This window comes from Limimaricola sp. (genome assembly GCF_016125575.1).
Taxonomy (GTDB): domain Bacteria; phylum Pseudomonadota; class Alphaproteobacteria; order Rhodobacterales; family Rhodobacteraceae; genus WGLM01.
Map to the genome: position 1 here is coordinate 114823 of NZ_WGLM01000002.1, position 222454 is coordinate 337276.

222 protein-coding genes, 2 tRNA genes and 2 riboswitches (2 of these 226 running past the window's edge) are annotated in these 222454 nt (G+C 66.7%); of the genes, 153 read left to right on the top strand and 71 right to left on the bottom strand.

Annotated elements, in window-relative coordinates:
- The 5 genes from GC146_RS01995 to GC146_RS02015 all read left to right on the top strand — a co-directional run.
- Positions 1–1207, top strand: partial view of a POTRA domain-containing protein gene (locus tag GC146_RS01995; RefSeq protein WP_291833632.1) — the 3' portion only. 461 nt of this gene lie to the left of the window's left edge; only the last 1207 of its 1668 coding nucleotides appear in the window; its start codon lies beyond the left edge, outside the window; it ends in the stop codon at positions 1205–1207.
- A gap of 126 nt (positions 1208–1333) precedes the next feature.
- Positions 1334–1612, top strand: coding sequence for a FeoA family protein (locus GC146_RS02000; RefSeq protein WP_291833635.1), 279 nt, complete (start codon positions 1334–1336; stop codon positions 1610–1612).
- 246 nt (positions 1613–1858) lie between these two features.
- Complete coding sequence (locus GC146_RS02005; protein WP_291833637.1) at positions 1859–2419, top strand: phosphatase PAP2 family protein; 561 nt, start codon at positions 1859–1861, stop codon at positions 2417–2419.
- A gap of 7 nt (positions 2420–2426) precedes the next feature.
- Positions 2427–2795 carry a diacylglycerol kinase family protein gene (locus GC146_RS02010; protein WP_291833642.1) on the top strand — a complete coding sequence of 123 codons (369 nt, stop codon included), beginning with the start codon at positions 2427–2429 and terminating at the stop codon, positions 2793–2795.
- A gap of 240 nt (positions 2796–3035) precedes the next feature.
- Positions 3036–4922: a ferrous iron transporter B gene (locus GC146_RS02015; RefSeq protein WP_291833645.1), complete on the top strand. Its 1887-nt coding sequence runs from the start codon at positions 3036–3038 to the stop codon at positions 4920–4922.
- 13 nt (positions 4923–4935) lie between these two features.
- On the opposite strand, the gene GC146_RS02020 is transcribed toward GC146_RS02015, so the two are convergent.
- Positions 4936–5823 (bottom strand): hypothetical protein, encoded by an 888-nt coding sequence (locus GC146_RS02020; RefSeq protein WP_291835702.1) that lies wholly within the window; start codon positions 5821–5823, stop codon positions 4936–4938.
- Positions 5824–6016: 193 nt separating this feature from the next.
- Between GC146_RS02020 and miaB the strand changes: the two genes are divergently transcribed.
- From miaB to aroA, 12 genes are all read left to right on the top strand, one after another.
- Positions 6017–7333: a tRNA (N6-isopentenyl adenosine(37)-C2)-methylthiotransferase MiaB gene (gene miaB / locus GC146_RS02025; protein WP_291833649.1), complete on the top strand. Its 1317-nt coding sequence runs from the start codon at positions 6017–6019 to the stop codon at positions 7331–7333.
- Positions 7334–7514: 181 nt separating this feature from the next.
- Complete coding sequence (locus GC146_RS02030; RefSeq protein ID WP_291833652.1) at positions 7515–8102, top strand: OmpA family protein; 588 nt, start codon at positions 7515–7517, stop codon at positions 8100–8102.
- Positions 8096–8464: a hypothetical protein gene (locus tag GC146_RS02035; protein WP_291833655.1), complete on the top strand. Its 369-nt coding sequence runs from the start codon at positions 8096–8098 to the stop codon at positions 8462–8464. Before GC146_RS02030 ends, GC146_RS02035 begins: the two co-directional genes overlap by 7 nt.
- A complete protein-coding gene (locus GC146_RS02040) occupies positions 8461–8610 on the top strand; it encodes a hypothetical protein (protein ID WP_291833658.1) in 150 nt (49 codons plus the stop codon). Before GC146_RS02035 ends, GC146_RS02040 begins: the two co-directional genes overlap by 4 nt.
- 15 nt (positions 8611–8625) lie before the next feature.
- Entirely contained in the window at positions 8626–9639 is a 1014-nt protein-coding gene (locus GC146_RS02045) for a PhoH family protein (protein ID WP_291833661.1), read from the top strand.
- Between the two features lie 5 nt (positions 9640–9644).
- Entirely contained in the window at positions 9645–10148 is a 504-nt protein-coding gene (gene ybeY, locus GC146_RS02050) for an rRNA maturation RNase YbeY (protein ID WP_291833664.1), read from the top strand.
- A gap of 36 nt (positions 10149–10184) precedes the next feature.
- On the top strand, positions 10185–11069 hold the full coding sequence (locus GC146_RS02055; RefSeq protein WP_291833668.1) for a hemolysin family protein: 885 nt from the start codon (positions 10185–10187) through the stop codon (positions 11067–11069).
- On the top strand, positions 11066–12595 hold the full coding sequence (gene lnt, locus GC146_RS02060) for an apolipoprotein N-acyltransferase (RefSeq protein ID WP_291833671.1): 1530 nt from the start codon (positions 11066–11068) through the stop codon (positions 12593–12595). Before GC146_RS02055 ends, lnt begins: the two co-directional genes overlap by 4 nt.
- 17 nt (positions 12596–12612) lie before the next feature.
- Positions 12613–12661, top strand: a riboswitch (SAM-SAH riboswitch).
- 7 nt (positions 12662–12668) lie between these two features.
- A complete protein-coding gene (gene metK / locus GC146_RS02065) occupies positions 12669–13850 on the top strand; it encodes a methionine adenosyltransferase (protein WP_291833674.1) in 1182 nt (393 codons plus the stop codon).
- 3 nt (positions 13851–13853) lie between these two features.
- Positions 13854–14318 carry a preQ(1) synthase gene (queF, locus tag GC146_RS02070; protein ID WP_291833677.1) on the top strand — a complete coding sequence of 155 codons (465 nt, stop codon included), beginning with the start codon at positions 13854–13856 and terminating at the stop codon, positions 14316–14318.
- Between the two features lie 135 nt (positions 14319–14453).
- Positions 14454–15218 carry a tRNA (guanine(46)-N(7))-methyltransferase TrmB gene (locus GC146_RS02075; protein WP_291833680.1) on the top strand — a complete coding sequence of 255 codons (765 nt, stop codon included), beginning with the start codon at positions 14454–14456 and terminating at the stop codon, positions 15216–15218.
- A 138-nt stretch (positions 15219–15356) separates the two neighbouring features.
- A complete protein-coding gene (gene aroA, locus GC146_RS02080) occupies positions 15357–16715 on the top strand; it encodes a 3-phosphoshikimate 1-carboxyvinyltransferase (RefSeq protein WP_291833683.1) in 1359 nt (452 codons plus the stop codon).
- Positions 16716–16820: 105 nt separating this feature from the next.
- Here aroA and GC146_RS02085 read toward each other — a convergent pair whose 3' ends face one another.
- A complete protein-coding gene (locus GC146_RS02085; protein WP_291833686.1) occupies positions 16821–17255 on the bottom strand; it encodes a VOC family protein in 435 nt (144 codons plus the stop codon).
- 66 nt (positions 17256–17321) lie between these two features.
- On the opposite strand from GC146_RS02085, the gene cmk reads away from it, so the two are divergent.
- From cmk to GC146_RS02115, 6 genes are all read left to right on the top strand, one after another.
- Positions 17322–17930: a (d)CMP kinase gene (cmk, locus tag GC146_RS02090; RefSeq protein WP_291833689.1), complete on the top strand. Its 609-nt coding sequence runs from the start codon at positions 17322–17324 to the stop codon at positions 17928–17930.
- A gap of 203 nt (positions 17931–18133) precedes the next feature.
- Positions 18134–19813 carry a 30S ribosomal protein S1 gene (gene rpsA, locus GC146_RS02095; protein WP_291833692.1) on the top strand — a complete coding sequence of 560 codons (1680 nt, stop codon included), beginning with the start codon at positions 18134–18136 and terminating at the stop codon, positions 19811–19813.
- A gap of 318 nt (positions 19814–20131) precedes the next feature.
- Positions 20132–20413, top strand: a complete 282-nt coding sequence (gene ihfB / locus GC146_RS02100) for an integration host factor subunit beta (protein WP_291833695.1) — start codon at positions 20132–20134, stop codon at positions 20411–20413.
- A gap of 10 nt (positions 20414–20423) precedes the next feature.
- Positions 20424–20780, top strand: coding sequence for a LapA family protein (locus GC146_RS02105; protein ID WP_291833697.1), 357 nt, complete (start codon positions 20424–20426; stop codon positions 20778–20780).
- A 4-nt stretch (positions 20781–20784) separates the two neighbouring features.
- Positions 20785–21429, top strand: a complete 645-nt coding sequence (locus GC146_RS02110; protein ID WP_291833701.1) for a phosphoribosylanthranilate isomerase — start codon at positions 20785–20787, stop codon at positions 21427–21429.
- Positions 21426–21863, top strand: a complete 438-nt coding sequence (locus GC146_RS02115) for a GNAT family N-acetyltransferase (RefSeq protein WP_291833703.1) — start codon at positions 21426–21428, stop codon at positions 21861–21863. Before GC146_RS02110 ends, GC146_RS02115 begins: the two co-directional genes overlap by 4 nt.
- On the opposite strand, the gene GC146_RS02120 is transcribed toward GC146_RS02115, so the two are convergent.
- Complete coding sequence (locus GC146_RS02120) at positions 21860–22405, bottom strand: cytochrome b/b6 domain-containing protein (RefSeq protein ID WP_291833706.1); 546 nt, start codon at positions 22403–22405, stop codon at positions 21860–21862. The two genes, GC146_RS02115 and GC146_RS02120, sit on opposite strands and share 4 nt — an antisense overlap.
- A 143-nt stretch (positions 22406–22548) precedes the next feature.
- Here GC146_RS02120 and trpB point away from each other — a divergent pair, with 143 nt between their 5' ends.
- The 4 genes from trpB to GC146_RS02140 all read left to right on the top strand — a co-directional run bounded on the left by trpB (position 22549) and on the right by GC146_RS02140 (position 25564).
- Positions 22549–23781, top strand: a complete 1233-nt coding sequence (gene trpB, locus GC146_RS02125; RefSeq protein ID WP_291833708.1) for a tryptophan synthase subunit beta — start codon at positions 22549–22551, stop codon at positions 23779–23781.
- A gap of 154 nt (positions 23782–23935) precedes the next feature.
- Positions 23936–24460 (top strand): hypothetical protein, encoded by a 525-nt coding sequence (locus tag GC146_RS02130; RefSeq protein ID WP_291833711.1) that lies wholly within the window; start codon positions 23936–23938, stop codon positions 24458–24460.
- Positions 24461–24541: 81 nt separating this feature from the next.
- Positions 24542–25012 carry a hypothetical protein gene (locus tag GC146_RS02135; RefSeq protein ID WP_291833712.1) on the top strand — a complete coding sequence of 157 codons (471 nt, stop codon included), beginning with the start codon at positions 24542–24544 and terminating at the stop codon, positions 25010–25012.
- A 45-nt stretch (positions 25013–25057) separates the two neighbouring features.
- A complete protein-coding gene (locus GC146_RS02140; protein WP_291833716.1) occupies positions 25058–25564 on the top strand; it encodes a helix-turn-helix transcriptional regulator in 507 nt (168 codons plus the stop codon).
- On the opposite strand, the gene GC146_RS02145 is transcribed toward GC146_RS02140, so the two are convergent.
- The 4 genes from GC146_RS02145 to GC146_RS02160 all read right to left on the bottom strand — a co-directional run bounded on the left by GC146_RS02145 (position 25561) and on the right by GC146_RS02160 (position 28575).
- A complete protein-coding gene (locus GC146_RS02145) occupies positions 25561–25941 on the bottom strand; it encodes a DUF2237 domain-containing protein (protein ID WP_291833718.1) in 381 nt (126 codons plus the stop codon). The two genes, GC146_RS02140 and GC146_RS02145, sit on opposite strands and share 4 nt — an antisense overlap.
- On the bottom strand, positions 25941–27107 hold the full coding sequence (locus GC146_RS02150; protein ID WP_291833721.1) for a serine hydrolase: 1167 nt from the start codon (positions 27105–27107) through the stop codon (positions 25941–25943). The genes GC146_RS02145 and GC146_RS02150 overlap by 1 nt, the downstream gene beginning before the upstream one ends.
- Positions 27108–27174: 67 nt before the next feature.
- Entirely contained in the window at positions 27175–27858 is a 684-nt protein-coding gene (pth, locus tag GC146_RS02155; RefSeq protein WP_291833724.1) for an aminoacyl-tRNA hydrolase, read from the bottom strand.
- Positions 27859–27951: 93 nt separating this feature from the next.
- The gene (locus GC146_RS02160; protein ID WP_291833727.1) at positions 27952–28575 is read right to left on the bottom strand and encodes a 50S ribosomal protein L25/general stress protein Ctc; all 624 of its coding nucleotides are present in this window, start codon (positions 28573–28575) and stop codon (positions 27952–27954) included.
- A 156-nt stretch (positions 28576–28731) separates the two neighbouring features.
- On the opposite strand from GC146_RS02160, the gene GC146_RS02165 reads away from it, so the two are divergent.
- Positions 28732–29880: an MFS transporter gene (locus GC146_RS02165; RefSeq protein ID WP_291833730.1), complete on the top strand. Its 1149-nt coding sequence runs from the start codon at positions 28732–28734 to the stop codon at positions 29878–29880.
- On the opposite strand, the gene GC146_RS02170 is transcribed toward GC146_RS02165, so the two are convergent.
- From GC146_RS02170 to GC146_RS02180, 3 genes are all read right to left on the bottom strand, one after another.
- A complete protein-coding gene (locus GC146_RS02170) occupies positions 29868–31793 on the bottom strand; it encodes an alpha-amylase family glycosyl hydrolase (protein WP_291833733.1) in 1926 nt (641 codons plus the stop codon). The genes GC146_RS02165 and GC146_RS02170 overlap by 13 nt on opposite strands.
- Before the next feature lie 63 nt (positions 31794–31856).
- Positions 31857–33020, bottom strand: a complete 1164-nt coding sequence (locus GC146_RS02175) for an alpha-hydroxy acid oxidase (RefSeq protein ID WP_291833736.1) — start codon at positions 33018–33020, stop codon at positions 31857–31859.
- A 65-nt stretch (positions 33021–33085) separates the two neighbouring features.
- Entirely contained in the window at positions 33086–33664 is a 579-nt protein-coding gene (locus GC146_RS02180) for a TMEM175 family protein (protein ID WP_291833739.1), read from the bottom strand.
- A gap of 171 nt (positions 33665–33835) precedes the next feature.
- On the opposite strand from GC146_RS02180, the gene GC146_RS02185 reads away from it, so the two are divergent.
- Positions 33836–35410, top strand: coding sequence for a bifunctional diguanylate cyclase/phosphodiesterase (locus tag GC146_RS02185; protein ID WP_291833741.1), 1575 nt, complete (start codon positions 33836–33838; stop codon positions 35408–35410).
- Positions 35411–35423: 13 nt separating this feature from the next.
- Here GC146_RS02185 and trpA read toward each other — a convergent pair whose 3' ends face one another.
- The 3 genes from trpA to GC146_RS02200 are packed head-to-tail and all read right to left on the bottom strand — an operon-like array spanning position 35424 to position 37122.
- Positions 35424–36215 carry a tryptophan synthase subunit alpha gene (trpA, locus tag GC146_RS02190; protein ID WP_291833745.1) on the bottom strand — a complete coding sequence of 264 codons (792 nt, stop codon included), beginning with the start codon at positions 36213–36215 and terminating at the stop codon, positions 35424–35426.
- 51 nt (positions 36216–36266) lie between these two features.
- Complete coding sequence (locus GC146_RS02195) at positions 36267–36698, bottom strand: VOC family protein (RefSeq protein WP_291833749.1); 432 nt, start codon at positions 36696–36698, stop codon at positions 36267–36269.
- Between the two features lies 1 nt (position 36699).
- Positions 36700–37122, bottom strand: coding sequence for a VOC family protein (locus GC146_RS02200; RefSeq protein ID WP_291833751.1), 423 nt, complete (start codon positions 37120–37122; stop codon positions 36700–36702).
- Between the two features lie 119 nt (positions 37123–37241).
- Here GC146_RS02200 and GC146_RS02205 point away from each other — a divergent pair, with 119 nt between their 5' ends.
- The 3 genes from GC146_RS02205 (at position 37242) to ychF (ending at position 39834) form a co-directional block, all read left to right on the top strand.
- Positions 37242–37511 (top strand): MoaD/ThiS family protein, encoded by a 270-nt coding sequence (locus GC146_RS02205; protein WP_291833754.1) that lies wholly within the window; start codon positions 37242–37244, stop codon positions 37509–37511.
- A gap of 2 nt (positions 37512–37513) precedes the next feature.
- Positions 37514–38587 carry a sialidase family protein gene (locus GC146_RS02210; RefSeq protein WP_291833757.1) on the top strand — a complete coding sequence of 358 codons (1074 nt, stop codon included), beginning with the start codon at positions 37514–37516 and terminating at the stop codon, positions 38585–38587.
- Positions 38588–38736: 149 nt separating this feature from the next.
- Positions 38737–39834 (top strand): redox-regulated ATPase YchF, encoded by a 1098-nt coding sequence (ychF, locus tag GC146_RS02215; RefSeq protein ID WP_291833760.1) that lies wholly within the window; start codon positions 38737–38739, stop codon positions 39832–39834.
- A 13-nt stretch (positions 39835–39847) separates the two neighbouring features.
- Here ychF and GC146_RS02220 read toward each other — a convergent pair whose 3' ends face one another.
- The 3 genes from GC146_RS02220 to GC146_RS02230 all read right to left on the bottom strand — a co-directional run bounded on the left by GC146_RS02220 (position 39848) and on the right by GC146_RS02230 (position 43362).
- Positions 39848–40945 carry a zinc-binding dehydrogenase gene (locus GC146_RS02220; protein ID WP_291833763.1) on the bottom strand — a complete coding sequence of 366 codons (1098 nt, stop codon included), beginning with the start codon at positions 40943–40945 and terminating at the stop codon, positions 39848–39850.
- 72 nt (positions 40946–41017) lie between these two features.
- Positions 41018–42415 (bottom strand): MBL fold metallo-hydrolase, encoded by a 1398-nt coding sequence (locus GC146_RS02225; protein WP_291833765.1) that lies wholly within the window; start codon positions 42413–42415, stop codon positions 41018–41020.
- Positions 42416–42426: 11 nt separating this feature from the next.
- Entirely contained in the window at positions 42427–43362 is a 936-nt protein-coding gene (locus tag GC146_RS02230) for an LOG family protein (protein WP_291833768.1), read from the bottom strand.
- A gap of 129 nt (positions 43363–43491) precedes the next feature.
- Here GC146_RS02230 and GC146_RS02235 point away from each other — a divergent pair, with 129 nt between their 5' ends.
- The 21 genes from GC146_RS02235 to GC146_RS02335 all read left to right on the top strand — a co-directional run bounded on the left by GC146_RS02235 (position 43492) and on the right by GC146_RS02335 (position 65887).
- The gene (locus tag GC146_RS02235) at positions 43492–44592 is read left to right on the top strand and encodes an ABC transporter substrate-binding protein (protein WP_291833771.1); all 1101 of its coding nucleotides are present in this window, start codon (positions 43492–43494) and stop codon (positions 44590–44592) included.
- Positions 44593–44850: 258 nt separating this feature from the next.
- Positions 44851–45636, top strand: a complete 786-nt coding sequence (locus tag GC146_RS02240) for an ABC transporter permease subunit (RefSeq protein ID WP_291835705.1) — start codon at positions 44851–44853, stop codon at positions 45634–45636.
- Positions 45633–46457, top strand: a complete 825-nt coding sequence (locus GC146_RS02245) for an ABC transporter permease subunit (protein WP_291833774.1) — start codon at positions 45633–45635, stop codon at positions 46455–46457. Before GC146_RS02240 ends, GC146_RS02245 begins: the two co-directional genes overlap by 4 nt.
- Positions 46454–47512, top strand: a complete 1059-nt coding sequence (locus tag GC146_RS02250; RefSeq protein WP_291833776.1) for an ABC transporter ATP-binding protein — start codon at positions 46454–46456, stop codon at positions 47510–47512. Before GC146_RS02245 ends, GC146_RS02250 begins: the two co-directional genes overlap by 4 nt.
- Positions 47513–47600: 88 nt before the next feature.
- Entirely contained in the window at positions 47601–48134 is a 534-nt protein-coding gene (locus tag GC146_RS02255; RefSeq protein WP_291833779.1) for a GNAT family N-acetyltransferase, read from the top strand.
- Positions 48135–48349: 215 nt separating this feature from the next.
- Complete coding sequence (locus GC146_RS02260) at positions 48350–49438, top strand: transporter substrate-binding protein (RefSeq protein ID WP_291833781.1); 1089 nt, start codon at positions 48350–48352, stop codon at positions 49436–49438.
- Complete coding sequence (locus GC146_RS02265; protein WP_291833784.1) at positions 49435–50043, top strand: ANTAR domain-containing protein; 609 nt, start codon at positions 49435–49437, stop codon at positions 50041–50043. The genes GC146_RS02260 and GC146_RS02265 overlap by 4 nt, the downstream gene beginning before the upstream one ends.
- On the top strand, positions 50021–50908 hold the full coding sequence (locus GC146_RS02270; protein ID WP_291833787.1) for an ABC transporter permease: 888 nt from the start codon (positions 50021–50023) through the stop codon (positions 50906–50908). Before GC146_RS02265 ends, GC146_RS02270 begins: the two co-directional genes overlap by 23 nt.
- Positions 50905–51825 carry an ABC transporter permease gene (locus GC146_RS02275; RefSeq protein ID WP_291833790.1) on the top strand — a complete coding sequence of 307 codons (921 nt, stop codon included), beginning with the start codon at positions 50905–50907 and terminating at the stop codon, positions 51823–51825. The genes GC146_RS02270 and GC146_RS02275 overlap by 4 nt, the downstream gene beginning before the upstream one ends.
- A gap of 27 nt (positions 51826–51852) precedes the next feature.
- Entirely contained in the window at positions 51853–53475 is a 1623-nt protein-coding gene (locus GC146_RS02280) for an ABC transporter substrate-binding protein (RefSeq protein ID WP_291833792.1), read from the top strand.
- A 4-nt stretch (positions 53476–53479) separates the two neighbouring features.
- On the top strand, positions 53480–54439 hold the full coding sequence (locus tag GC146_RS02285) for an acetamidase/formamidase family protein (RefSeq protein ID WP_291833795.1): 960 nt from the start codon (positions 53480–53482) through the stop codon (positions 54437–54439).
- Between the two features lie 139 nt (positions 54440–54578).
- Entirely contained in the window at positions 54579–56321 is a 1743-nt protein-coding gene (locus GC146_RS02290; RefSeq protein ID WP_291833797.1) for an ABC transporter ATP-binding protein, read from the top strand.
- 125 nt (positions 56322–56446) lie between these two features.
- Positions 56447–57091: a TetR/AcrR family transcriptional regulator gene (locus GC146_RS02295; protein WP_291833800.1), complete on the top strand. Its 645-nt coding sequence runs from the start codon at positions 56447–56449 to the stop codon at positions 57089–57091.
- A complete protein-coding gene (locus tag GC146_RS02300; RefSeq protein ID WP_291833803.1) occupies positions 57088–58050 on the top strand; it encodes an HlyD family efflux transporter periplasmic adaptor subunit in 963 nt (320 codons plus the stop codon). Before GC146_RS02295 ends, GC146_RS02300 begins: the two co-directional genes overlap by 4 nt.
- Complete coding sequence (locus GC146_RS02305; RefSeq protein WP_291833805.1) at positions 58047–59024, top strand: ABC transporter ATP-binding protein; 978 nt, start codon at positions 58047–58049, stop codon at positions 59022–59024. The genes GC146_RS02300 and GC146_RS02305 overlap by 4 nt, the downstream gene beginning before the upstream one ends.
- The gene (locus GC146_RS02310) at positions 59024–60151 is read left to right on the top strand and encodes an ABC transporter permease (protein WP_363240926.1); all 1128 of its coding nucleotides are present in this window, start codon (positions 59024–59026) and stop codon (positions 60149–60151) included. The genes GC146_RS02305 and GC146_RS02310 overlap by 1 nt, the downstream gene beginning before the upstream one ends.
- A 179-nt stretch (positions 60152–60330) precedes the next feature.
- The gene (locus GC146_RS02315; protein WP_291833811.1) at positions 60331–61968 is read left to right on the top strand and encodes a peptide ABC transporter substrate-binding protein; all 1638 of its coding nucleotides are present in this window, start codon (positions 60331–60333) and stop codon (positions 61966–61968) included.
- 75 nt (positions 61969–62043) lie between these two features.
- Complete coding sequence (gene oppB / locus GC146_RS02320; RefSeq protein WP_291833814.1) at positions 62044–62967, top strand: oligopeptide ABC transporter permease OppB; 924 nt, start codon at positions 62044–62046, stop codon at positions 62965–62967.
- A gap of 13 nt (positions 62968–62980) precedes the next feature.
- Entirely contained in the window at positions 62981–63910 is a 930-nt protein-coding gene (locus tag GC146_RS02325) for an ABC transporter permease subunit (RefSeq protein WP_291833818.1), read from the top strand.
- Position 63911: 1 nt separating this feature from the next.
- Positions 63912–64880: an oligopeptide/dipeptide ABC transporter ATP-binding protein gene (locus GC146_RS02330; RefSeq protein ID WP_291833821.1), complete on the top strand. Its 969-nt coding sequence runs from the start codon at positions 63912–63914 to the stop codon at positions 64878–64880.
- Positions 64880–65887: an oligopeptide/dipeptide ABC transporter ATP-binding protein gene (locus tag GC146_RS02335; RefSeq protein ID WP_291835708.1), complete on the top strand. Its 1008-nt coding sequence runs from the start codon at positions 64880–64882 to the stop codon at positions 65885–65887. Before GC146_RS02330 ends, GC146_RS02335 begins: the two co-directional genes overlap by 1 nt.
- A 48-nt stretch (positions 65888–65935) precedes the next feature.
- On the opposite strand, the gene GC146_RS02340 is transcribed toward GC146_RS02335, so the two are convergent.
- The 3 genes from GC146_RS02340 to truA form a co-directional block, all read right to left on the bottom strand.
- Positions 65936–70195, bottom strand: coding sequence for a translocation/assembly module TamB domain-containing protein (locus GC146_RS02340; protein ID WP_291833823.1), 4260 nt, complete (start codon positions 70193–70195; stop codon positions 65936–65938).
- Positions 70192–71931 (bottom strand): autotransporter assembly complex family protein, encoded by a 1740-nt coding sequence (locus GC146_RS02345; protein ID WP_291833826.1) that lies wholly within the window; start codon positions 71929–71931, stop codon positions 70192–70194. Before GC146_RS02345 ends, GC146_RS02340 begins: the two co-directional genes overlap by 4 nt.
- A 186-nt stretch (positions 71932–72117) precedes the next feature.
- Positions 72118–72885, bottom strand: coding sequence for a tRNA pseudouridine(38-40) synthase TruA (truA, locus tag GC146_RS02350; RefSeq protein WP_291833829.1), 768 nt, complete (start codon positions 72883–72885; stop codon positions 72118–72120).
- 97 nt (positions 72886–72982) lie between these two features.
- Here truA and GC146_RS02355 point away from each other — a divergent pair, with 97 nt between their 5' ends.
- The gene (locus GC146_RS02355; RefSeq protein WP_291833832.1) at positions 72983–74392 is read left to right on the top strand and encodes a YcjX family protein; all 1410 of its coding nucleotides are present in this window, start codon (positions 72983–72985) and stop codon (positions 74390–74392) included.
- 172 nt (positions 74393–74564) lie between these two features.
- A complete protein-coding gene (locus GC146_RS02360) occupies positions 74565–75569 on the top strand; it encodes a TIGR01620 family protein (RefSeq protein ID WP_291833834.1) in 1005 nt (334 codons plus the stop codon).
- Here GC146_RS02360 and GC146_RS02365 read toward each other — a convergent pair.
- Positions 75566–75973, bottom strand: a complete 408-nt coding sequence (locus tag GC146_RS02365) for a group III truncated hemoglobin (protein WP_291833837.1) — start codon at positions 75971–75973, stop codon at positions 75566–75568. The genes GC146_RS02360 and GC146_RS02365 overlap by 4 nt on opposite strands.
- Positions 75974–76218: 245 nt before the next feature.
- On the opposite strand from GC146_RS02365, the gene ileS reads away from it, so the two are divergent.
- Positions 76219–79254: an isoleucine--tRNA ligase gene (gene ileS, locus GC146_RS02370; protein WP_291833840.1), complete on the top strand. Its 3036-nt coding sequence runs from the start codon at positions 76219–76221 to the stop codon at positions 79252–79254.
- Positions 79251–79703, top strand: coding sequence for a methylated-DNA--[protein]-cysteine S-methyltransferase (locus tag GC146_RS02375; protein WP_291833843.1), 453 nt, complete (start codon positions 79251–79253; stop codon positions 79701–79703). The genes ileS and GC146_RS02375 overlap by 4 nt, the downstream gene beginning before the upstream one ends.
- 9 nt (positions 79704–79712) lie before the next feature.
- Here the strand turns inward: GC146_RS02375 and GC146_RS02380 are convergent, their stop codons facing one another.
- The 4 genes from GC146_RS02380 to fsa form a co-directional block, all read right to left on the bottom strand.
- Positions 79713–80408 (bottom strand): CDP-alcohol phosphatidyltransferase family protein, encoded by a 696-nt coding sequence (locus GC146_RS02380; RefSeq protein ID WP_291833846.1) that lies wholly within the window; start codon positions 80406–80408, stop codon positions 79713–79715.
- Between the two features lie 69 nt (positions 80409–80477).
- Positions 80478–81428, bottom strand: a complete 951-nt coding sequence (locus tag GC146_RS02385) for a tyrosine recombinase XerC (protein ID WP_291833849.1) — start codon at positions 81426–81428, stop codon at positions 80478–80480.
- Entirely contained in the window at positions 81425–82132 is a 708-nt protein-coding gene (locus GC146_RS02390; protein ID WP_291833851.1) for a DUF484 family protein, read from the bottom strand. Before GC146_RS02390 ends, GC146_RS02385 begins: the two co-directional genes overlap by 4 nt.
- A 97-nt stretch (positions 82133–82229) precedes the next feature.
- Positions 82230–82883 (bottom strand): fructose-6-phosphate aldolase, encoded by a 654-nt coding sequence (fsa, locus tag GC146_RS02395; protein ID WP_291833854.1) that lies wholly within the window; start codon positions 82881–82883, stop codon positions 82230–82232.
- An 88-nt stretch (positions 82884–82971) separates the two neighbouring features.
- Here fsa and GC146_RS02400 point away from each other — a divergent pair, with 88 nt between their 5' ends.
- The 5 genes from GC146_RS02400 (at position 82972) to GC146_RS02420 (ending at position 89009) form a co-directional block, all read left to right on the top strand.
- Positions 82972–85164, top strand: a complete 2193-nt coding sequence (locus GC146_RS02400) for a primosomal protein N' (RefSeq protein ID WP_291833857.1) — start codon at positions 82972–82974, stop codon at positions 85162–85164.
- Between the two features lie 24 nt (positions 85165–85188).
- On the top strand, positions 85189–86301 hold the full coding sequence (locus GC146_RS02405) for an NAD(P)/FAD-dependent oxidoreductase (RefSeq protein WP_291833860.1): 1113 nt from the start codon (positions 85189–85191) through the stop codon (positions 86299–86301).
- A 74-nt stretch (positions 86302–86375) separates the two neighbouring features.
- Positions 86376–87614 carry an MFS transporter gene (locus GC146_RS02410; RefSeq protein WP_291833862.1) on the top strand — a complete coding sequence of 413 codons (1239 nt, stop codon included), beginning with the start codon at positions 86376–86378 and terminating at the stop codon, positions 87612–87614.
- A 59-nt stretch (positions 87615–87673) separates the two neighbouring features.
- Positions 87674–88552 carry a 50S ribosomal protein L11 methyltransferase gene (locus GC146_RS02415; RefSeq protein ID WP_291833865.1) on the top strand — a complete coding sequence of 293 codons (879 nt, stop codon included), beginning with the start codon at positions 87674–87676 and terminating at the stop codon, positions 88550–88552.
- A gap of 220 nt (positions 88553–88772) precedes the next feature.
- Positions 88773–89009, top strand: a complete 237-nt coding sequence (locus GC146_RS02420; protein WP_291833868.1) for a hypothetical protein — start codon at positions 88773–88775, stop codon at positions 89007–89009.
- A 68-nt stretch (positions 89010–89077) separates the two neighbouring features.
- Here GC146_RS02420 and GC146_RS02425 read toward each other — a convergent pair whose 3' ends face one another.
- Together GC146_RS02425 and GC146_RS02430 are read right to left on the bottom strand one after the other, a co-directional pair.
- Entirely contained in the window at positions 89078–89290 is a 213-nt protein-coding gene (locus GC146_RS02425) for a DUF1127 domain-containing protein (RefSeq protein WP_291833871.1), read from the bottom strand.
- A gap of 62 nt (positions 89291–89352) precedes the next feature.
- Entirely contained in the window at positions 89353–89526 is a 174-nt protein-coding gene (locus GC146_RS02430) for a hypothetical protein (protein WP_291833874.1), read from the bottom strand.
- A 107-nt stretch (positions 89527–89633) separates the two neighbouring features.
- Between GC146_RS02430 and ruvC the strand changes: the two genes are divergently transcribed.
- From ruvC to GC146_RS02505, 15 genes are all read left to right on the top strand, one after another.
- Positions 89634–90140 carry a crossover junction endodeoxyribonuclease RuvC gene (ruvC, locus tag GC146_RS02435; RefSeq protein WP_291833878.1) on the top strand — a complete coding sequence of 169 codons (507 nt, stop codon included), beginning with the start codon at positions 89634–89636 and terminating at the stop codon, positions 90138–90140.
- Positions 90137–90799, top strand: coding sequence for a Holliday junction branch migration protein RuvA (gene ruvA, locus GC146_RS02440; protein WP_291833880.1), 663 nt, complete (start codon positions 90137–90139; stop codon positions 90797–90799). The genes ruvC and ruvA overlap by 4 nt, the downstream gene beginning before the upstream one ends.
- A 65-nt stretch (positions 90800–90864) precedes the next feature.
- Positions 90865–91887: a Holliday junction branch migration DNA helicase RuvB gene (ruvB, locus tag GC146_RS02445; protein WP_291833883.1), complete on the top strand. Its 1023-nt coding sequence runs from the start codon at positions 90865–90867 to the stop codon at positions 91885–91887.
- Between the two features lie 19 nt (positions 91888–91906).
- Complete coding sequence (locus tag GC146_RS02450) at positions 91907–92719, top strand: hypothetical protein (protein WP_291833886.1); 813 nt, start codon at positions 91907–91909, stop codon at positions 92717–92719.
- A gap of 59 nt (positions 92720–92778) precedes the next feature.
- Positions 92779–93450, top strand: a complete 672-nt coding sequence (locus GC146_RS02455) for a hypothetical protein (RefSeq protein ID WP_291833889.1) — start codon at positions 92779–92781, stop codon at positions 93448–93450.
- Positions 93447–93836, top strand: a complete 390-nt coding sequence (gene ybgC, locus GC146_RS02460; RefSeq protein ID WP_291833891.1) for a tol-pal system-associated acyl-CoA thioesterase — start codon at positions 93447–93449, stop codon at positions 93834–93836. The genes GC146_RS02455 and ybgC overlap by 4 nt, the downstream gene beginning before the upstream one ends.
- A 116-nt stretch (positions 93837–93952) precedes the next feature.
- On the top strand, positions 93953–94627 hold the full coding sequence (tolQ, locus tag GC146_RS02465) for a protein TolQ (RefSeq protein WP_291833894.1): 675 nt from the start codon (positions 93953–93955) through the stop codon (positions 94625–94627).
- 2 nt (positions 94628–94629) lie between these two features.
- Positions 94630–95115 (top strand): ExbD/TolR family protein, encoded by a 486-nt coding sequence (locus tag GC146_RS02470; protein ID WP_291833897.1) that lies wholly within the window; start codon positions 94630–94632, stop codon positions 95113–95115.
- Positions 95116–95131: 16 nt separating this feature from the next.
- Positions 95132–96262, top strand: a complete 1131-nt coding sequence (locus GC146_RS02475) for a hypothetical protein (RefSeq protein WP_291833900.1) — start codon at positions 95132–95134, stop codon at positions 96260–96262.
- A gap of 105 nt (positions 96263–96367) precedes the next feature.
- The gene (gene tolB / locus GC146_RS02480) at positions 96368–97702 is read left to right on the top strand and encodes a Tol-Pal system beta propeller repeat protein TolB (protein ID WP_291835710.1); all 1335 of its coding nucleotides are present in this window, start codon (positions 96368–96370) and stop codon (positions 97700–97702) included.
- Positions 97703–97789: 87 nt separating this feature from the next.
- Positions 97790–98314: a peptidoglycan-associated lipoprotein Pal gene (gene pal, locus GC146_RS02485; protein WP_291833903.1), complete on the top strand. Its 525-nt coding sequence runs from the start codon at positions 97790–97792 to the stop codon at positions 98312–98314.
- Positions 98315–98328: 14 nt separating this feature from the next.
- Entirely contained in the window at positions 98329–99168 is an 840-nt protein-coding gene (ybgF, locus tag GC146_RS02490; protein WP_291833906.1) for a tol-pal system protein YbgF, read from the top strand.
- Positions 99165–100406 (top strand): tRNA lysidine(34) synthetase TilS, encoded by a 1242-nt coding sequence (tilS, locus tag GC146_RS02495; protein ID WP_291833909.1) that lies wholly within the window; start codon positions 99165–99167, stop codon positions 100404–100406. The genes ybgF and tilS overlap by 4 nt, the downstream gene beginning before the upstream one ends.
- An 83-nt stretch (positions 100407–100489) precedes the next feature.
- A complete protein-coding gene (gene ftsH, locus GC146_RS02500; protein WP_291833912.1) occupies positions 100490–102406 on the top strand; it encodes an ATP-dependent zinc metalloprotease FtsH in 1917 nt (638 codons plus the stop codon).
- On the top strand, positions 102406–103197 hold the full coding sequence (locus tag GC146_RS02505) for a methyltransferase domain-containing protein (RefSeq protein WP_291833915.1): 792 nt from the start codon (positions 102406–102408) through the stop codon (positions 103195–103197). The genes ftsH and GC146_RS02505 overlap by 1 nt, the downstream gene beginning before the upstream one ends.
- 4 nt (positions 103198–103201) lie before the next feature.
- On the opposite strand, the gene GC146_RS02510 is transcribed toward GC146_RS02505, so the two are convergent.
- Positions 103202–104311, bottom strand: a complete 1110-nt coding sequence (locus GC146_RS02510) for a class I SAM-dependent RNA methyltransferase (protein ID WP_291833918.1) — start codon at positions 104309–104311, stop codon at positions 103202–103204.
- A gap of 96 nt (positions 104312–104407) precedes the next feature.
- Positions 104408–106612 carry a catalase/peroxidase HPI gene (gene katG / locus GC146_RS02515; RefSeq protein WP_291833921.1) on the bottom strand — a complete coding sequence of 735 codons (2205 nt, stop codon included), beginning with the start codon at positions 106610–106612 and terminating at the stop codon, positions 104408–104410.
- Between the two features lie 130 nt (positions 106613–106742).
- On the opposite strand from katG, the gene GC146_RS02520 reads away from it, so the two are divergent.
- The 11 genes from GC146_RS02520 (at position 106743) to GC146_RS02570 (ending at position 116832) form a co-directional block, all read left to right on the top strand.
- Complete coding sequence (locus GC146_RS02520; protein ID WP_291835713.1) at positions 106743–107630, top strand: hydrogen peroxide-inducible genes activator; 888 nt, start codon at positions 106743–106745, stop codon at positions 107628–107630.
- Positions 107631–107753: 123 nt separating this feature from the next.
- On the top strand, positions 107754–108575 hold the full coding sequence (locus tag GC146_RS02525) for a hypothetical protein (protein ID WP_291833923.1): 822 nt from the start codon (positions 107754–107756) through the stop codon (positions 108573–108575).
- Positions 108576–108755: 180 nt separating this feature from the next.
- A complete protein-coding gene (locus GC146_RS02530) occupies positions 108756–109346 on the top strand; it encodes a hypothetical protein (RefSeq protein ID WP_291833926.1) in 591 nt (196 codons plus the stop codon).
- 21 nt (positions 109347–109367) lie between these two features.
- Complete coding sequence (locus GC146_RS02535) at positions 109368–109562, top strand: hypothetical protein (RefSeq protein ID WP_291833930.1); 195 nt, start codon at positions 109368–109370, stop codon at positions 109560–109562.
- 238 nt (positions 109563–109800) lie between these two features.
- The gene (locus GC146_RS02540; protein ID WP_291833933.1) at positions 109801–111255 is read left to right on the top strand and encodes an AAA family ATPase; all 1455 of its coding nucleotides are present in this window, start codon (positions 109801–109803) and stop codon (positions 111253–111255) included.
- Between the two features lie 228 nt (positions 111256–111483).
- Positions 111484–113004, top strand: coding sequence for a terminase large subunit (locus GC146_RS02545; protein ID WP_291833936.1), 1521 nt, complete (start codon positions 111484–111486; stop codon positions 113002–113004).
- A gap of 65 nt (positions 113005–113069) precedes the next feature.
- Positions 113070–113306, top strand: coding sequence for an HNH endonuclease signature motif containing protein (locus GC146_RS02550; RefSeq protein WP_291833939.1), 237 nt, complete (start codon positions 113070–113072; stop codon positions 113304–113306).
- A gap of 17 nt (positions 113307–113323) precedes the next feature.
- The gene (locus tag GC146_RS02555; protein WP_291833942.1) at positions 113324–114592 is read left to right on the top strand and encodes a phage major capsid protein; all 1269 of its coding nucleotides are present in this window, start codon (positions 113324–113326) and stop codon (positions 114590–114592) included.
- The gene (locus tag GC146_RS02560) at positions 114592–115206 is read left to right on the top strand and encodes an HK97 family phage prohead protease (protein ID WP_291833944.1); all 615 of its coding nucleotides are present in this window, start codon (positions 114592–114594) and stop codon (positions 115204–115206) included. Before GC146_RS02555 ends, GC146_RS02560 begins: the two co-directional genes overlap by 1 nt.
- A 1-nt stretch (position 115207) precedes the next feature.
- Positions 115208–115762 (top strand): hypothetical protein, encoded by a 555-nt coding sequence (locus GC146_RS02565; RefSeq protein WP_291833947.1) that lies wholly within the window; start codon positions 115208–115210, stop codon positions 115760–115762.
- A 65-nt stretch (positions 115763–115827) separates the two neighbouring features.
- Positions 115828–116832: a phage portal protein gene (locus GC146_RS02570; RefSeq protein ID WP_291833950.1), complete on the top strand. Its 1005-nt coding sequence runs from the start codon at positions 115828–115830 to the stop codon at positions 116830–116832.
- Positions 116833–117002: 170 nt separating this feature from the next.
- Here GC146_RS02570 and GC146_RS02575 read toward each other — a convergent pair whose 3' ends face one another.
- Positions 117003–117227, bottom strand: a complete 225-nt coding sequence (locus GC146_RS02575; RefSeq protein WP_363240941.1) for a helix-turn-helix transcriptional regulator — start codon at positions 117225–117227, stop codon at positions 117003–117005.
- An 87-nt stretch (positions 117228–117314) separates the two neighbouring features.
- Between GC146_RS02575 and GC146_RS02580 the strand changes: the two genes are divergently transcribed.
- The 4 genes from GC146_RS02580 to GC146_RS02595 all read left to right on the top strand — a co-directional run bounded on the left by GC146_RS02580 (position 117315) and on the right by GC146_RS02595 (position 119283).
- On the top strand, positions 117315–117533 hold the full coding sequence (locus tag GC146_RS02580) for a hypothetical protein (RefSeq protein WP_291833958.1): 219 nt from the start codon (positions 117315–117317) through the stop codon (positions 117531–117533).
- Between the two features lie 93 nt (positions 117534–117626).
- On the top strand, positions 117627–118052 hold the full coding sequence (locus GC146_RS02585) for a MerR family transcriptional regulator (RefSeq protein ID WP_291833960.1): 426 nt from the start codon (positions 117627–117629) through the stop codon (positions 118050–118052).
- Positions 118052–118231, top strand: coding sequence for a hypothetical protein (locus tag GC146_RS02590; RefSeq protein WP_291833963.1), 180 nt, complete (start codon positions 118052–118054; stop codon positions 118229–118231). The genes GC146_RS02585 and GC146_RS02590 overlap by 1 nt, the downstream gene beginning before the upstream one ends.
- Before the next feature lie 35 nt (positions 118232–118266).
- Positions 118267–119283 (top strand): tyrosine-type recombinase/integrase, encoded by a 1017-nt coding sequence (locus tag GC146_RS02595; RefSeq protein ID WP_291833965.1) that lies wholly within the window; start codon positions 118267–118269, stop codon positions 119281–119283.
- Positions 119284–119303: 20 nt separating this feature from the next.
- Here the strand turns inward: GC146_RS02595 and GC146_RS02600 are convergent.
- The 3 genes from GC146_RS02600 to glpX all read right to left on the bottom strand — a co-directional run bounded on the left by GC146_RS02600 (position 119304) and on the right by glpX (position 122265).
- Positions 119304–119378, bottom strand: a tRNA-Glu gene (locus GC146_RS02600).
- A gap of 84 nt (positions 119379–119462) precedes the next feature.
- Positions 119463–121220 carry a single-stranded-DNA-specific exonuclease RecJ gene (recJ, locus tag GC146_RS02605; protein WP_291833967.1) on the bottom strand — a complete coding sequence of 586 codons (1758 nt, stop codon included), beginning with the start codon at positions 121218–121220 and terminating at the stop codon, positions 119463–119465.
- A gap of 79 nt (positions 121221–121299) precedes the next feature.
- Positions 121300–122265 (bottom strand): class II fructose-bisphosphatase, encoded by a 966-nt coding sequence (gene glpX / locus GC146_RS02610; protein WP_291833971.1) that lies wholly within the window; start codon positions 122263–122265, stop codon positions 121300–121302.
- A gap of 161 nt (positions 122266–122426) precedes the next feature.
- Here glpX and GC146_RS02615 point away from each other — a divergent pair, with 161 nt between their 5' ends.
- Positions 122427–123065, top strand: coding sequence for a glutathione S-transferase family protein (locus tag GC146_RS02615; RefSeq protein WP_291833972.1), 639 nt, complete (start codon positions 122427–122429; stop codon positions 123063–123065).
- A 13-nt stretch (positions 123066–123078) separates the two neighbouring features.
- On the opposite strand, the gene GC146_RS02620 is transcribed toward GC146_RS02615, so the two are convergent.
- From GC146_RS02620 to GC146_RS02635, 4 genes are all read right to left on the bottom strand, one after another.
- Positions 123079–123462, bottom strand: a complete 384-nt coding sequence (locus tag GC146_RS02620; protein WP_291833975.1) for a VOC family protein — start codon at positions 123460–123462, stop codon at positions 123079–123081.
- A gap of 68 nt (positions 123463–123530) precedes the next feature.
- Positions 123531–124817 carry a homoserine dehydrogenase gene (locus GC146_RS02625; RefSeq protein ID WP_291833978.1) on the bottom strand — a complete coding sequence of 429 codons (1287 nt, stop codon included), beginning with the start codon at positions 124815–124817 and terminating at the stop codon, positions 123531–123533.
- Between the two features lie 58 nt (positions 124818–124875).
- Positions 124876–125202: a hypothetical protein gene (locus tag GC146_RS02630; RefSeq protein ID WP_291833980.1), complete on the bottom strand. Its 327-nt coding sequence runs from the start codon at positions 125200–125202 to the stop codon at positions 124876–124878.
- 70 nt (positions 125203–125272) lie between these two features.
- The gene (locus GC146_RS02635) at positions 125273–126184 is read right to left on the bottom strand and encodes a pirin family protein (protein ID WP_291833984.1); all 912 of its coding nucleotides are present in this window, start codon (positions 126182–126184) and stop codon (positions 125273–125275) included.
- Between the two features lie 167 nt (positions 126185–126351).
- Between GC146_RS02635 and GC146_RS02640 the strand changes: the two genes are divergently transcribed.
- Together GC146_RS02640 and GC146_RS02645 are read left to right on the top strand one after the other, a co-directional pair.
- On the top strand, positions 126352–127296 hold the full coding sequence (locus GC146_RS02640; RefSeq protein ID WP_291833987.1) for an NAD(P)-dependent oxidoreductase: 945 nt from the start codon (positions 126352–126354) through the stop codon (positions 127294–127296).
- Positions 127297–127347: 51 nt separating this feature from the next.
- Positions 127348–127857 (top strand): hypothetical protein, encoded by a 510-nt coding sequence (locus tag GC146_RS02645; protein WP_291833990.1) that lies wholly within the window; start codon positions 127348–127350, stop codon positions 127855–127857.
- Here GC146_RS02645 and GC146_RS02650 read toward each other — a convergent pair.
- Genes GC146_RS02650 through GC146_RS02660 form a run of 3 tightly spaced genes read right to left on the bottom strand, consistent with a single transcriptional unit; the run spans position 127854 to position 130710 of the window.
- The gene (locus tag GC146_RS02650) at positions 127854–128465 is read right to left on the bottom strand and encodes a hypothetical protein (protein WP_291833992.1); all 612 of its coding nucleotides are present in this window, start codon (positions 128463–128465) and stop codon (positions 127854–127856) included. The genes GC146_RS02645 and GC146_RS02650 overlap by 4 nt on opposite strands.
- Complete coding sequence (locus tag GC146_RS02655; RefSeq protein ID WP_291833993.1) at positions 128465–129001, bottom strand: TadE/TadG family type IV pilus assembly protein; 537 nt, start codon at positions 128999–129001, stop codon at positions 128465–128467. Before GC146_RS02655 ends, GC146_RS02650 begins: the two co-directional genes overlap by 1 nt.
- Positions 128998–130710, bottom strand: a complete 1713-nt coding sequence (locus tag GC146_RS02660) for a Tad domain-containing protein (protein ID WP_291833995.1) — start codon at positions 130708–130710, stop codon at positions 128998–129000. Before GC146_RS02660 ends, GC146_RS02655 begins: the two co-directional genes overlap by 4 nt.
- A gap of 347 nt (positions 130711–131057) precedes the next feature.
- Between GC146_RS02660 and GC146_RS02665 the strand changes: the two genes are divergently transcribed.
- Complete coding sequence (locus tag GC146_RS02665; protein WP_291833997.1) at positions 131058–132500, top strand: Glu/Leu/Phe/Val dehydrogenase; 1443 nt, start codon at positions 131058–131060, stop codon at positions 132498–132500.
- Here GC146_RS02665 and GC146_RS02670 read toward each other — a convergent pair.
- Positions 132497–132976: a hypothetical protein gene (locus GC146_RS02670; RefSeq protein ID WP_291834000.1), complete on the bottom strand. Its 480-nt coding sequence runs from the start codon at positions 132974–132976 to the stop codon at positions 132497–132499. The two genes, GC146_RS02665 and GC146_RS02670, sit on opposite strands and share 4 nt — an antisense overlap.
- A gap of 181 nt (positions 132977–133157) precedes the next feature.
- Between GC146_RS02670 and GC146_RS02675 the strand changes: the two genes are divergently transcribed.
- The 8 genes from GC146_RS02675 to GC146_RS02710 all read left to right on the top strand — a co-directional run bounded on the left by GC146_RS02675 (position 133158) and on the right by GC146_RS02710 (position 143244).
- Positions 133158–134411 carry a sarcosine oxidase subunit beta family protein gene (locus GC146_RS02675; protein WP_291834002.1) on the top strand — a complete coding sequence of 418 codons (1254 nt, stop codon included), beginning with the start codon at positions 133158–133160 and terminating at the stop codon, positions 134409–134411.
- Positions 134412–134420: 9 nt separating this feature from the next.
- A complete protein-coding gene (locus tag GC146_RS02680) occupies positions 134421–134684 on the top strand; it encodes a sarcosine oxidase subunit delta (protein WP_291834004.1) in 264 nt (87 codons plus the stop codon).
- A complete protein-coding gene (locus tag GC146_RS02685; protein WP_291834007.1) occupies positions 134681–137611 on the top strand; it encodes a sarcosine oxidase subunit alpha family protein in 2931 nt (976 codons plus the stop codon). Before GC146_RS02680 ends, GC146_RS02685 begins: the two co-directional genes overlap by 4 nt.
- Positions 137604–138137 carry a sarcosine oxidase subunit gamma gene (locus GC146_RS02690; RefSeq protein ID WP_291834009.1) on the top strand — a complete coding sequence of 178 codons (534 nt, stop codon included), beginning with the start codon at positions 137604–137606 and terminating at the stop codon, positions 138135–138137. The genes GC146_RS02685 and GC146_RS02690 overlap by 8 nt, the downstream gene beginning before the upstream one ends.
- 117 nt (positions 138138–138254) lie before the next feature.
- Positions 138255–140228 (top strand): DNA primase, encoded by a 1974-nt coding sequence (gene dnaG / locus GC146_RS02695; RefSeq protein WP_291834012.1) that lies wholly within the window; start codon positions 138255–138257, stop codon positions 140226–140228.
- A gap of 121 nt (positions 140229–140349) precedes the next feature.
- Complete coding sequence (gene rpoD, locus GC146_RS02700) at positions 140350–142329, top strand: RNA polymerase sigma factor RpoD (RefSeq protein ID WP_291834015.1); 1980 nt, start codon at positions 140350–140352, stop codon at positions 142327–142329.
- A 179-nt stretch (positions 142330–142508) separates the two neighbouring features.
- On the top strand, positions 142509–142880 hold the full coding sequence (locus GC146_RS02705; RefSeq protein WP_291834019.1) for a type II toxin-antitoxin system death-on-curing family toxin: 372 nt from the start codon (positions 142509–142511) through the stop codon (positions 142878–142880).
- Between the two features lie 85 nt (positions 142881–142965).
- Positions 142966–143244, top strand: a complete 279-nt coding sequence (locus GC146_RS02710) for an HlyU family transcriptional regulator (protein ID WP_291834020.1) — start codon at positions 142966–142968, stop codon at positions 143242–143244.
- A gap of 60 nt (positions 143245–143304) precedes the next feature.
- On the opposite strand, the gene GC146_RS02715 is transcribed toward GC146_RS02710, so the two are convergent.
- Positions 143305–144876, bottom strand: a complete 1572-nt coding sequence (locus GC146_RS02715) for a tetratricopeptide repeat-containing sulfotransferase family protein (RefSeq protein WP_291834023.1) — start codon at positions 144874–144876, stop codon at positions 143305–143307.
- Positions 144877–145069: 193 nt separating this feature from the next.
- Between GC146_RS02715 and nrdR the strand changes: the two genes are divergently transcribed.
- Both nrdR and ribD read left to right on the top strand, forming a co-directional pair.
- Positions 145070–145537, top strand: coding sequence for a transcriptional regulator NrdR (gene nrdR / locus GC146_RS02720; protein ID WP_291834026.1), 468 nt, complete (start codon positions 145070–145072; stop codon positions 145535–145537).
- On the top strand, positions 145534–146628 hold the full coding sequence (gene ribD, locus GC146_RS02725) for a bifunctional diaminohydroxyphosphoribosylaminopyrimidine deaminase/5-amino-6-(5-phosphoribosylamino)uracil reductase RibD (protein WP_291834029.1): 1095 nt from the start codon (positions 145534–145536) through the stop codon (positions 146626–146628). The genes nrdR and ribD overlap by 4 nt, the downstream gene beginning before the upstream one ends.
- 101 nt (positions 146629–146729) lie before the next feature.
- Here ribD and GC146_RS02730 read toward each other — a convergent pair whose 3' ends face one another.
- From GC146_RS02730 to GC146_RS02740, 3 genes are all read right to left on the bottom strand, one after another.
- Entirely contained in the window at positions 146730–148772 is a 2043-nt protein-coding gene (locus GC146_RS02730; protein ID WP_291834031.1) for a capsular polysaccharide biosynthesis protein, read from the bottom strand.
- On the bottom strand, positions 148773–149915 hold the full coding sequence (locus GC146_RS02735) for a polysaccharide biosynthesis/export family protein (RefSeq protein ID WP_291834034.1): 1143 nt from the start codon (positions 149913–149915) through the stop codon (positions 148773–148775).
- A 179-nt stretch (positions 149916–150094) separates the two neighbouring features.
- Positions 150095–151393: a capsule biosynthesis protein CapA gene (locus GC146_RS02740; protein ID WP_291834037.1), complete on the bottom strand. Its 1299-nt coding sequence runs from the start codon at positions 151391–151393 to the stop codon at positions 150095–150097.
- A gap of 169 nt (positions 151394–151562) precedes the next feature.
- On the opposite strand from GC146_RS02740, the gene GC146_RS02745 reads away from it, so the two are divergent.
- Both GC146_RS02745 and GC146_RS02750 read left to right on the top strand, forming a co-directional pair.
- Positions 151563–152159 carry a riboflavin synthase gene (locus GC146_RS02745; RefSeq protein WP_291834040.1) on the top strand — a complete coding sequence of 199 codons (597 nt, stop codon included), beginning with the start codon at positions 151563–151565 and terminating at the stop codon, positions 152157–152159.
- Entirely contained in the window at positions 152150–152716 is a 567-nt protein-coding gene (locus GC146_RS02750; protein ID WP_291834043.1) for a hypothetical protein, read from the top strand. Before GC146_RS02745 ends, GC146_RS02750 begins: the two co-directional genes overlap by 10 nt.
- Here the strand turns inward: GC146_RS02750 and GC146_RS02755 are convergent.
- Positions 152698–153120, bottom strand: coding sequence for a GFA family protein (locus tag GC146_RS02755; protein ID WP_291834045.1), 423 nt, complete (start codon positions 153118–153120; stop codon positions 152698–152700). The genes GC146_RS02750 and GC146_RS02755 overlap by 19 nt on opposite strands.
- Positions 153121–153247: 127 nt before the next feature.
- Here GC146_RS02755 and ribB point away from each other — a divergent pair, with 127 nt between their 5' ends.
- The 3 genes from ribB to nusB are packed head-to-tail and all read left to right on the top strand — an operon-like array spanning position 153248 to position 155386.
- Positions 153248–154375: a 3,4-dihydroxy-2-butanone-4-phosphate synthase gene (gene ribB / locus GC146_RS02760; RefSeq protein WP_291834047.1), complete on the top strand. Its 1128-nt coding sequence runs from the start codon at positions 153248–153250 to the stop codon at positions 154373–154375.
- Entirely contained in the window at positions 154375–154911 is a 537-nt protein-coding gene (locus tag GC146_RS02765) for a 6,7-dimethyl-8-ribityllumazine synthase (protein WP_291834049.1), read from the top strand. Before ribB ends, GC146_RS02765 begins: the two co-directional genes overlap by 1 nt.
- 7 nt (positions 154912–154918) lie before the next feature.
- Positions 154919–155386 (top strand): transcription antitermination factor NusB, encoded by a 468-nt coding sequence (nusB, locus tag GC146_RS02770; RefSeq protein ID WP_291834052.1) that lies wholly within the window; start codon positions 154919–154921, stop codon positions 155384–155386.
- On the opposite strand, the gene GC146_RS02775 is transcribed toward nusB, so the two are convergent.
- Positions 155383–155811, bottom strand: a complete 429-nt coding sequence (locus GC146_RS02775) for a glyoxalase (RefSeq protein WP_291835717.1) — start codon at positions 155809–155811, stop codon at positions 155383–155385. The genes nusB and GC146_RS02775 overlap by 4 nt on opposite strands.
- Positions 155812–155906: 95 nt before the next feature.
- Between GC146_RS02775 and GC146_RS02780 the strand changes: the two genes are divergently transcribed.
- The 4 genes from GC146_RS02780 to GC146_RS02795 all read left to right on the top strand — a co-directional run bounded on the left by GC146_RS02780 (position 155907) and on the right by GC146_RS02795 (position 158490).
- Positions 155907–156230, top strand: a complete 324-nt coding sequence (locus GC146_RS02780; protein WP_291835720.1) for a hypothetical protein — start codon at positions 155907–155909, stop codon at positions 156228–156230.
- Positions 156231–156237: 7 nt separating this feature from the next.
- Complete coding sequence (locus GC146_RS02785; protein ID WP_291834055.1) at positions 156238–156792, top strand: HdeD family acid-resistance protein; 555 nt, start codon at positions 156238–156240, stop codon at positions 156790–156792.
- A 276-nt stretch (positions 156793–157068) separates the two neighbouring features.
- Positions 157069–157527 carry an MmcB family DNA repair protein gene (locus GC146_RS02790; RefSeq protein ID WP_291834057.1) on the top strand — a complete coding sequence of 153 codons (459 nt, stop codon included), beginning with the start codon at positions 157069–157071 and terminating at the stop codon, positions 157525–157527.
- Between the two features lie 69 nt (positions 157528–157596).
- Positions 157597–158490 carry an alpha/beta fold hydrolase gene (locus GC146_RS02795; RefSeq protein ID WP_291834061.1) on the top strand — a complete coding sequence of 298 codons (894 nt, stop codon included), beginning with the start codon at positions 157597–157599 and terminating at the stop codon, positions 158488–158490.
- Positions 158491–158494: 4 nt separating this feature from the next.
- Here the strand turns inward: GC146_RS02795 and GC146_RS02800 are convergent, their stop codons facing one another.
- The gene (locus GC146_RS02800; RefSeq protein ID WP_291834064.1) at positions 158495–158692 is read right to left on the bottom strand and encodes a DUF6324 family protein; all 198 of its coding nucleotides are present in this window, start codon (positions 158690–158692) and stop codon (positions 158495–158497) included.
- Positions 158693–158822: 130 nt separating this feature from the next.
- On the opposite strand from GC146_RS02800, the gene GC146_RS02805 reads away from it, so the two are divergent.
- Positions 158823–158899, top strand: a tRNA-His gene (locus tag GC146_RS02805).
- A gap of 110 nt (positions 158900–159009) precedes the next feature.
- On the opposite strand, the gene GC146_RS17710 is transcribed toward GC146_RS02805, so the two are convergent.
- Positions 159010–159549, bottom strand: coding sequence for an excalibur calcium-binding domain-containing protein (locus tag GC146_RS17710; RefSeq protein WP_363240954.1), 540 nt, complete (start codon positions 159547–159549; stop codon positions 159010–159012).
- A 207-nt stretch (positions 159550–159756) separates the two neighbouring features.
- Here GC146_RS17710 and GC146_RS02810 point away from each other — a divergent pair, with 207 nt between their 5' ends.
- A complete protein-coding gene (locus tag GC146_RS02810; protein WP_291834066.1) occupies positions 159757–160791 on the top strand; it encodes an AbrB family transcriptional regulator in 1035 nt (344 codons plus the stop codon).
- Between the two features lie 54 nt (positions 160792–160845).
- Here the strand turns inward: GC146_RS02810 and GC146_RS02815 are convergent, their stop codons facing one another.
- The 5 genes from GC146_RS02815 to GC146_RS02835 are packed head-to-tail and all read right to left on the bottom strand — an operon-like array spanning position 160846 to position 165445.
- A complete protein-coding gene (locus tag GC146_RS02815) occupies positions 160846–161151 on the bottom strand; it encodes a DUF4387 family protein (protein WP_291834069.1) in 306 nt (101 codons plus the stop codon).
- A complete protein-coding gene (locus GC146_RS02820; protein WP_291834072.1) occupies positions 161141–162493 on the bottom strand; it encodes an acyclic terpene utilization AtuA family protein in 1353 nt (450 codons plus the stop codon). The genes GC146_RS02815 and GC146_RS02820 overlap by 11 nt, the downstream gene beginning before the upstream one ends.
- A gap of 1 nt (position 162494) precedes the next feature.
- Entirely contained in the window at positions 162495–164027 is a 1533-nt protein-coding gene (locus GC146_RS02825; RefSeq protein WP_291835722.1) for a tripartite tricarboxylate transporter permease, read from the bottom strand.
- A gap of 15 nt (positions 164028–164042) precedes the next feature.
- Positions 164043–164483 carry a tripartite tricarboxylate transporter TctB family protein gene (locus tag GC146_RS02830; protein ID WP_291834075.1) on the bottom strand — a complete coding sequence of 147 codons (441 nt, stop codon included), beginning with the start codon at positions 164481–164483 and terminating at the stop codon, positions 164043–164045.
- Positions 164483–165445: a tripartite tricarboxylate transporter substrate-binding protein gene (locus GC146_RS02835; protein WP_291834077.1), complete on the bottom strand. Its 963-nt coding sequence runs from the start codon at positions 165443–165445 to the stop codon at positions 164483–164485. The genes GC146_RS02830 and GC146_RS02835 overlap by 1 nt, the downstream gene beginning before the upstream one ends.
- A gap of 146 nt (positions 165446–165591) precedes the next feature.
- Between GC146_RS02835 and GC146_RS02840 the strand changes: the two genes are divergently transcribed.
- From GC146_RS02840 to GC146_RS02850, 3 genes are read left to right on the top strand one after another with little or no spacing between them, the layout of a single operon-like run.
- Positions 165592–166257, top strand: a complete 666-nt coding sequence (locus GC146_RS02840) for a response regulator transcription factor (RefSeq protein ID WP_291834080.1) — start codon at positions 165592–165594, stop codon at positions 166255–166257.
- Positions 166254–167633, top strand: coding sequence for a sensor histidine kinase (locus GC146_RS02845; protein WP_291834083.1), 1380 nt, complete (start codon positions 166254–166256; stop codon positions 167631–167633). The genes GC146_RS02840 and GC146_RS02845 overlap by 4 nt, the downstream gene beginning before the upstream one ends.
- The gene (locus GC146_RS02850; protein ID WP_291834085.1) at positions 167603–168661 is read left to right on the top strand and encodes an ABC transporter substrate-binding protein; all 1059 of its coding nucleotides are present in this window, start codon (positions 167603–167605) and stop codon (positions 168659–168661) included. The genes GC146_RS02845 and GC146_RS02850 overlap by 31 nt, the downstream gene beginning before the upstream one ends.
- Before the next feature lie 2 nt (positions 168662–168663).
- Here the strand turns inward: GC146_RS02850 and GC146_RS02855 are convergent, their stop codons facing one another.
- On the bottom strand, positions 168664–168963 hold the full coding sequence (locus GC146_RS02855; protein WP_291834087.1) for a DUF6476 family protein: 300 nt from the start codon (positions 168961–168963) through the stop codon (positions 168664–168666).
- Here GC146_RS02855 and GC146_RS02860 point away from each other — a divergent pair.
- Positions 168962–170011, top strand: a complete 1050-nt coding sequence (locus GC146_RS02860; protein WP_291834090.1) for an RluA family pseudouridine synthase — start codon at positions 168962–168964, stop codon at positions 170009–170011. The genes GC146_RS02855 and GC146_RS02860 overlap by 2 nt on opposite strands.
- 2 nt (positions 170012–170013) lie before the next feature.
- Here GC146_RS02860 and GC146_RS02865 read toward each other — a convergent pair whose 3' ends face one another.
- Positions 170014–170649, bottom strand: coding sequence for a DUF4386 domain-containing protein (locus GC146_RS02865; protein ID WP_291834093.1), 636 nt, complete (start codon positions 170647–170649; stop codon positions 170014–170016).
- Positions 170650–170904: 255 nt separating this feature from the next.
- Here GC146_RS02865 and rpoH point away from each other — a divergent pair, with 255 nt between their 5' ends.
- From rpoH to GC146_RS02890, 5 genes are all read left to right on the top strand, one after another.
- A complete protein-coding gene (gene rpoH, locus GC146_RS02870; protein ID WP_291834096.1) occupies positions 170905–171801 on the top strand; it encodes an RNA polymerase sigma factor RpoH in 897 nt (298 codons plus the stop codon).
- Positions 171802–171915: 114 nt separating this feature from the next.
- The gene (locus GC146_RS02875; RefSeq protein ID WP_291834098.1) at positions 171916–172893 is read left to right on the top strand and encodes a Gfo/Idh/MocA family oxidoreductase; all 978 of its coding nucleotides are present in this window, start codon (positions 171916–171918) and stop codon (positions 172891–172893) included.
- On the top strand, positions 172883–173890 hold the full coding sequence (locus GC146_RS02880; protein WP_291834101.1) for a hypothetical protein: 1008 nt from the start codon (positions 172883–172885) through the stop codon (positions 173888–173890). The genes GC146_RS02875 and GC146_RS02880 overlap by 11 nt, the downstream gene beginning before the upstream one ends.
- A 24-nt stretch (positions 173891–173914) precedes the next feature.
- Entirely contained in the window at positions 173915–174196 is a 282-nt protein-coding gene (locus GC146_RS02885) for a DUF4389 domain-containing protein (protein WP_291834104.1), read from the top strand.
- 172 nt (positions 174197–174368) lie between these two features.
- Positions 174369–174638: a DksA/TraR family C4-type zinc finger protein gene (locus tag GC146_RS02890; RefSeq protein WP_291834107.1), complete on the top strand. Its 270-nt coding sequence runs from the start codon at positions 174369–174371 to the stop codon at positions 174636–174638.
- A gap of 11 nt (positions 174639–174649) precedes the next feature.
- On the opposite strand, the gene GC146_RS02895 is transcribed toward GC146_RS02890, so the two are convergent.
- The 3 genes from GC146_RS02895 to GC146_RS02905 all read right to left on the bottom strand — a co-directional run bounded on the left by GC146_RS02895 (position 174650) and on the right by GC146_RS02905 (position 179145).
- Positions 174650–176467 carry a M3 family oligoendopeptidase gene (locus GC146_RS02895; protein WP_291834110.1) on the bottom strand — a complete coding sequence of 606 codons (1818 nt, stop codon included), beginning with the start codon at positions 176465–176467 and terminating at the stop codon, positions 174650–174652.
- Between the two features lie 78 nt (positions 176468–176545).
- The gene (locus GC146_RS02900; protein ID WP_291834112.1) at positions 176546–178135 is read right to left on the bottom strand and encodes an ATP-dependent DNA ligase; all 1590 of its coding nucleotides are present in this window, start codon (positions 178133–178135) and stop codon (positions 176546–176548) included.
- Positions 178132–179145 carry a ligase-associated DNA damage response exonuclease gene (locus GC146_RS02905; protein WP_291834114.1) on the bottom strand — a complete coding sequence of 338 codons (1014 nt, stop codon included), beginning with the start codon at positions 179143–179145 and terminating at the stop codon, positions 178132–178134. The genes GC146_RS02900 and GC146_RS02905 overlap by 4 nt, the downstream gene beginning before the upstream one ends.
- 95 nt (positions 179146–179240) lie before the next feature.
- Here GC146_RS02905 and GC146_RS02910 point away from each other — a divergent pair, with 95 nt between their 5' ends.
- Positions 179241–180002, top strand: a complete 762-nt coding sequence (locus tag GC146_RS02910; protein ID WP_291834117.1) for an aldolase/citrate lyase family protein — start codon at positions 179241–179243, stop codon at positions 180000–180002.
- Here the strand turns inward: GC146_RS02910 and GC146_RS02915 are convergent.
- Positions 179999–180946 carry an alpha/beta hydrolase gene (locus GC146_RS02915; protein WP_291834119.1) on the bottom strand — a complete coding sequence of 316 codons (948 nt, stop codon included), beginning with the start codon at positions 180944–180946 and terminating at the stop codon, positions 179999–180001. The genes GC146_RS02910 and GC146_RS02915 overlap by 4 nt on opposite strands.
- 2 nt (positions 180947–180948) lie before the next feature.
- On the bottom strand, positions 180949–181239 hold the full coding sequence (locus tag GC146_RS02920; protein WP_291834122.1) for an SCP2 sterol-binding domain-containing protein: 291 nt from the start codon (positions 181237–181239) through the stop codon (positions 180949–180951).
- Between the two features lie 70 nt (positions 181240–181309).
- Here GC146_RS02920 and GC146_RS02925 point away from each other — a divergent pair, with 70 nt between their 5' ends.
- The 5 genes from GC146_RS02925 to GC146_RS02945 all read left to right on the top strand — a co-directional run bounded on the left by GC146_RS02925 (position 181310) and on the right by GC146_RS02945 (position 186327).
- On the top strand, positions 181310–181870 hold the full coding sequence (locus GC146_RS02925) for a tetratricopeptide repeat protein (protein ID WP_291834125.1): 561 nt from the start codon (positions 181310–181312) through the stop codon (positions 181868–181870).
- Between the two features lie 27 nt (positions 181871–181897).
- On the top strand, positions 181898–184810 hold the full coding sequence (locus tag GC146_RS02930; RefSeq protein WP_291834128.1) for a helicase-related protein: 2913 nt from the start codon (positions 181898–181900) through the stop codon (positions 184808–184810).
- Positions 184807–185202: an RNA-binding S4 domain-containing protein gene (locus GC146_RS02935; protein ID WP_291834131.1), complete on the top strand. Its 396-nt coding sequence runs from the start codon at positions 184807–184809 to the stop codon at positions 185200–185202. Before GC146_RS02930 ends, GC146_RS02935 begins: the two co-directional genes overlap by 4 nt.
- Positions 185203–185251: 49 nt before the next feature.
- Entirely contained in the window at positions 185252–185587 is a 336-nt protein-coding gene (fdxA, locus tag GC146_RS02940) for a ferredoxin FdxA (RefSeq protein ID WP_291834133.1), read from the top strand.
- A 230-nt stretch (positions 185588–185817) separates the two neighbouring features.
- A complete protein-coding gene (locus tag GC146_RS02945; protein ID WP_291834136.1) occupies positions 185818–186327 on the top strand; it encodes a CarD family transcriptional regulator in 510 nt (169 codons plus the stop codon).
- Positions 186328–186384: 57 nt separating this feature from the next.
- On the opposite strand, the gene purD is transcribed toward GC146_RS02945, so the two are convergent.
- Positions 186385–187647 carry a phosphoribosylamine--glycine ligase gene (purD, locus tag GC146_RS02950; protein WP_291834139.1) on the bottom strand — a complete coding sequence of 421 codons (1263 nt, stop codon included), beginning with the start codon at positions 187645–187647 and terminating at the stop codon, positions 186385–186387.
- A gap of 84 nt (positions 187648–187731) precedes the next feature.
- On the opposite strand from purD, the gene xseA reads away from it, so the two are divergent.
- Positions 187732–189270: an exodeoxyribonuclease VII large subunit gene (xseA, locus tag GC146_RS02955; protein ID WP_291834141.1), complete on the top strand. Its 1539-nt coding sequence runs from the start codon at positions 187732–187734 to the stop codon at positions 189268–189270.
- A gap of 7 nt (positions 189271–189277) precedes the next feature.
- On the opposite strand, the gene GC146_RS02960 is transcribed toward xseA, so the two are convergent.
- Together GC146_RS02960 and GC146_RS02965 are read right to left on the bottom strand one after the other, a co-directional pair.
- Complete coding sequence (locus tag GC146_RS02960; RefSeq protein WP_291834144.1) at positions 189278–189613, bottom strand: hypothetical protein; 336 nt, start codon at positions 189611–189613, stop codon at positions 189278–189280.
- Between the two features lie 65 nt (positions 189614–189678).
- Complete coding sequence (locus tag GC146_RS02965; protein WP_291834146.1) at positions 189679–190731, bottom strand: alkane 1-monooxygenase; 1053 nt, start codon at positions 190729–190731, stop codon at positions 189679–189681.
- Between the two features lie 99 nt (positions 190732–190830).
- Here GC146_RS02965 and GC146_RS02970 point away from each other — a divergent pair, with 99 nt between their 5' ends.
- The 4 genes from GC146_RS02970 to GC146_RS02985 all read left to right on the top strand — a co-directional run bounded on the left by GC146_RS02970 (position 190831) and on the right by GC146_RS02985 (position 194147).
- On the top strand, positions 190831–191457 hold the full coding sequence (locus GC146_RS02970) for a lysoplasmalogenase (RefSeq protein WP_291834149.1): 627 nt from the start codon (positions 190831–190833) through the stop codon (positions 191455–191457).
- Between the two features lie 58 nt (positions 191458–191515).
- Positions 191516–192520 carry a signal recognition particle-docking protein FtsY gene (ftsY, locus tag GC146_RS02975; protein ID WP_291834152.1) on the top strand — a complete coding sequence of 335 codons (1005 nt, stop codon included), beginning with the start codon at positions 191516–191518 and terminating at the stop codon, positions 192518–192520.
- A gap of 99 nt (positions 192521–192619) precedes the next feature.
- On the top strand, positions 192620–193522 hold the full coding sequence (locus tag GC146_RS02980) for a DMT family transporter (RefSeq protein WP_291834154.1): 903 nt from the start codon (positions 192620–192622) through the stop codon (positions 193520–193522).
- 13 nt (positions 193523–193535) lie between these two features.
- Complete coding sequence (locus GC146_RS02985; protein ID WP_291834157.1) at positions 193536–194147, top strand: inner membrane-spanning protein YciB; 612 nt, start codon at positions 193536–193538, stop codon at positions 194145–194147.
- Between the two features lie 22 nt (positions 194148–194169).
- Here GC146_RS02985 and GC146_RS02990 read toward each other — a convergent pair whose 3' ends face one another.
- Positions 194170–194505, bottom strand: a complete 336-nt coding sequence (locus tag GC146_RS02990; protein WP_291834159.1) for a PilZ domain-containing protein — start codon at positions 194503–194505, stop codon at positions 194170–194172.
- 111 nt (positions 194506–194616) lie between these two features.
- Positions 194617–194692: riboswitch (SAM riboswitch) on the top strand.
- Positions 194693–194753: 61 nt separating this feature from the next.
- On the opposite strand from GC146_RS02990, the gene metZ reads away from it, so the two are divergent.
- The 3 genes from metZ (at position 194754) to GC146_RS03005 (ending at position 198835) form a co-directional block, all read left to right on the top strand.
- Positions 194754–195929, top strand: coding sequence for an O-succinylhomoserine sulfhydrylase (metZ, locus tag GC146_RS02995; protein ID WP_291834162.1), 1176 nt, complete (start codon positions 194754–194756; stop codon positions 195927–195929).
- Positions 195930–196042: 113 nt separating this feature from the next.
- The gene (gene folE2 / locus GC146_RS03000; protein WP_291834163.1) at positions 196043–197146 is read left to right on the top strand and encodes a GTP cyclohydrolase FolE2; all 1104 of its coding nucleotides are present in this window, start codon (positions 196043–196045) and stop codon (positions 197144–197146) included.
- Positions 197147–197245: 99 nt separating this feature from the next.
- Positions 197246–198835, top strand: a complete 1590-nt coding sequence (locus GC146_RS03005; RefSeq protein WP_291834165.1) for a thiamine pyrophosphate-binding protein — start codon at positions 197246–197248, stop codon at positions 198833–198835.
- Here GC146_RS03005 and GC146_RS03010 read toward each other — a convergent pair.
- Entirely contained in the window at positions 198822–200609 is a 1788-nt protein-coding gene (locus GC146_RS03010; RefSeq protein ID WP_291834167.1) for a trypsin-like peptidase domain-containing protein, read from the bottom strand. The two genes, GC146_RS03005 and GC146_RS03010, sit on opposite strands and share 14 nt — an antisense overlap.
- Before the next feature lie 198 nt (positions 200610–200807).
- On the opposite strand from GC146_RS03010, the gene GC146_RS03015 reads away from it, so the two are divergent.
- The 9 genes from GC146_RS03015 to GC146_RS03055 all read left to right on the top strand — a co-directional run bounded on the left by GC146_RS03015 (position 200808) and on the right by GC146_RS03055 (position 212754).
- The gene (locus tag GC146_RS03015) at positions 200808–201725 is read left to right on the top strand and encodes a glycine--tRNA ligase subunit alpha (RefSeq protein ID WP_291834170.1); all 918 of its coding nucleotides are present in this window, start codon (positions 200808–200810) and stop codon (positions 201723–201725) included.
- Positions 201722–202252, top strand: a complete 531-nt coding sequence (locus GC146_RS03020) for a DUF6446 family protein (RefSeq protein ID WP_291834171.1) — start codon at positions 201722–201724, stop codon at positions 202250–202252. The genes GC146_RS03015 and GC146_RS03020 overlap by 4 nt, the downstream gene beginning before the upstream one ends.
- On the top strand, positions 202252–204459 hold the full coding sequence (gene glyS, locus GC146_RS03025) for a glycine--tRNA ligase subunit beta (protein ID WP_291834173.1): 2208 nt from the start codon (positions 202252–202254) through the stop codon (positions 204457–204459). Before GC146_RS03020 ends, glyS begins: the two co-directional genes overlap by 1 nt.
- Positions 204460–204504: 45 nt before the next feature.
- Positions 204505–207102 (top strand): putative PEP-binding protein, encoded by a 2598-nt coding sequence (locus GC146_RS03030; protein WP_291834175.1) that lies wholly within the window; start codon positions 204505–204507, stop codon positions 207100–207102.
- Between the two features lie 155 nt (positions 207103–207257).
- Entirely contained in the window at positions 207258–207920 is a 663-nt protein-coding gene (locus GC146_RS03035; protein WP_291834177.1) for a cell wall hydrolase, read from the top strand.
- A 94-nt stretch (positions 207921–208014) separates the two neighbouring features.
- Positions 208015–208935, top strand: coding sequence for a dihydroneopterin aldolase (locus tag GC146_RS03040; protein ID WP_291834179.1), 921 nt, complete (start codon positions 208015–208017; stop codon positions 208933–208935).
- Complete coding sequence (folP, locus tag GC146_RS03045) at positions 208932–209957, top strand: dihydropteroate synthase (RefSeq protein ID WP_291834182.1); 1026 nt, start codon at positions 208932–208934, stop codon at positions 209955–209957. Before GC146_RS03040 ends, folP begins: the two co-directional genes overlap by 4 nt.
- Positions 209954–211297 (top strand): phosphoglucosamine mutase, encoded by a 1344-nt coding sequence (glmM, locus tag GC146_RS03050; protein WP_291834185.1) that lies wholly within the window; start codon positions 209954–209956, stop codon positions 211295–211297. The genes folP and glmM overlap by 4 nt, the downstream gene beginning before the upstream one ends.
- Positions 211298–211350: 53 nt before the next feature.
- Positions 211351–212754 carry an aldehyde dehydrogenase family protein gene (locus GC146_RS03055; RefSeq protein WP_291834188.1) on the top strand — a complete coding sequence of 468 codons (1404 nt, stop codon included), beginning with the start codon at positions 211351–211353 and terminating at the stop codon, positions 212752–212754.
- Position 212755: 1 nt separating this feature from the next.
- On the opposite strand, the gene GC146_RS03060 is transcribed toward GC146_RS03055, so the two are convergent.
- Positions 212756–213655 (bottom strand): DMT family transporter, encoded by a 900-nt coding sequence (locus tag GC146_RS03060; protein ID WP_291834190.1) that lies wholly within the window; start codon positions 213653–213655, stop codon positions 212756–212758.
- A 106-nt stretch (positions 213656–213761) separates the two neighbouring features.
- A complete protein-coding gene (gene ilvC / locus GC146_RS03065) occupies positions 213762–214784 on the bottom strand; it encodes a ketol-acid reductoisomerase (RefSeq protein WP_291834192.1) in 1023 nt (340 codons plus the stop codon).
- 136 nt (positions 214785–214920) lie between these two features.
- Here ilvC and GC146_RS03070 point away from each other — a divergent pair, with 136 nt between their 5' ends.
- The 3 genes from GC146_RS03070 (at position 214921) to GC146_RS03080 (ending at position 217038) form a co-directional block, all read left to right on the top strand.
- Positions 214921–215376, top strand: a complete 456-nt coding sequence (locus GC146_RS03070) for an Lrp/AsnC family transcriptional regulator (RefSeq protein WP_291834195.1) — start codon at positions 214921–214923, stop codon at positions 215374–215376.
- On the top strand, positions 215373–215828 hold the full coding sequence (locus GC146_RS03075; protein ID WP_291834198.1) for an Lrp/AsnC family transcriptional regulator: 456 nt from the start codon (positions 215373–215375) through the stop codon (positions 215826–215828). The genes GC146_RS03070 and GC146_RS03075 overlap by 4 nt, the downstream gene beginning before the upstream one ends.
- 73 nt (positions 215829–215901) lie before the next feature.
- Entirely contained in the window at positions 215902–217038 is a 1137-nt protein-coding gene (locus GC146_RS03080) for an aminotransferase class V-fold PLP-dependent enzyme (RefSeq protein ID WP_291834201.1), read from the top strand.
- 62 nt (positions 217039–217100) lie between these two features.
- On the opposite strand, the gene GC146_RS03085 is transcribed toward GC146_RS03080, so the two are convergent.
- Both GC146_RS03085 and GC146_RS03090 read right to left on the bottom strand, forming a co-directional pair.
- On the bottom strand, positions 217101–218303 hold the full coding sequence (locus tag GC146_RS03085) for a UbiH/UbiF family hydroxylase (RefSeq protein WP_291834203.1): 1203 nt from the start codon (positions 218301–218303) through the stop codon (positions 217101–217103).
- 23 nt (positions 218304–218326) lie between these two features.
- Positions 218327–219004: a pyrimidine 5'-nucleotidase gene (locus GC146_RS03090; RefSeq protein ID WP_291834206.1), complete on the bottom strand. Its 678-nt coding sequence runs from the start codon at positions 219002–219004 to the stop codon at positions 218327–218329.
- Positions 219005–219102: 98 nt separating this feature from the next.
- On the opposite strand from GC146_RS03090, the gene GC146_RS03095 reads away from it, so the two are divergent.
- A complete protein-coding gene (locus GC146_RS03095) occupies positions 219103–219756 on the top strand; it encodes a GntR family transcriptional regulator (protein ID WP_291834209.1) in 654 nt (217 codons plus the stop codon).
- Here the strand turns inward: GC146_RS03095 and GC146_RS03100 are convergent.
- Positions 219710–221497 carry a glycosyltransferase family 2 protein gene (locus GC146_RS03100; RefSeq protein ID WP_291834212.1) on the bottom strand — a complete coding sequence of 596 codons (1788 nt, stop codon included), beginning with the start codon at positions 221495–221497 and terminating at the stop codon, positions 219710–219712. The genes GC146_RS03095 and GC146_RS03100 overlap by 47 nt on opposite strands.
- 262 nt (positions 221498–221759) lie before the next feature.
- A protein-coding gene (gene carA, locus GC146_RS03105; RefSeq protein ID WP_291834214.1) for a glutamine-hydrolyzing carbamoyl-phosphate synthase small subunit crosses the window boundary here: on the bottom strand, positions 221760–222454 show its 3' portion. The gene runs 466 nt beyond the window's last position; only the last 695 of its 1161 coding nucleotides appear in the window; the start codon falls outside the window, past its right edge; the stop codon is at positions 221760–221762.

Consider the following 222454-nt stretch of genomic DNA (forward strand, 5'->3'; position numbering starts at 1 on the left):
CCTCAAGATCAACCTTGTCGAAGGGCGGCTGGGCAGCGTTGCCGTTTCGGGCGGCGACAAGGTGCCAGACAACTTCGTGCTCGACCGCATCCACCTGACGACGGCTGGCAACGTCGTGGACGTGCCGACCGCGGCCCGCGACATCGCCCGGTTCAACGCGGTCTATGACGTGCAACTGCGCATGTCGCTGCAGCCGGGTGAGCAGTTCGGGACCACCGACATCGCCTTTCAACTGACAGAGCCGCGGACCAACCAACTGTCGTTCTTCTTCGACAACATGGGCATCCCCTCGACCGGGCAGGGCGAGGGCGGGGTTTATTACCACCGCTACGGCCTGTGGACGACCGATGACAACCTGATCGCCTATGCCACGCTCGCCGCCGGCAGCGCGGCCGGCACGTTGAGCTATGACACCCCGATCACGCCTGTGGGGACGCGGCTGGCCCTTTCCTACAGCAGGTCCGTGGTACGCACGATCAGTGGTCCCACGGCCTCGCTCGACATCCGCGGGCGATCGCAATCGGTCAGCGCGACGTTGAGCCAGCCGCTGTATTTCGACAAAGGCTGGACGATCATCGGGTCGGGTGCTTTGTCCTATGGCACCTCCAACTCGACCTCCGGTGCCACGCCGCTGGTCGATGCCGAGACGACGCGCACCAGCCTTGGCCTGTCGATCTCGCACACCGGCGCGAAATTCTCGTTCAACGTGGCGCCGCAGATCGTGCGCGCCTTCACCAAGGACAATCTGGAGCCGTCGAGCCGCAACATCACGCTGTTCACCGGGTCGTTCAACGGCAGCTATCGCCTCAACGATGCGATCACGCTGACCGGTGCGGGCGCATGGCAATATACCGATGCCAAGCTCATCCCCGGTGACCTGCTGTTCCAGGTCGGTGGATCGGGCACCGTGCGTGGCTACCCATCCGGCGCGCAGGCTGGCGACAGCGGCTTTTTCGGCCAGTTCGAGGCGCACAAGTCGCTCGACAACGTGCGGCAGGGCCTGGATGTCTTCGGCTTCGTTGATCTTGGCGCGGTCTATTCCACGTTCCCGTCCAAGGTGTTCTTCGTCTCGGCCGGCGCGGGGATATCTTATCAGCTGCCCAACAATGCCAAGCTGGAATTGGGCATCGGCGTGCCGTTGAAACAGTCGGTCGACAACCAGAAGGGCGCCGAAATCTATGCCCGCGTCACCGTCAACGCCTTCTAGGCCGGGCTGAACGCCTTGCATCCCTTCGGCGGCAGAGCGCCCGCCGTGGGGACTCAGAAATGATTACTTGACGATAATGCTCAAGATTATACACCTGTGGCTTGTAGCCTCGGGAAAACCCCTTTCATGACGACAGCGCAGCCGATCATTGCCGAAGAACGCGCGCTCGGCCTGTCGGCGAAGGGGGATCACGGCCGGGTGCTGCGAATTGACGTCACCGACATGGCCGCCAGCCTGCCGCCGCAAGAGATCGAACGGCGTCTGATCGAGCTTGGTTTTGTCGAAGGGGCAGAGGTGCGCATCCTCCACGAGGGCCTTTTCGGCCGAGACCCGATCGCCGTCCGCGTCAATGGCGCGACGGTGGCGCTGCGCCGACGCGAGGCGATGGCAATCTTCATCGGCTAAGGGCCCTGCCGGTGATCACAAAGCAGCTTATGGCCAAGGCGCCGTAGCCTCGGTTGCGCATGGGCCGGCCCCTTGTTCGTGCGCAAAGGACTGGGATCGCGGTATTGTTTCAGGAAAACCTTGCGCAGCCGGGCGTGGCTGTGGAAGGTCAATGCGTGCCGCGCGCTTAACACCGGCGCCCCTCTGCGGGATCGCGTACCGATCTGGACGGAGGCGCGACCTGCCGCACAGCAATGGAGCCGGACCATGACACGCAGTCCAACCGTCCGCATTTCCCTTGCCCTGGCGACTTGCGGGGCGCTGCTGTCGGCGCAGCCGGTTCTGGCGGCGGATACCCAAGGGTGGGACACCGCCTCGACAGCCTTCGCGCTGGGGTTGGGGGGCGTTGCGGCGTTTACGACCTATGCCCACAAGGATAGTTCCGGCGGTGTCGAGCTTGCCAAGACCGTTGGCGCCACCTTCCTGGTCACCGAGGCGCTGAAGGCGGCGATCGACGCGCCGCGGCCCGACGGCTCGGGCCATGACAGCTTTCCCTCCGGCCATACCGCGATGGCGTTTGCCGCCGCCACCTATGTCGCGACCCGCTACGGCGACCAGATGGGCCCTTATGTGCCCTATCTCTACGGCGTTGCGGCGTTGACGGGACTTGGGCGTGTCGAAGCCGACAAACATTATCTGGGTGATGTTGTGGCCGGTGCCGCCCTTGGTTGGGGCTTGGCGCGATTGTTCACCACCCCGCGAAACGCCGAGCTTGCGATCACGCCCACGGCGACGGGGGCCTCTGCTACCTACACCTTGCATTTCTGAGCGCGCGATGCGGCTGCTTCGCGAAAGAGCCAGGTCTTTTCGTCATGCCTTTCGCGGGCTGGGATTATTGCTGCGCCAGCCAAATGCCGTCATCCATTTGCTGGCCGCTTTTGCGACGATCGGGTTGGCGGCCTTTTTGCGGGTGCGCGGGGGCGACTGGATCGCGCTGATTTTCGCCATCACACTCGTGCTGGCAGCCGAGGCGATTAACACCGCGCTGGAACGGGTCGTGGACCTTGCCAGCCCCGAATGGAGCGCCTTGGCACGCGATGCGAAAGATCTGGCCGCCGCCTGCGTCCTTGTCTGTGCCATCGGCGCCGTCTGCATTGGTCTAATCGTGTTCTGGCCCTACCTCGTTGCATCCGCAGCCGGCTGACGCAGTGACGCTCTCCGGTACGTGACCGGAATCAAACTTGACTGTATTGATCAAGAATATAAAGGTGCCCGCCGAACCGTTGTGGATGACATCAGAGCATGCTCAGCAAAGCCCAACTGAGCCCGCAAGAGGTGCGTATCCAGCACGAGGGCCCATTCCGCCGCGAGGCGATGGCGATCTTTATCGGCTGACATGGCCGGCCCGCCGAAGCGGGCACTGGAACAAGGGACGGCATATTCGATGGACGACCTGAGCCAGGCCCGCACGTGGCGCTTTGCCATCGTGGGTGCGCCGAACTGCGGCAAGACGGCGCTGTTCAACGCGCTGACCGGCGGACGTCAGAAGGTCGGCAACTATTCCGGCGTCACCGTCGAACGCAAGCTGGGCACAGCCGTGACCCCGACCGGCACCCGCATCGACGTCGTTGACCTGCCCGGCACCTATTCGCTGCGCGCCCGCAGTCCCGACGAAGAGGTGACGCGCGACGTCGTGATGGGCGCGCGCCCGGACGAGCCTGCGCCCGACATGCTGATCGTGGTGGCCGATGCCACCTCGCTGCGCGCCGGTCTGCGGCTTGCGCTCGAGGTTCAGCGCGTGGGGCGTCCGACAATGCTGGTTCTCAACATGATCGACATCGCCCGCCACCGTGGCATCGGCATCGACGAGGCAGCATTGGCAGCAACGTTGGGCATGCCGGTCGTCTCGGCAACTTCTGTGCGGCGTGGCGGGCTCGATGCGCTGTGGGCCGCACTTGACGGCATCATCGCCGGGGGCATCGCCCCGGCGGGCCCCAACACATGGGAAGCACCCGGCGCGCTGCAATTGCGCCGCCTGCAGGGCGAAGCGGACCGTCTGATCGCCGCGGCGGTCACGGCGCCTGCCCGGCCCGACACGCTTACCGGTCGGGTCGATGCGGTGTTGTTGCACCCCGTGGCGGGGTTGCTGATCTTGCTGGCGCTGCTGTTCGTGATGTTTCAAGCCGTCTTTGTCGGCGCCGCCCCCCTGATGAACCTGATCTCGGCAGGCTTTGACGGGCTGGCCGGGCTGGCGCGGGCGGTGCTGCCACCCGGACTGTTGCTAAGCTTTGTGCAGAACGGCCTGATCTCGGGCGTGGGCAGCGTGCTGGTCTTCCTGCCGCAAATCCTGATCCTCTTCCTCTTCATCCTGCTGCTCGAAGACCTGGGATACATGGCGCGCGCGGCCTTCCTGATGGACAAGATCATGGGCGGGGCGGGGCTGCATGGCCGCGCCTTCATCCCGTTGTTGTCCTCTTTCGCCTGCGCGATCCCCGGCATCATGGCCGCCCGCGTGATCGACAGCCGCCGCGACCGGTTGACGACCATCCTTGTCGCGCCGCTGATGACCTGCTCGGCGCGCATCCCGGTTTATACACTGATCATCGGCGCCTTCATCCCGGCGCGGCAGGTCGCGGGGCTCTTCAGCCTGCAGGGGCTGGTGATGTTCGGGCTTTATGCTGCCGGCATCGCCTCGGCGCTGGGCGTGTCCTTTGCCGCGAAGTTCCTGTTCTGGCGTCGCCAGCCATCGCCGCCCTTCATGCTGGACCTGCCCGATTACAAGATGCCCCGCCCGCGCAACATCGGTCTTGGGCTGATGACGCGGGTGCGGGTGTTCCTGCGCCGTGCGGGCACCACGATTTTTTCGATGATGGTGGTGATCTGGGTGCTGGCAAGTTTTCCCGCCGCACCGCCGGGCACGACCGATCCGGCGATCTTCCACAGCTTCGCCGCGATGATCGGCCGCGCGATCGAGCCGGTCCTCGCCCCGATCGGGTTCAACTGGCAGATCAGCATGGCCCTTGTCCCCGGCATGGCCGCGCGCGAGGTCGCAGTTGCCGCGTTGGGCACCGTCTATGCCATCCAGGGCGGCGGCGGCGATGACCCGATGCTGGTGGGCCACGTGCTGGCCCAGAACTGGAGCCTTGCGACCGCGCTGTCGCTGCTGGTCTGGTACATCTTCGCACCGCAATGCGCCTCGACGCTGGCTGTGATCCGGCGCGAAACGGGCGGCTGGCGCTGGATGTGGGTCACCTTCGGCTACATGCTGGCGCTGGCCTATGCAGGGTCTTTCCTGACCTACAACATCGCCTTGGCGTTCGGCGCAGGCTGAGGCGGCGGGCCCGTTAGAACCACTGCCCCGGCTCCATCAGGCCAAGGTCCAGCAACTGCTGCGAATGCCAGGTGAAGCGGGTGGAGTTGTGCCAGCGGAACGTTTGGATGTCGAAGGTCGAGCCCGGATTGCGCTTAAGCGCCTTGGCGGTGCGGAACGAACAGATCGCCGCCGTCAGGTTGTGGTGCCACGGGCAGGCGTAGGTGTTGTATTCCTCGTCGGTGAAGGTGTGATCGGGGCGGAGCTTCAGCCCGGGCTTGGCGCGAAATAGCCCGACCCGGTCGATCCGCCGGCTGGCCCGCGGGATATGCTCTTCGAAGCGCCAGCGCAGCCCGCCGAAGAAATCCAGCTGCCGCTCCAGCGGGTTTCCGTCGGGGCCCTTGCGGGCCAGCGCGTAATACCCCGACCTGTCAAGATGCGCATCGGTCAGCGAGACCGCGCCGGGATGTGCATCCAGATCGCCGGCGTAAAGATCGACCACGTAGGTCAGGATCGTGTCGCGCCGCTCTTCCATGTTGAAGGTCAGCATCTCGCCCACACCGCGATGTTCGCAGAACGGGAAGAACAGGTATTCGGCGTTGTAGCAGTAATAGAACCAGACATCGGGCGCGGCGGCGGTAATACGGTTGACCGCGCCAACCAGCGCGCCTTCGGCGAGCGTGTCGTGATCAATGCGCAGCACCCGACCCGCCGGATCACCCGGAACTTCGACGGCTGGCGGCGCCAGCACGATCAGCTTGCGGAAGCCGGAATCGAGGTGGTGGCGGATTGTCGAGCCAACCTCGACATCGTCCTCGACGAAGATCAGGCACAGCGGCCCCTTCACCAGCGCCGATTTCCCGCGGGCAAGGAACTCGGCAAGACTGCCAAAGCGTTCGGCAGCGACGCCGGCGTTTGGCATCGGTGCGGGAACCGGGCCGCGCGGACCCGTTCCAATCGCTGTCTTGGCGGAAAGGTCGTTCATCGGCGGATGCCTGGCCTCGCTTTTGCGTGCAGGATTGGGTAAATCCCCCTCCATTGCAAGTAGCGGTGCCGGCCTGTAGGACGCCCTGTCAGCCCTTCACTTGTCTGCCCGCCGCCGAAAGGTTCGCCCGATGTCCGCGCCAAAGAAGCTTTTCATCAAGACCTATGGCTGCCAGATGAACGTCTATGACAGCGAGCGCATGGCCGAGGCGCTGGCGGTGTCGGGCTATGCCCGCACCGAGACGCAGGATGACGCGGACCTCATCCTGCTCAATACTTGCCATATCCGCGAAAAGGCCTCGGAAAAGGTGTTCTCCGAACTGGGGCGCCTGCGGGCCCTGAAAGACGAACGGCCTGACTTGAAGGTGGGTGTAGCGGGCTGCGTCGCGCAGGCCGAGGGCGACGAGATCATGCGTCGCGCGCCGGTTGTCGATCTTGTCGTCGGCCCGCAAAGTTATCATCGCCTGCCCGCGATGGAAGAGGCGGTGCAGAAGGGCGCGCGCGCCATCGACACCGACTTTCCCGCCGAGGACAAGTTCACCGTTCTGGCCGGCCGCCCCAAGGCCGCGCGTGGACCGACGGCGTTTCTGACCGTGCAGGAGGGCTGCGACAAGTTCTGCGCGTTCTGCGTGGTGCCCTATACGCGTGGGGCCGAGGTCAGCCGTCCGGCCGACCGTATCCTGCGAGAGGCGCAGGAGTTGGCCGCTTCGGGCGTCCGCGAGATTACCCTTCTGGGCCAGAACGTGAATGCCTATCACGGCCACCCCGGGGGCCTTGCCGGACTTGTCGAGGCGCTTTCGGGCATCGAGGGTCTGGACCGGCTGCGCTACACCACCTCACATCCAAATGACATGGATGACGCGCTGATCGCGGCGCACGGCAACCAGCCCAAGCTGATGCCGTACCTGCACCTTCCGGTGCAATCGGGCAGTGACCGCATTCTCAAGGCGATGAACCGCAAGCATACGGCGGATCAATACCTTGCATTGGTCGAGCGCCTGCGCGCCGCGCGGCCCGATCTTTTGCTGTCGTCAGATTTCATCGTGGGATTCCCGGGCGAGACCGAGGCCGAATTTGAAGAAACGCTGGCGCTGATCCGCACCGTTGGATTCGGCGCGGCCTATTCTTTCAAGTATTCGCCGCGCCCCGGCACGCCCGCGGCCGAGCGGCCCGCGCTGCCCGACGAGGTGGCCGACGATCGCCTGCAACGCCTGCAATCCCTGATCACCGCGCAGCAACATGCAGCGCAGGAGGCGATGATCGGCCGCGAGGTCGAGGTGCTGTTCGAGAAACCCGGCCGCATGCCCGGCCAGCTGACCGGCAAATCGGGACACCTTCACCCGGTCCATGTCACGACCGACCAATTGCGAGTCGGCGATATTGCCCGGGTGCGGATTACTGGAAGCGGTCCGAACTCGCTTTCCGGGGTCGCGACAATACCTGCGTAATCGCGCGAACTGTTCGCCGAATCAGAACGATCGAAATTCGGCCCGATGGCATTGTGGCCGGATTGTGGCACCTTTCCCCGATTTCGGCTTCACAGCCGCGCTCTTGTTGCTAAGGTATCTCAAGAGCGTAAGCTCAAGAACACGATCGAAAAAGATCGACAGGGTATGTGGGGGCTTACCGATGAAGATGTCGGCATTTGGCAAGTGGGCAGCGTCCGTGATGGCGGCGCTTGCAGCTTGTTTCGTATTTGCAACCGCGGCTCATGCGGACGGGGCAGCTGCCGCGCCCACCGCACCGACCGTCGCGGGTCATATCAACTGGGGTATCTGGGTCGACGCCGATGGCTGCCAACACTGGTGGGCCGACGGCGGGGTCGAGGGCTATATGGTTGACCGGGTGGATCCCAAGACGGGCCATCCGATCTGCGCTACAGTCAACCGCTGCTTCGTGGGCAACACCGATCAGCTGTTCGACACTGACAGTTCGCACCTGACGCCGGCGGCCGTCACGCGTCTCAAGCAATTCTTCGAGACTGCGGGTGCCTTTGGCTATGCCGTTTACGGGCATACCGACAGCCGGGCCTCGGACGCCTACAACATCGGGCTGTCGCAGCGACGCGCCAAGGCGGTGGCGGATGTCGGCAGGTCAGTCGGGGCACCCATCGTGCGCGAGATCGGCTATGGCGAGCGCCAGCCGATCGCCACGAACGCAACCCCCGAGGGCATGCAGCTCAACCGTCGCGTCGAAATTGTCTGCTACACATGGTGATCAAGATGAATGCATTTGGCGCGAAGCTTGCAGTTCTGGGGGCGGCCGCCATGCTGGCAGGCTGTGCCGAGGGTCCGCTGGGCGGCCTGACGCCCTATCAACAGGGTGGCCTGATTGCCACCAACCACGATACCGGCATCGACCAGGCTCCGCTGGTCAACGGCGAGGCCGCCATCGCCTATGACGGCGACGGTTGCCAGGTCTGGATCAAGGATGACGGGGTCGAGGGCTATTCCGGCCGTCGGTTCGACAACCGCTCGGGGCTGCCGATCTGCAACAACCTTTATCCGCCGGGCACGGTGGTCGGCAATTACCAGGACCAGGCCGCCCCGATCCGCGACTGGGTGCCGCGCAATCCATGATCGACGGCAACCTGATTGCTCAAGGCCGCGGCATTGCCCGCGGCCTTTTGCCTTTTTGCATCGGCCGGATGTCGCCTCTTCGTGACATTGACCTGCAACAGCTTGTGTATCCGGCGCCAAGTCGCCACGATTGTCCCAACACCTGAGCCGAGGAGTTCTGTTTGGCCACCAGCATCCTGACCCCGCACCGCACCGCGCCCGATAATTCCGAAACGGTGCTGGAATTTCCGGACAACTTCCTGCTGATCGACCTGTGCGGGGAATATGACAGGAACCTGGCCGATATCGAACACCGACTCAGCGTCCAGATCCTGCGCCGCGGCAATCGTCTGAGCGTGATCGGCGATGCCGAGGCGCGCGCTAGCGCCGGCGACGTGCTTCACGCGCTTTACCATCGCCTCGAATCAGGACGCGGGATCGAACCCGGCGACATCGACCGCGAATTGCGGATGGGCGGCGCGGAGCAGGGGACAGGGACCCTTGCCGGCGATCAGAAGGAACTTTTCGGCGCCGGCCGGATCGAGATCAACACCCGCAAGAAACTGGTAGAGCCACGGACCGAGGCGCAGAAGGCCTATGTCCGCGCCCTTTACGAGAACGAGTTGTGCTTCGGCATTGGCCCCGCCGGCACCGGCAAGACCTATCTTGCCGTCGCGGTAGGCGTGAACATGTTCATCGGCGGCCATGTCGACCGCATCATTCTCAGTCGTCCCGCGGTCGAGGCGGGCGAACGGCTGGGTTTCCTGCCCGGCGACATGAAGGACAAGGTCGACCCTTACATGCAGCCGCTTTACGACGCACTGAACGATTTCCTGCCGGGGAAGATGACGGCCAAGCTGATCGAGGAAAAGAAGATCGAGATCGCGCCGCTGGCCTTCATGCGCGGCCGGACCCTGTCCAATGCCTTCGTGGTACTGGACGAGGCGCAGAACGCGACAAGTATGCAGATGAAGATGTTCCTGACGCGACTGGGCGAAGGCAGCCGCATGGTGATCACCGGCGACCGCACCCAGGTCGATCTGCCGCGCGGTATGCCATCGGGGCTGGCCGATGCCGAGCGCATCCTCAAGGGCATCGACAAGATCAGCTTTAACTATTTCACCGCCAAGGACGTCGTGCGTCATCCTCTGGTTGCCGCGATCATTGGGGCCTACGAGGCCGAGGGCGGCGTCTGAGCGCGATGACCGTCGATTGTATGGTGGAAGACCCGCGCTGGGAGGCGCTGGAAATCGAGGCGCTGGCCGAAACAGCCATATGTGCCACGCTGGAGCGGCTGGGGCTTGAACCTTCGGTTTTCGAGGTCAGCCTGATGGTCTGTGACGATGCGCGCATCAGCGCGCTCAACGCCGATTTCCGTGGCAAGCCAACGCCGACAAACGTCCTGAGCTGGCCCTCCGAGGAGCGCGGTGCCGAGACGCCCGGTGAAATGCCGCATCCGCCCGCGCCCGAAGATTTTGGCCCGACCGAGCTGGGCGATATCGCGTTGGCCTATGACACTTGCGTGGCCGAGGCTGCCGCGGCGGACAAGCCGCTGGCAGACCACGCAACCCATCTGCTGGTCCACGGCACGCTGCATCTGTTGGGCTTTGATCACATACGCGAGGCAGATGCGGTCCTGATGGAGGGTCTGGAGACGGAAATCCTTGGCAAGCTGGGCCTTGCCGACCCATATTCGCAAGCGTAATGACGCGATCCTGATCGCGATCCGAGGTAGGAGAAGATGGGCGACACCCCCGAGGGGCCTTCACGACAGGCACCCGCCACAGGCGACGACCCCGCCGAGGGTCAGAGTCGCGGCTTCTTCAGCCGCATCATCGAAGCGCTGGCTCCCACCGACAGCGGTGACGAGGGTGGGGCCGTGCGCCCCGCGAACGGCACCGTGGCTATGCCCGGCATGCTCAACCTGCGCCGGTTGCGCGTCGAAGACGTGGCAATCCCCAAGGCCGACATCGTTGCCGTGCCCGTTACCATCTCGCGTGATGACCTGTTCAAGGTATTTCGTGACAGCGGGCTGACGCGGGTGCCAGTCTATGATGGCACGCTGGACAGCCCCGTCGGCATGGCAAACCTCAAGGATTTCGCGCTACGCCACGGTTTTGACGCGGGCGCCACGCCCTTTGACTTGCGCGCGATGCTGCGGCCGCTGCTTTACGTGCCACCGTCCATGCCGCTGGGCGTACTTCTCCAGAAGATGCAGGCCGAACGCATCCACATGGCCTTGGTCATCGACGAATACGGCGGCACCGACGGTCTGGTGACGATCGAGGATCTGATCGAGCAGGTCGTCGGCGACATCGAGGACGAGCATGACATCGAAGAAGCGCGCACCTTCCTCAAGGAAAAGCCGGGGGTCTACATGGCGCAGGCCAAGACCCCTCTGGAAGAGTTCGAATCCGCCATCGGCATGGACCTGACTGCGCATGACCAGATCGACGAAGAAGAGGTCGATACGTTGGGCGGGCTGGTCTTCATGCTGGCGGGCCACGTCCCCGCGCGGGGCGAGATCGTCACTCACCCTGACGGGGTGGAGTTCGAGGTGATCGACGCCGATCCGCGCCGCATCAAGCGGCTGCGGGTGAGGCTGCCTTCGGCCGAGGCTTCGTGACCCAGCAGCCAGCGACGCGCGGCACCGGCCGCCGGGCGGGCGTGCTTGTCCTGCGGCTGGGCGGGCTGGTGGCGCTTGGTGCGCTTGCCGGGTTGGGGCAGGCGCCGTGGGCGCTCTGGCCGCTGACGCTGGCGGCGCTGACCGTCGCATTTTTCCTGCACGCCCGCGCCACCCGGCCCCGCGCCGCCTTCGGGATGGGCTGGGCGCTGGGCCTTGGCTATTTCCTGTTGACCCTGCACTGGATCATGCAGCCTTTCCAGGTGGATGCCGCGCGCGACGGCTGGATGGCGCCCTATGCGCTGGCGCTGATGGCGGGGGGGCTGGCGCTTTTCTGGGGGGTGGGCTGGGCACTGGCGCAACGGTGGCGGCCCGCCGGCGCATTGGCCCTTGTCGCCGCATGGACGTTGGCCGAGGTCGCGCGCAGCGTCCTGTTCACCGGCTTTCCCTGGGCGCTGATCGGCCATGTCTGGATTGGCACGCCGCTGGCGCAACTGGCGGCCTTCGTCGGGCCGCACGGGCTGACCCTGCTGACTTTGCTGGGTGCTGCCGCATTGGCACAAGCGGGGCGGCGCAGTTTTGTGCTCGCCGCGCTGCCGGTCGTGGCCGGAGCTGTTGCCTGGCCACTGCTTGATCCCGGCCCGGCCCCCGCGCCCGATGCCACGTTGCCGCTGGTGCGCATGGTGCAGCCCAACGCGCCGCAGGACCAGAAATGGAACCCCGACATGGCGGATGTCTTCTACAACCGCCTGCTCGACGCCACGGCAGCCAGCCCCGCGCCGGACCTTGTCGTCTGGCCGGAAACCGCGCTGCCCTACCTGCTGGAATATGCCACCCCCGCTTTCGAGACGATTTCGGACCTTTCACGCGGGGCGCCAGTGGTGCTTGGCATCAACCGGCGTGAGGGCAGCCGCTATTACAACGCGCTGGTCGTTCTGGGGCGCGGGGCGCAGGTGCTGGCCATCCATGACAAGGCGCATCTGGCCCCCTTCGGTGAATACATCCCCTTTGGCGACTGGTTTGCACGGTTCGGCATCCACGGCCTTGCCGCCTCCGAGGGTGGCGGCTTCAGCGCCGGGCGGGTCGGCGATGTGCTGGACATCCCCGGTATCGGCCCGGCGCTGGCGCTGATCTGCTACGAAGGCATCTTCGCCGAAGAGGTCGGCGCATACACCCGCCGTCCGCGCCTGATGGTGCTGATCACCAATGACGCGTGGTTCGGCACCGATGCCGGACCGCAGCAGCATCTTGCGCAGGAACGCCTGCGCGCCATCGAACAGGGCCTGCCGATGGTGCGCGTTGCCAATACCGGCATCAGCGCGATGATCGACGCCAAAGGGCGCATCACCGCGTCCCTGCCGTTGGGCGCCGAGGGTGGGCTGGACGCCCGTCTGCCACCTGCGCTGCCGCCCACCCTCTATGCCCGCTGGGGCGACTGGACCGCGCTGGTGATGCTGATACTGGTCAGTCTCGCGGCGCTTTTCGCCCGTCCGCGCTTTTCGATTGACCCTCGCCGGGCGCGGCAGTAGCCGAGAGGGATTATCATTTGCCGCCACAACGGCTTCCTGGCGTGGCGGTCTACACCCAATGGAGCGTTTCCCCATGTCTCGACAGGACTACATCTTTACCTCGGAATCTGTGTCCGAAGGCCACCCCGACAAGGTCTGCGACCGGATTTCCGATACCATCCTCGATGCGTTTCTCGCTGCCGAACCCGAAGCCCGGGTTGCCTGCGAGACCTTTGCCACCACCAATCGGGTCGTCGTCGGCGGCGAAGTGGGCCTGTCGGATCAGGACAAGTTGCACAGCTACATGGCGCATGTCCCAGACCTCGTGCGCGGGGCCATCCGCGATATCGGCTACGAGCAGGACAAGTTCCATCACGAGACGGTGGAAATCACCAACCTGCTGCACGAGCAGTCCGCCCATATCGCGCAGGGCGTAAACGCCAGCGGCAACAAGGACGAAGGCGCGGGCGACCAAGGCATCATGTTCGGCTATGCCGTGCGCGAAACGCCAGAGTTGATGCCGGCGCCCATCCACTATGCCCATGCGATCCTGCGCCGCCTGACCGAGGCGCGCAAATCCGGCGCCGAACCCGACTTGCGTCCCGATGCGAAGTCGCAGCTGACGCTGCGCTACGTCGAGGGCAAGCCCGTCGAGGTAATGTCGCTGGTCCTCTCGACCCAGCACGCGCATGACAGCCAGACAAGCGCCGACATCCGTGCCATCGTCGAGCCCTACATCCGCGAAGTGCTGCCCGAAGGCTGGCTGACCGCGAACACCGAATGGTGGGTGAACCCGACAGGCACCTTCGTGATCGGCGGGCCCGATGGCGATGCGGGGCTGACCGGGCGCAAGATCATCGTTGATACCTACGGCGGTGCCGCGCCCCATGGCGGCGGCGCGTTTTCGGGCAAGGACCCGACCAAGGTGGACCGTTCGGCCGCTTATGCCGCGCGGTATCTCGCCAAGAACGTGGTTGCGGCCGGCATGGCCGAGCGCTGCACGATCCAGCTTTCCTACGCCATCGGCGTTGCCAAGCCGCTGTCGGTCTATGTTGATACCCACGGCGGGACCGAGGTGGAAACCGCCGCGATCGAGCGGGCGCTGCGCCGGGTGATGGACCTCAGCCCGCGCGGTATTCGCACGCATCTGGGCCTGAACCGGCCAATCTATGCGCGCACAGCGGCCTATGGCCATTTCGGCCGTGCGCCCGAGGCCGATGGCGGTTTCTCGTGGGAGCGGACAGACCTTGTCGATGCGCTGCTGCGCGAGGTCTGAGGCATGGTCGGGTCCGATCCCGGTGGCCTGACCCAGCTTGGGCGGCAGGTGGAAACGCCTGCCAGCCCCGAGGCCGCGATCTTGGAAAAGGTGCCGTCGCCCCATGCCGGCACCGATTACGTCGTGCGTTTCACCGCGCCCGAGTTCACCTCGCTTTGCCCGATGACGGGCCAGCCCGATTTCGCTCATATCGTGATCGACTACATCCCCGGCGACTGGCTGGTGGAATCGAAATCGCTGAAACTGTTCCTGACCTCGTTCCGCAATCACGGTGCGTTCCACGAAGATTGCACGATGATGATCGCGCGTCGGTTGGTCGACCTGCTTGCGCCGCGCTGGCTCAGGATCGGGGCCTACTGGTATCCGCGCGGCGGCATCCCGATCGACGTTTTCTGGCAAACCGGCGCGCCACCGGAAGGCGCGTGGGTTCCCGACCAGGGCGTTGCGCCCTATCGCGGGCGCGGCTGACTTTCGCGCGCGTGTTCTCAATTGAGCGCGCCGTGGCGCGTCCGCCGGAAGGGGGGACGGTTTGGTAAGCATCCGGCCGCGGCTTGACGCGGCGCGGGCGCTTGGGCTACCCCCGGTCCCCGACCAGAGGACCGCATGACCGACACCCCCAAGACCGCCCCCGAGGGCAGTGAGACCGAAGTCTCTGGCACGGACGGCCATCCCACTGGCGCGCCATGGCGCAACTTCTATGGCCGAATCAAGGGCAAGACGATCCGCGCCGCGCAGGCCGAGTATCTGGACGAGGATCTCGGTCCGCTTTCGCCCGGACCGGTCGGCTGGGAGGAAAACCCCGAGCGTCGCCCGCTTGACCTCGCGGCGCGGTTTCCGGGCGCCGACGAGATCTGGCTGGAAATCGGCTTTGGCGGGGGCGAGCACATGGTTCATATGGCCGCGGCCTACCCGGCGATCGGGCTGATCGGCGCGGAGCCCTTTGTCAACGGTGTGGCGATGCTGCTGGGCAAGATCCGCGCGGCAGGTGTCACGAACCTTGCCGTCCATCCCGGCGATGTGCGCGACCTTTTTGACGTGCTGCCCGATGCCAGCATCGCGCGCGCCTTCCTCAACTACCCCGACCCATGGCCCAAGCGCCGCCATCACCGCCGGCGCTTCGTGACGCCGGAGCATCTGACCCCCTTGGCGCGGGTGATGCGGCCGGGTGGGCAGTTCCGTGTGGCCACCGACATTCCCGATTATGTCCGCCAGACACTGGAAGAAGTGCCGCGACAAGGTTTTATGCGCGACGAGGGGGTAACCGCGGACATTCATACGCCCTGGCCCGATTGGCTGCCCACCCGCTACGAGCGGAAGGCGCTGCGCGAGGGCCGCCGCCCGCATTACCTGACGTTCCGCCGCGCCTGAAGCGGGGCAGGGGGGCGCTGCCCCCCTCTGCCTGCGGCATTCACCCCCCGGGATATTTGCAAGGCAAAGGCAGCCGGGTGATGGACCCTGTCGGGTGGCTCGGCTATGAGGCGGCGAGGTTCAATCGAGGTGTCGCCCATGTCCGGCTCTGCCCATCCCGTCCCGATGACTGCCCGCCGCGCCGGCCCGCTGACGGGCGAGGCGCATGTGCCGGGCGACAAGTCGATCTCGCACCGCGCGCTGATCCTTGGCGCCCTCGCGGTGGGCGAAACGCGGGTGACGGGGCTGCTGGAAGGGCAGGACGTGCTGGATACCGCCGCCGCGATGCGCGCCTTCGGCGCCGAGGTGGTGCGTGAAGAGAGCGGCGTCTGGTCGGTGCATGGCGTGGGCGTGGGCGGGTTCGCCGAGCCGGCAAGCGTGATCGACTGCGGCAACTCGGGCACCGGCGTGCGGCTGATCATGGGGGCGATGGCGACCTCGCCCGTCACGGCGACCTTTACCGGCGATGCCTCGCTTAACGGTCGGCCGATGGGGCGGGTGACCGACCCGCTGGCGCTGTTCGGCGCGCGCGCCTACGGGCGTGCGGGCGGGCGGCTGCCGATGACGATCGTCGGCGCGGCCGACCCGGTGCCGGTGCGCTACATGGTGCCGGTGCCCTCGGCGCAGGTGAAATCGGCGGTGCTGCTGGCGGGGCTGAACGCGCCGGGCCAGACCGTGGTGATCGAGCGCGAGGCGACGCGCGACCATTCCGAGCGGATGCTGGCGGGCTTTGGCGCAACGCTGCGCGTGGAGGACGCGCCCGAGGGCCGCGTTATCACCCTGACCGGCCAACCCGAACTGCGGCCGCAGACCATCATCGTCCCGCGCGACCCGTCCTCGGCGGCCTTCCCGGTTTGCGTGGCGCTGATCGTCGAAGGGTCCGACGTGCTGGTCCCGAATATCGGGCTGAACCCGACGCGGGCGGGCCTTTTCACCACGCTGCGCGAGATGGGCGCCGACCTGACCTACGAGAACCCGCGCGAGGAAGGGGGCGAGCCGGTGGCCGACCTGCGCGCGCGCTTCTCGTCCGCGCTCAAGGGCATCGAGGTGCCGCCCGCGCGCGCCGCCAGCATGATCGACGAATACCCGGTGTTGTCGGTCGTCGCGGCCTTTGCCGAGGGGCCCACCGTGATGCGCGGCGTCAAGGAGTTGCGGGTAAAGGAAAGCGACCGGATCGAGGCGATGGCCGAGGGCCTGCGTGCCGCGGGCGTGACGGTGGAAACGGGCGAGGACTGGTGGATCGTGCATGGGCGCGGCGGGGCCGTGCCGGGCGGGGCCACGGTGGCCAGCCGCCTGGACCACCGCATCGCGATGTCCTTCCTGGTGATGGGGCTGGCGACCGAACGGCCGATGACGGTCGATGATGCCAGCCCGATCGTCACGTCCTTCCCGATCTTCGAAGGGTTGATGGCCGGTCTCGGCGCTACCCTGACACGCGACACCAGTGGCCGCGCCTGAGAAGCCCCGGCGCAACTGGCGCGCTATCGTGCTGACCTGCGTGCTTGCCGCGCTGGCAGCCGTGCGAGCCTTGGAATACTGGGCCGGGACCGGTGGGCGGATGCCCTAGAGGGCACGTTCGCCAATCCGCTGAGCCACCATCACGAGGTAGCCGTCGGGATCCTGCAACAGGAATTCGCGCTGGCCGCCCTGACGGTCGCCCCAGTCTCGCCATTTCTCGTGCAGCGGTTCGAAAAAGGGCAGGCCAGCGTCGGTGACCCGGGCCGCCGCGGCAATGACATCGGACACGTAGACCTGGATGATTACGCCACGGCCGAAGGGCTGCTGCAGCGGGCCGGTCTCCCAGCCGCCATCGCGCTGGTACATCATCATCTGCGCGCCGTCAGGATGGGCGAGGCAGGCGAACATTTGCGCGGGCCGGGAAAAGGCCACTGCAAAGCCGATGATCTCCGTCCAGAACGACAACGACCGGGCATAGTCGCTGACCATGATCTCTGTCGCGTGGCTGGCCCATGTGGCGGGCGGTGCGCCTGTTCCCATCGGAACCCCCTTTGACTTGGGGCCGAGGTTAGGGAACAAGGCGGGACGGAACAAGGAAGCGATGCGATGACGTTCACCGTGGCCATCGACGGGCCGGCGGCTGCCGGCAAGGGCACCATTGCGCGGGCGGTCGCGGCGCATTTCGGGATGGCGCATCTGGATACCGGGCTGCTTTACCGCGCCGTGGGGGCCAAGGTGCTGGCCGGGGCTGCGCCCGAGGCGGCGGCGCGCGCGCTGACGCCCGACGATCTGAAAGGCGAGGCACTGCGCACGCAAGCGGTTGCCGAGGCAGCCAGCAAGGTCGCCGCGATCCCCGAGGTGCGCGCGGCGCTGGTTGCGTTCCAGCGCACATTTGCCGCGCGGTCGGACGGCGCGGTTCTGGACGGGCGCGACATCGGCACGGTGATCTGCCCCGCGGCGCAGGTGAAGCTTTACGTCACCGCAAGCCCCGAATGCCGCGCGCAGCGACGGCTGGACGAGCTGGCCGCCAAGGGCATTGCCGGCACGTTCGAAACCATTCTGGCCGAAGTGCGCGCCCGCGACGCCCGCGACAGCGAGCGGGCCACCGCGCCGCTGAAACCCGCCGCCGACGCGGTGATGCTGGACACCTCCGACCTGAGCATCGAGGAGGCGGTCGCGCGGGCCGTGGCCGAGGTGGCGGCGCGGCGCGGATAGGCGCCTTTCGCCTTGCCCTTGCAGGCCGAAACGGCTATGGGACGCCCTGTCGAAGCGGGGATCACACCCGCGAGCATGAGACTGGAGCAGGGCCGGCGCATACCGGCCCTCTTTGTTTTCTTGTTCGACCAACCGCAACCGCAAAGACCGGCGGAGACAACCGCCTGGCCCGAATAGCAACGTCAAAGGAACCGAAAACACATATGTCCGCACGTGCATCCATGGAGGATTTCGAAGCCCTCCTGAACGAAAGCTTCGAAATCGACACGCCCAGCGAGGGCAGCGTCGTCAAGGGCAAGGTCATCGCCATCGAGGCGGGCCAAGCCATCATCGATGTCGGCTACAAGATGGAAGGCCGCGTCGATCTGAAAGAATTCGCGAACCCCGGCGAAGCGCCCGACATAAAGGTCGGTGACGAGGTCGAGGTGTTCCTGCGCCAGGTCGAGAACGCCCGTGGCGAAGCGGTGATCAGCCGTGAAATGGCCCGCCGCGAAGAAGCCTGGGACCGCCTGGAAAAGGCCTATGCCGACGAAGAGCGCGTCGATGGCGCCATCTTCGGCCGCGTCAAAGGTGGTTTCACCGTGGATCTGGGCGGCGCGGTTGCGTTCCTTCCCGGTTCTCAGGTGGACGTGCGCCCGGTGCGCGATGCCGGCCCGCTGATGGGCCTCAAGCAGCCGTTCCAGATCCTCAAGATGGACCGTCGCCGTGGCAACATCGTGGTGTCGCGCCGTGCGATCCTCGAAGAAAGCCGCGCCGAGCAGCGCGCCGAGGTCATCGGCAACCTCTACGAAGGTCAGACCGTTGACGGCGTGGTCAAGAACATCACCGAATACGGGGCCTTCGTGGACCTGGGCGGTGTCGACGGCCTGCTGCACGTGACCGACATGGCCTGGCGGCGTGTGAACCACCCGTCCGAGATCCTGTCGATCGGCGAGACGATCAAGGTGCAGGTCATCAAGATCAACAAGGAAACCCACCGCATCAGCCTGGGCATGAAGCAGCTGCAGGCCGACCCGTGGGATACCGTCGAGGCGAAGTATCCGCTGGAATCGGTGCATACCGGCCGCGTCACCAACATCACCGACTACGGCGCCTTCGTGGAGCTGGAACCGGGGATCGAGGGGCTTGTCCACGTCTCGGAAATGTCCTGGACCAAGAAGAACGTGCACCCCGGCAAGATCGTATCGACCAGCCAGGAAGTCGAGGTCATGGTGCTCGAGATCGACAGCGCCAAGCGTCGCGTGTCGCTGGGCCTCAAGCAGACCATGCGCAACCCGTGGGAAGTCTTTGCCGAGACCCATCCCGAGGGCACCGAGGTGGAAGGCGAGGTCAAGAACATCACCGAGTTCGGCCTGTTCGTGGGCCTGCCGGGCGATATCGACGGCATGGTTCACCTCTCGGACCTGACCTGGGAAGGCCGGGGCGAGGACGCCATCCAGAACTACCGCAAGGGCGACATCGTCAAGGCGAAGGTCACCGAGGTGGATGTCGAGAAAGAGCGTATCTCGCTCTCGATCAAGGCGATGGACGGAGACCCCTTTGCCGAGGCGATCGGTGGGGTCAAGCGTGGCTCGATCATCACTGTCACCGTCACCAAGATCGAGGATGGCGGGATCGAGGTGGAATACGAGGGGATGAAATCGTTCATCCGCCGTTCCGACCTCAGCCGTGACCGCGCTGAACAGCGCCCCGAGCGTTTCCAGGTGGGTGACCACGTGGATGTCCGCGTGACCAACGTCGACAGCAAGACCCGCAAGCTGGGCCTGTCGATCAAGGCGCGCGAGATCGCCGAAGAGAAGGAAGCCGTGGAACAGTATGGCTCGTCCGACTCGGGTGCCTCGCTGGGCGACATCCTTGGCGCCGCGCTGAAAGGCGAAAAGTAAAAGCTTCGGCCATCGCGCCGGACAATCGCCCCCGCCGGTTCCACTGGCGGGGGCTTTTCTTTGGCCCCCTTCCCGGGGGCTGATGGCGCCGCGAATCATCCTTTGAGCAAGATGCTCAGCCACATTCCCGTGACAGCCCCGTGACACCGCGCGACCGCTTCAGAAGTTCAGATTCGTCTTCTTTTGCCTCAGGTCGGGCAGCATTATGCCTACAGCGCCCGTTTCACGCTATTCCGCCATGCCCGTGTTGGGCCTATAGTGATCTCAATGGCAGGGCGAACCTGCAGCGATTTCCGCGTTCCCGGGGGGGCCAGAACAATGATCCGGTCGGAATTGATTCAGCGTATTTCAGACGAGAACCCACACCTGTACCAAAGAGATGTTGAGCGGATCGTGAACACGATCTTCGAACAGGTCACAGAGGCGATGGCCCGTGGCGACAGGGTAGAGTTGCGCGGCTTTGGCGCTTTCTCGGTCAAACGTCGCGATTCGCGTATCGGCCGCAACCCGCGCACGGGCGAGTCGGTCGAGGTCGAGGAGAAGCACGTACCCTTCTTCAAGACCGGGAAGCTGTTGCGCGACAGGCTGAACGAGTCATAACATCGTTCTCATGAAAACCATTCGTTTTGCCTTCTGGGCCATAGTGGGCCTGTGCCTGATCATCGTGGGCCTGGCCAACAGGGGCATGGTGACGCTGCACGCGATGCCCGGCTCGCTGGCGCGTCTGTTCGGTATCTCGCCGGACCTGCAGGTGCCGCTCTTCGTGGTGATCTTTCTTGGCGTCGCGGCTGGCCTGCTCATCGGGTTCTTCTGGGAATGGCTGCGCGAACGCAAATTCCGGGCCGAGGGGCGCGCGCGTGGTCGCGAGGTGGCCGAGCTGAAGCGTCAGATGGACCGCCTGCGCGATGCCAATGGCGACGGCAAGGACGATGTCCTGCAACTCCTCGAAGCACCGGCGCGACGCTAGGCCGATGTCCGGTACAATTCGTGTCAAGATCTGCGGCCTGCGGCTGCCAGGCGACGTTCTGGCTGCGGCAGCCTCTGGCGCCGCCTATGTCGGCTTTGTCTTCTTCCCGCGCTCGCCCCGGGCCGTGACCGCTGAAACGGCGGCCGATCTTGCGCTTTCCGCGCCACCGGGGATCGCCAAGGTTGGGCTTGTCGTTGATGCCGACGATGCCGCGCTGGCCGATATCCTCGACCGCGTCCCCCTCGACATGCTGCAACTGCATGGCCACGAAAGCCCCGCCCGCGTGGCCGAGGTCAAGGCCCGGTTCGGCTTGCCGGTGATGAAGGCGGTGGGCGTCGCCGGGCCCGAGGATTTGCCCGCGCTGGACGAGATGGCGCGCGTCGCTGACCAGATCCTTGTCGATGCCAAGCCGCCCCGCGATGCCGTGCTGCCGGGCGGCAACGGCCTGGCCTTTGACTGGCGGCTGATTGCAGGGCGGCGCTGGCCCGGTCCATGGATGTTGGCAGGGGGCCTGACGCCCGCGAACGTCGCCGAGGCGATCCGACTGACCGGGGCGCGGCAAGTCGATGTCTCGTCAGGCGTGGAAAGCGCGCCCGGGGTCAAGGACCCCGCGCGCATCGCGGCCTTTATCGCTGCGGCACGGGCGTGATCGCGTTCCGTCCCGCGCGACCCGAAGACGTGCCGGCCATAGTGGCACTGCTGACCGAGGACAGCATGGATGCAGCGCCCGGCACGATGGACGGCTACCGCGCCGCTTTTGCCGACCTCGTCGCCGATCCGCGCAACACGCTGCTGGTGGGCGAACGGCACAGCCGCATCGTCGCGACATGCCAGTTGACCGTCATCAGCGGCCTGTCGCTGCGGGCGGCACGGCGGATGCAGGTCGAATCAGTGCGCGTGGCAGCAGATCTGCGCGGGCAGGGGATAGGTGAGGCGATGTTTGCCGAGATTGAGGCGCGGGCCCGCGCCGCGGGCTGCAGCCTGATCCAGCTGACGATGAATGCCGCGCGCAAGGATGCCGCGCGGTTCTATGCGCGCCAGGGCTTCACGGCGTCGCATGTTGGCTTCAAGCGCGACCTTTAGCGGCGCGCGCCAAAGCCCATCCGCGCCATCACCTCGTCGCGCAAAACCATGCGGTGATAGAGCGCGCCCGCGACATGCAAGACAATGAGCAGCGCCAGCACCAGTGCGGCCCAGCCATGCGCGACGACCGTTGGCGCGTGGCGCAGATCGGGCGGTAGCGGTGCGCCGTTGCGGGCAAACACGATATCGTTGAGGTGCAGGCCAATTGCCGTCCACATGCCGAAGACGGCCATCAGCGCGACCAGCAGGTAAAACCCGCCATGCACGGCAACCGCCACCCGGTCCAGCGGGCCGCCGGTAATCTCGGCCGGCGGTCGGGCGGTGACGGCGCGCAGGATCAGCCGGATCACCATCAGCCCAAGGATGGCCATCCCCAGCGCCATATGAATTTCAAGGACGTCGAGTTTCTGCGGCGCGTCCTCGGGCATGGGCGCGATAACGAAATAGCCCCCCAGAAGCATCAGCACGATCAGTGCTGCAATCAACCAATGCAGCACGACGATGACGGGATGATAGCGGCGGACGGGTTGGGCTATGGCCATGGCTGGATGCCTTTTGCAAGCTTTGGCATGAATGAGACGCCGGGTGCGGCCGTCCTGTCAATCGTCGTGCGAAGCGGCACCTTTACCGGGGCCTTGTCTGGCGCTAGGTCAGGGGGCATTGCAGCGAAAGGCAACTGGTTCCGATGGCAAACGACCTTTTCAACAGTTTCATGACCGGCCCGGATGAGAACGGCCGTTTCGGCATGTTCGGCGGCCGCTTCGTGTCGGAAACGCTGATGCCGCTGATCCTGGAGCTGGAAGCGGAATACAACCACGCCAAGACCGACCCGACCTTCTGGGCCGAGATGGACGACCTGTGGAAGCATTACGTCGGCCGCCCCTCGCCGCTTTACCATGCCGCGCGCCTGACCGAGCACTTGGGCGGCGCCAAGGTTTACATGAAGCGCGACGAGCTGAACCACACCGGCGCACACAAGATCAACAACGTGCTGGGCCAGATCATCCTCGCCCGCCGCATGGGCAAGACCCGGATCATCGCCGAAACCGGCGCGGGCCAGCACGGTGTGGCCACGGCCACTGTCTGCGCCAAGTTCGGTCTGGAATGCATCGTCTATATGGGCGCGCACGACGTCGAACGGCAGGCGCCCAACGTGTTCCGCATGCGGCTGCTGGGCGCCAAGGTGGTGCCAGTCACGTCTGGCCGCGGCACCCTGAAGGACGCGATGAACGACGCGCTGCGCGACTGGGTGACCAACGTGCGCGACACGTTCTATTGCATCGGCACGGTGGCGGGCCCGCATCCCTACCCGGCGATGGTGCGCGACTTCCAGTCGATCATCGGCAAAGAGGTGCGCTGGCAACTGGCCGAGCAGGAGGGCGAAGGCCGCCTGCCCGACACGGTCATCGCCGCGATCGGCGGCGGGTCGAACGCGATGGGCCTGTTCTACCCGTTCCTCGATGACCCCTCGGTGGGCATCATCGGGGTCGAGGCCGGGGGCAAGGGCGTGGACGACCGGATGGAGCATTGCGCCAGCCTGACCGGCGGGCGGCCCGGCGTGCTGCACGGCAACCGCACCTACCTGCTGCAGGACGATGACGGTCAGATCCTGGAAGGGTTCAGCATCTCGGCCGGTCTCGACTATCCCGGCATCGGGCCGGAACATGCCTGGCTGCATGATACGGGCCGGGCGCAATACGTCTCGATCACCGATGCCGAGGCGCTGGAGGCGTTCCAGCTGTCGTGCAAACTGGAGGGAATCATCCCCGCGCTGGAGCCCAGCCACGCGCTGGCCCACGTGATGAAGATCGCCCCCACGCTGCCCAAGGACCATATCATCGTGATGAACATGTGCGGCCGGGGCGACAAGGACATCTTCACCGTGGCCAAGCACCTCGGCTTCGACATGAAGGTCTGAATTGGCCGTAAACCTGCGTTTAGTGGCCTTGTCCGGGGGTTGATCTTACCCGTCTAAACGATGCGTCAATTGTGACAGGGGAATTTCGGGTGCTGTGATCGGCCCAGCGGCAAGCACGTCGCATCACAGTCCTGAAATTTCGAAAGGTTCCGTCATGAAACGCATTCTTCTCGCTTCGGCCGCCATCATCTGCCTCAGCAGCGCAGCCGCCCACGCCGACGCATTCACTGATGCCATTGTCAGCAACCTGCAGTCGCTGAACTACACCAGCATCCATATCGTCGATGCTGGTAGCCAGGTTCGTGTCGAGGCGGTGCGCGGCACCGAGACGCTTGAAGTGCTGTATGACAAGACCACCGGCGCCATCCTCAAGCAGGAAACCGGTACGGTTCATTCCGGCACCAACACGACCCCCGGCGTTGACGTCAGCACGGTTGATTCGACCGGAAATACCGATCTTGTGCCGATGGGCACGGGCGACGACAACGGCTCGGAAATGGGTGATGACAATGGCGGCACCGAGATCGGCGACGACAACGGTGGCAGCAATGCCAGCGCGCAAGGATCGAGCAGCAATTCAAGCAGCTCGAACGACAGTTCGAATGACAGCTCGAACGACAGCTCGGGCGAACATTCGGGCGGCGGCTCCGACGATTCGGGCAGCGACGACGGCGAGTGATCGCCGTAAGACTGTAGTAAGCGCCCCTAGATAAAAATGTCGCCGCCCGGCCCCGGGCGGCGATCCGTTGGAGGATCCACGATGTTGCGACGTTTGATCATGACGCTTGTCCTCAGCGTTGCGCCGCTTGCGGTTGCGGCGCAATCGGTGGAGGATTCGATCGTGGCGCAGTTGCGCCAGCAGGGTTTCACCGAGATCAAGATTACCCACACGCTGCTGGGCCGTGTCCGCATTGATGCGACCAGCAAGAGCCTTTACCGCGAGGTCGTGTTCAACCCGACCACCGGCGAGGTGCTGCGCGACTACTGGCGGCAGCTTTCAACCGGTGACGAGGTTGGCCCGATCCTGATCGACCCCTCGGCGGGCGGCAGTTCGGACAATAGCTCTTCCAAGAACGTGACAACGGGCAGTAATACGGCCACCCCCTCGCAGACCAGTTCCGAGGATCACTCCACTTCGGAGCCTTCCGAGCCGCCCGACCCGCCCGAACCACCGGAACCGCCAGAACAGCCTGAGCGCAGCAGCAGTTCTGACGATGGCGGAGATAACTGAGACATGCGATCACCCTTGCATGCGTCGTGCCGAAAGGGCTGCTGAGTGACCCGCCAGTACGTTATTATCCTGATCCTCGCGGTGCAGGTCTTCTGCGCCGCGGTGTTCATCATGAACATCCTTTCGTCCGTCGTGGGCTTTGCGCCGATCGACTGGGAACTGCACGAATATATCGAGATCGCGGCGGCGGTCGGTCTTGTCCTGGGCATCATCCTGGGGGGCGTGGCGCTGCGGCGCACCATGGTTCACGCCGCTCGGATGGAAGAAAAGCTGCGCGCCGCCTCCAGCGCCTTTTTCGATCTTGTCGATGTCCGCTTTGGCGAATGGGGCCTGACGCCTGCCGAATGCGACGTGGCGCTTTTCGCGATCAAGGGCTTCGGTATTGCCGAGATCGCGCAGTTGCGCGGCACCAGCGAGGGCACGATCAAGGCCCAGACCAATGCGATTTATCGCAAGGCCGGCGTCTCGGGGCGGCCGCAACTTCTCAGCCTGTTCATCGAGGATTTGATGACTGACGGGCCGATGACAGCCCGGCCGCAGGCGCGCGTTTAGTCCTTGGCGCGGTCGGCATAGAGGCGCAGCACTTCGAGCGGCACGATATCGAGCGCGCGCGCATGGGTCGCGGCAAGGTTGATGCGGGGGGCGCAGCCCTCGTCATGGGCCTGCATGAACCGCGCGGCGACAAGGCACCAGCGGTCGCCCGGTTTCAGCCCCGGAAAACGCCATTCGGGCCGCGGCGTCGACAGGTCGTTGCCCACGTATTTCGAGAAGGCCAGGAATTCGGCCGTCATCACCGCGCAGACGGTATGGCTGCCGCGATCCTCGGCGCAGGTATCGCAGGTGCCGGTGCGGAAGAATCCGGTCATCGGTGCGGTCGAGCAGGGTTCCAGCGGTTGGCCCAGCACGTTGAGCGACGGCTCCATTTCCATCACGGCAATCCTTTCGCGATCATGCGGAACATGGCGATGTCCTGCGCCTCGACACCAGCATCCTCGAACCCCCGGTCGGCGGCCGTGCGCACGATCACCACGCCGAGCGGGCGGATGATGTAGATATATTGCCCGTAGATCCCGCGCGCCATGAACTCGCCCGGCCCCGCGTCGTGGGGCACCCACCACTGGTAGCCATACCCCAACTCGTCGGGCGTGGTATTGGCGCTGGCCTTTGTCGAGGCGTCGATCCAGTCCGCCGGGACGATCTGTTGGCCCTGCCATTGCCCGCCATTGGCGATCATCTGGCCGAAGCGGGCATAATCGCGGGTGCGCATGTTCAGCCCGCCCAGCACGAAGGCCACGCCGTGCCCGTCTGTCAGGTAGACCGGGTCGGCCTCGAGCCCCAGCGGTTTCATGATTTTGGCATCCATCAGGTCGGGAATGGACTGCCCGGTCGCGCCGCGCAGCACCATGCCCAGCACATGCGTGTCGATAGAGACGTATTGCCATGACGTGCCGGGGGTGGCGCGGCGGGTCTTGATGCCGGCGGCGAAGGCATCCATCGAGCCGCCCAGTGCCAGCACCCGGCCCATCTTGTTGATGTCGGAATTGTAGTCGAGGTAATCCTCGTTGAAGGCCACGCCCGACTCCATCTGCAACACGTTGCGGATCGTCGCGCCGTCATAGGCCGAGCCGACAAGCAGCGGCGCGTATTTCGTGACCTGGTCGTCGAGGCTGGCGATCTTGCCCTCGGTCAGCTCGATTCCGATCAGCGCGGAAAGAAAGCTTTTCGCCATCGACCACGAGATGCGCAGATCCTCGGGCGCGGTGCCTTGCAGGTAATCCTCGTAGACCACGGTGCCGTTCTTCATCACCAAAAGCGAGGTCGCGTTGCGCTGGGTCAGCCAGTCGGTGACGGTGGGCGGCAGGGTGGCGGGCACGCCGGGGGGCAGGGGGCTGACCGGGCCTGCGCCGCGCGCCATCGCGGCGTGGTAGAAGAGATCCTGCATGTGGCTGAAATTGTGAACGATCTTGCCCTCCGAGAAGAGGCTGTTCACGGCCAGCAGGCGGCGGATGTCGTCGCGCTTCCAGACCCCGACCACGACAGCGGCCAGAACCAGCAGCAGCGTGATCCGCCGTATCCATCTCACGAACTTGCGCATTTCACCTTCCCCGTTTCGCCCCCGAGAATGACGGCCATGACGGCAAAGGCAAGGGGAGGCGGGCGCGTCAGGAACGGAAACGGTCGGCCAGTTTCTGCAGCGGGCTGCGGCTGTCCTGGGGCTCTGGTGCGGGGGTGGTCTTGGTTTTCGCGGCGGGCGGCGCAGTGCCACCGCCTGAGCGTGGCGGTGCGGTGCGCGCGGCGACTGCGTTCATGAACGCCGCGCCGTCGCCGGCCGCCAGCGCCGTCGCCCCGTCGGAAATGCCGCGCATCAGGTCGTCCAGCCAGTCGGCATCGGCCTTGGCAAAATCGTGCAGCACGTAAGCTGCCACCCGATCCTTGTGGCCGGGATGGCCGATGCCCAGCCGCACCCGGCCATAGCCCTCGCCCAGGTGCTGGTGGATCGAGCGCAGGCCGTTGTGCCCGGCATGGCCGCCGCCCTGTTTCAGCCGGCACTTGCCGGGGGCAAGGTCCAGCTCGTCATGGATGACGATAATGTCGGCAGGGGCGATCTTCAGGAAATCGGCCGCCGCGCGCACCGACTGGCCCGAGAGGTTCATGAAGGTCTCGGGTTTCAGCAGGATCACTTTCTCGCCGCCCAGCCGCCCCTCGGCCACCAGCCCCTGGAACTTCGACCGCCAGGGCGCAAAGCCGTGATCAGCGGCGATACGGTCCACCGCCATGTAGCCGATGTTGTGCCGGTTGCCCGCGTATTGCGCGCCCGGATTGCCAAGTCCGACGATCAGTTTCATGGGCGTTTCATAGTCGTTGCTGTGTTTAGGCGCGAGACAAAAGCAAACGGGGCCCGAAGGCCCCGCGCATCAAATCAGTTCTGAAGGAGGCGATCAGGCCTCTTCGGCCTCTTCGGCTTCGTCTTCGGCGCCGTCATCGGACAGCATCACGGTCGGGGCCGAGATGTTGGCAATCACGAAGTCACGGTCGATCACCGGCTTGACGCCGGCCGGCAGGGCCACGTTGGAGATGTGGATCACATCGCCAAAGTCGGTGCCATCGAGGTCGACAACGATATGCTCGGGGATCGAGTCGGCACGGACGTTGAATTCAACTTCCGAGCGCACGACAACCAGCACACCGCCGCGTTTGATTCCGCGCGATTTGTCGTGGTTCACGAACTCGACCGGCAGGAACATGTTCACGCGGGTCGAATCGGTCAGTCGCATGAAGTCGATGTGGACGGGCAGGTCCTTGACCACGTCGCGCTGAACCGAACGGCAGATGACATGGGCGTCCGGCTGGCCTTCGACCTTGAGGTTGAACAGCGTCGCCAGGAACCGGCCCTTGCGCAGCCGAGCCAACAGGTAGTCGAACGGGATGTTGATGGCGACAGGATCTTGTCCGCCGCCGTAGATGATGCCCGGTACTTGCCCGTCGCGGCGAGCTTGACGGGCGGCCCCCTTGCCTGTCCCCGTCCGTACCGTGGCGTGAAGATCAGTGATCTTGCCAGCCATGTGGTGTCTCCAATATGGGGGGCCCTCCTCCAAGGGTGTAGGGCCCGGTGAAGTCGCGCGTATAGAAGCCTTCGCGCCGAAAGAAAAGAGGGCCGTTCAGGGCCCCGTGCATTTTCCCGCTTGCCTTGACGCGGGCGCGCTGGCACCGCTCGCGCCATGTCATTGGTCGCGTCGCTCAGCCTTGCCCGTCGCCCTGCTACCGCCTTCGCGGTCGTCGGGGCGTTCTGGGGTGCCTTTGCGGCCTATGTTCCGGTGATCAAGGCGCGGCTGGGGGCGGATGACGGGCTTTTCGGCCTGCTGCTGCTGGGCTCGGCCACGGGCCTGCTGACGGCGATGTGGTTGGCGCCCGTGGTCGACCGTTGGCTGGGCGCGCGCGGCATGCAGGCGGCGGCAGTGCTGTTCGCATTGGCATGGTTCCTGCCGGGACTGGTGCATTCCGTCTGGCTGTTCCCGGTCGCGATGTTCGTGGTGGGCACCACCTCGGGCCTGCTGGATGTGATCATGAACAGCCGCGTCAGCGATCTGGAGGCGCGGCATGGCCGGTCGCTGATGAACGGGGCGCATGGCATGTTCTCGCTGGGTTACGGGCTGTCGGCGGTGCTGTGCAGCTTTACCCGCGAGGCGGGCCTGCCGCTGGAGGCGGTGATCGCGCTGCTGGCCACGATCACGCTGGTGCTGTTGCCGATGATGAAGACCGGGGTCGACAGGGTGGCGGCGGCCGAGGGGCACGTGGGCGGCTATCCCCTGTGGCCGATCCTGTTGTGCGGCGGCGTGACGCTGATCGCCTTCATGTCGGAGGCGACGGTCGAGGCGTGGTCGGCCCTGCATATCGAACGCACGTTGCACGGCGGCGCGGCCGAGGGCGCGTTGGGCCCGGCGATGCTGGGCCTGACCATGGCCTTCGGGCGCTTCGGCGGGCAGGTGGTGGCCGAGCGGATGGCGGAACTGGCGGTCATCGTGCGCGCGGCGGTCCTGTCGGCGCTGGGCGCGGCGATCGCGGCCACGGCGACAGGCCCCGCGATGGCCTATCTGGGTTTCGGGATCCTCGGGCTGGGCGTGTCGGTCATTGGTCCGATGGCGCTGGCGCTGGTGGGCAAGATGGTGGCGCCGCACCTGCGGACCGAGGCGATCAGCCGCGCGGCGGTGATGGGCTTTTCCGGCCTCTTCCTTGCCCCGGTCTTCATGGGCCTGCTCAGCCAGGCCTTCGGGCTGCGCGTGGCCTATGGCTGCGTGGCGCTGCTGTTGCTTGGCGCGCTGCCGCTGGCGCGCGCCATCGCCGCGCTGCGCCGCGCTCAGCCCGCCTGACGCAGCCAGAGCCGGCCATAGGGCGGCAGGGTGACAAGATTGTCGACCACCGCAAGCGGCGCGCCGCTGAGCAACTCGTCATAGCCCTGGCCGGGGGGCAGTTTCAGGCCCCAGGGGCTGATCTGGCGGGGCGTTTCGGTGAAGTTGAAGATGCAGCTGACCTTGCGGTCGTCGGCCAGCCTGTCAAAGGCGAAAAGGCCCCGGTCGCCCAGATCTACGATGCGCGTTGGCACCCATGAGGCCAGTTGCGGCGTGGCTTTGCGCACTGCCAGCAGACGCTGGACGGCGGCATGGATGCGCGCGGCGGGCGTGCGCTTGGTCGCCAGCCCCGCGACCACGCCCCAGTCCATCGCGGGGCGCTGCATCCAGCGGCCATCCTCGCGCAGTTCGGGGAAGTCCTCGAAGGCGTAGTCGTTGGTCAGCCCGATCTCGTCACCCATGTAGAGCAGCGGGATGCCCCCGAACGAGGCGATCAGCGCATGGCCCATCACGATGCGCGCAACAGCCAGGTCCAGTGCTTCTTCGTCATCTTCGTCCAGCGCCTTTTCAAGGCCTGCGAGGCTGGCAAAGCTGCCATTGGTGCGCCGGTCGCCGGTTTCCGGGTTGGACTGGAAATCGGCTCCGCGGGCAAAGCTGCCGGGAAAGCTGCCATTGTAGAAATCGGCAAGGAAGTTGCGGTGGCCCGGCCCGGTCATTGGTGGAACATGGGCCGCGTCCTCCTCCGTGATCGCCCAGCCGATATCGTCGTGACAGCGGATGTAGGTGGCGAAACAGGCGTGGCGCACGCTTTCGGGGAAATGGGTGGAGAGCACATAGGTCATCAGCCGCGTGTCGCGCGCGGCCAGTGATGACCAGTACTGCACCATGAGGTTGTTATGATAGGCCAGATGGCTTTCGCGGCCCTCATGGCGGCCCTGCCCAAGGTAGGGCACCAGATCGGTCGGCCCGACAATCGCCTCGGCCTTGCAGATGACCGCCGGGGCGGCAACGCGGATCGCCTGCACCAGCGCCTGCAGGATGTCGTGCACCTCGGGCAGGTTCTGACAGCCGGTGCCCATCCGCTTCCACATGAAGGCCACGGCATCGAGTCGGAATACCTCCACGCCCTTGTTGGCGAGAAACAGGATGGTGTCGAGGATGGCGAGAAAGACCTCGGGGTTTTCCCAGTTCAGGTCCCACTGGTATTCGTTGAACGTGGTCCAGACCCATTTGTTGAGATCCGGGTAGAAAGTGAAGTTGCCCGGCGCCTGCGCCGGAAAGATCTCGACCAGCGTGCGTTCGTATTGCCGCGGCAGCGTGGCATCGTCGAACATCCGGTAGAAGGCCTGATAGGCGGCCTCGCCCGCCCGCGCGCGCATCGCCCAGTCGTGCTCCTTGGCGGTGTGGTTCAGCACCATGTCGATGCATGGGCTGATGCCCGCGGCGCGGAAGGCGGCGCAGGCGGCCGCGAACTCGTCCATCGTGCCGAGGGCGGGGTTGATCGCGCGGTAGTCCATCACCGCGTAGCCGCCGTCCGACTGACCGGGGCGCGGCTTGAGGCAGGGCATCATGTGGGCATAGGTGATGCCGAGGTCCTGCAGGTAGGGAATGCGCGCGGGAAGATCGGCAAGCGTGCCTGCGAACTTGTCGATGTAGAAGACATAGGCCGCCATGTCCTGCGACAGGAACCAGTCGGGATCGACATCGCGGGCGAGGTCCAGCGCGCGCAGATCGGCAGTGCGCTCGGCCCAGTGCCGGGCCAGAAGCGCGCGCAGGCGTGGCAGCAGGGTGTCGAAGCCGGGCTGGTGGCCGTAGATGCGGCTCAGCGGCCCGGTCAGGTCGCGTTGGCCGCGTCGCCAACGCAGATCGAAAAGCATCGCGTCGTCGCCTGCGGGCGTGGCCGATTTCCTGCCCTTGCCGCCTGTTCGCGCCATTGCTGCCCTCCGCCTGACTTGCCGCTTCGCGACTATGGCACCTGCGCGTGTCAGGGCAAGATGTCAGGCCCAGCGGCCCTCGAAATCCTCGGGGACCATCACGGTGTCGCGGCTCATGTCGTGGATGTCGCGGCGGCCACAGAGCGCCATCGAGATGTCCATCTCGCGGTGCAGCACCTCCAGCGCCTTGGTCACGCCCTGCTCGCCCATCGCGCCAAGGCCATAGATGTAGGCCCGCCCGATCATCGTGCCCTTGGCCCCCAGCGCCAGCGCCTTCAGCACGTCCTGCCCCTTGCGGATGCCGCTGTCGAGCCAGACCTCGGTCTGGTCGCCCACCGCCTCGACGATGGCCGGAAGCGCGCGGATAGAACTGATCGCCCCGTCCAGCTGGCGGCCGCCGTGATTGCTGACGACAATCGCGTCGGCGCCGATCTCGACTGCCTTTTTCGCATCTTCGACGTCGAGAATCCCCTTCAGGATAACCTTGCCACCCCACTTTTCTTTCAGTCTTGCAACCATAGACCAATCCAGCCGGGGTTCGAACCCCTCGTTGGTCCAGGCCGCGAGCGAGGACATGTCGGTCGCGCTTTTCGCGTGGCCGACGATGTTGCGGAAGGTGCGCCGCTTGGTCTGCAACATGCCGAGGCCCCAGTGCCACTTCGTCGACAGGTTGATGATGTTGGCCAGCGTCGGCTTGGGCGGGGCCGAAAGGCCGTTCTTGATGTCCTTGTGCCGCTGGCCAAGGATCTGCAGGTCCAGCGTGATGACCAGCGCGGAAACGCCCGCCTTTTTCGACCGGGCGATGATGTTGTCGACGAAATCGACATCCTTCATCACATAAAGCTGGAACCAGAACGGGGCCTTGGTGTGCTCGGCCACGTCCTCGATCGAACAGATCGACATCGTGGACAAAGTGAAGGGAACGCCGAACTTCTCCGCCGCCTTCGCCGCCTTGATCTCGCCATCGGCCGATTGCATGCCGGTCATGCCGACGGGCGCCAGCGCCACCGGCATCGCCACGTCATGGCCGATCATGGTGGACCGCGTCGTGCGGTCGGTCATGTCGACTGCGACGCGCTGGCGGAACCTGATCTTGTCGAAATCCGAAGTATTCTCGCGGAACGTCTGTTCGGTCCAACTACCGCTTTCGCAGTAATCGTAGAACATCTTCGGCGCGCGGCGTTTGTAGATCCGCTTCAGGTCGTCAATCGTGGTAATGACGGGCATGGCAAGGCCTTTCTCCTGAATTGGTCAGGTTCTGCTACCAATGACGCCGGGTTCTGACAAGCGCCTCACGCGCCCGTGCTCGGCTTGGCGAAACGGCGGTCAGGCACGATCCACAGCACGGCCACCGCCACGACCAGCGCAAGCGCCCCCCAGTTAAAGACGAAGGCCAGCGGCAGCGCTGCGAGGTAGGCCAGGATCGACAGCGTATCCTTGGCGCGATTTCCAAGCGATTTGGCAAAATCCGAACCCTTGCCGTGCTGCGCGATCAGCGCGCGTTCCAGCAGGTTGTAGGCAAAGCCGCACATCAGCAGGTCCAGCGCGTAAAGCGCCATCGGGAAGTTCGCAAATTCGTTCTCGCCGACGAACGCAGTGGTGAACGGCAGCAGCGACAGCCAGAACAGCAGGTGAAGGTTTGCCCACAGCACCCAGCCGCCCACGTGATGCACGGCCTGGAACATGTGGTGGTGGTTGTTCCAATAGATGCCGACCATGACGAAGGACAGCACATAGGACAGGAACACCGGGATCAGCGGGATCAGCGCGGCGGGCCCATCACCGTGCGGCACCTTCAACTCCAGCACCATGATGGTGATGATGATGGCCAGAACGCCATCCGAAAACGCCTCGATCCGGCCCTTGTTCATGCCCGCTCCCCAGTCATATGGCCCGCAAAGACTAGGGGCCGCTGCGTGGCGCGGCAATATGGCATGCGCGCAGGGAAAGCGTTCAAATGCAAGATATCTTGCAGTGCCCGGTTAACCTTGCATTCGCCAATCGTCGGTTTGATCGGGGCGAAGTGCGGGGTAACGGGTGTGATGACGTCACAGGAAACGGACATTCAACAGGGATGGCGGCTGGTCGCGGCCTCGGTTCTTGTCCTGACCACGGCGATGGGCCTTGTTGCGCCGGAGGTCGTCAACCTTGCCGCACTGCCGGGGTGGCAGGGCCTTGTGTTGCGCTGGGCAATCTCGCTGGTCGTGGCGGCCGGCCTGCTGTTGCCGATGGTTCTGGGCTGCAGTCAGCGCAGCCTGCACGCCGTGCGCGCTCAACGCGAGCGGGCCGAGGCGCGATTGCGCTACATCGCTCGGCATGACCGGCTGACCGATCTGCGTAACCGCGACCGGCTGCTGGGGCTGATGGCCGAACGACTGGAAGCGGGCGAATGTCTGGATCTCGTGGTCGTCGACCTCGACCGGTTCAAGCCGATCAACGACCTGCATGGCCACAAGGCCGGCGACAGGCTGCTTTGCGCCGTGGCCGACCGCATTCGCGCGCTCTGTGGCCCGGCCGATCTGCCCTTTCGGCTGGATGGCGGCAAGTTTGCAATGTTGATCGCAGCCAATGGCACCCGGGCCGAGCATCTTGCAACGGCGCTGTCCGCCAGCCTTGCGCGGCCGTTCGATATGCCGAACCGGACCGCGCAATTGGGCTGCAGGATCGGCATTGCGCGCTCGGGTCCGGGGCTTGCGCCCGCCGACATTGTCCAGAATGCGGAAGATGCGATGCACAAGGCGCGCGCCACCGCTGGCGCAATTTGCGTCCGCTACGATCTGGCACTGCGCGACATGCTGCGCGAAAAGGCCAGCTTCGAGGCGGACCTGCGCGAGGCTATCGCGCATAACAGGATCGTCCCCTATTTCCAGCCGATCTATGCCATCGACGGGCGCGCCATCGTCGGGTTCGAGGTGCTTTCGCGTTGGCTGCATCCGGTGCGCGGCTTCGTGCCGCCCGACCGTTTCATCGCGCTGGCCGAGGATCTGGGCCTGCTTGACCGTCTGAGCGATCAGGTTTTGCGCCGCGCCTGTGCCGCGATGGCGCGGCTCGACCGCCGGCTGGACATGTCGTTCAACATCTCGCCCTCGCAATTCGGCAATCCGATGCTGCCGGGCCGGATAAAGGCCATTCTTGACGAGCACGGCATCGCGCCGGCGCAGTTGGAGATCGAGATCACCGAGCATGCAGTGGTCAGCGATGTTGAACAGGCCCGCCACATCATCGCCGAGTTGATCGGGCTGGGCATCCGCATCTCGCTTGATGATTTCGGGACCGGGCAATCCAGCTTGGCGACCCTGTCGCAGTTTCCATTCCAGAAGTTGAAGATCGACCGCAGCTTTATCGCCAGCGTCGATTCCAGCCCGCAGAACGCCAAGATCGTGTCCGGCGTGCTGGCGCTTGCAGCCTCGTTGAACATGAACGTCACCGCCGAAGGCATCGAAAGCGAGGGCGAGCTGGAATTCCTGCGTGCGCATGCCTGCGGTTTGGGGCAGGGCTACCTTTTCAGCCGGCCGTTGCCCGAGGCCGAGTTCGAGTTGCTCGTCTCTATGACAGGGCAGGCCACCGCGCCGGCCGCAGTACCGGTTACCGTGCCGCTGCACCGCAAGACCGGGTAATTGCGTGGTCCGATCAGGCCGCGTGTGCGCCTTCGGCCAGCGATGCGACAAAGCCCAGCACCTCTGCCGTGCTTCGGCCCTCACCGATCATCTTGACGATGGCAGAGCCAACCACGGCACCATCGGCGACGCTGGCGATATCCCGCGCCGCCTCTGGCGTAGTAATGCCGAAGCCCACGATGACCGGCAGGTCGGTCGCCGCCTTGATCCGCGCCACCTCGGGGGCCACCTCGGCGCTTTGCGCCGCCGCGGCGCCGGTGATGCCGGTGATCGAGACATAGTAGACGAAGCCGCTGGTATTCTGCATCACGCGCGGCAGCCGCCGATCGTCTGTCGTGGGCGTGGCCAGCCGGATGAAGTTCAGCCCTGCCGCCTGTGCGGGCAGGCACAGCTCGGCATCCTCCTCGGGCGGCAGGTCGACCACGATCAGTCCGTCGATGCCCGCCTCCTGCGCCTCGGCCAGAAACCGGTCGACGCCACGCGAATAGATCGGGTTGTAATAGCCCATCATCACGATCGGCGTCGTCTGATCCGTTTCGCGCAGCGCGCGCGCCATATCCAGCGTCTTGGCCAGCGTCTGGCCGCCCGCAAGCGCCCGCTGCCCGGCCAGCTGAATCGTTGGACCATCGGCCATCGGATCGGTGAAGGGCATCCCCAGCTCGATGATGTCCACGCCCGCGCCCGGCAAGCCACGCACGATCTCCAGCGAGGTAGCGTAATCGGGATCGCCCGCCATCACGTAGGCCACGAAGGCCTTGCGCCCAGCGGCCCGCAACTCGGCGAATTTCGCGTCAATCCTCGACATGGCTGTCCCCTGTTACCCTTGTCGCGTCTGTGCGCGATGGGCGGGGGAAAATCAATGCCCCTGCGGCCCGTCCCCGGCGCCGGGCATGGTCGAAATGATCCATGCCGTGCCAAAGCGGTCGCGAACCATGCCGAAGCCGGGGGAAAAGAACGTCGGCCCGAAGGGATTGACGACAGCACCACCCTCGGCCAGCCGGTCGAACACTGCCTGCCCGCGCGCCACGTCCGGCGCCGTCTGCATCACGCTGAAGCCCGCCTGCGGGTCGCCCTCCACGCCTGGCGGATAATCAGAGGCCATCAACGTGCCGTCGCCCAGCGACACCTGTCCGTGCAGGATGCGCTGGCTGCCGGCCCAGTCCGCCTGCGCGTCCGGCCCCTCGCCATAGCGCATCATCTGCAGATCGGTGCCGCCGAAGACATCGGCGTAAAAGGCCAGCGCCTCGGCGCATTGGCCTCGAAAATGCAGATAGGGCATTGTCGGCATCTCAGGTCTCCTTGGGGTCGTCAGTCAGGACCATCCAGCGGATGCCGAAACGGTCCGTCAGCGCACCCATGCCAGGGGTGAAGAACTCGGCCTTGAAGGGCATCCGCACCGTGCCCCCCTCGGCCAACCCGTCGAATACCGCACGGGCCTTGTCGACGGTCGGAAAGCTGATCGCCAGCGAACTGCCCGCCATCGCGGCCGTTTCGCCCATCACGTCGTCGGCGCCGTAGATCCAGCCCTCACCCACCTTCAGTGCTCCGTGCATGACAAGGTGCTGCACTTCGGCAGGCATCATCGCGCCGGCGGGCGAGGCGGCCACGGTCAGGATTTCGGGTGCCTCGGCATCAAAGACATCGGCATAATGCGTCAAAGCCGCGGCGCAATCGCCGCGAAAGAAAAGGTAGGGGATCGGGGTGGGTTGCATGCATCGCGCTCCGTCGGTCTGGCCAGACATTGCCCGAAATCGTGCGATCGTGGCAAATGAAACGTAGCGATACGGCACGCATGCTGTAATCTGCCTGCCAGCACTGCAATCCGAGCGCCATGGCCACGATCCGTTTCACCGCCAACCTGTCGAAACACCGTGACACACCGGTGATCACCGCTGCGGGGACCAACGTGCGCGCGGTGATTGATGAGGGCCTTGCTGCCGATCCGTTGCTGAAGTCTTACGTGCTGGACGAACAGGGGCGGCTGCGCAAGCACGTCAACATCTTCGTCGACGGCCAGATGATTGCCGACCGCGCGGGCCTGTCGGACCCGGTCGACCCAGAGGCCGAACTTTACGTGATGCAGGCGCTTTCGGGAGGATAGCCATGGATCATCTGCACGTCGCAACCCGCAAGGGCCTTTTTCGGTTCGACAGGCGCGGCACGGGCTGGGTGCTGGCGGGCCAGCCCGCCTTTCTGGCAGAGCCAGTCAGCGCGATGCTGGACGATCCGCGCGACGGCACGCTTTACGCGGCGCTGCATCACGGCCATTTCGGCTGCAAGCTGCACCGCTCGGACGACCGGGGCGCGACATGGCGCGAATTGCCGACGCCCGCCTACCCGAAATCCGACGCACCCGACGCCAAGGCGCTTTTCATGATCTGGACGCTGGTCCCCGGCGGCGCCGACCAGCCCGGCACGATCTGGGCCGGGACCATCCCCGGCGGCCTTTTCCGCAGCGACGATCGCGGCGAAAGCTGGGTCTTGAACGAAGCGCTCTGGAACCAGCCCTCGCGCCCCGGCTGGTTCGGCGGCGGCTATGACGATGCCGGCATCCATTCGATCCTGGTCGACCCGGCCGACAGCGCCACGATGCTGGTGGGCATTTCCTGCGCGGGCACGTGGCTCACGCATGACGGCGGCGCCAGCTGGCAGGTGGTGGGCAAGGGGATGATGGCCGAATACCTGCCGCCAGAGCGTGCCGACGATCCGGTGGGCCAGGACCCGCACCTGTTGCAGGCCTGCGCGGCCGATCCCGCGCGGGTCTGGTGCCAGCACCATTGCGGCATCTATGTCAGCTCCGACCGCGGCCATACCTTCACCGAGATCAAGGAGGCCGGCCCCTCGACCTTCGGCTTTGCCGTGGCCGCCCACCCGACTCAGGCCGACACCGCCTGGTTCGCCCCGGCGGTGAAGGATGCCTCGCGTGTTCCGGTGGACGGCAAGCTGGTGGTGACCCGCACCGATGACGGCGGTCGCACCTTCCGAACGCTCTCGCGCGGGCTGCCAGAGTTGTCCTACGACCTCATCTACCGTCACGCGCTGGTCTGCGACGCGACCGGAACCGCGCTGGCGATGGGCTCGACCACCGGAAATCTCTGGACCAGCGACGACGGCGGCGAAAGCTGGACGCAGCTTCACGCCAACCTGCCCCCCATCGCACAGGTCGCCTTCGCCTGAGCCCCCTGGGCACCTTTCTTCTGGCCTGAAATACTCCGGGGGGAGCGCAAGCGGGGGGCAGCGCCCCCCTCTGCCGCCCGTCCGGGGCGCTTGCCTAACCGGCCCCCGCGCCGTATCAGCGCGGCCGGAACACCCGGGAGTGACGTGCGATGGGCTTCAAGATGGGAATCGTGGGGATGCCCAATGTGGGCAAATCGACGCTCTTCAATGCGCTGACGCGGACGGCGGCGGCGCAGGCGGCGAACTTTCCCTTCTGCACGATCGAGCCGAACGTGGGCGAGGTCGCGGTGCCCGATGCGCGCCTCGACAAGCTGGCCGAGATCGCCCATTCGAAACAGATTATCCCCACCCGGATGACCTTCGTCGATATCGCCGGGCTGGTGAAGGGCGCGTCCAAGGGCGAGGGGCTGGGCAACCAGTTCCTCGCCAATATCCGCGAATGCGATGCCATCGCGCATGTGCTGCGCTGCTTCGAGGATGACGACATCACCCATGTCGAGGGCCGGGTCGACCCGGTCGCCGATGCCGCGACGATCGAGACCGAGTTGATGCTGGCCGACCTCGAATCGGTCGAGCGGCGGCTGGCCAACCTCAGCCGCAAGGTGCGCGGCGGCGACAAGGAGGCGCTCGACCAGGTGCGCCTGCTCGAGGCCGCGCAGGCCGCGCTGAACGAGGGCAAGCCCGCCCGCACCGTCACCGTGGCCGACGAGGACCGCAAGGCGTGGCGAATGCTGCAACTGCTGACGACCAAACCGGTGCTTTACGTCTGCAACGTCGAGGAATCCTCGGCCGCGACCGGCAATACCCAGTCGGCCCGCGTGGCCGAGATGGCTGCGGCCGAGGGCAACGCGGCGGTGGTGATCTCGGCCCGGATCGAAGAGGAGATCAGCCAGCTCGACGACGAGGAGGCGCAGATGTTCCTCGAGGAAATGGGGCTGCACGAGGCGGGCCTCGACCGGCTGATCCGCGCGGGATACGAGCTTTTGCACCTGCAGACCTACTTCACCGTCGGCCCGAAAGAGGCGCGCGCCTGGACGATCCCGGCGGGCACGCTGGCGCCGCAGGCCGCGGGGGTGATCCACGGCGATTTCGAGCGCGGGTTCATCCGGGCCGAAACCATCGCCTACGATGACTTCGTGAGCTTGGGTGGCGAGGTGCCGGCGAAGGAAGCGGGCAAGATGCGGGCCGAGGGGAAAAGCTACGTCGTCAAGGACGGCGACGTGATGCATTTCCTCTTCAACACCTGAGCGGTCCGCCGCCCTAGGGCACCACCACGATGGACCCGACATGCGCCTTGTCCAGAAAGGCGCGCTGGGCGGCGTGCAACTCCCTCAAGGGATAAGTGGCGGCAAGCTGCGGGCGCACCTGCCCGCGTTCGACCATCCTGACGAGGCGCGCCATGTTGCCCGGCGGCACGATGGTGGCGCCCATTAGCCGCAAATCCTTGTAGATCAGGTCGCGCAGGTCGAATTGCACCACCGGCCCGCCCAGCGCGCCCGAGGCGGCATAGCGCCCGCCCTGCCGCAGCGCGCCGATCAGCCCGGCAAAGACCGCGCCGCCGATCACGTCGATGGCCGCCTCCACCGGCCCGCCCGCCGCTGCGCGGATACGCTCGGCAAGATCGGGCGCGCGGCTGTCGACCACCGCGTCGCAGCCCAGCGCGCGCAGCCGGTCGGCCTTGGCGGGTGCGGCAAGGCCGATCACCCGTGCGCCGGAGGCATGGGCCAGTTGCACCGCCAGCGTGCCCACCCCGCCAGAGGCGCCGGCGACGACCACCGTCTCGCCCGGGCGCGGCGCGGTCTTGCCGACAAGGTTGTCGGCGGTGGTCAGCCCGCAGGGCAGGGTGGCCAGTTCGGCATCCGGCAGGTCGGTCTCGATGGCATGGGCATTGGCGGCGCGGATGACCGAGTATTGGGCAAAGCCGCCGTCGCAATCGGTGCCGTAATAGGGCGCGTTTGCGGGGTTCAGCCAGTCGCCCGCACCCAAGAGCCATGGATCGACCAGCACGCGCTCGCCCACGCGGGCGGCGTCCACGCCGGCGCCCACGGCCACGATCCGGCCCACCGTGTCGGCCCCCTGGATCAGTGGAAAGGGAATGGGTTTGCCCGTCCAGGTGCCGGTTTCCATGGCGATGTCGGCCAGTCCCGCGCTGCCCGCCGCGGCATCGACGCCCGCCGTCGCCGCGCGGGAATACCAGCCGATGCGGGTGTTCACGTCGGTGGCGTTCAGCCCGCAGGCCCCGACGCGGATCAGCACCTCGCCCGGCCCCGGGTCGGGGCGGGGCACGTCGGTGCGCCAGACCAGCCGGCCCATGTCGCCATGCCCGGTCAGGACCATGGCCTGCATCGTCTCGCCCATCACCCGTGCCCTCCTGCCGTGCCGCGTTACCCGGGGTAAGGTGCGCGGGCGGGCCGCGTCAACCGGCCCGGCTCAGTCCAGCGTCACGACCTCGCCCAGCGCGGGGCACTGCGTGGCATGTCCGCGTTCCGTCAGGGCCACCTGCATGCCCGCCATGCCGCGGTCAGGGTCGCCATGCACCAAGAAGGTCTTGCGCGGTTGCCCGGTATGGGCGTGCCAGTCCAGCAGTTCGGGCTGGTCGGCATGGGCGGAAAACCCGTTGATGGTGTGAACATGCGCCTTGACGGCGATGGTCTCGCCGAAAAGCCGCACCGATTTCGCACCGTCGACGATGCGCCGGGCCAGCGTGCCGGGGGCGGCGAAGCCCACGAAGACGACGCTGCTGTCGCGCCGCCAGAGATTGTGGCGCAGGTGGTGCAGCACCCGCCCGCCGGTACACATGCCCGAGCCGGCCATGATCACCGCGCCACCGTGGATGCTGTTGATCTCCATCGAGTGGGTGCGGTCGCGGGTGAAGGCCAGCGCCGGCAGGCCGAACGGATCATGCCCCTTGCGCAGCAGGCGAGCGAATTCCGGGCGGAAGGCCTGCGGGTAATGCGCGAAGATATCGGTTGCCGAGATCGCCATAGGGCTGTCGAGAAAGACCGGCATCGTGCCGGGCAGCTTGCCCTGCTGGACCGCGCGCGCCAGCACGAAAAGCACCTCCTGCGCGCGTTCCATCGCGAAGGTCGGGATCACCGCGTTGCCGCCGCGCTTCAGGGCGTCCTGCACCGCCGTGACCAATTCGTCGACGGAAGCGTCGAAATCGCGGTGGCGGCGGTCACCATAAGTGGTTTCGATCACCACGTAATCGGCTTCTGGCGGCGGAGTGGGATCGGGCAGCACCGGGTGACCGCGATTGCCGATGTCGCCGGAAAAGACGATGCGGCGGGACAGGCCGCCTTCGGTCACGTCAAGGACCAGCGCGGCAGAGCCCAGGATGTGGCTGGCATCGATGAAGGTGACCTGCACGCCGGGGCCAAGGTCAAGCGGTCTGCCGTAATCGGCGCTGCGCCCAAAACGGTCGAGGGCGGCCAGCGCGTCGGCGATGCCGTAGAGCGGCGCGCGCGCCTTGCGGCCGCGGCGGCGCAGCGGGCGGGAATGCCGCTCTGCCTCTTCCTCCTGCAGATGGGCGGAATCGAGCATTACCAGCCGGGCCAGTTCGCGGGTGGCGGCGGTGGCCACGATCTCGCCCCGAAAACCGCGGCTGACCAGCAGCGGGATGCGCCCGCAATGGTCCAGATGGGCATGGGTCAGAAGCAGCACGTCGATCTCGGCTGGGTCAAAGCCGAAGGGCCCCGCATTTTCGATCTCGGCGTCGTGGCTCCCCTGGAACAGGCCGCAATCGACAAGGATGCGCAGCCCGCCCGCCTGCAGCAGGTGGCACGATCCGGTCACGCCCCGGTCGGCGCCGTGAAACGACAGCTGCATCGGCCTTCCTCCTAGTCGAACAGCGGCTGGCCGCGGGCGCGGTACCAGCCTGCGATGTGGGCGAACGCCTCGCCCGCGGTGGTGGCGAAGTGGAAAAGAGCGCGATCGGCGGGCGCGATGACGCCCTCGGCGACCAGAAAGTCGAAGTTCACCGCCTGCGACCAGAATTCCGGGCCGATCAGCACCACCGGCAACGGTGGCATCTTGCGGGTCTGGATCAGCACCAGCGTCTCGAACAGCTCGTCGAAGGTGCCGTAGCCGCCGGGAAAGGCCACCAGCGCGCGGGCGCGTTGCAGGAAATGCAGCTTGCGCAGGGCGAAGTAGTGAAACTGAAAACACAGGCCCGGCGTCAGGTAAGGGTTCGGGAACTGTTCATGCGGCAGCGCGATGTTCAGGCCGACGGAGGGTGCCCCTTCCGCCCAGGCGCCGCGGTTGGCCGCCTCCATGATGCCGGGCCCGCCGCCCGTCATCACCGCGATGCGTTCGCCGTGGGGCCGGTCGCCACGCGCCGCGATCAAGGCCGCGAACTCGCGCGCGATGTCGTAGTAGTGCGCCTTGGCGGCGAGGCGGCCGGCAATGGCGCGGTCGCGCTGGCGGTCGGGATCGTCGGGTGCCTCGGCCAGCCGCGCCTCGGCCTCGGCCACAAGGCGCGCCGCCGCCTGCGGTTCGCAGATGCGGGTGCTGCCGAAGACGACGACGGTATGTCCGATGCCATGCGCGGCCAGCCCAAGTTCGGTCTTGAGGTAGTCAAGCTCCAGCCGGGGACCGCGCACCGCGTCGCTGCCGAGGAAATCGGGATCGTCCTCGGCCATCCGGTAGCTGGGGTTCTCCATCGTGCTGCGGATGCGGGCGGGCGCGTCGGGATCGTCGCGCGGCTCTTTCGGAACCTGCCAGGGCAGGGTGCCGTCATTGGGCGGCGGGGTGGCAGGGTCGGCCTTGCGCGACATGCGGTCAGGATGAACGCGCACCGCGCGCTGTCAAGAATCTGTTGCAGCCGGGGCGTAAGCGGGTGGCCAGCCGCGCAAGGCAGGGTTCGCCTGCCGGTGTCGCCCGGCCATCCTGAATGGAGAGATGAGATGAAAACGAAATACGCGCTGTTCCTGACGGCGAGCGCCGCGGCGGTCATGATCGCCTCGGGCGCCTCGGCCCAGAGCATGGACGAGCTGATTGCCGGCGCCAAGGCCGAGGGCCAGCTGACCACCATCGCCCTCCCGCATGACTGGTGCGGCTACGGTGCCGTCATCGACGGTTTCAAGGCGAAATATCCCTTCATCACCGTCAACGAACTGAACCCCAACGCGGGCTCGGGTGACGAGATCGAGGCGATCAAGGCCAACAAGGGCAACATGGGCCCGCAGGCGCCCGACGTGATCGACGTGGGCCTGGGCTTTGGCCCGCAGGCGGTGGCTGATGGTCTGCTCGCCCCCTACAAGGTGTCGACCTGGGACGAGATCCCCGATTCGGCCAAGGATGCAGACGGTTACTGGTACGGCGACTATTACGGCGTGCTGGCCTTCGGCGTGAACAAGGACATCGTCACCGACGAGCCCACCAGCTTTGCCGACCTGATGGATGGCAAGTACAACGCCGCCGTCGCCATTCCGGGCGATCCGCGCACCGGCAACTCCACCATGATGACCGTCTATGCCGCGGGCCTGTCGCAGCAGCCCGGTTCGGCCGGTGCCGACGCGCTGAACGCGGGCATCTCCTACTGGAAGGCGATGAAGGAAAACGGCAACCTCGTGCCGGTCAATGGCTCGGCCCAGAACCTGGCGCAGGGCACCACGCCGATCTACTTCGACTGGGACTACAACCTGCTGGCGATGCGCGACAAGCTGGCCGGCAACCCGCCGGTCGACGTGGTCGTGCCCTCCGACGGCGTTGTCGCGGGCGTCTACATCCAGGCGATCTCGGCCTACGCGCCGCACCCGAACGCGGCCAAGCTGTGGATGGAATACCTCTACTCGGACGAAGGTCAGTTGCTGTGGCTGGCGGGCTACTGCCACCCGATCCGGTTCAACGCCCTCGCCGCCGCGGGCAAGCTGCCCGCCGACCTGATGGCGAAACTGCCGGCGGCCGACAACTACGCCAAGGCGGTGTTCCCGTCGCTGGACGAACAGGCCGCCGCCAAGACCGCCACGGCCGACAACTGGGCCACCCAGATGGGCGCGCAATAAGCGCGGCCCCGGCCTGATCGGCCCGAAAGCCGTGCCGGGCGGCGGGAGCAGTCCCGCCGTCCGGTTTCACCATTTAACAGACGCGGTCCGGGGCAGGATGGACCGCAGGGGACGACGGACAGCATGACAGCCATGACAGAGGCCGGAACTGCCGCAGGATTGCGCGAAAGCGCGCCGCAGCCCCGCGCGGGCGTGCCGGCGCGCGGACGATGGGACTGGCTGGGGGCGGTGCCGTTCCTGGCCTTCGTCATCATCTTCATGTTGGCCCCCGTGAGCTACCTGATCATCGGCGCCTTCCAGACGCCCAAGGGGGCGTTCACGCTGGGCAACATCGCCGACCTCGCCTCGCCCAACATCGCCGCCTCCTACTGGCTTTCGATCCGGCTCAGCCTCGCCTCGGCGCTGATCGGCACGGTGACGGGGCTGATGCTGGCCTGGGCGGTGGTGCTGGGCGGGCTGCCGGGCTGGGTCAGAAGTGCGGTGACCACGTTTTCCGGCGTCGCCTCGAACTTTGCCGGCGTGCCGCTGGCCTTCGCCTTCATCGCCACGCTGGGGCGCATCGGCCTTGTGACGGTGATCCTGCGCAAGGTGTTCCACATCAACCTTTATGCGACCGGGTTCTCGCTCTTCTCGTTCTGGGGCCTGGCGCTGACCTACCTCTATTTCCAGATGCCCCTGATGCTGCTGGTGATCACGCCAGCGCTGGAGGGCCTCAAGCGCGAATGGGAAGAGGCCGCGGCCAGCCTAGGCGCCAGCCGCCTGCAATACTGGCGCTTCGTCGGCGCGCCGGTGCTGGCGCCCTCGGTGCTGGGCTGTTTCCTGCTGCTGTTCGCCAATGCCTTCGGCACTCTGGCCACGGTCATCGCGCTGACCGGGTCGAACTTCTCGGTCGTGCCGATCCTGCTGTTCCAGCAGATCCGGGGCAACGTCCTTTACAACCCGAACCTCGGCTACGCGCTGGCGGTGGGAATGATCGCGATCATGATCGTGACCAACACCGCCTACCTCGTGCTGCGCACCCGCGCCGAAAGGTGGCAGAAATGACCCGCCGCTTTCCCATCCTGCCCACGCTGATCGTGCTGGCCGGGGCCGCCTATTTCCTGGTGCCCCTCTACGCCGCGTTCCAGTTCTCGTTGCAGATGAAACGGGGCGAGCTGTCGTTCGAAGCCTACCGTTCGGTCTTTGAAAGCAGCACGTTTCTCAGCACGCTGACCTTTTCCACCGTGGCCTCGGCGGCGGCGATCTTTTTCGGCGCGGTGCTGGTGGTGCCCACGGCCTACTGGGTGCGGCTGAAGCTGCCGAAACTGCGCCCGGTGGTCGAGTTCCTGTCGCTGCTGCCGCTGATCATTCCGCCCGTGGTGCTGGTCTTCGGCCATATCCGCCTCTTCGGCTCCAACTCGATCCTGCCGCTGACGATGTCGAGCTGGGGTACCAACATCCTGCTGGTGATCGGCTATGTCGTGCTGTCGATGCCCTACATGTTCCGCGCGGTCGACAACGGCATGGCCTCGATCGACATCGCCACGCTGACCGAGGCCGCCGAAAGCCTTGGCGCCTCGCGGCTGCGCACGATCATCGACGTGATCTTTCCCAACGTGCGCTCGGCCATCGTGTCGGGGGCGTTCCTGACCTTCTCGATCAGCCTGGGCGAGTTCGTGCTGGCCAGCCTGCTGAACCGTCCCGCCTTCGGCCCCTACATGGTGCAGCTGGGGCAGGATTACGCCTACCAGCCCGCCGCGCTGGCGATCATGAGCTTCGCGCTGACCTGGATCCTGATGGCGCTGATGCAGATGGCCGCGACGCGCAAGCCTGGCCAGCGCCTGTTCCGCCCCTCCCGTTCCCTTGCCGCGAGCAAGAGCCAATGAGTTTCCTGACCATCTCCGCCCTGCGCAAGAGTTTCGGCGCCAACACCGTCGTCAAGGAGTTCGATCTTGGCGTGCAAAAGGGCGAGTTCATCTCGCTGCTCGGCCCCTCGGGCTGCGGCAAGACGACGGTGTTGCGCATGGTCGCAGGGTTCGAGACGCCCAGCGCGGGGCGCATCCATATCGACGGGCAGGACGTGACGGCGCTGCGCCCCAACCAGCGCAACATCGGCATGGTGTTTCAGGCCTACGCGCTGTTCCCCAATCTCAGCGTGGCCGAGAACGTGGCCTTCGGGCTGCGCGCGGCACGGGTTCCCAAGCCGCAGATCGCCGCCCGCGTGGCCGAGATGCTGGAGCTGATCGGCCTGCCCGACCTTGGCGGGCGCTACCCGTTCCAGCTGTCGGGCGGGCAGCAGCAGCGCATCGCGCTGGCCCGCGCGCTGGCCGTGCAGCCGCGCGTGCTGCTGCTGGACGAGCCGCTTTCGGCGCTCGACGCCAAGATCCGCGTGTCACTGCGCACCGAGATCCGCGAGATCCAGCGGCGGCTGGGCATCACCACGATCTTCGTCACCCACGACCAGGAAGAGGCGCTGTCGATGTCCGACCGCGTGGTGGTGATGAACGGCGGCATCGCCGAGCAGGTGGGCGCGCCCTTCGAGATCTACAACCAGCCCGCGACGCGGTTCGTCGCGGGGTTCGTCGGCACGCTGAACACGCTTCAGGCCACCGTGGCCGATGCGCAGACCGGCACGCTGTCGCTGGATGGCCAGCATGTGCGGCTGGGCCGGGCGCTAAAGGTGCCGGCGGGCAGCGCGGTCAGCGTGGCGCTGCGCCCCGAGGCGGTGCGGCTGGGCCGGGCCGAGGGGCTGGACGTGGTGCTGAAGGCCCGCATCGACGAGGTGAACTTCCTCGGCTCGGTCATCCGCATCCGTGCCGACATGGGGGTGGGCAAGGTTTCGCTCGACACGTTCAACCGGGCCGACGCGCCGCCGCCGCCGGTGGGCAGCGAGGCCGAGGTGAGCTTTGCCGCGCGCGACGCGATCGTGCTGGATCACTGACGCCGGGCCGCTTGTCCGAGCGCGGGTTTTCGGCCACCCTCAAACCCCGATGCGGCATTAGACATGCCGCTTGCCGGGGGTGCCGCCGTTGACCGGACTTGCCATATCACTTCCCACGCTGGAGACCGAACGGCTGGTCCTGCGCCCGCCGGCCCTGCGCGATTTCGAGGCCTATGCCGCCTTTCTTGCCTCCGACCGCGCGGCGGGCATCGGCGGACCGCGCCCGCGCGACATGGCCTTCGGGGATTTCTGCGCGCTGATCGGGCACTGGCACCTGCGCGGCTATGGCCGTTGGGTGGTCGCCGACCGCCACACCGACGCAGCACTTGGCGTCGTCGGCCTGATGCTGCCCGAGGGCTGGCCGGAACCCGAGATCGCATGGTCGGTCTTTGCCGGGGCCGAGGGGCGAGGCATTGCCCGCGAGGCGGCGATCCGGGCACGGCGCTATGCCTACGAAACGCTGGGCTGGACGCGCGTCGTCAGCTGCACGAAGGCCGACAACTTGCGCTCGATCGCGCTGGCGCGGCGGCTGGGGGCGGTTCACGAATATGACCACGACCATCCCCGGCATGGCCGGCTGCTGGTCTGGCGGCACCTGTCACCAGCCGAACTGGGGATGTGACGGGGGCGCGCTGTTTGGCAGCAGCGATGCCGGGGTTCCGCCCAAGAATCGGGCAGCCGCGCGTTCGCTTGGCACCTTGCCGTCACATGCCGCTTGACCTGCGCCCGAATCGCTCGCAGCATCCTCATATCTGAACATTTCTACGGCATCCGCGCCCCGCTCTCCTGACGGCCCCCGGCCTTCGGGGGATGGGGCGTTTTCGTGTGGGGAAACGCATGAAGACGCGTATCGAGATCGGCCTGCTTTACTCGCGTTCGGGCAGCTATGCGCTGATCGGCGAGGCGTGCCGCACCGGGGCGCTGGCCGCGATGGACGAGATCAACGCCGACCCCGCGCAGCCCTTTACCCTTGTCCCGGTCGAGCGTGATCCGGGCGGCAACATCGACCTTTACGCGCCCATGTGCGAGGACATCCTGCGCGGGTCGGGCGCACGCCACGTCATCGGCTGCGTCACCTCGTGGAGCCGCAAGGAGGTGATCCCGGTCCTGGAACGGATGGGCGGCACGCTGTGGTACGCGGTGCCCTACGAGGGGTTCGAGGCGTCCGACCATGTCGCCTATACCCATGCCTGCCCCAACCAGCACCTGTTGCCGCTGCTGGACTGGGCGATGCCGGCCTACGGGCGGCGCGCCTATCTGGTCGGCTCGAATTACATCTGGGGTTGGGAGATGAACCGGCTGGCGCGCGCGCGCGTCGCGGCCGCGGGCGGCGAAGTGCTCGGCGAGCGGTACCTGCCGATCGGCGACACGGACGTGGCGCGGATGATCGACGAGATTCGCGCGACCCGGCCCGCCTTCATCCACAACGCACTGATCGGCCCGTCGTCTTATGCCTTCATGGCGGCGATGCGCCGGCTGGCGGACGAGGATGCACGCTTTGCCCCCGACCGTTGCCCGGTCCTGTCGTGCAACATGACCGAATGCGAGCTGCCCGCGATGGGCGACGATGCCGCGGGACTGATCGCCGCCGGGCCCTATTTCCGCGGCGCTGGCGGCTGGCCGGGGCGCGACGGCTTCGGCTCTTCGCACGAGGCGGCGGCCCATGCGGCTGTGCACCAGCTGGCGGGCCTGCTGGCCGGGGCGCCCGCGCGGGCCAGTGCACCGCTGGCCGACCTGTTGCAGGCGCCGCTGCCCGCCGGTTGCGCCATCGACCCGCAGACGCATCACACTACGCTTCCGGTCCTGATCGCGCAGGTGAAGGACGGCGCATTCCGGGTGCTTTCGCGGCAGGCGGCGGTGGCGGGCGACCCCTACCTTGCGCAGGACCGCGGCCAGCCCCGGCCGGCCTTGCGGGTGGTGTCATGAGCGGGCGGTTGCAGGTGCCCCCCTTGGGCGGCGCCCGCGCGCTGATCGTGCACCGGCCACACGTCGTGGTGCAGGCGCTGGGCCGCCAACTGACGGCGATCGGCCTGAAGGTCGATACCGCATGGCCCGAGGCGGGTGCCGCGGCGCTAAGCGCCGATTTCGTCTTCTACGATGCCGACATGGGCCATGATGGCCAGTTTCCCTGGGCGCCGGGCGCGGGCCCCGTGCCGATGATCGCGCTGATCGGGTCCGAGGCGCCGGGGCGGATCGAATGGGCGCTGCGGATGGGCGCGGATGCGCAACTTCTCAAACCAGTGGGCGATGGCGGGGCCTATTCGGCCCTGCTGATCGCGCGGGTGGCGTTCGAGGCGCGCCAGCGGCTGGCGGCCGAGGTGGCGGGGCTGAAGGCCCGTATCGACGCGCGCCAGACGGTGGTGCACGCGGTCGTGCTGCTGATGGGGCAGGGCCGCGACGAAAGCACGGCGTTTGACCATCTGCGCCAGCTGGCGATGCGCTGGCGCGTCAGTTTCGAGGCGGCGGCGGAACGGGTCGTGGCGCAACTTGACCCGCAGGAGGCCGATCATGGCCGACGCCGCAGTCGTTGATCCGCGCCGCCCGGCCGGGGCCCTGTCGCGGCTGGCCCGGCACAAGCTGGCGCTCTTCGGGCTGGCCGTGATCGTGGTGATTGCCGCTGCGGCGATCCTTGCGCCACTGGTCGCGCCCTTTGCCCCGGACGAACAGAACTTCGATGGCCTGACACTTCAGGGCTCGCCCCTGCCGCCGGGGGGCACCTACCTTCTGGGCACCGACCTGCTGGGCCGCGACCTGCTTAGCCGGATCATCTGGGGCGCGCGCACCTCGCTGATTATCGGGATCGCCGCCAATGGCATGGCGCTTCTGATCGGGACATTCGTGGGCGTGATCGCGGGCTATTTCCGCGGCTGGGTGGGCGCGGTGCTGATGCGCTTTACCGACCTGATGATGGCCTTTCCGGCACTCCTGCTGGCGATCTGCCTTGCGGCCATCTTTCAGCCCTCGCTGTGGATCGTGGCGCTGGTGATCGCGCTGGTGAACTGGGTGCAGACGGCGCGGGTGATCTATACCGAGACCTCGTCGCTGGCCACGCGCGACTTCGTGGCGGCCGAACGCACGCTGGGCGCCAGCACGGGCCGCATCCTGTGGCGGCACATCCTGCCGCACCTCGTGCCCACGATCATCGTCTGGGGCACGCTGGGCATTTCCACCACGGTGCTGCTGGAGGCGACGCTAAGCTACCTTGGCGTCGGCGTGCAGCCGCCCACGCCCAGCTGGGGCAACATCATCTTCGAGAACCAGACCTATTTCCAGACCGCGCCCTGGCTGGTCTTCGTGCCGGGGGCCGCGATTTTGCTGCTGGCACTGGCCTTCAACCTTGTGGGCGATGCGCTGCGCGACGTGCTGGACCCGACGCTGCGGGGGTCCGACCGATGACGGCCTACCTTCTGCGACGGCTGGTGCAATCGGCGCTGATCCTGCTTGGCGTCAGCTTCATCACATTTTTCCTGCTTTACGTCCTGCCCGCCGACCCGGTGCGCCAGATCGCGGGCCGCGCGGCGACGCAGCAGACGGTCGAGAACATCCGCCACCAGCTGGGTCTCGATCAGCCCTTCGTGGTGCAATACATCCGCTACCTTGGCGGGCTGATGCAGGGCGACATGGGCCGCAGCTACCTGCAAAAGACTGAGGTGGCGAGCCTGATCGCCGCGCGCCTGCCGCCGACGCTGCTTCTGATGGCCGCGGGCATCTTCTGCGAACTGGTGCTGGGCCTGACGATGGGCGTCATCGCCGCGCTGCGCCGGGGCCGCGCCGCCGATACCGGGCTGATGATCACCTCCTTCGTCGCGGTCTCGGCGCCGCAATTCCTAGTCTCGCTCCTGCTCCTCTACGTCTTTGCCGTGCGGCTGTCGTGGTTTCCCATCGGCGGTTACGGCACCTTCCGGCACCTCGTGCTGCCCGCCGTCACCCTCGGCATCTTGGGGTCGGGCTGGTACGCGCGGATGATGCGGTCGAGCATGATCGAGGTGCTGCGCGCCGATTTCATCCGCACTGCGCGGGCCAAGGGCCTGACGCGCGCGCGCGTCATCCTGCGCCACGCGCTGCCCAACGCCATCCTGCCGGTGATCGCGATGATCGGCATCGACATCGGCATCTTCATGGGCGGCGTCGTGGTGGTGGAAAGCGTTTTCGGCTGGCCGGGCATCGGCCAGCTGGCATGGCAGGCGATCCAGCGCGTCGACATTCCCATCATCATGGGCGTCACGCTGGTTTCGGCCTGCGCCATCGTCGCGGGCAACCTGATTGCCGACCTGATCGCCCCGGCGATCGACCCCCGCATCCGCATTCGTTGAAACTGTCCAACCAAACGGGAGAACGTTATGAAAAGACTACTACTTTCGACCGCGCTGACACTGGGCCTCGCGCTGCCCGCCCTTGCGGCGGATTACACGCCCGACCCCAATGCCAAGCCCGGCGGCGACATCATCGTCACCTACAAGGACGACGTCGCCACGCTTGACCCCGCGATCGGTTATGACTGGCAGAACTGGTCGATGATCAAGTCGCTCTTCGACCGGCTGATGGACTATGTCCCCGGCACGACCGAGCTGCGCCCCGGCCTTGCCGAAAGCTATGACGTGTCCGACGACGGTCTGACCTACACATTCCACCTGCGCACCGGCGTGAAGTTCCACAACGGCCGCGAGATGACGGCCGAGGACGTGAAATACTCGCTCGACCGCGTGACGAACCCGACCACGCAGTCGCCCGGCGCGGGCTTCTTCGGCTCGATCCTCGGCTATGACAAGATGGCCGATGGCTCGGCCACCTCGCTGGAAGGCGTAAAGGTGATCGACCCGCAGACCATCTCGGTCACGCTGTCGCACCCCGATGCCACGATCCTGCAGGTGATGGCGCTGAACTTCGCCTCGGTCGTGCCGAAGGAAGAGGTCGACAAGTGGGGTACCGATTTCGGCCACCACCCGGTGGGCACCGGCGCTTACAAGATGACCGACTGGACCATCGGCCAGCAGGTCGTCTTCGAGAAGAACACCGATTACTGGCGTCCGGGCGTGCCCTACATCGACAAGATCACCTTCCAGGTCGGGCAGGAGCCCATCGTCGCGCTGCTGCGCCTGCAGAAGGGCGAGATCGACATTCCCGGCGACGGCATTCCACCCGCGAAGTTCACCGAGGTGATGTCGAACCCCGACGAGGCCAAGCTGGTGGTCGTCGGCGACCAGTTGCAGACCGGCTACGTCACGATCAACGTCAACATGAAACCGCTGGATGACGTGCGCGTGCGGCAGGCGATCAACATGGCGATCAACAAGGACCGGATCATCCAGATCATCAACGGCCGCGCCGTGCCCGCCAACCAGCCGCTGCCGCCCGACATGCCCGGCTACAACAAGGACTACGCGGGCTATCCCTACGACGTGGAAGGCGCCAAGGCGCTGATGGCCCAAGCGGGCCTTGCCGACGGCTTCGAGACCGAGCTTTACGCGATGAACGCCGACCCCAACCCGCGCATCGCGCAGGCGATCCAGCAGGACCTGGCCCAGATCGGCATCAAGGTGACGATCAAGTCGCTCGATCAGGCCAACGTCATCGCCGCGGGCGGCGACGGCACCGCGCCGATGATCTGGTCGGGCGGCATGGCGTGGATCGCCGACTTCCCCGATCCGTCCGACTTCTACGGGCCGATTCTGGGCTGTGCGGGAGCCGCGCCGGGCGGCTGGAACTGGTCGAAATACTGCGTGCAGAGCTTTGACGAGATGGCGACCAAGGCCGATAGCATCGCCGACCCCGCCAAGGCCGACGAGCGCATGGCGATGTGGTCGGACATCTTCACCAAGATCATGGCTGACGCGCCCTGGGCCCCCGTCTTCAACGAGAAGCGCTACACGATGAAGTCGGCGCGCCTGGGCGGGGATGACAGCCTTTACGTCGATCCGGTGACGATCCCGGTGAACTACGACTACATCTACGTGAAAGAGTAGGCGCATGTGCAAGGACTGCAATTACACCATTCACGGTGCGCAGCATCACTTCGGCTGGGACAATTCCATTGCCCCGGTCGAACGGGTGGAGCCGGGATCGACGATCCTGTTTCACTGTCATGACAGTTCGGCGGGCCAGCTTGGCCCGTCGTCCACCGTCGAGGACGTCAAGACGCTGGATTTCGGCAAGATCAACCCCGTCTCCGGCCCGCTCTGGGTGGAAGGGGCCGAACCGGGCGATGCGCTGAAGATCACCATCGACAGCTTCGCGCCCCAGGCGCAGGGCGGCAAGGGATGGGGCTGGACGGCCAACATCCCCGGCTTTGGCCTGCTGGCCGACCAGTTCACCGACCCCGCGCTGCACGTCTGGACCTATGACCCTGACAGCCTGGCCCCCGCGCTTTGGGGCAAGGAAGGCCGCGTGCCGCTGAAGCCCTTCGCCGGCACCATCGGCGTGGCCCCAGCGGAAAAGGGCCTGCATTCCATCGTCCCGCCCCGGCGCGTGGGTGGTAACATGGACATCCGCGATCTGGCGGCGGGCACCACGCTCTACCTGCCGGTCGAGGTGGCGGGCGCGTTGTTCAGCGTGGGCGACACGCACGCAGCCCAAGGCGATGGCGAGGTCTGCGGCACGGCCATCGAAAGCCCGATGGACGTGGTCCTGACACTGGACCTGGTGAAAGGGGCGAACCTGAAAACCCCGCGCTTCACCACGCCGGGGCCGGTGACGCGGCATCTGGACGCCAAGGGCTACGAGGTGACGACGGGCATCGCGCCGGACCTGATGACGGCGGCGCGCGACGCGGTGGCGAACATGGTCGATTTCCTGTCGGCCACGCGCGGCATGGCGGCGGTAGATGCCTACATGCTGGTCTCGACCTGCGGTGATCTCAGGATTTCCGAGATCGTGGACATGCCGAACTGGGTGGTCAGCTTCTACTTCCCGCGGGCCGTTTTCGAGTGACGGCTGAAGCAGGGTTCCGCCCGGCGGCAACGCCGGGCAGCGCCCGACCCTCCCCCCCGGGGAGGGCGCTTTGCACCCACCCCGAGGGTCGGGCTCTGCCCTCCTTTCTTTGTGCTACCTCACAGGACACCCCTGCCACATGACCCCGACCCAAGACGTCCTGCGTGTTGACGCCCTGACCGTTTCGGTGCGCACCGAGGACGGTCTGCAGCCGCTTGTCTCGGACATGACGTTTCGCCTTGGCAAGGGCGAGACGCTGGCCATCGCGGGCGAAAGCGGATCAGGCAAGTCGATCACCTCGCTGGCGATCATGGGCCTGTTGCCGCCGCCCGCGGTGCGGGTCACGGGCGGCGCGGTCATCCTCAATAGCCGCGAACTGACCCAGCTGCCCGAGGCCGAGATGCGCGCCGTGCGCGGCGACCGCATCGCGATGATCTTTCAAGAGCCGATGACATCGCTCAACCCGGTGATGACAGTGGGCACGCAGCTGGTCGAGGCGATCCGCGCGCACCAGCCGGTCAGCCGCGCCGCCGCCCGCGCGCAGGCGCTGGAGGCGTTGAAGGCCGTTCGCCTGTCGCAACCCGAGCGGCGGCTGACACAATATCCGCACGAATTGTCGGGCGGCATGCGCCAGCGGGTCATGATCGCCATGGCGCTGGCGCTGAAACCCGAGGTGCTGATCGCGGACGAGCCGACCACGGCGCTGGACGTCACCGTGCAGCGCGAGGTGCTGGACCTGCTGCGCGATCTTCAGCGCGAGACGGGGATGGCGATCCTGCTGATCACCCATGACATGGGCGTGGTGGCCGAGATGGCCGACCGCGTCATCGTGATGCGCAACGGCCGGATCGAGGAAGAGGGCGACGTGCGGCAGATCTTTGCCGCGCCCGCCGCGCCCTATACCCGCGACCTGCTGGCCGCGGTGCCGCGGATGGGGCAGGGCCGCCGCGCGCCGCCCCCGCCCGCCGCCGCGCCGGTGGCCCGTTTGCAGGACGTGCAGGTGCGGTTCGACCTGAAGGGCGGCGTGCTGGGCCGCGTCACGCACCGGGTGCATGCGGTCGAGCATGTCAGCTTCGACATCGGCGCGGGCGAAACCTTTGCGTTGGTGGGCGAATCGGGTTGCGGCAAGTCCACGCTGGCGCGCGCTCTGGTGGGGCTGGTGCCGCACGAGGGCCGGATCGAGGTGGACGGGCAGGTGCTGGGCGCCCTCGATACCGCCGGGCGCAAGGCGCTGAGCCGCGCGGTGCAGATCATCTTCCAGGACCCGATGGCCGCGCTCGACCCGCGGATGAAGGTGGGCGATCTGGTGGGAGAGCCACTGCTGATTCACGGGCAGGGCGACGGGCCGGCGCGGGCCGCGCAGGTCGCCGACCTGTTGCAGCGCGTGGGGCTGGAAGCCGCGCACATGGACCGCTACCCGCACGAGTTTTCCGGCGGCCAGCGGCAGCGCATCTGCATCGCCCGCGCGCTGGCGCTGCGGCCGAAGCTGCTGATCGCCGATGAAAGCGTCTCGGCGCTGGATGTCTCGGTGCAGGCCCGCGTGCTGGACCTGCTGGCGGCGCTGAAGCGCGAATTCGGCATCGCCACGCTGTTCATCAGCCATGACATGGCCGTGGTCGAGAACGTGGCCGACCGGGTGGCCGTGATGTACCTGGGCCAGGTCGTCGAGATGGGGACGCGCGCGCAGGTCTTCGGCGCGCCGCGCCACCCTTACACGCAGCGCCTGATCGCCGCCGTGCCGGTGCCCGACCCCACCCATGTCCGCCCGCCCGCACCGCGGCTGGCCGGCGACGTGCCCAGCCCGGTGCATCCGCTGGGGCAGGGCCCCGCGCGGCTGCTGTTGGCGGATGCGGGCGATGGCCACATGGTGGCGGCCGAGTAATCACCAATCGCGACGACACGGAACGGGGCCGAGGGGCGGGGCGGGCTGGGGTGGATTTTTCGTTGGGGCTTGCTAATAACTGACTGGTCAGTTATTAGTGTGAGCGTTCCCTTCCGAGGCCTCCCATGCCCGATCAAGCTGCCACGCCGAAATTCCGCCGCCGGGCCGAGGCGCGCCCGGACGAGGTGCTTGACGCCGCGCTGCGGCTTTTCACCGAGAAAGGCTATGCCCGCACGACGATGGAGCAGGTCGCGCGCGAGGCCGGCATCTCGAAAGGGGCGGTATATCTCTACTTTCCGTCCAAGGCGGCGCTGCTGGAAGGGCTGGTGCAACGCGCGATCAGCCCCTTCGCCGCGGCGGCCGTGCAGGGGCTGGAGGGCTATCGCGGCGATCCGCGGCCGGTGATCCGCCGGGTTCTGACGATGATCGTGGCGCAGGCCACAGCGCCGCAGGCGCTCGCCGTGCCGCAGATGGTGATCCGCGAGGCGGTGCATGTGCCCGAGATCGCGCAGATGTATCGCGACAACGTTCTCGACCGGGTGATCCCGGCGCTGACGCGCCTGATCGCGCAGGGCGTCGAGGGCGGGCATATCCGCGACGTCGATCCCGAGCTGACGGTGCGCAGCGTCGTTGGGCCGATCATGGTGCATGTCGCGCTGGCCGAGGTCTTTGGCATCCAGCCCGCCGGCGGACTGGCGATGGACCGGCTGGTCGAGAACCACCTGACAATTCTCTTTGCCGGGCTGGAACCGGAGAAAGGCCGAGCATGAGCGCGCTTTGGTCCACCATCCTTGGCTATCTTGCCGTGATCATTCCCGCATTGGGCGGTCCGGGGGTGCCTGAATATAACGGCTACATCGAGGCCGATTACACCTATGTCGCCGCCACCAGCCCGGGCCGGATCACCGCGCTCAGTACGACCGAAGGCGCGATGGTGAAGGCGGGCGACCTGCTGTTGACGCTTGACGACACCGCCCAGCAGGCCGCGCTGAAGGGTGCACAGGCGGCGGTGGCGCAGGCGCAGGCCAACCTCGATAACCTGATGACCGGCAGCAGGCCCGAAGAGCTGGACGCATTGCGCGCCGCGCTGCATCAGGCGCAGGCGCAGCAGGTGCTGGCGCAAAGCAATTTCGAACGCTCCAGCGAGCTGTTGTCGCGCGGTATGGTGCCTTCGGCCAAGGTCGACAGTGACAAGGCTGCGTTGGACAGTGCCAATGCGCAGGTCGAACAGTTGACGGCGCAATTGCGCGTGGCCGAACTGCCGGCGCGCAATGCCCAGCGGCTGGCGGCAGAGGCGGCGCTGGACGTGGCGCGTGCACAGGCCGATCAGGCGCAGTCGGCGCTGGACGATCGCAGTGCCACCGCGCCCATCGACGGCAAGGTCGAGCATGTCTTTTACGACGTGGGCGAGGTGGCGGCGACGGGTGCGCCCATCATCTCGATCTTCCAGCCCGATGCGCTGAAGGTGATCTTCTTCATCCCCGAGCCCGAGCGCGCCGCATTTGCCATCGGCGACGCGATGTCTGTCAGTTGTGATGGCTGCGGGCCGGGCCTTGGGGCGCATGTCACGCTGCTGGGGTCGGCCCCGCAGTATACCCCGCCGATCATCTACAGCCGATCCGAGCGTCAGCGACTGGTGTTCCGCGCCGAGGCACGGCTGGACCCGGGCAGCCACCTCTTGCCGGGCCAGCCTGTCAGCCTGACCCGCGCGGACGCGGTGACGCAATGATCGAGGAGGCCGAAAATGCCATCTCTGTCCGGGGGCTGACCAAGATCTTCGGCGACCGCAAGGTTGTCGACAACTTCGACATGGATGTGCCGAAGGGCTCGATCTACGGATTTCTCGGCCCCAACGGCAGCGGCAAGACCACCACGATCCGGATGATGTGCGGGCTTCTGACGCCCAATGGCGGCGAGGGCCAGTGCCTTGGCTACGACATTCGAACCGAACCTGACCGGATCAAGGCCAACGTGGGCTATATGACCCAGCGCTTTTCGCTCTACGAGGACCTGACGATCCGCGAGAACCTCGATTTCATCGCGCGGATGTTCGGCATGAAGGGTCGGCGCAAGGTGGTCAAGGACGCGCTGGCCGATCTCGGCCTGTCGGACCGCGCCAACCAGTTGGCCGGCACGCTGTCGGGCGGGTGGAAGCAGCGGCTGGCGCTGGCGGCCTGCCTGCTGCACAAGCCGCGCCTGCTGCTTCTGGACGAGCCGACGGCGGGGGTGGACCCCAAGGCGCGGCGCGATTTCTGGGACGAGATCCGCGCGTTGTCGGCGCAAGGCGTGACGGTGCTGGTCTCGACCCACTACATGGACGAGGCGGTGCAGTGCGATTTCATCGCTTACATCGCCTATGGCAAGAAGCTGATCGCGGGGCCGGCGGCCGAGATCCCCGACATGATCGGATTGCAGACATGGCGGGTCGAGGGGCCGAACCTGACCGCGCTGGAGGCCGAACTGCGCGCGACCGAAGGGGTCGCGCAGGTGGCGCGTTTCGGCGCGGTGCTGCACGTTTCGGGCATTGATGCGGCCGCGCTGGACAAGGTGGCGCAGGCGCAGATCGCCAAGGGCACGCATAGCTGGACCAAGCAGAAGGGCGGGCTGGAAGAGGCGTTTATCTACCTCATGACCGGCGTGCGCGACAATTTCGCGATCAACGGACCCGCCAACGGACCTGCGGCGGCAGAAGGACAGGCGTGATGTTCTCGCTCTCGCGCTTTCTTGCGGTGATGGTGAAGGAATTCGTGCAGATGCGGCGCGACCGGGTCACCTTCGCGATGATGGTTGGCGTGCCGATCATGCAGCTGTTCCTGTTCGGCTTTGCCATCAACTCGGACCCGAAACACCTGCCCACGCTGATCGAGATGGCTGACGAGGGGCCGATCACCCGCGCGATCCTGATGGGGATGAAGGCATCGGATTATTTCGATTTCGTGGGAACCGTCACGGGCCAGGCCGAAGGCGACCGCGCGCTGCGCGACGGCACCGCCGATTTCGTCGTGGTCATCCCGCCCCGGTTCGAGCGGGACGTGGTGCGCGGGCTGAACCCGCAGATCCTGCTGGCCGCCGATGCCTCGGACCCGGCGGCGGCGGGTGGGGCCGTGGCGGCGATCTCGGGCATCGTGACGCAGGCGATGGCCGACACGCTGACCGGGCCGCTGAAATTCGCCGCCGCCCGGCCGCCGCCCTTCTCGGTAGCCGTGCACAAGCAGTTCAACGCCGAGGGCCGCACTTCGACCAACATCGTGCCGGGGCTGCTGGGCATCATCCTGTCGATGACGATGGTGCTGATTACCTCTGTCGCCATCGTGCGCGAAAGCGAGAAGGGCACGATGGAGACGCTGATCGCCACGCCTGCCCGCCCCGCCGAGGTGATGCTGGGCAAGATCCTGCCTTACGTGCTGATGGGCTACATCCAGACGATCGTGTTCCTGATCGCGGCGCGGCTGGTCTTTGACGTGCCATTCGTGGGCAGTCCGCTGGCCTTCTTCGTGGGCTTCAACCTGTTCATCGTGGTGAACCTGGCGCTGGGCTTTCTCGTCTCGACGGTGGCGCGGAACCAGATGCAGGCGATGCAGGTGTCGTTCTTCCTGATTCTGCCGTCGATCCTGCTGTCGGGGTTCATGTTCCCCTTTGCGGGCATGCCGGGCTGGGCGCAGGTGCTGGGCAGCATCCTGCCCACCACGCATTTCCTGCGGCTGACGCGCAAGGTGATGCTGAAGGGTGCCACGCTGACGGACATCCGTCCCGAGATGCTGGCGATCGGCCTGATCATGCTGGTTATCGTCACAATCGCGTTACGTCGGTACCGTCAGACGCTGGACTGATTGCGGCGCACTGCATCGTGTTCGCGCAATGTTTCCGGTCAATTTCGCTGTTCCGTAGGGTCAGATGCAACCGGTGCTTGCCATTTCGAATGTGTCGCTAAACTATCCCGTCATTCCCGCGCCCAGAGCTGCGGGATCCGGAGTGATGGCCGAACAGCGGCCGCAACAGGGAGACTTCAATGTTCATCAAACCAACCATGATGGCCTCGGCCGCAGCTTTGCTGCTCGCGCTTGGACCGACCTTCGCTGTGGCTGAAAGCAGCCACGTTGCAGCGGGCGACGTGCTTGCCCCCGCCGACCAGCAGACCTTTGTCTCGCGCGAGCTGGACGAATTCCCGTCGATCGACCCCAACCTGATCCAGGACGTGTCGGGCAACGACGTGGCCCGTCAGCTGTTCGAAGGCCTGATGAACCAGGACGACAAGGGCAACCTCGTGCCCGGCGTCGCCACCGGCTTTGATGTCAGCGCCGACAAGATGACCTACACCTTCCACCTGCGCGACGACGCCAAGTGGTCGGACGGCTCGCCGGTCACCGCCAAGGACTTCGTCTATTCCTGGCAGCGGGCGGCCGACCCGGCCACCGCCTCGGAATACGCCTGGTACATGTCGCTGATGGGCATCGCCAATGTCGATGACGTCATCGACGGCAAGCAGCCGCCCAGCGCCCTGGCCGTCGCCGCGCCCGACGATCACACCTTTGTCGTGACGCTGTCGCAGCCGCTGCCCTACTTCCCGCAGATGGTGGTCAACGCCGTGACCTTCCCGGTCCCGCAGAAGGCGATCGAGCAGTATGGCGCCGACTGGACCAAGCCGGGCAACATGATCTCGAACGGCGCCTACATGCTGACCGAGCGCGTGCCGCAAGAGAAACTGGTGATGGAGCGCAACCCCAACTACTGGGATAACGCCAACACCGTCATCAACAAGGTCACCTACCTGATCATCAACGACGAGAACCAGGCGCTGACCCGCTACCTCGCCGGCGAGCTGGACAAGACCGAAATCCCGACCGGTCAGTATCCCCGCCTGAAGGAAGAGTATCCGACGCAGGCGCAAAGCTTCCCGCTGCTCTGCACCTACTACTACAACTTCAACCTGTCGGATTCGGGCCCCGAGGCGCTCAAGGACGTCCGCGTGCGCGAGGCGCTCAGCCTTGCTGTCAACCGCGACGTCATCGTCAACAACATCCTGCAGGGCGGCCAGAAGCCGGCCTATACCTTCACCCACTGGGCGACCGCCGGGTTCGAAGCGCCCGACCTGCCGATCATGGACATGACGCAGGACGAGCGTAACGCCAAGGCGCAGGAACTGATGAAAGAGGCAGGCTACGGCACCGGCGGCAAGCCGCTGTCGCTGGAAATCCTCTACAACACGTCTGACGCCCACAAGGCGCTGGCGGTGGCCATCGGGCAGATGTGGAAGCAGACGCTGGGTATCGACACCTCGCTGAAAAACGAGGAGTGGAAGACCTTCCTCGACGATCGCGGCAAGCAGAACTACGAGATTGCGCGCGGCGGCTGGTGCGGCGACTACAACGAGCCGTCGACCTTCCTCGACCTGATGACCTCGACCTCGGGCTACAACGACGCCAAGTACGAGAACCCGAAAGTCGACGCCCTGATGAAGGACGCGCGGCTGGCCGACAATCCGGAAGCGGACTACACGCAGGTCGAACAGATCATCGCGCAGGACGTGCCGGTGTTCCCGGTCTACGCCTATGCCAGCGTCAAGATGCTGAACGACAAGATCCACAACTGGCCCGTGGATAACGTGCAGCAGAACTACTACGTCAAGGACATCTACAAGGTTCAGTAACCTTGTCCTGATGCGCGCCGCGTCCCCGTTTCCCGGGGGCGCGGCCCATTTCCTTTTGCGGCGCGGAAAATCCCCATGTTCAGTTACATCGTCAGGCGCATCGCCGTCGCGATTCCGACCCTTCTTATCCTGGTCGTGATCTCGTTCATCCTGATGTTCGCGGCCCCCGGCGGACCCTTCACGTCCGAACGTCCATTGCCGCCCGACCTGCTGGCCAACATCAATGCCAAGTATGGCCTCGACAAACCCTACTGGTACCAGATCATCCATTACATCTGGAACGTGGTTGCGCATTTCGATTTCGGTGCGTCCTTCAAGTACAAGGACCAGACCGTCGCCGACATCATCAAGCAGGGCTTCCCGGTGACGCTGACCTACGGATTCTGGTCCTTCGTCGTCGCCGTGCTGGTCGGTGTCAGCCTCGGCGTGGTGGCCGCGATCCGGCAGAATACCTGGCTTGACTACCTGGCCGTCGGCATCTCGGTCGGGGCGCAGGCGCTGCCCAACTTCGTGCTGGCGCCGATGCTGGTGCTGGTCTTCACGCTGTGGCTGGGCTGGTTGCCCGGTGGCGGATGGAACGGGGGGCAGTGGCCTTACCTCATCATGCCGGTGATCGCGCTGTCGACCTCCTACATGGCCTCGATCGCGCGGATCACACGCTCGTCGATGCTGGAAGTGCTGAATGCCGGTTTCATTCGCACGGCCAAGGCCAAGGGCCTGCCGATGCGCCGGATCATCTGGCGCCACGCGATGAAGCCCACGATGCTGCCGGTGCTGTCCTACCTTGGCCCCGCCTTCGTGGGGATGATCACCGGTTCGGTCGTTGTCGATGTCTATTTCTCGACCGGCGGCATCGGGTTGTTCTTCGTGAACTCGGCCTTCAACCGCGACTATTCGACGATGATGGGCATCACCATTCTGGTGGGCGCGTTGACGATCCTGTTCAGCCTTGTGGTCGATGTGCTTTACGCATGGATCGACCCCAAGATCCGTTATTGAGGGGGAGGGACCGATGGTATTTCCCGACAAGGCGACCGCGGACGGCCTGATCGAGGCCGCCGCGCTGTCCGAGGCCAAGGGCCGCTCGCTCTGGTCCGACGCGGTGGGCCGTTTCCGCCAGAACAAGGCTGCGGTCTTTGCCCTCTACGTGCTGATCGCGATCACGCTTTTCGCCTTCCTTGGCCAGTTCCTCGCCGCCTATTCCAACGAAGAGATCGACTGGAGCCGCTTGGGCAACATCGCCCAGACCGGGGCGCCCTCGTTCTCCAACGGGCATTACTTCGGTCTCGATGACCTCGGGCGTGACCTTTACGCACGTACCGTGCAGGGGACGCGGATTTCCATCCTCGTGGGTCTTGTCGGGTCGCTGATCGCGGTGGTGGTGGGCACGCTTTACGGCGCCATCGCAGGCTATGCCGGGCACCGGACCGACAACGTCATGATGCGGATCGTCGACATCCTTATGTCGATCCCCTTCATGTTCGTGCTGATCCTGCTCTTGGTGATGTTCGGCCGGTCGATCGGGATGCTCTTCGTCGGTATCGGCCTGATTTCCTGGCTCGACATGGCGCGGATCGCGCGGGGCCAGACGCTGACGATCAAGAACAAGGAATTCGTCGAGGCGGCAGTCGCCACCGGTGTGCGGCCCTTTACCATCATCCTGCGGCATATCGTGCCGAACCTGCTGGGCATCGTCGTGGTCTATGCGACCCTGCTGATCCCCGGCCTGATCATCACCGAAAGCTTCATCAGCTTCCTCGGTCTGGGCGTGCAGGAACCCTCGACCTCGCTGGGCGCGCTGATCTCCAAGGGGGCCAGCCAGATGCAGTATGGCGTGATCTGGCAGCTTCTTTTCCCGCTCTTTTTCTTCCTCGCCACGCTGTTTGCGTTCTTCTTCGTGGGCGATGGCCTGCGCGATGCGCTCGACCCGAAGGACCGCTGACATGGCCTTGCTTGAAGTTCAGGACCTGCGGGTCACGTTCCGCACCAATGACGGCCCGGTCAACGCGGTCAACGGCGTCAGCCTGCAGATCGACGCGGGCGAAACTCTGGCCATCGTCGGCGAAAGCGGGTCCGGCAAAAGCCAGACCGCTTTTGCCGCGATGGGCCTTCTGGCACGAAATGGCGAGGCCACGGGCGAGGCGCGGTTTGACGGCAAGGACCTGCTGAAGATGTCGCAGCGCGACCTCAACAAGGTGCGCAGCCAAGAGATTGCGATGATCTTCCAGGACCCGATGACCTCGCTCAACCCCTACATGCGGATCTCGGACCAGATGGCCGAGGTGCTGCAACTGCACAAGGGTATGTCCAAGCGCGCGGCGGTGGCCGAGGCAGTGCAGATGCTGGACGCCGTGCGTATCCCCAACGCATCCAGCCGGATCACGATGTTCCCGCATGAGTTTTCGGGCGGGATGCGACAGCGCGTGATGATCGCGATGGCGCTGCTGTGCCGGCCGCGCCTGCTGATCGCGGATGAACCCACCACCGCGCTCGACGTGACGGTGCAGGCCCAGATCATGGACCTGCTGGGCGATATCCGGCGCGATTTCGGCACTGCCGTGATCCTGATTACCCATGACCTTGGCGTCGTCGCGGGGTTCTGCGACCGGACGCTGGTGATGTATGGCGGGCAAGTGATGGAAGAGGGGCCGACGATGGAGCTGTTCGAAAGCCCGTCGCACCCCTACACGCTGGGCCTGCTGAAGGCCGTGCCGCGCGTCGATCGCGATGACGAGATGTTGCAGACCATCGCCGGAGAGCCGCCAGACATGTCACGCCTGCCCGCCGGGTGCCCGTTCAGCCCGCGCTGCGAGATGGTCGAGCCGATCTGCGCCGGGACCAAGGCCGCGCTGGTGAATTTTGAGACGGGACGGCGCCGGGCCTGTCACCGCGCTGTCGAGGAGGTCGCATGATGCAACCCATCCTGTCACTGCAAGATGTCTCGGTCACGTTCGACGTGCGCCGTTCGGGATCGTGGCCGTGGACGCCGCCGATGAAGTTGCAGGCGGTCAGCAAGGTCAGTTTTGATCTTGCGCCGGGTGAATGCGTCGGGGTGGTGGGCGAAAGCGGATCGGGCAAATCGACACTGGCGCGCGCGGTGATCGGCACGGTGCCGTCGTCGGGTGGCAAGGTGCTTTTCGAGGGCAAGGATCTTGCCTCGATGGATGCGCTGACCCGGCGCCGTCACCGCCGCGATGTGCAGATGATCTTTCAGGACCCGCTTGCGGCGCTGAACCCACGCATGACAGTGGGCGAGATCATTGCCGAGCCATTGATCACGCACGAACCCAAGACGCCCCGAAGTGAAGTGCGCCACCGCGTGCAGGAACTGATGGAGCGGGTGGGCCTGCTGCCCAACCTGATCAACCGCTATCCGCACGAGTTTTCCGGCGGGCAATGCCAGCGCATCGGAATTGCCCGTGCGCTGATCGTCAAGCCCAAGCTGCTGATCTGCGACGAGCCCGTCTCGGCGCTGGACGTGTCGGTGCAGGCGCAGGTCGTCAACCTGTTGTGGGAATTGCAGCGCGACATGGGCCTGTCGATGATCTTCATCGCGCACGACCTGTCGGTGGTTAAACATATCAGCGACCGGATCGTGGTGATGTACCTGGGCCGGCTGATGGAAACCGCCTCGTCCGAGGTGTTGATGACGCGGCCCAGCCACCCTTATACGCAGGCGCTGATCGCCTCGGTGCCGATTCCAGACCCGCGCAAGGAAAAGGCGCGCAAGCGTCCCATTCTGGAGGGCGAACTGCCCTCGCCACTGGCGCCGCCCTCGGGCTGCGTGTTCCGCACCCGCTGCCCCAAGGCGCAGGCGGCCTGTGCTGGCGACCGGCCACCGATGCTGGAGGTAGGCAAGGGCCATGCCGTGGCTTGCCCCTTTGCCGAGGCCGAGGATGTGCTGGCTGTGGCGGGTTAGGTCCGGCAAGCGCGATTTACCGAGATGGCTTGGGCACTTGGCCCGCGCCTAGTAGTCCTTCTGGTAGAAAATCCCCAGCCCTGTTGTGCCGTCGGATGCCGCACTTCCCGTCGCGGTGATCGTGGGTGTCACGTCAAGGTTGAGGTTGATGGTGCTGGTCCCGTCGCTGCCGATGGTCACATCGGTATAGACCTTGTCGGTCAGGTATTTGCCCACACGCACGGCAGCGTTGCCACTGGCATCCGATGTCAGGTCGATATCGTCGACGCCGATACCCTTGCGCAGGTTGTCGATGATGCCGCTGCCACCGCGCCCGGCCAACGTCGCCACCGCAGAGGCCAGTTGCACGGCCTGCAACGGGCTGATCGATTTCAGATCGCGCCCGAAGAGAAGCTGAGACAGAACCTCGTCTTGCGGCAGTTCAGGCGAGGAGGAGAAGGTTACGGTGGGCTCGGTCGCGGGGCCCGACACGGTGATCTTCACCGCCGTGCCCGACCTCGCGGTGGTAGAGGCGACAAGCCGCAGCGTTGGCACGAAATTGCCCGCCAGCGTGATCGCCCCCTCGTCGAGGTCAAAGCGCTGCTGCAGGATGTCGATCCGGCCGCGGATCAACGAGAAATCACCCGCGGGCACGACATTGGCCGAGGTGCCGGTAATTCGCAGCGTGCCGCCCAGCTCGGCATCCAGGCCACGGCCGCGCACGAAGATGCGCTGTGGCGCGCGAATGGTGATATCGAGCGGGTAGGGCCGGCTGCGCGCCAGCGCGGCGCTGGTCGCGGGTGCGGCCGAGGCGCCGGCCCGGGCCAAGGTCCTGCGCACTGGCGCGGAGGCGCCGAGATGGGTGACGTCCGGCAGGTCACCCAGCGCGCCGATGGGGGAAGAGGGCACCTGAACCTCGGTTTGACCCACATCGATGTTGCCGGCGATGCGCGCGCCGCCCGTCAGCGGCCCCTTGACCGTCAGTGCGCCTGAAACGGTTGTTTGATAAAGCGTCGGATCCTTCAGGACGAGGCCAGAAAGCGTGACGTTCAGATCAGCGGAATAGGGCGCGGCAAGGCCGACCGGACCCCGAACGCCCAGCTGTCCGCCGCTTCGCGAGGCCCCGCTGGCCACCAACCGGGCGCTGCCGCCGGAAAGGGTGACTGTGGCGTCAATCCCCTCGATCGACTGGCCCAGCGTCGGCGCGGAAAGCTGCGCACCGCTGGCACGGATGGTGCCGGTCATCGACGACAGCGCCGGCGGGCCCTTCAGGGCAAGATCGAACCGCGCGACACCCGCCAAGCGCCGTGGCGACAGCACACCGTTCAGCAGGCCCAAGGGCGCCTGCCCCGCAAGCGTAAGGTCAAGGGCCATGTCGGGATGGATTCGCCCATTCAGCGTCGCGTTGGTGCCGCCGGGGCCGGTGGCATCGGTGCTGAGGCTCCAGTCGCCATTGGCCTCCAGCTTGGCAGTGCCATTTGCCGTGGCGGGGCCGCGGAAATCGGGTGCGATCAGGCCCAGATCGGCCAGCCTTGCGCTGTAGTGGGCGGTTCCCCCCGTGCCCTCGCCGCTGATCCCGCCCGAGACGGTCAGCGCAGGCGTCGACAGCGCAATATCCTCGACCCGCAGGCCGCCGGGCCGGTCGCGCAGCACATGGGCATTGATCTGGCCCGCGCCGCGCAGCACCGCATCGGCCTGGGGCTGACCAAGGGCAAGGTCCTGGCTGGTGCCGGTCACTGTCAGGTCGAATTTGCGCATGTCGGTCGCGATGCTGCCGGTCACTTGGGCGTTCAGCGCCCCTTTCAGCGCCCGGCCCGTCACCGCGGCAAAGCGGCCCAGATCCACCGCGTTCAGGGCCGCCTTGCCCGCAACATCGCCACCGGCGGGTTGGGTCAGGTCCGCGCGCAGTGTTGCGCCCATTGCCGTTGCATCTGCCGTCAGGGTTGTGGCGCCGGTTGCGTCGCGGCTGGCCTTGGCGGAGATCCTGCCCGCGCCGGCAAGCTGCGGCAACACGCGGGCCAGATCGGGCAGGTCTGCGGTCAGGTCCAGCCCGGCAGCAGGCCCGTCCTCTGCCATGTTGGCGTTGCCGGTCAAATGAATGGCGGGTGTGGCGAGCGTGACGTTGCTGACGCTGTCGGTGCCATCCTTGCGCCGGGCATCGAGCGTCAGCGTGCCCTGTCCGCGCAAGAGGCCGTCCAGCGCGGCAATGCCGGTGCCGATGTCGCGCATCGTCGCGTCAATGTGCAGGTCCGCGGTGCTGGCGTCGGGCATCGCGGCGCCGGTTATGGTGGCCGCCAGCGACCCCGCCAGTGGCCTTCCGGCAAGCAGGGCAAAGCGCGCAAGATCGGGCGCTGTGGTGGTCAGCCGCAGATCGAGCGGGCTGGTGCCATCGGGGCTGGTGCCGTCGAACTTTGCCGTTGCAGCGCCGACGCTGGCATCGGCGCTCAGGGTGAGGCCGCCATTGGCCGCCCGCCCCGCGTCGACGTTCAGGGTAGCGGGGCCGGTCAGGCCGGGATAGGCGAGGCCCGCATCGGTTATCGCAAGGCTGGCCTGCGCGTGGCTGGCGGCACTGGTGATGCTGGCCTGTCCGGTTAGTTTCAGCGCGGGCGTCTGCAGGCTCAGCCCCTCGATCCGCGTGCCGGAAGTGTCGCGCACCAGCCGCACGGCCAGTTGCCCAGTCCCGCGCATCACCCCGTCCAGCGGCGGCAAGCCGACCGACAGATCGGTGCTGGTGCCGCTGATGCGCGCATCAATGCCGCCGTCAAGCGGCGTGGCAGTCGCACTCAGCGTCAGGTCCGCGCCGCCGCCAAGGGAACGGCCGACCAGCGTGCTGAACTGGGCAAGGTCCGTGGCCGAGGCGCGCAGGCTGGTGCTGACCTGCGGCCCGCCATCGGGCAGGCTGATGCTGGCCTGCCCGTCAAGGGCCAGTCCGGCACCCTTCAGCGTCAGCGCGTCAATCACCACTGGCCCGGCGCCATCGCGGTGCAGGCGGAAGCGGCCCGACAGACTGTCCCCCAGCGCCTGAGTCACGCCGGCACTGTCGAATTTCAGTCCGGTCGCACCGTAGTCCAGCGCGGCGGTCAGTTGCGCGGGCGTGGCGCCATCGGGCCGGCGGATGACACCGCCGCCGGACATGGTGACCGAGGGGATGTTGAGGCCCGGTCGGGCAAGATCGCGCAGATCCAGCGTCGCGCTCCAATGCGGCCCCTTGGCGGCGTCGAAGGCGACCTGCAGGTCGGCCCCCTGCACCGTGGTGCGCGGCCCGGCCATCGGCAGCAGCACCGGCGCGCCCGAGGCATCACCCATCTGCCCGGTCAGTGTGAAGGCCGCGGGCCAGCCATCCGCGGCGATGCGCGCGTTGCCCGACAGGCGCAATGCGGCAGTGCTCAGCTGCAATCCTTGCAGGTCGATCCCTCCATCGGCGGTCTGCGCGGCATCGGCCACAAGGCTGACCGACGTGCCGAAAAAGGCGCGGTATTCGGGCAGGAACAGCGTGGTGACATCGCCGGCCACGTCGAGGTGCAGACGTTGCGCCGCGCCGCCCGTCCCGTCAGAGGTCAGCGCGAAATTGCCGGTCAGCCGTTCGACCCCGTCAGTCGCAAGGCTCATCTTCGCGGCGTAGGCACTCAGCGGCGCGGTGCCTTCGATCGCAAGGCGCAGCGCGGGCGCGCCGGGCAGGCCGATCAGCGTGGTGGCAAGGCCACCCGAGGCCTCGTCCAGCGCCAGCTTCAGGCCCAGCACGCCGGTCACGTTGGAATAGCTGCTGATGACGTTGAAACTGCCCGCGGGGCCGTTTTGCCGCGTCGCGGTCAACCGGGCCACGCCCTTGCCGCCTTCGAGGCTGAGATCGCCTTGCAGGGCAAGCTCCACCGGTTCGCCAATGATCGAGGCGCCCAGCGCGATGGTACCGACCTCCAGCTTGCCGATATTGATGGCCACAGGCAGTTCGGGCAGCTTGAAGGGTGCGGCCTCGGGCGATGGCGCTGACGGCGGGCTGTGCGGCATGCGCGCCACGGTGATGCGTTTGGCCGACAGGTCCTGCACCTCGATGCGGCCGGTCAGCAATGCGCCGCGGTCCCATGTCAGCGTCAGCCCCTCCAGCGTCAGCCACACGCCCTGATCATCAGCGACGGTCAGCTTGTCGATCGTGGCTTGAGAACTGAGCGCGCCGGCAAAGCCATAGATCAGCACCTCGCGGCCATTGCCCGACAGCGCACCGGTGATCATGTCGGTGATAAAGCCGCGATCGGCCTGTTGTTGGGCACTGTCCTGCGCCAGTGCAGGCAGGGATGACCAGACCAGCAGAAGTAGGGCGGCGAGCAGTCTCAAAACGCTTGTCCTATGCCAAGATAGACCTGCAGGTTATGGCCCGCGCCATCGCCGCTGACGGGCACGGCAAGGTCCAGCCGGATCGGCCCGATGCCGGTGTCGTAGCGCACGCCAAGGCCCGCACCCGCCTGCCAGCTGCCATCGGTCAGGGGCGTGGAGGAGGCGCCGACATAGCCCACGTCGTAGAAGCCCACCAGGCCGATCGCACCGGTGATACCCACCCGAGCCTCGGCCTGCACCCCGGCATAGGACATCCCGCCCAGATCGAGGCTGACTGGCCCCATCCCAAGATCGCGCGTCACCGTCACGCCAAGGCCCTGATAGGGCTGGCCGCGCACCGTCTGGGTGCCGCCCGAGTAGAACAGCATGTCGGTCGGTGTCTCGGTGACGTCGGGGCCCAGAACCGACCCGACCTGCCCGCGCAATGCAAAGGTGACGGGGTGGGATTGTCCGAAGCTGTGATAGATCCGCCCATCGGCGTAAAGGCGCCCGCCCGACCCGATGCTGCCGGTGCCCACGAATGGTGTGATTTCGAGGTCGAGATAGGTGCCGTTCTTCGGGTTAAGCTTGTCGTCGCGCTTGTCGCGGGTGCCGGTGATGGGCAGGCTGAACACCGAATAGCTGCGCGCGCCCAGCGCATCATCGACCTTGGCCGTGGTCAGTGCAGCGCCGCCGCTGAGGGTCAGGTCATTGCCGATCAGCCGCGTCAGGCCGACGCTGATGCTGGCCTGGTCGAGAAGGTAATCGGTCTCGTCTTTCCGCATGATCGAGGCCGTCGCGTAAAGATCGGTATCGACGTGGAACGTGCGGGGGCGGTTAAAGGCGGCCGAAAGGCTGTAATCGGTGCCACCGCTTGTGCCGCCGATATTCGAGACTTTGCCATCGATCCGAAGGCTTTCGGCACCGCCCAGCAGGTTACGGTTGAGCCAGAAGGTGGACAGCGCCAGTCCGTCGACGGAAGAAAGTTCTATGCCGAAGCCCAGACGGTGGCGCTTTTCCTCGATGACCTGCGCAGTGACGGGCAGCGTATCGCCCGGTCCGGCGGCATCGGCAGGTACCACGGCGACGGAACGGAAGGCGCCGGTGCGGCGCAGGCGCTGGGCCGCGCGGTCGATATCGGCAGGGTCGTAGATCTGCCCGTCGGGCAGGCCGGCGATCTCGGCAATTCGGGCGGCACTGACGGCCTGATTTCCGGTGACGGCCAGCTTGCCAAAGGTCAGGACGGGCCCGGGCGCCAGCGTGACCGCAACATCAAGCGTGTCTGTCTTGTGGTCGGCGGTTATCTTCTGCGCGCCGGTCTTGGCCAGCGCGTGGCCCGCTGCGCGCCATGCGTCCAGCCCGTCCGAGACTGCGGTGCGGATGGTTTCGGACCGGGCCGTCTGGCCGGTGGCGAAGTCGGCCGGCAGGGTGGTGTCGGCCGGCAGAGGCGAAATCGCCACCTGCCCAAAGCTGAAGCGTGGGCCGGGGGTGACGGTGATCTGAACCGTGCCGATATGCGCGGGTGCATCAAGCGGCGCGATCGTCGCGGCCTCGCGCCCGTCCACGGTGATCGAGATGGTGCCGCCATAATAGCCCTCGGCGTAAAGCCCGGTCAGCAGGCGGCGATAATCGGCGCGGGCGGCGGCGACGTAATCCATCGGGGCGGGATTGGCGCTGTCAGGCACGGTTGCCGTCAGCGAGGCAGATTTCAGCACCCGTTCCAGCTGGGCATCGCCACCGGTCACGTCAATCTGCACGCTTTGAGCCGCCGCAACCCCGGCCCAAAGGCAGGCAGCGAGGGCCAAAATGGTGTGACGGGCCGGTTTCCCCGGGAGATTCGGCAGTGGCATCTGTCTGTCGGTCGGGGACATGGTTCAGAGCATAGCCCAGCCACCCCACAAGGAAAATGCCCGACGGGGTTTCGGCGGCACTTCGCGCAAGATTCAGGCGAATGGATCGGGGCTGTAACCTACGGCGGCAAGGTACAGGCCCTGAGGCGGGCAGACCGGGCCGCAAGCGGCGCGATCGCGGGCCTCCAGCGCGCGGGCGACGTCGTCCGGCGTCCAGCCGCCGGCACCCACCCTCTCGAGTGTGCCGACGATGCTGCGCACCTGGTTATGCAGGAAAGACCGGGCCCGGACGTGAAAGCGATACTCCGCCCCGTCGGGGCGGTCCACGGTTTCGATCCGCAACTCGTCCAGCGTTTTGACCGGGCTTTTCGCCTGACAGAGCGTCGAGCGGAAGGTGGTGAAGTCATGCCGTCCGATCAGGTGCGCCGCACCTTCGCGCATCGCCTCCACCTCCAGCCGGTGACCCACCCGCCAGGCCAGCCCCGCCTCGTGCGTCAGCGGCGCGCGGCGGCAGATCAGCCGAAAGAGATAGCGCCGCTCGATCGCCGAGAACCGCGCGTGCCAGTCGTCCGCCACCCGCGCGCAGGCGGTGATGGCCACGGGGGCGGGCTTCAGATGCCAGTTCAGCGCCTCAGACAGGCGGAACGGGTCCCAGTCGCGGGCCAGGTCGCAATGGGCGACCTGGGCCAGCGCATGGACCCCGGCATCGGTGCGCCCGGCGGCGGCGATGGTGTGTGGCCCCGCCTCCAGCCGCGCCAGCGCGGCCTCGACCGCGCCCTGCACCGAGGGCTGGTCGGCCTGCCGCTGCCAGCCGGCAAATGGCGCGCCGTGGTATTCGATCCTGAGGGCGAAACGGGGCATGGTCCGGGGCCTTAGGCGCAGGCCTGCGCGAAATCAATCCCTACACAGCGGACGCGGGGCTGCCTATCTTGGTCGGGAACGACAGAAAGGGCGGCGCGTGGTCATTTCCACCGTGGCGGACGGGATCACGCGGGGCGTGGAGGCGGTGGGCGACGCACTGGGTGCGCCGTTTGGCGCGTCGACGTTGCGGCTGGGCGTCACCGGCCTCAGCCGTGCCGGCAAGACGGTGTTCATCACCTCGCTTGTCGCCAACCTGATGAACCGCGGCCGGATGCCGGGCCTTGCGGCCGCCGCACGTGGCGCGATCAGCTCGGCCTATCTGGAACCCCAGCCCGACGACACGCTGCCGCGGTTCGATTACGAAACCCACCTGGCCCGGCTGACCGCCGCGCAGCCAAGCTGGCCCGACGGGACGCGCGCGATCAGTGAATTGCGGCTTTCGCTTCGGGTCCAGCCCAGCGGATTGCTGGCAGGGCTGCAAGGACCAAGGGTGCTGCATCTCGACATCGTCGATTATCCAGGCGAGTGGCTGCTGGACCTTGGCCTGATGGAGCAGGATTTCGCCGGATGGTCGGCCCGGGTGCTGGCGCGAATGCAGGCCCGGCCAGAAGCGGCGGAATATCTGCGCGCAGTCGAGGGCCTTGATACCGCGGCACCTATGTCCGAGGCGGCGCTGAAGGCGCTGTCCGCAGGGTTCACCAATTATCTGGAGGCCGCGCGTGCCGCTGGGTTCTCTGACCTGACGCCGGGACGCTTCTTGTTGCCGGGCGATCTCGCGGGATCGCCCGTGCTGACCTTCGCGCCGTTGCCACCCGCGCCCGGCGCACCGCGCGGCTCGCTCTGGTCCGAGGCCGCGCGCCGCTTCGAGGCCTACAAGCGCAAGGTGGTCACACCGTTCTTTCGTGATCATTTCGCGCGGATCGACCGGCAAGTTGTCCTCGTCGATGTGCTTGGCGCGCTGGAGGCAGGCCCGGCCGCGCTGGACGACCTGCGCGAGACGATGGCCGACGTGTTGGCCGCGTTCCGGCCGGGGCGCGCGGCTTGGCTGGCGCGGCTGCTGGGCGCGCGGCGGGTGGAGCGGATCCTGTTCGCTGCAACCCGTGCCGATGCCTTGCATCATGCCCAGCACCCGGCGCTGACCGCCCTGACCGGTGCGCTGCTGAGGTCCGCGCGGGACCGGGCGGAGTTTGCCGGCGCGCGCACGATGGCGTTATCGCTGGCGGGCCTGCGCACCACTGTCGAGGTGGCGGCCGAAGGCGACCGCCCCGACATGGTGCGCGGGCGGCTGGCCGAGACCGGCCGGCAGGCCGCCTTTCACCCCGGTACCTTGCCGGAGGACCCGGCCGCATTGCTGTCGGCGGCGCGAACCGGGGCGGATGCGTGGCCCGGCGCAGGCTTTCGCACGGTGCAGTTCGCGCCCGCGCCCTTGACGCTGCGCGAGGGCGAGGGCCCGCCGCATATCCGCCTCGACCGCGCGGCGGAGTTCCTGATCGGAGACCGGCTGTGAGCGCGCCGATCAACTTCGGGGTTTGCCTGTGTACTTGGATATTTCAGGCCGGACCTGGCACAAACGGTGGCGCTTGGGCCCGTGGATTTGCTGAATCACAACCAAGGGCCCAACGGATCGAAGGCGCGCGGTTGTCCGATTTCGTGATGGTCCGACATGGTGGAGGTGCGCGATGACCGAGCAACGCGACAGCGGTCCGGTGCTGATCGACCTCGACGAAGAGACCGCCCCGGCCCAGCCCGAGGCGGCACCAATGGTGCCCGAGGAGGGCGCGCCGCAGGGCCCGGCGGCGATGCAGCGGCTGGCAAGTGCGGCCGCGCGCCCGCGGTCCCGGCTGGGAGCGTGGTTCTGGTCGCTGGGCGGCTCGCTTGTCACCTTTTGGGCCGGACTTGCGGCCTGGGACTATGTTACGGGCCTGCTGGCGCGCAACCCGGTGCTGGGCGGCATCGCCACGGCGCTGCTGGCGCTGTTCGTGGCGGTCGTGACGCTGATCTGCCTGCGGGAACTGGCAGCCTTCGCGCGGCTGCGCCGCCTGGATACCGTGCACCGGGCCGCGCTGGCCGCGGTGGCCACGCATGACCTTGCCGCGGCGCGCGACGTCACTCGGCGGCTTGACGCGCTTTATGCCGCGCGCCCCGATACCGCATGGGGCCGGGCCCGTCTGGCCGAGCGGCGGGACGACATTCTTGATGCCGACGATCTGCTGCACCATGCCGAGACGGTGCTGCTGGCCCCGCTCGACGAGCGCGCCAAGCGCGAGGTCGAGGCCGCGGCGCGGCAAGTGGCCGCCGTCACCGCGGTGGTGCCGCTGGCGCTGGCCGATGTCTTTACCGCGCTCACCGCGAACCTGCGGATGATCCGGCGCATTGCCGAGGTCTATGGCGGGCGCGCGGGGTTGCTGGGCAGCTGGCGGCTGACCCGCAACGTCATGGCGCACCTCGTGGCGACGGGGGCCGTCGCGGTGGGCGATGACCTGATCCATTCGGTGGCGGGAGGCGGGCTGCTGTCGCGGCTCTCGCGCCGCTTTGGCGAGGGGGTGATCAACGGTGCGCTGACCGCGCGCGTGGGCGTAGCCGCGATCGAGGTTTGCCGGCCGCTGCCCTTTGCCGCGCGCCCCCGCCCTTCAGTCAGCGGGCTGGTGCAGCGGGCGCTGACGGGGCTTTTCGGACGCGCCTAGCGCAACAGCGGCACGCCCCCTTCGCCGCGCATCCGCTCGACCACGCCGGCGCGCAGCGATCGGCCGATGCGGTGCGCCAGTGCCGACCATGCAGCGGCCTGATCGGGGGCAAGCTCGCGTGCCAGCGTCGCATCGAACAGGCGCAGCCATGTTTCGAACATGCCCGGCCGGACATTGCCGGCATCCTGATGCGTCGCCATCACGTTGCCGTCATACTGCCGCTCGCCCAAGATTGAATTGCGCCAGAACGCGGCGACCTTGGCCTCGTGCGTGGGCCAGTCGCTGACATGGGCGGCAAAGACGCGGCCCAGCATCGGATGCGCGCGCACATCGGCGTAGAAGGCGGCAACGACGCGGGCGATCTCCGCCTCGGTCACGGGGAATTTCGGGGGCAGGGCTGTCATGTCGGTCTCCGGCCCGCATCTTGCGCAGGATGGCCGCCAAAAGCCAAGGGCCGGGCCGCCCGCGTGCCCACTGGACGCGCGGGGCGGGCCTGCCTATAAGCCCGGCCATGATGACCCGCCCCCTTGCGATCATTGCCCGAATTACATGCCCGGCGTTCTGATCCATCAGACGCCGGACAACAGGTGCAGGCCAGTCCGCGCCGCCCCCGCCCCTTCCAGAAGACTGCCGAGATAGGACGCCCGAAATGTGCGCCGATACGCCCGATTACAAAGACACCCTGAACCTGCCCCGCACTGATTTCCCGATGCGGGCCGGCCTGCCCGCACGCGAGCCCGGCTGGCTGGAACGCTGGGCGAGAATCGGTGTCTATGACCGGCTGCGCGACAAGACCGGGCGCGACCCGTTCATCCTGCACGATGGCCCCCCCTACGCCAACGGGCACCTGCATATCGGCCACGCGCTGAACAAGATCCTCAAGGACATGGTGGTGCGCAGCCAGCAGATGATGGGGCGCGACGCGCGCTACATCCCCGGCTGGGACTGCCACGGCCTGCCCATCGAATGGAAGATCGAGGAGCAGTATCGCGCCAAGGGGCTGAACAAGGATGACGTGCCGGTTGTCGATTTCCGGCAGGAATGCCGCAAGTTTGCCGAGGGCTGGATCGACATCCAGCGCGAAGAGTTCAAGCGGCTGGGCGTGACCGGGACATGGGCCGACCCGTATCTGACGATGAATTTCCACGCCGAACGGGTGATTGCCGAGGAATTCCAGAAGTTCCTGATGAACGGCACGCTTTACCAAGGCTCCAAGCCGGTGATGTGGTCGCCCGTGGAGCGCACCGCGCTGGCAGAGGCCGAGATCGAGTATCACGACCACAAGAGCCACACGATCTGGGTGCCGTTCCGGGTGGTTGAGTTTGATGTTGACGCCTATCAGGAAGCGGTTCTTGAGGCTGGAGCATTTCTGAGATCGGCCCCGATCAAAGATATCGAAGGCGATAGGGTCAAAGTTGATTCCCAAGTCACCGAAGAGCTGAAGGCCCGAGTGGACAATCCGCCGACGGACTTGGTAGGCGCAAAAGTTGTCATCTGGACGACGACGCCGTGGACGATCCCTTCGAACAAGGCGGTCGCCTTCAATCCGGCGATTTCCTACGGCCTATACCGGGTGGAAACGACGGCTGACGAAAGCTGGACGAAGCGCGGCGACCTGTATCTGCTGGCCGACAAGCTGGCCTCCGAGGCCCTGGAGAAATCCCGCGTGACGGCGCACACCCGCGTCCGGGGCGTGACGGCCGCCGAGCTGGAAAGTCTGGTCATGGCCCACCCCTTCTCCGGGGCCGAAGGTGCGGACGGGTTCTGGGACTACGAGGTCCCCATGATCGCGGGCGATCATGTCACCGACGACGCCGGCACCGGCTTTGTCCATACCGCGCCCAGCCACGGCGCGGACGATTACGAGGCGTTTGCCAGCCGCGGCTGGCAGGACCGGATGACCCACAATGTTGGCGAGGACAGCGAGTTCCTGCCGCATGTCCCCTTCTTCGCCGGGCTGCAGGTCTTTGATTCCAAGGGCAAGGAAGGCAAGGCCAACGCCGCCGTCATCGACAAGCTGGTCGAGGTGGGCGGCATCATCGCGCGCGGGCGCCTGACCCATTCCTACCCGCATTCGTGGCGCTCCAAGGCGCCGGTGATCTTCCGCAACACGCCGCAATGGTTCGCCGCCATCGACCGCGAGGTCGGCGACGGGCAGGACACCTATGGCAAGACGATCCGCCAGCGCGCGCTGACCAGCATCGACCAGCTGGTGACCTGGACCCCGCAGACCGGGCGCAACCGCCTGCATTCGATGATCGAGGCGCGGCCCGACTGGGTTCTGTCGCGCCAGCGCGCTTGGGGCGTGCCGCTGACCTGCTTCACGAAAAAGGGCGCGCTGCCGACCGACCCCGATTTCCTGCTGCGCGACCCGGCCGTCAACGCCCGCATCCTGCAGGCCTTCGAGGCCGAGGGCGCGGATGCCTGGTACAAGGACGGCGCAAAGGAACGCTTCCTTGGCAACGATCACGACCCCGCGGCCTATGACCAGGTCTTCGACATTCTCGACGTCTGGTTCGATTCAGGCTCGACCCATGCCTTCGTTCTGCGCGACCGGCCAGATGGCGCGCCCGACGGGCTGGCCGACCTTTACCTCGAAGGCACCGATCAGCATCGCGGCTGGTTCCATTCCTCGATGCTGCAGGCCTGCGGCACGCGGGGGCGGGCGCCCTACCGGGGCGTGCTGACGCATGGCTTCACCCTCGACGAGAAGGGCATGAAGATGTCCAAGTCGCTGGGCAACATCATCGCGCCCGAGAAGGTGGTGAAGGAATACGGCGCCGATATCCTGCGCCTCTGGGTGGCGCAGACCGACTATACCGCCGACCAGCGGATCGGGCCGGAAATCCTGAAGGGGACGGCGGACAGCTACCGCCGCCTGCGCAACACCATGCGCTTCCTGCTAGGCTCGCTGGCCGATTTCACCGAGGCCGACCGCGTCGCGCCCGAGGCGATGCCTGAACTGGAACGCTGGGTGCTGCACCGGCTGGCCGAACTCGACCAGGTCGTGCGCGAGGGCTATGCGCGCTACGATTTCCAGGGCGTGTTCCAGGCGGTTTTCACCTTCGCCACGGTGGATCTGTCGGCCTTCTACTTCGACATCCGCAAGGACGTGCTGTACTGCGACGGCGACACCGCGCGCCGCCGCGCTGCCCGCACCGTGCTGGACCTGCTGTTCCACCGGCTGACGACGTGGCTGGCCCCGGTGCTGGTCTTCACGATGGAAGAGGTCTGGCTGGAGCGTTTTCCGGGCGACGACAGCTCTGTCCACCTGCAGGACATCCCAGAAACGCCCGCCCATTGGCGCGATGCCGCGCTGGCCGAGAAATGGGCGAGCGTGCGCCGCGTGCGCCGCGTGGTCACCGGCGCGCTGGAGGTCCAGCGCACGGCCAAGGAGATCGGCGCCAGCCTCGAGGCCGCGCCGGTGGTCCACGTCCCCGACGTGGACACGGTGCACCTGCTGGCCAGCGTCGATTTCGCCGATCTCTGCATCACCTCGGCCATCGCGCTGACCGCCGACCCGGTCCCGCAAGAGGCGTTCCGCCTGCCCGATGTGCCGGGCGTCGGCGTGGTCTTTGAACGCGCCGAGGGCGAGAAATGCCTGCGTTGCTGGAAGATCCTGCCCGACGTCGGCAGCCACAGCCACCCCGGCACCTGCGCCCGCTGCGACGCGGCGCTGGGGTGAAGGCCCACCTCGATACGCCCTTCGGCCCGTTCTGGGCCGAGGTGCGGGAGGGCGCGGTAGTGGCTGCGGGCTGGGGGGCCTGTGCGGAGGCGGGGCAAGACCCGGTTCTAGACGCGGCGCTGGCGCAGCTTGCGGCCTATTTCGATGGCAAGCTTGAGGCGTTCGACCTGCCGCTGGCGCCGGTGGGCGGCGCGTTCCAGCAGGCGGTCTGGCAGCAGATCTCGGCCATTCCCTTCGGCTTTACCCGGACCTACGGCGATCTGGCGAAGTTGACGGGCGGCAGCGCGCAGGCGGTGGGGCAGGCCTGCGGCGCCAACCCGATCCCGGTCATCATTCCCTGTCACCGGGTCTTGGGAACCTGCGGGCTGGGCGGCTATTCGGGCGGCCGGGGCATCGAGACCAAGGTGCAGCTTCTGCGGCTGGAAAGCGCGGGCGGCTTGCTGATCTGACGGGGGGCCTCAGCCCTCCTTGCCGTAAAAAACCTGCTGGGCGGCGCCCGCGGCGACGAGGTAGACCGAGGACAGCACCAGCCCGTAATGCGCCCAGTTGCCCGGGCTGAAATCGACCATCGCGGCCCAGCCGGCAAAGCCGGTCCAGGCCAGCGCCATCGGCAGCGTCACGCTCCGCCAGCGCTTCGTGCGGACAGGGTGGACGAACTTGACCGGCAAGAACATCGCCACCGCCAGCACCGCCACAAGGACGAGGCTGACCCAGAAATCGGGTTTGGTGGCGAACAGCACCAGCACCACCATGTTCCAGCAGCCCGGAAAGCCTGAGAACGAGTTGTCCTTGGTCTTCATCCGCGTATCGGCGAAATACATGGCACTTGTGAACGTGATGACGATGATCGCCAGCCAGCCGGTCCAGCCCGGCAGCAGCCCCGACTTGAACAGCGCATAGGCTGGCACGAAAACGTAGGTGAGGTAGTCGATGATCAGGTCCAGCAGGACGCCATCGAAGACCGGCGCATTGGTGCGCGTGTCGTAGCGGCGGGCCAGCGGGCCGTCGATGCCATCGACGAAGAAGGCCACGACCAGCCAGAGGAACATCAGGCTCCACTTCGTTTCGACCGCGGCAAGCATCGCGAGCATTGCGAAGACTGCCCCGGTCGCGGTGAGCAGGTGAACGAGAAGGGCTTTCTGGCGTAGTGTCATCGCCCTGTCATGCCGCATGAGGCGCGGCAGGGCAACGGGCGAAACGGCCTGCGGGCAGAACCGTGCGCCTCACCGGGCCGATCCGCCCGCGGCGCGGGGATGGGCGGCGTCGTAAACCTCCATCAGGCGGGCGGCATCGACGGCGGTATAGGCCTGCGTCGTCGACAGGCTGGCATGGCCCAGCAATTCCTGAATCGCGCGAAGGTCGCCGCCGGCGTTCAGCAGATGGGTGGCGAAGGAATGGCGCAGCGCGTGCGGCGTGGCGCTGGCGGGCAGGCCCAGTTGCAGCCGCGCCTTTTCGGTCACCTTCTGGATCGGTCGGGGTGACAGCGGACCGCCGCGCACTGCGCGGAAAAGCGGCGCGTCGCGCGCGACCGGCCAAGGCGACAGGGCAAGATAGGCTGCCACGGCAGCGCGCGCGGGTGCGATCACGGGCACGATGCGTTCTTTGCCACCCTTGCCGCGAATGCGCAGCGCCTCGCCCATCGGCCAATCGGCGCCGGTCAGTCCCAGCGCTTCGGAAATCCGCAGGCCGCAGCCGTATAGCAGCGTCACGACGGCGGTATCGCGCGCGGCGACCCAAGGCTCGCGCGCCTGCGCCTCGACAGTGTCCAGCATTGCGGCGGCGGCAGTTTCGCTGAGTGGCCGGGGCAGGCGGCGGCCAAAGCGCGGCGCACGCGCGGCGAGCACGGCACTGGCATCAAACCCTTCGCGGTCGGCCAGCCAGCGGGTGAAGGATTTGACCGCCGACAGCGCACGGGCCAGCGACCGGGCCGAGACGCCGCGCGCGCGCTCATGCGCCATCCATGCCCGCATGTCCGAGACGCTGACGCGGGCCAATGCGGCAAGGCCTTGCCCGCCACCGTTATGCTGCCCGAGAAAGGCGAGATAACCCAGTACGTCGGCCCGGTACGCCGTCAGCGTTGCCGTGGCCGAGCCGGTCACACCGCGCCGATGATCAATCCAGGCCGCCAGCACATCGGCCAGCGCGGGGGAAATTGCGATGTCGGGGGCGCTCACGCCAACCAGCGGCGCATTGCCCTTTCGAACACGCCCGCGAAGAAGGCCAGCAGGTCGGTCCCCTGCTGGGGGGTGAAGTGATGCGGATCTTCCGCGCCCATCAGCAGCAGGCCCGGCAGGCAGCCCGCCCCGAAATCCAGCTTCATGCAGGCCTCGGAGCGGATATAGGCGGACTTGTCGCCATAAGGTCCGTCGTCGTGAACGGCCACCTGACGCAGCGTGATCTGGCGCGCGGGCGTGCCACGCCCTTGGGTGATGTAGTTGTCGACAAAGCCCGGCGGCACGACGCGCAGCACGTCGCCCACGCGTTCCAGGGCCGCGTCGGCGGCCTGCCCTTCGGTTTCCAGCACGAGGCGGATGGCATCGACGCGCAAGGTATCGGCCACGTCGCCGGCCAGGTCGTGGAGGAAAACCTCGAACTGGGTCGCGTCCATCATCCGCAGGATCGCGCGGTGAATCTGGTTGGTGCCGGCAAGGTTTTCATAGGCGGCGGCGATGACCGACCGGTGGGTATCTTCCAGCCGGTCGAGCCGCGCCTCGAGCCGTTCCATCGCGATGCCGCGCAGGTCGACGATGTTCGATCCCATCGACTTTTCATTGGCCGCCACCAGCGCACGCATGATGTCGTGATCGCTCAGCAAGAGCTCGGGATCGGAAATGATTCTTTCGCGGACGGAATCGTCCATCAGGGGTTTGCCGGTCATCTGCTCTCGCTCGGTTCTTTTGTTGGCCGGACCTTAGCAGGCTTTCACGGCGATTTCTGCCCCTTTTTTCCGATCCCGGCCGGAAAAACCGCGCGGCCTAAAGGATCTTGATGCCGGCCTTGGCCACGTCGGCCATGAAGCCGGCCAGACCCTTGTCGGTCAGGACATGATTGGCCATCGCCTTGATCACCGACGGCGGCGCGGTGGCCACGTCGGCGCCGATCTTGGCGCATTCGCTCATGTGGTTGGCCGAACGGATCGAGGCCGCGAGGATCTGGGTGTCGAACCCGTAATTGTCATAGATCGTGCGGATATCGGCGATCAGGTCCAGCCCGTCGATGTTGATGTCGTCGAGCCGCCCGATGAAGGGCGAGATGAAGGTTGCGCCCGCCTTTGCCGCCAGCAGCGCCTGGTTGGCCGAGAAGCACAGCGTGACGTTGACCATGTTGCCTTCGCCCGACAACACCTTGCAGGCCTTCAGGCCATCCCATGTCAGCGGCACCTTCACGGCGATGTTGGGGGCAATCGCGGCCAGCTTGCGGCCCTCGGCGATCATCGCGTCAGCCTCCAGCGCCACGACCTCGGCCGAAACCGGGCCTTCGACGATCTCGCAGATTTCCTTGATCACGCCGAGGATGTCGCGCCCCGACTTGGCAATCAGCGAGGGGTTCGTGGTGACGCCATCGACCATCCCCAGTGCGTGCAGCTCGCGGATCTGGTCGATCTCGGCGGTGTCTACAAAGAATTTCATGGGCTCTCTCCGGGCTTGGGGTTGGCAGGAACTGGTGCAGCGTTTACCCCAAGGGAACCTGTCCCGAAACCCTCAAATGTCGGTCGCGATGTCCCCCGAAGTTTTTGCCGAAGGCGATATCGTGGGCGTTCTGACGACCGAACCGCTGGATCGCGTACTGGATTATCGTGCGCCCGAAGGCGGTTGCGCGGTCGGTGCCTTTGTCATTGTGCCGTTGGGGCCGCGCCGGGTGCTTGGCGTGGTCTGGGGCCCAGGACAGGGCGACTTTGACCGCACCAAGCTGCGGCAGGTTGCGGCGGTGCTGGATGCTGCGCCGATGCTGCCGGGAATGCATGATTTCCTGACACGCGTGGCCGATTACACGCTGACACCGCTGCCCGCGATGCTGCGGCTGGCCACCCGTGCGCCGGGGCTTGGGGCCCCGCCCGCCACACGCCGCGTCTATCGTCGCGGTGACGCGGTACCTGACCGAATGACCGATGCGCGCGCCCGCGTTCTGGCCGTGCTGGACGAGTTCGGCGGGCTGTCGTTCACGCTGGGCGAATTGGCGGCGCAAGCAGGGGTGGGGACCGGCGTGATCAAGGGTCTGGTGGCGCAAGGTGCCGTGAGCGAACAGGAGGCGCCGCGCGATCTGCCTTTTCCGCCGCTTGACCCCGACCTGCTAGGCAAGGCGCTGACCCCCGATCAGGCGGTGGCAGCCGATGCGCTGCGCGCGGGTGTGCGCGGGCAGGCCTACGGCGCGACATTGCTGAAGGGCGTGACCGGGTCGGGCAAGACGGAAGTTTACCTTGAGGCGGTGGCCGAAACCTTGCGCATCGGGCGGCAGGCGCTGGTCCTGCTGCCCGAGATTGCACTGACCGGCGAGTTTCTGACGCGGGTGGAGGAACGGTTCGGCGCGCGTGCGGCCGAATGGCATTCCGGCGTTACCCAGACCGAGCGGCGACGGGTCTGGAAGATGGTGGGCGAGGGCGGCGCGCAACTGGTCGTGGGGGCCCGCTCGGCCCTGTTCCTGCCGTTCCGTGATCTTGGCTTGATCGTTGTCGATGAAGAACACGACACCTCCTACAAGCAGGAGGATGGCGTTCTTTACAATGCGCGCGACATGGCCGTGCTGCGCGCCCATGTCGAGGCGGCGCAGGTTGTGTTGGCCAGCGCCACGCCCAGCCTTGAAACCTGGGTCAACGCCGAGGCGGGGAAATACGCGCGGTTGAACCTTGGTGCGCGTTTCGGCCCCGCCGTGATGCCGCAGATGGACGCGATCGACATGCGGACCGAGGATTTGCCCTCGGGCACTTGGATATCGCCCACCCTGCGCGCGGCCGTGGCGCAGCGTATGGACAAGGGCGAGCAGGCACTGCTCTTTCTCAATCGGCGCGGCTATGCCCCGGTCACCATTTGTCGCGCCTGCGGGCACCAGATTGGCTGCGAGACCTGTGATGCGCGGATGGTGGAACATCGCTTTCTCAAACGGCTGATGTGCCACCAGTGCGGCGCGACAAAACCGATGCCAGAGACCTGTCCCAGTTGCGGTGTCACCGGGCGTCTGGCGGCGGTCGGTCCGGGTGTCGAACGGCTGGCAGAAGAGGCGGCGGCGGCCTTTCCGCAGGCGCGCCTTGCGGTGCTGTCGTCTGATCTTTTCGGCTCGGCCCGTGCGCTGAAAGAGGCGATTGCCGAGATTGCCACAGGCGGCGCCGACATCATCATAGGCACGCAGCTTGTGGCCAAGGGGCACAACTTTCCGCTGCTGACGCTTGTCGGCGTGATCGACGCGGATCTTGGCCTGCAAGGATCGGACCTGCGGGCGGCGGAACGCACCTTTGCGCTGATGCGGCAGGTGGCGGGCCGCGCGGGCCGGGCCGAGGCGCCGGGCACCGCGCTGCTGCAAACTTTCCAGCCCGAGCATCCGGTGATCCGCGCCATCCTTGCTGGCGACGAAGATGCGTTCTGGCGTGCGGAAGCCGCGGAACGCAAGGCGGCGGGCGTGCCGCCTTTCGGCCGGATGGCAGGCATCGTGCTGTCCTCGCCCGACGTGCAGGCGGTGTTTGACCTTGGTGCAGCAATGGCGCGCAAGGACGGGCCCCTGCGCCGGATCGGGGCGCAGGTCTGGGGGCCGGCGCCCGCGCCCATTGCCCGGATCCGGGGACGCCACCGGGTGCGTCTGCTGGTCAAGGCCGACAAGGCCGCGCCGCTGCAGGCGGCACTGGCGGAATGGGCCGCGCAATTCCGCCTTCCCGCCAACCTGCGCCTTTCCATCGACATCGATCCGCAGAGTTTCTACTGATCTGGGATCAGGAAAGGGTGCGCCATGAAAGCCATCGTGATCGGCGCCGGACCGGCGGGGCTGGCCAGCGCCGCCTGCCTGCAGGAACGCGGCATTTCCGCGACCATTTACGAGGCCGCCGCCCAGCCGGGGCAAAGCTGGCGAAACCATTACGACCGGCTGGAACTGCACACGGTTCGGGGCCGTTCCGGCCTGCCTGGCCTGCCGATGCCTGCCGATTATCCCCGTTATCCCAAGCGCGCCGACGTGGTGCGTTACCTTGATGATTACGCGCGCCATTTCGGTCTGGCGCCTGTCTGTGGCACCCCTGTTCTGCGCGTCGTGGAGGAGGGCGGCACATGGCAGGTCGAAACGGCGCAGGGGCCGGACAGGGCCGATGTCATCGTTTTTGCGACCGGCATGGTGCAACTGCCCAACTATCCGGACGTGCTGGGGCTGGACGGGTTTGCCGGCCGGGTGATGCATTCCGCGGACTATCGCAATGCCGCGCCTTTCGCCGGGCAACGTGTGCTGGTGGTGGGCTTTGGCAATTCGGGCGGGGATATCGCGCTGGATTTGATGGCGGCGGGCTGTGCTGTCGACATGGCGGTGCGCGGGCCGGTGAACCTGCTGCCGAAAGAGCTGTTCGGCATTCCGATCACGTCGTTCGGGCTCTTGCGCAAGATCTTTCCCTACCGTGTTGCGGACGCGCTGACCGCGCCGATCCTGCGCTGGAAGCTGGGGACTGTCGAAAGCTACGGCCTGATGCCCGCGGGCAAGGGGCCGGTCGCCCAGATCGTCGAAGACGGGCGCATCCCGCTGATCGACGTTGGCACGCTGCGGATGATCAGGGCGGGGCACATCGGCGTGCGGCCGGGGCTGGCGGCGATTGATGGGGCGCGCGTGAGCTTTGCCGACGGCAAGGCGGCAGACTATGACGCCATCATGCTGGCCACGGGGTATCGTGTGGATCTGACGCCGATCCTTGGCGATGCGCCCGACGTGCTGGAGAACGGGCGTCCGCGTGTCAGCGGCGGACCTACCGCGCGACGGGGGCTCTATTTCTGTTCCTACACCGCCTCGCCCAACGGGCAATTGCGCCAGATCGGCATCGAGGCGCGGGAGATTGCCGCAGATGCGGCCCGTCTGGCGGTTTGATCTGCGCGAAATCGCAGGGCCTGCTCCGCGAAAACGCACTCGCCAGACCCGACAAAACGGCGTAATCGGCAGTCATGCGCAAGACCATCGTGAAGCTCGCCGACGCCAAAAGCCTGCCCTTGTGGCGCGGGCCTGTGGCGCTGCTGTTCCTGATGGCGATGGCGCAGCCGGTGTCGTTTGCCACATGGTCGGCGCTGCTGAACAACTGGGTGATCCATGCCGATCACTTCACCGGGCAGGATATCGGCTGGCTGCACACGGTGCGCGAGATCCCCGGTTTTCTTGCCATTGGGGTGATCGCGATCCTGATGTTCGTGCGCGAACAGGTCCTGGCCACCATCGCGCTGGGCCTGCTGGGCGTGGCGACCGCGCTGACAGCACAATTCCCCTCGATGGGCGGGATCCTGATGATCACGCTGCTCTCCTCGATCGGGTTCCACTACTACGAAACGGTCAACCAGTCGCTGCAATTGCAGTGGATCGACCGCAAACGCGCGCCGCAGATGCTGGGCTGGGTTTCGGCCGCGGCCTCGGGCGCGACGATCGCGGCCTACTTGCTGATCGTGCTGACATGGAAGCGGTTCGATCTGAGCTATAACTTTGTCTACATGGTCGCAGGTGGCTTTACGGTGCTGGTCGCGATCTTCTGCTTCTTCAGGTACCCCCAGTTCGAAAGCCCGCATCCTCAGCTCAAGACCATGGTCTTCCGCCGCCGCTACTGGCTTTATTACCTGCTGCAACTGATGGCGGGGGCCCGGCGGCAGATCTTTACCGTTTTCGCGGGCTTCATGATGGTCGAGAAATTCGGCTTTGCCGTCGACCAGGTGACGGCGCTGTTCCTGATCAACCTGCTGGCCAACATGGCGCTGGCGCCGCTGATGGGCCGCGCGGTTCATGTCTTTGGCGAACGCGCGACACTTCTGTTCGAATATGGCGGCCTGTTTATCGTCTTCGTGATGTATGGCGGGGTTTATTTCTATGGCTTCAGCGTTTGGGTGGCCGCTGTTCTTTACGTAGTCGACAACATCTTCTTCGGGCTGTCCTTCGCGCTGAAAACCTACCTGCAGAAGATCGGCGACCCCGGCGACATGGCCCCCACCGCAGCAGTGGCCTTTACCATCAACCACATTGCGGCGGTCGTGCTGCCGGTGACGCTGGGCTATGTCTGGCTGATCTCGCCGGGCGCGGTGTTCTGGCTGGCGGCGGGCATTGCAGCGATCTCGTTCTGCCTCGTCATGCTGATCCCGCGCCATCCCGGACCGGGGCAGGAAACGATCCTGCAGGGCGGGCCGATGGGCTTGCCTGCGGAATAGGTTGACGGCGGCGCGCGGCGGGACTAGCCCCGCGCGCATCCCTGCAAGCGAGGCCTGCGATGACAACCTATGCCGCCCTGACATCCCTGCCCGGGCTGGAGCGCGCCGAGGCTTTGGCCGAGGCGATGGAGCGGCTTGATCCCGAACCCACCGGCGTCGGCGTCACCGAGATCGAGGATGGATCGGGCCTGTTCGAGGTAGGGGCCTATTTCATCGACGCCCCGGACCTTGCCGGGCTGGCCCTGCTCGAATCCTTGCATGGCGTGCGGCCCTTCGTGGTGTCCGAGGTGCCCGACGAGGATTGGGTCGCCAAGGTGCGGCGCGAGCTTGCGCCGGTCGAGGCCGGGCGGTTCTTCGTCTATGGCAGCCACGATGCCGACAAGGTGCCCGAGGGACGCATCGCCTTACTGATCGAGGCGGCGATGGCCTTTGGCACTGGGCATCACGGCACCACGCTGGGCTGCCTGCGCGCGCTGGACCGGTTGGTGAGCGATGGCGTGCAGCCGTCCCGCGTGGCCGATATCGGCTGTGGTACGGCAGTGCTGGCAATGGCGGCCGCCCGGGCCTGGGATTTGCCGCGCCCGGTGCTGGCCAGCGATATCGACACGGTGGCGGTCGAAGTGGCCGAGGCCAATGTCGCGGCCAACGATCTGACCGGACGCGTGACCTGCCTGGAGGCGGCCGGGTTCGATGCGCCGGCGCTGCTGGCGGGTGGACCCTATGATCTGGTCTTCGCAAACATCCTCAAGGGTCCGCTGATCGCGCTGGCGCCCGACATGGCGCGCCACGTCGCGCCCGGCGGCTGGCTGATCCTGTCGGGCCTTCTGCGCGAGCAGGCGGCCGAGATCATCGGCGTCTATGCGGCCGAAGGGCTGGCCCTCGACAGGCATGACGAGATCGGCGACTGGGCCACCTTGACCTTGCGCCGCAACGGTTGAATCCGCGTCGCGCGCGATTGCCCCAAAAAAGCCACAAATAACCCCCATTCTCGCCTTGCGAGCGTGGGGGCGCTTTGCGGAGGCTGCCTTGGGACACACGATTCAGGATTTTCATCGCCGGCTTGACAGGATCGGACGCGCGCATGCGCGACTTTCCTCAGGACCGGTCAAGGCGCGTGTCGCGCCTGACGGGCTGATCATGCTCGTGCCAAAGCGACACGTGCCGTTCTCTTCGTTCAAGCTGCTGGTGCTGGTGCTGGCCTGCGCGCTGATCCTGAAGACGTCACTTTTCATCGCCATGGGCGCGGGCGTCTACGAACAGCGCGTCCAGATGCTGGCGCAGGGAACCCCGGCCGAGCGTGCGGGGGCATGGGCGCTGCAGGCCGATCCCGTCACGCGGGGGTTGGCATGGGCGTTTTACGACACAGTCGCGGCCGTGCGCAGGCAGGCCCTCTGAAACGGCAAAGGCCGTGCCGGTTTCCCGGCACGGCCCTGTCTTTCATCCCGTCCGATTGTTCGGAGAGATCAGCTACGCGAGGTGCTGATGGCGACGGTGTCGATGTCGCCGTAGCTCAGGCCGATATCGTCGAGTTCGCGGGCCGACAGGCGCGACAGCGATTTGCGGGTGATGCGGGCGTTGTTCCACATCGCGACGGCATTCATCGCGTTGCGGAAGAAACCGGCGATGCGCGAGGGCGCGACGGGGGCGAAGGCGCGGGTGGTATCAATGGCGGTCATGGTCTTTGATCCTTTTCGGGCGGGACTGCTGCGGTGCAGCGTCGTTTCGGAATGAGCCGCATCTAGGTGGTGGCGTTTGCGTCCGCCAGTGTCGTTTTTGCATAGGTCACATGCGTTTTCGGAATGCCTGTTTTTTTGGCATGACCCCCTGTAAAAGCCTTGTAAACAAGGGGCTTGGAAATGTCGGCGGCAGATCGGCGGATGCCGCTTTCAGACTGCATTTCTGGCCGGATCATGGCGCGCGGGCAGGGCGGCTGCCGCGGCGCCAGAAATATTCGCCGTTGGCGTCTGTTCGCCTTTTGTGCTAACCCTGTTGCAAGAACACAACGACCGAGGGGCGAGTATGCGGGTTTTGGGGATCGACCCCGGTTTGCGCAACACCGGATGGGGCGTGATTCGGGTCGAGGGCGCGCGGCTGAGCCATGTCGCCAATGGCGTCTGTCACCCTGTCGGAGACACCCTTGCGGCGCGGCTGCGGTCGCTTTTCGACCAGTTGAGCGAGGTGGTGCGCCTGCAGGCCCCCGAGGCGGCCGCCGTCGAGAATACATTCGTCAACAAGGACGGTGCCGGCACGCTGAAGCTGGGGCAGGCGCGAGGCATCGCCCTGCTGGTGCCGGCGCGCGCCGGGCTGGAGGTGGGCGAATACGCGCCCAACGCGGTGAAAAAGGCGGTGGTCGGCGTGGGCCATGCCGACAAGGTGCAGGTCCAGCATATGGTCCGGCTGCAACTGCCCGGCGTTGATCTGGCCGGGCCCGATGCCGCTGACGCGCTTGCCGTGGCAATCTGCCATGCCCATCACCTGCAATCAGCGGGCCATCTTGCGCGCGCCATCCTGAGGGCCGCCGAATGATCGGCAAGGTCGCGGGCATTCTCGACTATCGCGGAAACGACCACGTGCTGATCGACGTGCGCGGCGTGGGCTACATCGTCCATGTCTCGGATCGCACGCTGGCCGCACTTCCCCGCGTCGGCGAGGCGGCCGCACTCTATACCGATCTGCTGGTGCGCGAAGACCTGATGCAGCTTTTCGGCTTTACCACGCTGGCCGAGAAGGAGTGGCACCGCCTGCTGATGACGGTGCAGGGCGTGGGGGCCAAGGCCGCACTGGCGATCCAGGGCGCGCTGGGCCCCGATGGCGTCAGCCGGGCGATTGCGCTGGGCGACTGGTCTGCCATTGCGCGGGCCAAGGGCATCGGGCCCAAGACCGCGCAAAAGGTCATCCTTGAGCTGAAGGATAAGGCACCGGCGGTGATGGCAATGGCAGGCGCCCCCGCGACCCTGCCGCAGGACGCGGTGATCGAGCCCGCCGCGCCCGCAACCGCACCGGCCCGCAAGGCCCCCCCGCGCGATAACCCCGCGCAGGCCGAAGCCCTGTCGGCGCTGGGCAATCTGGGGTACGCGCCGGGCGATGCCGCGGGCGCCGTCGCGCAGGCGCTGGGCGAAACCCCCGGCCTTGACACGGCGACGTTGATCCGTGCCGCGCTGAAACTGTTGGCGCCGAAGGGATAAGGCATGACCACGATCGTCCGGGCAGGTTCATTGTGGTGGCCAACGATTGACCGCAGATTGAACGCATGACCCAACCCGACCCCACATTGCGCCCCGACCCGCTGCCGGAGGATCAGGACCGCGCGTTGCGGCCGCAGCGGCTGGACGAGTTCATCGGACAGGCCGAGGCGCGGGCGAACCTGCGTGTCTTCATCGAAAGTGCGCGAATGCGCGGTGTGGCGATGGACCACACGCTGTTTCACGGGCCTCCCGGTCTGGGCAAGACGACGCTGGCGCAGATCATGGCGCGCGAGCTGGGCGTCAATTTCCGCATGACCAGCGGGCCTGTTCTGGCGCGCGCGGGTGACCTGGCCGCGATCCTGACCAACCTCGAAGCGCGCGATGTCCTTTTCATCGACGAAATTCATCGCCTGAACCCGGTGGTCGAAGAAATCCTCTATCCCGCGCTGGAGGATTTCGAGTTGGACCTCGTGATCGGCGAGGGGCCTGCGGCGCGCACCGTGCGGATCGAGTTGCAGCCCTTCACGCTGGTTGGCGCCACCACGCGGATGGGCCTGCTGACCACACCGTTGCGCGACCGTTTCGGCATCCCCACGCGGCTGGAATTCTACACCGCTGACGAGCTTTATCAGATTGTCTCGCGCGGGGCCCGGTTGCTTGGCGCGCCCGCCGACGAGGCCGGGGCGCGCGAGATCGCGCGGCGCGCGCGCGGCACCCCCCGCATTGCAGGGCGGCTGCTGCGCCGGGTGGTGGATTTCGCCGTGGTCGAGGGCGATGGCCTTGTCACCCAAGAGGTGGCCGACCGCGCGCTGACCCGGCTCGGGGTCGATCACCTTGGCCTTGACGGGGCCGACAGGCGTTACCTGCGGCTGATCGCGGAAAGCTATGGCGGCGGGCCGGTCGGCGTCGAGACGCTTTGCGCCGCGCTGTCGGAAAGCCGTGACAGCCTTGAGGAGGTGATCGAGCCCTTCCTGCTGCAGCAGGGGCTGATCCAGCGCACGCCGCGCGGGCGGATGTTGACCGCCGGCGCGTGGCGGCACCTGGGGCTTGACGCGCCGCGCCGGGAGGCGGACCTTTTCGGAGATTGACCGAGACGGAGATTGTTTGATGTCTTTTCGTACATGCCTTGCGGCTGCGGCCCTTGCCGCACTGGCCGTAACGCCTCTTGCCGCGCAAGATCTGCAGACCCCTTCTGGGCCGGTGCGGATCGAAAGCGTCGACGTCGATGGCGCGCCGGTGGACCAGATGTTCGTGGGCAAGACGCCGGTCGATTTCGATGCCCCTGCGACGATGGTCTGGGTGCAGGAAAAGGTAGGCTCGCTCCTGCTGGTGGGGCTGTCGATGGGTGGCAATGCCTGCCCGGCGCATTTTGCATGGGTCCACACTGCGCAGGGCGACGTGCATGCCAGCCCCAGCTTTGGCACCTGTTCGGAACTCGTCACCGTCAGTCATGATGCGCAGACGGTCACCGTCACCATGCCCTCGATGACACCGGGGGCGGGAAACGTCTCTTATGTCTATGACGGCCACACGATCAGCGAGGTCGCGGTGGGAGAGGTGCCTTCGGGCCATCCGCCCTCTGCCGGGGCTGACGCATGGATCGGGCAGTACCCCTATGATCTGCTGGTCGCCGCCGAGTGGCGCGACAGGTTCGTGGCCCTGATGGGCGAGGCTGATTACCAGCGCGCCCAGCAGGTCATCAGCCTGACCACGCCGATGGAAGTCGAGGGCGATTGGGTGGCCGGCAGCGGCTGCGTGCAGGGGTTCTGCGATGAAAGCGATGGCGCGGTGGCGATCAACCGGGCTGACGGCCGGTTGCTGGTCGCGCTTTGGACGCAAGGCAGCGCGCCGCGCCTTTGGGGCGAGGCGCAGGGCCCGCTGCCGGACAAGATCCGTCCGGTCATGGCGCACCCGGGCTGACGGTTGCATCGCGCCGCCCGCGCGCCTAATCCAAGGATGGCAAGCAACCAAGGCACGCCATGACGCCCGAACAGATCGCCGCCATGTTCACCGCCTCGGATGGCGCCTTCTTTTGCGCGCGCTGGGGCAGGCCGATTGTCCCGGTCGTCTTTGGCGTTGACGACGCGACGCTGTCGGTGATCAAGGGCGCGATCGAGGCTGTGGTGACGCTGGCCGGTCACAAGATGGCCGAGACCGACCCGGAGCTTGGCGCCAACCTGATGTTGTTCTTCTGCCGCGACTGGGCCGAGCTGGCCGAGGTTCCGGGCCTTGATCGGCTGGTGCTCGATCTTGCCCCGCTGGTAGACCGTCTGATGGCGGCCAAGGCCAACCAGTACCGGTTTTTCCGTTTCGATCCTGACGGCGCGGTCAAGGCCTGCTTTGCCTTCCTGCGGATGGACCCGGCCCTGGCCGCGATGCCGGCAGAGACGCTGGCGCTTGATCAGGCCGTGAGAGCGATCCTGCCATGGGGACCAGAGGCGTTCCGCGCCACATCGCCGTTGGCGTTGGCCAAGGGCGTGGCGGTGCTGCGCCCCGAAATCGCGGCGGTGATCCGCGCCGCCTATGACCCGGTCCTGCCGGCGGCCGCCACGGATGCCAGCCACGCACTGCGCCTGTTTGCGCGGGCCGGGGCGGATGGTGCGGGGACGGCTGCCGCGACGCAGACGCAACAAGGGGGAGGCCGGTCATGACCCATCGCTGTACCTTGCGGGTCTATTACGAAGACACCGATCTTGCCGGAATCGTCTATTACGCCAATTACCTGCGCTTTATCGAACGGGCGCGGACGGAATGGGTGCGGGCACTGGGTGTTGATCAGGTCCGGCTAAAGGCCGAAGAGGGCATCGTATTTGCGGTGCGCCGGATCGAGGCCGATTACCTGCAACCTGCCCGTTTCGACGATGAATTGACGGTGGCCACCACTGTCGAGGCACAGACCGGCGTGCGGCTGGTGCTGCGTCAGGAAGTGTTTCGCGCCGGCGCGCTGTTGTTCAATGCGCAGGTCACGTTGGTTGCGCTGAATGCCGCCGGACAGCCCGTGCGCCTTCCGGCGATGATCCGCCGACAGATTCACTGACAATTCCGGCCCTTTCCGCGCTGTGATAGCCGACGCGATGGATTTCCCGCGTCGGATCAGGTAAACGCTTCTGCAAATCAGAGGCCCAACCGGCCCGACCCCGAGAGAGCAGGCAAATGGACGTAGTCACCGATTATTCGATGTGGGCGCTGTTCGCGCGCGCCACGATCCTCGTCAAGCTGGTCATGCTGTTGCTGATCGCCGCTTCGGTCTGGTGCTGGGCGGTGATCGTGGACAAGATCATCCAGTACCGCCGCGCCCGGGCCGAGGCGGCGGTGTTCGACCGCGCCTTCTGGTCGGGCGAGCCGCTGGACGAGTTGTTCGACAAGATCGGCACCGCGCCGCGCGGGCAATCCGAAAAGGTTTTCGTCGCGGGGATGCTGGAATGGCGACGCAGCCACCGGCAGGATGGCGGGCTGATCGCGGGCGCACAGGCGCGTATCGACCGTAGCATGGACGTGGCCATCGCCAAAGAGGCCGGCCGCCTGCAGAAGGGCCTGCCGGTGCTGGCAACCGTTGGGTCGACCGCGCCGTTCGTGGGGCTGTTCGGCACCGTCTGGGGCATCATGAATGCCTTCATCGACATCGCCCAGTCGCAGAACACCAACCTTTCGGTCGTGGCCCCCGGCATTTCCGAGGCGCTGTTTGCCACCGCGCTGGGCCTGATGGCGGCGATCCCGGCGGTGATCTTCTACAACAAGCTGAGCGCGGATGCCGATCGCATCATCTCGGGCTACGAAGCCTTTGCCGATGAGTTCGCGACCATCCTGTCGCGCCAGCTGGACGCCTGAGCATGGCCGCGGGTGTCATGAAACAGGCGAGCGGGGGCGGAAGTGGCCACCGGCGCCGCCGTCGCCGGGCGCAGCCGATGTCCGAGATCAACGTCACGCCGCTGGTCGATGTGATGCTGGTGCTGCTGATCGTGTTCATGGTGGCCGCGCCGCTGATGACGGTCGGCGTGCCGGTGAAGCTGCCCAAGACCGAGGCCAGCGCCCTTCCGACGGATCAGGAAGAGCCGCTGACGGTGACGCTGACCGCCTCTGGCGAGATCACCTTGCAAAAGACAGTGGTGCCCCGCGACCAGCTGGTTGACAAGCTCAGGGCCGTGCTGGCCGAGCGCAAGTCGGACCGCATCTATCTGCGCGCCGATGCCGCCAGCAGCTGGGACGCTGTGGCGCAGGTGATGGGTATTCTGAACGCGGCAGGCTTTTCCAATATCGGGCTGGTGACGGACACGGCGACGCACAGCGCCGGGTCCACCACCGGGTCGGGCGGCTGACCGGCAGGCAAGGGAGATGGCGCAGCGCTTCAGTACGGGGACGACCGTTTCGGCGATCGGCCATCTGGGGCTGATCGTCTGGCTCGTCGTTGGCTGGGGCCTCGATTCGCAGCCGCAGCCGATGCAGGTGACCGAGGTTTCGGTGGTGACGGGCGAAGAATACGCCGCGCTGCAGGCGGCACAGTCGCCGCAGCCCGACACACCTGCGCCGACGGCGTCGGTCGCGCCGGAACCACGTCCCGCGGCACCGCCCAAGCCCGAACCGACGCCTGCACCCGCGCCGGATCCAACGCCCGCTCCCGTGCCGACGCCCGCGCCGGATCCGACGCCGACCCCGCCAGCGCCGCCCGCACCGCCCGAGCAAAGCGCCCCGGCCACCACGCCCGACCTTCCGCCGGCGGCCGAGGCGCAGCCGCGCCCGGCGCCGCGCATTGCCCCCACGCCCGCGCCCAAGCCGCCAAGCGATGCGCAGGTCAACGACACCGTAACGCAGCCGGCCGCGCAGGATGCGACCGCCGCCACCGTTGTCCCCAAACCCGCCGAGGCAGCCGCTCCGCCCGAGGCCGCGACCCAGATCGTGCCTGAATCGGCCAAGCCCGCCGCCGCCCCGGTGACAGCCCCCACAACTTCGGCCCGTCCTGCGGCGCGCCCGACACCGCCCGCGCCGCCGCCAGCACCGACCCCCACACCGACCCCCACGCCGACGGAAACGCCGCCGCCGACGCCCGCACCGCAAGCCCCGGCAGAGGCGGCCGTCAACGATGCTGTGGCGGCCGCACTTGCCTCGGCGCAGGCATCCACGCCGGGCTCGTCGGCAGCGGTGCAGGGGCCACCGATGACCGGGGCGGAGAAGGACGCGTTCCGCCTGTCTGTGCAGAACTGCTGGAACGTGGATAACGGCTCGCAATCGGCCTCGGTGGTGGTAACAGTCCAGTTCGACCTGTCGCCGCAGGGCAAGGTGGTGGGCGATGTGCGGCTGGTCTCGGCACAGGGCGGCCCGCAATCGGCGGCGGATTCGGCCTTTCAGGCGGCCCGGCGCGCGGTGTTGCGGTGCCAGCGGGACGGCTACCAGTTGCCGGCGGACAAGTATGAGCAATGGAAACAGGTCGAGATCACGTTCGACCCTTCAAGCATGCGGTTGCGGTAGGAGAGTGGCGATGACCCGCCGATCCTGCCGGTGCCCGGTGTTGTTATTGACTAGCGGTTGGCCAGAATGAGACTGACCGCGCAGAGAACGGGAGAGACCATGGCGATGAGGTTCCGTATCACGACGCTTCTGATGGCGCCGCTTCTGGCGCTGGGCCTGTTGCAGGCGGCACCTGCCACGGCGCAGGGCGGCCCGTTGAGGATCACCATCACCGACGGCGTTATCGAGCCATTACCGTTTGCCGCGCCGGTCTTTCAGGCCGAAACACCCGCATCGTCGCAGGCCGCTGCCAACGTGACCGGCGTGATCGCGGCAGACCTCGTTGGCACCGGCCTGTTCCGGCAGTTGTCGCCGTCGTCCTTCATCAGCCCGTTCACCTCGTTCGCCGCGCCCATCGCCTACCCGGACTGGCGTGCCATCAACGCGCAGGCGCTGATCGTGGGGGCGGTCGCGGTCAACGGCGACCAGATCACGGTCAAGTTTCGCCTCTTTGATGTCTTCGCGGGCACAGAAATGGGCGACGGGATGCAGCTTGCCGGCAGCGTCGGGGGCTGGCGCCGCATCGCGCACAAGGTCGCCGACCAGGTTTACCAGCGGATCACCGGCGAGGGCGCGTATTTCGACAGCCGCATCGTCTACGTGGCCGAGAGCGGGCCGAAGGACGCCCGGCAAAAGCGGCTGGCAATCATGGATTACGACGGCGCGAATACCCAGTATCTGACCGACAGCGGGTCGATCGTGCTGGCGCCGCGGTTCTCGCCTACGGGCGACCGTGTGCTTTACACCAGCTACGCGACCGGCTTTCCGCAGATCTACATGATGAACGTCTCTGCGGTGAGCCAGCAGCAGATCGCCACGCCACCGGGCGAAATGGCGTTTTCCCCACGCTTCTCGCAGGACGGGCGGCAAGTGATCTACAGCCTGATCAACGGCGGAAATACCGATCTGTACCGCACTGACCTCGCCACCGGGCAAAGCGAACGCCTGACCGATGCACCCTCGATCGAGACCGCGCCCAGCCTGTCGCCGGACGGCAGCAAGATCGTCTTTGAAAGCGATCGTTCGGGGACCCAGCAGCTTTACGTCATGTCGGTCAACGGCGGCGAGCCCACGCGCATTTCCTTCGGCGACGGCAAGTATTCCACCCCGGTCTGGTCGCCCCGTGGTGACCTTATCGCCTTTACCAAGCAGAATGCGGGCCGCTTCCATATCGGCGTGATGCGCACGGATGGGTCCGAAGAACGGCTGCTGACCGCCTCTTTCCTTGACGAGGGGCCGACATGGGCGCCCAACGGCCGTGTCATCATGTTCAGCCGCGAAAGCCAGGGCGCTGACGGCACGTCGTCGCTTTACACCGTCGACGTCTCGGGCCGGAACCTGCGGCAAGTGCCAACGCCAACCGGTGCATCGGACCCGTCATGGGGGCCGCTGCAACCCTGACAACCTGCCCGTCGTGGTAATTCCCTCAGGCCCCGCGCCGTGCTAGACTGACCTTTAACGAGCACAAGAACACACAGGACAACTCCCATGCACATGATGACCAAGGCTGCCATCCTCCTTCTGGCGCTGTCTACCGCGGCCTGCACGCGGCCCGACCGTTTCGGCGCGGGTGCCGGTGGCGCCAATGGTGCCGGCGGCCCCGGGGGCATCACCTCCAGCGCGCTGGGTGATGTAAACGACCCCAACAGCCCGGCCTACTTCAACCAGGCGATCGGCGATCGGGTGCATTTCGTCGTGGACCAGTCCACGCTGACGCCCGAAGCGATGCAGACGCTGGACGGGCAGGCCACGTGGCTGCTGGCGCATGCCGATTACCAGGCCATCATCGAGGGCCATGCCGACGAACAGGGTACGCGCGAATACAACCTTGCGCTTGGCGCACGTCGGGCCAACGCGGTGCGGGAATACCTTGTGTCCAAGGGCGTACCCGGCAGCCGCCTGCGCACGATCTCATATGGCAAGGAACGCCCGATCGCGACCTGCTCGAACGAATCGTGCTATAGCCAGAACCGCCGTGCGGTGACGGTGATCTCTGTCGGCAACATGGGCTGAGGAGGCCGGTTGCGATGACGCGCTTCGGCATCTGCCTGATCGCCGCCGTGCTGACGGTCGCGGGGGCGATGCCCCTGCGCGCCGACAGCCTTGTCGACATCCGGCAGGAGATTGCCGCGCTCAACGATCAGGTGCAGTCGCTGCGCGGCGAGTTGACGGCCTCCGGTGGCTTGACCACCGGCGTCGCGGGCAACACGCCGCTGGAACGGCTCAACAGCATCGAGGACGCGCTGCAGAAGTTGACGGCCAAGACCGAAGAGCTGGAATTCCGCATCAACCAGATCGTCACCGACGGCACCAACCGTCTGGGCGATCTGGAATTCCGCGTCTGCGAGCTTGAGACGGGCTGCGATGTCAGCAAGCTGGGCGATACCGCGCCGCTGGGCGGCACGGCCAGCACCGTGCCCGCACCGGCCCCCGCACCACAGACCGGCACCACAGCGTCAGGCACCTCGACCGGGCCGGAGTTGGCCGTGGGCGAAAAGCAGGACTTTGATCTTGCCCAGCAGGATTACGACGCCGGCAATTATCAGGGCACGGTCGACAAGCTGGCCAATTACGCCACTGACTATCCCGGCGGGCCGCTGGTGCCGCAGGCGCACATGCTGCGCGGGCAGGCGCTGGCGCAACTGGGCAAGATGACAGATGCCGCGCGCTCCTATCTCGATGCCTTCTCGGCTGCGCCCACCGGCGATGTCGCGCCCGAGGCGCTCTACCGGCTGGGCGACGCGCTGGGAAAGATCGGGCAGGTGCAGGATGCCTGTGTGACGCTGGCCGAGGTGGGACGCCGCTTTCCCGGCAACCCGGCCGTGGCCGAGGCCGCGACCGCGATGCAGGGCTACGGCTGCCAGTGACCGAAACTGGCGTCGCCGGGGCCGATGCCGGGCTGCGCGCGGCACTGACCGCCGGCATGGCCGGTCTGCCGGACGGGCCCCTAGGGGTTGCCATCTCGGGCGGGGGCGATTCCACCGCGCTGTTACACCTGTTGCAGGAAACCTTTCCGGCGGCCGACATGCGGGCGGTGACAGTGGATCACGGACTGCGTGCCGAAAGTGCGGCGGAAGCTGTGCAGGTAGCGGCCCACTGCGCCCGGCTGGGCGTCGCGCATGAGACGTTGCACTGGACCGGCTGGGACGGGCGGGGCAACGTGGCAGCCGCCGCGCGCGAGGCGCGCTATGGCCTGATTGCCGGCTGGGCGCGGGCCAATCAGGTGGCCGCGGTACTGCTGGCCCATACCGCCGACGACGTGGCGGAAACCTTTCTGATGCGGCTGGGCCGTTCGGCCGGGGTTGATGGCCTTGCCGCGATGGCGGCGCGGTTCAGGCGCGGGGGTGTCTGCTTTGCCCGCCCGCTGCTGGAGGTCGGCCGCGCCGATCTGCGCGCCTACTTGTCCCGCCATCACATCGACTGGACCGACGATCCCAGCAACGATGACATGACCCGCGAGCGTCCTCGCATCCGCGCGGCACTGGAGGTGCTGGCCGGGCTGGGCATCCCGCCCGGGACCATCGCGCACTCTGCCCGCGCGCTTGAGAGTGCGCGTGCCGCGCTGGAGCATTACGCCGAAGCCGAGGTGGCGCGCCGCGTGACCGAGGACAGGGGCGATCTGTTGCTGGATGGGGCCGGGCTGCCTGCCGAAATGGTCCGCCGCCTGCGCTTGGCAGGGCTGGCATGGATCGGGGGCGAGGGGTATCCGCCACGACAAAGCGCCCTTGATGCGATGGACGAAGGCTTGGCGGTGGCGGGCCGGCACACGTTGTCCGGCTGCGTGGTGATGCAGCAAACCGGCCACCTTCGCATCACCCGCGAGGCGAATGCCGTGCGCAATCTGGCCACGACCACGACCGCGATCTGGGACCGCCGCTGGCAATTGGAGGGGCCGCACGCGCCCGGACTGGAGGTGCGCGCACTTGGCGAGGGGCTGCGCGATTGCCCCGACTGGCGGCAAACCGGCCTGCCGCGCGCTTCGCTGGCGGCAGGGCCCGCCGTCTGGCGGGGACAGGCGCTGATCGCGGCGCCGCTCGCGGGGTTCGGCACCGGCTGGAGCGCGCGGATTGTCGCGCCTTTCCGGATTGGGCGGCTTGTGCATTGAACACAGACCATTGATGTCTATTTTACTCCCCGAGGCGATGTGCGACACTTGCACTCGCCATCAGGCTTTCTGAGGAGTTCCACTTGGGCAACGCACGCAACATCGTCTTTTGGGTCGTCCTGTTCCTGCTGGTGCTGGCGCTGTTCAACCTGTTCAACGGCGGCCAGACCGCGATGAACACGTCACAGCGCAGCTATTCCGATTTTGTCGCAGCCGTGCAGAACGGTACGGTGACGCAGGTGACCGAGAATGGCGAGCAACTGATCTACCGCGGCAGCGATGGGCGTGACTACACCACGATCAAGCCGCAGGATGCCCAGATCACCGACCTGCTGCTGGAAAAGAAGATCCCGATCACTGCGAAAAGTCAGGAAACCAGTGGGTTGCAGACTTTCCTTGTCAGCCTGCTGCCGTTCCTTTTGCTGATCGGTGTCTGGGTCTACTTCATGAACCGGATGCAGGGTGGCGGACGTGGCGGTGCAATGGGCTTTGGAAAAAGCCGGGCAAAGCTTCTGACCGAAAAGCATGGCCGCGTCACGTTTGACGATGTGGCCGGCATCGACGAAGCCAAGGAAGAGCTGGAAGAGATTGTCGAGTTCCTGCGCAATCCGCAGAAGTTCTCGCGCCTTGGCGGCAAGATCCCGAAAGGCGCGCTGCTGGTCGGCCCGCCGGGGACTGGTAAGACGCTGTTGGCCCGTGCCATCGCGGGCGAGGCCGGCGTGCCGTTCTTCACCATCTCGGGCTCGGATTTCGTGGAAATGTTTGTTGGTGTGGGTGCCTCACGCGTACGTGACATGTTCGAACAGGCCAAGAAGAACGCGCCCTGCATCGTGTTCATCGACGAGATCGACGCCGTGGGCCGGTCGCGTGGCGTCGGCTATGGCGGCGGCAATGACGAGCGCGAGCAGACGCTGAACCAGCTTCTGGTCGAAATGGACGGGTTCGAGGCCAACGAGGGCATCATCATCGTCGCGGCCACCAACCGGCCCGACGTGCTGGACCCTGCGCTGCTGCGTCCCGGCCGGTTCGACCGTCAGGTCACCGTGCCCAACCCCGATATCAAGGGCCGCGAAAAGATCCTCGGCGTGCATGCCCGCAAGGTGCCGCTGGGCCCCGATGTGGACCTGCGCATCATCGCGCGCGGGACGCCCGGCTTCTCGGGTGCGGATCTCGCCAACCTCGTGAACGAGGCGGCGCTGATGGCCGCGCGTGTCGGCCGCCGGTTCGTCACGATGATCGATTTCGAATCCGCCAAGGACAAGGTGATGATGGGTGCCGAGCGGCGCAGCATGGTCATGTCCGAGGACGAGAAGAAGCTGACCGCCTATCATGAGGCGGGCCATGCCATCGTCGGCCTGAACGTCCCGCAGCATGATCCGATCCACAAGGCCACGATCATTCCGCGCGGTCGCGCGCTTGGTCTCGTGCTCAGCCTGCCGGAACGGGATCAGTTGTCAGTGAGCTTTACCAAGTACACGTCCAAGATCGCCATGGCGATGGGCGGCAAGGTGGCCGAAGAGCTGATTTTCGGCAAAGAGAACGTGACCAGTGGTGCCACCAGCGATATCCAGCAGGTCACGAAGATTGCCCGTGCGATGGTCACCCAGTTCGGCATGTCCGACAAGATCGGTCACATCGACTATGCCAACGAACAGCAGTCCTACCTTGGCGCCTATGGCGGCGGGACCAACCATTCCGCCGAGACGCAGAAGCTGATCGACGAAGAGGTGCGCCGGATCATCGACGAGGGCTATGACACCGCCAAGCGTATCCTGACCGAGAAGCGGCAGGATCTGGAGCGGCTGGCGCAGGGCCTTCTGGAATACGAAACGCTGACCGGCTCCGAGATTACCCGTGTGATTGCCGGCGAACCGCTCAACCGTGATGACGGTGCCAGCGGCGCGCCACCCTCGGGCGGTTCGGCGGTGCCGTCGATCCCCAAGGCGGGGACCCGCAAGCCAAAACCTTCTGGCGGGATGGAGCCGGAGCCTTCGGCCTGATGGCAACCACCACACCGGACTGGAACCCCGAAACCTATGCCAGGTTTCGGGGTTTGCGTTTGCGACCCGCGCTGGACCTGCTGGCGCAGGTCGGAGAGGTGCCCGCGGGTGACATCGTGGACCTCGGCTGCGGCGACGGGGCGGTGGGCCCCGCGTTGCGGCTGCGCTGGCCCGACCGGCGGCTGGTGGGCATCGACGCCAGCCCGGCCATGCTGGCTGGCGCGCGCACATGCGGGGCCTATGACGCGCTGATCGAGGCCGATGCCGGCACGTGGCAGCCGGCCGCGCCCCCCGCGCTGATCTTTTCCAACGCGCTGCTGCACTGGCTGCCCGACCATGCCACGCTGCTGCCGCGGCTGGCAGGGCTACTGGCGCCCGGCGGCACGCTGGCGGTGCAGGTTCCCGGCCAGCACGATGCGCCCAGCCACGCGCTGTTGCGGCAGGTCGCGCGCGATCTGCGTCCTGACCTGTTCGACTTTTCTGCCTATGTTCCGCCGGTCGCGATGCCCGCCGATTACGCGCGCATGCTCGCTCCCCTGGGCACCGTCAGTGCGTGGGAAACGACCTATCTCCAGCGCCTGGCCCCGGTTCTGGCGCCGGTCGAGGACGGCCACCCGGTGCGCCGCTTCACGCAGTCCACCGCGATGCGCCCCTTCGTCGAGAAACTTGGCGACGACGCGGCGGACTTCGTGGCCGACTATGACGCGGCGCTGGCGCGGGTCTATCCGCCCGAACCCGATGGATCGGTCCTGTTCCCGTTCCGCCGCGTGTTCTTCGTGCTGACGGTCTGAGGGCTCAAGCCAGCGCCGCCGTGCGATAGAGCACCACCTTCAGCCCGCCATGGGCGATCGGCGGGCCGGGCGGCAGGAAGGGCAGGGCGGTGGCCTTGGCCAGCCCCGCGTCGGACGTGACGATGGCAACCCGCCACCCCGAAAACCGCTCTGCCAGCACCTTGCCCAGCGTCGCGTAAAGCCCGAAGAGCAGCTTGCGCTCGCCGATCCGCGCGCCGTAGGGCGGGTTGACGATGACAAGGCCGGGCGGCCCTTCGGGGCGCGCGAGATCGCTGATCGCGGCCCGGGTGAAGGTAATGCAGGGGGCGACGCCCGCGCGTTCGGCATTGGCCGTGGCCATGCGGATCGCGCCGCTGTCACGGTCGGAGCCGAAGAAGCGCGCGGGCGGCAGGACGGGCCGGGCGCTGCCGCGCAAGGCTTGCCACGCCGGGGCATCGAAGCTGGCCAGCTTTTCAAAGGCGAAGGTGCGCGCGCGGCCGGGGAAAAGCCCCGCTGCCATCTCGGCCGCCTCGATGGGAAAAGTGCCCGAGCCGCACATCGGATCGACCAGCGGTTCGGACCCGTCATAACCACAGGCGCGCAGCATCAGCGCGGCCATCGTCTCGCGCATGGGTGCCTTGCCCACGGCCTGTTTCAGCCCGCGCCGGTGCAACGGCTCGCCCGAGGTGTCGATGCTGAAGGTGCACAGGTCATCCTCGATCCGCACTTTCAGGGTCAGGCCCGCCTCCGGCGTGGTGGTGAACCCCGCCGCCTGCAACCCGCCCTCGATACGCTGCTGCGCCGCGCCGGCGTGGTAGATGCGCGAGGCGCGCGTGCTGACCTCGACCTTCAGCGGCACATCGGGGCGCAGCGTGTCGGCCCAAGGAAACTTGCGCGCGCGCTTGTCGAGTTGCGCAAGGTGCATCGCGCGGAAGCTACCGATGCGCGCCAGTACGCGCGCGGCCCCGCGCAACATCAGGTTGGCGCGCCAGACATCTGGCCAGCCGCCGGTGACGGTGACGCCCCCCTCGGTCACGACCGGGTCGGCGAACCCTGCCGCGCGCGCCTCGTCGGCCAGCGCGGGTTCAAGGCCGGGTGGCGCGACGAGGAAGATGTCAAACGGGGCCATGTCCATCGGCCGGGCATAGCGCGATCCGCGCCCGCCTGCGAGGGGCAAAGAAAAACCGGCCGCAAGGGTGCCCCCGCGGCCGGTTCAAGATGTCAGCCCGCCTCAGGCGAGGTCGAAACGGTCGGCCTCCATCACCTTGGTCCATGCTGAGACGAAGTCGCACACGAACTTGCCCGCGGCGTCGTCCTCGGCATAGGCCTCGGCCAGCGCCCGCAGTTGCGAATTAGAGCCGAAGATCAGGTCAACCCGCGTCGCGGTCCACTTGATCTTGCCGGTCTTGCGGTCGCGCCCCTCGAAAGTGGACGCAGCATCGTCGGTGGGTGCCCAGACGGTGCCCATGTCCAGCAGGTTGACGAAGAAATCGGTCGTCAACGCGCCGGGCCGGTCGGTCAGCACGCCATGCGCGCTGCGGCCCGCATTGGCATCCATCGCGCGCATCCCGCCGACCAGAACGGTCATTTCCGGCGCGGTCAGCGTCAGCAGTTGCGCCTTGTCGACCAGCAGCTCCTCGGCCGAAACCGAGTAGGCTTTTTTCTGGTAGTTGCGGAAGCCGTCGGCGATGGGTTCCAGCACGGCGAAGCTTTCCACGTCGGTCTGCTCCGCGGTGGCGTCCGTCCGGCCGGGCCGGAACGGCACGGTCACGTCGATGCCGCCGGCCTTGGCCGCCTGTTCGACCCCGACATTGCCCGCCAGCACGATCAGGTCCGCGAGCGAGACCTTGGTCGCGCCCTTGGCGTTGAAGGCGTCGCGGATGCCGTCCAGCACGCTCAGCACCTTCGCCAACTGGTCGGGCTGGTTGACCTCCCAGTCCTTCTGCGGCGCAAGACGGATGCGCGCGCCATTGGCGCCGCCCCGCTTGTCCGACCCGCGAAAGGTCGAGGCCGAGGCCCACGCGGTGCCGACCATGTCCTGCACCGACAGGCCCGATTTGGCGATCTCGGCCTTCAGGGCGGTGATGTCGGCCTCGCCCACCAGCGGGTGGTCGACGGCCGGGACAGGGTCCTGCCAGATCAGGTCCTCGGCGGGCACTTCCGGCCCGAGGTAGCGCGCCTTCGGCCCCATGTCGCGGTGGGTCAGCTTGAACCACGCGCGGGCGAAGGCATCGGCGAACTCGTCGGGGTTGGCATGGAAATGGCGCGAGATCTTCTCGTAGGCCGGGTCCATGCGCATCGCCATGTCGGCGGTCGTCATGATGATGCGGTGCGTGCGCTCGCCGGTTTCGGGATCGGGCGCGTGGTCCTCGGGCTTGAGGTTTTTCGGCGTCCACTGGTTGGCGCCTGCGGGACTTTTGACCAGCTCCCACTCGTAGCCGAAGAGCACGTCGAAATAGCCCATGTCCCACTGGGTCGGGTTGGGCGTCCATGCGCCCTCGATGCCGCTGGTGATGGCGTCGCGGCCCTTGCCGGAACCGTAGGAAGACAGCCAGCCAAGCCCCATCGCCTCGATCGGGGCGGCCTCGGGCTCGGGACCCACAAGCGCGGCATCGCCCGCACCGTGGGTCTTGCCGAAGGTGTGGCCGCCCGCGGTCAGCGCGACGGTTTCATAATCGTCCATCGCCATGCGGGCGAAAGTCTCGCGGATGTCGCGCGCCGAGGCCAGAGGATCGGGGTTGCCGTCGGGGCCTTCGGGGTTGACGTAGATCAGGCCCATCTGCACGGCGGCCAGCGGATCTTCCAGATCACGCTCGCCCGAATAGCGGCTGTTGGGCTTGTCAGAGGTCGCCAGCCATTCCGTTTCGGCGCCCCAGTAGACATCCTCTTCCGGTTCCCAGATATCGGCACGCCCGCCGCCAAAGCCGAAGGTCTTGAACCCCATCTGCTCCAGCGCGACGTTGCCGGCAAGGATGATCAGGTCGGCCCAGGAAATGGCGTTGCCATACTTGCGCTTGATCGGCCAAAGCAGCCGCCGCGCCTTGTCGAGGTTGCCGTTGTCGGGCCACGAGTTCAGCGGCGCGAACCTTTGTGCGCCCGCGCCCGCGCCCCCGCGCCCGTCGCCGGTGCGGTAGGTGCCCGCGCTGTGCCACGCCATGCGGATGAACAGGCCGCCGTAATTGCCGTAATCGGCCGGCCACCAGTCCTGCGAGTCCGTCAGAAGGGCCGTCAGATCGGCCTTGAGCGCGGTATAGTCCAGCTTGCCGAACGCCTTGGCGTAGTCGAACTCTGTGTCCATCGGGCTGACCAGCGCCGAATTCTGGTGCAGGATTCGCAGGTTCAACTGGTTCGGCCACCAGTCGCTGTTCGAGCGCGCGCCGAAGGTCGTCGTCGCGCCATGCATGACCGGGCATTTGCCCATGTCGTTTCCGTCCATTCTCTGGTCCTCCTGATTACGCTGCATGAAGGCAGGCGGGGCCCGTCAGGCCCCGTGTCTGGGGGGACCCTAACAAAGGCAGTTCATTAGTTTAAGTTGAATCTACTGATCGAGACGATAAGCTCACCTTATCATGAGCCTGACCCTCAAGCAGTTGCGTTATGTCGAGGCACTGGCCCAACATGGCCATTTCGGCCGGGCGGCGGAGACTTGCGCAATCTCGCAACCGGCGCTGTCGATGCAGGTCCGCGACCTTGAGGAGCGGCTGGGTGCGGCGTTGTTCGAACGCGGCGCGCGCGGTGTCAGCCTCAGCCCCTTCGGGTCCGAATTCCTTGAGCGGGCGCGCGATATCCTGCGCGCGGTGGACGAGCTGGAGGATCTGGCCCGTGCCGCGCAGGGGCAGCTGGCCGGACGGCTGCGGCTCGGGGTGATCCCCACCATCGCGCCCTACCTGCTGCCGGGCTTTCTTGGGCGATTGATGCGCAGCCATGCCGATCTGGACATTCACGTGCGCGAAACCCTGACGCCGAGGCTGATCCGCGAGCTGGACGAGGGGCGCCTCGACACCGCCATCGTCGCGCTGCCGGTATCCGAGCCATGGCTGACAGAGATGCCGCTTTTTTCCGAGAACTTCCTTCTGGTGCGTCCATTGGCCGAGGCCAACCTGCCTGTGCCTGACCGCGAGTCGTTGCGCGAAATGCGGCTGCTCTTGCTGGAAGAGGGGCATTGCTTTCGCGACCAGGCCCTGTCGTTCTGCAACCTTCACGCCAGTGCACCGCGGGAATTGTTGGATGGCAGCTCTCTCTCGACGCTGGTGCAGATGGTGGGTGCGGGCATCGGGGTGACGTTGATCCCGGAAATGGCCGTGGCGGTGGAAACCCGATCGGCCCCGGTGGCCACGGCGCGCTTTCCCGCGCCCGAGCCCAGCCGCACTATTGGCATGGTTTGGCGCAAGACTAATCCGCTTGCCCCGCAGTTACAGCAAGTGGCCGAGGTGCTGCGCGAAGCGGCCGGGTGACATGCCGCGAGGGGCCCGCCAGGCCGGGCTTTAAAATATTCGTAATTTGACATACGTCAACGTTGGCCGCCGTCGGCAGCCCTAATTTTGATTCGTGTTCGTTTAACCAGTGAGGGAGTCGTCATGACGATCCAAACCAAATCCCGCCGTACCCGACTCGTCGCCTCTGCCATCGCGCTCAGCGTCGCGCTCGGCACGGGCGTGGCGCTAAGCGCATGGTCGCTCGGCGCCGGTCCTGTTCAGGCCCAGACCCAAGGCAATGGCAACCAGGGCGCCACCAACGGCCAGGGTGGCACCGGCGGCGGTGTCAACCAGGGCAATAACGGCAACCAGGGTGCCAATAAAGGCGGCGAAGAGCACTCCGATAGCGGCAGCGAGGAGGGTGGCAAGGGCCCGATGGCCGGTCAGGGCGGCCCCGGCGAGGACAGCGATGGCAAGGGTCCGCAGGCCGGCGCGCAAGGCGACAATGGCGGCGGCAAGCCGATCTGGGCGCAGGAGGGCATCCCCGAGGTCGAACTGGGTCGGCTGAACGTGGCCCGTTCGCCCGGCGCGGTGCTCGACCGGGCTTATGAAGAGGCGCTTGCCTCGCTCACGCCCGAGATGGCGTCGTTTTACAGCCTCAGCGAAGACGACATGATCATGCAGTTGTCGACCGCGTTCGACACGGTCAGCTACATCGACTCGCCGTTGCAGAACCTTGCCCTGCTAAAGGACGCGCTGGACGGCAGCTCCGTTCTTAACACCGTGCCGGGCATCAGCAACAATACCGACCTGCTGCAGGCCGTGTTCCTTGGCACCGCCTCGGACAAGACTGTACCGATCTCGCCCGACACCGTGACGGCCGTGACCACGATCCTTGGCACGCCCGTCACCGGCGCGGCCGCCGTGGCCCTTGCCATCGAGGCCGAGAAGATCCGCATCGCGATCCTCGCCGGTCACGGCTGATCTGACGATTAGCAACGGCGCCGGCCCTGCCTTCGTGGCGGGGCCGGCGTCATCACGAAAGTGGCGAGGCTGCAACGGCCCGATTCGCCCAAGAAACGAGCACGTTGCCAGATCGCCCGCCGATTCGTATCACGGAACGCAAATATCCTGTTCCGTTCATATCAGCAGCGAGGTTACGCAATGAAATTCCTTCCCGGCATCGCTGTTGTCGCAGCCCTTTCGGGCTCGTGCATGCTCCCCGTCGCTGCAAGTGCCGATGGCGCGCCAATCCTTGGTGGCAACCCCGCCAGCGTGACCTACGGCCCCTATGCGCGCGTCGAACTGGGCGCTGCGATGGCCAGCTTCGGCGATGCTTACTGGCTGCCGCCCAACTACCCCACCGACCCGAAGGTCGTGTTCGATCTGGGCGACGGTCATCCCGGCTTTGGCAGCATTGCGCTGGGCCATGACTGGATGAACGGGTTTCGCGCCGACGTGGGCCTTGTCATGACCGGCAAGTCCGGCCTGGCAGGCCCCTGGTCCTATACCGACCCGTCCACGCCCGGCCCCCATGCCGACATCACCGGTGGCGCAGTCCACACCACTGCCGTGATGGCAAGCCTGTTCTATTCGCCGCTGGAACAGCGCGGCAGCAGCGCCCGGGTGCAGCCCTTCCTCGTGGGCGGCGTCGGCTTTGCCAGCAACGCCGTCGACGACTGGACCCGCACCAATTTTACCGCGCCACGCGACGATCGCACCTTTTCCGGCGCGACAACGTCATCTTTCGCCTGATCACTGGGCGCAGGCGTGTCGATGCAATTGACCCCACCGGGCAAGCCGCCAGTGATCCTTGAAATCGCCTATCGCTATTATGATTTCGGCACCGCCCAAGGCGGCACCGACGTTGTCGCCGGCGGCGGCGCCTCGACACCGGTTCAAGGCCTGACCTTCCATAATACCGATCAGGTGCTGTCGGTCAGCCTGCGGATCCCGCTGACGCGGTATTGACGGTGAAACAGGGGAAACGTGGCAGCCCGTAGGGTTGTCACATTTTCAAGCAAAATCAACGAACTAGCCCGTCCAACTGGGCTTAACCCCCCATTGAAACGAAAGCGGAATTTTCGCTTTTGTCCAACACTTCCGCGCCCCTGCGGCGTGAAAAACCCCGGTGCGCTGGCGGGCGCGACCGGGGCTGGATTTGTGTCTGCTGAAAACACCTGCGCCATTGTAGCGCGGGGGGATGGTCATGGCAATGCTTGATCATCGCGGGTTCGACCTTTCCGACCTTTCGCTGTCCCGGCCCGAGGCGATCGACGCCTGGTTCCCGGCCCTGGGCCTGCCCGACACGGTGCAGCACGCGCCCGGCCAGTGGTCGGCGCTGGCGACGTGGCCCGGCGACCGGATGATTTTCTCCGACGAAACCGAGGGCGAGCTTGTCATGTGGCCCGATCATCGGCCGCACCGCGTGCAGGTCGAGTTTTCGGGCGACGTGCTGTGCGAGGGCATGGAGCGGCTCATCTGGGCGCCTGCGGAATTCGTGGCGCTGGCGATGGCCATGCGCGACGATGACGATTACCTCGACGAGGACCGCGCGCGGGCCTGGGTGGCGAACCTGCGGGGCACGCCCGAGCCTGTGGCGCCGTCGCCGTGGCGCTCTGCGGCCGATCTTGCCGGCGTGCCGGTGCCCGATCGGCGCTGGCTGATCGAGGGCCTTGTGCCCGATCGTAACGTGACCCTACTGACCGGCGACGGCGGGACGGGCAAGTCGCTGCTGGCGCTTCAAATGGCCGTTGCCGTGGCGACCGGCGCCGAATGGCTTGGCCAGCCGGTGCGCGCGGGCCGGGCCGTGGTCGTGTCGGCCGAGGATGACGCGGACGAGGTGCATCGCCGCTTGCATGGCATCGCGCTGGGGCTTGGCATGGGCCTTGGCGACATGCCTCGGCTTGTGTTCCGTTCGCTGGTCGGTGAGGGCGCGCTGCTGGCCGAGAAGGGCCGCACGGGCTTCAAGCCTACTGCCCTGCTGGCCGAGATCGAGGCGGCGGCCGAGGGGGCGCGCCTGGTGGTGCTGGACACGCTCGCGAATTTTTATCCCGGCGACGAGAACGACCGCGCGCAGACGACGCATTTCGTTGACCTGATCAAGGGCGTGGCCCTGCGCGCCCGCTGCGCCGTTCTGTTGCTCGCGCATCCGTCCAAGTCGGCAATGGACAACGGCGCGGGCTACTCGGGGAACACCGCGTGGAACAACGCCGTCCGGTCCCGCCTGTACCTCAAGCGAATCACGCGGCAGGACGGGGCCGAGGTGATCGAGCCAGACCCGGACGCCCGCGTGCTGCGCACCATGAAGGCGAACTACGGGCGCGCCGCCGGCGAGATGTCGCTGTCGTGGTGCGGCGGCCTTTTCGTGCCTTCCGCGCCCGAGACAAGCCTTGATCGGGCAGCCGCGAACGCGAAGGCCGATCGGGTGTTTCTGGCGCTGCTGGACGCCCGCGAGGCGAGCGGCCGGCACGTCTCTCACAATCCCGGCCCGACCTACGCCCCGGCAGTTTTCGCGCGCGACGACGAGGCCGAGGGGCTTACCAAGCGGGCCCTTGCGGCGGCTATGGAGAGGCTCTTCGCGGCCGGCCGGATCGTGATCAAGACGCACGGATCGGGCGCTAAGGCACGCTCGCATATCGGCCGTGGAGGTGAGAATGAGTAAGGTGCAACTAGGGTGCAACCCCCGGTGCAACCCCCCGTGCAACGGGGGTGCGCGACATACCCCTTATACCCCTAGGGTGTTGCACCCCCCCGTTGCACGGGGGGAGGGTGCACACCTTGCCCGATCTGGCCGGGCGCTGGGTTTGGTCCCAATGCCCCGGCGTTTTTTGAGGGGGGGGTTCGGGGGGGGCGCTTTCCCTTTCGCGCTGCGCGGCACGGAGGCGGCGGCATGACCGGCAAGGCTTCAACCAAGGCGCTGAACTTTTTGTCCCGGCTTCGCATTCCCGAGGGGCCGAAGGCCGGCGAGCTGATGAAGCTGGCGCCGTTTCAAAAGCGGTTCGTCCGGGGCGCGCTGGCGGATGGCGTGAACGTCGCCGTCCTGTCGATCGGGCGCGGCAATGCCAAGACGGCGCTGTCGGCCGGGGTCGCCTTGGGCGCGGTGATGGGGAAATGGGACGCGCAGCCTCGGCGGGAAATCCTGATCGCAGCGCGGACGCGGGATCAGGCGCGGATTGCCTTCGATTTCGTCGTCGGCTTCATTCGCGGGCTGGCCGAGGCCGAGCAGGAACAATTCACGGTGCGGCGCTCGCCCCGGCTGGAGATCGAATTCGAGGGCGACGGCGGCGGGCACGTGATCAGGGCGATTGCGGCCGATGGCAAGACGGCGCTCGGGTCCGCGCCGACGCTGGTCCTGATGGACGAGCGGGGACATTGGGCCAAGGATCAGGGCGACGCCCTCGAACATGCCCTTCTCTCGGGCATGGGCAAGCGCGGCGGGCGGGCGCTGATCATCTCGACCAGCGCAGCCGATGACGCGCATCCGTTTTCCGTTTGGCTCGATCAGGATCAGCCGGGCGTCTACCGACAGGAACACCGGCCCGCGCCCGGCCTGCCTGCGGACGATATTGCCAGTCTGAAAGAGGCGAACCCCGGCGCCGAATTCGGGATCGGCTCTAACCTGGAATGGCTGCAAGGGCAGGCGCGGCGGGCGATTGCGCGGGGTGGATCGACGCTGACGAGCTTCCGGCTCTACAACCGCAACGAACGCGTTTCGGCGGAAACGCGCGACGTTTTGCTGACCGTAGACGAATGGCTGTCCTGCGAAGTTGACGCCTTGCCACCGCGCCAAGGCGGGGTTGTGATCGGGATCGACCTTGGCGGCAGTGCCAGCATGACCGCAGCGGCGTTCTACTGGCCCGTGACCGGCCGAGTCGAGGCGCGCGGGTGGTTCCCCTCGCAACCGGGACTTCTCGACCGTGGGCAAGCTGATGGCGTCGGAAGCCGATATTCCGAAATGAGCGAACGGGGCGAGCTCACAACGCTGGGCGCGGCAACGGTGCCAGTCGCGGCTTGGCTGGGCGAGATTCTGCGCCACGTCGAAGGCGAGCAGATTACGGCGCTGGTGGCTGACCGATACAAGCAGGCCGAACTTGGCGAGGCGATGGACCGGGCCGGGGTTCGGTGTCCGATCGTCTGGCGCGGCATGGGATTCCGCGATGGCGGCGAGGACTTGGAAAGGTTCCGGCGCGCGGTCTTTGACGGCAAGGTTCTTTCGGCGCCGTCGCTGCTGTTGCGGTCCGCATTCGCGGACGCGGTTTGCCTTCGCGACCCGGCGAACAACCTGAAATTGGCGAAGGCACGATCGCTGGGCCGGATCGACGCGGCGGCGGCAACCGTTCTGGCGGTGGCCGAGGGCGCCCGCGTGACGGCCCGCCCGGCGCGGGCGGGCGGGGGGCTGGCATGGCTGTGAGTCGCAAGGACTACGCCGCGCACTCACGGCGCGTCACGAAATCGCCTCGCTGGAAGGCGCTGCGGATGCAGGCGCTGGACCGCGACGGCTGGCAATGCGTCCAGTGCGGCGAGCGCCGCCGGCTGGAAGTGGATCACATCCTGCCCGTCCGCGATCGGCCGGACCTCAGCTTTTCCCTGTCAAATCTCCAATGCCTATGCGGGCGGTGTCATTCGCGAAAGACGCGGATCGAGATCGGCCTGGGGCAACCAAATCCCGCCCGGCAGGCCTGGCGGCAACTGGTCCGAATGGGCCGTAATTGAGCAGAAAGGATGAACGAATGCTCGAAAGTGTGAAGATCGCCCGGCGTCAGTCGGAAATCCGCCAGAGCCTTGCGGCCCTGGTCGGAAAAGAGAGCGCGACCGAAGACGAGGTGCGCAAGATCGAGGAGCTCGACCGGGAATTCCGGTCGAACGAAACCCGGTATCGGGGCGCCCTGATCGCTGAGGATCAGGAGCGGCGCGAGGCCGGCGACGAGCTGGAAACGCGAAGCGACAAGGAATGGGCCGAGATGATGGCCGGCTTCGAACTGCGCCAGGTCGCGCTTGCCCTGGACGAGGGCCGGCAGCTCGACGGCAAGACCGCGGAAATCGTGCAGGAACTGCGCGCCGCCGGCGGGTTCCGGGGTATCCCGGTCCCGTGGGCCGCGCTGGAACGCCGGGCCGGCGAGACCGTCGCCAGTGGCACGCCTGACCCGATCGGCACGCGGCCGATCATCGATCGCCTTTTCGCCCAGTCGGCGGCGTCCCGCATGGGCGCGCAGATGATCGCGATCGATTCCGGCGCGGTCGAATGGCCGGTGACGACTTCGAGCGTAGCGGCCGGTTGGGCCGATGGCGAGACGGCGAGCGTGGCCGGCCCGAGCGTCTACGCGACGACCGATCGGCCCTTGAAGCCCGAGCAGACGCTGGGCATCACGATGAAGGTCACGCGCAAGGCGATGAAGCAAACGGGCAGCGCGCTGGAGGCGGCCATTCGCCGGGACATGAACGGCGCGATCGGCGAGGCGCTCGACAGGGCGATTTTCCTCGGTTCGGGCAGCTCGGGCGAGCCTTTGGGCGTGGTCGCCGGCGCGGCGACCTACGGCATCACGTCGACTGCCTTCGACGCCGCGGCGAGCTATTCGGCGTTCCGGGCGGCGTTCGTGAGGTTCATGATCGCATCGGCGGCAAGCTCGCCGGCCGAAGTGCGGGTGCTGATCCGGCCGGAGATTTGGGACTACCTCGACGGCACGATCGCTTCCGGCAGCTCGACAACGTGGGAGTGGGATCGGCTTATCAAGGCGGTGGTCGCGGGCAACGTGACCATGAGCGCGAACGCCCTTGCCGCGCCGACCGGCTCGCCCGCCGCGGCATCGGCATTGCTGACGACCACGGCCGGCGGCGTGCCGCCGATCTTCGTCGGGACGTGGGGCGCGATCGACATGATCCGCGACCCCTATTCGGACGCGGCGTCGGGGGGCCTGCGGCTGACCGCGCTGGCGACGATGGACGTGACCGTCTCGCGGCCGGCTCAGCTCCAGCTCATCACTGGGCTTCAGGTGGCGTGATGGAGCAAGGCGGCGCGATCGGAGAGTTGGAACTCCGCCGGAAGGCCCGCGACGGATCGCGCCGCCTTCGCGGGAAATTTCCCTATAAAAAAAGGGCAATCCTGAGCGATGGGGGCCGCACCGGCCGGCCGCGTAAGGAAGAATTCGCGCCTCATGCTTTCGCGTGGCGCATCAATCAACCGGATCAGGATATTCATCTCCTGATCGGGCACGACTACGGCAAACCGTTGGCGTCGCGCAGCGCCGGGACGCTGGAAATTCACGACGCGGCCGACGCGGTTATTTTCGACGCGACGATCACGCCAGAGCTGCAAGGCGCTCAGTATGTCCAAGATTTCTTCGCGGGTTTTGTTGCCGGTCTGATCGGGGGAATTTCGCCGGGATTTCGCATCCCGCCCGAGAGGGTGGCGCCCAAGGCCGAGGTGACGACCGAAGAACCGCCGTCCGAGGGGATGGCACTGATCCGGACGATATTCGAGGCGCTTCTCTATGAATTCAGCATGGTGACGGTGCCGGCCTACAAAGACACCACGGTTGAGGAACGCGGCGGCCTGATCCTGCCGCCCGATCCGGCCGAGGGCTTGCGGCGATCTCTCACGCGATGGAGGGCCTGACATGACGACGACAATCAGTGAAACCGAGGCGGCTCCGATCGCCTATCCTGACCCGCCGGCGGGCCTGTCCACGGCTGCGGCGGCGCTCGATCCTGACGCAATCTGGGCGCGGATCGAAGCCTATATCACGACGCGTTGGACGGCGCGCGATGTGGTCTGGGTGGTCGAGGGCGCGGGGCTTTGGGCGCCGCCCCTGACGCCCGCGACGGTGGCGACTGTCGAGGTTTGGGCCGACGGCGCCTGGAGCGCGGTCACGCCCGAGGCTTCGCCGGTGGGCGGCTACGATTTCGCGGACGATAGCTGGTATCGCGTCACCGCCAGCGTCGGCGGCGGGACCGTTCCGGCCGCGGTCCTGGAGGCGTTCCGGCGGCTGGCCGAGTATTCTGCCGCGATCGGCGATTTCGGCATGATGCAGGGCAAAGCGGGGTCAAACTCGTTCACCGGAAAGGTCGGAGAGATCGAGGCCAGCGGGACGCGGGCGCCAATGTGGGCGGCGCGGGCGCTGCAACAATCCGGCGCGGCAGACCTGCTGCGCCGCTATCGGAGGGCTCAGTGATGTGGCCATTTCGCAAGCAAAAAAACGAAACTCGGGCCAGCGGGACCGGTTACACTGCGGCAATCATGGCGGCGCGCGAAAGCTACATCGCCGGCGCCGCGGGCGTGGGCGAGCTGACCGGGGCGGTGCAGACATGTGTGGGCTTGTGGGAAAGCGGCCTAGCCCTTGCCGATGTGCAGGGCACCGACCTGCTGACCCGCGCCGCGATGGCGATTGCCGCACGCGGGCTGGCCCTGCGGGGCGAGGCGGTGTTCCTGATCCGAGAAACGGGCCTGGTGCCGGTGTCCGACTGGGAGGTTTCGACCCGCGACGGCGTGCCGCGCGCGTATCGCCTGAGCTTGTCCGACGCCGGCGGCGGCCGGTCGCAGACGGCCCTTGCGGCCGAGGTGCTTCACTTTCGGCACGGCAGCGACGCGACGGCGCCATGGACCGGCACGGCGCCGCTGCGCCGCGCGCAACTGACGGCCGGCATGTTGCAGGCGATCGAGGCCGCGCTCGCCGAAGTCTACGCGGACGCGCCGCTTGGCAGCCAGATCGTGCCCTACCCGGAGGCGACGGAACCTGAGAAAGAGCGCCTCGGCCGGGCGTTCCGGGGCAGCCGGGGGCGCGTGATCCTGCGCGAATCCGTCCAAGTCTCGGCGGCCGGCGGCCCGGCGCCGATGCAGGATTGGCAACCGCGCGACCTGTCCCCCGACCTCTCGAAGTCGCTGACAAGAGAGCACCTTGCCGGGGCGCGAGATTCGATTTGCGGGGTGTTCGGCGTCCTGCCGGCGCTTCTTAATCCGGCCACTACAGGGCCTATGGTGAGAGAAGCGCAAAGACACCTTGCGACGTGGGCCCTCCAACCGATTGCCATGCGCATCGCGGAAGAGGCCAGCGCCAAGCTGGGCGGCGAGGTGATGGTTGACACGCTGCGCCCGCTTCAAGCTTTTGATGTCGGCGGCCGAGCGCGGGCGCTGGGGGCGCTCATCACGGCGATGTCGGACGCGAAGGCGGCCGGGATCGAGGGCGAGGCGCTTAACAAACTGCTAACGCTGGTGAATTGGGGCGAGGGCGACCACGCCGCCTGAGACGGGCAGGGCGCGCCCTGGGCTCATCTGCCGCCCGAAGCGCCCCGGCAAGTCGGGAAGTGCCGTTACAACACCGACAAGGCGCGGCTGGCTTCCTACCGGCGTGGCGCGGGCGGCGGGCGGGTTGCAGCGCAGCGCCGCCGGGGGCCGGTCCGAAAAAGGGCCGGCCCCTACTTCTTTCGGAGGGCGACGCCGGGACCGTTGCCGTTTTCGGGCGTGAAGACGACGCCCGCCCCTTCAAGGGCGGCGCGGATCGCGGCGACGGTCGCTTCTCGCAAGTTTTCGCCGCGCTCAAACCTAGCGACTGTATCGGGTGAAACGCCCGCCAGTTGCGCAAGATCGCGGACACCTAGGCCAGTTGCCGCGCGGGCCATTTTGCATTGCGTTGCGTTCATATCGTAACCACGTTCTGAAATAGCTTGACCGTTTCAGGGCCATGTCGTATCGTAACGATGTTATGAAACATAAGCAAGGACTACACAATGACGAACCCGCATGACATTCCCGCCGACGCGCTTGAGCTTCTCGAAGACATCCGCATGCAGGCCGTCCACCTCAATGAGATGTTGTTCGCCGTAGATTTTATGGACAACTGCGCGCAGGACGAAATCAAGGTCAGAAGCGCCACAACGTCGCTGATCATGATCGCCAAGTCGCTCAGCGAGAAGTTGCTGGCCGACCTTGACCGGGTAGCCGGATGAGCGCGGTCAGTCTGGCGCGGAACAATCCCGGTTGACGTGTTGCGCCTCTCACGCTATGTCTGTGAGAAATCAATCACGACGAAGGACGATTACATGAATTCCGCTAATTTTGCCGAACGACTGGGGGTTTCGCAAGACAACCTCCGAGACTGGCGCCGCCGCGGCGTATCGCTTGGTGGCGCTGCGGTGAACGGCCGGGTTGATTTTTCCGACTTCGACCTGATCGCCGCGCGCGTCATGATTAACCTGGCCCGCGCGGCCTTCGACCTGCCTGACGCATGGCGCGCGGCGACCGTAGTCGCGCCGTGGGTGGCTTCCGCGCTCAACGTCAAGGTGCCCACCGATCGGAACGTGACCGCGAGCGGCGAGCGTCCGCGATTCGCCGTGAAGACGCCCGCCGGCGTGCACCTGCGTGCCAGTTTGGAAACGCTGGCCGATCTGGATTTTTCTGTTGCCTCAGTGATCCTGATCGACCGCGTGACCGACGCGGTTCGCGCCGAAATGGAGGCCGACGACTGATGGCCCAGCCGCGCGCCGCATTGAAGCAATCCGACCTGACCCGCTACGCCAAGGCGATGCGGGCGGCTGGAATTGCCGAGTGGCGCGTGGAGGTGCAGCCGGGAGGCAAGGTTACGATCATCGCCGGAAAGCTGGACGAGAAGCAGGCCGGTCCCGATCCCGACGAGCTGCTCAAATGAGGCGGCGCAACCGATTCCCCGGCGTCCGCAAGAACGTGGTCAAGGGCCGCGTTTACTGGCGTTTCGAGGCCGGCGATTTCCGGTGTAACCTGCCCGGCCCGTATGGCGGCCCCGAGTTTCTGGCGGCCTATGAGGCGGCCTTGGAGGGTGCGAGGGCGCCGCGCTCGACGGCCGAACCTGACACGGTGGCATGGCTGATCGAGCAATACCTGGGCAGCCTGAAATTTGCCAATTTGTCGCCGTCTCGCAAGCGCAGCATCCGGGGCGAACTGGACTGGTTGCGCGAGACTGCTGGCAAGTATCATTTCGCCCGCCTTGAGGTGCGGCACGTCGAAGCCCTCATGGCCAAGAAGGCCGGCCCGACCGCGGCGAACACCGTCAAGAAAAACATGTCGATGCTGTTCAATTTCGCGGCAAAGAAGCTGGGATACATCGGCCCGAACCCGGCAAAATTTGCCGAGCGCATGAAGGTCAATCCGGACGGCTACCACACCTGGACCGATGCAGAGGTTGACCGTTTCCTAGCCCGCCACGGTGCCGGATCGACGGCGCGACTGGCGGTGCTGTTGGCCCTGAACACGGGCATGGCGCGGCAAGACCTGTGCCGCGTCGGCTGGCAGCACGTCAGCGCCGGCCGGATTGCCTACAAGCGTGGCAAGACGAGCGTCGCGGCCGATCTGCCGATCCTGCCCGACCTGGCGGCCGAACTTGCGCTGATCCCGTCCGGGCGGCTGCTATTCCTCACGCACGGCGACGGGAAGCCATACAAGCCCGAGACGCTGGGAAACTGGTTCCGAGACCGGTGCAGAGAGGCAGGCGTGCCGGGTTCGCTGCATGGTCTGCGCAAGGCCGGCGCGACCCGCCTCGCCGATGCCGGTGCCTCGAATTGGGAAATCGCGTCATACCTCGCACACGCCGACACAAAGCAGGCGGACGTTTACACGAAGAAGGCGAACCGCGCCAAGCTGGCGGATTCAGGGTTCGCCAAGCTCTCCAACGTGTCCAACTTTCCCGATCCGTTGGACAGAAAGGCAGGAAAAGGCAATGAATAACAATAGCTTAGCGGAAGAAATGGCAGCCCGTAGGGGAGTCGAACCCCTCTTTTCAGGTTGAAAACCTGACGTCCTAACCGATAGACGAACGGGCCACAGAAGGTGGAGGTCTCTTAGGCAAAGGCCGGGGCGAGGGCAAGGGGGTTTTCGCGGGCAGGTGCAAGAATCCTGCGTTACGCTCAGCCCGCCGGCGCGGCATCGTCAAGGCGCAGTTGCACGCGGCGCCGGCCCTGCCAGTCATTCACCTCGACATGGCCGGCAAGATGGAAGCGGGCGCCGCCATGGGCCATCAACGCAGGGCCAAGCGGGCCATCCATCGCGCCAAAGCCGATCGCCTCCAGCCGCCCGCCATGGCCGTCCGAAAGCCGCAGCTTGAGGTGGCCGGACCCCACGATGCGCGCGTCTGTAATGGCAAGGTCCGGGAATGCAAAGCGCGGCGCGGGCGCGGCTGCGCCAAAGGGCCCGGCCGCCTCGACCTGCTCGATCAGTTCGGGTGTCGCGGCCCCCGGCATAAGGGCGGCATCGATGCGCAGATCGGGTCGGCCGCCTGCGCCGGCACCCTGCTGCGCCAGCAGCTCGGCCAGACGCGCCATCGCGGGTTCGACCATGTCTCGCTTCACCGTCAGGCCCGCGGCCATCCGGTGGCCACCACCCTTGACCAACAGCCCTTCGGCCGCGAGCCGCTGGACGGCCGCGCCAAGATCGACGCCCGGAACCGACCGGGCCGACCCCTTGCCCTCGTCGCCGTCCAGCCCGATCACCACGGCCGGGCGGTGCGTGGTCTCCTTCAGCCTGCCGGCAACGATGCCGATCACGCCGGGGTGCCAGCCTTCTCCCGCGGCCCAGACCAGCGGCCCCTCCAGCCCGCGCGCCTCGGCCTGTTCCAGTGCCACTGCGCGCACCTGCGCCTCGATCTCGCGCCGCTCGGTATTCAGCTCGTCCAGCCGGGCGGCCAGCGCGCCCGCCTCGGCCGGGTCGGGCGTGGCCAGCAGCCGCGCGCCCAGATCGGCCCGCCCCACGCGCCCGCCGGCGTTCACCCGCGGCCCCAGCAGAAAGCCAAGGTGATAAGCAGTTGGCGCGCTCGCCATCCCCGCGACATCCGAAAGCGCCACCAGCCCGGGCCGTTGCCGCCGCGCCATCACCGCCAGCCCCTGCCGCACGAAGGCACGGTTGACCCCGATCAACGGCGCGACATCCGCCACGGTGGCCAGCGCAACAAGGTCAAGCAGATCCATCAGATCAGGTCCACTCTGCCCCGCGCCGCGCATCTGGCGGTTCGCCTCGACCAGCGCCAGGAACACGACCCCCGCCGCGCACAGGTGGCCAAGGTCGCCGCTTTCGTCCTGCCGGTTCGGGTTCACCACGGCCAGCGCCGGTGGCAGCGTCTCGCCGCCCAGGTGATGGTCCAGCACCAGCACGTCGGCGCCCTTCGCCGCGGCAATCGCCGCGTGGCTCAGCGTGCCGCAGTCGACGCAGACGATCAAGTCGTGCGCTTGGGCCAGTGCCGCCATCGCGGGCGGGTTGGGTCCGTAACCTTCGTCAATCCTGTCGGGAATATAAAGCGTCGCCTCCCGCACCATTGCCCTCAGCCAGACGATCAGCAGCGCGGCCGAGGCGCCGCCGTCCACGTCGTAATCGGCGAAGATCGCGATGCGCTGACCTTGCTCGACCGCGCGCAGCAGCCGCCCGGCCGCCACTTCCATGTCGCGCAGCGACCGCGGGTCGGGCAGCAATTCGCGCAGCGTCGGCGCCAGCCACGCGCCCGATGCCTCGGGCGCCACGCCGCGCGCGGCCAGCACGGCACAAAGCGCGGGCGGCAGGCCAACCTGCTGCGCCATCGCCGCGGCCAGCCGTTCAGCCTCCGCGCCGGGGCCCACCCAGCGCCGCCCGCCCAGACTTTGCTCGACATTCAGAAAGGCGCGGTCCGTCCCCGTCATTGCGCGCGGGTTCTCCTTCTTCTGGCCCCAAATACTCCCCGCCGGAGGCAGCCGGCCCCGTCAGGGGCCGGCCCCCCGCTCAGGGCATCGGATTGCGGTAGCTCATCCGCCGGACAGATCCGGTTTTCGAGCGCATCAGGATCGTCTCGGCCGTGACATAGCCCACCTCGCGCTTGATCCCCGGAAGCAGACTGCCGTCGGTCACGCCGGTTGCGGCAAAGATCACGTCGCCCGTCACAAGGTCGTCACGGGTATAGACCCTGTCGAAGTTGGTGATGCCGGCCTTGCGCGCGCGGCCCTTCTCGTCGTCGTTGCGAAACAGCAGCTTGCCAAACATCTGCCCGCCCATGCATTTCAGCGCGGCGGCCGCCAGCACGCCCTCGGGCGCGCCGCCCGCGCCCATGTACATGTCGATGCCGGTCAGGATGGGGTCCGCGCAATGCATCACGCCGGCCACGTCGCCATCCGTGATCAGCCGGATCGCCGCCCCGGTTGCGCGGATCTCGGCAATCATCGCCTCGTGGCGCGGGCGTTCCAGCACGCAGACGGTGATGTCCTGGGTCGAGCATCCCTTGGCCGCGGCGAGCGCCGAGACGCGCTCGGACGGGCTCATGTCCAGCGTCACCACGCCGCGGCGGAACCCCGGCCCGATTGCCAGCTTGTCCATGTAGACATCCGGCGCGTGCAGCATCGAGCCGCGCGGGCCCATCGCGATGACGGCCAGCGCGTTGGGCATGTCCTTGGCGGTCAGCGTGGTGCCTTCCAGCGGGTCCAGCGCGATGTCAACCGCGGGGCCATCGCCGGTGCCCACCTCCTCGCCGATATAAAGCATCGGCGCCTCGTCGCGCTCGCCCTCGCCGATCACCACGACACCCTTGATGTCGAGCTTGTTGAGCTGGGTGCGCATCGCGTCCACCGCGGCCTGGTCGGCGGCCTTCTCGTCGCCGCGCCCGATCAGGCGGGCGCAGGCGATAGCCGCGGCCTCGGACACGCGGGCAAGGCCCAGCGACAGCATGCGGTCGTTGAAATCGGCGGGGTGGGACATCGGGCGTTTCCTTGTCTGAGGTCACGCCATGCCTACCCTGCCGATCATGACAGCCGCAAGGCGCGCGAACCGGGGTTTCGTCGCTAACATCGCGCCCCCAGGGCGCTTGCCTGCGACGCGGGAGCGCAGTTGAGTGATCCGGCAACGGCAGGGGCGCGGCGATGATCACGGTTTACGGCGAGGGGCGGGGCCTTCGGGTGGTCTGGCTGCTGGAGGAAATGGGCTTGCCCTACCGGCTGCGCGATGTCGACCTGCTGGCCGACGTGACGCAGGATACCGCGTTCATGGCGCTCAACCCCGCGGGCTTCATCCCGGCGCTGGTCGATGGCGCGGTCACGATGGTCGAATCCATCGCGATCATGGAATATCTGATGGCCCGCCACGGGCCCACGCCGCTGATGCCCGCGCCCGAGGACGCGGCCTTCCCCGCCTACAAGCAGTTCCTGCTGCTGGGCGAGGCCGGGCTGGGGCAGGCAGGTTATTTCTGGTCGAACGCGCTGCGCCTGCCCGAAGGCCAGCGCGACAACCCCACGGCCCGGCACACGAAATACCAGTTCGACAGCCGGCTGAAGCTGGTCGAGCGGCAGCTGGCCGCCGCGCCCTACATGGCCGGCGCGGCCTTTACCGCCGCCGACATCTCGGTGGCCTACGCGCTTGACCATGCCCATTACAGCGCGGCCTATCCCTTTGGCCCGTCCGTGCGGTCCTACCTCGACCGGCTACATGCCCGGCCCGGCTACCAGCGGGCGCTGGCGGCCTGCCCGGCGACGCGGGGCTGGTATGCGTCGACGGGGCGTTAGGGCACCGGCGGGCCTATTCCGGCAGGTGGCAGACTGCCTCGATGTTGTTGCCATCAGGGTCTAGCAGGAAGGCGCCGTAGTAGTTGGGATGGTAGTGCGGCCGCAGGCCCGGCGCGCCATTGTCGCGCCCGCCGGCCTTCAGCCCGGCGGCATGGAACGCCGCCACCTCGGCGCGCGAGCCGGCTGTGAAGGCCACGTGCACCGGCGGGGTCTGCGCGGCGCCCTCGTGCAGCCAGAAGGCCGGGCCCTCGCGCCCCCAGCCGCCCACCTTGACGCCGCCAGTGATCTCCGCCGGCAGCGTCACCGTATGCCGGATGCCCAGCGGCGCCAGCGCGCCGTCGTAGAACGTTTTGGCCGCATCGAAATCGCTGACGCTCAGCCCTGTATGGTCGATCATCGTCATCCCCCTTGCGCAGGTAACGGCGTCAGGGGGTCATATCGGGCTGGCCGCTGTCAAGCTGTCGCTCAGACCGCCTCGATCCGGATTGCCACGGGAGCACCTTCGACCACGCCCGTCGCGGCAAAGGCGGCCAGCGCCTCGTCCAGCGCGCCGCGGGTGGTCTTGTGGGTGACGATCAGCACCGGCGCGCTGGTGTCCTGATGGCCGTACTGCCGCATCCGGTCGATGCTGATGCCCGCCTCGCCCAGCACGCGGGCGACCTTGGCCAGTGCGCCGGGTTTGTCGACCAGTTGCATCCGCAGGTAGTAGGGCGCTGGCACTGCCGCGCGGGCGGCGCGGGCCTTGCGCAGGCTGGTCGCGGGCTGGCCGAAGGTGGGCATCCGCACGCCGCGGGCAAGGTCGATGACATCGCCCATCACGGCGCTGGCGGTGGGCCCGCTGCCCGCGCCCGCGCCGCGCAGCACGATCTGGCCCACCGCGTCGCCCTCCAGCACCACCATGTTGGTGCCGCCCTGAAGCTGCCCCAGCGGCGAGGTGTCGGGGACAAGGCAGGGCGACATCCGCTGTTCCAGTCCGCGCCCGGTCATCTGTGCGACACCCAGAAGCTTGATCTTGTAGCCCATGTCGGCGGCCTGCACGATGTCGTCGATGGTGATCGCGCCGATCCCTTCCAGTTCCACCGCGCCGAAATCCACCTGCGTGCCGAAGGCGATAGCGGCCAGCAGTGCCAGCTTGTGGCCCGCGTCGATGCCGCCCACGTCCAGCTCGGGGTCGGCCTCGAGGTAACCCAGCCCGTCGGCCTCGGCGAAGGCCTCGGCATAGGTCAGGCCGGCATTCTCCATCCGCGTCAGGATGTAATTGCAGGTGCCGTTCATCACGCCCATGACGCGGGTCATCGCGTTGCCCGCCAGCCCCTCGGTCAGCGCCTTGATCACCGGGATGCCGCCGGCGACGGCCGCCTCGAAGCGGATCACGCGGCCCTGCGCCTCGGCCGCCTCGGCTAGCGCCTGGCCATGGATCGCCAGCAGCGCCTTGTTCGCGGTCACCACGTCCTTGCCCGCGGCCAGTGCCGCCTCGGTCGCGGCCTTGGCCGGCCCGTCCGAACCGCCCATCAGTTCGACCAGCACGTCGACATCGTCACGCCGTGCCAGTGCCACCGCGTCATCTTCCCATTCATAGGCGTCCAGCGGCACGCCGCGGTCCTTGTCGCGCGTGCGCGCGCTGACGGCGCTGATCGTGACCGGACGACCCGCGCGGGCGGCCAGCAGGTCGGCATGGGTCTGCACGATGCGCACCACGCCCGAGCCGACCGTGCCCAGACCGGCGATTCCAAGGCGAAGGGGGCTGGTCATGGCAAGGCGTTCCCGTGTGCTGAAAGGCGTGCCCGAGGCTGTTACCGCGAAGGCGGCGCTACTGCAACGCGGTGGTGTCGATGCCTGCACGGATGCGCGCCAGCGTGGCCGCATCTATGGCAGGCGCGCGAAGCGATGCCGCCCGCGCGCGCAAGGCCGAGACGCGCGCGAGGATCGGTGCCGAAAGGTCGGGTGCGGCGACGGGCGGGGTGTTGCGTGGCTGGCCCGCCGCGACCAGCAGCGGATCAAGCGGGACGAGCGCGGGGAAAGGCGCCGCCTCGGCCGCGGCCGAACTGGCCGACATCGTCCGGGGCGGCGCCGCGCAGCCGGTCAGGCCCAGCGCGAGGGCAAGGGCAGTTGCAAGCAGGGCAGGGCGGCGGGGCATCGGCGGGTCCGGGCAGCGGCAGGGTCGCCCCACCAGCCTATGCCGCGCTGCGAGGGGCGGCAAGCCGCAGCTAGTGCGCGGGCCGGATGAAGGTGCCGTTGTTCAGTTCGCGGATCGCCTGCCGCAACTCGTCCTGCGTGTTCATGACGATCGGTCCGTGCCACGCGACGGGTTCCTCGATCGGCGCGCCCGAGATCAACAGAAAGCGGATGCCCTCGGGCCCGGCCTGCACCGTCACCTCGTCGCCGGTGCCAAAGCGGATCAGCGTGCGGTTGCCCGACATGTCGCGGATGTTCACCTCTTCGCCCATCACTTCCTTTTCCAGCAGCACACCATGCGGGCGCGAGGCGTCGGCAAATTTGCCTGCGCCCTGAAAGACATAAGCGAAAGCGCGACGGTAGGTGTCGACCTTGAAGGTCTTTTTCACGCCCGCCGGCACGAAGATGTCGAGGTATTGCGGATCGGCGGCGATGCCATCGACGGGGCCGGTCTGGCCCCAGAAGCTGCCGACGATGATCTTAACCCGCGTGCCGTCACCATCGACCACCTCGGGAATGTCCTTGCCCTTGACGTCCTGGTAGCGCGGCGCGGTCATCTTCAGGCCGGAAGGCAGGTTCGCCCAAAGCTGGAATCCGTGCATTTGCCCGGCGATGTTTCCCTTGGGCATCTCCTGGTGCAGGATGCCCGACCCGGCGGTCATCCACTGCACGTCGCCCGCGCCAAGCTTCCCCGAATTGCCAAGGCTGTCGCCATGCTCGACCGTGCCGTTCAGGACGTAGGTGATCGTCTCGATCCCGCGATGGGGGTGCCACGGGAAACCGCGGATGTAATCGTCGGGCCGGTCGCCGCGGAAATCGTCGAAGAGCAGGAACGGGTCCAGCTCGGTCGGGTCCTGAAAGCCGAAGGCGCGGTGCAGGCGGACGCCCGCGCCCTCCATCGTGGGCATGGCGCGGCGGGTTTCCAGCGTGGGGCGAATGGACATGGGTGCAACTCCTCTTTGGTGGCGAAGATAGGGCGTGCCTTGCGCACTTGCCACGCGCGGCCCCGCACAGCCATGGTGCATCCGCGAAGCAGGCATGTCGCATTGGGGCCAGACGGGCATCAGGGCGCCGCGCAAGGGTCGCGCGCAAACGGCAGGGAGGAATTGCCATGAAGGTCGGGTTCATCGGATTGGGAAATGTCGGCGCCAAGCTGGCGGGAAGCGTGCGGCGCAACGGGTTCGACCTGTCGGTGCATGACCTCGACGCGGCGGCGGTTGCGGAGATGGTGGCGCTTGGCGCCCGCGACGGTGGCAGCCCGGCAGCGATGATGCGCGACTGCGACGTGGTCATCACCTGCCTGCCCTCGCCCGCCGCCTGCGCTGCGGTGGTCGAACTGATGTTGCCCGAGGTGAAGCCGGGCAAGATCTGGATGGAGATGTCCACCACCGACGCCGACGAGGTGGCCCGTCTTGGCGCCGAGGTGATCGCGCGCGGCGGCATGGCCGCGGAATGCCCGGTCTCGGGCGGGTGCCATCGCGCGGCGACCGGCAATATCAGCATTTTCATGGGCGGCACGCGCGAGACCTTCGACGCGGTCTTTCCGCTTTTGAAGGTGCTGGGCCGGCGCATCCTGCATACCGGGCCGCTGGGTACGGCCAGCACGCTGAAGGTGATGACGAACTACCTGGCCACCGCGAACCTGCTGACCTGCATCGAGGCGATGGTCACGATGAAGGCCGCGGGGATGGACCTTGCCACCACCTATGAGGCGATCAAGATTTCCTCCGGCACTTCCTTCGTCCACGAAACCGAAAGCCAGATGATCCTGAACGGCTGCCGCGACATCAACTTCACGATGGACCTGGTGAAGAAGGATATCGGCCTTTTCCAGCATATCGCCGAAGAGGCCGACGTGCCGCTGGAGATCAGCCCGCTGATGGTCTCGATCTTCGAGGATGGTATCCGGCGCTATGGCCCGCGTGCCCAGTCCGACCGCATTGTCGAGCGGTTGGAAGAGGCGACAGGCCTCAGCATCCTCGCCCCTGGCTTTCCCGCCGAGATGATCGACGACGAGCCGGAAGAGCCGGGTTACGAGGTGGTGCCGCTACGCTGAGGCTGGTCAAGGCCGTCGGGCCGGGATAGGGCGCGGACGATGGAGACGCCGATGACCAGACTTTCACCTGATCCCGATGCCGACGGCATCATCATGCGCGCGGCGCCCTCGCCGTTTCGCCGGGTCTTTGCGTGGACGGTCCTGATGGTACTGGGCGCGCTGCTGATCTGGTTCGGTGTGGTCGAGGCCGCGCCGGCCGCCGTACGTGCGGCGCTGGTCACCGGTGGCGCCATGGCGATCTGGGCCGGCGAACGGCTGCGCCGCCTGACATGGCTGATGCTGGTGCTGACCGACACTGAATTGCGCGACGGCGAAGGCCGGGTGTTGGCGCGGATCGATGCCATCGACCGGGTCGAGCGGGGAGCCTTCGCGATGAAGCCGCCCAACGGCTTTCTCCTGATGATGAAAGAGCCGGGTCCGCGCGTCTGGGTGCCGGGTATCTGGTGGCGGATGGGCCGTCGCGTCGGGGTGGGTGGCATGTTGCCCCCGCATCTGGCCAAGCACATGGCCGAGACGATCGGGCTGATGCTGATCGAACGCGACGCCGCTGCGCGGACCTAACAGGTCAGGTCGCTGGGGCTCCAGTTGCTGTTCTTGCTGCTCCAGCACAACTGCGAGGCAAAGCGCGGGCGGGTAATGATGAAGTTCTGGAACACCATCGCGTTAAGCCCCACCGACATGATCGGCTCGTAGGGCGACCATGTCTCGACCAGGATCGCCTTTTCGCCCGGCGGCATCGTCGGGATCTGGTCGCGCAATTCCTTCAGGCGGGTATCGGTCAGGACCGGCGCGCCGCCCCGCGTCTGCGACCAGACCACGTTGAAAACGCGGGAATCGTTCGGGTCCGAGGTGTTGTCGTTGTAATTGCGCTCGATCTCGGTGATCCGCATCTTGGGATTGCGACCCGCATGGGCCAGCATCTTTTGCACCTTCCACACCGAATCCAGATAGGTATTGGTGATTGGCTGGGTTTCGCGGCTCAGCATGTCCGAGACGGTATAGGCCGATTTCAGCACCGTCGTCTGGGTGCGATAGGCATCAAACCAGATGTAGGTGGCCATGTAGCACCACGCCAGCACCGGGAACATCAGGATCGCCTCGACGGCAATGCTGCCACCCTCGTCGTCGCGCAGGCGGGCGATCAGGTTGTGGAGAAGACGCGCAAACATCACAACGGCTCCATCACGAAGGCAGACATCGAAACGAGGGCGTACATCCCGCCACTTTCCTTGTGGACCTGATAGCCCAGACCCATACCCGGCAGCAGCGGTTTGAACAGCGAGCAGACGCGGAGAACCATCAACTGGTTTTCCTGCCCGTTCTGGAACTTGACCATCGGCGAAAAGGGTTCGGAGACATCGACGCAGTCTGGTGTTGACGGGATGTCGGACCAGTTGCGCAGGTCGACGCGGCGCATCTCCAGCTTCATCGTGTTCACGCAGTCGGGCAGGATGCCCGCGCCGCTGCAGATCATCCGCTTGATGTCATATGAGCTAAACGAGGTCTTGGTATTCAGGCGAATCTCGCGCACGGCCATGTCAAGGCCACGCTCCAGCATCGCCTGCCGGGTCTGCAACAGCCCCAGTTCGACCGCCGAAACGAAAAGCACCATGAAGGCCGGGAAGACCAGCACGAACTCGATCGTGGCGGTGCCGTCTTCGCGGCGCCAGAGCCGGGACAGGGAACGGAGGGCGGTGCGGATCATTGGGTCAGCTTCAGCTTGGCGATGTCGCTGGCGATGGCCGCGAAGGCAACGCTGATGTTTGTGCCTTGCACGTCAAAGTAGTGACTGGGCGAACTTGCGCAGTCCAGCAGCGTGGACTTGCCGTGCGAGCTGGCCTCGAAAGCAACGGTATAGATCACGATACCCTTGGCCTTGGCCGCGTCGCAGGTGGCCGAAAGGCGGTTGTCGGCGGGCGTCGAATCCATCACCGTTTCAAGCGCATAGTAGGTGGCGACATAGGTGTTGTAGCTGATGTAGCCGTAGCGATAGGGCTCGTAAAAGAAGTTCGAATAGATGACGGTGCGCACCCAGTTCGAATAGACGTCCTGCCAGCTGAGGTGCCGCACCGTCGAGGAATAGTCGATCCCCTGCCCGGGCTGGGCGGACTCGCCGTTCAGCTTGGTATAGTCAGGAAAACCCTGCGGATAATTGTGGATCCGGTTGTAATACGACTGGCCCAGCCAGAAGAACGTGTCGTCGGTGAAGTTGTTGGGCGTGTTGTTGTCGCTGACCAGGATCGAGAAGCGGTTGTTGCTGGTGCCGCCCAGCGTGTCGCTGGAATGGGCCTTGTTCACCCAGATCGTCGAGAGCCCCGACTTGTAGGGTTCCGCCAGATCATATTCCTGCGTGTTCTCACCGTCAGTCATCACCACCAGCACCTTCAGCGTGTCTGGTGCGGTGAAAGAGAAGGGCCGCCCGGCAGAGGCCGCCTCGACCTTGCCAGCGCCAATCAGGCCGGTGACCATCGGCTGCGAACGCGGGTCAAGCAGCGAGACGCCCCACTTCACGCCAAGGTCGATGGCGGTGTTGCCGAAGCTGACGAGGTTCTGGATTTTCGTGCGCAAGCTGGATTCGTTAGACGAATCGATGGTGATCGCGTTTTCGGTGGGCTTGAAGCACCACGGACGCTGGATCGGGCTCGCGTTGGTGTTGGTTTCGGCGCCGTAGTCGAAATCGGACACGCGGTTCCGCGTGATCGCGGTGTCGATCCAGGTGTCGGTGACCTCATTGGCGCCGATCAGCGGGCAATACGACATGTCGTGCTGAGAACTCAGCGGGTAATAGGCTGCCATGTCGGGCCCGATGTTAACCACCGCCGAATAGGGCACGATCGAAATCGTCGTCAGGCCCTGGCTGCCGGGCGCGTTGTTGGCCAGAACCGTCGAGACGAAGGATTTGGCCGCCGTGCGCAGGTTCGAAAGTTTGTTGTTGTTCTGCATCGACGAGGACATGTCGAGCACCAGCGAGACCTCGACGTTGGTCACCCGCTCTTCGGCAGTGCTGGCGGCAGGCGCGGTCATCTGGTTGATGCCCATCATGTTCATGAAGAACATCTGGACGGGCAGCCGTGTCTGGGCGCTCACAACCTTGTAGTTCAGGCCCTGCTGCACCGAGGGATCGCCCACCAGCGCGTTGATAAGACCGGCGCGGGTCAGGTAGTCGCGAACCACGTCGGCAGCGGGCAGCGTCTGGTTGAGGTTGGCGGCGGCCAGCACCGCGCGGTCAATGGTGGCCTGAAGCCTTGTGCGCGTGTTCTCGAAGCGCATCGTGTCCACCGCCATGCCCCCGACCATCAGCATCAGGACAAGCAGGAACAGCGACAGGATGATCATGCTGCCGTCGCCGTCATCGGCAAAGCGGACGAGGCGCCGGACAAGGGCACGTCCCGGATGAACGATCTTGCGTGACATAGGCCACCTTCCCAACCACTTCCCGTGCCACGTCTGGGTGGCCGCGGGGTGTTCCACTCGATCCCCCTAGATTGATCCTGAATGCGACATCTTTAGGGCGTCACGGCGTCGATATGCGGCATTGGTCCGTCTTGCGCACCAGTCGGTGCATTCCGCCATCCATCCTTTCCGTGAAGGCGACAGTGACGACGCGGGCGAATCGGCCCCCTCCGGCCGCTCAAGCGGTCGAATGGCCCGATTTCGGTATTTCTCCCGTTTTTTGGGCAAATGCCGAGCGAAGCTGGCTAAAGTCCCCCCAGAGGGTCCGGCAGGAGGGCCGGCCCGCACGTCCGGGAAGGAACGCACCCATGACCACTGCCCCTGCCATGCCGCTGGAGCCCAGTTTCCGCGAATCCGTCGACATCATGTTCAATCGTGCTGTCGCGCTGATGGATCTCAGCCCGGGGCTGGAGGAGAAGATCCGCGTCTGCAACTCGACCTACACGGTTCGGTTCGGTGTGCGCCTGCGCGGGCAGATCCATACCTTCACCGGCTACCGTTCGGTGCATTCCGAGCACATGGAACCGGTCAAGGGCGGCATCCGCTACGCGATGAGCGTGCATCAGGACGAGGTCGAGGCGCTTGCGGCGCTGATGACCTACAAATGCGCGCTGGTGGACGCGCCCTTCGGCGGCTCCAAGGGGGGGCTAAGGATCGACCCGCGCGAATGGGAAGAGCACGAGATGGAGCAGATCACTCGCCGCTTCACCTACGAACTGGTCAAGCGCAGCCTGATCCATCCCAGCCAGAACGTGCCCGCCCCCGACATGGGCACCGGCGAGCGCGAGATGGCCTGGATCGCCGACCAGTATCGGCGGATGAACACCACCGACATCAACGCCGCTGCCTGTGTCACCGGCAAGCCGATCAACGCGGGTGGCATCCAAGGCCGGACCGAGGCCACCGGGCGCGGCGTGCAATACGCCCTGCGCGAGTTCTTCCGCCACCCCGAGGACTGCGCGAAGGCCGGGCTGACAGGCGGCCTTGAGGGCAAGCGCATCATCGTGCAAGGCCTTGGTAACGTGGGCTATCACGCCGCGAAGTTCCTGCAGGAAGAAGACGGCGCAAAGATCATCGGCATCATCGAACGCGACGGCGCGCTGTTTTCCGAAGAAGGGCTGGATGTCGAGAAGGTGCGCCAGTGGATCGGCAAACACGGCGGTGTGGCCGACTACCCGAAGGTGAAATACCTCAAGGACGGCGCGACCGTGCTGGAGGCCACGTGCGACATCCTGATCCCTGCGGCGCTGGAAGGCGTGATCAATATGGGCAATGCCGCCCGGATCAAGGCGCCGCTGATCATCGAGGCCGCCAACGGGCCCGTCACGGCCGGAGCCGACGAGGTGCTGCGCGACAAGGGCACCGTCATCATCCCCGATATGTATGCCAACGCGGGTGGCGTGACGGTGAGTTACTTCGAATGGGTCAAGAACCTCAGCCATATCCGCTTTGGCCGCTTGCAGCGCCGCGCCGAGGAGGCGCGCCACCAGTTGCTGGTGGACGAGTTGGAGCGGCTGAGCGCCGACAAGGGGCTGGGATGGCAGCTGTCGCCCGGGTTCAAGGAAACCTACCTGCGCGGCGCTGGCGAGCTGGAACTGGTGCGCTCCGGCCTCGACGACACGATGCGTGCGGCCTACCAGGCGATGCGCGCGGTCTGGCATGGCCGGCCAGAGGTGCACGACCTGCGCACCGCTGCCTACATCGTTTCCATCGGCAAGGTCGCGGCCAGCTACCGCGCCAAGGGCCTTTAGGGACCGGCCGCCAGCGCGGCGCAGAATTCAGCGATGTCGGGCGCGAAATCGCCACGCTCGACCCGCGCGCGGGCGACATAGAGCGTGGCCAGCGGTTCGCGCCCGGCCAATCGCGCGAAATCGGCAAAGGCGCCGGCCGGACGGCGCGGATCAGCCCCGGTCATCACCAGCCCCAGTCGCGGCGGCAGGGCCGGATGGGCGCGCAGGAAACTGGCCATCGGCACCGCGACCCGGCCCGCCCAGACCGGTGCTGCCAGCACCAGCGCGCCGAAACGCGGCCAGTCCACAGGCGGCACCTCGACGGGCGTATCGGCACCGGCCCGCGCCGCCCGGCCCCAGACCAGCATCCCCCAAAGGCCCCCGGCGCGCACCCGCGGTGCCACGATCCTGTCCATCTCGACGGCAAGTTCGGCCGCGACGGCCGCAGCCACCCGCGCCGTCCGTTCTGACCAGGAATAGCACAAGACCCGCGTCATCGGTCGCTGCCTCGCCTCGGTGTCAGGCATACCCTGCACTTTATCCTGACCCGGCACGGTGATCTGAATCAACCGGGGTCGCGGGCAGATGCCTCTTTGTCGAAAAGCGACGTTTCGGTGGCGCAACGGGCTTGATAGGGTCATCCCCGACAACAGAGTCGGGCAAGGGGCGCGCGCGGGCATGGGCTATTCTGGGCTTCGGGTGATCTGGGAAGGGCTGACCGGCCAGACAGGGTGGAAACCCGTCTGGCGCGACCCGGCACCCAAGCCCGAATATGACATCGTCATCATCGGCGGCGGCGGCCACGGCCTGTCGACCGCCTATTACCTCGCCAAGGAACACGGGCTGCGCAACGTCGCGGTGCTGGAAAAGGGCTATCTCGGCGGCGGCAACGTGGGCCGCAACACCACCATCGTCCGGGCCAACTACTTTCTGCCCGGCAACAGCGAATTCTACAGCCATTCCCTGAAGTTGTGGGAAGGGCTGGAGGCCGATCTGAACTACAACGTGATGCATTCTCAGCGCGGGCTGATCAACCTGTTCCACTCCGACGGGCAGCGCGACGCCTTCGTGCGGCGCGGCAATTCCATGATCAACCAGGGCGATGACGCGATCCTGCTCGACCGCGAGGGCGTGCGCAAACACCTGCCCTATCTCGACTTCGACAACGTCCGCTTCCCGATCTACGGCGGGCTGCTGCATCCGCGCGGCGGCACCGCCCGGCACGATGCCGTGGCCTGGGGCTATGCCCGTGGCGCGGACCGGCGCGGTGTTGACCTGATCCAGAACTGCGAAGTCACCGGGATCGACATCGAGGGCGGAAAAGTGAAAGGCGTGCAGACCACGCGGGGGGCGATCCGGGCCAAGAAGGTTGGAATCGTGGTAGCGGGCCGGTCGGGCCAAGTGGCCGCGATGGCCGGGATGCGGCTGCCGATCGAAAGCCACGTGTTGCAGGCCTTCGTCACCGAGGGGCTGAAGCCGGTGATCGACCATGTCGTCAGCTTCGGCATGGGCCACTTCTATATCAGCCAATCCGACAAGGGCGGGCTGGTCTTCGGTGGTGATCTGGATTTCTACCCATCCTACGCCGCGCGCGGCAACCTGCCGATGAAGGAACACGTGATGGAGGCCGCGATGACGCTGATGCCGATGATCGGCAAGGCGCGGGTGCTGCGGTCCTGGGGCGGGATCATGGACATGACGCCCGATGGCAGCCCGATCATCGACAAGACCGAGACCGAGGGCCTCTTCATCGATTGCGGCTGGTGCTACGGCGGGTTCAAGGCGGTGCCCGGCTCGGGCTATTCCTTCGCGCACCTGATCGCCACCGGCACCCATCACGCCCCCGCCGCCAAGTTCCGGCTGGACCGCTTCCGCACCGGGCGCGGGCTGATGGACGAAGAGGGCACCGGCGCCCAACACAATTTGCACTAGGGGACAAAGATGCGGATCACCTGCCCGATCTGTGGCGAACGCGACCGGCGCGAATTCTATTACGGCGGCAACGCGGTGCTGGCCGACCGTCCCGCGCGCGACGCGGGCGAGGCCGCGTGGGACGCCTATATCCACCTGCGCGACAACCCTGCTGGCACAAGCCGCGAGTTGTGGCAGCACGAGGTGGGCTGCGGCGCATGGATGGTGGTGGAGCGTGACACCGTGACCCACGCCGTGCACGGCGCCACGCTGGCCCCGGGGGCCGCGCGATGAGGGTCGAGGGCAAGGGGCTGATCGACCGCAGCCGGCGCGTCACCTTCACTTTCGACGACCGGCGGATGACCGGCTACGCGGGCGATACGCTGGCCTCGGCGCTGCTGGCCAACGATGTGCGGCTGGTCGGGCGCAGCTTCAAGTATCACCGCCCGCGCGGCATCCTGACCGCCGGGTCGGAAGAGCCCAACGCGCTGATGACCATCGGCACCGGCGCACAGGCGGAACCCAACCAGCGCGCGACCACGCAGGAACTGTTCGACGGGCTGGTGGCGCAAAGCCAGAACCGCTGGCCCTCGCTCGCGCGTGACGTGCTCAGCGTGAATGACCTGATCTCGCCCTTCCTCGGCGCGGGGTTCTATTACAAGACCTTCATGTGGCCGCGAAGTTTCTGGGAGAAGCTTTACGAGCCGTTCATCCGGCGTGCTGCCGGCCTTGGCGCGCTCAACGGCCGGAACAACCCCGACCATTACGAGCGCGCCTTTGCCTTCTGCGACGTGCTGGTGATCGGCGCGGGGCCGACCGGGCTGATGGCCGCGCTGACGGCGGCGCGCGCGGGGGCCGACGTGATCCTCGCCGACGAGGATTCTCGCATGGGCGGCCGTCTGCTGGCCGAGACGGGCGAGGTCGACGGCAAGCCGGGGCACCTCTGGGCCGAGGAGGTGCTGGCCGAGCTGGCCGCACTGCCCAACGTGCGGCTGATGCCGCGGACCACCGTCACCGGCGCCTATGACCAGGGCACCTATGGCGCGCTGGAACGGGTGGGCCAGCACCGCCCGCGCGAACCGCACCTGCCGCTGGAATGTTTCTGGCGCATCGCCGCAAAGCGCGCGATCCTCTGCGCCGGCGCGCTGGAACGGCCGATCGCATTTCCCAACAACGACCGGCCCGGCATCATGGCTGCGGGTGCCGTGCGCGCCTACCTCAATCGCTGGGGCGTCGCGCCGGGCCGCGCCGTCACCATCTTCGGCAATAACGACGATGCCCATCGCACCGCGCAAGACCTTGCCGCGGCGGGCGTGAAGGTGGCAGCCCTTATCGACAGCCGGACGGGCATCGAGGTGAAGGCCGATTATCCGGTCCTGACCGGCGGGCGCGTGGTGGCAACCTCGGGCCGCTTGGGCCTTGCCCGCATCACCGTGCAGCATGGCGGCGGCACCCGGACGATTGCCACCGATTGTCTGGCGATGTCGGGCGGTTGGAACCCCACTGTGCACCTGACCTGTCACATGAACGGCCGGCCGGAGTGGCGCGAGGATATCGCCAGCTTTGTTCCCAAACCCGGCGCCATACCGGGGCTTGTCGCCGCGGGCGCTTGCAACGGCACGTTCTCGACTGCTGGGTGTCTGGCCGAAGGGGCGCGGGTGGCAGCAGAAACGCTGGCCGATCTGGGCATGTCCGCCACCAAGGCCGACCTGCCCCGGGCCGAGGATGGTGCCTACGCGATAGAGCCGCTGTGGCACATCCCCGGCAAGGGCCGCAAATGGCTGGATTTCCAGAACGATGTGCATGTGAAGGACATCAAGCTGGCGGTGCAGGAGAACTTCCGGTCGGTCGAGCACATGAAGCGCTACACGACCCAAGGCATGGCGACCGATCAGGGCAAGAACTCCAACGTCGCGGCCCTGGCAGTGCTGGCCGATGTCTCGGGCCGTGGCATCCCCGAGACCGGGACAACCACCTTCCGCCCGCCCTACGTGCCGGTCTCTATCGCCGCGATGGGCGCGCAGGCGCAGGGAAAGGGCTTTGCCCCGCAACGCTTCACCACCTCGCACGCGGCCAGCGTCGAACGCGGCGCACCGATGATCGAGGCCGGACTGTGGTACCGCCCCAGCTATTTCCCGAGGCCGGGCGAGCGGACGTGGAAAGAGGCCTGCGACCGCGAGGTAAAGATGGTGCGCAGCGCCGTGGGCATCTGCGATGTCTCGACACTGGGCAAGATCGACATTCAGGGGCCAGACGCCGCGGCCTTCCTCGACTTCGTCTATGCCAACACCTTCTCGACCCTGCCAGTAGGCAAGGTGCGCTATGGCCTGATGCTGCGCGAGGATGGCCATGTCATGGATGACGGCACGACCGCGCGGCTGGGCGAGACGCATTACGTGATGACCACCACCACCGCTGCCGCCGGTCCGGTGATGCGGCATCTGGAATTCGTGGCGCAGGTGCTGCGCCCCGATCTGGACGTACAGATGATTTCGGTGACCGAGCAATGGGCGCAGTTCAGCGTCGTGGGCCCGCGCGCGCGGGCCGTCCTGAATGGCGTGCTCGATACCCCGATCGACGACACCTCCTTTCCCTACATGGGCTGTGGCGCGGTCAGCGTCTCGGGCGTGGCAGGAAGGCTGTTCCGCATCTCGTTCTCGGGCGAACATGCCTACGAGGTGGCGGTGCCCGCGCGCTATGGCGAAAGCCTTTACCGGCTGCTTCTGGCGCAGGCCGAGGTGTTGGGTGGCGGGCCCTACGGGATGGAGGCGCTCAACGTCATGCGGATCGAGAAGGGCTTTATCACCCATGCCGAGATCCACGGCCGCACCACCGCCTTTGACATCGGCATGGACCGGATGGTCAGCCAGAAGAAAGACTGCATCGGGCAGGCCGCGTCACGCCGTCCAGGGCTGCTGGAGGAGGGGCGCGAACAGCTTGTCGGGCTGAAACCCCTGCAGCCGGCGTCGCGCATCACGGCCGGGGCGCATCTGTTCGACGAGGGCGCGGCGACCAAGCGCCAGAACGACAAGGGCTATGTCACCTCCGTCTGCTGGTCGCCGACGCTGGACAGCCATATCGCGCTGGGCTTTGTCGCGAATGGCCGCGCGCGGCTGGGCGAGAAGATCCGCGCGGTCGATCATCTGCGCGGCGTCGACACCACCTGCGAGATCGTGAACCCGGTCTTTTTCGACCCCGAGGGAGGACGCCTGCGTGGCTAAACTGATTGCGCTGACCCCCTGCGCGGGGCTTTTGCCGGTGACCGAGGGTAGCGTCACCCTGACCGAGATCGAGATGGACCGCATGGCCTCGATCGCGCCCTTCGCGGGCAAGGCTGCCGCGGTCGGCAAGGCGCTGAAGAAGGTGGGCTTAGGTTGGCCCGCGCCGGGAACCAGCATCACCGGCAAGGGGGCCGAAGCCGCGTGGTTTGCAACCGGCAAGGCGCTGGTCATCGACGCGGATGTGCCCGACCTCGCCGGTCTTGCCGCCGTCACCGACCAGACGGACGGCTGGGCCGCGGTGCGGATCGAGGGGGCGGGCACGCTGGACGTGCTGGCGCGCCTGCTGCCCGTGGACCTGCGCGCGCTGGCCGAGGGGGGCTGTGTCCGCACGGTGGTGGGCCACATGCAGGCGCATGTCACGAAGGCCGGGCCGGAGGCGTTCCGCATCCTCGTCTTCCGTTCGATGGCGCGCACGCTGGTGCATGAGCTGGGCGAGGCAATGGCAGGCGTGGCCGCGCGGGGCTGAGGGCGCCGATGTCCCCGCTTTGCAGCGGGGCCAGCCTCCGGCGGGAGTATTTGGAGCAAGATGAAGCCGCGGCGCGCGCGCTGGACTTCGCCCTGAGGCGGGCGGATAATGCCGCCCATGTCGCTGTCCCCCGCCTTCATCGACGAGTTGCGCGCGCGGTTGAGCCTTGCGCAGGTGGTCGGGCGCAAGGTGATCTGGGACAACAAGAAATCCAACCCCGGCAAGGGCGATCTTTGGGCGCCGTGCCCGTTCCATCAGGAAAAGACCGCCTCTTTCCATGTCGATGACCGCAAGGGGTTCTTCTATTGCTTCGGCTGCCACGCCAAGGGCGACGCGATTTCCTTCGTGCAGCAATCCGAGAATGTCAGCTTTGTCGAGGCGATCGAGATCCTTGCGCGCGAGGCCGGTCTGCCGCTGCCCGAACGCGACCCGGCCGCGCAGGAAAAGGCCGACACCCGCAGCCGGCTGAGCGAGGTGATGGAAAAGGCGGTGCAGTTCTATCGGCTGCAACTGAAGACCGCCGCGGGGGCCGAGGCGCGCGCCTACCTTGCCCGCCGGGGCCTTGACGAGGCGGCGCGCGACCGCTGGGGCATCGGCTTTGCCCCGCCCGGCTGGGAGACGCTGCGCGAGGGGCTGGCAGCGAAGGGGGTATCCGAGGCGGACATGCTGGCGGCGGGGCTGCTGAAACCCTCCGACAAGGGGCGCAAGCCCTATGATGTGTTCCGCAACCGCATCATGTTCCCGATCCGCGATGCACGGGGCCGCGCCATCGCCTTTGGCGGCCGTGCGATGGATCCGGGCGAAAGCGCCAAGTATCTCAATTCGCCCGAGACGGTGCTTTTCGACAAGGGCCGCAGCCTTTACAACCACGGCCCTGCGCGCGAGGCGGCGGGCAAGGGCGCGCCGCTGATCGTGGCCGAAGGCTACATGGACGTGATCGCGCTGGCCGAGGCAGGTTTTGGCGGAGCTGTCGCGCCCTTGGGCACCGCCGTGACCGAGACGCAGCTGGAGATGCTGTGGCGCATCGCACCCGAGCCGGTTGTCGCGCTGGACGGTGATGCGGCAGGGCTGAAGGCGGCGATGCGGCTGATCGGGCTGGTGCTGCCTTTGCTGCAGGCGGGCCGTTCGTTGCGCTTTGCCCTGCTGCCCGAGGGCAAGGACCCGGACGAGCTGATCCGTGACCGTGGGACGGACGCGATGCGCAAGGCCGTCGAGGGCGCTGTCCCGCTGGTCGAGTTGCTGTGGCGGCGCGAGACCGAGGGCCGTGTCTTTGACAGCCCGGAGCGGCGCGCGGCGTTGGACAAGGCCCTGCGCGATGCGATCGCGGTGATTCCCGACGCCGGGCTGCGCGGTCATTATGATTCGGCCCTGCGTGAAAAGGCGCGCGCGTTGTTCCGTCCGCAGCGCGCACCCTTCCGGCCCGGCGCCGCCCGTGGCAGCCGCTTTGGCCCGGTCGAACCGTGGCGGCGCGAGATGGCGCCGATGGCCTCCAGCCGCGCCTCGGCACTGGCGGCTGGCGATGGCACGGCAGAGGAATTGCACGAGGCCGTCATCCTTGCTGCACTTGTCGCGACGCCCGTGGTGCTGCCCGAATTCGTGGGCGAGCTGGAGCGGCTGGATATGCACTCTGCCCTGCACCGGCGTCTGCGCGACGCGCTGCTGCGGCTGGCCGATGTTCCCGATCCCGGGGCTGCACTTGCCGCGGAAATCGGTGCGGAAGCCCTTGAAAAGCTGATGCGTCAAAGCCATGTCGCCATCAGCCCCCCGGTGCGCCGGCCCGGCGATCCCGAAACCGCGCGCATGTGCCTGGCCGAAGAACTGGCCAAGCTCAATGCGCGGCGCGGCCACGCACGCGAGGTCGCGGACGCGGTCGAGGATATGTCCGGGCTGGTCGACGAGGGGCTGACATGGCGGCTGGGCCAGGCGGCGCAGGCGCTTCAACGCGCGGGCCACGGAAGTTCCGAGGACCGCGGAGAATACGTGACCGGGGCGAACGGTGTGCAGATCCGCAAGGACGAGCGCGACGCGTTCCAGAAACTGATGGACGAGATTGATTTCGCCAAGCCTGAACGCCCGACCGATTCGCACTGAGTCGCCACAGCACGGCGAATTCGGCTGCGCAGAGGTTGCGAATCACCTGGCATCCGGATTGATTCGGCAAAAGCGAATCACCCTTCCGTCCCGCCTTTGACCCTTCTTCGAGGAGCCCGCGATGGCCGCTAAAGACACCGACGAAAGCAAGGACGTGGACCAGGACAGCGACATCTCGCTGGACATGAGCCAGACCGCGGTCAAGAAGATGATCGCCGACGCGCGCGAGCGGGGCTACATCACCTATGACCAGCTGAACGCGGTGTTGCCACCCGATCAGGTCAGTTCCGACCAGATCGAGGACGTGATGTCGATGCTCTCGGAAATGGGCATCCAGGTTACCGAGGAAGAAGAAAGCGAAGAGACGGACGGGCCGCAGGGTTCGACCGACGTGGTGCCGCTGGGCGGCAACCGCGACGTTGCGCTGGCCGGTTCGGAAACCGAGAAGCTGGACCGCACCGACGATCCGGTGCGCATGTACCTGCGCGAGATGGGCTCGGTCGAGCTGCTCAGCCGCGAGGGTGAGATTGCCATCGCCAAGCGGATCGAAGCCGGGCGCAACACGATGATCGCGGGACTTTGCGAAAGCCCGCTGACTTTCCACGCCATCACTATCTGGCGCGACGAGCTGCTGTCCGAGGACATCCTGCTGCGCGACGTGATCGACCTTGAGACGACGTTCGGCAACCAGTTGGGGCTCGACGACGACGAGGAACCGGTTGTTGAAACCAGCGCTACCGAGACCAAGACACGCGAAGAAACGCCCGAGCTTGATGCCGATGGCAACCCGATTTCCAAGGAAGACGACGAGGACGACGAAGAACAGGCCAACATGAGCCTGGCCGCGATGGAAACCGCGCTGAAGCCGCGGGTGCTGGAGACGCTGGAGGTTATCGCGCGCGACTTCTCCAAACTGTCGGAAATGCAGGACGCCCGCATGTCGGCGACCCTGAACGAAGACGAAAGCTTTTCCGAGCGCGACGAGGACCGCTATCAGAAACTGCGTTCCGAGATCGTTGAACTGGTCAACAGCCTTCACCTGCACAACAACCGCATCGAGGCGCTGATCGACCAGCTTTACGGGATCAACCGCCGGATCATGTCGATTGATAGCAACATGGTGAAGCTGGCCGATCAGGCCCGCATCAACCGGCGCGAGTTCATCGACGAATACCGCGGCCGGGAACTGGACCCGACATGGCTGGAAGACATGGCCGCGAAGGCCGGGCGCGGCTGGCAGGCGCTGGTCGAACGTTCGACTGACAAGATTGAAGAGTTGCGCGCCGAGATGGCACAGGTGGGCCAGTATGTCGGCGTCGACATCACCGAGTTCCGCCGCATCGTGGCCCAGGTCCAGAAGGGCGAGAAAGAGGCCCGGCAGGCCAAGAAAGAAATGGTCGAGGCCAACTTGCGCCTCGTGATTTCGATTGCCAAGAAATACACCAACCGCGGATTGCAGTTCCTTGACCTGATCCAGGAAGGCAACATCGGCCTGATGAAGGCCGTCGATAAGTTCGAATATCGCCGCGGCTACAAGTTCTCGACCTATGCGACGTGGTGGATCCGGCAGGCGATCACCCGGTCCATCGCCGACCAGGCGCGCACCATCCGCATCCCGGTCCACATGATCGAGACGATCAACAAGCTGGTGCGCACCGGCCGCCAGATGCTGCACGAGATCGGCCGCGAACCGACGCCCGAGGAACTGGCCGAGAAACTCCAGATGCCGCTGGAGAAGGTCCGCAAGGTGATGAAGATCGCCAAGGAGCCGATTTCGCTGGAAACCCCGATTGGCGACGAGGAAGACAGCCAACTGGGCGATTTCATCGAGGACAAGAACGCGATCCTGCCGCTGGATTCCGCGATTCAGGAAAACCTGAAGGAAACCACGACCCGCGTTCTGGCCTCGCTGACGCCACGCGAGGAACGCGTCCTGCGGATGCGCTTCGGCATCGGCATGAACACCGACCACACGCTGGAAGAGGTCGGCCAGCAGTTCAGCGTGACCCGCGAACGCATCCGCCAGATCGAGGCCAAGGCGCTGCGCAAACTGAAGCACCCGAGCCGGTCACGCAAGCTGCGGAGTTTCCTGGATCAGTGAGGGATCAAATGACAAAATCGCTCACGCAGGGGAAAAGCCCCAAAACCTCAATTGGAAAACCGCATAAGGCATCTACTGTCCACGCCAAGGTGCCCGCGGCCTCTGCTCTGACCCAACGAGTGATCAAAGACTCTTCATCCACCCACCGCGACGCCCTGAAGCGCCTCGTAGATCGGTAGATGCACTACCGCGTCAGGCTTGCTGATGTGATTGCGGCGCATGACGAAGCCTTGACCTATGGCGGCAGGGCAGGGGTGGTGAACCTCGGTGGGATAGAGTCCGCCATAAGCTTGCCCTATGCCGGCTATCACCGATCTATTTCGCGCAAGGCGGCCGCCCTTCTTCGTTCGCTTGTCCAGAACCACGGCTTCGTGGATGGCAACAAGCGGACCGCTTTGCTGATAACGGACCTGTTTATTCGACGTAGTGGTTACCATCTGAACCTTGATCCAAAGGAGCGGTTCGATGACCTGATCGTCGATGTCGCTAGCGGCCGTGTCGGGTTTGACGAGTTGGTCCCCTGGTTCAAAGCCCGATTGGTCCGGCGCTGATATTCCCTTCAACAGGAACGGCCGCACTTCCTCGCAGGGCCTTTTCCGGTTAGCATCCCAAGTGGTCCAGAAACGGAGCCTGCCCATGCCATTTCTCTCGCGCCTCTTCGGGGGCCAGGCCGCGCCGGCGGGCGACAGCGACGAAGCCGTGGAATACAAGGGTTACGAGATCACGCCGACGCCCATCCGCGAAGGCAAGGGCTTTCGTATCTCCGCGCGGATCGGTGGCGAGGTGGATGGTGTGCCCAAGACCCACACGCTTGTTCGCGCCGATGTGCTGGAATCCCGCGACGAGGCGGTGAAGGCCGCCATCGCCAAGGCGAAGCTGGTGATCGACGAGCAGGGCAACCGCATGTTCGGCTGACTGCGGTCTGGATCGTTATTTCAAATCAATGCTTTGCGATTTGTCCCCATGGGGACGCCGTCAAAACCCGTCGGGATAGAACCCCTTGAGCTCTTCCTTCAACGGGTCCAGCGCCGCCTCGTAGCGTTTCCATCGCTTGACCGAGGTCGTGTAGACCGGCTGGCGCACCTGCGCGACAGACAGCGTCTTGACCCGCTTTTCGTTCTTCTGGAAGTCGAGGCAGGCATCGTCCCAGGGCAGGCCAAGGAAATCGATCACCTTGCGCGCCATGCCTTCGGTATCGGCCACCACCTGCTCGTATGGCACTTCCATGATCGGGATGGGCAACACCTTTGACCAATGCTCCATCAGGCGGCGATACTGGATGAAGTAGCGCCCGAGGCTGGTGAAATCCTGGGTGTAGCTGTGCCAGTCGTTCAGCGGCTGCATGTACATCGAGACACAATGATCCATCGGATCGCGCGTGGCGTGCAACACCCGCACACCGGGCAGGATCCGCGCGGCCAGCCCCAGAAGTTCGAAGTTGTGCAGGTTCTTGTCGACGATACGCAGCGCGCCATTGGCCGCTTCGTTCGATTTCTGCAGATAGTGCCCCCCGGCCTCCTGCGCCTTGGCAGGGGTCAGGCCGCGAATGGCCTCGACCAGTTTTGCCCCTTCATTGTCGCCAACACGGAGATGGTCCCGGATGCCGCGCATCAGCCCGCTTTCACCGATACCGTCAATCCGCGGATGGCTGGACAGGATCTGTTCCAACAGCGTGCTGCCACAGCGCGGCAGGCCCACGATGAACACCGGCGTCTCGCCCTCGGCCCCGATGCGGCCAAAGAAATCGGCCCGCGTCATCCCCGTCATGTCGTTGACGAAGCGCAAGTAGGCCGGGCCCTCATGCTTTTTCCCGTCCGCCTCCTTGGCCTCGGCGAATAGCTGGATGGCCAGATCATAGTGACCCAGATCGTCCTCGGCCTTTGCGAGGAATTTCAGAAGCGGGCCGTGATACTGCCCGCCAGCCTTGCGCACGGCCGGCACCATGACATCGCGCAAGTACAGGAAGATCGGGTCGTCTTCGGTGAATTTGACCGCCCTGTTATAGATGTTCTGGACGAAGAAGTTGTCTGGATCCTCGGCGAAAATCTCCCGGCAGAGCGTCGCACATTCCTCCAGTTTTCCTGCCGAGCGCAGGTTGGAGGCCAGCAGCAATCGCGACTGCATGTGTCGGGGCCGGATCTTCAGCGCGGTCTTGATGCATGCGATGGCATCTTCGTAGCGTTCCAGCCGCTCGTAGACGGTCGCAGCAACATAAAGCATGTCTGGATTGCGCGGCGCGATCGCCATGCCGCGTTTGGCATGCTTCAATGCCTCGTCGAACTGGCGCAGGCGGCAATGGCTTTCGGCGAGTTCCTGGTGGGTATCGGCGAGTTGCGGGGCAAGCTTCAACAGCTTCTCGCCATAGGTCAGCGCCTGGGCCGGGCGCCCCACGCGGTTAAGCACCCGCGCCATGCCCATCAGCCCAAGGATATCCTTCGGCCGGTCCATGAGCAGCCGGTTCAGCCGCGCCATCGCTTCGTCCGAGCGTCCGGCATCATGCAGCGCCAGCGATTGCTGGACGAAGGCCAGGGTTGAGGGTTTCGCCATCCGATGCTCCCGTGCTTGCTCGCAGATGGTCCATCATGCGTCGCGCGTCAAGACAAGGGGCGTGATCCAGCGGCAGGGGTGCTCCCCCGCATTTTGGGGTGGAAATTGCCCCCTACCCAACTTCTGGCAAGGTGCCTATAGTACCTGTGGAAAACTGGGGAAGAACACCCAAAGGCAGAGTTGAGGGATAGACATGCGTTGCCCGTTTTGCGGAAACGTCGATACCCAGGTCAAGGATTCGCGCCCGGCCGAAGACCATGTGGCGATCCGCCGGCGGCGCTTCTGCCCGGCCTGCGGCGGGCGGTTTACCACCTACGAGCGGGTGCAGCTGCGCGACCTCGTAGTGATCAAGACCTCGGGCCGCCGCGAAGAGTTTGACCGCGACAAGCTGGAACGCTCGGTCCGCATCTCGTTGCAGAAACGCCCGGTCGACCCCGAGCGGATCGACCAGATGGTCTCGGGCATCGTGCGCCGGCTGGAATCCCTGGGCGAAACCGATATCCCCTCCAAGGTGATCGGCGAGATCGTGATGGAAAGCCTCGCGCGGATCGATACCGTCGCCTATGTGCGTTTCGCCAGCGTCTACAAGAACTTCCAGGCGGCCGACGACTTCGACAAGTTCGTCAACGAACTGCGGCCGACCGGCAAATCCGACACGTGAGCGCCGCGCAAGACGCCCGCTTCATGGCGCTGGCGCTGGCCCTTGGCCGGCGTGGCATGGGCCGGGTCTGGCCCAATCCGGCGGTGGGCTGCGTCATCGTGCGGGACGGGCGCATCATCGGCCGTGGCTGGACAGCCGATGGCGGCCGCCCCCATGCCGAGGTGCGCGCGTTGGAACAGGCAGGCGCGGCAGCGCGGGGCGCCACCGCCTATGTCACGCTCGAACCCTGTTCGCATCACGGCCAGACGCCGCCCTGCGCAGAGGCGTTGGTCGCGGCAGGCGTGGCGCGGGTCGTGGTGGCCACGGGCGATCCCGATCCGCGGGTGGCCGGCCGGGGCATGGCCATCCTGCGCGCGGCGGGCATCGCGGTGGAAACCGGCGTGATGGAGGCGCAGGCGCGCGCCGATCAGGCCGGGTTTCTCGCCCGCGTCACCGCCGGGCGGCCCTTCGTGACGCTGAAGCTGGCCGCCACCCTCGACGGCCGCATCGCCACAGCGACTGGCGAAAGCCGCTGGATCACCGGGCCCGCCGCCCGCCGCGCGGTCCACGCGATGCGCGCGCGCCATGACGCGGTGCTGGTGGGCGGCGGCACGGCGCGGGCCGATGACCCGATGCTCACCGTGCGCGATCTCGGCATCGAGCGCCAGCCGGTCCGCGTGGTGATCTCGCGCCGGCTCGACCTGCCCGAGGCGGGCCAGCTTGCCGTCTCGGCGCACGACGTGCCGCTCTGGCTCTGTCACGGCCCCGAGGCGGCGTCGCGGGTGCCTGCATGGCAGGCGCGCGGCGCCCGCTGCCTCGAAGTGCCGGCCGAGGGGCGGCAGCTCTCGCTCGCCGCGGTGCTGGCCGCGCTGGCGGGGCAGGGCCTGACGCGCGTCTTCTGCGAGGGGGGCGGCGGCATCGCCGCTTCGCTTCTGGCAGGCGATCTCGTCGACGAGATCGCGCTTTTCACCGCGGGCCTCGCCATCGGGGCCGAGGGTACGCCCGCGCTTGCCGCGATGGGCCTCGACCGTCTGGCGGATGCGCCATGCTTCCAGCTGGCCGAGGCGCGCGCCCTCGGTCCCGACGCGCTGACCCTCTGGCGCCGCGGCTAACCCCTTCTTCTGGCCCCAAATACTCTCGGGGGGAGGCCGCCCGGCACGGGAGGCCCGGGGGGCAGACAGCCCCCCGCCACCGCCGCCGGCAAGCCTCCGACCTAACGCCAGAGCCAGGGCATCGAGGCGAAGGCGCCCTGCAGCTTGGCAAGCGCGCGATTGAACCGGCCCGGCGCGGGAATGTCGCCCATGGCCAGCCGGTCCAGTACGACCTCTGGCGGGCAGGCGCGACCAGTGACCGGGTCGTGATAGCGCGGATAGGCAATCAGCACGGCATGGGCCAGCGCCACGATGTCGGGCCGGGCGACGCGCCGGGGCAGGGGCGCGGCGCGGTCCTCGGCCAGGCCCCAGCCCGCATAGAACGGCGTGCCGAGGCAAACCACCCGCTTGCCGCGCAAAAGCGCTTCGAAGCCCAGCGTCGAGGTGATCGTCCAGACCTCGCTGACGGCCTCCAGCGCCGCGACCGGGTCGGTGCGTTCCAGCACCGCGTCGGCAAAGGCGGCGGCATCAGGCACCGCGCCGGGGCGCAGCCCGGCTTCGACATCGGGGTGGGGCTTGTAAAGGATCACCGCCGCGGGGTTGGCCTTGCGGGTTGCCTCCAGCAGCGCGCGGTTGGTCCGCACTTCGTCCGCGCCAAGGCGGATCGAGGCGTCGTCCTCTACCTGACCAGGCACGAGGATGCGCCGCCCGGCGGGCAGGCCCTGCGGTAGGGCTGCGCCGCCAAGATTGTACTTGGTCAGGTGGTCGCGCAGGATGCGCCGCACCAGCGCCTCGGCCCGCGCACGCGCGTCCTGCGGCAGGGCCTCGGCGGCGGCGATCAGACGCTCCAGCCGGCTTTCGCGGGTCGGGTCGTAGTAGATGCCGAGGTCGTCCAGCACCAGCGACAGCGGGGCGATCAGATCGGCCCCCAGCCCGCGCGAGCGGATCAGTCCATCCTCGACATGCACCGCGCCCGCGGCGTCAAGTGCCTTCGTGGTCTTGCCCGCCCAGACCATCAGGCGCCGCCCGGTCGCGCCCGCACGCGCCACTGGCGCGCGATCATCGAAAATCACGCGTTGGGCTTGTCCGAAGACGCGCTGCAACGGCGCGCGTTTCCACAGCCGCATCCCTGTCGCGACCCAGCCCGCCCGGTCCTCGCGCCAGGCGCGGGTTTCGGCCTCGAACTGGGTCAGCGCCTCTTCGAAGCTGCACAGCCTGTCCCGGAAGACATCGTACCATGTCGGGTAAAGGATCATCGCCGCGGCGAAAAGCTGGGGCCGGGTCAGCCGCCGTTGCCGGCGGTCCAGAGGTGTGCGGTCGTCCGACAGACCCCAGCCGATGTAGAAGGGCTGGCCCAGCACCACCGGGCGATGGCCCGACAGGATGGCCTCGAACCCCATCTGGGACGACACGGTATAGACGGCCACCGCCCCCTCCAGCAGCGCCCAGGGCGAGACTGGCGCGTCGATCAGGGTGATGCGGTCGGTCGCGTCGGCAGGGCCGAAGTAGCCGGGGCGGTGGCCGGCTGCGGTTTCCGGGTGCGACTTGATGAGGATCCGCGCGCCGGGGTTTTCCTCCTGCGCGAGGAACAGCATCTCGCGGAAGGTGTCGGGGGTGGCCCTGCTGGCCCTGACCGAGGCATCGCCGCGGGTCTGGTCGATCAGCAGGACATAGCCAGGCTCCGGCACCGGCAGGGCGGGTTCGCAGCCGGAATACTTGCTGAGATGTCCGGCCTTCATTCGGGCGATGCCCGCGCGCGCCCGGTCAAGCAGCGCGGTATCGTCCAGCGGTTCCTCGGACAACAGGGTTTCAAGATCGCTGACCGTGGCGGGGTCGAAATGCACGCCGCGCCGGTCCAGCGTCAGGCCCAGCGGCGGCGCGCCCTCGCGTCCCGGCAGGACCGAGCGCAGGAACGCATCCTCGACCCGCAGAAGCGGGCTGTCGGTCCACTCCGCCACGGCCTCGCCCCGCGGGCTGGTCGGGCTTTGGCCCCAGACGCCGACAAGGTCGCCCGCGCCGGGCTTGCCTAGCCGGATGTCATAGCCTGCCAGTTCGAGGATGCGGCGCACCCGTCCCTGCGTCAGGAACCCGCCGTTATAGACATATAGCCGTTGCGAACCGGGGCCGGTCGCAGCCTTTGCCCCCTCCGGTCCCGGAGGGCCCACCTAGAGGCCGGCGGCGGTCGCCGCATTGGCCACGACACGGCCGCTGTTGAGCGTGCCGGTAATTGCCGCGATGGTCTTGTTGAACTGGGTGAAGGGCGCCTCGGTGACATAGACGGTGTCCTTGTCGCGAATAGAGAAGTCGCGCGCCATGAACATGCCATTGGGTTTCGTCAGGTCGAGGACGTAGATCACCCTTTGCGCACCTTGCAGGCTGTTATCGCCCACCAGCTGCCGGGCGATCTCTTCGGGTTCGTTGCGGAACACGAAGACGCCCGTCGGGTCGGCGGAATTGGCCGTCAATCCACCAACCTGCGCGATCGCTTCGATCGCCGAGATCGTCTGGCTTTGGAAACTGACGCGGCTCTGGCTGCCGGTCGCGCCAAGCGCGGTAAAGCTGCGGGTATCCTGCTGCACGACGATGCGGTCGCCGTTTCTCAGCGCGATATCGTTGCCGGGATGATTGTAAAGATCCTCGAACCAGATCGAGCCCGATTTGTTGCCGCGGATCAGGGTGATCTGGGCGATCTCGGGCTTGACGGTCACGCCGCCTGCCTTGGCGATCATCGCCGAGAGGGTGCGGGTCGGCCGCTCGATCGGGTAGACCCCCTGTCCACCCACCGCGCCGACGATCGACACGGTCGAGCCGTCGCCGGGTACCCGACGCACCATGACTTGAGGTGAGGGTGTCTGATCCTGCAGTTTCTCGGTGATCAGGCGCTGCACTGTGGTGGGCGAATTGCCTGCCGCATGGATCGTGCCGGCATAGGGCACGAAGATGTTGCCGTTGCCGTCGACCTCGATATCGGTCAATTGCGAGGCCTTGGCGCCGGTCGGGGCCAGCAGGCCGGTATCGACATTCTCGAAGATCGTCAGCCCCAGCTTGTCACCGGGCGAGATCGTGTCTGATCCCAGAACGCCCGCATTTTCGAAGCTGGCCGAAAACCCCAGCGCCGGTGTCAGCGAGGCGATGCGGTTGACCCTGTCATCGACGGTCAGGACATAGGCGTCGCCTTCTCGCAGGACTGAACCCGAGAAGATCTCGCGCTTGTTGGGGCCCGAACGCGGCAGGCCGCAAGATGCCAGCAGCGAGGCGCTGCCCAAAAGGAAGATGCGCCGCGACGGACGCCCGGTGATGGAGTTCACTGCTCGGTCTCCTCGACCTGTTTTGTTCTGCCTCGGTATTCTTCTTGGTATTTTTTCAGGTAAACTATCGGAATCCGTGATGAAAAGCTAGATCTTATGCGCAACCTTCCGGGCCGGGCGGCGGCCAGTGTTGCCGCTGGGCCGCGTCAGCCAAGAGTGCGCCCTAGGTTTTGTGGCTGTCACTTGACGATGCGCAAGGGCTGCCTTGGCGGGGCGTGACCCGCAATCAGTGCGGCATAAGGGTCTTCCTCGGCCAGCATCATGTCGACGACCTGTCGCAGCAATTGCCGCCGCCCGCGGGCCGAATAGTAGCCGCCGGGCACCTGGCTGGTTTCCAGAAGAAAGCGGCGGAAGTCGCGATAGGCGCGACTGTCGGGGCGCATCGGCTGGGCGAAGAAGTCTGCAAGCGGTTGATCCGAAACGAATTCCGGCTTGGCATAAACGGCCTCGCCGAAAACTTTCAGCGGCAAGGCGCGCCACAGCGCCTGTTGCCCGGCGGTGGAATTGACGGTGACGGCGGTGCGCGCGTGGTCCATCAGCCGGGCCAACTTGCCGCCGCGGACATAGTGCATCCGCCCTTCCACTCCGTGCCGGCGTGCGATGGTGTCGATCACCTGCGCTGTTGGCGTGCGGCCGTTTTCCAGCGGATGCGCCTTGAAGACAAGGTGGTGGTGCCCCGGTGCGCCCTCGGCAAAACCGGCAATCACAACCTCGAGAAAATCGGCCATCGTCGCAAATGGCGAATGGGCAAGGAAATTGCTGTCATGTTCAAGCTGCAGCAGCACCAGATGATATGGAAAGCCGCCATACTTGATCCGCGCGTTGGCGATCATCCGGTCCATCGCGATGAACGGCATCAGCAGCAGGCGCCGGGTGTAAAGCAGGGTTTCGGTCGTCAGCGGCAGGTCGCGGTGCGGGCGGAAGGCGCGGTAATCGCGATTCCGGAACAGCACGAACCAGTGATAAAGCGCGCCGTAAAAGACGTGGTGGCGCATGTCGCCCCAATGCGCGGGGGGTTCGGGCACCTCCAGATCGGACCGGGCCAGCGCCTTGCGCATGTCGGCGACGCTGAGGCGCATCAGCCGCGAATGCCCGTTGGACCCGTCGCGCTCGTAACTGACCCAATAGGGCCGCATATAGCCCTCTTCGAAGACGTGTACGCGCACTCCTTGGGCCTTGGCCCGGGCGACAGCCTGCGCATGGATCGGGCGCACATCGCCATAAAGCACAAGGTCGGTGATGCCGTGCTGATCGATCAGTCCGGCGCAGGCATCGGGCCAGTCCTCTGGCGTGCCGCGGTAGGGGATGTAGCCCTCGCCGCCGAACCAGAACGCGCGGTCGCCAGCATTGAAGCCCACGCGCCAGACCGCGCAATCGGCGCGGCGCAGCATCTTGGCCAGTTGCGCGAAGAACGGCCCGTGCGGCCCCTGAAGAAACAGGAAGCGGCGCTGGTCGGGTCTGGGCGCAGGTGTCGTCACGTCTGGAGCGGTCCTGATTTTGGCGTCGGGCGATCATGCCCTGTCGGTTCGACGAAATTAAGGCATGACGTGACGTTGGCTGCCAGCCGCCGTCATGACCGGCGACCGCTTGTTTGACCTGCGCCAAGCGGTTACGTCATGTGGCGAGACAACAAGGGGGCTGCGGGCCATGTTCACCGGCATCATCACCGACATTGGCGAGATCCTCGAACTTGAGCAGAAGGGCGACCTGCGGGCGCGGATCGGCACCGCCTATGACGTAGGCGGTATCGACATCGGCGCCTCGATCGCCTGCGACGGGGTCTGCCTGACGGTGATTGCACTGGGCAAAAGCCCGCGCGCGTGGTTCGACGTCGAGATCTCGGCCGAAACGGTCAGCAAGACCAACCTTGGCGAATGGAACCCGGGCCGGCACGTGAACCTAGAACGGGCGCTGAAGGTGGGCGACGAATTGGGCGGTCACATCGTGTCGGGCCATGTCGACGGTGTTGCCGCGGTCGTGTCGGTCAAGGCAGAGGGCGACAGCACGCGGGTGCGGTTCCGCGCGCCGCAGCGGCTGGCACGGTTCATCGCGCCCAAAGGGTCGGTCGCGCTTAATGGCACCTCGCTGACCGTGAACGAGGTGGATGACTGCGAGTTTGGCATCAACTTCATCCCCCATACCAAGACCCACACCACATGGGGCCGCGTCGCGGAGGGCGATTTCGTCAACCTCGAGGTCGACACGATGGCCCGTTACGTGGCCCGGCTGCGGGAATGGGATTAAGCGGCCCCGGCATCGGCCATAACGGCGGGCCCGCGGACGACACGGGCTTCAGCTGGCGCCGTCATGCCTGGACGCAGGCGCGCGCCGCGCTGCTGCCGACCCTGCCGATCGAGGTGGTTCGCCTGCGGGTCCGCCGCGCGGCCGAACTGGGCCTTCCCTACAGGACCTATGCCAGCGTCCGCGCGGCGACGGGGCATGACCTGATCGGCTTTCTCTTCTCGTCGAACGCGCTTGGGTTGCTGCGCGACGAGGCCCTGCCGCCCGAACGGGCCGCGCGGCTGGGCCTACTGGTCGCGGGGCGGCAGGCGATCGTGCATCGGCCGCTGTCGCCCGCCCGGGTCGCCCGCAACCCGCAGATCGACGGCGCCGCACCCGCGCCGGTCTTCACCGACAGCTGGGCCACGATGCGCGACCGGATCGCCGCCACGATCCGCGCGACAGGCCATCCGGCCGACCGCTGGCTGGTGATCGGGGAAACCGCGTTCGAACGGGACTGGGCCGAGGCCGGGCGCACGGCGGGCTTCCTGCCCGGCGCGGCCTATTTCGCGGCCTCGTAGCGCAGCACGCCCGCCACCCTTGGACCGGCCCCGTCGGAGGGGTGGTTGACGCCGTCCATCACCTTGACCTCGGCGAAATCGAACGGGCTGACACCTGCGAGGCAGGCCACGTTCACGCCCAGCTCTGCCGGGTTCGACCGGCGCTGGTGATGGGTATAGATGCCGCAGATGCCGCAGAACCAGTGCCGCGCGGTGCCCGTGTTGAACTGGTAAAGCGTCAGCGCCTCGGCCCCCGACAGGATGTGCAGACCGTCCAGCGGCGCGGTCACGGCGATGGCGCCGCGCATCCGGCAATAGGAACACGAACAGCGCCGGGCGCTGCCCAGCCCGGCGGGCAGGGTCACACGGAAGCGCACGGTGCCGCAGTGGCAGGCCCCGTCGCGTGTCTCGGCAGTATCGGTCATGCGGCGGCCCTTTCCCTTGCCCCGTCAACTTGCGCGGCGGCGCGCCGGCGGGTCAAGCGCCCCTTCGGCCCTTTCCAACGCGGCGCGGCTGGGCTATCTGGCGGCCAGAAGTTGCGGGGATGCGGCGATGACGACATTTGAAGAACCCGGACCGGTCGAGCGTGACTGGAGCGACGCGATTTCCTCGATCGAGGAGATCATTGCCGATGCCCGCAACGGGCGCATGTTCATCCTTGTCGATCACGAGGACCGCGAGAACGAGGGCGATCTGGTGATCCCCGCGCAGATGGCCACGCCGGATGCAATTAACTTCATGGCCATGCATGGGCGCGGGCTGATCTGCCTGTCGCTGACCGGCGCGCGGGTTGATGCGCTGGGCCTGCCGCTGATGTCATCGAACAATTCCAGCAGGCACGAAACCGCTTTTACCACCTCGATCGAGGCGCGCGAGGGGGTCAGCACCGGGATTTCTGCGCATGATCGTGCGCTGACGGTGGCGGTTGCGATCGACGCCTCCAAGGGTGCGGCCGACATCGCCACACCGGGGCACGTCTTTCCGCTGCGCGCGCGCGAAGGCGGCGTTCTGGTGCGCGCGGGCCATACCGAAGCGGCCGTCGACATCGCCCGGTTGGCGGGGCTGAACCCGTCTGGCGTGATCTGCGAGATCATGAAGGAAGACGGGACCATGGCCCGTCTGCCCGACCTGATCGCCTTCGCGCAGAAACACGGGCTGAAGATCGGCACCATTTCCGACCTGATCGCCTATCGCCGTCGGCACGACAATCTCGTCAAGGTGCAGGCGAGCGAGACCATCACCAGCGAATTCGGCGGCGAATGGCAGATGCGCGTTTTCGCCGACCAGACGCAGGGCGCCGAGCATGTCGCGCTGATCAAGGGCGACATCTCGGGCGACGCGCCGGTGCTGGTCAGGATGCATGCCTTCGATCCGCTGCTCGACATGGTGGGGACCGGCCCGCGGGGCCGCGCGGCCGAGTTCGGCGAGGCGATGCGGCTGATCGCTGACGAGGGGCGCGGTGTCGTCGTACTGCTGCGCGACCTGCACATGAAACTCGCCGGGCATGAAGAGGTTTCGCCCCAGACGCTGCGGCAGTATGGCCTTGGCGCGCAGATCCTGTCGGTGCTGGGCCTCAGCCAGATCGTCCTGCTGACGAATTCGCCAAGACCCAAGGTGGTGGGCCTCGAGGCTTACGGCCTCGAAATCGTGGGAACCCGCAAGATATCGGAGATCGGATAATGGCTGGGGCTTCGCATTACACGCTGGAACGGGCCAGCTTTGCCGATCCGGTGAAGCTGCTGATCGTGGTCGCGCCCTATTACAAGGACATCGCCGACCAGCTGATCGCCGGCGCCAAGGCCGAGATCGAGGCGGCGGGCGGCGCCTGGGACCTTGTCGAGGTGCCCGGCGCGCTGGAAGTGCCCACCGCCATCGGCATCGCCAGCCGGATGAGCAATTTCGACGGCTACGTCGCGCTGGGCTGCGTCATTCGCGGCGAAACCACGCATTACGAGACGGTCTGCAACGACAGTTCCCGTGCGCTGCAACTGCTGGGCCTGCAGGGCCTGTGCATCGGCAACGGCATCTTGACGGTGGAAAACCACGGTCAGGCCGCGGCGCGGGCCGAGGTGGCGGGCCAGAACAAGGGCGGCGGGGCCGCGGCCGCGGCGCTGCACCTGATCGCGCTGTCGCGCAAATGGGGCCGGGCCGAGAAGGGCATCGGATTCACCCGCGACATCCTGATGGCGCGCGCCGGGGATTCCGACAAGGCATGACCAGGGCATGACGATTTCCAACAACCAGCTGCGCAAGATGAAGGCGGCCAGCCGGCTTTACGCCGTGCAGGCACTGTTCCAGATGGAGGCGTCCGGCCAAAGCGTGGACGCCGTGATGCGCGAATTCGAAGACCACCGTTTCGGCGCCACCTACGAGGGCGACGAGATGATGGAGGGCGATCCCGACACCTTCCGCGCGCTGATGGAAGGGGCTGTGGACAACCAGGCCAGTATCGACCAGATGACCGACCGCGCGCTTGTGGCGAAATGGCCGATCGCCCGGATCGACCCGACTTTGCGCGCGCTGTTCCGCGCCGCGGGGGCCGAACTGGTGGCCGAAAAAACCCCGCCGCGCGTGGTCATCACCGAGTTCGTCGATGTCGCGCGTGCCTTCTTCCCGGAAGGCAAGGAGCCGCAATTCGTGAACGCCGTGCTGGACCACATGGCGCGCGAGGCGCGGCCGGCAGCGTTCTAGCCTGCCGGGATCGGCCGGCTGGGCACCCAGGCATAGCCGTTTTCGCACAGGATGACGCATTCGCGCAGGCCGTGCGGCTTGTTCGTGGGCGGTTGCAGCAGGGTGCCGCCAAGCGCCTCGGCCCGCTCTGCCGCGATGTCGGGATCTGTCTCGAACAGGCGCAGCTCTATCCCGGCGCCTCGCGCGCCCGCCTCGGGCAGAAGCGAGGGCAGGGGATGGGCGTGGTAGGTGGCGTCGGCATGAAGCTGCAACAGCGCCGTGCCGTAGCGCAGGATCGCGAAATCGGGGCTGACGCGGTGGGCGGTCATCGCGAAGGCGCCCGACAGGAAGGCCACCTGCCGCCGCACGTCGCGCACCAGCAGGTTCAGCCCCAGCCCGTGCAGCGCGCGGCCGAAATCTTCGGCGCTGACCGTTTCATAGTCCATCACGCTCTCCTGCGCAGTCTTGATCATTGGAAGTGCTTCACAACCGGCCCCGGATGGCCCACATTGAGCGCATCAGCATCAACGGAGCAATGGCCATGCCGCAACTGATCCGGGTCTATATCCGCCACGTCGCCATCGGGTTCGCCGTTTCAGCGGTGATGGTCGCGGCGCTTCTGGCGTTCAACGTCGCCAACCTCTGGCACCTTGTCTCGACCTCCGACGTGGGGGTGATGGCGGTGGGGCTGCTTTGGCTGTTCAACGGGCTTGTCTTTGCAGGCGTGCAGTTCGGGATCGCCATCATGGGCATGGCCGAGGATGATGACGACGAACCGCGTGGCGGCACCCGCGCCCGCGTGATGCTGGCCGAGCCCGTACCGGTGCGCGTGACCCCGGCCAACCCGCGCGAGCTGCGCCGCTGAGGCCGAGATGAGCGCGCCCGACCCCGACAAGCTGGAGGACATGGTCCTTCAGGCGATTCGCCAGCATCGCCGCCGGTTTTCCTGGCTGGGGATCGTGCTGATCGTGCTGGGGCTTCTGGCGCTGATGTTTCCCTTCGTGGCCAGCATCGCCACCAAGGCCGTGATCGGCTGGTTCTTCCTGATCTGGGGCGGCACGGTGCTGTGGCACGCCTTCCAGGTGCGCGACTGGCCCTCCGCCTTGTGGAGCGGCGCGGTGGGCGTGCTGAACCTCGCCATCGGGGTCTACCTTGCTTTCTTCCCGCTGACCGGGCTGATCGGCCTGACCTTCCTTGTCGGCATCCTGTTCCTGTTCCAGGGCGGGTTCGAAGCCGCGCTGGCGATGAACCACCGCCCGCGGCAGGGCTGGATCTGGCTGGGGCTGAGCGCGCTGGCCTCGGTCGTGCTGGGGATCATGCTTGTCGCGGGCCTGCCCAATACGGCGCTTTGGGCGCTGGGGATGCTGGCGGGCATCAACGCGCTGTCGTCGGGGCTGTCGTTCCTGATGTTGTCGCGCGTGCTCTGACGCGTGTCAGGGGGCGCGGGTGGCGGGAACCGCGGCAACCGTGGACGTCCTTGTTCCCGAGGACCTGTGTGAACAGGTGGGCGCCAGATAATCAGGCCTGGACCTGAACAGAGCCAGCTCCCTCGGATTTGCTTAAGGCCACTGGAATCTGGACGCTTGTCACGAGAGGGGCAGAAACCCGCCACCCCAAGACGTAGGGCGCGGACCCCGGGCGCGCAAGGGCCATCTTGTTGCAGCGCGCTTGACCGATGTTCACGCATTGTTCATAAATTGCCCATGCGCGACGATGCCGACAGTCCCGTTCTGCAACCCGGCCAGCGGCTGGCCCGCGGCGTATGCCGGCATCTACTGGGCCATGACTTCGTGACGGTCGAGGAACTGGTGCCCGCGACCGGCCTGCGTGTCGACGTGATGGCGCTGGGCCCCAAGGGCGAGGTCTGGGTGATCGAGTGCAAGTCGGGCCGCGCCGATTTCATGGCCGACCACAAGTGGCAGGGCTACCTGGAGTTCTGCGACCGCTTCTTCTGGGCGGTCGACGCCGATTTCCCGACCGAGCTGCTGCCCGAGGAGACCGGCCTGATCGTGGCCGACGACTACGACGCCGAGATCGTCCGTATGGGCCCCGAGGCGCGGCTGGCCGGCGCCCGGCGCAAGGCATTGGTGCAGAAATTCGCCCGCCATGCCGCCCTGCGCGCGCAGGCCGCGCGCGATCCGGGCCTTGTGCGCGCCTGGTAGGCGGTTCACTTTTCGCACCCTCGCGGCTAGGATTTTTCGGGACAGTCAACGTGACAACGGGGATTGCCGATGATCGAAGACATTTCCTTTCCCTCGGAAGGCGCCGCCTTGCGCGGCCGGTTCTATGGACACCCGCGCGGCGGGCGCGCCGTGGTGGTGATGACCCACGGCACCTCGGCCACCATCACCATGGTGACCGATCGATATGCCGAGGCGATCCATGCCGCGGGGTTCGACGTGCTGCTTTACGACCACCGCAATTTCGGCCGCTCGGGCGGCGAGCCGCGGCATGAGATCAACCCCTGGCTTCAGGCGCGCGGCTATCGCGACGCGGTGGCCTGGCTGCGCGAGGAGCGCGGGGCGGGGCGCGTGGCGCTTTGGGGCGACAGTTATTCGGCGATGGTGGTGCTGGTCGCCGCCGCGCTGATCGACGATATCGCCGCGGTCGTGGCGCAGATCCCGGCCTGCGGCATCTCGATGCCGCCCGTCGCGCCGTCCGACGAGGTGCGCGCGCAGATGCGCGCGATCCTTCAGGGCGGCGACATCTCGGGCGGTCCGGCGCAGACCACCGGCCCGCTGCCGGTGGTTTCGGCCGACCAGTTGAACGCACCCTCGCTGCTGGCGCCAATCCAGGCCTATCGCTGGTTCATCGAGTTCGGCGGCCGGTTCGGCACCGGCTGGGAGAACTGCGCGACGCGGGTGGTCCCGGCCACGCCGGTGCCCTTCCACCCGGCGCTGACCGCGCCCTACTTGACGATGCCGGTGCAGATGATGGTGGGGCGCGAGGACGAGATGGTGCACTGCAACCCCGCCGTCCAGCGCGCCGTCTTTGACGCGATCCCGGGTGATAAGGAGTTCCGCGAGATCGACGGCGGCCATTTCGGCCTGCTGTGGTATCCCGGCCCGCTTTTCGACGAGGCGGTGCAGGCGCAGACGGCCTTTCTTGGCCGGGTGCTGCGTTAGCGCGTCACTTGCGCTTGGGGGCTACCGCGCGGGCGGCCTGCGCGGCTGCGCGGATCTCTTCCGCAATTTCCTCGGCCTCCTCGGGATCGAAATCCATCGGGATCTCGACGCCGCCGCCCTCGATGAAGATTCGGACCATGCCAAGGCTGGTCGGGCCGATCTGGATGTTCGCCTCGATATCGCGTTCGGTGTCGATGCCCATCGGAGCCTCCGGTGTGATGACGGCGTGACGATTGGCGCCCGCCTTAGCGCGGAGCATACGCGATTGGCAAGCCGGAGCCTGCGGGCGGGCCTTGCAATCGGGCACGACGGGCGCTAATCCCCCTGCCAGTGCCGCCTTAGCTCAGTTGGTTAGAGCGCTGGATTGTGGATCCAGAGGTCCCCCGTTCAAGCCGGGGAGGCGGTACCATCCCTCAAAGAGTCAGTCGGTAGCTAAGACTCCTATGTTTCAAGAGAAGTCTGTGTGCCTATTCTTGAACAAGCCAAGCGCTCATCTGTTTTTGCGTGTCTTGGCGACATCTAGCATCCACCGTAGTTCTTTCTGCCACTGGCGGTAATGGTGTAGGTGCCCCCGCGAGGCCCGACGTAACATCTACTAGCATAGCTGAAATGCGTCGTTGCCGCCCGCGCCGCTGAGACATGATGCGTTGCGTTTGCCCTTAAAGAAGTCCCCCACTCGCAGGCCAATCCATCGCCGTCTCGATCGAGACCACTTGGATCCTCCGCAGGACCACCATGTGCAAGGAAGTATTGTTGGGCGCTGGCCGCAGAACTGAAATCGCTACAGTTCTTCGTATCTGTCATCGCCGTCTGTCTGGAATAGATTTGCCTACCAAATGCGGCACCAGTGGTCTTGCCAAGATAGTCGGCGCCGGAGGAAAACTCCCCGCGCTGGCCAAGTTCGGCCTCGACCAGCGCCAGTCTCCTAGCTTGGGCTACTCCATGGGCTCTCCACAGTTCTGAAGTGCTCAAGGATGAAATATCGGATTCGCTGCCAGGTGATCTGTCACAGCCGCTTATTGCAAGCACCAGAACGAATGAAATTACCGCCAATTTCATTACAATTCTCCTGAACTATAATTCCAACAATGATCGCAATTCCGTCCAGTCGGTCAAGCGGCGGCGCGGTCGAAGTGAAGCAGAGCCTTCTCAATGTTGGCCCAGGCCAATGACTGTGCGTGGTGCTAACCCAGTGGAAATACGGCACGATGTCAGGCTGGTGTCAGGCTGACGATGCATCGCCAAGCCGGAACAAGGCTGGCAAAGATGCAGGGCAGACGGGCAGAGGTGGCGGCGCTGGTGATGACGCTGGCGGTGTCGGGGACGGGGGTGGTGCTGTTTCGCGTGGCGCATCTTCCGTTGCCGTGGCTGCTGGGGCCGATGCTGGGCTGTCTTGTCGCGGCGCTTGCCGGTCTGCCGCTGCGGGGCGCGCCGCGCGCGAGCATGGTGATGCGCACGATCCTTGGCGTGGCGGTGGGCGCCTCGATCACGCCGGCGCTGGTGCACCGCCTGCCGCAGATGACCGCCAGCCTTGCGATGATGCCGCTGCTGGTCGTGGCCGTGGGCGCGGTGGGCTATCCGCTCTTTCGCCGGGTTTTCGGCTTTGACCACCCGACCAGCTATTACGCCGCGATGCCGGGCGGATTGCAGGACATGCTGGTCTTTGGCGCAGAGGCGGGCGGCGACATGCGCGCGCTGGGCCTGATCCACGCGACGCGGGTGCTGATCGTCGTCAGCCTGCTGCCGCTGGTCTTCGCCTACATCCTCGGCGTCGACATGAGCCGCCCGCCCGGCCTGCCCGCCGCCGACATCCCGGTGGTGGAACTGGCGCTGATGGCCGCGGCGGCGATCCTGGGCTGGCAGGGCGCGCAAGCGGTGGGCCTTTTCGGCGCGACGATCCTTGGCCCGATGATCGCCGCTGCCGCGCTGAGCCTGGGCGGCATCATCTCTCACCGCCCGCCCGCCGAGGCGATTACTGCCGCGCAGTTCTTCATCGGCTTCACGGTGGGGGTAAAATACACCGGCATCACCCCGCGCGAGGTGCGCCGCGTTGTGGGCGCGGGCGTGGTCTTCAGCCTGCTGACGCTGGTCATCGCCGTGGGCTTCGCCGGAGTGGCGATCTGGCTGCATGTCGTGCCGCCGGTCGAGGGGCTGTTGTCCTTCTCGCCGGGCGGGCAGGCGGAAATGGCGGTGCTGGCCATCGTGGCCGGGGCCGACGTGGCCTTCGTCGTCAGCCACCACGTCGTGCGGATCGTGATCGTGATCCTCGGCGCGCCGATCGTGGCGCGGCGGTTGCGCTAGGGGTCGCCTGCGGCGACGCGCTCCGCGCGGGAGTATTTCGGGCCAGAAGAAGGGTCAGGCGATCTCGATTTCCGCCACCAGCGGCCCCCAGCCCGCGCCGTGCATGTCGCGGTCGGCGGCGATGCCTTGGATCTGCGGGCGCGGCAGGCTGAACTTGACCACCGCAAGATCGGCGATGTCGAACCGTTTGATGGCGTCGGGCGTGGTGTGAAACAGCGCCGCGACGGTCGCGGTCGGCAGCCCTGCGGCGATGCGCCGGAAGGCCGCGTCGTTGCCGCAGAAGATGTCGATCGTCACCCAGAAGGGGCCGGCGTTCTTCGAGCGGACCTTTTCGGCGATCTGGCCGATCTCAGGCATCATGCACCTCCAGCCGGAAGGCGGACATCGGGTCGTCGAGCCGCAGGACGTGGTTGAGACAGAACTCCCAAGCCGCGCCGCGGTCGATCTCGGGCGGTGAGAAGGGGAAGGCGAAGGTGGGCTGGTCCTCTTGCGGCGTCAGCGGGTGGTGCAGGACCAGCGGGTTGAGCAGCTTGGCGATGTCCTGCGCGGCCTCTTGCGTGGCGGCGGTGACGATGGCGAGCACGCCCACCTCGGCCGCCGCGGGGGCGGCGGTTTCCAGCGGGCCGAGCGTGGCGTCGACGCCGATCAGGCGCAGTTCCAGCCGGTAGTCGCCGGCGTTCAGGCCCATCCGCGCGGCGACGCGGGCGGCGTGCCGCTCTTCGATCTGGGCGCACCAGTCGCGGATATTGGCGACATAGCGGCCATCGCGCACGAGCGTCAGCAGGATCGTCTGGAACCCGGCGCGCCGCGCGCCTTCAAGCTTGACCATGTAGGCCGGCGCGGGCACCCATTCCGCCCCTTCGACCCGGACTGTGCGGGAATCCTGGGGGGTGTAGGTTGCGCGGGTCACGTCGAGGTGGCCGCCGGGTTCGTAAAGGATGAAGGGGTCGGAGTTTTCGTAAAGCATGTGCGCGGCCACCGTCTGCGGCGTGCAGGCGGCTTGCGGTGCCAGCGGGGCAACGGTGAAGCCGGTCGCGTCGATATCCAGCTGTAGAACGCCGGTTTGCGGGTGGGTGGCGCAGAGCGCGCCGCATTCGCCCACCTTCGCCCCGTGCCAGGCAGCGCCCGCATGATCGCCCCGCATCAACGGCAGGGCGGCGATGATCGCGGTATCGGTGGTGCGCCCCGCGATGACGATCTCGGCCCCGGTTTCCAACGCCGCGGCGATCTGCTCGGTCCCGGCCAGCGCCACGATATGGCTGCAGGCGGCCACGCCTTCGGCATCGACCTCGGGCGCGGCGGGTAGCGGCGTGATGCGGCCCTCGCGCAGCGCGGCGGCCATCGCGGCGGGGGCCTGTTCGCATTTCAGCGTGGCGATGCGCGCCGAAAGGCCCAGTTCCGTCAGGCATTCGCGGGTGATGTCGGCCATCCAGTCGACCATGCTGTCGGTCCCGCAGGTGCCGGCGGTGCCGATCACCAGCGGGCATCCGGCGCGGGCGCGCGCGGCGACTAGGCCCTTCCATTCGGCCTTGGTCGAGCTGCGGGCGTATTTCGACACGCCCCGGCCAAGGTAGGACGGCCCGCTATCGGTCGAGCCGCCATCGATGGCGATGATGTCGGGACCTGCCGCGATGCCGCGGTCCAGCGCCTCGGCGTCGTAGCCCAGCCCCAGCGCGCCGGACGGGATCAAGATGCGTGTCATGTCAGTCCCTCACCCCGCCATCGTCGATGTCGTCGGCGACCAGTTGCGGCTTTCGGATGATGCGGCGCAAGGCGATAGGCGCGAGAAAACCCAGCACCGCCGCAATCCACAGGCCCACGGAGACCGGCGAGGCGAAGAGGTAAGTCCAGTCGCCATCCGACAGCACCATCGCGTCGCGCAGGTCCTTTTCCATCGCGCCGCCCAGCAGGATGCCCATGATCACCGGCACCGTCGGCACGTCGAGCTTGCGCAGCATGTAGCCCAGCACGCCGAAGGCGGTGACGAGAAGCAGGTCGAAATAGCTGCCGGTCAGCGCGTAGATGCCCACGAAGCTGACCATGGTGACACCCGGCATCAGGATGGCCGGGGGCACCTGCAGGATGCGCACGAAGACCTTCACCATCGGCACGTTCATCGCCAGCAGCACGAAATTGGCGATGAGCAGCGAGGCGATCAGCCCCCAGACCACGTCGGGCCGGTCGGTGAAAAGTGTCGGCCCTGGCGTGATGTTGAGCGTCATCAGCACCGCCAGCAGCACCGCCGTGGTGCCCGAGCCGGGCACGCCCAGCGTCAGCATCGGCACCAGCGCGCCACCGGCGGCAGCATTGTTGCCTGCCTCGGGCGCGGCCACGCCCTTGGGCACCCCGGTGCCGAAACCGGCGTCTTTGCCAGCGATGGATTTCTCCATCATGTAGGTCATGAAGCTACCAAGGCTGGCGCCCGCTCCGGGAAGGACGCCGGCGAAAAAGCCCAGGACCGAGGAGCGCAGCATCGTCCACTTGCTGTCCCACAGGTCGCGCCACGGCACGGTGACCTTGCCCAGCTTGACGCCCACGGCGCTGCCCTTGCCGTGTGTTTCGATGAAGAAGAAGACCTCTGACACGGCAAACAGGCCGACGATGGCGACGAGAAAGTCGATCCCGTCATTGAGGTGCATGTTGCCGAAGGTAAATCGCGGCATCCCCGACCGGGTATCAAGCCCGATCATCGCAATGCCCAGCCCGATGCAGGAGGCGACCGCCGCCTTGGCCTGATTGGACGAAGAGATGCCGCCCAATGTCGAGAATGCCAGAAGGTAGAGTGCGAAATATTCGGCCGGGCCAAACTTGTAGGCGACCTGCGCCAGAAGCGGCGCCATGATCATCAGGCCCAGCGTGGCAAGCATGGCGCCCACGAAAGAGGCCACGCCCGAGATCACAAGCGCATCACCGGCGCGGCCCTGCTTCGCCATTGGGTAGCCGTCGAGCGTGGTCATCAACGCGGGTTCATCGCCGGGGATGTTGAGCAGAATCGAGCTGATCCGCCCGCCATACATCGCCCCGTAATAGACCGATGTCAGCAGCACCAGCGCCGCCGTGGCATCAAGGCCCAGCGAGAAGGTCAGCGGGATCAGGATTGCGACGCCGTTCGAGGGGCCAAGGCCCGGCAGCGCGCCGACGATGGTGCCGATGAAGCAGCCGATGACCGCCAAGAGCAGCGTGTACGGCGTCAGCGCAATGCCGAAGCCCAGCGCGAGGTTGTGAAACAGGTCCATCATGGGCGGGCGTCCTCAGAGGCCCATGCCGCGGGGCAGGGCGAACAGCGACAGGCCAAGGCCAAAGCGGAAAAGCACGAAGAGCCCCACCGAAATCCCAACGCCTGTGGCCAGTGCGGGCAAGGCGCGGGGCCGGATCTGGTAGCTGACGATGGCTGCGGCCACTGCCGTGGGCCCGACGAAACCCAACGGCTTGAGCGTATAGGCATAGGCAACCAGCACCACCGTGGCGATGGCCAGCGCACCCAGCGTGCGCAGGGCTGGCCAGTCAGGTTCGGGATCGGGGCGCATCAGCATGACCACGCCGCAGATGAAGGCCGCCGCGGAGATCAGCATCGGGAAAGTCTTGGACCCGACAGGGTCCGCCAGAAAGCTGGTACGGATCTGGGTGGCGCCCGCAAAGAATGCGAGCGCCACGAGGATCACGACCGCGCCGAAGATGCGGTCGCTGGCCATTACTGGATCACACCGATTTCCTTGGAGAGTTCGGTCGTGTCGGCGATCACCTTGTCGACCCAACCCTGGAAGTCGTCACCGACCTTGGTGAAGGGGGCAAGACCGTTGGCGGCCATCGCGTCCTTCCATTCCTGGCTGTCGGCCACGGCCTGCAGCTTGGCGGCCCAGGCGTGGAACTGGTCGTCGCTGATGCCCTTGGGCACGTAGAGGCCACGCCAGTTCACGGCGACGACGTCATAACCCTGCTCCTTGGCGGTGGGGATGTCCTCGAAGCCCGGCACTCGGTCTTCGGTCAGGACGGCCAGCACGCGGACCTCGCCCGACTTGATGAAGCCCACGACCTCGGACATGTCGCCAGTCATTGCCTGGGTGTGGCCGCCGATCGTTTGCGTGATCGCGTCCGCGCCGCCGTCGACGCCGATGTATTTCACCGCACGAATGTTGGTAAAGCCCGCGGCCTTGAGCACTTGCAGCGGCTTCATGTGGTCAAAGCCGCCGGCCGCCGAACCGCCCGCGAAGGCAACCGAACCGGGATCGGCCTTGATCGCGTCGACGAGGTCGCTCAGCGTCTGGTAGGGGCTGTCCTTGGCCACGACGATCACGCCCGGATCGGCACCGATTGCTCCGACCCAGCGAACCTGGTCCGCGGTCGCGCCGCCGAAGGCGTTCTGGGCAAGCCGCGTCGTGGTGGCCGACGAGGCCGCGACGATCAGGTCGGGGTCGTTGTTGCGCTCGTTCACGACATAGCTGAAGGCGGTGCCGCCGCCGGCGCCCGCCATGTTGGTGACCTGCACCGGCGCGTCGACCTGCTTGATGTCGAACAGGATCTTGCCGATCTGCCGGCAGGTGAAGTCCCAGCCGCCGCCGGGGTTGGCCGGGGCGATGCACTCGGTCGCAAAAGCGCCGGTGCCGATAAGGGCGAAGGCCGCGCCGCTTAGCAGCGCGCGAAGGGTCTTGGTCATGGTGGTCCTCCCTGGTTCCATGCGTGCCGGGGCGCAGGCCTTTGGCCCGTCCTCATGCCCCTTGCGCTGGCCAGACTTCGCGGACAACCTGACACCAACCTGTCATGGTGCCGAAAAATCGGGCGTTTTGTGAAAAGGCGGAGAAGGTGCGTTTCCTGCTGGTCGAGGACAATGCCGAACTGGCGCAGACCGTGCAGGCGCGGCTGACGCTGGACGGCCACGGGGTGGACTGGGCCGCCTCGCTGGATGCCGCCGAAGATCACCTGGCCACCGCCGCCTACGACCTCATCCTACTCGACATCATGCTGCCCGATGGCGACGGGCGCGATTTCCTTGCCGCCCATCGCCGCGCCCGACGCGACACGCCGGTCATCGTGATGACCGCACGCTCGGCCGTCAGCGACCGGGTGGCGCTGCTGGATACCGGGGCGGACGACTACATCACCAAGCCCTTCGACTTTGCAGAGCTGGAGGCGCGGGTGCGCGCGGTGTTGCGCCGCCGGGGCGGCGCGGCGCAGACGGTGCAGACTTTCGCCGACCTCATCTTCGATCCGCTGGCCGCCACCGTCGCGGTGGATGGCGAGGCGCGCGAGTTGCGCAACCGCGAACTGCGCCTACTGGAGGTGCTGATGTCCGCGCCGGAGCGCATCTATTCAAAGACCCAGCTTTGCGACCGGCTGTTCTCGGCCGCCGAAAGCGTCAGCGACAACGCGATCGAGGTCTATGTCGCAAGGCTGCGCCGCAAGCTCGATGGCAGCCGCGCGCGGATCGAGACGGTCCGTGGTGTCGGCTACCGCCTGACGGTGGCATGAGGGCCGCCGCCCCCGGCTCTATCCGCCGCCGGCTTCTGCTGCAACTGTTGGGCGGGGCAGCGGTGCTGTCGGTGCTGCTGTACCTTTCGGTGCGCGGGGTCTCGCGCTCGGCGGTTGAACAGACGCAGGACAGCATTCTGGGGGCTGCCACAATCGCCGTCGCCGAACAGCTGCGCGGCACCGACGAGGGGGTGGATATCGACATTCCCTATACTGCCTTCTCGATGCTGGGCGCGGTGGGGCAGGACAGGGTGTTCTACCGCATCATCGTCGATGGCGCCGACCTGACCGGCTATGCGGACCTGCCCGCGCCCGATGATGCGCCGCCGGGGCTGAACCCGCTCTTTTACTCACGCCCGTACCAGCAGGCGCTGGTGCGGTTGGCGGCGGTGAACCGCCCGGTGATCGCGGGCGGGCATACCGCGCAGGTGCAGGTGATCGTCGGCCAGACCCGCAGCGCGCAAGAGGCGATCGTGGCCGATATGGCGTGGCGGGCCGCGGCGCTGGGCCTTGGGTTCTTTGCGCTGGCGGCGTTGCTGGCCGTTCTGACGACGCGGTCGGTCGTGCGGCCGCTGGACAGGCTCGCCGGGGCGCTGGGCCGGCGCGGCCCGCAGGACCTGCGCCCGGTGACACAGCCGGTTCCGGTGGAACTGGCGCCGCTGACGGCCGCGCTCAACGGCTTCATCGCGCGGCTGTCGGGGGCGCTCAAACGTACCGAAACCTTCATCGCCGAGGCAGCGCACCATATCCGCACGCCGCTGGCCACGCTGCGTGCGCGGGCCGAGATCGCGCTGCGCCAAACCCAAGACGAGGCCACCCGCGCCAGCCTGCGTGAAGTGATCCGCGCCGTCGACGACAGCGCGCGCGCGGCAGGACAGCTTCTGGAACATGCCGCGGTGGTCTATCGCAGCGACCAGCGGGCCGAGGCGCCGCTGGACCTTGCCGCGCTACTGCGCGACATCGGCCAAAGCTATGCGCCCGCCGCCGACATGGCCGATGTCGCGCTGGCCGTCAGTGTGCCCGACAGCGCGGTGATGCTGACCGCCGACCGGCTGCTGGTGGAAACCGCGTTGCGCAACCTCGTCGACAACGCCATCAAGTATTCAGGGCCCGACGGGCGGGTCGAGATGGGGCTTGGCGTTGCGCAGGGCCGCGCCACGATCCGCATCGCCGACCGGGGCCGGGGCCTGTCGGGGGCAAGTCTTGCCGATCTGACGGGCCGCTTCCGGCGAGGCCGCAATGTCGAGGATGTTGTGGGCTCGGGGTTGGGACTGACCATCGTGCAGGAGGTCGCGCGCGCCCAGCGTGGCCGCTTCACCTTGCGCGAACGCGACGGAGGAGGCTCATGCGCCGAACTGACCTTGCCGCTGGACTAAGGCGCCTTTGCCTCGCCCTGCTGGCGGCTGCTGCGCTGGCCCGGCCCGCGGCGGCTTTGACTTTGGAGGAAGAGACGCTCTTTCCGGGCACGCCGGGCGGGCCGGTTCTGACGGTGCTGTCGACGACCGACACGGCGATCTTCCAGCCTCTGGTCGTCGCGTTTCAGGCGCGCCGGCCGGACATCACCCTGCGCTATCAGGTTGCCGGCAGCCAAGAGGTGTTCGCGGCGGTGCATGATGGCGCAACCGAAGCGGATCTGGTGATTTCCTCGGCAATGGACCTGCAGATGAAGCTTGCCAATGACGGCTTTGCTGCCCCCCATCACGCGGCCGAAACGGCGGCGCTGCCGCCTTGGGCCCGGTGGCGCGACCAGTTGTTCGCAGTGGCGCAGGAACCGGTGGTTCTGATCGTCGATCGCCGCGCGCTGGGCGGACTTGCGGTCCCCCGTACCCGTGCGGCGCTGACAGCACTTCTGCGCGACCATCCTGACAAGTTCCGCGGCCGCATCGGCACGTATGATCCGGTCCGCTCTGGCGCGGGCTATCTCTTTGCCACGCAGGATGCGCGCCAGTCCGACAGTTTCTGGCGACTGGCCGAGGTCATGGGCGCGCTGGCGCCCCGTCTTTACGCGTCCTCTGCGACGATGATCGCCGATCTGCGGGCCGGAAGGCTTGCGCTGGCTTATAACGTGCTTGGCAGTTACGCCGCTTCCAGCCTGCCGCCTGCAGGTGACGTGCAGATTATCGAGTTGCAGGATTTCACTCATATCCTGCTGCGCACGGCGCTGATCCCGCGCACCGCGCCCACCCCGGACCTTGCCGCGGCCTTTCTCGATTTCCTGCTGTCGAATACGGGCCAGCAACTGATGGCGCAAAAGGCCGGCCTGCCTGCCATCGACGAGGCGGCGCTGGCCGCCGACCAGTCGCTCCGGCCGATCCGGCTGGACCCGGGGCTGTTGGTCTATCTCGACCCGCTCAAGCGCCGCCGGTTTCTGGCGGAATGGAGCGCGGCCCTGCGCCAGCCCTGACGCTACTTGACCTCGATCGTCTGGCGCAGCGCGCCGGTGGTCCGGTCGAAGATCAGGATGCGGTTGTCAGAGGTCACCACCGCATACCAGTTCACCCCTTGGGTAAAGGCCGTTGCGGTTGCGCCACCGGGCAGGGTGATCTGGTCCGGCAAGACGGGGGCGGGCGCGTTCAGCCGGGTGACAAGCGCGTAGATTAGGACTACGAACCCCGCGATCATCACGACCGTCAGCACGGTCACCAGCCGGCGCAGCATGACAAGATGCGGCGGCAGCGCCGCAAGGTCGTCAGGAGCTTCACCCATGGCCACATCCCCCGGCACGGACATCGTTACGTTCCGGATCGCCGCCGACCCGCCTGCGCGCCTAGATAAGGCGCTTTCACGCGATGTGCCAGCCGCGGCCGATCTCAGCCGCTCGCGCCTTGGACGGCTGATTGCCGAGGGGGCGGTGACGATCGACGGCGCGGTGGTCACCGATGCCCGCGCGCGGGTGGCCGAGGGGGCCGAGGTTGTCATTGCCGTGGCACCCGCCACCCAAAGCCATATCGGCGGCGAGGCGATCCCGCTGACAATCGTGTTCGAGGATGATGATCTGGTCGTCATCGACAAGCCTGCGGGCATGGTCGTTCATCCCGCGCCCGGCTCGCCCGGCGGCACGCTGGTCAACGCGCTGATTGCCCATTGCGGCGACAGCCTGTCGGGTGTGGGGGGCGAAAAGCGGCCGGGCATCGTGCATCGCATCGACAAGGAAACTTCGGGGCTTCTTGTCGTGGCCAAGTCCGACAAGGCGCATCACGGGCTGGCGGCCCAATTCGCCAAACATACGGTCGAGCGGCGCTACCTTGCCCTTTGCGCGGGCGTGCCCGACCAGAATGATCCGCGCCTGCACGGTGTTCGTGGAACCAGTTTCGAGCCGGGCAACATCCTCAAGATCCAGACGCTGCTGGGCCGCCACAAGACCGACCGGCAGCGGCAGGCGGTCAGCTTCGACAATGGCCGTCACGCGGTGACGCGGGTGCGCATCGTGCAGGCGCTGGGCACACCGCCGGCGGCTGCGCTGGTGGAATGCTGGCTGGAAACCGGGCGCACCCACCAGATCCGCGTGCACATGGCCCATGCCGGGCACGGGCTGATCGGCGATCCGGTTTATGGCGGGCGGCGCAAGCTGCCGGTGGCCGCCGTCGGTGCCAAGGGGCAGGCCGCTGCGTTGTCCTTTCCGCGGCAGGCATTGCATGCCGCGACGCTGGGCTTCACCCATCCGGTGACGAGCAAGAAGATGCGGTTCGCCTCACCCCTGCCCGCCGACATGGCCGGTCTGCTTGCGGCGCTGGGCGGCACGCTGCCGGGCTGAATTCAGCGGCGCAGCGCGGCCCAGAAAAGCCAGAGCATCAACAGGATCTCGCCGAAAAAGAGGTATGCGGCCAGGCCAAGGGCGTATCCCGGCCAGACCAGCGGGCCGTAGGCGTCGGCGAAGTAGGCCAGCCCGCCGATCGCAACCAGGGCCGCGATTAGACGTGGCACGATCCTGCTGCGCCATCCGGCAAGGCCAAGCACCACGAGGTGCGCCCCGAAGATGCCAAGGCTCAAGGCCCAGTCGGCCGAGAAACGCGCGACGTCGGCCACTGCCGCGGCATCACCCGCGGCTGCCAGCGGCTGGGCCGCAACGAGGTGCGATGTCGCCACCGCCAGCATGACCGCGTAGGCAACGCGCAGCCACGCGGCCAACAGCGCCAGACCGTCGGCCCCCGGCCGCAGGACAAGATAAAGACCCCATGCCGCGACGATGTCGGCCAGCGCGATCAAAATGAACGCCAGCGCCGCAAGCCGAAACCGCGGCCCTTCCACGATTTGCGCCAGTGCATCTGCCTCGGCCGCGCCGGTGACGGCCGTGGTCGTCAGCAGGCCAAAGGGGCCGGCGACGGTCATGAACAACAGCGCCAGTCCGGCGGCAATGGCAGGGGCGCGAGGCAAACTTGCGGGAGGTGTCATTGGCAATCCTTTCACGTCGCTGTGATCGCCATCTTGGCCCAAGTCGCGAAACAAGGCAAAACCTGCGCCCAAAACGCCGTTTTCCAGCTTGTGATGAGCCATCTCGTCTGCGTGAGCGCGCAGAAATCTGGCTGGCCCCGCGCCGGAGAGCCGTTCATACAACGTTCAAGCTTCACGGGTACGGACCTTGACGTTGGCCGATACCGCTACCATATCCATGTTAAGCCCTTAAACATCGGGAGAGGGGACAACGACATGACGACCTATGCCAATCTGCCGGCACCGTCGCCGGAACAGGGACTGAACCGCTACCTGCAGGAAATCCGCAAGTTTCCGATGCTGGAGCCGGAAGAGGAATACATGCTGGCCAAGCGCTGGATCGACCACGAGGATGCCGCCGCGGCGCACAAGATGGTCACCAGCCACCTGCGTCTGGCTGCCAAGATCGCGATGGGCTATCGCGGCTATGGCCTGCCTCAGGCCGAGGTGATTTCCGAGGCCAACGTGGGCCTGATGCAGGCGGTCAAGCGGTTTGACCCTGAAAAGGGGTTCCGCCTCGCGACTTACGCGATGTGGTGGATCCGGGCCAGCATCCAGGAATACATCCTGCGCTCGTGGAGCCTTGTGAAGCTGGGTACGACCAGCGCGCAGAAAAAGCTGTTCTTCAACCTGCGCAAGGCCAAGGCGCGCATCGGCGCGCTGGAAGAAGGAGACCTGCGTCCAGAGAACGTCAAGCAGATCGCGCATGACCTTGGCGTGACAGAGACCGAAGTGGTCAGCATGAACCGTCGCCTTTCGGGCGGTGATGCCTCGCTGAACGCAATGGTGGGCTCGGACGGCGACAGCGCCACACAGTGGCAAGACTGGCTTGAGGATGAAGACGCCAATACCGCGCATGACTACGAAGAGCGGGACGAGCTGGACGCGCGCCGTGCGCTTCTGGCCAAGGCGATGGAAGTGCTCAACGAGCGCGAGCGCGACATCCTCGTGCAGCGTCGCCTGTCGGACGAGGCGATCACGCTGGAAGACCTGTCGGCCCGCTACGATGTCAGCCGCGAGCGGATCCGCCAGATCGAGGTGCGCGCCTTCGAGAAGCTGCAGCAAAGGATGCAGGAACTGGCCCGCGAGAAGGGCATGCTGGAAACCGCCTGAACGCGGCGACGCGAGTCATAGAAGCAACAGGAAGGGCGGGGCGTTTGCCTCGCCCTTTTCTATGCCGGTTACGCTCTGTAGTCTTTCGACAAAAGGCAGGGCAGGGAGCGAAACATGAGCGGTGCAGTGCGCTGGGGCGTTCTTGGGGCGGCGAAATTCGCCCGTACCTTCATGGCGCCCGCCATTCATGCCGCCGCGGGCGCGGAACTGGCCGCGCTGGCGACGTCGGACCCGGCCAAGGCGGCGGGATTTCGCGCATTCGCGCCCGGTTTGCGGGTGCATGACAGCTACGAGGCATTGCTGGCCGATCCGGGTATCGACGCCGTCTATATCCCGCTTCCCAATCACCTGCATGTCGACTGGACGCTGAAGGCGCTGGCGGCGGGCAAGCATGTATTGTGCGAAAAGCCGCTGACGCTGCGGGCAGACCAGTTTGATGCCGTCATCGCGGCGCGTGATGCCAGCGGTCTGCTGGCGGCCGAAGCCTACATGATCGTGCATCATCCGCAGTTTCACCGCGCCCGTGCACTGGTCGCGGAGGGTGCGATTGGCAAGCTGGGCCATGTCGAGGCGGTGTTTACCTACAACAACGCCAGTGACACCGCCAATATCCGCAACAAGCCCGAAACGGGTGGCGGTGGCCTGCCCGATATCGGCGTTTATACCTTCGGGGCGGCGCGCTTTGTCAGCGGCGAGGAGCCCGAGGCGATAACCCATGCGGCGATCCGCTGGGAGAATGATGTCGACGTCTACGTGCAGATGGCGGCGCGGTTCCCCTCTTTCAGCTATGGCGCGACTGTCTCGATGCGGCTGTTCCCGCGCCAACAGGTGGTGTTTCACGGCGACGCAGGCGTGCTGACGCTGACCTGCCCGTTCAACGCGGGCGTTTTCGATCAGGCCGAACTGGTGTTGGAAAACAGCGCAGGGGTGCGCAGCGTCGAACGCTGGCCCGGCGTGAACCATTATGTTCTTCAGGTCGAGGCGTTCGGCCACTCTGTCCGAACCGGGGCCGCCTATCCTTGCCCGCTGGAATTCAGCAAGGGAACGCAGAGGATGATCGACATGACGTTCGCGGCGTCCGATGCCCGGTGAGATCCTGATCCACCTGCCGCGCCACATGTTGGCGAACGTGCGCGACAACCCCAGCCAGTTTTATGCCAAGCTGCGCGATGGCCTGAACGCGCGCGGCGCGCGCGCCTCGCTGGTGGAGCGGGCCGCGATGAATGCTGCCCCTGCCGCCGATGATGGCGATTTCCATTTCATCCACCAGATGGTGCTGCGTCAGCCGAATGTCCTGTGTACCGGCCTCGCCTACGTCTATCCGTTCTGGTACGCCGATCCGTCCGGCATTTACGGCGACAGTTCGCTGGCCGAGGCCGAGTTCGACCCGCGCGAGGCGGATGCCGAGGAGGCCCGCGTATTTCATGTCCGGCTGCACCGGCGGCTGGTGGAAGGGCGGATGTCGCGCTACGGCCAGAAGCAGGAGCCAGAGGTGCTGCCGGAGGGCTGCGTTGCGGTGTTCCTGCAAGGCGGCTCGGACATCCTTGACCGGGTCCAACATGTCACGACGCCCGAAATGGTGGCGGCGGTGCTGGACGGCGCGGGGGACCGCGCGGTGGTGATCAAGCCGCATCCAAAGGAAAACGGCCCCGAAGTGATGGCCTGGCTGGCCGACATCGCCGCACGTGACCGGCGCGTGATGATCTCGGATGCCAATATCCACGACATCCTTGCGGTCGCTTCTGTGTCGGTCTCGATCAGTTCGGCGGTGGCGCTGGAGGGGATGATTCACCACACGCCCGCCATCCTCTTTGGCCGGTCGGACCTGCGCCACTGCGCGATCACGCTGAAAACGCCCGCGGGGTTCGACAAGGCGCTGGAAATGGCAACCCAGATCGACTGGCCGTTCGAGGCGTTCCTGTACTGGTTTCTCGGGCAGAACACGATCAACGCGGGCACGCCGGAGCTGGTCGATCAGGCCATCGCGCGGATCGCGGCGCAGGGGGCCGATATGGGCCGTCTGGGACTGGGACGCAGGCCGGGTCTCTTGCGCGGCGCGGCACGGCGCCCCACATCATCGGCAGGTTAAAACCTGCTGAAAGGGGTCTGTGCGATGTCGGGTGTTAACGAGGGTGAAGAGACGGCGGAAATCGGCGAAGGGCTGGGCCCGCGCCTGCTGTGGATGATCGTGATCGCGGTGATGATTTCGGCCGCGCAGACGGTGCTGGGGGTGGTGACGGTGGTGCAGTTCATCGTCCTCCTGACCAATCAGCGCCGGCCCAACCCGCGGCTGGCGGCCTTTGGCACCGCGCTGGGGATCTGGGTGGCCAAGGCCGCGCGCTATCAGACGGCGGCGAGCGAGGTGAAGCCCTGGCCCTGGACGCCGCTGGATTGAGGCGGGGTCAGGGGGGCGCCGCCCCCCGGCGCGTACCGCGCCTCCCCCCGGGAGTATTTGGGGCCAGAAGAAGGGCTTGCGGAGCGTCCCCACGGGGACGGCTGGCAAGACATTGATTTTCAATGGTGATTTCTGGTAGCGTGAAGATGTCACCTTTCAGGAGGGCATGGGCATGGCGGGTGGATGGGCAAAGGACGGCGCGGTCAGCGAGCAGATCGAAGCCTCGATCGCCGATGAATTGGCGCGACTGAAGGCGCAGCGCGGGCCGGTGGGCGAAAGCCTGACCCACTGCGCGGAATGCGACGAGCCGATCCCCGAGGCGCGGCGGCGGGCTGTGCCCGGCGTGAAGCTGTGCGTGGCCTGCCAGCAGGAGCGCGACGGCCGGTTCCGGGCGCGCGGCGGGATCAACCGGCGGGGGTCAAAGGACAGTCAGTTGAAGTGAGGGGGGCCCCTTCACCCCTCCATCGCCTCCAGCTCGTCAATCATCCCGGCAATGACGCTCAGCCCCTTGTCCCAGAACTTCGGGTCGCTGGCATCCAGGCCGAAGGGGGCCAGCAACGCCTTGTGGTGTTTGGAGCCGCCCGCGCGGAGCATGTCGAAATACTTGGCACGGAAGTCGGGGTCGCCCTCGGCGTAAACGGCGTAGAGGGCGTTCACCAGCCCGTCGCCGAAGGCGTAGGCGTAGACGTAGAAGGGCGAGTGGACGAAGTGGGGGACGTAGGCCCAGAACGTCTCGTATCCCGGGGCGAAGTCGAAGGCGTCGCCAAGGCTTTCGGCCTGCACCGACATCCAGAGCGCGTCGATATCCTCGGGCGTCAGTTCGCCCTGCGAGCGGGCGGCGTGCAGCTTGCATTCGAAATCGTAGAAGGCGATCTGGCGCACGACGGTGTTGATCATGTCCTCGACCTTGCCCGCCAGCAGGACCTTGCGTTCGGCCTGGTCTTTCGCGCGTGACAGCATGGTCTGGAAGGTCAGCATCTCGCCGAAGACGGAGGCGGTTTCGGCCAGCGTCAGCGGGGTGGAGGACAAAAGCTCGCCCTGGCCCGCGGCCAGAACCTGGTGCACGCCGTGGCCCAGTTCATGCGCCAGCGTCATCACGTCGCGCGGCTTGCCGAGGTAGTTGAGCAGCACGTAGGGGTGCGCGCTGGTGACGGTGGGGTGGGCAAAGGCGCCCGGCGCCTTGCCGGGTTTGACGGCTGCGTCGATCCAGCCCTTGTCGAAGAAGGGCTGCGCGATCTCGGCCATCTCGGGCGAGAAGGCGGCGTAGGCATCGAGCACGGTCTTTTGCGCCTCGTCCCATGGGACGGTGCGCGTGATCTCCATCGGCAGGGGCGCGTTGCGGTCCCAGACCTGCATCCGGTCAAGGCCCAGCCATTTCGCCTTCAGCCGGTAGTAGCGGTGCGACAGCTTGGGGTAGGCGGCGACCACGGCGTTGCGCAGCGCCTCGACCACCTCGGGTTCGACATGGTTGGCAAGGTGGCGGCCGGTCTGGGGCGTGGGAAAGCCGCGCCAGCGGTCCTCGATCTCTTTTTCCTTGGCCAGGGTGTTGTGAACGCGGGCGAAGGTCTTGATGTTCTGGCCCAGCACGCGGGCCAGTTCGTGCATCGCCGCCTCGCGCTTGGCGCGGTCAGGATCGGTGAAGAGGTTCAGCACGCCCTCCAGCGTCAGTTCCTCGTCGTCGATGGTGAAGGTCAGGCTGGCGATGGTCTCGTCAAACAGGCGGTTCCATGCGGCGGCGCCAACGGTGGACTGGTCGTGCAGGAATTTTTCCAGCTCGTCCGACAGCTGGTAGGGCTTCATCGCGCGCATCCGGTCGAAGACGGGCTTGTAGCGGGCCAGATCGGCATTGGCGGCCAGAAGGCCCGCAAGGTGGGCGTCGTCCAGCCGGTTGAATTCCAGCCCGTAGAAGACCAGCGGCGTGGTATAGGCGGTGATCTTGTCCTGCAGGTCGGACATCTGCTTGGCCCGCGCGCTATCGGTGGTCAGCTGGTAATAGCGCAGCCCGGCATAGGACATGATCCGGCCTGAAACCTCCTCGATCTTCTCGTAACGTTGCACCGCTTCCAGCATCTGCGCGGCTGTCAGGGTGGCCAGCTTGCCCTCGTAATCGGCGGCGAAGCTGGCGCAGGCGGTTTCGACGAAGGCGAGATCGCGGGTTAGTTCCGGGCAGTCGGGGGCGGGGTAAAGATCCGTCAGGTCCCATTCGGGCAGGGGGCCGATGGCCTTGCCGCCAGAGGTGTTGGCATCGAAAACGGGACGGGTGCGGGTCATGCTGGGGGCCTTTCCTTGCCTGCGTTGCCGGGCAACATAGGGGCAGGCCGCGGCCGGGGAAAGCCGCGTTGCGCCGATCTAGCCGTGCTGTCGCAGGATCTCGCGCAGGGTGCCCAGCGTGTCGGCCTCGGCCGCGGGCTTGTCCCGGCGCCAGCGCAGGATGCGCGGAAAGCGCAGGGCGATGCCGGATTTGTGACGCGGGCTGGCCTGGATGCCCTCGAAGGCGATCTCGAACACCAGTTCGGGGGGCACTTGCCGGACCGGGCCGAAGCGTTGCAGCGTATGGGCGCGGACCCAGCGGGTGACCTCGGCGAACTCGGCATCGGTCAGGCCGGAATAGGCCTTGGTGAAGGGGGTAAAGCCGTCGCCGTCGCGCACGGCAAAGGTGTAGTCGGTGAAAAGGGTTGCGCGGCGGCCGTGACCGGCCTGCGCATAGATCATCACCGCGTCGATCGTCAGCGGATCGACCTTCCATTTCCACCAGTCGCCACGCTTGCGCCCGATGCCGTAGGCGCTGGCAAGGCGTTTGAGCATCAGGCCCTCGGCGCCGTTCTCGCGCGCCGTCTCGCGGGCGGCGGCTAGTGCGGGCCAGTCGGTGGCTGGCAGCTGCGGCGACAGGCGCAGCGGGGTGTCCTCGGGCAGGCCGTCCAGCAGCCTCGCCAGCTGGGCGCGGCGCTGCGACAGGGGCGCGCCGCGCAGGTCCTGCCCCGCATCTTCCAGCAGGTCATAGGCCATCAGCAGCGCAGGCGCCTCGGCCAGCAGTTTCTTCGGCACGCTCTTGCGGCCAAGGCGCGGCTGCAGGCGCGCGAAGGGCAGGGGAGCGCCGTCGGCCCAGGCCAGCACCTCGCCGTCGATCACGGTGCCTTGCGGCAGGCGGTCGGCCAGTTGCGCCAGTTCGGGGAAGCGGTCGGTGACCAGGTCCTCGCCCCGGCTCCAGAGAAACCAGTTGCCGCCGCGCAGCACGAATTGCGCGCGGATGCCGTCCCATTTCCATTCCGCCGCCCAGTCGCTGACCGGGCCAAGGGCGGCGATGTCGTCTAGCGGGCTGGCCAGACAGAACGGGTAGGGGCGCGACAGGTCTGCGGCGGGGTCGGGCGCGGTGATCAGCGCCTGCCACGTCGTGGTGTCGGGCGTCCAGCCGCCCATCAGGCGATGGGTCAGCGCGGCCTCGTCCTGCCCGGTCGCCTGCGCCAGTGCGCGCGTCATCAGCTTCTGGCTGACGCCGACGCGAAAGCCGCCCGTCAGCAGCTTGTTGAAAAGGAACCGTTCGGTCCCGCCAAGGCTGTCCCACGCGGCAAGGATGCCCGCGCGGCGCGCCTCTTCGTCCAGCGTGGACAGGCGGCGCAACTCGGCGATCCAGCCGGCAAGGCGGTTCTCGGCGCTGCGGGTCGGGGGCGGCAGGATCAACGACAGGGTTTCGGCGAGGTCGCCGACGACGGGGTAGGATTCCTCGACCAGCCACAATGGCAGCCCCGCCGCCTCGGCTGCCCAGTCGCGCAGGCGGGTCGCGGTGATGGCGCGGCGCGGGCGGCGGCCGGAGAACAGCGCGACGGTCCAAAGCCTGTCCTCGGGTGGGGCCTCGCGGAAATAGGCGGCGAGGGCGGCGGTTTTCGCCGTGGTGCTGCCGGTCGCGTCAAGCGCGGCAAAGAGGGCGGCGAAACGTTTCATGTGCCCGCCTCTTCGGCGGTGTCGAGGCTTTCGCCCTCCCACCCGGTGCGCACGATCCGGGCGTCATAACCCTGTTCCTCCAGCCAGCGGCGAAAGACCGCCGTGTAGCCGTGGGTGACATAGATGCGCTCGGCCCCCGTGGCGGCGATGGCGGCGTTGAGGCCGGCCCAGTCGGCATGGTCGGAAATGACAAAGCCGCGTTCGGTCCCGCGACGGCGGCGGATGCCGTGGATCGCCATCCAGCCCGAGGCGAAGGCGGTTTCAGCCGGGCCAAAGCGCCGCGCCCAGGGCCCAGACAGGGCTGACGGCGGCGCGATGACCAGCGCGCCGGGATGCGCGCGCGCGTCGGTTTCGGCCGTGACGCGCAGCGTGGGCGGCAGGGCCACGCCCTGCGCGCGCAGCACCGCGTTGGTGTTCTCGACCGCGCCATGCGTCAGGATCGGGCCGATGTTGCGGTTCACCATCGTCAGCAGGCGCTGCGCCTTGCCCAGCGAATAGGCCCCCAGCAGCGAAGCGCGGCCCTGCGCGGCATTGGCGGCCCACCAGCCGTCGATCTGCGCCTTCAGCGTGGCGGCGTCGGGCCATGTGAAAACCGGCAGGCCAAAGGTGCATTCGCTGATGAAGGTGTGGCAGCGGACCGGCGCGAAGGGCTCCGACAGCCCGTCGTCGACAACCTTGTAGTCGCCCGAGACGACCCAGACTTGCCCGGCCACCTCGACCCGGATCTGGGCCGAGCCGGGGACGTGGCCCGCGGGGTGGAACGACACGCGCGCGCCGCCGATCTGGCGCGCCTCGCCATAGGCGATGGTCTCGAGCGTCACATCGCCCAGCCGCAGGCGGATCACCGGCGCGGCAGGGGCGGTGCAAAGGTAGGCACCCATGCCGGGGCGGGCGTGGTCGGCATGGCCATGGGTGATCAGCGCGCGCGGCACCGGGCGCCACGGGTCGATGTGGAAATCGCCCGCGGCGCAATAAAGCCCGGCATCGGTGAAACTCAGCACGTCCTCCATGCGTCCCAGCCTAGCGCCCGCGCGGCGCGGGGAAAGGGGCCTTGCCAAGCGCGCGTGGCTGTGGCCCAAGTCGGGCAAGGTGGAGGGCTTGGGCGATGCGAACGGCGGGACTGAAGGCGCGGATGATGGCGGGAGAGGTGCTATCGGGCACCTTCGTGAAGATCCCTGACGTGACGGTGATCGAGGTGCTGGCCCAGTCGGGGCTGGATTTCCTTTGCCTTGATACCGAGCATGCGGGCTTTGGGCGCGACCGGCTGGATGCCTGCCTTGCCGTGGCCCGCGCGCTGGACATGCCGGTGCTGGTGCGGGTGTCCGCGGGCACGCCCGAGGCGATCCTGCAGGCGCTGGATGCCGGCGCCGTGGGCGTGGTTGTGCCGCATGTCTATTCGGTGGACAAGGCCGAGGAGGTGGCGCGCGCCGCGCATTTCGGTGCAGGCGGGCGAGGCTATGCCGGCTCGACCCGCTGGGCGGGCTTTGCCACGCGGCCGATGGCCGAGGTGCTGGCGCAGGATGTCGAAACCATCGTGATAGCCCAGATTGAAGAACCCGAAGGGGTGGAGGCCGCGCAGGCCATTGCCGCGGTGCCGGGGATCGACGCGCTCTTTGCCGGACCGGCGGACCTTTCGGTGGCCTATGGCCATGACAATACAGGCTCGGACGACCTGCAACGGGCGCTGGCGCGAATCGGCGAAGCGGCCCGCGCCGAGGGGCGGGCCTATGCGACGTGGGTCTCCAGTCCGGCGCAGGCCGCGGACTGGGCGCGCCACGGCGTCAGCGTCTTCGTCGTGGCCTCCGAGCATAGCTGGATGCGCGAAGGGGCTGCGGCAGCGGCCCGCGGCATCAAGGCGTTGGGCTAGGCAGGTGCAAGGGCATGGGCGCGGAAATGCGCGACCATGCCGTCATAGACACGGGCACGAATGGCCGGAGCCTCCATCATCACCTCATGCTGCGCGCCGGGCAACATGGTAAGCGTGCCGCCGGGCCAGCCCGCCATGACATGCCGAATTCGGCCCACATCCACAATCGCCTCTTCGCTGCCGAGGAAGGTGATGCAGGGATAGGCGGGGGCCTTTTTGCGTGCCAGTTCACGCGTCTCGGTCAACGCCTCGTGCAACCAGTGCATCGACGGGCCGCCCAAGGCGAGGTCGGGATGGGCGCTGATCTGCTGGCGCATGTGGTGATACATGTCGCGGTCGGAGGTCAGCGTGTTTCCTGCGAAATCCTGCCGCAGCGGGTAGGGTTCGGCCTCTTGCCCAGGCGCGAAGCGGCGCGACATGCCCAAAGGCTTGCTTAACGTTGAGACGGTCCATGCCACTGGGCGCAACGCCGGGGACATCATGATGCCCCACATCGGCGCAGAGAAGGCTGCCGCACGCACGTCGATGCCACGGTGCAGTGCCCGCAGCCCGATCGCCCCGCCCATTGAATGGCCCACAAGGAAATAGGGTGCGGGCAAGGCCAGCGAGCGCACATGCGCCACCACCGCGTCGACATCGCGCTGGTAGTCCGAGAAATGCTCGACATGTCCCAGCTTGCGATTGTCGGAAAGCCGGTCTGCAAGGCCCTGTCCGCGCCAGTCCACCGCGATGCTGGCAAAGCCCCGCGCGGCCAGTTCACCTGCCGGGCGGCCGAACTTTTCGACAAACTCGGTCCGGCCGGGAAACATCAGGACGGTGCCCTGCGCCTCGGTCACGGGCCAGTGGGCGACGCGGATGCGCACCCCGTCATCGGCGCGCAGCCAATGCGCTGCCCCACCCTTCGGGCCGTCGGCAATCTCGGCGAAGTAGGGGGCGGCCTCCATCCTCAGGCCAGCACGCTCGACAGTTTCAGCGCGAGCCCCATGTCGCCGTCGACCGAGAGCTTGCCGGTCATGAATGCGGCGGTGGGGTTCTGGTCGCCCTCGAGGATGGCGCGGAATGTTTCGGCCGAGGCAGTCAGCGTCACGTCGGCCTCTTCGTCGGAGGCGCGGGCGCCGGCACCGTCGATGATGATGGCGCCTTCGTCCTTGATCACGAACTTGGCCGAGCCATCAAAGCCCGCGCCGCCCATCTTTGCGTTCAGCGCGGCCACGGCCTCGGTCAGAACATCGCTCATCGGTGGAATCCTTTCGTCAATGTGACCTGAGCCTACTGGCATCGGTCGCTGTTCGAGTTACAACTGTTATATGGCGATCAGACGGCGTGGCATCAAATATATCGTTACGGCACTTGGCCTGTGCCTTGCGCTGGTGCCGGGTGCATGGGCTGATCAGGCGCGTCTTGACCAGTTGTTCGACCAGTTGAAGAACGCGACGCCGGAAAATCACGACGCGATCGAGAAAAGCATCTACGACGCATGGTCGCAAAGCGGGTCAGCCACCATCGACCTGCTGCTCAAGCGGGGGCAGGACGCGCTGCAGGCGGGTGATGCGCAGGCCGCGGTTGAACATTTCACCGCCGCGATCGACCATGCGCCGGATTTCGCCGAGGCCTATGACGGCCGTGCCAGCGCCTATTTCCAGCTTGACCTTGTCGGGCCGGCGCTGGACGACCTGCGTCAGACGCTTGTGCTGAACCCGCGTCATTTCGGCGCGATGCGGGGGATCGCGATCATCATGGAAGAGATTGGCAACGACCGGCAGGCGCTGGCCGTTTATCAGGCAGCCCTTGCGCTGGATCCGATGGCGACCGATGTGCAGGATGCCATCACGCGGCTGCAACAGAAACTGGAAGGCCGCGCGCTCTGACGCCGGCCCCTCCGTCCGGGGACAATCATGACCACGCCCGCCCGGATCACGGCCGTTCTCGGCCCGACCAACACCGGCAAGACGCATTACGCCATCGAGCGGATGCTGGCGCATCGCAGCGGTGTGATCGGCCTGCCGCTGCGGCTCTTGGCGCGCGAGGTTTATGACCGCATCGTCAAGCTGCGCGGGCCGGGCGTGGTGGCGCTGGTCACCGGGGAAGAGCGGATCGTGCCGCCGCGGGTGCAGTACTGGGTCTGCACCGTCGAGGCGATGCCGGAGGGCATGGGGGTGGATTTCCTTGCCGTCGATGAGATCCAGCTTTGCGCCGATCCCGAGCGCGGCCATGTCTTCACCGACCGGCTGCTGCATGCCCGTGGCCTGCACGAGACGCTTTTCCTTGGCTCTGAAACGATGCGGCAGGCGATTGCCGCGCTGGTACCCGACGCGCAGTTCGTCAAGCGGGAGCGGTTTTCGACCCTGACATGGACAGGTTCGAAAAAGATCAGCCGGATGCCGTCTCGTGCGGCTATCGTCGCGTTTTCGGTTGAAAATGTGTATGGGATCGCCGAGCTGATCCGCCGGACCAAGGGCGGCGCGGCGGTTGTCATGGGCGCGCTCAGCCCGCGCACGCGCAATGCGCAGGTTGAAATGTATCAGAACGGCGACGTGGATTACCTTGTCGCCACCGATGCCATCGGGATGGGTCTGAACCTGGACATCACGCATGTCGCCTTCGCCGGGCTGACCAAGTTCGACGGCCGCCGAGTGCGGGTGCTGGCCCCGGACGAGCTGGCCCAGATCGCGGGCCGCGCCGGACGGCACATGACGCATGGCACTTTCGGCGTGACCGGCGAGGCGCCAGAGATGGATGACGATGTGATCGAGGCGATCACCGAACACCGCTTTCGCCCCGTCACCCGTCTGCAATGGCGCAACAGCGCGTTGCAGTTTGGCTCGGTCAAGCGGCTGTTGCAGACGCTGGAGGAACGCACCGAAAATCCGCTGCTGACCCGGGTGCGCGAAAGCGATGACCTTGCGGCACTGCGGGCCCTGTCGGAAGATCCCGAAGTGATGGCGCGGGCCAGTGACGGCCGCTCGGTGCGGCTTTTGTGGGATGTCTGCCGGATCCCCGACTTTCGCGGCATTTCGAAGGCCGAACATGCGGCGCTCTTGACCGAGATCTTCAATTTCCTGCACCAGCACGGGGCGATCGCGACCGACTGGTTCGCGCAGCGGCTTGCCCGTGTCGACCGTCCCGAGGGCGACATCGACACGCTGTCAAAGCGGCTGGCCTATGTCCGGACCTGGACCTACGTCGCGCAGCGCGCCGGCTGGTTGCGGGACGAATCGCATTGGCGTGAGGAAACACGCGCTGTAGAAGACCGTTTGTCAGATGCGCTGCACGGCGCGCTGACACAGCGATTCGTGGATCGGCGCACCAGCGTGCTGTTGCGGCGGCTCAAGCAGAAGGACAGCCTCGTGGCGGACGTGAACGACAAGGGTGAAGTGACAGTGGACGGCGAATTCGTGGGCCGTCTGGAGGGTTTCCGTTTTCGCATGGACAAGGCCGGCAGTCCTGACGAGGCGCGCACGTTGCGGGCGGCCTCGGCAAAGGCGCTGGCGCCGCATTTCCACCTGCGCGCCGACCGTTTCTACAACGCCCCCGATACCGAGATCGACTTTACCGAGCAGGGCGGGCTGATGTGGGGCGATCAGGCAGTGGGCAAGCTGGCGCTGGGCCCGGATCCGCTGCGCCCGACCGTCGTGGCCTTCGTCGATGACGAGGCGAAACCGGAGGTGGCCGAGAAGGTAAAGCGCCGGTTGCAGCACTTCATCGACCGCAAGGTCGCGACCGTGATGGAACCCCTGCTGAAGCTGCAGGCCGACGAGACCCTGACCGGTATGGCGCGCGGGTTCGCCTATCGTCTGATTGAGCATTTCGGCCTGATCCCGCGCGGCGAGGTGGCCGAGGATGTGAAGTCGCTTGATCAGGAAGCGCGCGCCGCGCTGCGCAAGCACGGAATCCGCTTTGGCCAGTTCACCATTTTCATGCCCTTGCTGTTGAAACCCGCGCCAACGCGGCTGCGGCTGGTGCTGTGGTCGCTGGCCAAGGAACTGGAAGAATTCCCCGAGGCGCCGCCGCCCGGCCTTGTGACCGTGCCCACGGTCGAGGGGCTGCCGCCCGGCACCTACGCGATGGCGGGCTTTCGCGCCGCAGGCGAGCGGGCGATCCGCATCGACATGCTGGAACGTCTGGCCGACATGCTGCGCGACAAGGACAGCCGCAACGGCTTCGAGGCGACGGCGGACATGCTGTCGATCACCGGCATGACGCTGGACCAGTTCGCCGGGCTGATGGAGGGGCTTGGCTATCGCGCCGAGCGGGGCGAGCGGCCCAAGGTCAAGGCACCGCGCGTCGTTGATGCCGACGTGGTGCCAGAGGCCTCTTCCGATCCGGCGCCCGAGACTCCTCCCGACACGCCGGCCGACCCGGGCCCCGACACGCCCCCCGCGCCACCGGCCGAGACGCCGCCAGAGACGCCGCCCGAGGTGCCGGGTGATGCCCCGGCCGAAACACCCGAGCCGGCACCGGAATTGCCAGAGCCGGACATGCCGGAACTGCCGGACATGCCGGATGCGCCAGAGATGGAGCAGTTCGTCACTTTCACATGGGCCGGGCGCGGCCAGCGTCGCGACAGCGCCGAGGGCGGCCGTGCCAAGCGTGGCCGTGGCAAGGGGCAGGGCGGACAGGGCCAACCGGACAAGGCGCAGGGCGAACGCCCGCGCGGCAAGGGCCGCCGGCAAGGCAAACCCGGCGGCGAGGGCGCAAAGTCCCGCACGGACGAGGCGCGCCCACGTCAGGACAAGGGCCGCTACGAAAAGCCGATTGATCCTGACAATCCGTTCGCTGCCGCGCTTGCGGGGTTCCGCACCAAGTGAGCGAGGCGACGATCCGCGTCGACAAGTGGCTGTGGCAGGCGCGGTTCTTTCGCACCCGCACCTTAGCCACGGCGCTGGTCAGTGCGGGCAAGCTGCGGATTGACGGCGTCCCCATCTCCAAACCCGCGCGGATGGTTGGCCCCGGCGCAGTGCTGACCTTTCCGCAAGGCAACGCGGTGCGCGTGGTGCGGATCATCGCCTGCGGCGACCGGCGCGGGCCTGCCCCCGAAGCGCAGGCGCTTTACGATGATCTGGCACCGCCGTCCGCGGCGGCACCCGACCCGGCCGATGCGCCCGCGCCCGGCTTTGACGGCGGCGGCAGGCCGGGCAAGCGCGAGCGGCGCAACATGGCGCAACATCGCCGCGACGCGGACCCATTCGCGCTTGAATGAGCGGGCTGTCTGGCCTAGTTGACACTCGACAAAATCGGAACCTCCCTTCATGACCTATATCGTCAACGACAACTGCATCGCCTGCAAATACACCGACTGCGTCGAGGTCTGCCCCGTGGACTGCTTCTACGAGGGTGAGAACATGCTGGTGATCCATCCCGACGAATGCATCGATTGCGGCGTGTGCGAGCCGGAATGCCCCGCCGACGCAATCCGGCCCGACACCGAACCGGACATGGAGAAATGGGTGGAGTTCAATCGCAAGTATGCGTTGAAATGGCCTGTCATCATCACCCGCAAGGATCCGTTGCCCGAGGCCGAAGAAATGGACGGCAAACCGGGCAAGATGGACCTGTTTTCCGAGGCGCCGGGCACCGGCGGCTGACCGATTCGGGCTCGCCGCTTTGGTTTGGTGCCGCGGACTGTCACAAAACCGTTGAATTTGCAGGAATCTCGGGCGTTTGGGGGACATCCTTCCATCGGACCCATTTTTCTGGTATGATATGTCCAATGTTGCCAATGAACTGACCCCGACAGACCCTGACGACCGGCCGACGGCGAAACACGAATCGCCGCCGCTCTTTTGTCGACTGTGGCCTGCTTGAAAGGATAATCATGTCGAAGACCCGCAAGAGCGATTTCAGCCCCAACGATTTCGTCGTCTATCCCGCGCATGGGGTGGGCAAGATCGTGTCGATCGAAAAGCAGGAAGTCGCTGGGTACGAACTGGAACTGTTCGTGATCTCGTTCGAAAAGGACAAGATGACGCTGCGCGTGCCGACCAACAAGGCGACCGAGGTGGGCATGCGCTCGCTGTCGTCGCCTGACGTGGTGGCCCATGCGATGAAGACGCTCAAGGGCAAGGCCAAGGTCAAGAAGGCCATGTGGTCGCGCCGGGCGCAGGAATACGAACAGAAGATCAACTCGGGTGATCTGATCGCCATCGCCGAGGTGGTGCGCGACCTGCACCGCGCCGATGATCAGCGCGAGCAGAGCTATTCGGAGCGGCAGCTTTACGAGGCCGCGCTGGAGCGCCTGACGCGCGAGATCGCGGCCGTTGCCGGCAATGACGAGACGGCTGCTGCGCGCGAGATCGACAGCGTGCTCGTTGGCCGCGCAGCCTGAGCAACGGTTCGACCGATTGGAACGGGCCGCGCCGCCTGGCGCGGCCTTTTTTCTTGGTTAAAGCGCGCGCCAGCCGATGTCGTGGCGATAAAACCCCTCTGGCCAGTCCACGGCATCGACCATCGCATAGGCCGCGTCGCGCGCCTGTTGCAGGGTGTCGCCGCGCGCAGTCAGGTTCAGCACGCGGCCCCCGTTTGCGACAATCGCGCCGCCCTGCGTCGCGGTGCCGGCATGAAAGACCGCACGCTTGCTGTCGTCGGGCAGCCTATCCAGCCCGTTGATGATGCTGCCTTTTTCGTAGCCGCCGGGATAGCCCTGCGCGGCCATGACAACCGTCATCGCGTGATCGTCGGCCCAGTTCACCTGCGCCTCGGCCAGCCGCCCTTCGGCACAGGCCTGAATCGCGTCGAGCGCCTGCGCGCCCAGCCGCATCATCAGCACCTGGCATTCCGGGTCGCCGAAGCGGGTATTGTATTCGACCAGGCGGGGCTGGCCGTTCTCGATCATCAGCCCGGCGTAAAGAACGCCCGAGAAAGGCGTGCCGCGGCGCGCCATTTCCGCCAGCGTGGGCCGGATGATCTGCTCTAGCGCGCGGGCCTCGACCTCGGGTGACAGGACGGGGGCGGGGGAATAGGCGCCCATGCCGCCGGTATTTGGGCCGGTGTCGCCGTCGAATGCGCGCTTGTGGTCCTGGGCGGTGCCGAAGGGCAGCAGCGCCTCGCCGTCGGCCAGCACGAAAAGCGATGCCTCCTCGCCGGTCATGAATTCCTCGATGACCACGACAGCGCCCGCCGCGCCCAGATGGCCTGCGAACATGTCGTCGATGGCGGCCAGCGCCTCGGCCTCGGTCATGGCGACGACCACGCCCTTGCCCGCGGCCAGCCCGTCGGCCTTGATGACGATGGGCGCGCCATGGGCCTGCACATGGGCGCGGGCGGGGCCGGCCTCGGTAAAGCGGGCATAGGCTGCGGTGGGCACGTTTGCCGCGACGCAGATCTCTTTCGTGAAAGATTTCGACGATTCCAGCTGTGCTGCGGCTGCCGAAGGTCCGAAAACGGCAAGTCCTGCTTGTCGCAGCCTGTCGGCCACGCCGGCCGCCAGCGGCGCTTCGGGGCCGATCACGACAAGGTCGATCCCGTTCTCCTCGGCAAAGACGGCCAGCGCGTTGCCGTTGAGGATGTCGAGATCGGCGCATTCGGCGATGGCGGCGATGCCCGCATTGCCCGGCGCCACGATCAGCCGGTCGCATTTCGGGTTCTGTCGGATCGCCCAGGCAAGGCTGTGTTCGCGCCCGCCGCCGCCGAGGATCAGGATGTTCATGTCCGGTGGCTCCGCTTGGCCTTTGCTGGGGCGCGTTCTAAGGTTGGCGGCAGACGATCACAAGTGCGACCGACAGGGGACGGCATGGACCTTCTGGAAGAGCCCGGGCAGGGCGGCAACGCCCCGGAATTCACCGTGTCGGAAATCTCCGGCGCCGTCAGGCGCGTGATCGAGGGCGAGTTTGGCATGGTCCGGGTCCGCGGCGAGGTGGGCCGCGTCGTCGTTGCGCGCACCGGGCACATGTATTTCGACCTCAAGGACGACCGCAACGTGCTGGCCGCGGTCAGCTGGAAGGGCCAGGTTGCGCGTCTGACACACCGGCCCGAAGAGGGGATGGAGGTGATCGCCGTGGGCCGGCTGACCACCTTCGGCCCGCAATCGAAATACCAGATCAACGTCGAGGACGTGATCCCGGCCGGTGCCGGCGCGCTGATGGCGATGCTGGAAAAACGCAAGGCGAAACTGGCGGCCGAAGGGCTGTTTGATGCCGCGCGCAAACGGCCCTTGCCCTATCTGCCCGAGGTGATCGGCGTGGTGACCTCGCCCACAGGCGCGGTGATCCGCGACATCCTGCACCGGCTGCGCGACCGGTTCCCGCGCAAGGTGCTGGTCTGGCCGGTCGCGGTGCAGGGGGCGGGCTGCGCGCCGCAGGTCGCCGCCGCGATCGAGGGGTTCAACCGGCTGACGCCGGGCGGCGCGCTGCCGCGGCCCGACCTGATCATCGTGGCGCGCGGTGGCGGGTCGATCGAGGATCTGTGGGGGTTCAATGAAGAGATCGTCGCGCGCGCTGCCGCGGCCTCGGACATTCCACTGATCTCGGCCGTGGGTCACGAGACCGACACGACGCTGATCGATTATGCTGCCGACCGTCGTGCGCCCACACCCACGGCAGCGGCAGAACTTGCCGTGCCGGTGCGTGCGGAACTGCTGGCGATGCTGGGCAACCACGAGGCCCGGCTGGTGCGCGGGGCGGCCCAAGCGCTGTCAACCCGCGGTCAGCGGCTGCGCGATCTTGCCCGCGCGCTCCCCCGGCCCGAGGCGCTGCTGCAATCAGCGCGCCAGCGGCTGGATGCCGTCGACGCCCGGCTGCCGTTTGCATTGCGTGCGGCGACAGGGCGCAAGCGTCTGCGCCTGACCGAGGCCTCTGGCGCCTTGAAACCGGCGCTGCTGCGGCGTCAGCTCGTTCAGGATCAGCGTCGGCTGGGCGACTGGTCGGGCAGGCTGGTGCCTGGACTGGTGCGCAACCTCGCCAACCGGCGGCGCGACCTTGGGGCGGTTCCCCGCCTGCGCCCGCGGCTGGTGGCCGAGGGGCTAAGCCGCAAGGCCGAGCGGCTGGGCGACCTCGTGCGCCGCTTTACCGAGCGCAGCCGGAGCGACCTGTCCACCCGGGCCGATCGGCTGACGGCGCTGGCCCGGCTGCATGAGACGCTGGGATACCGCGCCACGCTGGCGCGCGGCTACGCGGTGATGCGGGGCGACGGCGCGGTGATTTCGACAGTGGCGGCAATGCGGGCGGCCCGTGCGCTGGAGGTGGAATTCGCAGATGGCCGCGTCGCGCTGGGTGGCCGCCCGGGCCGCAAGCCGCGCGACGAGGAACCACCCGAGCAGGGCGACCTGTTCTAGCGACGCTTCAGACCGATGGGACGGGTCCGGCACAGGCCAGTGGCGCATCCGGCCCCGGCACCTCCAGAAGCGGCCCAACCCCTGGGTGGTTTTGGTAAAGCGCGCGCAAGCCCTTGGCAGTTTTGAAGAAAATCCAGCATTGTGGCGTCGGGTCGTCTTCGTAGACAAAACATATCCTGCTGCCATTCGGATACCAGCGGCCCGCGGTACAGGTTTGCCCGTCGTCAGACCACAGCACCGTGCGGTCGGGCCCGTAATGCTCGCGCCCGTAGGTTGTGGCGCCTTGCTCGGCATAGGTGATGGTGCGGCCGGTGGTATAGGCCTCGAACGCGCCGGCGCTCATCGGGCCCTGCTGGGGCGTATCTGCAAGCGCTGCGGTCGCGCTAAGCAAAAGGGCCAATGCCGCTTTCACGATTGGGCCTCCCATGCGGCAACGCGGGGGTCCATCACCCGCCGCCAGAGACGTGGCCAGAGGGCGATACAGGCCATCACCGGCAGACTGTGCGGCAGTTCCGGTCCGGCATCGAGGCGCAGCGCGGGGTAGGGGCGCGCGGGGTGCGCATGGTGGTCGGAGTGGCGCGGCGCGTTCAGCATCATCGCCGAGGAGTACCAGTGCGGGCTGTTCCAGCTGTGACGCGGCCTCACCGGCTCGGCCCGGCCCGAGGGCAGGGTGCTGCGTGTCAGCCCGTAATGCTGCACGTAATCCGACATCAGGATCTGCACCTGCGCAAAGGCCGCCAACCCCAACCACAGCGCCACGCCAACGATCCCGGCCAGCGCGAAAGCCGCGGCCAGCGTCAAGACCGCGCCGAAGACATAGATGACATAGGGGTTGCGCCAGCCGGGCCGGCCGACGCGGGCCAACCGCGCCGCCTCGGCCCGCAGGCCCGCACGAAACGCCCCCATCCAGCCGCGCCGGGCGAAGCGGTAGAAGCTTTCGCCACGCCGCGCGGTCGAGGGATCGGACCGGGTGGCGACATGGACATGGTGGACCAGCACATGCGCCGAGGCATGGTGGCCATAAAGCAGCGAGACGTAGAGGGCCACGCCCAGCCCGTGCAGCACCCGCCCGCCGCGATGGATCAGCTCATGCGCGTTGGGATGGCTGACCTGGCCGAAGAACAGGCCGGCCGCGACGAACACCCCCAGTTTCGCCGCCGGACCAAGCCCCGGCCCGGCCAGCGCGGGCAATACCAGCGCGATCAGCGCGAAATGCGCCAGTCCCAGCGTCACCGACAATGCGTCGCCCGCCGGAAACTCGGCCCCCTCCAACGCTGGCGTGACGCGCGCGACCAGCGCATCGAGGCCCGCCGCCATTGCGGTCATCACCAAGAGTGCAGCCAGCGCCCAGCCACCACCACGCATCGCCGCCACCCCGATCAAGGCGACCGGCAGCAGCGTGGCAAGTGCGAAAAGCACCATCGGCGGCAGGGCGGTAAAAGGGCGGCGTGGCGATATCATGTCCCGCGATATAGCATGGCGTATGACGCCGGTCAGGCCTTGCGTTGAGGGGCCGCATCCGGGCTTGCCGGGCGGGCCCGTCCGGCCATAGCGTGTCGCATGAACGCCTGGCTGATCCTTCCCGCCGCCTGTCTTGCGCTGATTTTCTGGGCCTGCACGGCCATGCCCGAAAGCTGGGGCAAAAGCGTGGTCAAGACCGCCTCGGTCGCGCTGTTGGCGGCCTCGGCGGCCGTATCGGGCGCACCGGGGCTGCTGGTGCTGGGCCTTGCGCTTGGCGCGGCTGGCGATTTCGCGCTGTCGCGACGGGGCGAGCGGGCCTTTCTTGCCGGCGTTGCGGCCTTTGCTGCGGGGCATCTGGCCTACCTTGCTCTGTTCATTGCGCGTGGTGCGCCGGTCTGGTCGCCCACGGCGCCCGGCTGGGTACTGATCGGGCTGGGCCTTGGCATGGCGGCGCTGCTCTGGCCGCGGACGGGCGCGCTGCGCTGGCCTGTCATGGCGTATCTCGTGCTGATCGTGGCAATGGGGCTGGCGGCATTCGCGCTGCCGCTGCCGGGGCTGGCTTATGCCGCCGCCCTTTTCATTGCCTCCGACAGCCTGCTCGCGGCCGAGCGGTTCCTGCTGCCGCCCGGTGCGCTGCGGCGCGCGCTGCCTTGGCTGGTCTGGCCCCTCTACTGGCTGGCGCAACTGCAGTTCCTCTCGGTTTTCGCAGGCCCTGCCGGGATCTGACCCTTTCCTCCTCCCGCGAAGCCCATTAGGTGAACTTATTCACCGCCGGAGGGCCAAGATGTCTTTCTTCAAGAAAATGAAGGATCGCCTGCTGCGCTCCTCGTCCCGGATCGACGAAGGGCTTGATGCCATCGTCGACGAGGCGCCCGCCGCGCCGGCACCCTCCTCCGCACCCGCTCCTGCGCCGTCCAGCCCTGCCACCACACCCGCCGTCCCGGACACGTCGCAGCGCCGTGTGCTGGACGACGCGATGCTGGAAGAGCTGGAAGACCTGCTGATCGGCACCGACATGGGTGTCGACACGGCCCGCCGGATCACCGCCAATATCGCCGAGGGGCGGATGGGCCGTCGCCTGTCGGCCAACGATATCAAGGGCCTTCTGGCTGACGAGGTGGCCCGCGTGATGGAAGGCGTGGCCCGGCCCATGCCGCTGTTCCCGAAAAAGCCGCAGGTCGTGCTGGTGGTGGGCGTCAATGGCTCGGGCAAGACCACGACGATCGGCAAGCTGGCCGCGCAGTTCCGTGCCGCGGGCAAGTCGGTGGTGATCGCCGCGGGCGACACGTTCCGCGCCGCCGCCGTCGAACAGCTTCAGGTCTGGGGCGAGCGTGCCGGCGTGCCGGTGATGACAGCCCCCGAGGGCTCTGATCCCGCCAGCCTCGCCTTCGATGCGATGGGCCGCGCGCAGGCCGAGGGGGCGGACCTCCTGATGATCGACACCGCGGGCCGGCTGCAGAACCGCGCCGACCTGATGGAGGAGTTGTCCAAGATCGTCCGCGTGATCCGCAAGAAAGACCCGGACGCGCCGCATAACACGCTGCTCGTGCTCGATGCGACGACTGGCCAGAACGCGCTGAACCAGGTCGATGTGTTCCGTGCGCTGGCGGATGTTTCTGGCCTCGTGATGACGAAACTTGATGGCACCGCGCGGGGCGGCGTGCTGGTGGCGCTGGCAGACCGTTTCGGCCTGCCGATCCACGCCATCGGCGTGGGCGAACAGATCGACGATCTGGCCCCCTTCGACCCGCAGGAATTTGCCCGCGCGCTGGTGGGGCTGGACGCGTGACGCCCTCTTCTTCTGGCCAAAAATATTCTCGGGGGGAGGCCCCGGTACGGGGCCGCGGGGGGCAGACAGCCCCCCGCCACCGCGCGGAGACACCAGTGAATGGGTGAATGGCTGGTTTCCCTCGCCGGTACGCCCGAAGGGGCCCGGCTAGCGATGGTGCTTGCGCTGATGTCGGCGCTGGCGCACGCGGTATTCGGCGCGTTGCAGAAGGGCCGGCACGATCCGTGGCTGTCGCGCGGCGCGATCGACGGTTGGCTGGCAATCATCTCGGCCCCGGTCGCGATCTTTATCGTGCCGGCGCCCACGGGCCTGACCCTGGCGATCCTCGCCGGCGCGATCGTGATCCATTTCAGCTACAAGATGACGATGGCGCTGGCCTATGACCGCGCGGCCTACACGGTGGTCTACCCTGTCGTGCGCGGCACCGGCCCGCTGGTGACGGTCGCCTTCGCCTCGGTCGTCTTCGGCGAGCATTTCCACCCGATGCAATGGCTGGGCGTGGCCTGCCTGTCGGGTGGGATCCTGCTTCTGGCGCTGCGTAACCTGTCCGAAGAACACCTTGACCCGATGGCGATTCGTATTGGCCTGGCTTGGGCCGTGGCCTGCGGCGTGATCGTGGCGATTTACACCACCTACGATGCCTGGGGCATCCGGCAATCGACCGATCCGTTCACCTTTCTGGCGTGGTTCTTCTTCATCACCGCGCTGGATTTTCCGTTTATCGCGCTTTGGCGGTATCGGCGCATGGCCACGCCGCCGGTGCTGGGGCCGCTGATGCTGCGCGGCTTTGCCGGCGCTGTCATCGCGTGGTTCAGCTTTGGCGGTGTCATGATGGCCACGCGGCTCGACAAGGTGGGCGAGGCGGCTGTGCTGCGCGAGACGTCAACCGTTTTCGCCGCGCTGATCGGCTGGTTCATCCTCGGTGACAAGGTTGGGCCACGGCGGCTTTTCCTGATGTCGCTGATTGCGCTGGGCGCCGTGATCGTTGAAATGGGACGGTAGCAGGGAGACAGGAATGGCAGAGCGCCACATCAACCCCATCGTCAAGCAGGTGCTGGAACTGGGCCCGACGCTGGCCTTCTTCGTGATTTACCTGCGCATCAAGGACGCGCATTTCGTCATCGGCGGGACCAGCTATTCCGGCTTTATCGTGGCCACGCTGGCCTTCATCCCGGTGCTGCTGATCGCGATGGGCGTCTTGTGGCGCCTCTCGGGCCGGCTCAGCCGGATGCAGGTGCTGACCGCGCTGATGGTGATCGTGTTCGGCGGTCTCACGGCCTATCTGAACGACGAACGTTTCTTCAAGATGAAGACGACGATCATCTACGGCCTGTTCGCCCTGATCCTCGCTTTTGGCCTGCTCAGGCGGCAAAGCTACCTGCAATATGTGATGGGTGAACTGTTGCCGATGCAGGACGAGGGCTGGATGAAGCTGACCCGCAGGCAGACGGTTATGTTCGCCCTGCTGGCCATTGGTAACGAAGTCGTCTGGCGCACCCAGTCGACTGATCTCTGGGTCAAGATCGAGACCTTCGGGTTTCCGCTGGCGCTGTTCCTGTTCCTATGGCTGCAGATCGTGTTGCTGCAACGCTACCTGATCGAAGAGGATACGGCGGGCGGCGACTAGCCCCGCATTCGCCGGGGCGGCCTTACCTCATTTCGCGAAAGCCATGCAGCCCGGCACTTCGCGCGGCAAGGCCCGCACCGCCGCTACCTTTTGTCTGCCGCAGGATATCGAGCTGCCGGCGCGATACGGGCAGAGCAAAGCTGCCGCCGCAAAGATCGCCATGCACCCAGGTGATCCGCGCCGAGACCCGTTCACTGGCGAAATGCAGGACGATCAGTGCGCCACGGGCCATAGGCGGCGCGCCCTGCAGGCGAAGCCCCGTGGCGCTGACATTGATGACACGGGCCCGGCCGCGGCCCTGTGGCGTTTCCACCGTCAAGTCGCAACTGCTGGGCCAGCGGGTATCGCGGTAGCGCATGTCGCCCCTGTTTGCCGGTTTGCACCAGTGCCAAGGGTGGCCCGATTCGGGTTAAGCTTGGGTGAAAGGCCGCGGCCCGCGGTGCTTGACGACGCGGGGCACCGCCGCTAATCCTGCCTGCGTGGCGATTTGACCGGATTGCGGGCCACGTTAAACATGCCGCTAAAGAGGACCAGGGCCGCCAGCCCCGATGCCTTGCCGGTATCGGGGTTTTTTGTTGCCCGGGCAGCGGGCGGAGGACGAAAAGAATGGCTGACTGGACCAAACGCACCCGGGCCGTGCATGCCGGCACCCGCCGCAGCCAGTATGGCGAGGTGAGCGAGGCGATCTTTCTCACCCAGGGTTTTGTCTATGACAGCGCAGAACAGGCCGAGGCGCGGTTCCTCAAAGCGGGCGAGGACGAGTTCATCTATGCCCGCTATGGCAACCCCACCGTGCGCATGTTCGAAGACCGCATCGCCGCGCTGGAAGGCGCCGAAGATGCCTTTGCCACCGCCAGCGGCATGGCCGCCGTAAACGGCGCGCTCAGCGCGATATTGAAGGCGGGCGACCATGTCGTGGCAGCGCGGGCACTTTTCGGCTCATGTCTTTATATCCTTGAAGAAATCCTGACGCGTTTCGGGGTTGAGGTGACTTTCGTCGATGGCACCGATCTGGACCAGTGGCGCGACGCGATCCGGCCGGGCACGAAGGCCGTGTTCTTTGAAAGCGTGTCCAACCCCACGCTGGAGGTGATCGATATCCGCGCTGTCGCGGAACTGGCCCATGCGGTTGGTGCGCTGGTGATCGTGGACAACGTCTTTGCCACGCCGGTTTTTTCCGATGCGCTGGCCCAAGGGGCCGACGTGGTCGTCTATTCGGCGACCAAGCATATCGACGGGCAAGGCCGTGCCCTTGGCGGTGTGATCCTCGGCACCCGCGATTTCGTGCGCAAGGTGGCAGAGCCCTACCTGAAACATACCGGTGCCGCGATGTCGCCCTTCACCGCCTGGGTGATGCTGAAAGGGCTGGAGACGATGGAACTGCGCGTGCGCGCACAGGCCGCGTGCGCGCAGGAGTTGGCGAAGGCGCTGGTGTCTGACGGGCGGCTGGCCCGCGTCATCTATCCGGGCCTGCCCGATCATCCGCAACACGCGCTGGCCATGGCGCAGATGGGCGCGGGCGGCACTGTGCTGTCGATCGACGCCGGCAGCCAAGAGGCAGCATTCAGCCTGCTTAACGCATTGGAAATAATCACGATTTCCAATAATCTGGGTGATGCGAAGTCGATCGTGACCCATCCCGCCACCACCACCCATCAGCGCCTGCCAGCAGAGCAGAAAGCGGCGCTGGGCATTACGCCGGGGCTGGTGCGGCTGTCGGTTGGGCTGGAGGATCCGGCCGATCTGTTGGCCGATATTCGGCGCGGCCTCGCGGCGATGTGACGGGAATCGAGGTTGATCCGGACGGTCCTGAGAACCGTATTCTTGAGGTAAGAACGCTCCTGCCGCGATGCCCCGTTTCAGGGGCTGCGCAACACCCGAAGGGGATCCCCGACATGAACGTCCATTCGTCCGATTTCGATCGTCTGCCAAGCCGTGCCGAAGCTGCCGAGGCGCTTGCCCTGCTGCGCCGCTGGGCGTCCGAGGCAACGCAGACCGAGGTCGATACGCTCGATCCTGCCGTGGCGCGGCTGATCCCGGGCGGCACCGGGGATGACTATCCCGTGCTGTCACGCGCCTACCCGCATGATTTCGTTGTGGACGAGGCCTACAAGGACGCGATGCCCGACCTGCAAAATGGCCCGGCCTCGCTGATCAAGGGCGCGAACCGGCAGATCCAGCATGTCGGCATCTCGAACTTTCGCCTGCCGATCCGCTACCGCACCCGCGACAATGCTGAAATGACGCTGGAGACCAGCGTGACAGGCACCGTCAGCCTCGACGCCGAGAAGAAGGGCATCAACATGTCCCGGATCATGCGGTCGTTTTACCGTCATGCCGGCGAGACCTTCAGCTTTGACGTGATCGAGCGAGCGCTGAACGACTACAAGACAGACCTGCAAAGTTTCGACGCCCGTATCCAGATGCGATTTTCCTTCCCGATGAAGGTCAATTCACTGCGTTCTGGCCTGTCGGGATTTCAATATTACGACATCGCGCTTGAACTGGTCGAGAAGGACGGAGAGCGCCGGCAGATCGTTCATCTCGATTATGTCTATGCCTCGACCTGTCCCTGCAGCCTTGAACTGAGCGAACATGCGCGGCAGTTTCGTGGCCAACTGGCGACCCCGCACAGCCAGCGCTCGGTCGCGCGGCTGTCGGTCGTTGTCGCGCCGGACACCGAGGTGCTGTGGTTCGAGGATCTCGTCGAGATGGCGCGCGCCGCGGTGCCGACCGAAACGCAGGTGATGGTCAAGCGCGAGGACGAGCAGGCCTTTGCAGAGCTGAACGCCGCAAATCCGATCTTCGTCGAGGATGCGGCGCGGCTTTTCGCCGAGCAGTTGCAGGCCGACCCGCGCATCGGCGATTTCCGCGTCGTGGCCAGTCATCAGGAAAGTCTGCACAGCCATGATGCAGTCAGCCTGCTGACCGAAGGCCCGACCTTTGCAACCGAGAGCCTTGATCCGCGGCTTTTCGCAACGCTTTTCCACGTCGGCTAAGCACGCTCGGCGCTTTCGGTCGCTGCGAAAATGGGGAAAGATGCCGGCAAGGGCGGGGCGTTCGCGCGTCCCGCCATTGTCTTGACCGGAGGATCCACAATGCAACGCACCCTTGGCGCGCACCTGTCACACATGCTGCGCGACCGCGGGGTCGAGGTGATCTTCGGCATTCCCGGCGTCCATAATCAGGAAATGTATCGCGGCATCGAAGAAGCCGGGTTGCGCCATGTCCTTGCCCGGCACGAGGGCGGCGCGGGCTTCATGGCCGATGGCTATGCCCGTGCCACGGGACGGCCCGGCGTGGCCTACGTCATTTCCGGGCCGGGCCTGACCAACGTCATGACACCAATGGGGCAAGCCTATTCCGATTCAGTGCCGATGCTGGTGCTGTCCTCGGTACTGGACGAAACCGCGGCCCGTCGGGGGCAATTGCACCAGATGCGCGACCAGGTCGGTGCGGCACGGACGGTTTGTGAGTGGTCCGAAATGGCGGTAACGCCGCAGGCCGCCTATGCCCTGATCGACCGCGCCCTGCAGGAGATGGAGCTGGTCCGGCCGCGGCCCCGCCACATCTGTCTGCCCATCGCCGCGTTGCAGGGCAATGCAGCCGCCTTTGGCCCCGCGCCCGAGGGGTCGGCGGCGCGTCCCGGGTCCGATCCGGCGCTGCTGGCCGAGGCCGCGGCGCGGCTTGCCACCGCCGTGCGCCCGCTGATCGTGCTGGGCGGCGGGGCGGCGGCGGCGCCCGAGGCGGCGCGCGCGCTGGTCGCCAAGAGCGGGGCGGCGGTTTTTACCACCTATGCCGGACGGGGCCTGATCGCGGCGGATTGGCCCACCTCGTTCGGCAGTTTCCTCGCCCGCCCTGGCAGTGCCGACGTCTTTGCGCAGGCCGATCTTGTCATCGCCATCGGCACGGCGCTGTCCGAAGTTGACCTGTGGCGCGCGCATCCCGGCCATAGCTGTCCGCTGATCCGCATCGACATCGACCCCGAAGAATTGCTGTCATTCCCGGCGGTGCTGCGGATCGCGGGTGACGCGGGGCGGGCGATGGAAGGGATTGCCGCGGCGTTGCCCGCATCGCGCGGCCCGCTCTGGCCGGTAGAGGATGTGGCCGCGACCAAGGCCACGTGGCGGGCCCAGATCGCCGCCGAACGGCCCGGTATCTTGCCGGTGGCCGATGCCCTGCGCGCCTGCCTGACGCCCGAAGCGATGATCTTTTCCGACATGACCCAATTCGCCTATGCCACGCTGGAAGTGTGGGAGGCGCCAAAGCCCAATCTCTGGCACCATCCGCATGGCTTCGGCACGCTGGGTTACGCGCTGCCGGCCGCGATTGGCGGGGCGGTGGGCCGGCCCGGTCTGCCGACGCTGGCCATCGCGGGCGATTACGGGTTTCAGTATACGATTCAGGAACTTGCTGCGGCGGTGGAGCTGGGCCTGAGCCTGCCGATCATCCTGTGGGACAATGGCAAGCTGGGCGAGATCGAGGACAGCATGGTGCGCGCGCAGATCGCGCCGAACGCCGTGATCCAGCGCAATCCCGATTTCCTCAAACTGGCCGAGGCCTACGGTGCGCGGTCCGCCGCCCCCCAAACGCTGGACGCGTTTCAGGAGGCGGTACGAGAGGCGCTTGTCGCGCCGGTGCCGACGCTGATCCACGCCACGCCGGCGCTTGGCGCTACCAGCAGCTGACCAGAGCGGTGGTGTCGGCGGCGCGCCGGGCCAGTTGCGGCGCGGGCATGAAGCCGGTCGTATCGGTCGTCGTCACCTCGACGCCGGCCTGATCCAGCGCCCCGACAATCGCCGCGCTGTCGACAGAAAATCCTACCCCGGCGGGCAAGACCCGTCCGTCGGCCGGGCGTGACGGGGCCAGCATGCCCAGCACAGCGCCACTGCTGTCAAAGACCGGCCCGCCGCTGTCGCCTTCTTCGGTGGCTACCTCAAGGCGGCGCAGGCTGTCTTCACCGGACAGGCCGCGCACATCGGCCAGTTTGCCGAAGGTCACGGACGGCGCCGAAAGAACGCCGCCGAAGGAATACCCACCGACGGCCACCTCGCTTTGAAGGCGCGGAACGGCCGTCTGGAATTCGGCCACGGCCAGCGGTGCCAACTTTTCCGCCGGCGTCAGAACGGCGATGCCGAGCGTCGGATCGGTAAAGGTAACGGCCGCGTCATGTTCGTCATCCACCGTCACGCGGGCGCAATCCTTGACCGCATCGGTGGTGGTCAGGACCATGCCGTCGGCGCTGATAAAAAAGCCTGAGCGGGTCAGCTGCGGTTTGCGTACTGCAAGCCCCGACACCATGTCGACCGACTGTTCTTCGCCCGGCGGCACCAGACCGGGGTCGAGCACGCCATCAAGACTGCGGAAGCTGGACTTCATCGCGTCGCGGATGCGTTTGAACGCCCCCTCCTCGTCCGCCGGCCAGACAAGGGTGAAGCCCTTGATGGTGCCATCCTTCAGCGTGACCCAGGTATAGGAATGGATGCTGGCATCCTGCCCGTCGATCTCGAACCCGTCCGAGGATTTGCCGCGGGGCCCGTTGGGCGGCACAAGGGCCAGTGTCTGCATGATTTCATAGAGCCCGGCCATGCGGTTGGCATCGCCCGGCTGCGAGATCAGGACGACGTGCGCCTTGCTGCCATCGGTGGCGGGATAATCGGCAAAGGGTGGGTTGTAGGCGCCGAACGCCACGCGCGCGGCGGGGATCTGAATCTCGATACCGGCGCCGGTATCCTGCACCGTCTTCATGCCCGCCTCTGTCAGCACCCGATTGTAATTCGACAGCAATTCGGCGCGTTGCCCGGTGGTCAGAACGCCTGTCGCGTCATAGCCCTTCTGCGTCTGCCATGCAGCCATCGCCGAGCGGGTGCCGGGGCCGAAGGCGCCGTCGATGCCAGAGTTATAGACGCCGGCCCATTGCAGCGCGATCTGGAGCGCCATGCGCTCATCCGCGGTCAGCCGGGCCTCCGAGGCGCGAGCCTCGGCCGGGGTTTCATCGATGATGGGTTCGGGGGCGGGCTGCGGCGCGGCGGCGAGCGTGGTGTTGTCGGTCTCGGCCCCGTCGGAGGCGGTGTTGGTAGCCGTGTCGGCGCCAGTGCCAGTGTCCGCATTCGTGTTGGTGGCCGTCTCGGCGGCCGGCGGCGGGGCCCCCACTGGCCAGAAACGATTGGTGTAAAGCCCGCCCTCGCTGACGAAACTGTCCGCCGGGATTTCGCCCTGCGCCTGCAACTGCGCCAGCACTGCATCGGCATCGGGCCGGTTGTAGGGGCCAAGCGCGATGGTGTACCAGCCCGATTGCAGGACAAAACCGTTCACGTCGGGCAGCCGGGCTGCAAAACTGCGGGCGCGGTCAAGTGCTTCGGTCAAAGTGGGCAGCGCCTGAACCTGCACCCAGCTTGTCTGTGCGGCAGCCGGCAGGCCCAACCAGACCATCGCCACAACCGCCAGCCATCTTCTCAACATCGTTCGCCTGTCCCCTTGAAAAATATCATCCTTCGGCATTGCGCGGCAGACTAGCAGACCGTGGGCCCGGTGCAGCACAAAACTGACCGGATGCGGCATAAGGTCAAACCGGCGTGGCAGGGCGGCGCCCCCTGATTGACCCCTCTGCGCCCGCAGCCTATGGAACGCGGGCAACGCGACCACCCCGAGGGACAGCAGATGGCCGACCAACCGCGCAGTTTCCAGGAGATCATCCTGCGGCTTCAGGCGTACTGGGCCGCGAAGGGCTGCGCGATCCTGCAGCCCTATGACATGGAAGTGGGCGCCGGCACCTTTCACCCAGCCACGACGCTGCGCGCGCTGGGCAGCCGGCCCTGGGCCGCGGCCTATGTCCAGCCCTCGCGCCGCCCGACCGACGGGCGCTATGGCGAAAACCCCAACCGCCTGCAGCACTACTACCAGTTTCAGGTCCTGATCAAACCGTCGCCGCCGGACCTGCAAGAGCTGTATCTCGGCAGCCTCGCCGCGATCGGGATCGATGCCAGCCTGCATGACATCCGCTTTGTCGAGGACGACTGGGAAAGCCCCACGCTGGGTGCTTGGGGCCTTGGCTGGGAGGTGTGGTGCGACGGGATGGAGGTGAGCCAGTTCACCTATTTCCAGCAGGTCGGCGGGCATGACTGCGCCCCGGTTTCGGGCGAGTTGACCTACGGGCTGGAGCGGCTGGCGATGTACGTGCTGGGCGTCGACCATGTCATGGAGATGCCGTTCAACGATCCCCAGACGCCGATCCCGCTGAGCTATGGCGACATCTTCCGCCAGACCGAACAGGAATATTCGCGCTGGAACTTCGACCAGGCCGATACCGCGATGCTGTTGCAGCATTTCGAGGATGCCGAGGCCGAGTGCCGGCGCATTCTGGACGCGGCGCAGCCGGATGGCGCGGGGCGCACAATCGTGATGGCGCACCCGGCCTATGACCAGTGCATCAAGGCCAGTCACCTCTTTAACCTGCTCGACGCGCGCGGCGTGATCTCGGTGACCGAGCGGCAGGCCTATATCGGGCGGGTTCGGGCACTGGCCAAGGCCTGCGCCGATGCCTTCGTGACCACCGCCGCAGGTGGGGCCGCGGCATGAATGCGCGTCTGGCGATCCTGGCGATCCTCGTGACCGCGGTCATTGCGGGGGGTGGCCTTTATTACTTGCAGGTCTACGCCTTCTATTCCCCCGTGACGGCCGCACGGGTTGCAGAAGTGCAACTTGTCTCCGTTGCGACGGGCAAGCCGGAGCTGATTGCGTTCGATAACTTCAATGCCATCGACAGCGACAGCTCGCCCATCCGCTACCGCGCCTGCTTTACCACGGGCGTTCCGATCGATGTTCTGAAGCAGACCTATCAGGTCTATTCCGACCCGGAACCGCTGAACGCCCCGCGCTGGTTCTCTTGCTTCAATGCGCAGGACATCGGCGCCGCGCTGGAAAAGGGCGAAGCGGTGGCCTTTCACGCCCGCGATAATCTTGTCTACGGCGTCGACCGTGTCGCCGCGATTTTCCCCGACGGGCGCGGCTATGAATGGAACCAGATCAATGCCTGTGGCGCGGTCGTCTATAACGGCGATCCCGCGCCCGAAGGCTGCCCGCCCGCACCCGAAGGACTGAACTGATGCCCGACCTGCTGATCGAGTTGTTTTCCGAGGAGATTCCGGCCCGGATGCAGGCCCGTGCCGCCGAGGACCTGCGGCGGATGGTAACGGATGGCCTTGTCGAGGCGGGGCTGACCTATGCCGCGGCGGGCGCCTTTTCCACGCCGCGCCGGCTGGCGCTGTCCATCGAGGGGCTAAGTGCGCAAAGCCGTGCCGTGCGCGAAGAGCGCAAGGGGCCAGCCGTAGGCGCGCCCGACAAGGCGATCGAGGGCTTCTTGCGCTCCACCGGGCTGACGCGCGAGCAGTTGGAGGTGCGCGACGACAAGAAGGGGCAGGTCTATTTCGCCGTTCAGACGCGGCCCGGCCGCCCCGCCGCCGCCATCGTGGCCGAGGTGCTGGAGGCCACGATCCGCAATTTCCCTTGGCCCAAGTCGATGCGCTGGGGCGCGGGCAGCCTGCGTTGGGTGCGCCCGCTGCATTCCATCCTGTGCATTCTCGTGACCGAAACGGGGGCCGAGGTGGTGCCGCTGGACGTGGATGGCATCGTGGCAAGCGACACGACGCGCGGCCACCGCTTCATGGCGCCCGATGCGTTTTCGGTTTCCTCCTTTGAGGATTACGAGGCGAAGCTGAAGCGCGCGCACGTGGTACTGCGCGCCGATGAACGGGCCGATGCGATCTGGCATGAGGCGACCGGGCAGGCCTTTGCGCGGAGCCTAGAGGTGGTCGAGGATGCGGGGCTTCTGGCCGAGGTGGCGGGGCTGGTCGAATGGCCGGTGGTGCTGCTGGGCGATATCGCGCGCGAGTTCCTTGGCCTGCCGCCCGAGGTGCTGCAGACCTCGATGCGCACGCATCAGAAGTTCTTCTCATTGAAAAACCCCAAATCGGGCCGAATCGAGGGGTTCGTCACCGTCGCCAACGTGGAAACCGCCGATCATGGCACGACGATCCTTGCCGGCAATGGCAAGGTGCTGACGGCGCGGCTGTCGGACGCGCGGTTCTTCTGGGACAACGACCTGCGCACCGTCAAGGCGCAGGGGCTGGAGGGCATGGCCGAGGGGCTGACCAACGTCACCTTCCACAACAAGCTGGGCAGCCAGGCCGACCGGGTGGCGCGGATCGCGGCCCTCGCGCGTGAGATCGCGCCCATGGTCGGCGCCGCGCCCGATCTGGCAGCGGAGGCCGCGCGCGTGTGCAAGGCCGACCTGCGGTCGGAAATGGTGGGCGAATTCCCGGAATTGCAGGGGCTTATGGGCCGCTATTATGCCGAGGCCGCGGGGCTGGAACCCGCCGTGGCGGCGGCCTGCGAGATGCATTGGAAACCGATGGGCCCGTCCGACGCGGTGCCGACCGAGCCTGTCAGCATTGCCGTGGCGCTGGCCGACAAGATCGACACGTTGTGCGGCTTCTGGGCGATCGACGAGAAGCCCACCGGGAGCAAGGACCCCTACGCGCTGCGGCGCGCGGCGCTGGGGGTGATCCGCATCGTTCTGGAGAATGGGTTGCGCCTGCACCTCGACCGATTGTTCGACACGCAGATCCTACGCCTGCGTCACGGCGACGAGGGCGTGTCGGGTCACCTTCTAGGCACGCTGGCCGCACATGGCTTTCATGCCGAGTTCCACGCCGAGGCCGCGCGCCTTGGCGCCGAAGCGGAGGCCTGGGTCGCCATGGTGCGCGAGGGTGATGTGGGGGAGGTCAGCGACAATCTCGTCGCCTTCTTCCACGACCGCCTCAAGGTTTTCCTGCGCGACGAGGGCATCCGGCACGACATCATCGACGCTTGCCTCGCCATGCCCAATCGCGACGACCTGACGCTGCTGGTCAAGCGCGCCCGCGCACTGGCCGCCGTTCTGGCCACCGAGGATGGCACGAACCTTGTGCAGGGCTTCAAACGGGCCAACAACATCCTGACGCAGGCCGAAGCGGCCGACGGGGTGGAGTATTCGTTCGGGGCCGATCCAAAGTTTGCCGCCGACCCGGCCGAAAAGGCGCTGTTCTCCGCCCTGGATACGGCCGAGGCGGCCATTGGCCCGGCCATGCAGGCCGAGGATTTCGCCGCAGCGATGGCCGCGATGGCCGCCCTGCGCGGCCCGATTGATGCCTTCTTTACCGCCGTGCAGGTGAACGACCCCAACTCGGTGCTGCGTCGCAACCGGCTGAACCTGCTGCACCGGATTCGGGAAACCTGCGCGCAGGTGGCCGACCTGACCCGCATCGAAGGCTGACACGCGGCTGTCAGCCTTCCTTTACACATGCGGCGGGGCGCGCGTATGCTGCGCCACGACAAAGGATGTGCCGCAGTGCAGAAACACACGACCTTTTCACCGGTCACGCTTATCACGCCGACCGCTTCGATGTCGGCCGCCGTTCATGGCGGGCGGGCGAAGTGCCTGCAGCGGCTGGTCCGGCTGGACCTGCCGGTGCCCACCACGGTGGCGCTGTCCTTTGCCGCCGTGGCCGAGATCGCCCGTGGCGGCCTGTCTGATGTCACTGAAATCCTTGCGCCTTTCGGGGATGCGCCGCTGTTGTCGGTGCGTCCCTCCAGTCAAGACCCGGACTGGGGCGGGCCGGGCGCGATCCTGAATATCGGCATGAACGATGCCCGCCACGCGGCCCTGAGCCAGACATTGGGCGAGGCGACAGCGACGGCCCTTTACCTGCGTTTCGTGCAGGCCTTTGCGCTGCATGTCGCGCGGCTTGATCCCGAGGCCTTCGACCTGCCGGGCGAACCGACGGCGGTGGCGCTGTCGCGGATGCTGCAGGCCTATGAAGACGAAACGGATGAGCCCTTTCCGCAGGATGTGGACGAGCAGCTGGCCGAAGTGCTGCGGTCGATGGCGCGGGCTTGGGACGGAACCACGGCGCGGCTTTTGCGGCAGGCCAAGGGTGCGCCCGAAGATGCGGGTCTGGGCCTTGTGGTGCAGGAAATGGCGCTGGGCGTGGGGCAGGGCCTGTGCGGGTCCGGCGTGATCCAGTTTGTCGATGCCGCGACCGGCGCGCCGCAGATCACTGGCCGCTACCTGAGCCAAAGCCAGGGCCGCGAGGCGCTAAGCGCACCCTCTGGCGCGATCTATCTGACCCGTGATCCGCGCGGACCCTCGCTGGAAGACGACGCGCCGGAGGTGTTCGAGGCGCTTTGCACCTATGGCGCACTGGTCCGCAGCCGTCTGCGCGAAGAAATGCAGATCGAATTTACCATCGAGAACGGGCATTTGCGGATCATCGACGCGGTGCGCGTGCATCGGGCCAACCGGGCCGCGGTGCGCATCGCGGTGGCACTGGCCGAGGACGGCATCATCCCGCGTGACGAGGCGGTGATGCGCGTGGACCCCGGCGCGCTGTCGGAAATGCTGCACCGACAGGTCGACCCGGACGCCGCGCGCGACCGCATCGTCAGTGGCATCGCGGCCAGCCCCGGTGCGGCCACCGGCCGGATCGTGCTGACCGCGGACGAGGCGCAGGCGAGTGCCGCGCGGGGCGAGCCCTGCGTGCTGGTCCGGCGCGAGACGACACCCGAGGACATCCGCGGCATGCATGCGGCCAAGGCGGTGCTGACAGTGCGCGGCGGCATCACCAGCCATGCCGCGGTGATCGGGCGCGGCCTTGGCCTGCCTTGCGTGGTCGGCGCCTCGGACCTTGAGATCGACCGCAAGCACGGCCTGATCATCACCCCCGGGGGCCGCAAGCTGCGTGCCGGCGACATCATCACCGTGGACGGCACCAGCGGCGAGGTGCTGGCCGGTGAACCGGCAATGCGCGAGGCGGCGCTGGACGGCGCGTTCCAGACCTTGCTGGCATGGGCCGACACCTTCCGCGACATCGGTATTCGCGCCAATGCCGACACGCCCAAGGACGCGCAAACCGCGCGCAACTTCGCCGCGCAAGGCATCGGCCTCTGCCGGACCGAACACATGTTCTTCGAGGGCGACCGCCTTGGCGTGATGCGCGAGATGATCTTTGCCAATTCGCCCGAGGACAGGCGCGCTGTCCTGACACGTCTGTTGCCAATGCAGCGGGCCGATTTCGCTGCGCTTTTCGAGATCATGGAAGGGCAGCCTGTCTGCATCCGCCTGTTCGATCCGCCGCTGCACGAATTCCTGCCATCCGACCGCGCGGGCCTGCGCGACCTTGCCGCGCAGCTGGCCCTGCCGCTGGCTGAGGTGACGGCGCGGGTCGAGGCGCTGAGCGAGTACAACCCCATGCTGGGTCTGCGTGGCGTGCGACTGGGCATCACCGTGCCGGAAATCTACGACATGCAGGCGCGCGCCATCTTCGAGGCGACCGTGGCCGCGCATGGGCGCAACCGGATGGTTGTGCCCGAGGTGATGATCCCGCTGGTCAGTGCCAAGCGCGAGGTGGAACTGGTCAAGGGCCGGATCGACGCGGTGGCGGCTGCGGTGCAGTCGGAATCGGGCGTGGCCTTCACCTATCGTCTTGGCGTGATGGTCGAGACGCCGCGCGCGGCGCTGCGTGCGGCCGAGATCGCCCAGCACGCGGCGTTCCTGTCGTTCGGCACCAATGACCTCACGCAGATGACCTATGGCCTGTCGCGCGACGATGCCGGCCGGTTCATGTCGACCTACGTCAAGCAGGGTGTCTTTCCCGAAGACCCGTTCCACAGCCTCGACATCGAGGGGGTGGGAGAGCTTCTTTCGATCGGAGCAGCGCGGGGCCGGGCCGGCCGTCCGAAGGTTGTCCTGTCGATCTGCGGCGAACATGGCGGCAGCCGATCGGCCATCGCGTTTTGCCGTGAACACGGCTTTGACTACGTCTCGTGCTCGCCCTTCAGGGTGCCCGCCGCACGACTGACTGCCGCGCAACTGGCGCTGCTGGATCGGGAAGAACTTCAAGTGGAATCTGAGGTATAGCCCGTAAATACCTGTAAAAGCGAAATAACCCACGTCGGCGAAAAATGGCCTTCTTGGCATGGAAAGGGCGTGGATGGGTGGACGTTGCACGTGGATTGGCCTAAGAGCGCCCCGCCTGCGCGGGGTCAATCCGCGTGAAACGAAGAGTTGGAGACATGACGGTCTCATTCCGACAACGGGTGGCGCGGTACCTGGCCCTGGCGGCCGTGGCGCTTGCATCGCTTGCCGGCGTCGCCCATGCCGATGATCTTCTCGCGTCCCGACTTGGCGCGCTTCTGGGCGAAGAACGTCAGGCGCTGGCCGTCGTTCCAACTGCGCGCCTCGTGGCGCTGACCGCACCGCCCCCCTCCGCCGCACGCAGCGCCCCCGATCAGGTTCATTACGACACCGCGTGGCTTGACAGCCTGCCCAAGGCGACGGGCGACGCGCAGTGGCAGTGCCTGTCGCAGGCGCTGTATTTCGAGGCCCGCGGGGAAAGCGTGCGCGGCATGTTCGCGGTGGGCGAGGTCATTCTCAACCGCGTCGACAGCGGTCTTTTCCCGTCAAGCGTCTGCGGTGTGGTCCATCAGGGCTGCCAGTTCAGCTATCTTTGTGACGGCCGGTCGGACGCGATCCATGAACAGGCGGCCTGGGACGAGGTTGGCAAGGTGGCGCGGGTTCTGCTTGACGGTGCGCAGCGCAACCTGACCCACGGCGCGACCTATTATCATACCGTCAGCGTCACCCCGTCATGGGCGCGCCACTTTGACCAGACTGCCGCGATCGGGGCGCATCTGTTCTACCGAAACGACGCCGATATCGTGACCGCGGCGAACTGACGTCGCATCCGGGCCCGGGGCAGGCGCGGATGGGCGCTTGCCGTGGGCCGAGGGGGCTAGTATCGCGCGGTCTGCATCGCCCCGGGGGACCGCCATGACCGATGACATCCGCCTTGCCTTCGCCCATCCCGCCGAGCGGGCCGAGGCCAGCTCCACCACGCCCTGCGACCGCATTTCGTTGCGCGATTACGTGGTCGAGGTCGAGATCGGTGCCTTTCAGCAGGAGCGTGGTCATCGCCAGCGGGTGCGCTTCAACGTGGTGGTCGAGGTGGCCCCGCAGCGGGGCGAGATCGACGACGATGTCGATCGCATCCTGTCTTATGACCGGGTGACCGAGGCGATCGGCGCGGAACTGGGTGCCGAACGGATCAACCTGTTGGAGACGCTCGCCGCCCGCGTGGCCGAGCGCATTCTGCGCGAGCCGCAGGCGCAGCGCGTCTTTGTCCGGATCGAAAAGCTGGATCGCGGCCCGTTCGCGCTGGGCGTCGAGATCGTGCGCGGTCGAGGTGAGGTGGCGCGCGCCGGTCAGGACCATGTTGCGGTGCCTCACCCGCAGGTCGTTTTCCTGTCGAACGCCGCCATCGCATCGCCGCACCTTCCGGCGTGGATTGACCAGCTTGTCGCGGCTGGTCTGCCGCTGATCCTCACGGTTGGCGCGGCCGACCTGCCCGCGCCGCAGACGCCTGTAGCGATGGCACAACGGCGAATCGACCTGCTGGCGATCGAGCAGAATGCATGGGTTCTGGCCGGGCGTGACCGGCGCTGCATGGTGGTGGGGACGCGGACCGAACTCGACTGGGCGATGAAGAACGGACAGACCTGTGTCTGGGCGCCGTCCAAGATCGTGCTGGACGCGGTCGACGGCCCCTCGGCCAGCCCGCGCGACGCGGCCGCGCTGGCGGCATGGTTCGCAGGGCAGATGCAGGCGGCCGATCTGCTGGTCATCGGGGCCGAGGCTCCGGCGGCTGACGTACCCGTGCGCAGCCTGCCCGCCGATGTGGCCCGGCTGGCATGACGGCACGCTACCGGCCGATTCCCTTCGCCGATCCCGGCCTTTCGGGGCGTGGCCTGCCGCTGGGGGGCGGCTGGATGCGCTTTGCCGAGGCCGAGAAGCTGTCGCGCGGTGCGCCGCCCCAGATCGTGCCGCTTTCGGCCATTCCCGACGATGTGCTGGAGCGGCTCAGCGCACCGCGCGCGCCCTTGGCCGGGCTGACGATGGACCGGCCGCGGCTGATGGGCATTCTCAATGTCACGCCCGACAGCTTTTCCGATGGCGGCCATTTCGATGCGCCCGAGGCGGCGCAGGCGAGGGCCAAGGCGCTGGTGGCCGCCGGGGCTGACATTGTCGATATCGGCGGCGAAAGCACGCGGCCCGGTGCCGCGCCCGTGCCCGCGGAGGCCGAGATTGCCCGCACCGCGCCTGTGATCGCGGCGATCCGGGCCGATAGCGCCGTGCCGATCTCGATCGACACGCGCAAGGCCGCCGTCGCCACCGCCGCCATCGCCGCCGGGGCCAGCATGGTCAATGATGTCGCGGCCTTCACCTATGACCCGGAATTGCGGCGGATCACCGCCGAGGCTGGTCTGCCCTGTTGCCTGATGCATGCGCAGGGCGACCCGCAGACGATGCAGGACAATCCGCGCTACGACGATGTTGTCCTTGATATTTATGACTTTCTTGAGGCCCGGGTGGCCGAGGCAGAGGCCGCGGGCATTCCGCGCGCGCGGATTGCCGTCGATCCCGGCATCGGATTTGGCAAGACGTTGCAACACAACGTGACGTTACTGCGTGCGCTCAGCGTCTATCATGGCCTGGGATGCGCGATCTTGCTGGGCGCCTCGCGCAAACGCTTCATCGGCACGCTTTCCGGCGTGCCGCAAGCGGCGGACAGGGGGCCGGGATCGGTCGCCGTGGCGCTGCATGGCGTGGCGCAAGGGGTGCAGATATTGCGGGTCCATGACATGATGGAAACGCGGCAGGCCTTGCGCCTGTCGGAGGTCCTGTTGGGCCTGCCGGACGAACGGATGGGGACATGACACGCAATCTTTTCGGGACGGACGGGGTGCGCGGCACAGCGAATGTTTACCCGATGACGGCCGAGATGGCCTTGCGGCTGGGTGCGGCCGCTGGGCGCTACTTTCGCAATGACGGGATGAACGGGCACCGCGTGGTGATCGGCAAGGACACCCGGCTGTCGGGCTACATGTTCGAGAACGCGCTGACCGCAGGGTTGACCAGCACCGGCATGAACGTGCTGCTGCTGGGCCCGGTGCCGACGCCGGCGGTGGGGCTGCTGACCACGTCGATGCGCGCGGACCTTGGCATCATGATTTCGGCCAGCCACAACCCCCATGCCGACAACGGCATCAAGTTCTTCGGGCCTGACGGCTTCAAGCTGTCGGACGACGCCGAGCGCGAGATCGAGGCGCTGATCGAGGGTGAGATCGAGCCGGCGCAGGCGGCGAATATCGGCCGGGCCAAACGGATTGACGATGGCCGTTTCCGCTATGTCGAGCGGGTGAAATCGACCTTCCCACACGGAATGCGCCTGAACGGGCTGAAGGTGGTGATCGATTGCGCCAACGGCGCGGCCTACAAGGTGGCGCCCGAGGTGTTGTGGGAACTGGGTGCCGAGGTGATCCCGGTGGGCGTCAGCCCCAACGGCACCAACATCAATGCCGGCTGCGGCTCGACCGACACGCGCGCGGCCGCGCAGGCGATCCGTGACCATGGCGCTGACGTGGGCATCTGCCTCGACGGCGATGCGGACAGGGTGATGATCCTGGACGAGACCGGGCAGGTGGCCGACGGCGACCAGATCATGGCGCTGATGGCCGCCCGCTGGGCCGAACAGGATCGGCTGCGGGGCGGCACGTTGGTGGCGACCGTGATGTCCAACCTCGGGCTGGAGCGGTTTCTGGCTACCCGGGGGCTGCACCTTGAGCGGACGGCGGTCGGCGACCGCTATGTCGTCGAGGCGATGCGGCGCGGCGGCTGGAACCTGGGCGGCGAGCAGTCGGGCCATATCGTGATGACCGATTTCGCCACGACCGGCGACGGGTTGCTGGCGGGGCTGCAGTTTCTTGCCGCGATGATCGAGACGGGGCAGCCCGCCTCGGCGCTGGCGCGCAATTTCGACACGGTGCCACAACTCTTGCGCAACGTTCGCTACGAACGCGGGCAGGACCCGCTGGCGGCGGGCCCGGTGCAGGCGGCCATTGCCGCGGCCGAAGGCGCGCTGCAGGGCAAGGGGCGGCTGCTGATCCGCAAGTCGGGGACCGAGCCGCTGGTGCGGGTCATGGCCGAATGCGAGGATGAGGGCCTGCTGGTCCGCTTGGTCGACGAGATTGCAGGGGCGGTGCAGGCCGCGGTCTGACGCGACGCAAGGTCAGTCTTGGCGGGGGCATGGCCGGGATGCATGATCTGGCCATGGAAGACGCAAGCATTACCTCGATCTTTGCTGTGCAGGCGGCGGGGGCCGCCGCCCGGCGCGTCAGCTTCGACCGGGCCGCGCGGATCGCCGCGCTGGAAACGCTGCGCCAGACCGTGCTGCGCTACCGCCCGCAGATCGTGGCCGCGATGGCCGAAGATTTCGGCAAGCCAGCGGCCGAGGTGGAACTGTCCGAGATCCTGCCGGTTGTGCAGGAGATTGCCCATGCCAAGCGGCACCTGCGCCGCTGGATGCGCCCGCGCCGGGTGCGCCCGACGCTGGCGATGCTGGGCACCGTGGGCCGCGTCCGGCCCGAGCCGCGGGGCACCTGCCTGATCATTGCGCCTTGGAATTACCCCTTCACGCTGGCGCTGGGCCCGCTGGCCTCGGCGCTGGCGGCGGGCAACGCGGTGATCGTGAAGCCCTCCGAACTGGCGCCGGCCAGCTCGGCGGTGATTGCCGCGATTCTGCGCGAGGCGTTTTCGCCCGACCAGGTCGCGGTGGTCGAGGGCGGGGTCGACGTGGCGCAGGAGCTGCTGGCGCAGCCCTTCGACCACATCTTTTTCACCGGCAGCCCCGAGGTGGGCAAGATCGTGATGGCCGCCGCGGCCAAGACGCTGGCCTCGGTCACGCTGGAGCTGGGGGGCAAGTCGCCCACCATCGTCGGGCCGGGGGCGAACATCGCCAAGGCGGCCCGGTCCATCGCCTGGGGCAAGTTCTGCAATACCGGGCAGACCTGCATCGCGCCGGATCATGTCTTTGTTCACCGCAGCGTGGCCGACGCCTTTGCCGAGGCGCTGCGCAAGGCCATTAGCAAATATTACGGCGCCGCGCCCAAGGCGTCGGCCGATTACGGGCGCGTGGTCAACGCGCGCCATTTCGGCCGGCTGAAGGGGCTGCTGGACGAGGCGGTGGCGCGTGGGGCGCGGGTGCTGCAGGGCGGCGAGGTGGACGAGGCGACGAAATACATTGCGCCAACGATTCTCACCGACACGACCGAAGCGATGGGCGTGTCACAGGAAGAGCTGTTCGGGCCGATCCTGCCGCTGATCGTCTATGACGAGATCGACGCGGTGATCGCCCGGATCAATGCCGGGCCGAAGCCGCTGACGCTTTATGTCTTCGAGCGGGACCGCGCCTTTGCCGAGGATGTCATCGCGCGCACCAGCGCGGGCAGCGTGGCGGTGAACCTGACGCTAGTGCAGTTCCTGCACGAGAACCTGCCCTTCGGCGGCATCGGCAATTCGGGGCTGGGCGCGGCGCATGGGCATGCGGGCTTCTTGGCTTTTTCCCACCTCAAGCCGGTTCTGCGGGACCGTTTCTCGGTCCTGCCTATCCTTTTTCCGCCCTACACCGGGTTCGTGCGCAGGGTGATCCGGGTGCTGACCAAGGTCGTGGGCTGACTCAGGCGCGCGCCGTGAAGAGGCGCACCGCCTGTCCCCATTGGCTGATCAGCAGGCCGGTCAAGATCAGGCCGAGCGCGGCGAAGAAGCTGAGCGGTAGCGTCTCGCCCATGATCGCCCAGCCGAAGATGACCGCCCAGAGCGGCACCTGATAGTTGACCAGTGTCATGAAGACCGACCCGGCGCTGCGGATGACCGTGACGCGCAGCAGGGCCGCCAGCGCGGTCGGCACGAAGCCCAGAAACAGGATGGCCCAGCCGGTGGTGCCAGACTGCCAGTGCGGTACGCCCTCGGTCAGCAGCATCAGCGGAATCAGCGCCACCGCGCCCACGACCAGTGTCAGGGCGGCCAATGCGAAGCTGTCCATCGGCGGGCAGCGGCGCGTCAGGACAGAGGCGGTGGCGTAGCTGATCGTCGCGGCAAGGCAAGCGAGTTGGCCGAGCGGCTCCATCCCGGTGCCGATGCGCAAAACGCCGGGCCCGATCAGCACCAGCGCGCCGACGAAACCCACCACCACGCCGATCGCGCGGCGGGCCGACAGGGGCTCGTCACTGAAGACATGTGCCATCGGCAGCACGAAAAGCGGCAGCGCCGCCATGCTGATCCCGGCAAAGGCCGAGGGCACGTATTGCTGGCCCCAGCTGAGCAGGGTGAAGGGCAGCGCGGTGTTGAGCACGCCGATCAGCGCAAGGTGCGGCCATAGCGCGCGGCCCGGCATCGGGCGGCGCAGCGCGAGGGTCAACGACATCAGCGCGACCGCGCCCAGCGTCGTGCGCGCGCAGGCGACCGTGACCGGCCCGTAGCCACGCAAGGCCACCGAGACGACCATGAAGGTGCCGCCCCAGATCAGGCCGAGCGCGAGGATCGAAAGCCAGTTGGCAGGCGTGGGGTGAGTTGTCATGACATCGCGGCCCTGCGCGGAACGGGCTGGCGGCCAGCGCCCCCCGCGCGGGGAATACCTGGGGCAAGATGAAGGGGGCGCCGCCCGGGCGCCCCCTTCGGAACGATCAGTTCTTGGACTTGTCGACCAGCTTGCCCTTGCCGATCCACGGCATCATGGCGCGCAGCTTCTCGCCCACCTGTTCGATCTGGTGTTCGTCGTTCAGGCGGCGGGTGGCCTTGAAGAAGGGCTGGCCCACGGCATTTTCCTGCATGAAATCACGCACGAACTTGCCGGTCTGGATGTCGCGCAGCACTGCCTTCATCCGCGCCTTGGTCTCGTCATAGGGCAGGATGCGGGGGCCGCTGACATACTCGCCATACTCAGCCGTGTTCGAGATTGAGTAGTTCATGTTCGCGATGCCGCCCTCGTAGATCAGGTCCACGATCAGCTTCACCTCGTGCAGGCATTCGAAATAGGCCATTTCCGGCTCGTACCCGGCCTCGACCAGCGTTTCGAAGCCCATGCGGATGAGTTCCACGAGGCCACCGCACAGAACGGCCTGTTCGCCGAAGAGGTCGGTTTCGCATTCCTGGCGGAAGTTGGTCTCGATGATGCCCGAGCGGCCGCCGCCGATGGCGGAGCAGTAGGACAGGCCGATTTCCATCGCCTTGCCCGAGGCGTCGTTGTTCACGGCCACCAGGCAGGGCACGCCGCCACCTTTGAGGTATTCGCCGCGCACGGTGTGGCCGGGGCCCTTGGGCGCCATCATGATGACGTCCACGTCCTTGGGCGCCTCGATCAGGCCGAAATGGATGTTCAGGCCGTGCGCGAAGGCGATGGCGGCGCCGGGGCGGATGTTGTCGCGGACATACTTGTTCCAGGTATCGGCCTGCAACTCGTCGGGCATGGTGAACATGATCAGATCGGCCCAGGCCGCGGCCTCGGCAATGCCCATAACCTTCAGGCCCTCGCCCTCGGCCTTCTTGGCGCTGGGCGAGCCATCGCGCAGCGCGACGACAAGGTTCTTGGCGCCCGAGTCGCGCAGGTTCAGCGCATGGGCGTGGCCCTGGCTGCCATAGCCGAGAATGGCGACCTTCTTGTCCTTGATCAGGTTCACATCGCAATCGCGATCGTAATAGACGCGCATGGGGGCGCTCCTTCCAGCGGGGTTTCGATTGCGCGCACCTTAGGCGTGGTGCGGGCGGGTTTCGAGGTGGTTGGCGCGCAAATCGCGGCCAGATTTGCGATTGTCATGCGCAGATGGCCGTAATACTGGAAAGATCATGCTTGACGATACCGATCGCCGCCTTCTGCGCCTGATGCAGGCCGAGCCCAGCCTTGGCGGGCCGGAACTGGCGCATCGCTGCGGCCTTACGCCCGGCCGGACCGCGCGGCGGCTGGAACGGTTGCGCGCCGAGGGTATCGTGAAGGGGCAGGAGGCGGTGATCGACTGGCGCGCGCTCGGCTACGCGGTGACGGTGTCCTTGCGCATCACGCTCGACAAGACCGCGCCGCGCGCCTTTGACGAGTTTATGGCCGCCGCCCGCGAGGTGCCCGAGGTGATCGAGATCCAGACCTTCCTCGGCCGGGTCGACGTGCGCCTGCACATCATCGCGCGCGACCTCGCGCATTACCAGGACATCTACCGCGCCCGCGTGCTGACCCTGCCGCACCTTGCCGATATCGAGGCGCTGCTGACGCTGTCGAGCATCAAGGCCGACGAGGCGCTGCCGCTATGACGCCGCTAGACGCCACAGACCGGGCACTGCTGCGGCTTCTGACGCAGGACGCCGCGCAACCGGCCAGTACGCTCGGCCGGCGGCTGGAACTCAGCCAGCCCGCGACGTGGCGTCGCATCCGGCGGCTGCAGGAGGCGGGCATCCTCGCCGGGCGGCGGCTGGTGCTGGATGCCGAGAAGCTGGGCTTTGGCGTGACGGTGTTTCTTGGCGTCAAACTTGCCGCCAAGGGCGCCGCGCGGCTGGAGGATTTCGAGCGCGCGGTGACCGCGATCCCCGAGGTGCAGATGGTGGAACACGTGCTGGGCCTTTACGATTACCGCCTGCGCGTGGTGGCCCGCGACCTTGCCGATTTCGAGCGCGTGCTGCGCCGCCGGATCATGACGCTGCCCGGCGTCGGCAATGTCGAGGCCAACGTGCTTTTGTCCGAGGAACGCCGCCCCGGCCCGCTTTGAGCAGCCAAGAAAGATTTGCCTTCGTGCCCGTCCCGCCATAGCTCTGCATCCCAGACGGATGAAGGAGACGGACATGGACGGCAATCGCACCCAAACGCGCCAACCGGTGGACCCTGACGGGCTGATGGAATTCTCGGTCGTCTTCACCGACCGCTCGCTCAACCACATGAGCAAGGCGTTCCAGCAGGTCATGCGCGACATCGACGCAGGGCTGAAAGAGGTCTATGCCGCCGATGCCGTGGCCGTGGTGCCGGGCGGCGGCACCTACGGGATGGAAGCCGTCGCGCGCCAGTTCGGGCAGGGCCATGCCTTCATCCTGCGCAACGGCTGGTTCAGCTACCGCTGGACGCAAATCTTCGACGCGGGCCAGTTCGCCGCGAAAACCACGGTGATGAAGGCTCGGCAGGCGGGCAACGACACCCGCGCGCCCTTTGCACCTGCGCCCATCGCCGAGGTGGTCGCGGCGATCCGCGAGGCCCGACCCGACGCCGTCTTTGCGCCGCATGTGGAAACCAGCGCCGGAATCATCCTGCCTGACGACTACGTCGCGCAAATGGCCGCCGCGGCGCACGAGGTCGGCGCGCTGATGGTGCTCGATTGCATCGCCTCGGGCTGTGTCTGGGTCGACATGAAGGCGACCGGTGTCGACGTGCTGATCTCGGCCCCGCAAAAGGGCTGGTCCTCCACCCCGGCGGCGGGCCTCGTGATGATGTCGGACCGCGCCAAGGCCCGGTTGGCCGAGACCACGTCGAACTCCTTCGCGCTCGACCTCAAGAAATGGTCGCAGATCATGGACGCCTACCTTTCGGGCGGCCATGCCTACCACGCCACCATGCCCACCGACAGCCTGCGCGCCTTCCGCGACACGATGGAGGAAACCCGCGCGATGGGGTTTGCCGCCGCGAAAGAGGCGCAATGGGCGCTGGGCCGCGCGGTGCGCGCCCTGCTCGCCGGCAAGGGCGTGAAATCGGTCGCAGCACCGGGCTTCGAGGCGCCGGGCGTCGTGGTCAGCTACACCGACGACCCGGACGTACAAAACGGCAAGAAGTTCGTGGCAGAAGGTATGCAGATCGCCGCCGGTGTGCCGCTGCAATGCGACGAGCCGGCCGATTTCCGCACCTTCCGCATCGGCTTGTTCGGGCTGGACAAGCTGGCAGATGTGGATGCCACCGTGGCAAAGTTGAAGACGGTCCTGGACAAGGTGCTCTGACCAACCCCTTCTTCTGGCTGAAAATACTCCGGGGGGTTCGCGGGGGGCTGGCCCCCCGCGCTTTATCTTCCCGCGCCCAGGCCCAGCCGCATCAGGCTCCGGCGCACCGGGGTGGCGGCGTATAGTGCCTCAATCCCCTTGGCGCGCAGGTCACGCAGCAGCGGCGAGCCCGCCATCGAAGCACGATTGAGCGCGTCGACGCCTGTCACCCGCAACCGCACCTCCGCGTGGCGGCGGCGCTGGTAGGCCTCCAGCATTTGTGCATCGCCCAGCCGCTCGGGGGCGGCGCGGGCGAGGTCCACCAGCTTGGCCAGATCGGCGAGGCTCATGTTCAGGCCCTGCGCGCCGATTGGCGGCACTACATGGGCCGCCTCGGCCATCAGCGCCACGCGCTCGGCCACCATTGACCGGGCGACCTGGCTGATGATCGGCCAGCGCATCCGCTTCGAGGCAAGATGCAGCGGCCCGGCGACATGGGCCGAGCGCGCCGTCGCCTCCGCCGCGAAGTCGGCCCCGGGCAGGGCCAGCAGGCGCGCAGCCTCGGCATCGGGCACCATCCAAACCACGGCCGAGCAGGGCCGCCCGTCATGGTCGGGCAAGGGCACCAGCGTGAAGGGGCCGCCAGTGCGGTGCACCTCGGTCGAGACATTGTCGTGCGGCGCGGCATGGGTCACGGCAAAGGTCACTGCGGACTGGCCGTATCGCGTGGTCTTCACGCCGATCCCTGCGGCCTGCCGCACCGCGCTGTCGCGCCCGTCCGCGCCGATCACCAGCCGGGTGCGCAGTCGGCTGCCATCACTGAGGGTCACCACCGCTTCGGTTTCGCGGGTGAACAGGCCGGTAAAGCGGGTGCCCGGGCGGAAATCGGCGGCGGGAAGTTCGGCGATCCGCGCCACCATCTCGCGCCGCAAGAGCCAGTTAGGCAGGTTCCAGCCAAAGGGATCGTCGGAAATCTCGGCCGCGTCGAAATCGCGGGTGACGCGGGCCTCCGGCTCGGGCCCGCCGGCATCGACGATGCGCATGACCTGCAACGGCGCGGCATGGGGCAGCAGCCGGTCCCAGAGGCCAGCGGCGCGCAGCACGTCCCGCGCGGGCTGCAGGAAGGCCGTGGTGCGCAGGTCGGCGCCGTCCGCCGCGGCCTCGGTCACCGGCGGCGCCGGATCGACGCAGACGACGGAGAACCCGGCACTGGCCAAGGCCGCCGTGGCCGTCAGCCCGGCCACGCCGCCGCCCGCGATCACGATATCGGTGTCGAACCTGTCCATGTGCCAGACATAGGCCCCGCGGCTCAGGCGGAAAAGCCCGCGCGCACCACCTGCGACAAGAAATCCGTCAGGTCGGGCGCATGGAAATGGACGTGGTCGTCGGTGGCCGCGGCAGGGGCGACGTGGACCGTGCGCATCCCCATCGCGTGCGGCGCGGCAAGGTTGCGCGCGTCATCCTCGAACATCGCACCCTCGTCGGGCCGCAGACCGTCGAGGGCAAAGATCGCCTCGAAGGCGGCCTGTTCGGGTTTCGGGCGAAAGCCGGCATGCTCCACGCCATAGACCGCGTCGAAGACCCCGGCGAGGCCGCGTGCGGCCAGCACCCGGCGGGCATAGGGCTCTGAGGCGTTGGTATAGACGATGCGCCGTCCCGGCAGCGCGGCGATCAGGCGCGCCAGCTCTGGCGCGGGGGTCAGCGCGGAAAGGTCGATATCGTGCACGTCCTGCAGGTAGGGGTCCGGGTCCAGCCCGTGTTCCGCCATCAGCCCAGCCAGCGTGGTGCCGTAGCGGGCCCAGTACTGGGACCGCAGACGGTTGGCCTCGGTCGGTGCCACGCCAAGCGCGGCGGCGACATAGGCCGTCATCCGCCGCTCGATCTGGTCGAAAAGCCGCGCCGCTGGCGGGTAAAGCGTATTGTCGAGATCAAAGACCCAGGCCCGGACATGGGCAAAGGCATCAGACAGCGGATCAGGAGCGGACATCATGGCGGCACGCTATGCCGGTTCGGCCATTGGCCGCAACGGCTTGATCGACGGGCGCGGCGGGCGCTAGGGTGCGCTACCCTTTTCAAGAGCCGCCCATGACCGACATCAAGACGCCCCAGAAAGACGCCTATGCCCTGATCCTGGAGGCCATCGACAGCCACGTGTTCAAGCCGGGCGATCGTTTGGTCGAAAGTGACCTTGCAGAGCGGTTCGGCGTGTCGCGCACCCCGATCCGCGAGGCGTTGCAGCGGCTGGAGACGCAAAGCCTGCTGACGCGCGATGGCCGCTCGCTGATCGTGGCCTCGCTTGATCACACGCAGATGGCCGAGCTTTACATCGTGCGGGGCGAACTGGAGGGGCTGGCAGCGCGGCTGGCCGCGCGCCACGCCACGCCCGAGGAGGTGCGGGTGCTGCGCGACATGCTGGAGGCCGACCGCGCGCTGGTGGGCGATCCGGCCGCGCTGGCCCGGGCCAACCGGCGGTTTCACAAGCAGATCCACCTGGCCAGTCACAACCGTTTCCTCGTCCAGCAGCTTGACCTCGTTCATCGCTCCATGGCGCTTCTGGCGACGACATCGCTGGCCGCCGAGGGGCGCGGCGAAGGCGCGCTGGAAGAACACGGCGCGATCGTCGCCGCGATCGAGGCGGGCGATGGCGCCGCGGCAGACAAGGCCGTGCGCGATCACATCTCGCGCGCTTTTGTTACCCGGCTGAAGCTGGACGCGCAGGCGGTTGAACGGCAGGCCTGAGCGGCGCAGCCGGCGCGGTGTGCACAAGGGCCGGGACGCCATGCAGGCCATGCGCGGTCTTGTCCCAGTAAAACGGGCGGCGCAGCAATTCCCACAGGGCCTTGTAGACGGCGAGTGTGGCCAGCGGGAAATAGAAGGGCAGCGTCAGCGCCCAAGGGATCAGTCGGGCCTTGTCCGCGCGCCACGCGCCCAGTCCCGCCGCCGCCAGATCTACCAGAGCGGACGCCGCGAAGAGGCCGCCGACAGCCATGTGAAGCTGCGCCGGCACTGCGGAGGCCAGCGGCCCGCCGAGGCCCATGGGAACCAGCCAGAAAGCCCATAGCAGCGGCGCCAGCGCGAATTGCGTCAGCGTTCCGGCCAGCAGCACCTGCACACCGAGGAACCGGCGCGGCCCCAGTTCGTGCCACAGCCTGCGGGGCGCGCGCAGATGCACCGCCCATGTCATCGCGTAGCCCTTCAGCCAGCGCGAGCGTTGCCGCACCCAAGGCCAGGCCCGGCAATTGGCCTCCTCTGTCGTCACGGTGTCGATGACCTCGGTCACGTAGCCCGCGCGGGCCAGCCGCACACCAAGGTCGGCATCCTCGGTCACGTTATGGGCGTCCCAGCCGCCAAGGCGTTCCAGCACTTGTCGGCGAAAGAACAGCGTTGTGCCGCCCAGCGGCACCACCAGTCCCAGCCGAGCAAGGCCGGGCAGAATGACGCGGAACCAGACCGCGTATTCAAGTGTGAAACAGCGTGCGATCCAGTTTGTCGCATCGTTGTAGAAGTCCAGCCGCCCTTGCAGGCAGACCACTTCGGGGCCACGCGCGGCGAAGGTTTCGACGGCATGGGCGACCTGTCCGCGCGCAGGGGCATCCTCGGCATCGTAAACCCCCACGATGCTGCCGCGCGCAAAACGCAGCGCATAATTCAGTGCCCGTGGCTTGGTCTGAACCCGGCCCGGTGGCACGCGTATCGCGCGCATCCATCGCGGCAGGTTGATTTCCCGTAGGGTCTGCGCGGTGGTCGCATCGCTCGCCTCGAGGATCAGGATGACGTCAAGCAGGGCGTGCGGGTAATCGGTTTGCGAAAGGCGCGCGATCAGGTGCGAGGCAATGGCGCGTTCCTCGAAGAGCGGCACCAGCAGCGTGACGATGGGCAAGCGCGCGGGGCGGGGGCGACACGCGGGTTCGGGCGCGGGGCGAAGGCTGGCCAACAGCGCGGCAAGTTTCAGGCCTGTGCCCGCGACCAGCGTCAGCACCGTCCAGCTCAGCAGCCCTGCCAGCACCGCGCGGGGGGCCATCAGCGCGGCCATGGCCAGCCCGGCCAGTGCCAGCGCCAGCACCCGACCGGGCCCCGTCGCCCAGTCCCGGCAACTGAGCCGCTCGGGCAGCTGCGCCTCGGCCGCGCTGGCAAGGCCCGCGCCTGCAGCGGTGTGAATGGCGGCCTGCAGCGCAGTTTCGGTCGTCACCGCGAGGCGCACGGGGCCCAGCTGGCGGGTAAGCGCGGCGCGGTGGCGCGCGAACTGTTCGGGCCGCGCGCTGAGCACAACCGTTTCGCCCCCCGTCCGGCGCCACGGCAGCAGGCCGCGCCGCAGGCACGCGGCGGCGCCTATGCGGGCCAGAAGGCGCGGATCAGCCGGTTCGGCCAGCGGGTCGATCACCCCGGTTCCAAGGATACTTGCCTCGATCTCGGCGATCTGGCGGGCCGGCAGGGCAAGGTCATAGCGCAGAATGTCGGCCAGCCGCCCCTCATGTCGCATGGCCTGTCCGCGCGCGTCTGCCAGACGGCGGGGCGAGACCAGCCCACGGTAGATCAGGGCATTTGCCAGCGCCTGCGCATGCCCGGATGCTACGCCGCCATGGCGGGCACCACTTTGCGTTGCATGCAGGGTCGCGCGCCACCGCGAGGCGCTGCTAGCCAAATGCGAGAGCCTTGCCTGCTGTTCCACCGCGCTGCGCAAACCCCTGGCCGTTGTCGCGACAGGGTGGCCCGGCGTTGGTTAACAGGCCGTTAATGCCGTCTCAGGCGCGGCGCGCCTCCATGGCGGCGGCGAAACGCTCGAACAGGTAGTAGCTGTCTTGCGGGCCGGGGCTGGCCTCGGGGTGGTATTGCACGGAAAAGACCGGCCGATCAGCCATGCGAATGCCGCAGTTCGACCCGTCGAACAGGCTGACATGTGTCTCGACCACGGCCTCGGGCAAGGTCTGGCTGTCCACGGTAAAGCCGTGGTTCATCGAGGTGATCTCGACTTTGCCGGTCTCAAGGTCCTTCACGGGGTGGTTTGCACCATGGTGGCCGTGGTTCATCTTGATGGTCCGCGCGCCCAGAGCCAGCGCCAGCATCTGGTGGCCGAGGCAGATACCGAACAGCGGCACCTCGCTGCGGTCGAGGACGCCACGGATCATCGGTACGGCATAGCTGCCGGTCGCGGCCGGGTCGCCGGGGCCGTTCGACAGGAACACACCATCGGGGTTCAGCGCCAGCACATCGTCAGTGGTCGCGGTGGCCGGCAGCACGGTGACATCGCAGCCCGCGCTGGCAAGGCAACGCAGGATGTTGCGCTTGGCGCCGTAATCGACCGCCACGACCTTGAACCGTGGTGCGGTCTGCCGCACGTAGCCCTGCGGCCAGGCCCAGCGCATCTCGTCCCAGTGATAGGATTGCCGGCAGGTCACCTCCTTGGCGAGGTCAAGGCCGACGAGGCCCCGGAATCCGC

Bases quoted from the DNA above. Each gene is read 5' to 3' on its own strand.
- GC146_RS02085 (WP_291833686.1), bottom strand. From the start codon at position 17,255: ATGGGAACAGGCGCACCGCCCGCCACATGGGCCAGCCACGCGACAGAG.
- GC146_RS02900 (WP_291834112.1), bottom strand. From the start codon at position 178,135: ATGAAACGTTTCGCCGCCCTCTTTGCCGCGCTTGACGCGACCGGCAGC.
- GC146_RS02510 (WP_291833918.1), bottom strand. From the start codon at position 104,311: ATGGACATGGCCCCGTTTGACATCTTCCTCGTCGCGCCACCCGGCCTT.
- rpoD (WP_291834015.1), top strand. From the start codon at position 140,350: ATGGCCGCTAAAGACACCGACGAAAGCAAGGACGTGGACCAGGACAGC.
- rpoH (WP_291834096.1), top strand. From the start codon at position 170,905: ATGACGACCTATGCCAATCTGCCGGCACCGTCGCCGGAACAGGGACTG.
- GC146_RS02180 (WP_291833739.1), bottom strand. From the start codon at position 33,664: ATGAACAAGGGCCGGATCGAGGCGTTTTCGGATGGCGTTCTGGCCATC.
- GC146_RS02980 (WP_291834154.1), top strand. From the start codon at position 192,620: ATGGGTGAATGGCTGGTTTCCCTCGCCGGTACGCCCGAAGGGGCCCGG.
- GC146_RS02715 (WP_291834023.1), bottom strand. From the start codon at position 144,876: ATGGCGAAACCCTCAACCCTGGCCTTCGTCCAGCAATCGCTGGCGCTG.
- GC146_RS03055 (WP_291834188.1), top strand. From the start codon at position 211,351: ATGGAAGACGCAAGCATTACCTCGATCTTTGCTGTGCAGGCGGCGGGG.
- GC146_RS02755 (WP_291834045.1), bottom strand. From the start codon at position 153,120: ATGACCGATACTGCCGAGACACGCGACGGGGCCTGCCACTGCGGCACC.
- GC146_RS02665 (WP_291833997.1), top strand. From the start codon at position 131,058: ATGACCACTGCCCCTGCCATGCCGCTGGAGCCCAGTTTCCGCGAATCC.
- GC146_RS02985 (WP_291834157.1), top strand. From the start codon at position 193,536: ATGGCAGAGCGCCACATCAACCCCATCGTCAAGCAGGTGCTGGAACTG.
- GC146_RS02545 (WP_291833936.1), top strand. From the start codon at position 111,484: ATGACCGGCAAGGCTTCAACCAAGGCGCTGAACTTTTTGTCCCGGCTT.
- GC146_RS02650 (WP_291833992.1), bottom strand. From the start codon at position 128,465: ATGTTTGCGCGTCTTCTCCACAACCTGATCGCCCGCCTGCGCGACGAC.
- GC146_RS02630 (WP_291833980.1), bottom strand. From the start codon at position 125,202: ATGCCCCGCCGCCCTGCCCTGCTTGCAACTGCCCTTGCCCTCGCGCTG.
- GC146_RS02030 (WP_291833652.1), top strand. From the start codon at position 7,515: ATGAAGATGTCGGCATTTGGCAAGTGGGCAGCGTCCGTGATGGCGGCG.
- GC146_RS02365 (WP_291833837.1), bottom strand. From the start codon at position 75,973: ATGACAGCCCTGCCCCCGAAATTCCCCGTGACCGAGGCGGAGATCGCC.
- pal (WP_291833903.1), top strand. From the start codon at position 97,790: ATGCACATGATGACCAAGGCTGCCATCCTCCTTCTGGCGCTGTCTACC.
- GC146_RS02615 (WP_291833972.1), top strand. From the start codon at position 122,427: ATGATCACGGTTTACGGCGAGGGGCGGGGCCTTCGGGTGGTCTGGCTG.
- GC146_RS02265 (WP_291833784.1), top strand. From the start codon at position 49,435: ATGAGCGGGCGGTTGCAGGTGCCCCCCTTGGGCGGCGCCCGCGCGCTG.
- GC146_RS02990 (WP_291834159.1), bottom strand. From the start codon at position 194,505: ATGCGCTACCGCGATACCCGCTGGCCCAGCAGTTGCGACTTGACGGTG.
- oppB (WP_291833814.1), top strand. From the start codon at position 62,044: ATGTTCAGTTACATCGTCAGGCGCATCGCCGTCGCGATTCCGACCCTT.
- GC146_RS02505 (WP_291833915.1), top strand. From the start codon at position 102,406: ATGGCAACCACCACACCGGACTGGAACCCCGAAACCTATGCCAGGTTT.
- GC146_RS02105 (WP_291833697.1), top strand. From the start codon at position 20,424: ATGAAAACCATTCGTTTTGCCTTCTGGGCCATAGTGGGCCTGTGCCTG.
- GC146_RS02780 (WP_291835720.1), top strand. From the start codon at position 155,907: ATGCCGCAACTGATCCGGGTCTATATCCGCCACGTCGCCATCGGGTTC.
- GC146_RS02645 (WP_291833990.1), top strand. From the start codon at position 127,348: ATGACCAGACTTTCACCTGATCCCGATGCCGACGGCATCATCATGCGC.
- GC146_RS02785 (WP_291834055.1), top strand. From the start codon at position 156,238: ATGAGCGCGCCCGACCCCGACAAGCTGGAGGACATGGTCCTTCAGGCG.
- GC146_RS02930 (WP_291834128.1), top strand. From the start codon at position 181,898: ATGACCACGCCCGCCCGGATCACGGCCGTTCTCGGCCCGACCAACACC.
- GC146_RS02010 (WP_291833642.1), top strand. From the start codon at position 2,427: ATGCGGCTGCTTCGCGAAAGAGCCAGGTCTTTTCGTCATGCCTTTCGC.
- GC146_RS02835 (WP_291834077.1), bottom strand. From the start codon at position 165,445: ATGACCAAGACCCTTCGCGCGCTGCTAAGCGGCGCGGCCTTCGCCCTT.
- GC146_RS02800 (WP_291834064.1), bottom strand. From the start codon at position 158,692: ATGGGCATCGACACCGAACGCGATATCGAGGCGAACATCCAGATCGGC.
- GC146_RS02400 (WP_291833857.1), top strand. From the start codon at position 82,972: ATGTCCCCCGAAGTTTTTGCCGAAGGCGATATCGTGGGCGTTCTGACG.
- trpB (WP_291833708.1), top strand. From the start codon at position 22,549: ATGGCAAACGACCTTTTCAACAGTTTCATGACCGGCCCGGATGAGAAC.
- aroA (WP_291833683.1), top strand. From the start codon at position 15,357: ATGTCCGGCTCTGCCCATCCCGTCCCGATGACTGCCCGCCGCGCCGGC.
- GC146_RS02300 (WP_291833803.1), top strand. From the start codon at position 57,088: ATGAGCGCGCTTTGGTCCACCATCCTTGGCTATCTTGCCGTGATCATT.
- tolB (WP_291835710.1), top strand. From the start codon at position 96,368: ATGAGGTTCCGTATCACGACGCTTCTGATGGCGCCGCTTCTGGCGCTG.
- nusB (WP_291834052.1), top strand. From the start codon at position 154,919: ATGACGATTTCCAACAACCAGCTGCGCAAGATGAAGGCGGCCAGCCGG.
- GC146_RS02315 (WP_291833811.1), top strand. From the start codon at position 60,331: ATGTTCATCAAACCAACCATGATGGCCTCGGCCGCAGCTTTGCTGCTC.
- GC146_RS02815 (WP_291834069.1), bottom strand. From the start codon at position 161,151: ATGATGCCTGAGATCGGCCAGATCGCCGAAAAGGTCCGCTCGAAGAAC.
- GC146_RS02555 (WP_291833942.1), top strand. From the start codon at position 113,324: ATGCTCGAAAGTGTGAAGATCGCCCGGCGTCAGTCGGAAATCCGCCAG.
- GC146_RS02850 (WP_291834085.1), top strand. From the start codon at position 167,603: ATGCGCCGAACTGACCTTGCCGCTGGACTAAGGCGCCTTTGCCTCGCC.
- tolQ (WP_291833894.1), top strand. From the start codon at position 93,953: ATGGACGTAGTCACCGATTATTCGATGTGGGCGCTGTTCGCGCGCGCC.
- GC146_RS03085 (WP_291834203.1), bottom strand. From the start codon at position 218,303: ATGGACAGGTTCGACACCGATATCGTGATCGCGGGCGGCGGCGTGGCC.
- GC146_RS02405 (WP_291833860.1), top strand. From the start codon at position 85,189: ATGAAAGCCATCGTGATCGGCGCCGGACCGGCGGGGCTGGCCAGCGCC.
- ilvC (WP_291834192.1), bottom strand. From the start codon at position 214,784: ATGCGCGTCTATTACGATCGCGATTGCGATGTGAACCTGATCAAGGAC.
- GC146_RS02275 (WP_291833790.1), top strand. From the start codon at position 50,905: ATGACGGCCTACCTTCTGCGACGGCTGGTGCAATCGGCGCTGATCCTG.
- fdxA (WP_291834133.1), top strand. From the start codon at position 185,252: ATGACCTATATCGTCAACGACAACTGCATCGCCTGCAAATACACCGAC.
- GC146_RS02855 (WP_291834087.1), bottom strand. From the start codon at position 168,963: ATGGGTGAAGCTCCTGACGACCTTGCGGCGCTGCCGCCGCATCTTGTC.
- ftsY (WP_291834152.1), top strand. From the start codon at position 191,516: ATGTCTTTCTTCAAGAAAATGAAGGATCGCCTGCTGCGCTCCTCGTCC.
- GC146_RS02765 (WP_291834049.1), top strand. From the start codon at position 154,375: ATGGCTGGGGCTTCGCATTACACGCTGGAACGGGCCAGCTTTGCCGAT.
- GC146_RS02550 (WP_291833939.1), top strand. From the start codon at position 113,070: ATGCAGGCGCTGGACCGCGACGGCTGGCAATGCGTCCAGTGCGGCGAG.
- GC146_RS02360 (WP_291833834.1), top strand. From the start codon at position 74,565: ATGACCGAGCAACGCGACAGCGGTCCGGTGCTGATCGACCTCGACGAA.
- GC146_RS03010 (WP_291834167.1), bottom strand. From the start codon at position 200,609: ATGTTGAGAAGATGGCTGGCGGTTGTGGCGATGGTCTGGTTGGGCCTG.
- GC146_RS02895 (WP_291834110.1), bottom strand. From the start codon at position 176,467: ATGACCCGCACCCGTCCCGTTTTCGATGCCAACACCTCTGGCGGCAAG.
- GC146_RS03095 (WP_291834209.1), top strand. From the start codon at position 219,103: ATGACCGACATCAAGACGCCCCAGAAAGACGCCTATGCCCTGATCCTG.
- GC146_RS02305 (WP_291833805.1), top strand. From the start codon at position 58,047: ATGATCGAGGAGGCCGAAAATGCCATCTCTGTCCGGGGGCTGACCAAG.
- GC146_RS02135 (WP_291833712.1), top strand. From the start codon at position 24,542: ATGTTGCGACGTTTGATCATGACGCTTGTCCTCAGCGTTGCGCCGCTT.
- GC146_RS02680 (WP_291834004.1), top strand. From the start codon at position 134,421: ATGCGGATCACCTGCCCGATCTGTGGCGAACGCGACCGGCGCGAATTC.
- GC146_RS02590 (WP_291833963.1), top strand. From the start codon at position 118,052: ATGGCCCAGCCGCGCGCCGCATTGAAGCAATCCGACCTGACCCGCTAC.
- GC146_RS02795 (WP_291834061.1), top strand. From the start codon at position 157,597: ATGATCGAAGACATTTCCTTTCCCTCGGAAGGCGCCGCCTTGCGCGGC.
- GC146_RS02525 (WP_291833923.1), top strand. From the start codon at position 107,754: ATGACGATCCAAACCAAATCCCGCCGTACCCGACTCGTCGCCTCTGCC.
- GC146_RS02475 (WP_291833900.1), top strand. From the start codon at position 95,132: ATGGCGCAGCGCTTCAGTACGGGGACGACCGTTTCGGCGATCGGCCAT.
- GC146_RS03060 (WP_291834190.1), bottom strand. From the start codon at position 213,655: ATGACAACTCACCCCACGCCTGCCAACTGGCTTTCGATCCTCGCGCTC.
- GC146_RS03005 (WP_291834165.1), top strand. From the start codon at position 197,246: ATGCAACGCACCCTTGGCGCGCACCTGTCACACATGCTGCGCGACCGC.
- GC146_RS02890 (WP_291834107.1), top strand. From the start codon at position 174,369: ATGGCGGGTGGATGGGCAAAGGACGGCGCGGTCAGCGAGCAGATCGAA.
- GC146_RS02235 (WP_291833771.1), top strand. From the start codon at position 43,492: ATGAAAACGAAATACGCGCTGTTCCTGACGGCGAGCGCCGCGGCGGTC.
- GC146_RS02565 (WP_291833947.1), top strand. From the start codon at position 115,208: ATGACGACGACAATCAGTGAAACCGAGGCGGCTCCGATCGCCTATCCT.
- GC146_RS03040 (WP_291834179.1), top strand. From the start codon at position 208,015: ATGACCGATGACATCCGCCTTGCCTTCGCCCATCCCGCCGAGCGGGCC.
- GC146_RS02310 (WP_363240926.1), top strand. From the start codon at position 59,024: ATGTTCTCGCTCTCGCGCTTTCTTGCGGTGATGGTGAAGGAATTCGTG.
- GC146_RS02670 (WP_291834000.1), bottom strand. From the start codon at position 132,976: ATGACGCGGGTCTTGTGCTATTCCTGGTCAGAACGGACGGCGCGGGTG.
- GC146_RS03030 (WP_291834175.1), top strand. From the start codon at position 204,505: ATGCTGCGCCACGACAAAGGATGTGCCGCAGTGCAGAAACACACGACC.
- GC146_RS02145 (WP_291833718.1), bottom strand. From the start codon at position 25,941: ATGGAAATGGAGCCGTCGCTCAACGTGCTGGGCCAACCGCTGGAACCC.
- GC146_RS03020 (WP_291834171.1), top strand. From the start codon at position 201,722: ATGAATGCGCGTCTGGCGATCCTGGCGATCCTCGTGACCGCGGTCATT.
- GC146_RS02150 (WP_291833721.1), bottom strand. From the start codon at position 27,107: ATGCGCAAGTTCGTGAGATGGATACGGCGGATCACGCTGCTGCTGGTT.
- GC146_RS02165 (WP_291833730.1), top strand. From the start codon at position 28,732: ATGTCATTGGTCGCGTCGCTCAGCCTTGCCCGTCGCCCTGCTACCGCC.
- glpX (WP_291833971.1), bottom strand. From the start codon at position 122,265: ATGTCCCACCCCGCCGATTTCAACGACCGCATGCTGTCGCTGGGCCTT.
- GC146_RS03090 (WP_291834206.1), bottom strand. From the start codon at position 219,004: ATGTCCGCTCCTGATCCGCTGTCTGATGCCTTTGCCCATGTCCGGGCC.
- GC146_RS02330 (WP_291833821.1), top strand. From the start codon at position 63,912: ATGGCCTTGCTTGAAGTTCAGGACCTGCGGGTCACGTTCCGCACCAAT.
- GC146_RS02470 (WP_291833897.1), top strand. From the start codon at position 94,630: ATGGCCGCGGGTGTCATGAAACAGGCGAGCGGGGGCGGAAGTGGCCAC.
- GC146_RS02860 (WP_291834090.1), top strand. From the start codon at position 168,962: ATGGCCACATCCCCCGGCACGGACATCGTTACGTTCCGGATCGCCGCC.
- GC146_RS02875 (WP_291834098.1), top strand. From the start codon at position 171,916: ATGAGCGGTGCAGTGCGCTGGGGCGTTCTTGGGGCGGCGAAATTCGCC.
- GC146_RS02810 (WP_291834066.1), top strand. From the start codon at position 159,757: ATGCAGGGCAGACGGGCAGAGGTGGCGGCGCTGGTGATGACGCTGGCG.
- GC146_RS02390 (WP_291833851.1), bottom strand. From the start codon at position 82,132: ATGACCGGCAAACCCCTGATGGACGATTCCGTCCGCGAAAGAATCATT.
- GC146_RS02220 (WP_291833763.1), bottom strand. From the start codon at position 40,945: ATGGGCGAGACGATGCAGGCCATGGTCCTGACCGGGCATGGCGACATG.
- GC146_RS02880 (WP_291834101.1), top strand. From the start codon at position 172,883: ATGCCCGGTGAGATCCTGATCCACCTGCCGCGCCACATGTTGGCGAAC.
- GC146_RS02915 (WP_291834119.1), bottom strand. From the start codon at position 180,946: ATGGAGGCCGCCCCCTACTTCGCCGAGATTGCCGACGGCCCGAAGGGT.
- GC146_RS03035 (WP_291834177.1), top strand. From the start codon at position 207,258: ATGACGGTCTCATTCCGACAACGGGTGGCGCGGTACCTGGCCCTGGCG.
- GC146_RS02020 (WP_291835702.1), bottom strand. From the start codon at position 5,823: ATGCCAAACGCCGGCGTCGCTGCCGAACGCTTTGGCAGTCTTGCCGAG.
- GC146_RS02000 (WP_291833635.1), top strand. From the start codon at position 1,334: ATGACGACAGCGCAGCCGATCATTGCCGAAGAACGCGCGCTCGGCCTG.
- nrdR (WP_291834026.1), top strand. From the start codon at position 145,070: ATGCGTTGCCCGTTTTGCGGAAACGTCGATACCCAGGTCAAGGATTCG.
- GC146_RS03070 (WP_291834195.1), top strand. From the start codon at position 214,921: ATGCTTGACGATACCGATCGCCGCCTTCTGCGCCTGATGCAGGCCGAG.
- GC146_RS02425 (WP_291833871.1), bottom strand. From the start codon at position 89,290: ATGACCGCCATTGATACCACCCGCGCCTTCGCCCCCGTCGCGCCCTCG.
- ybgF (WP_291833906.1), top strand. From the start codon at position 98,329: ATGACGCGCTTCGGCATCTGCCTGATCGCCGCCGTGCTGACGGTCGCG.
- GC146_RS02865 (WP_291834093.1), bottom strand. From the start codon at position 170,649: ATGACACCTCCCGCAAGTTTGCCTCGCGCCCCTGCCATTGCCGCCGGA.
- GC146_RS02380 (WP_291833846.1), bottom strand. From the start codon at position 80,408: ATGACACTACGCCAGAAAGCCCTTCTCGTTCACCTGCTCACCGCGACC.
- GC146_RS02430 (WP_291833874.1), bottom strand. From the start codon at position 89,526: ATGATCCGGCCAGAAATGCAGTCTGAAAGCGGCATCCGCCGATCTGCC.
- GC146_RS02415 (WP_291833865.1), top strand. From the start codon at position 87,674: ATGACAACCTATGCCGCCCTGACATCCCTGCCCGGGCTGGAGCGCGCC.
- GC146_RS02710 (WP_291834020.1), top strand. From the start codon at position 142,966: ATGCCATTTCTCTCGCGCCTCTTCGGGGGCCAGGCCGCGCCGGCGGGC.
- GC146_RS02205 (WP_291833754.1), top strand. From the start codon at position 37,242: ATGGCCACGATCCGTTTCACCGCCAACCTGTCGAAACACCGTGACACA.
- pth (WP_291833724.1), bottom strand. From the start codon at position 27,858: ATGAAACTGATCGTCGGACTTGGCAATCCGGGCGCGCAATACGCGGGC.
- ileS (WP_291833840.1), top strand. From the start codon at position 76,219: ATGTGCGCCGATACGCCCGATTACAAAGACACCCTGAACCTGCCCCGC.
- ruvA (WP_291833880.1), top strand. From the start codon at position 90,137: ATGATCGGCAAGGTCGCGGGCATTCTCGACTATCGCGGAAACGACCAC.
- fsa (WP_291833854.1), bottom strand. From the start codon at position 82,883: ATGAAATTCTTTGTAGACACCGCCGAGATCGACCAGATCCGCGAGCTG.
- GC146_RS02410 (WP_291833862.1), top strand. From the start codon at position 86,376: ATGCGCAAGACCATCGTGAAGCTCGCCGACGCCAAAAGCCTGCCCTTG.
- purD (WP_291834139.1), bottom strand. From the start codon at position 187,647: ATGAACATCCTGATCCTCGGCGGCGGCGGGCGCGAACACAGCCTTGCC.
- folP (WP_291834182.1), top strand. From the start codon at position 208,932: ATGACGGCACGCTACCGGCCGATTCCCTTCGCCGATCCCGGCCTTTCG.
- GC146_RS02705 (WP_291834019.1), top strand. From the start codon at position 142,509: ATGCACTACCGCGTCAGGCTTGCTGATGTGATTGCGGCGCATGACGAA.
- GC146_RS02775 (WP_291835717.1), bottom strand. From the start codon at position 155,811: ATGGACTATGAAACGGTCAGCGCCGAAGATTTCGGCCGCGCGCTGCAC.
- glyS (WP_291834173.1), top strand. From the start codon at position 202,252: ATGCCCGACCTGCTGATCGAGTTGTTTTCCGAGGAGATTCCGGCCCGG.
- GC146_RS02560 (WP_291833944.1), top strand. From the start codon at position 114,592: ATGGAGCAAGGCGGCGCGATCGGAGAGTTGGAACTCCGCCGGAAGGCC.
- GC146_RS02240 (WP_291835705.1), top strand. From the start codon at position 44,851: ATGTTGGCCCCCGTGAGCTACCTGATCATCGGCGCCTTCCAGACGCCC.
- ruvB (WP_291833883.1), top strand. From the start codon at position 90,865: ATGACCCAACCCGACCCCACATTGCGCCCCGACCCGCTGCCGGAGGAT.
- GC146_RS02040 (WP_291833658.1), top strand. From the start codon at position 8,461: ATGATCGACGGCAACCTGATTGCTCAAGGCCGCGGCATTGCCCGCGGC.
- metK (WP_291833674.1), top strand. From the start codon at position 12,669: ATGTCTCGACAGGACTACATCTTTACCTCGGAATCTGTGTCCGAAGGC.
- GC146_RS02580 (WP_291833958.1), top strand. From the start codon at position 117,315: ATGACGAACCCGCATGACATTCCCGCCGACGCGCTTGAGCTTCTCGAA.
- folE2 (WP_291834163.1), top strand. From the start codon at position 196,043: ATGAACGTCCATTCGTCCGATTTCGATCGTCTGCCAAGCCGTGCCGAA.
- GC146_RS02910 (WP_291834117.1), top strand. From the start codon at position 179,241: ATGCGAACGGCGGGACTGAAGGCGCGGATGATGGCGGGAGAGGTGCTA.
- glmM (WP_291834185.1), top strand. From the start codon at position 209,954: ATGACACGCAATCTTTTCGGGACGGACGGGGTGCGCGGCACAGCGAAT.
- GC146_RS02110 (WP_291833701.1), top strand. From the start codon at position 20,785: ATGTCCGGTACAATTCGTGTCAAGATCTGCGGCCTGCGGCTGCCAGGC.
- GC146_RS03075 (WP_291834198.1), top strand. From the start codon at position 215,373: ATGACGCCGCTAGACGCCACAGACCGGGCACTGCTGCGGCTTCTGACG.
- recJ (WP_291833967.1), bottom strand. From the start codon at position 121,220: ATGACGGGGACGGACCGCGCCTTTCTGAATGTCGAGCAAAGTCTGGGC.
- GC146_RS02175 (WP_291833736.1), bottom strand. From the start codon at position 33,020: ATGCCCGTCATTACCACGATTGACGACCTGAAGCGGATCTACAAACGC.
- GC146_RS02245 (WP_291833774.1), top strand. From the start codon at position 45,633: ATGACCCGCCGCTTTCCCATCCTGCCCACGCTGATCGTGCTGGCCGGG.
- GC146_RS02845 (WP_291834083.1), top strand. From the start codon at position 166,254: ATGAGGGCCGCCGCCCCCGGCTCTATCCGCCGCCGGCTTCTGCTGCAA.
- trpA (WP_291833745.1), bottom strand. From the start codon at position 36,215: ATGTCGAGGATTGACGCGAAATTCGCCGAGTTGCGGGCCGCTGGGCGC.
- GC146_RS03080 (WP_291834201.1), top strand. From the start codon at position 215,902: ATGGACGGCAATCGCACCCAAACGCGCCAACCGGTGGACCCTGACGGG.
- GC146_RS02635 (WP_291833984.1), bottom strand. From the start codon at position 126,184: ATGTCCATTCGCCCCACGCTGGAAACCCGCCGCGCCATGCCCACGATG.
- GC146_RS02055 (WP_291833668.1), top strand. From the start codon at position 10,185: ATGGGCGACACCCCCGAGGGGCCTTCACGACAGGCACCCGCCACAGGC.
- GC146_RS02210 (WP_291833757.1), top strand. From the start codon at position 37,514: ATGGATCATCTGCACGTCGCAACCCGCAAGGGCCTTTTTCGGTTCGAC.
- GC146_RS02270 (WP_291833787.1), top strand. From the start codon at position 50,021: ATGGCCGACGCCGCAGTCGTTGATCCGCGCCGCCCGGCCGGGGCCCTG.
- GC146_RS02575 (WP_363240941.1), bottom strand. From the start codon at position 117,227: ATGAACGCAACGCAATGCAAAATGGCCCGCGCGGCAACTGGCCTAGGT.
- rpsA (WP_291833692.1), top strand. From the start codon at position 18,134: ATGTCCGCACGTGCATCCATGGAGGATTTCGAAGCCCTCCTGAACGAA.
- GC146_RS02540 (WP_291833933.1), top strand. From the start codon at position 109,801: ATGGCAATGCTTGATCATCGCGGGTTCGACCTTTCCGACCTTTCGCTG.
- GC146_RS02335 (WP_291835708.1), top strand. From the start codon at position 64,880: ATGCAACCCATCCTGTCACTGCAAGATGTCTCGGTCACGTTCGACGTG.
- GC146_RS17710 (WP_363240954.1), bottom strand. From the start codon at position 159,549: ATGAAATTGGCGGTAATTTCATTCGTTCTGGTGCTTGCAATAAGCGGC.
- GC146_RS02655 (WP_291833993.1), bottom strand. From the start codon at position 129,001: ATGATCCGCACCGCCCTCCGTTCCCTGTCCCGGCTCTGGCGCCGCGAA.
- GC146_RS02075 (WP_291833680.1), top strand. From the start codon at position 14,454: ATGACCGACACCCCCAAGACCGCCCCCGAGGGCAGTGAGACCGAAGTC.
- GC146_RS02640 (WP_291833987.1), top strand. From the start codon at position 126,352: ATGAAGGTCGGGTTCATCGGATTGGGAAATGTCGGCGCCAAGCTGGCG.
- GC146_RS02230 (WP_291833768.1), bottom strand. From the start codon at position 43,362: ATGTCGCGCAAGGCCGACCCTGCCACCCCGCCGCCCAATGACGGCACC.
- ribB (WP_291834047.1), top strand. From the start codon at position 153,248: ATGACGACATTTGAAGAACCCGGACCGGTCGAGCGTGACTGGAGCGAC.
- GC146_RS02750 (WP_291834043.1), top strand. From the start codon at position 152,150: ATGGGATTAAGCGGCCCCGGCATCGGCCATAACGGCGGGCCCGCGGAC.
- GC146_RS02885 (WP_291834104.1), top strand. From the start codon at position 173,915: ATGTCGGGTGTTAACGAGGGTGAAGAGACGGCGGAAATCGGCGAAGGG.
- GC146_RS02170 (WP_291833733.1), bottom strand. From the start codon at position 31,793: ATGGCGCGAACAGGCGGCAAGGGCAGGAAATCGGCCACGCCCGCAGGC.
- GC146_RS02295 (WP_291833800.1), top strand. From the start codon at position 56,447: ATGCCCGATCAAGCTGCCACGCCGAAATTCCGCCGCCGGGCCGAGGCG.
- GC146_RS02225 (WP_291833765.1), bottom strand. From the start codon at position 42,415: ATGCAGCTGTCGTTTCACGGCGCCGACCGGGGCGTGACCGGATCGTGC.
- katG (WP_291833921.1), bottom strand. From the start codon at position 106,612: ATGGACGGAAACGACATGGGCAAATGCCCGGTCATGCATGGCGCGACG.
- GC146_RS02820 (WP_291834072.1), bottom strand. From the start codon at position 162,493: ATGACACGCATCTTGATCCCGTCCGGCGCGCTGGGGCTGGGCTACGAC.
- GC146_RS02535 (WP_291833930.1), top strand. From the start codon at position 109,368: ATGCAATTGACCCCACCGGGCAAGCCGCCAGTGATCCTTGAAATCGCC.
- metZ (WP_291834162.1), top strand. From the start codon at position 194,754: ATGGCTGACTGGACCAAACGCACCCGGGCCGTGCATGCCGGCACCCGC.
- GC146_RS02905 (WP_291834114.1), bottom strand. From the start codon at position 179,145: ATGGAGGACGTGCTGAGTTTCACCGATGCCGGGCTTTATTGCGCCGCG.
- GC146_RS02015 (WP_291833645.1), top strand. From the start codon at position 3,036: ATGGACGACCTGAGCCAGGCCCGCACGTGGCGCTTTGCCATCGTGGGT.
- GC146_RS02530 (WP_291833926.1), top strand. From the start codon at position 108,756: ATGAAATTCCTTCCCGGCATCGCTGTTGTCGCAGCCCTTTCGGGCTCG.
- GC146_RS02830 (WP_291834075.1), bottom strand. From the start codon at position 164,483: ATGGCCAGCGACCGCATCTTCGGCGCGGTCGTGATCCTCGTGGCGCTC.
- GC146_RS02035 (WP_291833655.1), top strand. From the start codon at position 8,096: ATGGTGATCAAGATGAATGCATTTGGCGCGAAGCTTGCAGTTCTGGGG.
- GC146_RS02965 (WP_291834146.1), bottom strand. From the start codon at position 190,731: ATGATATCGCCACGCCGCCCTTTTACCGCCCTGCCGCCGATGGTGCTT.
- dnaG (WP_291834012.1), top strand. From the start codon at position 138,255: ATGTCGCTGTCCCCCGCCTTCATCGACGAGTTGCGCGCGCGGTTGAGC.
- GC146_RS02675 (WP_291834002.1), top strand. From the start codon at position 133,158: ATGGGCTATTCTGGGCTTCGGGTGATCTGGGAAGGGCTGACCGGCCAG.
- GC146_RS02585 (WP_291833960.1), top strand. From the start codon at position 117,627: ATGAATTCCGCTAATTTTGCCGAACGACTGGGGGTTTCGCAAGACAAC.
- GC146_RS02920 (WP_291834122.1), bottom strand. From the start codon at position 181,239: ATGAGCGATGTTCTGACCGAGGCCGTGGCCGCGCTGAACGCAAAGATG.
- GC146_RS02185 (WP_291833741.1), top strand. From the start codon at position 33,836: ATGACGTCACAGGAAACGGACATTCAACAGGGATGGCGGCTGGTCGCG.
- GC146_RS02260 (WP_291833781.1), top strand. From the start codon at position 48,350: ATGAAGACGCGTATCGAGATCGGCCTGCTTTACTCGCGTTCGGGCAGC.
- GC146_RS02970 (WP_291834149.1), top strand. From the start codon at position 190,831: ATGAACGCCTGGCTGATCCTTCCCGCCGCCTGTCTTGCGCTGATTTTC.
- ychF (WP_291833760.1), top strand. From the start codon at position 38,737: ATGGGCTTCAAGATGGGAATCGTGGGGATGCCCAATGTGGGCAAATCG.
- xseA (WP_291834141.1), top strand. From the start codon at position 187,732: ATGGACCTTCTGGAAGAGCCCGGGCAGGGCGGCAACGCCCCGGAATTC.
- GC146_RS02280 (WP_291833792.1), top strand. From the start codon at position 51,853: ATGAAAAGACTACTACTTTCGACCGCGCTGACACTGGGCCTCGCGCTG.
- GC146_RS02745 (WP_291834040.1), top strand. From the start codon at position 151,563: ATGTTCACCGGCATCATCACCGACATTGGCGAGATCCTCGAACTTGAG.
- GC146_RS02620 (WP_291833975.1), bottom strand. From the start codon at position 123,462: ATGATCGACCATACAGGGCTGAGCGTCAGCGATTTCGATGCGGCCAAA.
- GC146_RS02195 (WP_291833749.1), bottom strand. From the start codon at position 36,698: ATGCCGACAATGCCCTATCTGCATTTTCGAGGCCAATGCGCCGAGGCG.
- ybeY (WP_291833664.1), top strand. From the start codon at position 9,645: ATGACCGTCGATTGTATGGTGGAAGACCCGCGCTGGGAGGCGCTGGAA.
- ruvC (WP_291833878.1), top strand. From the start codon at position 89,634: ATGCGGGTTTTGGGGATCGACCCCGGTTTGCGCAACACCGGATGGGGC.
- GC146_RS02200 (WP_291833751.1), bottom strand. From the start codon at position 37,122: ATGCAACCCACCCCGATCCCCTACCTTTTCTTTCGCGGCGATTGCGCC.
- GC146_RS02925 (WP_291834125.1), top strand. From the start codon at position 181,310: ATGGCGATCAGACGGCGTGGCATCAAATATATCGTTACGGCACTTGGC.
- GC146_RS02455 (WP_291833889.1), top strand. From the start codon at position 92,779: ATGACGCCCGAACAGATCGCCGCCATGTTCACCGCCTCGGATGGCGCC.
- GC146_RS02945 (WP_291834136.1), top strand. From the start codon at position 185,818: ATGTCGAAGACCCGCAAGAGCGATTTCAGCCCCAACGATTTCGTCGTC.
- ybgC (WP_291833891.1), top strand. From the start codon at position 93,447: ATGACCCATCGCTGTACCTTGCGGGTCTATTACGAAGACACCGATCTT.
- GC146_RS02250 (WP_291833776.1), top strand. From the start codon at position 46,454: ATGAGTTTCCTGACCATCTCCGCCCTGCGCAAGAGTTTCGGCGCCAAC.
- GC146_RS02825 (WP_291835722.1), bottom strand. From the start codon at position 164,027: ATGGACCTGTTTCACAACCTCGCGCTGGGCTTCGGCATTGCGCTGACG.
- GC146_RS02960 (WP_291834144.1), bottom strand. From the start codon at position 189,613: ATGAGCGCCGGCGCGTTCGAGGCCTATACCACCGGCCGCACCATCACC.
- GC146_RS03100 (WP_291834212.1), bottom strand. From the start codon at position 221,497: ATGCGACATGAGGGGCGGCTGGCCGACATTCTGCGCTATGACCTTGCC.
- GC146_RS02625 (WP_291833978.1), bottom strand. From the start codon at position 124,817: ATGACCAGCCCCCTTCGCCTTGGAATCGCCGGTCTGGGCACGGTCGGC.
- GC146_RS02450 (WP_291833886.1), top strand. From the start codon at position 91,907: ATGTCTTTTCGTACATGCCTTGCGGCTGCGGCCCTTGCCGCACTGGCC.
- GC146_RS02325 (WP_291833818.1), top strand. From the start codon at position 62,981: ATGGTATTTCCCGACAAGGCGACCGCGGACGGCCTGATCGAGGCCGCC.
- GC146_RS02005 (WP_291833637.1), top strand. From the start codon at position 1,859: ATGACACGCAGTCCAACCGTCCGCATTTCCCTTGCCCTGGCGACTTGC.
- GC146_RS02160 (WP_291833727.1), bottom strand. From the start codon at position 28,575: ATGGCTGGCAAGATCACTGATCTTCACGCCACGGTACGGACGGGGACA.
- GC146_RS02120 (WP_291833706.1), bottom strand. From the start codon at position 22,405: ATGGCCATAGCCCAACCCGTCCGCCGCTATCATCCCGTCATCGTCGTG.
- queF (WP_291833677.1), top strand. From the start codon at position 13,854: ATGGTCGGGTCCGATCCCGGTGGCCTGACCCAGCTTGGGCGGCAGGTG.
- GC146_RS02790 (WP_291834057.1), top strand. From the start codon at position 157,069: ATGCGCGACGATGCCGACAGTCCCGTTCTGCAACCCGGCCAGCGGCTG.
- GC146_RS02130 (WP_291833711.1), top strand. From the start codon at position 23,936: ATGAAACGCATTCTTCTCGCTTCGGCCGCCATCATCTGCCTCAGCAGC.
- miaB (WP_291833649.1), top strand. From the start codon at position 6,017: ATGTCCGCGCCAAAGAAGCTTTTCATCAAGACCTATGGCTGCCAGATG.
- truA (WP_291833829.1), bottom strand. From the start codon at position 72,885: ATGCCCCGTTTCGCCCTCAGGATCGAATACCACGGCGCGCCATTTGCC.
- GC146_RS02570 (WP_291833950.1), top strand. From the start codon at position 115,828: ATGGCGGCGCGCGAAAGCTACATCGCCGGCGCCGCGGGCGTGGGCGAG.
- GC146_RS03015 (WP_291834170.1), top strand. From the start codon at position 200,808: ATGGCCGACCAACCGCGCAGTTTCCAGGAGATCATCCTGCGGCTTCAG.
- GC146_RS02660 (WP_291833995.1), bottom strand. From the start codon at position 130,710: ATGTCACGCAAGATCGTTCATCCGGGACGTGCCCTTGTCCGGCGCCTC.
- GC146_RS02290 (WP_291833797.1), top strand. From the start codon at position 54,579: ATGACCCCGACCCAAGACGTCCTGCGTGTTGACGCCCTGACCGTTTCG.
- GC146_RS02285 (WP_291833795.1), top strand. From the start codon at position 53,480: ATGTGCAAGGACTGCAATTACACCATTCACGGTGCGCAGCATCACTTC.
- cmk (WP_291833689.1), top strand. From the start codon at position 17,322: ATGACGTTCACCGTGGCCATCGACGGGCCGGCGGCTGCCGGCAAGGGC.
- ihfB (WP_291833695.1), top strand. From the start codon at position 20,132: ATGATCCGGTCGGAATTGATTCAGCGTATTTCAGACGAGAACCCACAC.
- GC146_RS02685 (WP_291834007.1), top strand. From the start codon at position 134,681: ATGAGGGTCGAGGGCAAGGGGCTGATCGACCGCAGCCGGCGCGTCACC.